Source organism: Neobacillus sp. BP17 (assembly GCF_059579525.1).
In genome coordinates this window covers 3,232,724-3,463,409 of sequence record NZ_CM184198.1, presented here as the reverse complement: position 1 = coordinate 3,463,409, position 230,686 = coordinate 3,232,724, and the positions used below count along the sequence as shown (strand labels likewise).

At 38.2% G+C, this 230,686-nt stretch carries 208 protein-coding genes and 1 pseudogene (2 of these 209 cut by a window edge); 176 read left to right on the top strand and 33 right to left on the bottom strand.

Going from position 1 to position 230,686, the window contains the following annotated elements; translation table 11 throughout:
* From thiC to AC4QJR_RS16480, 44 genes are all read left to right on the top strand, one after another.
* Positions 1–633 carry the 3' end of a phosphomethylpyrimidine synthase ThiC gene (gene thiC / locus AC4QJR_RS16695; RefSeq protein ID WP_251458469.1) on the top strand. Its footprint begins 1,152 nt before the window's first position, so the window shows 633 of its 1,785 coding nt (coding positions 1,153–1,785); its start codon lies beyond the left edge, outside the window; it ends in the stop codon at positions 631–633.
* Positions 634–654: 21 nt separating this feature from the next.
* Positions 655–822 (top strand): serine protease, encoded by a 168-nt coding sequence (locus tag AC4QJR_RS16690; RefSeq protein ID WP_496523588.1) that lies wholly within the window; start codon positions 655–657, stop codon positions 820–822.
* Positions 823–1,211: 389 nt separating this feature from the next.
* Positions 1,212–1,847 carry a TetR/AcrR family transcriptional regulator gene (locus tag AC4QJR_RS16685; RefSeq protein WP_496523587.1) on the top strand — a complete coding sequence of 212 codons (636 nt, stop codon included), beginning with the start codon at positions 1,212–1,214 and terminating at the stop codon, positions 1,845–1,847.
* Between the two features lie 68 nt (positions 1,848–1,915).
* Positions 1,916–3,109, top strand: a complete 1,194-nt coding sequence (locus AC4QJR_RS16680) for an acyl-CoA dehydrogenase family protein (RefSeq protein ID WP_496523586.1) — start codon at positions 1,916–1,918, stop codon at positions 3,107–3,109.
* A 12-nt stretch (positions 3,110–3,121) separates the two neighbouring features.
* Positions 3,122–4,285 carry an acyl-CoA dehydrogenase family protein gene (locus AC4QJR_RS16675; RefSeq protein ID WP_496523585.1) on the top strand — a complete coding sequence of 388 codons (1,164 nt, stop codon included), beginning with the start codon at positions 3,122–3,124 and terminating at the stop codon, positions 4,283–4,285.
* Positions 4,286–4,399: 114 nt separating this feature from the next.
* A complete protein-coding gene (locus AC4QJR_RS16670; protein ID WP_496523584.1) occupies positions 4,400–5,917 on the top strand; it encodes a class I adenylate-forming enzyme family protein in 1,518 nt (505 codons plus the stop codon).
* A gap of 220 nt (positions 5,918–6,137) precedes the next feature.
* Positions 6,138–7,493: an MFS transporter gene (locus tag AC4QJR_RS16665; RefSeq protein WP_496523583.1), complete on the top strand. Its 1,356-nt coding sequence runs from the start codon at positions 6,138–6,140 to the stop codon at positions 7,491–7,493.
* Between the two features lie 57 nt (positions 7,494–7,550).
* Positions 7,551–8,387, top strand: a complete 837-nt coding sequence (locus AC4QJR_RS16660; RefSeq protein WP_496523582.1) for an enoyl-CoA hydratase-related protein — start codon at positions 7,551–7,553, stop codon at positions 8,385–8,387.
* A 185-nt stretch (positions 8,388–8,572) separates the two neighbouring features.
* Positions 8,573–9,352, top strand: coding sequence for an enoyl-CoA hydratase/isomerase family protein (locus AC4QJR_RS16655; RefSeq protein WP_496523581.1), 780 nt, complete (start codon positions 8,573–8,575; stop codon positions 9,350–9,352).
* Positions 9,353–9,420: 68 nt separating this feature from the next.
* A complete protein-coding gene (locus tag AC4QJR_RS16650; protein WP_496523580.1) occupies positions 9,421–10,194 on the top strand; it encodes an SDR family NAD(P)-dependent oxidoreductase in 774 nt (257 codons plus the stop codon).
* Between the two features lie 47 nt (positions 10,195–10,241).
* Positions 10,242–11,171 (top strand): MBL fold metallo-hydrolase, encoded by a 930-nt coding sequence (locus AC4QJR_RS16645; RefSeq protein ID WP_496523579.1) that lies wholly within the window; start codon positions 10,242–10,244, stop codon positions 11,169–11,171.
* 149 nt (positions 11,172–11,320) lie between these two features.
* Positions 11,321–11,764 carry a Gp49 family protein gene (locus tag AC4QJR_RS16640; protein ID WP_496523578.1) on the top strand — a complete coding sequence of 148 codons (444 nt, stop codon included), beginning with the start codon at positions 11,321–11,323 and terminating at the stop codon, positions 11,762–11,764.
* A gap of 272 nt (positions 11,765–12,036) precedes the next feature.
* Entirely contained in the window at positions 12,037–13,602 is a 1,566-nt protein-coding gene (locus AC4QJR_RS16635) for a glutamate synthase-related protein (protein ID WP_496523577.1), read from the top strand.
* A gap of 392 nt (positions 13,603–13,994) precedes the next feature.
* Positions 13,995–15,512, top strand: a complete 1,518-nt coding sequence (gene hutH / locus AC4QJR_RS16630; RefSeq protein WP_496523576.1) for a histidine ammonia-lyase — start codon at positions 13,995–13,997, stop codon at positions 15,510–15,512.
* Positions 15,513–15,584: 72 nt separating this feature from the next.
* Complete coding sequence (locus tag AC4QJR_RS16625; protein ID WP_496523575.1) at positions 15,585–17,066, top strand: amino acid permease; 1,482 nt, start codon at positions 15,585–15,587, stop codon at positions 17,064–17,066.
* A 226-nt stretch (positions 17,067–17,292) separates the two neighbouring features.
* Positions 17,293–18,057, top strand: a complete 765-nt coding sequence (locus tag AC4QJR_RS16620) for an NUDIX domain-containing protein (protein ID WP_496526698.1) — start codon at positions 17,293–17,295, stop codon at positions 18,055–18,057.
* A gap of 26 nt (positions 18,058–18,083) precedes the next feature.
* The gene (pnuC, locus tag AC4QJR_RS16615) at positions 18,084–18,779 is read left to right on the top strand and encodes a nicotinamide riboside transporter PnuC (RefSeq protein WP_496523574.1); all 696 of its coding nucleotides are present in this window, start codon (positions 18,084–18,086) and stop codon (positions 18,777–18,779) included.
* Entirely contained in the window at positions 18,780–19,796 is a 1,017-nt protein-coding gene (gene nadR / locus AC4QJR_RS16610) for a multifunctional transcriptional regulator/nicotinamide-nucleotide adenylyltransferase/ribosylnicotinamide kinase NadR (protein ID WP_496523573.1), read from the top strand.
* Positions 19,797–20,179: 383 nt separating this feature from the next.
* Positions 20,180–22,135 (top strand): BglG family transcription antiterminator, encoded by a 1,956-nt coding sequence (locus AC4QJR_RS16605; protein WP_496523572.1) that lies wholly within the window; start codon positions 20,180–20,182, stop codon positions 22,133–22,135.
* Positions 22,136–22,204: 69 nt separating this feature from the next.
* The gene (locus AC4QJR_RS16600; RefSeq protein ID WP_496523571.1) at positions 22,205–22,513 is read left to right on the top strand and encodes a PTS sugar transporter subunit IIB; all 309 of its coding nucleotides are present in this window, start codon (positions 22,205–22,207) and stop codon (positions 22,511–22,513) included.
* Positions 22,514–22,765: 252 nt separating this feature from the next.
* On the top strand, positions 22,766–23,068 hold the full coding sequence (locus AC4QJR_RS16595; RefSeq protein WP_496523570.1) for a PTS sugar transporter subunit IIB: 303 nt from the start codon (positions 22,766–22,768) through the stop codon (positions 23,066–23,068).
* 25 nt (positions 23,069–23,093) lie between these two features.
* Positions 23,094–24,422, top strand: a complete 1,329-nt coding sequence (gene celB / locus AC4QJR_RS16590) for a PTS cellobiose transporter subunit IIC (protein ID WP_496523569.1) — start codon at positions 23,094–23,096, stop codon at positions 24,420–24,422.
* 70 nt (positions 24,423–24,492) lie between these two features.
* Positions 24,493–24,816, top strand: coding sequence for a PTS lactose/cellobiose transporter subunit IIA (locus tag AC4QJR_RS16585; protein ID WP_496523568.1), 324 nt, complete (start codon positions 24,493–24,495; stop codon positions 24,814–24,816).
* 78 nt (positions 24,817–24,894) lie between these two features.
* Positions 24,895–26,337: a glycoside hydrolase family 1 protein gene (locus AC4QJR_RS16580; protein WP_496526697.1), complete on the top strand. Its 1,443-nt coding sequence runs from the start codon at positions 24,895–24,897 to the stop codon at positions 26,335–26,337.
* Between the two features lie 114 nt (positions 26,338–26,451).
* A complete protein-coding gene (locus AC4QJR_RS16575) occupies positions 26,452–26,718 on the top strand; it encodes a phosphocarrier protein HPr (protein WP_496523567.1) in 267 nt (88 codons plus the stop codon).
* A gap of 304 nt (positions 26,719–27,022) precedes the next feature.
* Complete coding sequence (locus tag AC4QJR_RS16570; protein ID WP_496523566.1) at positions 27,023–28,090, top strand: endospore germination permease; 1,068 nt, start codon at positions 27,023–27,025, stop codon at positions 28,088–28,090.
* Positions 28,087–29,535, top strand: a complete 1,449-nt coding sequence (locus AC4QJR_RS16565; protein WP_496523565.1) for a spore germination protein — start codon at positions 28,087–28,089, stop codon at positions 29,533–29,535. The genes AC4QJR_RS16570 and AC4QJR_RS16565 overlap by 4 nt, the downstream gene beginning before the upstream one ends.
* A gap of 6 nt (positions 29,536–29,541) precedes the next feature.
* On the top strand, positions 29,542–30,672 hold the full coding sequence (locus AC4QJR_RS16560) for a Ger(x)C family spore germination protein (protein ID WP_496523564.1): 1,131 nt from the start codon (positions 29,542–29,544) through the stop codon (positions 30,670–30,672).
* Positions 30,673–30,921: 249 nt separating this feature from the next.
* Entirely contained in the window at positions 30,922–32,247 is a 1,326-nt protein-coding gene (locus AC4QJR_RS16555) for a phenylacetate--CoA ligase family protein (RefSeq protein WP_496523563.1), read from the top strand.
* 94 nt (positions 32,248–32,341) lie between these two features.
* Positions 32,342–33,298, top strand: a complete 957-nt coding sequence (gene paaA, locus AC4QJR_RS16550; RefSeq protein WP_496523562.1) for a 1,2-phenylacetyl-CoA epoxidase subunit PaaA — start codon at positions 32,342–32,344, stop codon at positions 33,296–33,298.
* Positions 33,299–33,323: 25 nt separating this feature from the next.
* A complete protein-coding gene (gene paaB / locus AC4QJR_RS16545; RefSeq protein WP_496523561.1) occupies positions 33,324–33,677 on the top strand; it encodes a 1,2-phenylacetyl-CoA epoxidase subunit PaaB in 354 nt (117 codons plus the stop codon).
* Positions 33,674–34,486: a 1,2-phenylacetyl-CoA epoxidase subunit PaaC gene (gene paaC, locus AC4QJR_RS16540; RefSeq protein ID WP_098571810.1), complete on the top strand. Its 813-nt coding sequence runs from the start codon at positions 33,674–33,676 to the stop codon at positions 34,484–34,486. The genes paaB and paaC overlap by 4 nt, the downstream gene beginning before the upstream one ends.
* 24 nt (positions 34,487–34,510) lie before the next feature.
* Positions 34,511–35,011 carry a 1,2-phenylacetyl-CoA epoxidase subunit PaaD gene (gene paaD / locus AC4QJR_RS16535; RefSeq protein WP_098571811.1) on the top strand — a complete coding sequence of 167 codons (501 nt, stop codon included), beginning with the start codon at positions 34,511–34,513 and terminating at the stop codon, positions 35,009–35,011.
* Between the two features lie 15 nt (positions 35,012–35,026).
* Positions 35,027–35,332 carry an EthD family reductase gene (locus AC4QJR_RS16530; RefSeq protein ID WP_098571812.1) on the top strand — a complete coding sequence of 102 codons (306 nt, stop codon included), beginning with the start codon at positions 35,027–35,029 and terminating at the stop codon, positions 35,330–35,332.
* A complete protein-coding gene (locus AC4QJR_RS16525; protein ID WP_098571813.1) occupies positions 35,329–36,105 on the top strand; it encodes an enoyl-CoA hydratase/isomerase family protein in 777 nt (258 codons plus the stop codon). The genes AC4QJR_RS16530 and AC4QJR_RS16525 overlap by 4 nt, the downstream gene beginning before the upstream one ends.
* A gap of 15 nt (positions 36,106–36,120) precedes the next feature.
* Positions 36,121–36,894: an enoyl-CoA hydratase-related protein gene (locus tag AC4QJR_RS16520; RefSeq protein ID WP_496523560.1), complete on the top strand. Its 774-nt coding sequence runs from the start codon at positions 36,121–36,123 to the stop codon at positions 36,892–36,894.
* A 16-nt stretch (positions 36,895–36,910) separates the two neighbouring features.
* Positions 36,911–38,428, top strand: a complete 1,518-nt coding sequence (locus AC4QJR_RS16515) for an aldehyde dehydrogenase family protein (RefSeq protein WP_496523559.1) — start codon at positions 36,911–36,913, stop codon at positions 38,426–38,428.
* Between the two features lie 84 nt (positions 38,429–38,512).
* On the top strand, positions 38,513–39,388 hold the full coding sequence (locus tag AC4QJR_RS16510) for a 3-hydroxyacyl-CoA dehydrogenase (RefSeq protein ID WP_375375548.1): 876 nt from the start codon (positions 38,513–38,515) through the stop codon (positions 39,386–39,388).
* Positions 39,385–40,590, top strand: coding sequence for a 3-oxoadipyl-CoA thiolase (locus AC4QJR_RS16505; protein ID WP_496523558.1), 1,206 nt, complete (start codon positions 39,385–39,387; stop codon positions 40,588–40,590). The genes AC4QJR_RS16510 and AC4QJR_RS16505 overlap by 4 nt, the downstream gene beginning before the upstream one ends.
* A gap of 67 nt (positions 40,591–40,657) precedes the next feature.
* Entirely contained in the window at positions 40,658–41,434 is a 777-nt protein-coding gene (locus tag AC4QJR_RS16500) for an enoyl-CoA hydratase-related protein (protein WP_496523557.1), read from the top strand.
* Positions 41,435–41,532: 98 nt separating this feature from the next.
* Complete coding sequence (paaX, locus tag AC4QJR_RS16495; protein WP_375375551.1) at positions 41,533–42,432, top strand: phenylacetic acid degradation operon negative regulatory protein PaaX; 900 nt, start codon at positions 41,533–41,535, stop codon at positions 42,430–42,432.
* A gap of 134 nt (positions 42,433–42,566) precedes the next feature.
* Entirely contained in the window at positions 42,567–43,520 is a 954-nt protein-coding gene (locus AC4QJR_RS16490) for an NAD(P)H-dependent flavin oxidoreductase (RefSeq protein WP_496523556.1), read from the top strand.
* Between the two features lie 441 nt (positions 43,521–43,961).
* Positions 43,962–44,312 (top strand): DUF485 domain-containing protein, encoded by a 351-nt coding sequence (locus tag AC4QJR_RS16485; RefSeq protein WP_496523555.1) that lies wholly within the window; start codon positions 43,962–43,964, stop codon positions 44,310–44,312.
* Complete coding sequence (locus AC4QJR_RS16480) at positions 44,312–45,862, top strand: solute symporter family protein (RefSeq protein ID WP_496523554.1); 1,551 nt, start codon at positions 44,312–44,314, stop codon at positions 45,860–45,862. The genes AC4QJR_RS16485 and AC4QJR_RS16480 overlap by 1 nt, the downstream gene beginning before the upstream one ends.
* A gap of 164 nt (positions 45,863–46,026) precedes the next feature.
* Here the strand turns inward: AC4QJR_RS16480 and AC4QJR_RS16475 are convergent, their stop codons facing one another.
* Positions 46,027–46,485: an Lrp/AsnC family transcriptional regulator gene (locus AC4QJR_RS16475; protein WP_098571823.1), complete on the bottom strand. Its 459-nt coding sequence runs from the start codon at positions 46,483–46,485 to the stop codon at positions 46,027–46,029.
* A 374-nt stretch (positions 46,486–46,859) separates the two neighbouring features.
* Here AC4QJR_RS16475 and AC4QJR_RS16470 point away from each other — a divergent pair, with 374 nt between their 5' ends.
* From AC4QJR_RS16470 to AC4QJR_RS16450, 5 genes are all read left to right on the top strand, one after another.
* A complete protein-coding gene (locus AC4QJR_RS16470; RefSeq protein ID WP_496523553.1) occupies positions 46,860–47,999 on the top strand; it encodes a Leu/Phe/Val dehydrogenase in 1,140 nt (379 codons plus the stop codon).
* A 25-nt stretch (positions 48,000–48,024) separates the two neighbouring features.
* Positions 48,025–49,092 carry a pyruvate dehydrogenase (acetyl-transferring) E1 component subunit alpha gene (pdhA, locus tag AC4QJR_RS16465; protein WP_496523552.1) on the top strand — a complete coding sequence of 356 codons (1,068 nt, stop codon included), beginning with the start codon at positions 48,025–48,027 and terminating at the stop codon, positions 49,090–49,092.
* On the top strand, positions 49,092–50,114 hold the full coding sequence (locus AC4QJR_RS16460) for an alpha-ketoacid dehydrogenase subunit beta (protein ID WP_098571826.1): 1,023 nt from the start codon (positions 49,092–49,094) through the stop codon (positions 50,112–50,114). Before pdhA ends, AC4QJR_RS16460 begins: the two co-directional genes overlap by 1 nt.
* Before the next feature lie 12 nt (positions 50,115–50,126).
* Complete coding sequence (locus AC4QJR_RS16455; protein ID WP_496523551.1) at positions 50,127–51,413, top strand: dihydrolipoamide acetyltransferase family protein; 1,287 nt, start codon at positions 50,127–50,129, stop codon at positions 51,411–51,413.
* Between the two features lie 368 nt (positions 51,414–51,781).
* Positions 51,782–53,158, top strand: a complete 1,377-nt coding sequence (locus AC4QJR_RS16450; protein WP_098571828.1) for an amino acid permease — start codon at positions 51,782–51,784, stop codon at positions 53,156–53,158.
* 136 nt (positions 53,159–53,294) lie between these two features.
* Here the strand turns inward: AC4QJR_RS16450 and AC4QJR_RS16445 are convergent, their stop codons facing one another.
* Positions 53,295–53,924 (bottom strand): class I SAM-dependent methyltransferase, encoded by a 630-nt coding sequence (locus tag AC4QJR_RS16445; RefSeq protein ID WP_496523550.1) that lies wholly within the window; start codon positions 53,922–53,924, stop codon positions 53,295–53,297.
* A 170-nt stretch (positions 53,925–54,094) separates the two neighbouring features.
* Here AC4QJR_RS16445 and AC4QJR_RS16440 point away from each other — a divergent pair, with 170 nt between their 5' ends.
* The 11 genes from AC4QJR_RS16440 to AC4QJR_RS16390 all read left to right on the top strand — a co-directional run bounded on the left by AC4QJR_RS16440 (position 54,095) and on the right by AC4QJR_RS16390 (position 66,451).
* On the top strand, positions 54,095–54,901 hold the full coding sequence (locus AC4QJR_RS16440; protein ID WP_496523549.1) for an RQC-minor-1 family DNA-binding protein: 807 nt from the start codon (positions 54,095–54,097) through the stop codon (positions 54,899–54,901).
* Between the two features lie 248 nt (positions 54,902–55,149).
* Positions 55,150–56,142 (top strand): PhnD/SsuA/transferrin family substrate-binding protein, encoded by a 993-nt coding sequence (locus AC4QJR_RS16435; protein ID WP_285851033.1) that lies wholly within the window; start codon positions 55,150–55,152, stop codon positions 56,140–56,142.
* A 312-nt stretch (positions 56,143–56,454) separates the two neighbouring features.
* Positions 56,455–57,198: a class II aldolase/adducin family protein gene (locus AC4QJR_RS16430; protein WP_496523548.1), complete on the top strand. Its 744-nt coding sequence runs from the start codon at positions 56,455–56,457 to the stop codon at positions 57,196–57,198.
* A 45-nt stretch (positions 57,199–57,243) separates the two neighbouring features.
* Complete coding sequence (locus AC4QJR_RS16425) at positions 57,244–58,494, top strand: Rieske 2Fe-2S domain-containing protein (protein ID WP_098571832.1); 1,251 nt, start codon at positions 57,244–57,246, stop codon at positions 58,492–58,494.
* A 2-nt stretch (positions 58,495–58,496) separates the two neighbouring features.
* The gene (locus AC4QJR_RS16420) at positions 58,497–58,760 is read left to right on the top strand and encodes a hypothetical protein (RefSeq protein ID WP_098571833.1); all 264 of its coding nucleotides are present in this window, start codon (positions 58,497–58,499) and stop codon (positions 58,758–58,760) included.
* Between the two features lie 99 nt (positions 58,761–58,859).
* Positions 58,860–59,942 (top strand): TAXI family TRAP transporter solute-binding subunit, encoded by a 1,083-nt coding sequence (locus AC4QJR_RS16415; RefSeq protein WP_180229979.1) that lies wholly within the window; start codon positions 58,860–58,862, stop codon positions 59,940–59,942.
* A 47-nt stretch (positions 59,943–59,989) separates the two neighbouring features.
* Positions 59,990–61,957, top strand: a complete 1,968-nt coding sequence (locus tag AC4QJR_RS16410; protein WP_496523547.1) for a TRAP transporter permease — start codon at positions 59,990–59,992, stop codon at positions 61,955–61,957.
* A 59-nt stretch (positions 61,958–62,016) separates the two neighbouring features.
* On the top strand, positions 62,017–62,694 hold the full coding sequence (locus AC4QJR_RS16405) for an isochorismatase family protein (protein ID WP_496523546.1): 678 nt from the start codon (positions 62,017–62,019) through the stop codon (positions 62,692–62,694).
* Between the two features lie 229 nt (positions 62,695–62,923).
* On the top strand, positions 62,924–63,718 hold the full coding sequence (locus AC4QJR_RS16400) for an IclR family transcriptional regulator (protein ID WP_496523545.1): 795 nt from the start codon (positions 62,924–62,926) through the stop codon (positions 63,716–63,718).
* Between the two features lie 202 nt (positions 63,719–63,920).
* Complete coding sequence (locus AC4QJR_RS16395) at positions 63,921–65,147, top strand: Gfo/Idh/MocA family protein (RefSeq protein ID WP_375375569.1); 1,227 nt, start codon at positions 63,921–63,923, stop codon at positions 65,145–65,147.
* A gap of 83 nt (positions 65,148–65,230) precedes the next feature.
* A complete protein-coding gene (locus AC4QJR_RS16390) occupies positions 65,231–66,451 on the top strand; it encodes an MFS transporter (RefSeq protein WP_098571839.1) in 1,221 nt (406 codons plus the stop codon).
* A 221-nt stretch (positions 66,452–66,672) separates the two neighbouring features.
* Here AC4QJR_RS16390 and AC4QJR_RS16385 read toward each other — a convergent pair whose 3' ends face one another.
* Genes AC4QJR_RS16385 through AC4QJR_RS16375 form a run of 3 tightly spaced genes read right to left on the bottom strand, consistent with a single transcriptional unit; the run spans position 66,673 to position 69,797 of the window.
* Entirely contained in the window at positions 66,673–67,641 is a 969-nt protein-coding gene (locus AC4QJR_RS16385; protein ID WP_375375571.1) for a VOC family protein, read from the bottom strand.
* 56 nt (positions 67,642–67,697) lie between these two features.
* On the bottom strand, positions 67,698–68,867 hold the full coding sequence (locus tag AC4QJR_RS16380; protein ID WP_496523544.1) for an acyl-CoA dehydrogenase family protein: 1,170 nt from the start codon (positions 68,865–68,867) through the stop codon (positions 67,698–67,700).
* 33 nt (positions 68,868–68,900) lie between these two features.
* On the bottom strand, positions 68,901–69,797 hold the full coding sequence (locus AC4QJR_RS16375; RefSeq protein WP_496523543.1) for an alpha/beta fold hydrolase: 897 nt from the start codon (positions 69,795–69,797) through the stop codon (positions 68,901–68,903).
* Between the two features lie 177 nt (positions 69,798–69,974).
* Here AC4QJR_RS16375 and AC4QJR_RS16370 point away from each other — a divergent pair, with 177 nt between their 5' ends.
* Complete coding sequence (locus AC4QJR_RS16370; RefSeq protein ID WP_496523542.1) at positions 69,975–71,771, top strand: V4R domain-containing protein; 1,797 nt, start codon at positions 69,975–69,977, stop codon at positions 71,769–71,771.
* A gap of 151 nt (positions 71,772–71,922) precedes the next feature.
* Here the strand turns inward: AC4QJR_RS16370 and AC4QJR_RS16365 are convergent, their stop codons facing one another.
* Positions 71,923–73,191: an MFS transporter gene (locus tag AC4QJR_RS16365; protein ID WP_496523541.1), complete on the bottom strand. Its 1,269-nt coding sequence runs from the start codon at positions 73,189–73,191 to the stop codon at positions 71,923–71,925.
* Positions 73,192–73,679: 488 nt separating this feature from the next.
* On the opposite strand from AC4QJR_RS16365, the gene AC4QJR_RS16360 reads away from it, so the two are divergent.
* Together AC4QJR_RS16360 and AC4QJR_RS16355 are read left to right on the top strand one after the other, a co-directional pair.
* Positions 73,680–74,147 carry a flavin reductase family protein gene (locus AC4QJR_RS16360; RefSeq protein WP_496523540.1) on the top strand — a complete coding sequence of 156 codons (468 nt, stop codon included), beginning with the start codon at positions 73,680–73,682 and terminating at the stop codon, positions 74,145–74,147.
* A gap of 146 nt (positions 74,148–74,293) precedes the next feature.
* The gene (locus AC4QJR_RS16355) at positions 74,294–75,079 is read left to right on the top strand and encodes an adenylyltransferase/cytidyltransferase family protein (protein WP_496523539.1); all 786 of its coding nucleotides are present in this window, start codon (positions 74,294–74,296) and stop codon (positions 75,077–75,079) included.
* A 91-nt stretch (positions 75,080–75,170) separates the two neighbouring features.
* Here AC4QJR_RS16355 and AC4QJR_RS16350 read toward each other — a convergent pair whose 3' ends face one another.
* Complete coding sequence (locus tag AC4QJR_RS16350; protein ID WP_496523538.1) at positions 75,171–76,049, bottom strand: LysR family transcriptional regulator; 879 nt, start codon at positions 76,047–76,049, stop codon at positions 75,171–75,173.
* Between the two features lie 285 nt (positions 76,050–76,334).
* Here AC4QJR_RS16350 and AC4QJR_RS16345 point away from each other — a divergent pair, with 285 nt between their 5' ends.
* From AC4QJR_RS16345 to acnA, 20 genes are all read left to right on the top strand, one after another.
* A complete protein-coding gene (locus tag AC4QJR_RS16345; protein ID WP_496523537.1) occupies positions 76,335–78,410 on the top strand; it encodes a (Fe-S)-binding protein in 2,076 nt (691 codons plus the stop codon).
* 25 nt (positions 78,411–78,435) lie between these two features.
* Positions 78,436–80,172, top strand: a complete 1,737-nt coding sequence (locus AC4QJR_RS16340) for a thiamine pyrophosphate-requiring protein (RefSeq protein ID WP_496523536.1) — start codon at positions 78,436–78,438, stop codon at positions 80,170–80,172.
* A gap of 111 nt (positions 80,173–80,283) precedes the next feature.
* Entirely contained in the window at positions 80,284–81,303 is a 1,020-nt protein-coding gene (locus tag AC4QJR_RS16335) for a tripartite tricarboxylate transporter substrate binding protein (RefSeq protein ID WP_496523535.1), read from the top strand.
* A gap of 91 nt (positions 81,304–81,394) precedes the next feature.
* Positions 81,395–81,847, top strand: a complete 453-nt coding sequence (locus tag AC4QJR_RS16330; RefSeq protein ID WP_375375582.1) for a tripartite tricarboxylate transporter TctB family protein — start codon at positions 81,395–81,397, stop codon at positions 81,845–81,847.
* 12 nt (positions 81,848–81,859) lie between these two features.
* Positions 81,860–83,365 carry a tripartite tricarboxylate transporter permease gene (locus AC4QJR_RS16325; RefSeq protein WP_496523534.1) on the top strand — a complete coding sequence of 502 codons (1,506 nt, stop codon included), beginning with the start codon at positions 81,860–81,862 and terminating at the stop codon, positions 83,363–83,365.
* 45 nt (positions 83,366–83,410) lie between these two features.
* The gene (locus AC4QJR_RS16320) at positions 83,411–84,859 is read left to right on the top strand and encodes an aldehyde dehydrogenase family protein (protein WP_496523533.1); all 1,449 of its coding nucleotides are present in this window, start codon (positions 83,411–83,413) and stop codon (positions 84,857–84,859) included.
* 85 nt (positions 84,860–84,944) lie between these two features.
* Positions 84,945–86,126, top strand: coding sequence for an MFS transporter (locus tag AC4QJR_RS16315; RefSeq protein WP_496523532.1), 1,182 nt, complete (start codon positions 84,945–84,947; stop codon positions 86,124–86,126).
* A gap of 162 nt (positions 86,127–86,288) precedes the next feature.
* On the top strand, positions 86,289–87,059 hold the full coding sequence (locus AC4QJR_RS16310) for an electron transfer flavoprotein subunit beta/FixA family protein (protein WP_375375586.1): 771 nt from the start codon (positions 86,289–86,291) through the stop codon (positions 87,057–87,059).
* Positions 87,060–87,115: 56 nt separating this feature from the next.
* The gene (locus AC4QJR_RS16305) at positions 87,116–88,087 is read left to right on the top strand and encodes an electron transfer flavoprotein subunit alpha/FixB family protein (RefSeq protein WP_496523531.1); all 972 of its coding nucleotides are present in this window, start codon (positions 87,116–87,118) and stop codon (positions 88,085–88,087) included.
* Between the two features lie 24 nt (positions 88,088–88,111).
* Positions 88,112–89,305 (top strand): CaiB/BaiF CoA transferase family protein, encoded by a 1,194-nt coding sequence (locus tag AC4QJR_RS16300; RefSeq protein ID WP_496523530.1) that lies wholly within the window; start codon positions 88,112–88,114, stop codon positions 89,303–89,305.
* Between the two features lie 11 nt (positions 89,306–89,316).
* On the top strand, positions 89,317–90,285 hold the full coding sequence (locus tag AC4QJR_RS16295) for a hydroxymethylglutaryl-CoA lyase (RefSeq protein WP_496523529.1): 969 nt from the start codon (positions 89,317–89,319) through the stop codon (positions 90,283–90,285).
* Positions 90,286–90,327: 42 nt separating this feature from the next.
* The gene (locus AC4QJR_RS16290; protein WP_375375590.1) at positions 90,328–91,488 is read left to right on the top strand and encodes an acyl-CoA dehydrogenase family protein; all 1,161 of its coding nucleotides are present in this window, start codon (positions 90,328–90,330) and stop codon (positions 91,486–91,488) included.
* Positions 91,489–91,521: 33 nt separating this feature from the next.
* Complete coding sequence (locus AC4QJR_RS16285) at positions 91,522–92,328, top strand: enoyl-CoA hydratase/isomerase family protein (RefSeq protein ID WP_496523528.1); 807 nt, start codon at positions 91,522–91,524, stop codon at positions 92,326–92,328.
* Positions 92,294–93,751 carry an MmgE/PrpD family protein gene (locus AC4QJR_RS16280; RefSeq protein WP_496523527.1) on the top strand — a complete coding sequence of 486 codons (1,458 nt, stop codon included), beginning with the start codon at positions 92,294–92,296 and terminating at the stop codon, positions 93,749–93,751. Before AC4QJR_RS16285 ends, AC4QJR_RS16280 begins: the two co-directional genes overlap by 35 nt.
* 40 nt (positions 93,752–93,791) lie before the next feature.
* Positions 93,792–94,625 carry a fumarylacetoacetate hydrolase family protein gene (locus tag AC4QJR_RS16275; RefSeq protein WP_496523526.1) on the top strand — a complete coding sequence of 278 codons (834 nt, stop codon included), beginning with the start codon at positions 93,792–93,794 and terminating at the stop codon, positions 94,623–94,625.
* A gap of 103 nt (positions 94,626–94,728) precedes the next feature.
* Positions 94,729–95,868, top strand: coding sequence for a cupin domain-containing protein (locus tag AC4QJR_RS16270; protein WP_496523525.1), 1,140 nt, complete (start codon positions 94,729–94,731; stop codon positions 95,866–95,868).
* Between the two features lie 33 nt (positions 95,869–95,901).
* Complete coding sequence (locus tag AC4QJR_RS16265; RefSeq protein WP_496523524.1) at positions 95,902–97,089, top strand: FAD-dependent monooxygenase; 1,188 nt, start codon at positions 95,902–95,904, stop codon at positions 97,087–97,089.
* A 135-nt stretch (positions 97,090–97,224) separates the two neighbouring features.
* Positions 97,225–98,436, top strand: a complete 1,212-nt coding sequence (locus tag AC4QJR_RS16260; RefSeq protein ID WP_496523523.1) for a CaiB/BaiF CoA transferase family protein — start codon at positions 97,225–97,227, stop codon at positions 98,434–98,436.
* Between the two features lie 14 nt (positions 98,437–98,450).
* Positions 98,451–99,392, top strand: a complete 942-nt coding sequence (locus AC4QJR_RS16255; RefSeq protein ID WP_496523522.1) for a hydroxymethylglutaryl-CoA lyase — start codon at positions 98,451–98,453, stop codon at positions 99,390–99,392.
* Positions 99,393–99,416: 24 nt separating this feature from the next.
* Positions 99,417–102,044 (top strand): aconitate hydratase AcnA, encoded by a 2,628-nt coding sequence (acnA, locus tag AC4QJR_RS16250; protein ID WP_496523521.1) that lies wholly within the window; start codon positions 99,417–99,419, stop codon positions 102,042–102,044.
* A 115-nt stretch (positions 102,045–102,159) separates the two neighbouring features.
* Here the strand turns inward: acnA and AC4QJR_RS16245 are convergent, their stop codons facing one another.
* Entirely contained in the window at positions 102,160–103,176 is a 1,017-nt protein-coding gene (locus tag AC4QJR_RS16245) for a TDT family transporter (protein WP_496523520.1), read from the bottom strand.
* 295 nt (positions 103,177–103,471) lie between these two features.
* Positions 103,472–103,987, bottom strand: a complete 516-nt coding sequence (locus tag AC4QJR_RS16240; protein ID WP_496523519.1) for a CBO0543 family protein — start codon at positions 103,985–103,987, stop codon at positions 103,472–103,474.
* 541 nt (positions 103,988–104,528) lie between these two features.
* Here AC4QJR_RS16240 and AC4QJR_RS16235 point away from each other — a divergent pair.
* From AC4QJR_RS16235 to qoxD, 11 genes are all read left to right on the top strand, one after another.
* Positions 104,529–105,605 carry a bifunctional 3-deoxy-7-phosphoheptulonate synthase/chorismate mutase gene (locus AC4QJR_RS16235; RefSeq protein WP_496523518.1) on the top strand — a complete coding sequence of 359 codons (1,077 nt, stop codon included), beginning with the start codon at positions 104,529–104,531 and terminating at the stop codon, positions 105,603–105,605.
* A 306-nt stretch (positions 105,606–105,911) separates the two neighbouring features.
* On the top strand, positions 105,912–107,126 hold the full coding sequence (hmpA, locus tag AC4QJR_RS16230; RefSeq protein ID WP_496523517.1) for an NO-inducible flavohemoprotein: 1,215 nt from the start codon (positions 105,912–105,914) through the stop codon (positions 107,124–107,126).
* A 275-nt stretch (positions 107,127–107,401) separates the two neighbouring features.
* Positions 107,402–107,713: an iron-sulfur cluster biosynthesis family protein gene (locus AC4QJR_RS16225; protein WP_496523516.1), complete on the top strand. Its 312-nt coding sequence runs from the start codon at positions 107,402–107,404 to the stop codon at positions 107,711–107,713.
* A 344-nt stretch (positions 107,714–108,057) separates the two neighbouring features.
* Positions 108,058–109,371, top strand: coding sequence for an aminotransferase class I/II-fold pyridoxal phosphate-dependent enzyme (locus AC4QJR_RS16220; RefSeq protein ID WP_496523515.1), 1,314 nt, complete (start codon positions 108,058–108,060; stop codon positions 109,369–109,371).
* Positions 109,364–110,107: a hydrogen peroxide-dependent heme synthase gene (hemQ, locus tag AC4QJR_RS16215; protein ID WP_496523514.1), complete on the top strand. Its 744-nt coding sequence runs from the start codon at positions 109,364–109,366 to the stop codon at positions 110,105–110,107. The genes AC4QJR_RS16220 and hemQ overlap by 8 nt, the downstream gene beginning before the upstream one ends.
* Positions 110,108–110,146: 39 nt before the next feature.
* Complete coding sequence (locus tag AC4QJR_RS16210; protein WP_496523513.1) at positions 110,147–111,622, top strand: aminotransferase class I/II-fold pyridoxal phosphate-dependent enzyme; 1,476 nt, start codon at positions 110,147–110,149, stop codon at positions 111,620–111,622.
* Positions 111,623–111,646: 24 nt separating this feature from the next.
* On the top strand, positions 111,647–112,291 hold the full coding sequence (deoC, locus tag AC4QJR_RS16205) for a deoxyribose-phosphate aldolase (protein WP_496523512.1): 645 nt from the start codon (positions 111,647–111,649) through the stop codon (positions 112,289–112,291).
* 76 nt (positions 112,292–112,367) lie between these two features.
* Complete coding sequence (qoxA, locus tag AC4QJR_RS16200) at positions 112,368–113,273, top strand: cytochrome aa3 quinol oxidase subunit II (protein ID WP_496523511.1); 906 nt, start codon at positions 112,368–112,370, stop codon at positions 113,271–113,273.
* A gap of 66 nt (positions 113,274–113,339) precedes the next feature.
* Positions 113,340–115,286: a cytochrome aa3 quinol oxidase subunit I gene (gene qoxB / locus AC4QJR_RS16195; protein WP_496523510.1), complete on the top strand. Its 1,947-nt coding sequence runs from the start codon at positions 113,340–113,342 to the stop codon at positions 115,284–115,286.
* Positions 115,286–115,882 carry a cytochrome aa3 quinol oxidase subunit III gene (gene qoxC / locus AC4QJR_RS16190; RefSeq protein ID WP_496523509.1) on the top strand — a complete coding sequence of 199 codons (597 nt, stop codon included), beginning with the start codon at positions 115,286–115,288 and terminating at the stop codon, positions 115,880–115,882. The genes qoxB and qoxC overlap by 1 nt, the downstream gene beginning before the upstream one ends.
* Before the next feature lies 1 nt (position 115,883).
* Complete coding sequence (gene qoxD, locus AC4QJR_RS16185; protein WP_496523508.1) at positions 115,884–116,165, top strand: cytochrome aa3 quinol oxidase subunit IV; 282 nt, start codon at positions 115,884–115,886, stop codon at positions 116,163–116,165.
* Positions 116,166–116,230: 65 nt separating this feature from the next.
* Here qoxD and AC4QJR_RS16180 read toward each other — a convergent pair whose 3' ends face one another.
* Positions 116,231–116,500: a hypothetical protein gene (locus tag AC4QJR_RS16180; protein ID WP_496523507.1), complete on the bottom strand. Its 270-nt coding sequence runs from the start codon at positions 116,498–116,500 to the stop codon at positions 116,231–116,233.
* Between the two features lie 436 nt (positions 116,501–116,936).
* On the opposite strand from AC4QJR_RS16180, the gene AC4QJR_RS16175 reads away from it, so the two are divergent.
* Positions 116,937–117,500, top strand: a complete 564-nt coding sequence (locus AC4QJR_RS16175; RefSeq protein WP_496526696.1) for an SCO family protein — start codon at positions 116,937–116,939, stop codon at positions 117,498–117,500.
* Between the two features lie 286 nt (positions 117,501–117,786).
* Positions 117,787–117,909 (top strand): hypothetical protein, encoded by a 123-nt coding sequence (locus AC4QJR_RS16170; protein WP_496523506.1) that lies wholly within the window; start codon positions 117,787–117,789, stop codon positions 117,907–117,909.
* A gap of 192 nt (positions 117,910–118,101) precedes the next feature.
* On the opposite strand, the gene AC4QJR_RS16165 is transcribed toward AC4QJR_RS16170, so the two are convergent.
* Entirely contained in the window at positions 118,102–119,340 is a 1,239-nt protein-coding gene (locus AC4QJR_RS16165; protein ID WP_496523505.1) for a benzoate/H(+) symporter BenE family transporter, read from the bottom strand.
* Positions 119,341–119,827: 487 nt separating this feature from the next.
* On the opposite strand from AC4QJR_RS16165, the pseudogene AC4QJR_RS16160 reads away from it, so the two are divergent.
* The 8 genes and pseudogenes from AC4QJR_RS16160 to AC4QJR_RS16125 all read left to right on the top strand — a co-directional run bounded on the left by AC4QJR_RS16160 (position 119,828) and on the right by AC4QJR_RS16125 (position 132,292).
* Positions 119,828–120,987: pseudogene (locus tag AC4QJR_RS16160) on the top strand (aminotransferase).
* A gap of 156 nt (positions 120,988–121,143) precedes the next feature.
* On the top strand, positions 121,144–121,875 hold the full coding sequence (locus tag AC4QJR_RS16155; protein WP_496523504.1) for a GTP cyclohydrolase II: 732 nt from the start codon (positions 121,144–121,146) through the stop codon (positions 121,873–121,875).
* Between the two features lie 437 nt (positions 121,876–122,312).
* Entirely contained in the window at positions 122,313–123,026 is a 714-nt protein-coding gene (locus tag AC4QJR_RS16150) for an L-2-amino-thiazoline-4-carboxylic acid hydrolase (protein WP_496523503.1), read from the top strand.
* Positions 123,027–123,197: 171 nt separating this feature from the next.
* Positions 123,198–124,649, top strand: a complete 1,452-nt coding sequence (locus AC4QJR_RS16145; RefSeq protein WP_496523502.1) for a sodium/proline symporter — start codon at positions 123,198–123,200, stop codon at positions 124,647–124,649.
* A gap of 145 nt (positions 124,650–124,794) precedes the next feature.
* A complete protein-coding gene (gene ctaG, locus AC4QJR_RS16140; RefSeq protein WP_496523501.1) occupies positions 124,795–125,691 on the top strand; it encodes a cytochrome c oxidase assembly factor CtaG in 897 nt (298 codons plus the stop codon).
* A gap of 269 nt (positions 125,692–125,960) precedes the next feature.
* Entirely contained in the window at positions 125,961–127,208 is a 1,248-nt protein-coding gene (locus tag AC4QJR_RS16135; RefSeq protein ID WP_496523500.1) for an NAD(P)/FAD-dependent oxidoreductase, read from the top strand.
* 284 nt (positions 127,209–127,492) lie between these two features.
* Positions 127,493–128,365: a LysR family transcriptional regulator gene (locus AC4QJR_RS16130; RefSeq protein WP_496526695.1), complete on the top strand. Its 873-nt coding sequence runs from the start codon at positions 127,493–127,495 to the stop codon at positions 128,363–128,365.
* A gap of 504 nt (positions 128,366–128,869) precedes the next feature.
* On the top strand, positions 128,870–132,292 hold the full coding sequence (locus AC4QJR_RS16125) for a S8 family serine peptidase (RefSeq protein ID WP_496523499.1): 3,423 nt from the start codon (positions 128,870–128,872) through the stop codon (positions 132,290–132,292).
* A 150-nt stretch (positions 132,293–132,442) separates the two neighbouring features.
* Here the strand turns inward: AC4QJR_RS16125 and AC4QJR_RS16120 are convergent, their stop codons facing one another.
* Both AC4QJR_RS16120 and AC4QJR_RS16115 read right to left on the bottom strand, forming a co-directional pair.
* Positions 132,443–132,649, bottom strand: a complete 207-nt coding sequence (locus tag AC4QJR_RS16120) for a hypothetical protein (RefSeq protein WP_496523498.1) — start codon at positions 132,647–132,649, stop codon at positions 132,443–132,445.
* A gap of 402 nt (positions 132,650–133,051) precedes the next feature.
* The gene (locus AC4QJR_RS16115) at positions 133,052–133,693 is read right to left on the bottom strand and encodes a hydrolase (RefSeq protein WP_496523497.1); all 642 of its coding nucleotides are present in this window, start codon (positions 133,691–133,693) and stop codon (positions 133,052–133,054) included.
* 267 nt (positions 133,694–133,960) lie between these two features.
* Here AC4QJR_RS16115 and AC4QJR_RS16110 point away from each other — a divergent pair, with 267 nt between their 5' ends.
* From AC4QJR_RS16110 to ilvC, 5 genes are all read left to right on the top strand, one after another.
* Entirely contained in the window at positions 133,961–134,131 is a 171-nt protein-coding gene (locus AC4QJR_RS16110; protein ID WP_496523496.1) for a XapX domain-containing protein, read from the top strand.
* Between the two features lie 41 nt (positions 134,132–134,172).
* On the top strand, positions 134,173–135,999 hold the full coding sequence (locus AC4QJR_RS16105) for an amidohydrolase (protein ID WP_496523495.1): 1,827 nt from the start codon (positions 134,173–134,175) through the stop codon (positions 135,997–135,999).
* Positions 136,000–136,096: 97 nt separating this feature from the next.
* On the top strand, positions 136,097–136,936 hold the full coding sequence (locus AC4QJR_RS16100) for an alpha/beta fold hydrolase (protein WP_496523494.1): 840 nt from the start codon (positions 136,097–136,099) through the stop codon (positions 136,934–136,936).
* A gap of 141 nt (positions 136,937–137,077) precedes the next feature.
* On the top strand, positions 137,078–139,489 hold the full coding sequence (locus AC4QJR_RS16095) for a glycogen/starch/alpha-glucan phosphorylase (protein WP_496523493.1): 2,412 nt from the start codon (positions 137,078–137,080) through the stop codon (positions 139,487–139,489).
* 129 nt (positions 139,490–139,618) lie between these two features.
* A complete protein-coding gene (ilvC, locus tag AC4QJR_RS16090; protein ID WP_496523492.1) occupies positions 139,619–140,650 on the top strand; it encodes a ketol-acid reductoisomerase in 1,032 nt (343 codons plus the stop codon).
* Positions 140,651–140,997: 347 nt separating this feature from the next.
* Here the strand turns inward: ilvC and spxA are convergent, their stop codons facing one another.
* The 4 genes from spxA to AC4QJR_RS16070 form a co-directional block, all read right to left on the bottom strand.
* Positions 140,998–141,393: a transcriptional regulator SpxA gene (gene spxA, locus AC4QJR_RS16085; protein WP_496523491.1), complete on the bottom strand. Its 396-nt coding sequence runs from the start codon at positions 141,391–141,393 to the stop codon at positions 140,998–141,000.
* Between the two features lie 245 nt (positions 141,394–141,638).
* Positions 141,639–142,055, bottom strand: coding sequence for an organic hydroperoxide resistance protein (locus tag AC4QJR_RS16080; RefSeq protein ID WP_496523490.1), 417 nt, complete (start codon positions 142,053–142,055; stop codon positions 141,639–141,641).
* A 561-nt stretch (positions 142,056–142,616) separates the two neighbouring features.
* Positions 142,617–143,798 carry an NAD(P)/FAD-dependent oxidoreductase gene (locus AC4QJR_RS16075; protein ID WP_496523489.1) on the bottom strand — a complete coding sequence of 394 codons (1,182 nt, stop codon included), beginning with the start codon at positions 143,796–143,798 and terminating at the stop codon, positions 142,617–142,619.
* Positions 143,799–143,814: 16 nt separating this feature from the next.
* Positions 143,815–144,264 carry a DUF1641 domain-containing protein gene (locus tag AC4QJR_RS16070; protein ID WP_496523488.1) on the bottom strand — a complete coding sequence of 150 codons (450 nt, stop codon included), beginning with the start codon at positions 144,262–144,264 and terminating at the stop codon, positions 143,815–143,817.
* A gap of 460 nt (positions 144,265–144,724) precedes the next feature.
* On the opposite strand from AC4QJR_RS16070, the gene AC4QJR_RS16065 reads away from it, so the two are divergent.
* Positions 144,725–145,414, top strand: coding sequence for a sigma-70 family RNA polymerase sigma factor (locus tag AC4QJR_RS16065; protein ID WP_496523487.1), 690 nt, complete (start codon positions 144,725–144,727; stop codon positions 145,412–145,414).
* A gap of 430 nt (positions 145,415–145,844) precedes the next feature.
* Here the strand turns inward: AC4QJR_RS16065 and AC4QJR_RS16060 are convergent, their stop codons facing one another.
* The 4 genes from AC4QJR_RS16060 to sigJ all read right to left on the bottom strand — a co-directional run bounded on the left by AC4QJR_RS16060 (position 145,845) and on the right by sigJ (position 150,808).
* A complete protein-coding gene (locus AC4QJR_RS16060; protein ID WP_496523486.1) occupies positions 145,845–146,936 on the bottom strand; it encodes a GerAB/ArcD/ProY family transporter in 1,092 nt (363 codons plus the stop codon).
* Between the two features lie 50 nt (positions 146,937–146,986).
* A complete protein-coding gene (locus AC4QJR_RS16055; RefSeq protein ID WP_496523485.1) occupies positions 146,987–148,138 on the bottom strand; it encodes a Ger(x)C family spore germination protein in 1,152 nt (383 codons plus the stop codon).
* Positions 148,135–149,649, bottom strand: a complete 1,515-nt coding sequence (locus AC4QJR_RS16050; protein WP_496523484.1) for a spore germination protein — start codon at positions 149,647–149,649, stop codon at positions 148,135–148,137. The genes AC4QJR_RS16055 and AC4QJR_RS16050 overlap by 4 nt, the downstream gene beginning before the upstream one ends.
* A 295-nt stretch (positions 149,650–149,944) precedes the next feature.
* Positions 149,945–150,808 (bottom strand): RNA polymerase sigma factor SigJ, encoded by an 864-nt coding sequence (gene sigJ / locus AC4QJR_RS16045; protein WP_496523483.1) that lies wholly within the window; start codon positions 150,806–150,808, stop codon positions 149,945–149,947.
* Between the two features lie 633 nt (positions 150,809–151,441).
* Here sigJ and AC4QJR_RS16040 point away from each other — a divergent pair.
* From AC4QJR_RS16040 to AC4QJR_RS16010, 7 genes are all read left to right on the top strand, one after another.
* Positions 151,442–151,921, top strand: coding sequence for a carboxymuconolactone decarboxylase family protein (locus tag AC4QJR_RS16040; RefSeq protein WP_496523482.1), 480 nt, complete (start codon positions 151,442–151,444; stop codon positions 151,919–151,921).
* A 291-nt stretch (positions 151,922–152,212) separates the two neighbouring features.
* A complete protein-coding gene (locus tag AC4QJR_RS16035) occupies positions 152,213–152,692 on the top strand; it encodes a carboxymuconolactone decarboxylase family protein (RefSeq protein ID WP_496523481.1) in 480 nt (159 codons plus the stop codon).
* A 699-nt stretch (positions 152,693–153,391) separates the two neighbouring features.
* The gene (locus AC4QJR_RS16030) at positions 153,392–153,871 is read left to right on the top strand and encodes a carboxymuconolactone decarboxylase family protein (RefSeq protein WP_496523480.1); all 480 of its coding nucleotides are present in this window, start codon (positions 153,392–153,394) and stop codon (positions 153,869–153,871) included.
* 738 nt (positions 153,872–154,609) lie between these two features.
* Positions 154,610–155,062, top strand: coding sequence for a carboxymuconolactone decarboxylase family protein (locus AC4QJR_RS16025; RefSeq protein WP_496523479.1), 453 nt, complete (start codon positions 154,610–154,612; stop codon positions 155,060–155,062).
* 205 nt (positions 155,063–155,267) lie between these two features.
* Entirely contained in the window at positions 155,268–155,747 is a 480-nt protein-coding gene (locus tag AC4QJR_RS16020) for a carboxymuconolactone decarboxylase family protein (RefSeq protein WP_496523478.1), read from the top strand.
* 202 nt (positions 155,748–155,949) lie between these two features.
* Positions 155,950–156,558 (top strand): TetR/AcrR family transcriptional regulator, encoded by a 609-nt coding sequence (locus AC4QJR_RS16015; RefSeq protein WP_496523477.1) that lies wholly within the window; start codon positions 155,950–155,952, stop codon positions 156,556–156,558.
* A gap of 330 nt (positions 156,559–156,888) precedes the next feature.
* Complete coding sequence (locus tag AC4QJR_RS16010; protein ID WP_496523476.1) at positions 156,889–160,440, top strand: S8 family peptidase; 3,552 nt, start codon at positions 156,889–156,891, stop codon at positions 160,438–160,440.
* Positions 160,441–160,725: 285 nt separating this feature from the next.
* Here AC4QJR_RS16010 and deoC (AC4QJR_RS16005) read toward each other — a convergent pair whose 3' ends face one another.
* Complete coding sequence (gene deoC, locus AC4QJR_RS16005) at positions 160,726–161,391, bottom strand: deoxyribose-phosphate aldolase (protein ID WP_496523475.1); 666 nt, start codon at positions 161,389–161,391, stop codon at positions 160,726–160,728.
* A gap of 425 nt (positions 161,392–161,816) precedes the next feature.
* Here deoC (AC4QJR_RS16005) and pdxR point away from each other — a divergent pair, with 425 nt between their 5' ends.
* The 8 genes from pdxR to AC4QJR_RS15965 all read left to right on the top strand — a co-directional run bounded on the left by pdxR (position 161,817) and on the right by AC4QJR_RS15965 (position 174,442).
* Positions 161,817–163,247, top strand: a complete 1,431-nt coding sequence (gene pdxR, locus AC4QJR_RS16000; RefSeq protein WP_496523474.1) for a MocR-like pyridoxine biosynthesis transcription factor PdxR — start codon at positions 161,817–161,819, stop codon at positions 163,245–163,247.
* Positions 163,248–163,514: 267 nt separating this feature from the next.
* Positions 163,515–164,654 carry a histidinol-phosphate transaminase gene (gene hisC / locus AC4QJR_RS15995; RefSeq protein WP_496523473.1) on the top strand — a complete coding sequence of 380 codons (1,140 nt, stop codon included), beginning with the start codon at positions 163,515–163,517 and terminating at the stop codon, positions 164,652–164,654.
* Positions 164,651–165,502, top strand: a complete 852-nt coding sequence (locus tag AC4QJR_RS15990; RefSeq protein ID WP_496523472.1) for an ABC transporter permease subunit — start codon at positions 164,651–164,653, stop codon at positions 165,500–165,502. The genes hisC and AC4QJR_RS15990 overlap by 4 nt, the downstream gene beginning before the upstream one ends.
* Before the next feature lie 34 nt (positions 165,503–165,536).
* Positions 165,537–166,478, top strand: coding sequence for a peptide ABC transporter permease (locus tag AC4QJR_RS15985; protein ID WP_496523471.1), 942 nt, complete (start codon positions 165,537–165,539; stop codon positions 166,476–166,478).
* 627 nt (positions 166,479–167,105) lie between these two features.
* Positions 167,106–170,717 (top strand): S8 family serine peptidase, encoded by a 3,612-nt coding sequence (locus tag AC4QJR_RS15980; RefSeq protein WP_496523470.1) that lies wholly within the window; start codon positions 167,106–167,108, stop codon positions 170,715–170,717.
* A gap of 434 nt (positions 170,718–171,151) precedes the next feature.
* On the top strand, positions 171,152–172,078 hold the full coding sequence (locus tag AC4QJR_RS15975) for a LysR family transcriptional regulator (RefSeq protein ID WP_496523469.1): 927 nt from the start codon (positions 171,152–171,154) through the stop codon (positions 172,076–172,078).
* Positions 172,079–172,270: 192 nt separating this feature from the next.
* Positions 172,271–174,202: a XylR N-terminal domain-containing protein gene (locus AC4QJR_RS15970; protein WP_496523468.1), complete on the top strand. Its 1,932-nt coding sequence runs from the start codon at positions 172,271–172,273 to the stop codon at positions 174,200–174,202.
* A gap of 102 nt (positions 174,203–174,304) precedes the next feature.
* A complete protein-coding gene (locus tag AC4QJR_RS15965) occupies positions 174,305–174,442 on the top strand; it encodes an FbpB family small basic protein (RefSeq protein WP_496523467.1) in 138 nt (45 codons plus the stop codon).
* Between the two features lie 285 nt (positions 174,443–174,727).
* Here AC4QJR_RS15965 and AC4QJR_RS15960 read toward each other — a convergent pair whose 3' ends face one another.
* Positions 174,728–177,919, bottom strand: coding sequence for an Ig-like domain-containing protein (locus tag AC4QJR_RS15960; RefSeq protein ID WP_496523466.1), 3,192 nt, complete (start codon positions 177,917–177,919; stop codon positions 174,728–174,730).
* A gap of 735 nt (positions 177,920–178,654) precedes the next feature.
* On the opposite strand from AC4QJR_RS15960, the gene AC4QJR_RS15955 reads away from it, so the two are divergent.
* The 9 genes from AC4QJR_RS15955 (at position 178,655) to AC4QJR_RS15915 (ending at position 186,001) form a co-directional block, all read left to right on the top strand.
* Entirely contained in the window at positions 178,655–180,502 is a 1,848-nt protein-coding gene (locus tag AC4QJR_RS15955; RefSeq protein ID WP_496523465.1) for a BglG family transcription antiterminator, read from the top strand.
* A gap of 15 nt (positions 180,503–180,517) precedes the next feature.
* Positions 180,518–181,669, top strand: a complete 1,152-nt coding sequence (locus tag AC4QJR_RS15950; RefSeq protein WP_496523464.1) for an amidohydrolase/deacetylase family metallohydrolase — start codon at positions 180,518–180,520, stop codon at positions 181,667–181,669.
* A complete protein-coding gene (locus AC4QJR_RS15945) occupies positions 181,641–181,982 on the top strand; it encodes a hypothetical protein (RefSeq protein WP_496526694.1) in 342 nt (113 codons plus the stop codon). Before AC4QJR_RS15950 ends, AC4QJR_RS15945 begins: the two co-directional genes overlap by 29 nt.
* 15 nt (positions 181,983–181,997) lie before the next feature.
* Entirely contained in the window at positions 181,998–182,363 is a 366-nt protein-coding gene (locus tag AC4QJR_RS15940; RefSeq protein WP_375375847.1) for an SFCGS family glycine-rich protein, read from the top strand.
* Positions 182,364–182,472: 109 nt separating this feature from the next.
* On the top strand, positions 182,473–182,715 hold the full coding sequence (locus tag AC4QJR_RS15935) for a DUF4312 family protein (RefSeq protein ID WP_496526693.1): 243 nt from the start codon (positions 182,473–182,475) through the stop codon (positions 182,713–182,715).
* Entirely contained in the window at positions 182,715–183,500 is a 786-nt protein-coding gene (locus tag AC4QJR_RS15930) for a DUF4311 domain-containing protein (protein WP_496523463.1), read from the top strand. Before AC4QJR_RS15935 ends, AC4QJR_RS15930 begins: the two co-directional genes overlap by 1 nt.
* Positions 183,501–183,502: 2 nt before the next feature.
* Positions 183,503–184,162 carry a DUF4310 family protein gene (locus tag AC4QJR_RS15925; RefSeq protein ID WP_375375849.1) on the top strand — a complete coding sequence of 220 codons (660 nt, stop codon included), beginning with the start codon at positions 183,503–183,505 and terminating at the stop codon, positions 184,160–184,162.
* Positions 184,163–184,172: 10 nt separating this feature from the next.
* Positions 184,173–185,285 (top strand): DgaE family pyridoxal phosphate-dependent ammonia lyase, encoded by a 1,113-nt coding sequence (locus AC4QJR_RS15920; protein WP_496523462.1) that lies wholly within the window; start codon positions 184,173–184,175, stop codon positions 185,283–185,285.
* The gene (locus AC4QJR_RS15915; protein WP_496523461.1) at positions 185,282–186,001 is read left to right on the top strand and encodes a KDGP aldolase; all 720 of its coding nucleotides are present in this window, start codon (positions 185,282–185,284) and stop codon (positions 185,999–186,001) included. Before AC4QJR_RS15920 ends, AC4QJR_RS15915 begins: the two co-directional genes overlap by 4 nt.
* A 100-nt stretch (positions 186,002–186,101) precedes the next feature.
* Here the strand turns inward: AC4QJR_RS15915 and AC4QJR_RS15910 are convergent, their stop codons facing one another.
* The gene (locus AC4QJR_RS15910) at positions 186,102–187,004 is read right to left on the bottom strand and encodes a VanW family protein (RefSeq protein ID WP_496523460.1); all 903 of its coding nucleotides are present in this window, start codon (positions 187,002–187,004) and stop codon (positions 186,102–186,104) included.
* A gap of 166 nt (positions 187,005–187,170) precedes the next feature.
* Between AC4QJR_RS15910 and AC4QJR_RS15905 the strand changes: the two genes are divergently transcribed.
* The 8 genes from AC4QJR_RS15905 to AC4QJR_RS15870 all read left to right on the top strand — a co-directional run bounded on the left by AC4QJR_RS15905 (position 187,171) and on the right by AC4QJR_RS15870 (position 195,858).
* On the top strand, positions 187,171–187,797 hold the full coding sequence (locus AC4QJR_RS15905) for a cysteine hydrolase family protein (RefSeq protein ID WP_496523459.1): 627 nt from the start codon (positions 187,171–187,173) through the stop codon (positions 187,795–187,797).
* A 280-nt stretch (positions 187,798–188,077) separates the two neighbouring features.
* On the top strand, positions 188,078–189,253 hold the full coding sequence (locus AC4QJR_RS15900) for an IS256 family transposase (RefSeq protein WP_496523458.1): 1,176 nt from the start codon (positions 188,078–188,080) through the stop codon (positions 189,251–189,253).
* Between the two features lie 544 nt (positions 189,254–189,797).
* Positions 189,798–191,540, top strand: coding sequence for a beta-N-acetylhexosaminidase (gene nagZ / locus AC4QJR_RS15895; RefSeq protein ID WP_496523457.1), 1,743 nt, complete (start codon positions 189,798–189,800; stop codon positions 191,538–191,540).
* A 53-nt stretch (positions 191,541–191,593) separates the two neighbouring features.
* Positions 191,594–191,929 carry a DUF1904 family protein gene (locus AC4QJR_RS15890; RefSeq protein WP_496523456.1) on the top strand — a complete coding sequence of 112 codons (336 nt, stop codon included), beginning with the start codon at positions 191,594–191,596 and terminating at the stop codon, positions 191,927–191,929.
* A gap of 394 nt (positions 191,930–192,323) precedes the next feature.
* The gene (locus AC4QJR_RS15885) at positions 192,324–192,743 is read left to right on the top strand and encodes an RrF2 family transcriptional regulator (protein ID WP_496523455.1); all 420 of its coding nucleotides are present in this window, start codon (positions 192,324–192,326) and stop codon (positions 192,741–192,743) included.
* 117 nt (positions 192,744–192,860) lie between these two features.
* Positions 192,861–193,247, top strand: a complete 387-nt coding sequence (locus tag AC4QJR_RS15880) for an IDEAL domain-containing protein (RefSeq protein WP_496523454.1) — start codon at positions 192,861–192,863, stop codon at positions 193,245–193,247.
* A 102-nt stretch (positions 193,248–193,349) separates the two neighbouring features.
* On the top strand, positions 193,350–194,474 hold the full coding sequence (locus tag AC4QJR_RS15875) for an NADH-dependent flavin oxidoreductase (protein ID WP_496523453.1): 1,125 nt from the start codon (positions 193,350–193,352) through the stop codon (positions 194,472–194,474).
* A 109-nt stretch (positions 194,475–194,583) separates the two neighbouring features.
* Entirely contained in the window at positions 194,584–195,858 is a 1,275-nt protein-coding gene (locus AC4QJR_RS15870) for an IS110 family RNA-guided transposase (protein WP_496523452.1), read from the top strand.
* Between the two features lie 869 nt (positions 195,859–196,727).
* On the opposite strand, the gene AC4QJR_RS15865 is transcribed toward AC4QJR_RS15870, so the two are convergent.
* From AC4QJR_RS15865 to AC4QJR_RS15850, 4 genes are all read right to left on the bottom strand, one after another.
* On the bottom strand, positions 196,728–197,492 hold the full coding sequence (locus AC4QJR_RS15865) for a DUF3891 family protein (RefSeq protein WP_496523451.1): 765 nt from the start codon (positions 197,490–197,492) through the stop codon (positions 196,728–196,730).
* Between the two features lie 144 nt (positions 197,493–197,636).
* The gene (locus tag AC4QJR_RS15860) at positions 197,637–197,966 is read right to left on the bottom strand and encodes a DoxX family protein (protein WP_496523450.1); all 330 of its coding nucleotides are present in this window, start codon (positions 197,964–197,966) and stop codon (positions 197,637–197,639) included.
* A 250-nt stretch (positions 197,967–198,216) separates the two neighbouring features.
* A complete protein-coding gene (locus AC4QJR_RS15855; RefSeq protein WP_283874003.1) occupies positions 198,217–198,603 on the bottom strand; it encodes a hypothetical protein in 387 nt (128 codons plus the stop codon).
* Positions 198,604–198,832: 229 nt separating this feature from the next.
* Positions 198,833–198,961: a YjcZ family sporulation protein gene (locus AC4QJR_RS15850; protein WP_375375923.1), complete on the bottom strand. Its 129-nt coding sequence runs from the start codon at positions 198,959–198,961 to the stop codon at positions 198,833–198,835.
* A 404-nt stretch (positions 198,962–199,365) separates the two neighbouring features.
* On the opposite strand from AC4QJR_RS15850, the gene AC4QJR_RS15845 reads away from it, so the two are divergent.
* The 20 genes from AC4QJR_RS15845 (at position 199,366) to AC4QJR_RS15750 (ending at position 214,344) form a co-directional block, all read left to right on the top strand.
* Complete coding sequence (locus tag AC4QJR_RS15845) at positions 199,366–200,136, top strand: transporter substrate-binding domain-containing protein (RefSeq protein WP_098571845.1); 771 nt, start codon at positions 199,366–199,368, stop codon at positions 200,134–200,136.
* Between the two features lie 60 nt (positions 200,137–200,196).
* Positions 200,197–200,841, top strand: a complete 645-nt coding sequence (locus AC4QJR_RS15840; protein WP_251458601.1) for an amino acid ABC transporter permease — start codon at positions 200,197–200,199, stop codon at positions 200,839–200,841.
* Positions 200,838–201,566, top strand: a complete 729-nt coding sequence (locus tag AC4QJR_RS15835) for an amino acid ABC transporter ATP-binding protein (protein WP_375375864.1) — start codon at positions 200,838–200,840, stop codon at positions 201,564–201,566. Before AC4QJR_RS15840 ends, AC4QJR_RS15835 begins: the two co-directional genes overlap by 4 nt.
* 183 nt (positions 201,567–201,749) lie before the next feature.
* Positions 201,750–202,259, top strand: coding sequence for a macro domain-containing protein (locus AC4QJR_RS15830; protein ID WP_496523449.1), 510 nt, complete (start codon positions 201,750–201,752; stop codon positions 202,257–202,259).
* 102 nt (positions 202,260–202,361) lie between these two features.
* The gene (locus AC4QJR_RS15825; protein ID WP_496523448.1) at positions 202,362–203,732 is read left to right on the top strand and encodes a serine/threonine protein kinase; all 1,371 of its coding nucleotides are present in this window, start codon (positions 202,362–202,364) and stop codon (positions 203,730–203,732) included.
* 143 nt (positions 203,733–203,875) lie between these two features.
* On the top strand, positions 203,876–204,421 hold the full coding sequence (locus AC4QJR_RS15820; protein ID WP_496523447.1) for a hypothetical protein: 546 nt from the start codon (positions 203,876–203,878) through the stop codon (positions 204,419–204,421).
* 597 nt (positions 204,422–205,018) lie between these two features.
* Complete coding sequence (locus AC4QJR_RS15815; RefSeq protein ID WP_496523446.1) at positions 205,019–205,354, top strand: hypothetical protein; 336 nt, start codon at positions 205,019–205,021, stop codon at positions 205,352–205,354.
* Positions 205,355–205,681: a hypothetical protein gene (locus tag AC4QJR_RS15810; RefSeq protein ID WP_496523445.1), complete on the top strand. Its 327-nt coding sequence runs from the start codon at positions 205,355–205,357 to the stop codon at positions 205,679–205,681. It abuts the gene before it with no gap.
* Between the two features lie 506 nt (positions 205,682–206,187).
* Positions 206,188–206,361, top strand: coding sequence for a DUF5659 domain-containing protein (locus tag AC4QJR_RS15805; protein ID WP_496523444.1), 174 nt, complete (start codon positions 206,188–206,190; stop codon positions 206,359–206,361).
* A 23-nt stretch (positions 206,362–206,384) separates the two neighbouring features.
* On the top strand, positions 206,385–207,428 hold the full coding sequence (locus tag AC4QJR_RS15800) for a helix-turn-helix domain-containing protein (protein WP_496523443.1): 1,044 nt from the start codon (positions 206,385–206,387) through the stop codon (positions 207,426–207,428).
* Between the two features lie 133 nt (positions 207,429–207,561).
* The gene (locus AC4QJR_RS15795; RefSeq protein WP_496523442.1) at positions 207,562–207,759 is read left to right on the top strand and encodes a peptide ABC transporter substrate-binding protein; all 198 of its coding nucleotides are present in this window, start codon (positions 207,562–207,564) and stop codon (positions 207,757–207,759) included.
* 150 nt (positions 207,760–207,909) lie between these two features.
* Positions 207,910–208,188: a hypothetical protein gene (locus AC4QJR_RS15790; RefSeq protein ID WP_496523441.1), complete on the top strand. Its 279-nt coding sequence runs from the start codon at positions 207,910–207,912 to the stop codon at positions 208,186–208,188.
* Positions 208,189–208,220: 32 nt separating this feature from the next.
* Positions 208,221–208,523: a hypothetical protein gene (locus tag AC4QJR_RS15785; RefSeq protein WP_496523440.1), complete on the top strand. Its 303-nt coding sequence runs from the start codon at positions 208,221–208,223 to the stop codon at positions 208,521–208,523.
* A 38-nt stretch (positions 208,524–208,561) separates the two neighbouring features.
* Positions 208,562–208,885 (top strand): NUMOD3 domain-containing DNA-binding protein, encoded by a 324-nt coding sequence (locus tag AC4QJR_RS15780; RefSeq protein ID WP_496523439.1) that lies wholly within the window; start codon positions 208,562–208,564, stop codon positions 208,883–208,885.
* A gap of 75 nt (positions 208,886–208,960) precedes the next feature.
* On the top strand, positions 208,961–209,956 hold the full coding sequence (locus tag AC4QJR_RS15775; RefSeq protein ID WP_496523438.1) for a short-chain dehydrogenase: 996 nt from the start codon (positions 208,961–208,963) through the stop codon (positions 209,954–209,956).
* A gap of 241 nt (positions 209,957–210,197) precedes the next feature.
* Positions 210,198–210,485, top strand: a complete 288-nt coding sequence (locus AC4QJR_RS15770; RefSeq protein WP_251459014.1) for a peptidase M23 — start codon at positions 210,198–210,200, stop codon at positions 210,483–210,485.
* Positions 210,486–210,629: 144 nt separating this feature from the next.
* Entirely contained in the window at positions 210,630–211,097 is a 468-nt protein-coding gene (locus tag AC4QJR_RS15765; RefSeq protein WP_251458627.1) for a phage terminase small subunit P27 family, read from the top strand.
* Positions 211,097–211,366: a hypothetical protein gene (locus AC4QJR_RS15760; RefSeq protein WP_251458628.1), complete on the top strand. Its 270-nt coding sequence runs from the start codon at positions 211,097–211,099 to the stop codon at positions 211,364–211,366. The genes AC4QJR_RS15765 and AC4QJR_RS15760 overlap by 1 nt, the downstream gene beginning before the upstream one ends.
* Before the next feature lie 27 nt (positions 211,367–211,393).
* Entirely contained in the window at positions 211,394–212,653 is a 1,260-nt protein-coding gene (locus AC4QJR_RS15755) for a phage portal protein (protein ID WP_251458632.1), read from the top strand.
* A 5-nt stretch (positions 212,654–212,658) separates the two neighbouring features.
* Positions 212,659–214,344: a phage major capsid protein gene (locus AC4QJR_RS15750; protein ID WP_496526692.1), complete on the top strand. Its 1,686-nt coding sequence runs from the start codon at positions 212,659–212,661 to the stop codon at positions 214,342–214,344.
* An 88-nt stretch (positions 214,345–214,432) separates the two neighbouring features.
* Here the strand turns inward: AC4QJR_RS15750 and AC4QJR_RS15745 are convergent, their stop codons facing one another.
* Both AC4QJR_RS15745 and AC4QJR_RS15740 read right to left on the bottom strand, forming a co-directional pair.
* Positions 214,433–215,056: a hypothetical protein gene (locus tag AC4QJR_RS15745; protein WP_496523437.1), complete on the bottom strand. Its 624-nt coding sequence runs from the start codon at positions 215,054–215,056 to the stop codon at positions 214,433–214,435.
* Positions 215,057–215,126: 70 nt separating this feature from the next.
* On the bottom strand, positions 215,127–215,531 hold the full coding sequence (locus AC4QJR_RS15740; RefSeq protein ID WP_496523436.1) for a hypothetical protein: 405 nt from the start codon (positions 215,529–215,531) through the stop codon (positions 215,127–215,129).
* A gap of 173 nt (positions 215,532–215,704) precedes the next feature.
* On the opposite strand from AC4QJR_RS15740, the gene AC4QJR_RS15735 reads away from it, so the two are divergent.
* From AC4QJR_RS15735 to AC4QJR_RS15705, 7 genes are all read left to right on the top strand, one after another.
* A complete protein-coding gene (locus tag AC4QJR_RS15735; protein ID WP_496523435.1) occupies positions 215,705–215,899 on the top strand; it encodes an acyl-CoA thioester hydrolase in 195 nt (64 codons plus the stop codon).
* Between the two features lie 87 nt (positions 215,900–215,986).
* Complete coding sequence (locus AC4QJR_RS15730) at positions 215,987–217,417, top strand: recombinase family protein (RefSeq protein ID WP_496523434.1); 1,431 nt, start codon at positions 215,987–215,989, stop codon at positions 217,415–217,417.
* Between the two features lie 102 nt (positions 217,418–217,519).
* Complete coding sequence (locus AC4QJR_RS15725) at positions 217,520–217,978, top strand: hypothetical protein (RefSeq protein ID WP_496523433.1); 459 nt, start codon at positions 217,520–217,522, stop codon at positions 217,976–217,978.
* 78 nt (positions 217,979–218,056) lie between these two features.
* Positions 218,057–218,710 carry a vWA domain-containing protein gene (locus AC4QJR_RS15720; RefSeq protein ID WP_496523432.1) on the top strand — a complete coding sequence of 218 codons (654 nt, stop codon included), beginning with the start codon at positions 218,057–218,059 and terminating at the stop codon, positions 218,708–218,710.
* A gap of 150 nt (positions 218,711–218,860) precedes the next feature.
* Positions 218,861–219,220, top strand: a complete 360-nt coding sequence (locus tag AC4QJR_RS15715; RefSeq protein WP_375375867.1) for a protoglobin domain-containing protein — start codon at positions 218,861–218,863, stop codon at positions 219,218–219,220.
* Between the two features lie 252 nt (positions 219,221–219,472).
* Positions 219,473–220,099 carry a TetR/AcrR family transcriptional regulator gene (locus tag AC4QJR_RS15710; RefSeq protein WP_496523431.1) on the top strand — a complete coding sequence of 209 codons (627 nt, stop codon included), beginning with the start codon at positions 219,473–219,475 and terminating at the stop codon, positions 220,097–220,099.
* A 137-nt stretch (positions 220,100–220,236) separates the two neighbouring features.
* On the top strand, positions 220,237–220,410 hold the full coding sequence (locus tag AC4QJR_RS15705; RefSeq protein ID WP_496523430.1) for a hypothetical protein: 174 nt from the start codon (positions 220,237–220,239) through the stop codon (positions 220,408–220,410).
* Positions 220,411–220,602: 192 nt separating this feature from the next.
* On the opposite strand, the gene AC4QJR_RS15700 is transcribed toward AC4QJR_RS15705, so the two are convergent.
* On the bottom strand, positions 220,603–221,745 hold the full coding sequence (locus AC4QJR_RS15700) for an SLC13 family permease (RefSeq protein ID WP_496523429.1): 1,143 nt from the start codon (positions 221,743–221,745) through the stop codon (positions 220,603–220,605).
* A 194-nt stretch (positions 221,746–221,939) separates the two neighbouring features.
* The gene (locus AC4QJR_RS15695; protein WP_496523428.1) at positions 221,940–222,635 is read right to left on the bottom strand and encodes an AIM24 family protein; all 696 of its coding nucleotides are present in this window, start codon (positions 222,633–222,635) and stop codon (positions 221,940–221,942) included.
* Positions 222,636–222,935: 300 nt separating this feature from the next.
* On the opposite strand from AC4QJR_RS15695, the gene AC4QJR_RS15690 reads away from it, so the two are divergent.
* Positions 222,936–223,073, top strand: a complete 138-nt coding sequence (locus AC4QJR_RS15690) for a hypothetical protein (protein WP_180229983.1) — start codon at positions 222,936–222,938, stop codon at positions 223,071–223,073.
* A gap of 242 nt (positions 223,074–223,315) precedes the next feature.
* On the opposite strand, the gene purF is transcribed toward AC4QJR_RS15690, so the two are convergent.
* Positions 223,316–224,695: an amidophosphoribosyltransferase gene (gene purF, locus AC4QJR_RS15685; RefSeq protein ID WP_496523427.1), complete on the bottom strand. Its 1,380-nt coding sequence runs from the start codon at positions 224,693–224,695 to the stop codon at positions 223,316–223,318.
* 195 nt (positions 224,696–224,890) lie between these two features.
* On the opposite strand from purF, the gene purK reads away from it, so the two are divergent.
* From purK to purM, 6 genes are all read left to right on the top strand, one after another.
* On the top strand, positions 224,891–226,018 hold the full coding sequence (gene purK, locus AC4QJR_RS15680) for a 5-(carboxyamino)imidazole ribonucleotide synthase (RefSeq protein ID WP_496523426.1): 1,128 nt from the start codon (positions 224,891–224,893) through the stop codon (positions 226,016–226,018).
* Between the two features lie 64 nt (positions 226,019–226,082).
* The gene (gene purC / locus AC4QJR_RS15675) at positions 226,083–226,802 is read left to right on the top strand and encodes a phosphoribosylaminoimidazolesuccinocarboxamide synthase (RefSeq protein WP_496523425.1); all 720 of its coding nucleotides are present in this window, start codon (positions 226,083–226,085) and stop codon (positions 226,800–226,802) included.
* Complete coding sequence (gene purS, locus AC4QJR_RS15670) at positions 226,795–227,049, top strand: phosphoribosylformylglycinamidine synthase subunit PurS (RefSeq protein WP_098571856.1); 255 nt, start codon at positions 226,795–226,797, stop codon at positions 227,047–227,049. Before purC ends, purS begins: the two co-directional genes overlap by 8 nt.
* Before the next feature lie 12 nt (positions 227,050–227,061).
* Complete coding sequence (gene purQ / locus AC4QJR_RS15665) at positions 227,062–227,745, top strand: phosphoribosylformylglycinamidine synthase subunit PurQ (protein WP_251458663.1); 684 nt, start codon at positions 227,062–227,064, stop codon at positions 227,743–227,745.
* Positions 227,732–230,020, top strand: a complete 2,289-nt coding sequence (purL, locus tag AC4QJR_RS15660) for a phosphoribosylformylglycinamidine synthase subunit PurL (protein ID WP_496523424.1) — start codon at positions 227,732–227,734, stop codon at positions 230,018–230,020. Before purQ ends, purL begins: the two co-directional genes overlap by 14 nt.
* Positions 230,021–230,034: 14 nt before the next feature.
* Positions 230,035–230,686 carry the 5' portion of a phosphoribosylformylglycinamidine cyclo-ligase gene (purM, locus tag AC4QJR_RS15655; RefSeq protein ID WP_496523423.1) on the top strand. 383 nt of this gene lie beyond the right edge of the window, so the window shows 652 of its 1,035 coding nt (coding positions 1–652); its start codon is at positions 230,035–230,037; its stop codon lies beyond the right edge, outside the window.

Below are 230,686 nucleotides of genomic sequence, written 5' to 3'. Positions count from 1 at the left end.
GCTTGGGAGCATGATGTACAGGTGATGATTGAAGGACCAGGGCACGTACCGATGCACCTAATTAAAGAAAATATGGATAAACAACTAGAAGTGTGTCAGGAAGCGCCATTCTACACACTTGGACCTCTTACAACTGATATTGCTCCTGGTTATGATCACATTACATCTGCTATTGGAGCTGCCATGATTGGTTGGTATGGGACAGCCATGCTTTGTTATGTAACGCCTAAAGAACATTTAGGTTTACCGAATAGAGAGGATGTTCGTGTAGGGGTTATTACTTATAAAATTGCCGCCCATGCTGCTGATTTGGCAAAAGGACATCCAGGAGCACAAAAAAGAGATGATGCCTTATCAAAAGCTCGTTTTGAATTCCGTTGGAGAGATCAGTTTAATTTATCTTTAGATCCTGAACGAGCGATAGAATATCATGATGAAACTTTACCTGCGGAAGGTGCAAAAACAGCTCATTTCTGTTCAATGTGTGGACCAAAATTTTGTAGCATGAGAATCTCTCAAGATATTCGTAATTATGCGAAAGAAAATAAACTTGATACGAAGGAAGCTATAGAAACAGGTATGAAGGAAAAAGCTAAAGAGTTTAAGGAATCTGGAGGCAGCATATATCAGTAACTTTCTTGGGAGGTTATACGGATGAATGTTCAAAAGATTAAAGAGGAAATTACCCAAATGAAAACTAGCCTTTCTTTTTTAGAGGGGCGTTTAAAAGAGATTCAGCAAAATTGTGATCATCGTTTTGATGGCGATCAATATTATGAAAAATGTTTGAAGTGTTATAAGGTAAACGTATTATATTATTAAACAAAAAACTCGAAAAAAACACTCTCAACAAGAGGGTATTAAAAAGACAGCCATGTAGAGGCTGGGACATAACTAGCTTCAAATAGTAAGAAAGGTGAATGTGAGTACGCTCATATTCACCTTTCTCTATTTTTAGGGTGTTAATTCTTCAAATACTTTAGTTGTTGGCAGTGAATTTTCAGAGGTGGGTTTTGTCCAAGTCTCCTTTTTGTTTATTATACACTTGACTAAACAGTAACAACACTTGTATTTTGGGGGACTGATCCCAATTTTCCGAGACACAAATAATTTTCTAAAATTTTAGAAAATTATTTACAAATGGAAAACCAGTACTTATAATGAGAATATGAAAAGTGATTCAGGTTTTAATTTGGAAGAAGGTGAATAGGATGGAGATGAAAAGTGATTTAAGTCCAAAAACAAAGCGAGGCGAGAAAACAAGAAGAAAATTATTAGATGGAGCAGAAATTGTCTTTGGGAAGTATGGGTATTTTGAAAAAGGCATCGTAGAAATCACACAGGAAGCAAATGTATCGTTAGGGACTTTCTATAACTATTTTGAATCCAAATATGATATTTTCGCTGAACTTGTTGGTGAAATGCAATTCCAATTATATGAAGCGATTCGAGAAGAAACTAAAGGCGTCAATAATCGAATTGAGAAAGAAAGAAAAGGGTTTAAAGCATTTTTCCAGTATCTGAAAGAGCACCGTTACCTTTATCGAATTTATAAACAAACGGAATTTGTGGATGAAGAACTACACAAAAAGTATTTTGATGACACAGTTAAGAGATATTCTCGAGGCCTGCAAAAAGCCATGGATAAAGGGGAAATCAAGCAATACACTCCAGAAATACTTGCGGTGTCTTTAATGGGGTTACTGGAATATGTCGGAACGAAGTGGATCAATTGGGAAAACAAAGAAATTGATGATGCATTAATTGATGAAGTCATTGATTTTATCCGCCATGGACTCGCCGTAGGGCAAAATGATTCATTCCTAGATGGAATTTTTGATCAATAAAGTAAGGGAGCAAGGAATCTGCATTTGATGGATAAATAGTCATTCTCAATATAAAGGAAGGTGGAACCATGGATTTTTCATATACGGCAAAAGAAGAAGCATTTCGACAGGATTTAAGAATTTGGCTAGAGAATAATTTGCCAGCTGGTTGGCTGGAAGGCAATCGAACACTGCCTGTTGACCCGGAAGAACAAAAAAGATTTCTAAAGGAATGGCAGCAAAAGTTATTCGAGGGCGGCTGGTCAGGAGTATCTTGGCCAATAGAGTATGGTGGCAGGGGTGCAACATTAATTGAAGAAGTGATTTATGAGCAGGAAATGGCAAGAGTTAGTGCGCCGCCAATTATTAATATCGTCGGAATCAATATGATAGGTCCTACTCTCCTCCAAATTGGAACAGAAGAGCAGAAGAAACAATACATCCATACAATCTTAAGTGGTGAAGAAATTTGGTGCCAAGGATATTCTGAACCCAATTCCGGATCAGATTTGGCTTCGCTTCAAACGAGAGCTGAAAAACAAGGAGATCAATGGATTCTTAATGGGCAAAAGATCTGGACGAGTTATGCACACTTCGCCGATCGATGTTTCGTATTAGCTAGAACTGATAACACAGGGAAAAAGCATCAGGGAATCACAGCTTTTCTAGTCAATATGCATCAAGAAGGGGTAGAGGTAAAACCCATTCGTTCCATTAATGATAAATGTGATTTTAACGAAGTCTTTTTTAATGATGCGGTTGCGTACGATGTGGAAGTGGTGGGTGAAGTGAACCGTGGCTGGAAAGTAGCGCTCGCATTGCTGAGTTTCGAACGAGTAGGTGTTGGAAGACAGATTTTCCAGCTTCAACAGCTTTTTGAAGAATTACTTGAGATGACCAAAACTATCAAAAAGAATGGGGAGCTATTAATAAAAAATCCATCTATTCGCCAGAAAATCGCGATGTTTCGAACAAAATCTAAAGCTCTGTTGCTGAATTATTATCGCCATTTAACCCAAATTATTCAATCCAACAAACCTGGGGCACTAGGGTCAATGGATAAAATTGAAGTGAGTGAATTGGGGAAAGAGATGTACAAATTTGCGATGAGTATTCAGGGAGCCTCAAGTATCTTATGGAAAAAAGATGCCCCCATAGATGATAAATGGCAGCAAGGATTTTTACGTTCGCGTGCTTACAGTATTGAGGGAGGAACTTCTGAAATTCAAAAGAATATTGTGGCAGAACAAATTCTTGGCTTACCAAAAGATATCAAGTTTTGAGGAGGTTTCAAAATGGAATTTGACTTAAATGAAGATCAGAAGATTTTTCAGGAGTCGATTCGGCAGATTCTTGAAGCAAACGGTGATTTAGCACTGACGCGCAAGTATACAGAAGGGGACTGCACCCTATTAGATCATATCTGGGATGAGTTGGCGAAATTAGGTTACATGAGTATTGCGATTCCAGAAAAATATGGCGGACTTGGTTTAGGACCACTCACACTCGTTCCGATATTAGAAGAAATGGGAAGAGTGGTATTGCCAGGGCCATATCCTGAAACCGTTGGGTTTGCCGCCCCTATTATTGAGGCCTATGGGACGGACGAACAGAAGAATGTGTATCTCCCCAAAATAGCTGAAGGAAAGCAGAAATTCTCATTAGCATTTGTCGAACCAGGGGGAGAATTCCTGCCAAGCGACATTCAATTCAAAGCAGAAGTTAGCGGAGGTGCATATATACTAACTGGCGTAAAGACACTTGTTCCACATGCTGATTTTGTAGATACGCTGATTGTACCTGTACGAACAAATGGTACTGACGGAGAAGATGGGATAACGATCTTGATGGTCGATTGTCATGATGAGAAAGTACATGTTGAAACACTGGTTAGTATGGATGAAACGAGAAAAGTAGCAAGGGTGACATTTGATCACGTGGTGGTCTCGCGCGAGCAGCAATTAGGAAATAGGGATGAGGGTTGGGAAGTATTACAGTCCGGATTTGATTATTTAAATGCTGCCTGGTGTTCAACCATGGTAGGTGGAATGGATCAAATCGTCAAAACTATGACAGAATACAGTAATACCCGTGAGCAATTTGGGCAGCCTATTGGTAGATTCCAAGCGATTAAACATAAAATTGTTGATATTTTATTAGAGTTAGAAAGTGCTCGTTCGTTATCCTATTATGCCGCATGGGCGTTGGAAACCAAATCAGAAGAAAAGGATGAAGCGATTTGCCAAGCGCGTTCCTTCATCAATGAAGCCTTTATTCGGGCAGCCAATCAAAATATACAAATCCATGGAGGAATGGGGTTTACTTGGGAATTTGACTGTCATTTCTTTTTAAAACGGGCCATGGCTTTGGAGAATTATTTAGGAAGAGTAGAAGCATATCAAGAGAAAATCATCAATCTATTAACGAAAGAAAAACAAGTCAATATATCAGTAAGCTGAGAAATGAAAGCGCTTCATAGAATCAATGGAAGATTCCTATTTAACACAAAAAATGCTATTTTATTAATCTATTTTACTATTATCAAACATTGAGATGAATAAGGAGTTGGGATAATGGCTTTTAACCAAAATATAGGTCACTGGATTGCTTGGTGGGGAGAGGTATCGAAGGAACGAGAAATGCTCGTATTTAATGATCGGCGAATTAAATATCGTGAGTTTAACCAAAAGGTTAATCGAGTGGCCAACTCCTTAATAGAGAACTTCGGGATTCGAAAAGGGGACCGAGTGGCTGTTTTGTTAAATAATTCTGTTGAATTCCTAGAGATTGTCTTTGCATGCAGTAAAATTGGTGCTCGCTTTGTACCTTTAAATGTACGATTAGCAGGCAGGGAAATTAGCTTTATCATTAATGACACCACTCCACAAATTATTTATACCCAATCCAGCTTTGCTCGTCTTTTTAGCGAAATTGAAAATGATATTTCTGTTAAAAACATTATCAATGTTGAAGGTAGTGAATATAAGTACCTTGCCAGCTTAGCTAGTGATGCGGAACCAGCCAATCAAGCCACATGGGATGATGATTTTGCCATTCTATATACATCTGGAACAACAGGGTTACCTAAAGGGGCACTTGTTTCACAGAGAAATGTACGGGAATGTACGTATAATATGATGACAGTAGAAGGCTATACGGACAAGGAACGCATTTATATTAACCTTCCGTTATGTTTTATTGGGTCTCTTGTACCATTAACCATGCCCGTCATTCATTCAGGTGGAACAATTGTCTTAGACCATGAGTTTGATCCGCAAGTCACCTTAAAGATGATTGAACAAGAAAAGATCACCTTCCTCCGCGGGGTCCCTACGGTGTTCATCTCATTAGCTAAACATTCAGCCTTTGATAGTACCGATTTTACTAGTGTGAAAAGGATCGTTGTCGGCAGTGCACCTGTGCCTATCTCGTTAATCGAACTCTATCGGAATAAAGGGGTTATGTTCGTCAGCGGATATGGGTTAACGGAAGGGACTGGCTACAATATGATGTCGATGGATGAGGACAAAATGAATGGCCTCTATCCTCTCATTGGGAACGAAGTAAAGGTAGTCAATGAACAAGGGCAGCCAGTGGAACCAGGAGAAATTGGGGAGTTATTAATTAAGGGACCAACCGTATTTGGCGGCTATTGGAACAACCCGGAGGCAACCGCTGAAACGATAAAAGATGGCTGGCTACATACGGGAGATATGTTCAAAATTGATGAGGATGGCTCTTATTTTATCGTTGATCGTAAAAAGAATATGATTATCAGCGGCGGATTAAATATCTATTGTTCTGAGGTAGAAAATGTCCTTTATAGTCACCCCGCGGTAAGTGAAGTTTCCGTCATTGGTGTTCCGCATGATCATTGGGGGGAAGCGGTTGTTGCAGTCGTTATACCAAAAGAAAATCAATTGATTGAGGAAAGAGCGGTTATCAAATACTGTCGTGAACGACTTGCCGATTACAAGTCACCAAAAGCAGTCATTTTTGTAGATAGTTTACCATTTAACGCCGGTGGAAAAGTAGTAAAAAGAAAATTGACTGAACAATATCAGGATTTATTCGTCAAACAAGTGAAATAGCTTCGGGAATTTGAGTGTTAATAGTTTTCTAAAAATAATTCAGAATATTAATAATCTTTAGAATGGGATAAATAAATGTTGGAATCAGCCTACAAAAAGTCCAATAAATGAATATGTATTTCGGGATTGGCAGCAATGACATCAGAATTTCCAACCAATCATGATGCTCTTCAAGTGAGATAAATGTTAGTACTACTAATATTATTCGAGGAGGATTTGAATGAATTCTGTAGATGTTAAAAAAGTGATGGGTGAATCAAAATTTAACCGTAATCATTTCGTAGTACTAGCAATATTGGGCTGTATTTATATGTTTGAGGGGCTTGATGTCATTCTTTATGGTTCAGTCATCTCTAAGGTCATGGAGGACTGGGGATTAACAGCCGTTCAAGCAGGGGCCATTGGCAGCTATGGTTTAGGGGCGATGTTAATTGGATCACTTGTATTTGGACCACTTTCTGATAAGTGGGGAAGAAAAAAGGTTCTTTTATGCACTACCGCTATATTTAGCATTTCAACTTTTTTTATGGCCTTTACCCCAGGAATCCTCTCGTTTAGCATTTTTCGAATTATTGCTGGTATCGGGTTTGGTGGAACTGTACCCATTGTTTATTCACTAGCATCAGAGTTTTCTCCGAATTCTCATAAAGGGACGATGGTGGCAATTGTGAGTAGTTTCTTTTCGTTAGGTGGAGTAATTGCTTCTCTAGTGGCCATATATATTATTCCTAGTTTTCATTGGCAAAATGTTTTCGCAGTAGCGATTATTCCTATTCTTTTATTTCCGGTTATTATCAAAAAGCTTCCTGAATCACCGGAATTCCTTGCAATAAAAAATCAAACTGAAAAGTTAAATCAGATTTTGCCAAAATATAATCCTAATTTTGTCCCTGCCGCAAATCAAACTTATATTCTTTCTAGTAACCAAAAGAATTCAAACTCGTCCGTTCTTGAGATATTTAAAGGTGGTCGGTTAATTAGTACGGGTGCGATTTGGATTGCCTTTATCATGCTCCAGTTACTATCTTATGGGTTAAATACTTGGACTCCGCAACTAATGGCTCAGGCCGGCAATTCGCTTGGATCAAGTATCGGGTTTTTATTAGTCCTGAATTTGGGTGCTATGATTGGTGGTATTTTCGGCGGTATGTTCTCTGACCGAGGCAATGCAAAAAAGGTCATCATCTTGTACTATATGACGGCAGCCATTTCCTTAGTCGCTCTTGGAGTTAAATCAAATATGTTGATTCTGTATTTGTTAATTTTCGTTGTTGGTGCTGCAGCTAACGGAGGCTCATTTGTTGTGAATGGATATGTTCCACAATATTATCCTGCTAACATCCGCACTACAGGTGTTGGTTGGGCAGTCGGCGTGGCAAAAATTGGAGCATTTATGGGACCATTATTAGGTGGGGTTTTGTTAACCTATCACCTCACCCCAATCCAAAATTTCCTATTTATTGCAATCCCAGCCGTTCTTACGGCAGCAGCTATCCTAATCGTTCAAGAAAAGTACTCTGCCCGTAAAAAAGTAGATCACATTGTAGAAGAACCAATTGAAGCTGCCATTAAATAAGTAGTTTCAAGAATCGGATTTTTATAGATAATCATATATTTTTAGGAGGAATGTAGAATGATCAGAAAAGAATATAAAGCGATTATTGTCGAAATGGATGGACCGATTGCAAGGATTATTTTTAACCGACCAGAAAAATTGAATGCCATCAACATGGATTTAATGGATGAGACGTTGCAGGCCTTAAAAGATATTGACCGAGATGAAGAAACAAAAATAATCATTATTAAAGGAAACGGTAGAGCATTCTGTGCAGGATTTGACCTTAGCTCGGTGGCTTACAGCTTTGATACAGAGAAGACCCCTATGCATCGAGACCGTGATTGGGTGATTGAAGAAGTAACTGAATGGAGAAAGCTTTGGGATATTCGCAAACCTGTCATTGCACAGGTTCATGGATATTGCTATGCAGGTGGAGGAACGATAGCGGGATTCTCTGATTTAATTTATGCCTCAAATGATGCCCTTTTTGGTCAGCCACAAGCAAGAACGATTGGATTTACCCCCGAGTTAGCGAATTGGCCATTAACAATTGGCATGAGAAAAACCAAGGAATTGTTATTAACCGGGGATTCTATAACAGGGGAAGAAGCAGAAAGAATTGGGATGATCAATAAAGCCCTTCCTCCAGAAGAGCTGGAAGACTATGTAGAGAGACTAGCTCAAAGGATCGCTTTGGGTGAAATGGATATGTTAACTTACAAAAAGCATGCGGTTAACCAGGTATATGAGATTATGGGTCTGACTGCCATGATTCAATCAGGTGTTAACTTTGATATTTTTGCTCATCATTCGATGACTAGTAAACGATTCCAAAAAACGCTTGAAAAGTACGGATTGAATGCAGCGATTGAAGAAATGAATGCGCCATGGGGAAGTGCGGCCAAGAAGTAGCTGACTGTGGCTGATATCCTCATTAAGATTTCTCCAACATGAGAAGTCGATGTTCAAAGATTAGACCACGTCATTCGAAAAAAAGAGGACCCTTGCCCATTTTCTACTCGTTGATCATTAGAGAATAGGCAAGGGTGTTTCCTTTAAATGAATGCGCAAAGGTAGAGTGAAAGGAGCGTCATTCCGTGGTATACCAGTATCTATTAACCGAACAAAAAAATAATATCATGATTATCTATTTAAACCGGCCCGAAACATTGAATGCGATCGTACCGATGGTCCTTTCTGAATTACTTCACGTTTTAGAAGAAGTGGAAAATGATCATGGGATCAAAGCCATCATTATCACTGGAAAAGGAAAAGCGTTTTCTGCAGGTGGGGACTTGAACATGATCAAAAATATAAAACCATTAGAAGGAAGGAAAGTGGTGCACTCCGCACAGCCTTTTATTTATAAAATGCTAGAAATTGAGAAACCAATCATCGCGGCGGTCAATGGACCAGCTGCTGGTGCAGGATTCAGTCTTCCTTTGTTATGTGACTTAATTGTAGCGTCGGAGCGGTCCTATTTCGTTCAAAGTTTTGTAAATATTGGATTAATCCCCGATTTAGCTGCCCTTTATTTTTTACCATCATTAATAGGGTCACAGAAAGCAAAAGAAATCATGCTTTTAGGAGAAAAAGTCTCCGCACAAGAGGCCTATCGGATTGGAATGATCAATGAAGTTACAACACATGATGAGTTATTACCGAAAGCAATCTACCTGGCAGAAAAGCTAGCCAACAAGCCGCCTATCGCCGTAGGGCTAACAAAAACCATTGTGAACCGAACCATTACACGGGATTTGAAGTATTTATTAGAACTAGAGGGATTTGGACAGGACCTATGTTTTCAGACGGAAGATTTTAAAGAAGGGGTCAGTGCCTTTATCGAGAAGCGGGAACCTCATTTCATGGGGAAGTAATCCAATGGAACTCTCTTCTTGAACATTTTAGAAATGACTAGGATCTATCCTTAGAAAGGAAGATGTGTATGAATATATTTCCAGTTTTGGAGGGGAAAGTAGCAATCATCACAGGTGCAGCGATGGGAATGGGTGAAGCCACTGCTAAACTTTTTGCTGAAGCAAAGGCAAAAGTGGTCGTTGCCGATTTAGATGAAATGAGAGGAAATGAAGTGGTCTCGCAAATTGAATCAAATGGAGGAACAGCTTTTTTTGTAAAAGTAGATATCTCAAAGTCGGAACAAGTACAAAATTTAATCAAAACAACCATTGAAAAATATGGCCGTTTAGATGTAGCTGTCAATAATGCTGCGTTAACACCAGATAACAAACCCACAGCAGAATTTGATGAGGTTTACTGGAATAAACTTATTTCAGTTGATCTAACGGGGACAGCCCTTTGTATGAAATATGAAATCCTGCAAATGCTTGAACAAGGTGAAGGAGGTTCAATCATTAATATATCTTCTACAAGCGGTTTCCGGCCACAGCCAAACAATATTGCCTATGTTGCCGCAAAACATGGAGTCGTCGGAATGACCAAGGTAGCAGCCGTGGAGTATAGTCCGAAGAACATTCGGATAAATACTGTGGCGCCAGGTGCAGTGGAAACCCCCATGCTACGAACTGCTTTGGAACAGTCAGGAAATGACCCAAAGGAACGGGCAGCCCAGCTAAGTCTGCTGAATCGTTTCGCCCAGCCAATTGAGATTGCACAGGCTTCACTTTGGTTAGCGTCTGATCAGTCATCCTATATAACTGGAACCACTATTCATGTTGATGCCGGGTATACTAGTCGATGAACTGATGGACATGGGGATAAGATTCTATTATTTTAAGGTGGTAGAAAATGTTAAATGAAGTGGCAGAAGGAATTTATCAAATTGTACTCCCCTTGACCTATAGCTTAGGAACGGTTAATTCCTATTTAATTGAAGGAGAGAAGGGTCTAACTGTTATTGATACAGGGGATACATATGAATCCATCCAAGTATGGGAAAAATTTCTCCAATCTGATGTAGCAATCGAAAAAGTAGTGTTGACTCATATCCATTCAGATCATTGTGGACTTGCCGGATGGTATAAGGAGAAGTACGATGTTCCCATAATAGCTTCTAACCATAGTTTAGAAGAGTTACAGCGGATGAAGAATATCTATTTAAAAGATAGTCCCCTTCAAACTATTCTTAGCAAACATAATGGACCTAAATTACCCAAAAAGGTTGATTCTCTCCCTTCTACGTTTGATTTCATACCGAATAAATTTTATGAAGATAAAGAAAAGATTAAACTGGGAAACTACTGGTTTGAAGCAATCTGGACACCGGGACATTCTCGAGATCAATTTTGCTTCTATAATCAAGATCATCAAATTATGATTGTAAGTGATCATGTGTTGGCTGCTGTCTCACCAATGATCGGGATTGTTGGTGAAGATGGAGAGAATCCGTTAAAAGACTATTTCACTTCCCTTGATGCGATAAACAACTATCCGGTTCAACTAGCTTTACCAGGACATGGCCAGTTGATTACGAATTTACAAGAAAGAATCGACGAGATTAAATCAAGGCATCAACGCCGATTTGTCCAAATCTTAGATATTTTGAAAAATGAAAGCATGTCAGCAGCTCAGATTTTTGAGAAGTTGTATGAAAATCGAAACAGACATTTCATAATTGAACAGTTTATGGCCATCATTACTAGATTAGTGTATTTAGAATCAATCGGAAAATTAACTAGCGAGTTGGAGGAGGGAAAACTATATTATCGTGCGGTATAGGAATTATGGGGTCAGTCCCCTGGTGCGTTAAGGCTTCACTTCACCAGGGGACTGACCGTTAAATTTTTTTCAAGTTTCACAGCTTTTCTACATGTTGAATAGACTAGTTTAAAAGAAGTTTATTAAAAAACATGGTGGAGGGAAAGAGCTTGAAGATATACCAAGTGAAAGGGTCGCCTGATAATACAATGGAATTGTTGGAAATCACAACGAATGGGAAAGTAAAGCTTAGGAATATCAAAAATGATGTGGTCATTGAAACAACAGTGGAGGCCTTTGAAATGGCATTTGAACCATCATCAGAGTATTCCTTTATCGCGAAACAACAAGAAAAGCCACAAATGATAAATCAAAGCGAACCAGGGGATATCAATGATTTGATCGAAAAATCTCAGGTAAAAGTTGATAAGGTTTTTGATCGATGCACAATGGTTGCGGTCAAGCTGCCCAATGGGTTTATCATCACCGAGTCGATATCCAGTGTAGATGAGGCATCCTATAACGAAGAAACAAACACTCAGATTTGTTTGGAACGGATTAAATATAAAATTAGTGAGCTTGAAGCTTACAAAACTCAAAGTTCAGAGATATAGTCAAGTATTAAGAATTATCGAAAATAAAATTGCTGGATGGAAGCAGTGACAAGTTACCTAAATAAAAAAAACCCTAGAAACTGCGTGATATCAACGCTTCTAGGGTTTTTGCATTGCAGCTTGATAAGGATTGGGATATTTCATTTTAAAATAAAAATTAGGCAACATGAAGGAAAGTTATAAATAAGTTAATAGTAGTGAAAAAAATAACCGCGCAATATTAAAACTGCAGATCTTGTCTCAATATTCGTTAGAAAAGGAGAGATAGTTTGATGGTATGGACTATTTTTATCTTTCTTCTGATTGTGTTTATTATTGGACCGATTGCCTTACTCATATGGTTACATATTTTAGCAAAGAAACCACAGCATTCGATTATAAGAGCACATCCTTATTTGGGTTGGATGCGCTACTTATTAGAAAAGATTGGTCCGGAATTCAGGCAATATTGGTTTGATGATGACAATAGCGGCAAACCATTTTCACGAACCGATTTTTTAGGGATCGTTTTTTCTGCCAAATATCGAAGTGACCTTTTAAGCTTTGGTTCCAAACGTGACTTTGATAATCCTGGGTATTATATTGCGAATGGTTTGTTTCCCTTATTAAATGAAGAATTAAGGGTCGACAATCAAGAAAAAGTCCACTCAATGAAATATAAAATTGATCATGAAGGGTTGTTTACTCGTCACGAACAGCTTGAAAAGGACCAAACAACACGCTGGCTTTACCATGAGGAAGAGACAATCATCGTTGGTGGTGATCGGAAATTTCCATGGAGACTTAGCGGTCCATTTGGTGTTTCCGCCACATCTTATGGAGCCGTCGGTGAAAACTATATCCTTTCAACAGGTCATGGCAGCTATTTGGCAGGTGGTTCATGGATTAATACGGGAGAAGGCGGAGTTGCACCAGAGCATTTAGAAAGTGGAGTCGATGTGGTTGCTCAAATTGGCCCTGGTTTATTTGGTTATCGCGATGATGAGGGGAATTTTTCGCTGGATGAATTTAAATGTAAAGCCAAGGAACCCAATATCAAGGCCTTTGAGCTTAAATTCGGTCAAGGAGCAAAAATCCGTGGCGGACATCTGGAAGGGTCGAAGGTTTCAACGAAGGTGGCAACTATTCGGAAGGTTCCTGTTGGAAAGACCATTAATTCCCCCAATCGCTTTCCATTTTTGCAAAATGCGTTTGAAACGTTGGAGTTTATCAAAGTGCTGCAAGAGGAAGGCGGAAAACCTGTCGGAATCAAAATCGTCGTTGGACATCCATCCAGCTTGAATGAATTGTTCGAGTCCATGATTCTTCTAAAGATTTATCCAGATTTTATTACGGTTGATGGCGGTGAGGGTGGAACAGGCGCCACTTATAAATCAATGGCAGATACGATGGGGCTTCCTCTATATCCTGCTTTAATCGCGGTTGTTGATAAAGCCCATCAGTTTGGGGTACGAAAGAAGCTGAAAATATTTGCTTCAGGAAAGTTAATTTCAGCTGATAAAATTGCCATTGCCCTTGCAATTGGTGCAGATGCCGTGAACTCTGCCCGAGGTTTTATGATTGCTAACGGCTGTATTATGGCTCTTCAATGCCATACTGGTAAATGTCCTACGGGCGTAACAACCACCGATCCCAAGTATCAAGAAGCACTTGTGCCAGAGGAAAAGAAATGGCGAGTCATGAACTATATTATTAATGTACGTCAAGGTTTGTTTGCTTTAGCTGCGGCTTGTGGCATTGATAGCCCATGTAAATTCACTCGTGAGCACATTGTATTTAAAGATGTCGATGGAAGAATAAAAAAGTTATCTGAACTGTTTCCAATGATTGATTCTTAGACCGGATATCTGAGTTTTCAACGTAAAAAAATAACTCCTCCATAGAAAGCATCAACCAAAATTTATGTCAGTTCCCAGGTGCGTTTAAGCATTACTTCTCGAGGGGACTGACCCCATCTTTTGTGGAAAGTTCCTTTCATTAACTATTGTGCTAAAGTATTATCGTGGTAAAATCTGGTATTTTCCTGTTGACTATTAGAATTAACATCACCTATAATTAACATGGTAATAGAATAATAGACTATGAAGAAGGGAAGGAAACGTATGAGGCAGCGCATAAAAATGGTTACATATTCAAAAATGGGAATAAAAGAGGCTGGACTCCAATTCTAAAAGGAATCGGAATCCAGCCTTTTTCTTTATTATACTAAAGTGATAGAGGAGTGGGAGAAATGATCACATTAACAGGTCAAGATTTAACATTGAAACAAATGAAGGAGATTTTATTTGGTAATCAGAAGGTAAGCGCTTCAGAAATGAGTATGGAGGCGGCTAGAAAGAGTCGTGAAGCTGTAGAAAGAATAGTTTCAGAGTCAAAAGTAGTCTATGGGATTACCACAGGGTTTGGAAAATTCAGTGACGTCCTTATTGATAAAGATCATGTTCAAGATCTTCAGCTTAATTTAATTCGTTCACATGCTTGCGGCGTAGGTGAGCCGTTCCCAGAGGTTGTCGCAAAAGCAATGGTCCTTCTTCGCGCAAACGCACTATTAAAGGGCTATTCTGGAATTAGACCGCTCGTTATTGAAAGATTACTAGATTTAGTAAACAAGGATATTATCCCTGTGATTCCTCAGCAAGGTTCCCTTGGAGCAAGCGGAGATTTGGCACCGCTTTCACATTTGGCGTTAGTATTAATCGGGGAGGGTGAAGTATTTTATAAAGGAAATCGAATGGATTCACTTGAAGCCTTACAGCTAGAAGGAATTTTCCCAGTCATACTTGAGGCAAAAGAAGGACTTGCACTGATCAATGGAACCCAAGCCATGACTGCAATGGGAGTTGTCGGTTATCTTGAAGCAGAACAACTCGCATTCCAAAGTGAGTTAATTTCCTCGATGACGATTGAGGGATTACAAGGGATTATTGATGCCTTTGCTGAAGAAGTTCATATTGCAAGAGGTTATCAACAGCAAATTGATACCGCAGCTAGAATCCGAGGTTACCTAAGTGATAGTTTATTGACGACGACACAAGGGGAATTGCGAGTGCAGGATGCGTATTCGCTCCGCTGTATCCCGCAAGTTCATGGTGCCACGTGGCAAGCACTTGATTATGTGAAAGAAAAATTAGAAATTGAAATGAATGCAGCAACAGATAATCCACTCATTTTTGATGATGGTGAAAAGGTCATTTCCGGTGGTAACTTCCATGGACAGCCCATTGCTTTTGCCATGGATTTTATGAAAATTGCTGTTGCGGAAATGGCCAATATATCTGAAAGACGAATTGAACGGTTAATCAATCCGCAGTTAAATGATTTACCGCCATTTTTAAGCCCTGAACCAGGATTACAATCTGGTGCGATGATCATGCAATATGTTGCCGCATCTCTTGTATCAGAAAACAAAACGCTGGCACATCCAGCCAGTGTAGATTCGATTCCTTCCTCTGCGAATCAAGAGGATCATGTAAGCATGGGAACCATTGCTTCAAGACATGCTCATCAAATTATTCAGAATACAAGAAAAGTCCTGGCGATTGAGCTTATTTGTGCGATGCAGGCGGTTGAATACCGTGGAGTTGAAAAAATGGCTAGCCAAACAAAACGTCTTTATGAGGAGGGAAGAGAACTTGTCCCTTCCATTAAAAGAGACCGCATTTTCTCAAAAGATATTGAAAAATCGGCTGAAGGTCTGAAAACAATGAATTTGACAAAACTATTTGAGCAAGTCGACAGTGTAAGGTAAATTTCACCATCTAAACTTAATAGAAAAGAAGAAGAGCTTTAACCAACCTACTATTATAAAAAGAGGTGTTATATGCAAAATACGGCACTTAAAGCCCAAGAAACAGTACATGAACATGAGTTTGCCGAACATTTAGAAAGAAAGCTTAAAACGCGACATCTTACCATGATTGCTATCGGGGGAACAATTGGAACAGGGTTATTTTTAGCCAGTGGAACCACGATACATGATGCTGGGCCAGGTGGAGCTTTAGCTGCCTATATCATTGCAGGAATCATGGTTTATTTTATCATGGGCAGCTTAGGCGAAATGGCGGCTTTTATTCCGATTTCAGGTTCTTTTAGTACGTATACCTCAAGGTTTGTCGACCCTGCATTGGGTTTTGCCGTTGGCTGGAACTATTGGTACAATAATGCGATTATTTTTGCTTTGGAATTATCAGCCTCGGCATTGATCATGAAATATTGGTTTCCAGATGTCCCAGGAATCATTTGGAGCGCAACTTTCCTTGTCCTAATTTTTGGTCTGAACTTTTTATCCGTAAAGGGGTATGGAGAATCAGAATTTTGGTTTTCATTGATTAAAGTTGCAACCATTTTATTATTTATTGTTGTTGGGTTACTCATGATCTTTGGAATTATGAAAGACCATAGTGGCGGATTTGATAACTTCACCAAAGGAGAAGCCCCATTTAAAGGCGGTCTGTTATCCATATTTAGTGTATTTATGGTGGTGGGATTTGCCTTTCAAGGCACGGAGCTTGTCGGGATTACAGCTGGTGAAAGTGAAAATCCAGCGAAAAATTTACCTAAGGCAGTGAAACAGATCTTCTGGAGAATTTTATTGTTTTATGTTTTAGCGATTTTTATTATTGGTTGTTTAATCAGCTATTCCGATCCAAAATTATTAAGCTCTGATTTAGAGAATATTGCAGTGAGTCCGTTTACGTTAGTATTTGAAAACGCAGGACTTGCCTTTGCGGCGGCTGCCATGAATGCAGTCATCCTTACTTCCGTACTGTCAGCAGGAAATTCCACTTTATACGCGGCATCGCGCGTCCTTTGGGTATTGGCAGAAGAAGGAAAAGCTCCGTCATTCTTGAAAAAAGTAAATAAAGGTGGAGTTCCGATTAACGCATTATACATATCAACTCTTGTTGGCATGCTGTGCTTTCTTACCTCCCTTTTTGGTGATGGAACGGTTTATTCTTGGCTATTAAACGCTGCTGGCTTAGCTGGTTATATCTCTTGGTTAAGTATTTCGGTTACACATTATCGATTCCGTAAAGCATATGTTGCACAAGGAAGAGATTTCAAAGACCTGCCCTATAAAGCAAAATGGTTCCCATTAGGTCCGATCTTGGCAACAGTATTATGTTTAATCGCCATGCTTGGGACAAATTACGGGGCATTTATTGGTTCAAAGGTTGACTGGTATGGTGTATTGGTATCTTATATTGGACTACCTCTATTCTTAATAGGTTATTTAGGCTATAAAAGTATCAACAAAACAAAAATCGTCCCATTAAAAAAAGCCGATTTTAGCAGAGATTAATTGTATATTATTCATCTTTAGCAGGAACACCTTGAGACATCAAGGTGTTTTTGCTATTTTAAGTCCAGTTCACAATGATTGTTCGTTTCATTTATAAGGGAAGTCTTTCTTAATGAAAAAACTTTATTAATTTATTTCAAGTTATTCTTGACTAAACAAGTATATTAGGAATATATTGTAATTAACAATTAACATATTGTTAATTAAAGGAGTGGTGGAAGTGAAAATAAGCGATAAATTTATTACACCAGATGGTTATTCCAGTGATATTGCTGTGTTTACAATCACATCTGAGAGTAATGGGGAGTATAAGCCGCCGTTAAAAACATTGAAGATTTTGCTGATTAAACGGAGTGAACTCGATCATGAAGGAAACCCGAACATGGAAGCAGGGAAGTGGGCGTTGCCAGGGGGCTTTGTCCGCCACGGAGAGACAGCTCTTCAAGCGGCTGAACGCAGGCTTCTTGAGGAGACCGGTGTCAGCGGATTACGGATAAAGCATTTTGGCGTCTATGATGCTCCCGGTCGAGATGACCGGGGATGGATCCTATCAAGTGCTCATTATGTTATTGCGAAGGAAGAAGCTTTAAAGAGCCGAAAAATTACGTATGATGCTTCAGATATTCAATTATTTCCACTTGAAGAGGCACTTGAACTCTCACTTGCTTTTGACCATCGAAAAATTATCGATGATGCCATCTGGTTTATTCGAAAAGATATGGCTCTAACAACCCTTGCGAAGCATTTTCTACCTGAAGAGTTTGTCCTTTCTGAACTGCAAGGGGTCTTATTAACGGTTTTGGATGATCCATCCATATCAACGGATGCAGCCTTTTATAGAAAAGCTCCCACACTTCCATTTATTGAAGCGGTATCCGAAAATGGAAAGCCAAAGAAATCCAATCGCTTTTCCAAAACACCTGCTCAGCTTTACCGCTTTAATGAAGTTCAACCGATTGTTTCCGTATATAGAAATAAACTTCAAGGCTAAATACAACTCACAAGGGAGAGTTCTAAATGGAGATATTTAAAAATTGGACCCGGTTTGAAGTCATATGGCTGTTTACCTTTACAATGGTTAACATTTATCTATTCTTTGCTTGGGATGACTCACTTATTGGCTTAATTTCATCGATTAGTGGCATGCTTTGTGTGGTTTTAGTGGCTAAGGGCAAAATTGCGAACTATTACTTTGGTATCGTTCAAACATTAACCTATGCTTCTATAGCCTACGGTTATGGTCTTTATGGGGAGGTCATGTTAAATGCACTGTTTTACTTCCCCATTCAATTTATCGGGATTTATCTTTGGAGGCAGAATAGAACGGAGCACGGTGTAAAGGGGGAAGATGTTACCATTAAAAGCCTGACAAAAACGGGTTGGCTTTATACAGTCATCTCCATGATTATTCTAATCATTGGATATGGGTTCTTCTTGAAATATTTAGGCGGTAATATTGTTTGGACAGATTCAGCTACCAACGTATTATCGATCGCTGCCCAAATATTGATGCTGAAACGATTTACGGAACAATGGCTTCTTTGGATTTCCGTCAATATCTTATCGATTTTCCTATGGGTGAGTGCTCTCCTTACGCAAGGTGGGAATGACTTTTCGATGTTGGTTATGTGGTCAGCCTTCCTGGTAAATAGCATTTACGGGTATATCAACTGGAGAAAACTATATACTAGACAAATTCAGGAGGCGGCCTAAATGTCAGTTGGTTTTATCGGTGGAAAGTTCCTGCCACTACATCTTGGTCATGTGTATGCCATCGTTCGTGCGTCGTCCGTTGTGGATGAACTTTATGTTGTTTTATCCCATAGCGTAAGACGTGATATGGAACTGTGTGAGAATACCAAAATGAACTATATTCCTGCTCAAATTCGTTTGCGCTGGCTTTCCCAATTAACAAAAGATATGCCGCACGTGAAAGTAATAGCCGTGGAGGATGATCAAGATAATGACCATTATAATTGGGACGAAGGGGCACGTTTGATTAAAAAAGAAATTGGAAAGCCGATTGATTACGTATTTAGTTCTGAATTAGAATATAAAGAGATCTTTCAAAAACTATATCCAAATGCAAGGCATAAACTGATTGATCCGATGCGCACACATGTGAATATCTCCGCTACAACCATCCGTACGGAGGGTGTGTTTAAGAATTGGGAGTTCATTCCTGACGTTGTAAAACCCTATTTTATTAAAAAGATCGTTCTGGTTGGAACAGAAAGCGGCGGGAAATCAACGCTTACGAAAAACCTCGCCAAAATATACAACACAACCTATGTGGAGGAATATGGTCGAATCGTCTGTGAAGAATTAGGTGGCTGCGATGGAATAATGTTAAAAGAAGATTATTTAAAAATAGCCTACGGTCACAAAATGGAAGAAAGTAAAGCTATAGATAAGGCGAATAAGCTCGTTTTTATTGATACAGAGGCCATCGTCACTCAATTTTACTCCAACTTATACAACAACGAACATCAACTGGTTCTAAATGAGATTGCGAAACTACAAGATTACGATCTTTGGCTATTCCTTGAGCCTGATGTTAATTGGGTGGATGACGGGTTAAGAGTTCATGGAGAAACTGAAGTAAGGAACCAAAACAATCAGAGCTTAAAAAATTTATTAGAAAAACATCACATTGACTATCATATATTGAGTGGGAATTATGAAAAAAGATTAAACGATGCGATGGAAATGATTGAAAGGATGCTATAGAAGGATGTTGGGGTCAGTCCCCTGGTGCGTTTAAGCTTACCCTCACCGGGGGACTGACCCCCAATTTGGTATCCAATATTTAACGTTGTCTAAATATTCATTATTTCTTATCATATAGGTGACACCTTTCTTTGTATATTGGGTATGGTTACCTATATTTTCCCAAAGATTAAGTGTCTTTTTTTATATTTTCGGTTGAGTTATTCATTAATAAAAATTTCCGTTGACTAGCGGAATTTTTTTGTATGGAAGTGAAAGCGCTTCATTATATACTTAATCTGATGAACGAATCTTCCATTATTGTTTTCATTGATGATTATATAGTGATAGATTAATATATTAGAATATTACCAATTATGTATTCAATGTGAGGGGTGAGGAAAATGGTGCTAAATGCCCGGATTACGTCTATACTGCGCCAGTTAATGAAAGCGGAAACACCACTGACTAGTGAGTATTTGGCTAAAGTTCTCGCGGTAACCTCGAGGACGGTCAGGAATGATATAAGGGAGTTGGAAGATATTTTAAAAGACTTCGGTGCCTCGATTAAATCAATTAGGGGCACCGGATACGAGCTGGTGATTCAGGAGGAGCAACCTTTTCGCCAGCTGTTACACGGAATTGTCGATCAGGAAAAAGAAAAATCTGTTGACATTCCAACCTTCCCGGAAGATCGAGTACATTATATTATGAAGCGGCTCTTGCTTACAGAAGAATACTGCAAGCTGGACGATATTGCCGATGAATTATTTATCAGTCGATCCACCCTACAAAATGACTTAAAGGAAGTTAAGCTGATTTTTGGCCGCTATGGAATTACACTTGATAAACGACCGAATTTTGGCTTGAAGGTCAACGGAGACGAGTTTAAGCTGCGTTTGTGCATGGCTGATTTTCTCTTTCAACAAATGAAGCATGATATTTGTTTAGGGGATAACGATTTGTCCATTTTCACAAACGAAGATATGGCGTATATCCGCAAGGTGATTTTGGAGCGAATTAATGCTCACCATATCAGCCTCTCGGATATTGGTTTATGTAATCTGGTTATACATCTCGCTATTGCTTACCACCGGATTAAAAGTAAAAAATATGTAACGATGTATTCAAAGGATTTAATTGAACTGCAACATGAAAAACAATACGAGGTAGCCGAGGAAATTGTCAACGAACTTGAAAAAGGATTAGCCGTTACGTTTCCTGGCCAGGAAGTGGCCTATATTACCATTCATTTATTGGGGACAAAAATGGTGACAGAGCTTCATCTGGATGAAAATACAATTCAAGAAATGATCGGTAAACAGATTGATAACATAGTGAATGAAATCCTCGAAACCATTGACCGGGAACTTAGCTTGGGTATCAAAAATGACCAGGAATTGTATGTGGCTATCTGTCTGCATTTGAAACCTGCGATTCATCGCTTTCATTATGGGATTCATTTACCTAATCCTTTGCTTGATGAAATTAAATCGAATTATCCGGCTGCTTTCCAAGCGGCAGTGATTGCAAGCATGGTGCTAAGAAAGAAATTGGAAGTTGAGATCAATGAGAGTGAAATTGGCTATTTAGCCCTGCACCTCGGAGTGGCAATCGAGAATGCCAAGAGTGGAAGAAGGGTTAAAAGATGCTTGATTGTTTGTGCCTCAGGGCTTGGCAGTGCCCGGCTGTTGGCTTCAAAAATTAAAACAAAGTTCGGTGACAAGCTTGAAATTGTTGGAACCACTGATTATTACAAACTTAATCAAATTACCATGCATGCCCTTGATTTCATCATTAGTACCATTCCTATTTCAACATGTCTTCCAGTACCTGTTATTCAAGTTCATACGATTTTAGGTGGGGAGGACTTAAAAAAAATCGAAACGGGTATAACCGGACAGGCGGTTCAAAAACTGCCCTATACAAAAGAGGAATTAGTTTTTTTCCAAAAGGACTTTAATACAAGAGAGGAAGTATTGAACTTTTTATGCAGCCGGCTGCAGTCTTTAGGACGCGTTAATGAGCACTTTTTGGAAAGTGTCCTAGCAAGAGAAGAACTTTCACCGACGAGTTATGGAAATTTAGTCGCGATCCCTCACCCTGTTACACCACAGACAGACTCAACTTTTTGGACGATCTGTACATTAAAGAAGCCGATAGAATGGGGCGGGAAAAGGGTTCAATTTGTTTGTCTGCTCAGTGTTGAGAAGAGTAGCGGAAGTGAGTTGCAAAATATGTATGATTATCTGTTAGAACTGATTGATGACAGCCAGGTCGTACAGCAGTTAATTAAATGTAAAAACTACAAAGAGTTTGCGGCAGTTTTTTCCAGAAAACTAAATAACTTTAGGGAATGAACATCTGCATTAAATAGATAGAGCCGCAGGTCGAATGAAAGCCTGCTCCTCGTCCATGGAGGGAAAGAAGTGAATATTTTATTATGCTGTTCCGCTGGCATGTCAACCAGCCTTTTGGTTTCTAAAATGAAAAAGACCGCATTAGAGGAACATCTCTCCTATAACATCTGGGCTGTACCCTTTGATGTGGTAAGCAGAGAAATTAACCAGGCAGATGTCCTCTTGCTCGGGCCGCAAGTACGCTATTTGTATGCACAGTTTAAAGAGTTGGGTGAAAAGAAGGGAATACCTGTAGGAATCATTGATATGGTGCATTATGGAACCTTTAATGGTCAAGCAGTATTGCGGGCCGCCGAACAGCTTTATAAAGAAAAATGACAGGACCAGCAAACGCTGGTCCTTTTTGATTTTTATATGAAAGAAAGGGTTTTCGAAACAATCAGATTTTTCCGTAATGCAACGGAAAAAGGATAAATGTAAATGTAAACGTTTTTAAAATACAATAAAGACATCAAGGGAGGACAACAAAAAGTCCTACAGTGAGTTTGCAGAAGTAGGTTTCGTGAGCAGGACTAATATTCTAAAATTCTTCTTTTGAAAAAATTTAAAAACTATTAAGGGGATGAAAATATGAACATATTATTATGTTGTTCAGCTGGAATGTCTACAAGTTTATTAGTAACAAAAATGGAAGCTGCCGCTAAGGAGCAGGGACTTGAATGTAGAATTTGGGCAGAGGGTGTCGACGCAGTTAAAAACCATATTGATCAAGCGGATGTTCTATTGCTTGGGCCACAAGTACGATATATGCTGCCAACGATGAAAAAGTTAGGCGAAGAAAATAATATCCCTGTGGATGCAATTAACCCGGTTCACTACGGAATGGTTAATGGGGCAGAGGTATTAAAGGCGGCAATTCAATTAATTAAATAAATAAATAAAGAAGGGGAAATAGCGGATGAATAAACTAACAGCTTTTTTAGAAGAAAAAGTTATGCCTACTGCTGGCCGGATTGCTGGTCAAAGACACCTGCAAGCATTGAGAGACGGACTAATTGCCACGATGCCATTGATGATTATTGGGTCGATATTTTTAATCTTAGGCTTTATTCCAATTGATGGTTACTCTGACTTCATGGCAGGTATTTTTGGAGACCAATGGTTAGGGAAATTGTTATATCCAGTGGGAGCAACATTTGATATTATGGCCCTAGTGGCAGCATTTTCCATTGCTTATCGCTTAGCTGAAAAGTATAACGTTGATGCCATGTCAGCAGGAGTTATCTCGCTAGTCGCATTCTTGCTAGCAACTCCATACCAAGTTTCTTTTACACCTGAGGGTGCGACAGAAGCGATCATGGTTGGAGGGGCGATTCCTGCAGCATTAACAGGAAGTAAAGGTCTTTTCATTGCAATGATTTTATCTATTATCTCTACGGAAATATATCGATTCATTATTCAAAAGAAAATTGTGATCAGAATGCCTGACGGTGTTCCGCCGGCAGTAAGTAAATCGTTTGTTGCCTTAATTCCTGGTTTTATTGTTGTTATTATTGTTTGGTTGTTACGCTTAGTAGTGGAACAGACAAGCTTTGAAAGCCTTCACAATGTAGTCACTCAATTATTACAAAACCCTCTTAGTGCTTTAGGTGGTACATTATGGGGTACACTTTTAGCTTTAATTCTAGTCCAAATGTTATGGTCCACAGGTTTACACGGTGCAACGATCGTAGGGGGTGTGATGGGACCAATTTGGCTGTCAGCAATGGATGCGAACCGTGTTGCTTTTCAAGCAGGGAATGAAGTACCAAATATCGTTACACAGCAGTTTATTGATATCTTCGTCTTAATCGGTGGGTCAGGTGCAACTCTTGCGCTCGTTTTAGCCATGTTATTCACGGCAAAGAGTAATCAAATGAAATCATTAGGCAGATTAGGTATTGCCCCGGGATTATTTAATATCAATGAACCGCTAATCTTCGGGATGCCAATTGTTATGAATCCAATCATGATTATTCCGTTTATCCTAGTTCCTATCGCGATCACAACTATCAGCTTCCTTGCGATGCAAATGGGGTTAGTAGCAAAGCCAGTAGGAATATCACTTCCTTGGACAACTCCTCCTATCGTTGGTGGATTCTTAGCTACAGGTGGTAAATTCTCTGGCGCTGTTTTACAAATCGTTAACATGGCCATTGCTTTTGCGATCTATCTGCCCTTCTTTAAACTATGGGATAAGCAAAAATTAGCAGAAGAAAGTCAATTTGGTACGAAAAAAGCATCTTAACCATTTTGGATATCCCCCATTCAGGTATTCACTGGGGGATACCTTTTCAAATCACTACTTGGAGGGAAACATGATGGAAAACTTAGAAACGGTTATATTTCAAATAATTCTTCACGGAGGAAATGGAAAAAGTTCAGCAATGGAAGCGATTGCTGCAGCAAAAACCGGAGATTTTGAAGGGGCAAGACAGAAGATAAAGGAATCAAGTAATGCGCTGAATGAAGCCCATAAAATTCAAACCAACCTTGTTCAGGGAGAAGTACGTGGCGAAAAAACAGAAGTTTCACTATTAATGGTTCATGCCCAGGATCATTTAATGAATGCGATTACGATTAAAGATTTAGCGGCTGAGTTTGTGGATATGTACGAAACGATAAAACTGCAAAACGTATAATGAACGCTACTGTCGAAAGATTATGGCTCGCCAGTCTGGCGAGTTTCTTTATTATTATAATGAAAAGGAGTGATGATGGTGATTCATAAAACGTTAATACCATTTCCTGATGGTTTTCTTTGGGGTGCTGCTTCTGCTGCCTATCAGGTCGAAGGTTCATGGGATAAAGATGGCAAAGGTGTTTCCAATTGGGATAAATTCGTCCGAATTCCCGGAAAAACATTTAAAGGAACAACAGGAGATGTGGCAGTAGATCATTATCGCCGATATAAAGAGGATGTCCAATTAATGGCTGAGATGGGCATGAAGGCTTACCGTTTTTCTGTTGCGTGGACACGGATATTCCCAAGTGGAAAAGGGCAGATAAATGAAAAAGGTTTAGAATTTTATGATCGATTAATTAATGAACTAAAGGCAAATAACATTGAGCCAGTTTTGACGTTATATCACTGGGATTTACCGCAGGCTCTTCAAGATGAGTATGGCGGCTGGGAATCGCGGCAAATTGTCGAAGATTTCACGAACTATAGTGTTGAACTATTTAAACGTTTTGGCGATCGGGTAAAATACTGGGTTAGCTTGAACGAGCAAAATATTTTTACCATGTTTGGCTACCGGATGGCGGCCCATCCTCCAGGGGTAAAGGATGACAAGTTATTCTATCAAGTCAATCACCATGCAAATCTGGCGAATGCTAGTGTCATTAAGGAATTCCGTAAGTATGTTCCAGATGGGAAGATTGGTCCTAGCTTTGCCTATAGTCCAGCATATGCATTAACCTCGAAACCAAGAGATATCCTTGCTGCTGAGATTGCCGAAGAGCTAAACAACCACTGGTGGATGGACATTTATGCTTGGGGAAAATATCCAGTGGCAGCTTGGAATTATCTCGAACAAAATGGCCTGGCGCCAACGATTGAGGATGATGACTTTGAATTGTTACGTGCTGGAACGCCTGATTTTATGGGATTAAATTACTATCAGACTACTACCTATGAAGAAAACCCATTAGTGGGTGGTGTTGGTGCTGGTGAGATGAATACTACTGGGAAAAAAGGGACTTCCCAAGATACAGGAATTCCTGGCATGTTTAAAACCGCCCCGAATCCAAATCTTGAAAGAACGGATTGGGATTGGAATATTGACCCACATGGATTAAGAATTGCGCTTCGCAGAATCACGAATCGTTATCACCTGCCAATCTTAATAAGTGAAAATGGTTTAGGTGCCTACGATAAAGTTGAAGAAGGCGATATCGTCAATGATGATTATCGGATTGATTTTATCCGGGCTCATATTATGGCGATTCAGGAGGCGATAACAGACGGTGTGGAAATGTTAGGTTATTGTGTTTGGTCCTTTACGGATTTATTAAGCTGGTTAAACGGTTTCCAAAAACGCTATGGATTTGTTTATGTGAACAAGCACGAAGAAGGGGAGCAAGACCTTCGGCGGATTAAAAAGAAAAGCTTCTATTGGTATAAAGAAGTCATTGAAACCAATGGTGAGAAATTATCATAATGAGCAAGTTTACGATCGAGAACCAATCTATACACTTGTTCACTCAATTTACGCCAAATTTTATAAAAATGTCACAACAATAATATAAAACGGAAAGTATAAGGAGGAAAAACAATGGCAGAAAAAATTTTCACAGTAATCGACAAGACCGGGATTCATGCCCGGCCGGCAACCGTGTTAGTCAGTACGGCAACGAAATTTAATTCAGATGTGCAATTAATATACAAGGAAAAACAAGTTAATCTGAAATCGATTATGGGCGTCATGTCGCTTGGAATTCCGAGCGGTGCGGAAATCAAGATTAAGGCAGAGGGGCAAGATGCAGAAAAGACAGTCCAAGTGCTCGAAGAAGTGATGAAAAAAGAAGGATTAGCTAATTAATCATTTTGATAGAACAAAAGTAAATTTTATTATTTCTTTAATGTTCTCTGTAATGTTCATAATAAAATATTTAATTTCTTGGATACTGTTCATTTAGTATCCTTTTTTGTGTTCAACAAGTCCTATATTGTCTACTAAATCGGGGGCAGTTCATTAGGAAGGAAATGGTATAGTGAACATTTAATAAAACTACTTCGTTGGAAGGATCAAACAAAATTTTATAATATTTTCCAAAAAGGGCAAACTACCGAAAACCGTTGTTTGAACGGACTTTACCGCTGAATTAAAAGAGAGGGGGATTGGATTGATCCAAAAGGTGATTCATTCTACACATATTTATATTCTGCTCATCATGTCCACCGGATTTATAGTCCATGTCTTGCTGCTTCCTATGATATTAACCGCATCCAATCGGGACTCATGGCTCTCTGTAATCGGCAGCGTTGCTCCTTTAATCCTTTGGACGGTCATGATTTATTATCTCAATAAAAAGTTTGAGCACAAAGATATGTTCTCTTTGTTATTTTCATTGCCTTCCTTCATTTCCTATTCGATTCGTATTTTGTTGGGTCTTTATTTTTTTCTTACTGCATTTATCACGTTCAAGTATACAGGCTTTTGGGCTAAATTAAATTACACGGCTGACATACCTGATTTCTTGGCTGTCGTTACCTTTGCATCTCTTTGCTATTATGCGTCACTGAAAGGAATTAGAACCATCGGCTCATTAGCGATTTTCTTTTTGCCTTTTGTTGTGATGTTAGGGTTTTTAGTGGGAATTGGAAATATAAAATATAAGGATTACAGCATGCTGTTCCCCGTTTTTGAGCGTGGATATAAAGATTTCTTTTTAGGAATCATGTATGCATGCTCCAGTTCATTTGAAATCATTTACTTTCTGTTTATCACACCCTTTATAAAAGACCGGATCAAAATCAAGCCGCTGATGATTGTTAGCATCGTCATCTTCTTCCTAGCGTTAGGGCCTTTGATGGGAGGAATCGCTGTATTTGGTGCGGAGGAGGCAGAAAAGATGAAGGTTCCTGCCTATGAACAATGGAAAATGCTAACAATTGGCATCAATATCGAACGCGTGGATTTTTTGTCAATCTTTCAATGGCGCTCTGGAGCATTCATACGGATCAGTTTAAGTATGTTTATCGTAGACCAACTATTGAATCGCGACCAAAAAAAGAGCTGGATTCTTCCCTTGCTTTATACGCTGCTCATCATCAGTGTGTTAATTCCATGGGATTTCAGTTCCTTTTTTTCCATCTTATATTCCGTTTATTTTCCTGCAAGCTTGGTCTTTCTGCTTTTTATATTTGGGTTGATGTTCGTTCTTAGTCGAATCAAGGGGGAATCTCCGTGAAAAGAAATAACCTGACCGTACTCAAATGGAAAGAGTGGTTTAAAGATTCTTCTGATATTGTCGTGCAAACCAAATCCTATCAAAGCAGTACCCATTGTCTCGCCTTTTTGTATTGCCCAAATTTAGTGGACACAAAGGTAATAAACGAAACCATTCTCCCTAACATCAATGAAGCGATGGAAAAAGAGCGAACACTGAGAATTGAACGCTTAAACTTTCTCTTGGGAGTCACCAAGCTTTCAGATGATGCTAATATCAAGTATGAAATAGAACAAAGGCTTTTTTCTGGAGAATTAATCATTTTGAATGAGGAAACAAACGATGTATTTTTTATTCCCGTCTCTAATGCACCAAAGAGAAGCCCGGAAGAAACCAATTTGGAAGCTTCGGTTCGGGGGCCAAGAGACGGCTTTGTAGAAAATATCTCCGATAATATGGCGCTGATCCGTCAACGATTGAAAACATCTACTTTAAAAAGCGTGGATTATACGATTGGAGTAAGAAGCAAAACGAAAATTTCACTACTTTATATAGAGGATATCATTAATCCCTCTATTTTGGATGACGTGCAAAATCGAATAAAATCTTATACGATTGATATCTTAAGCAGCAGCAACCAATTGGAAGAAATGCTCTATGACCGCCTCTTTTCCATTTTTCCCTTAATGGACTACTCCGGCAGACCCGATTATATTGTGGACTCCTTGAATCAAGGGAGATTTGCCATTTTGGTGGATGGAAGTCCTAGTTGTTTGATTGGTCCGACAGCTCTTACGCAATTAGCGATTTCGCCTGAAGATGTGCACAACAGTTTTTTTTACACTAGTTTCGTTCGTTTACTAAGGTTATCGGCTATAATCACGACCGTTTTATTGCCGGGCTTTTACATTGCCTTAATCACACATCAAACCGAGCAGATTCCTTATAACCTGCTTGCTACCATCGCTGTGTCAAGAACAGGGCTTCCTTTATCAGGATCTATTGAAGCGTTTATCATGCTAACCTTGTTTGAACTGTTTAAAGAAGCTGGGCTCAGGCTGCCAAAAGCTGTAGGGCAAACCGTGGCCGTTTTAGGCGGCTTGATCATTGGAGATGCGGCAATCCGAGCCGGGTTAACGTCTCCAAACATGCTGGTGGTGATCTCGATTACCGTCATTTCAGGGTATACATTGATCAACCAAAACTTATCGGGTAATTTGCTTGTTCTTCGCTATTTCGTTCTTACCCTGTCATCCATGTTCGGGATGTATGGATTTTTTCTTTCCTTTTTTTTCATTATCACCCTTGTTATTTCGCTTGAAAGTTTCGGGCAGCCCTATGTATCCGTATTTGCATTTCCAAATATGTCTAACATCCCAAAAATGTTTATCAAATTACCCTATAAGCTATTAAAAAAACGCAATTCTATTTTTCAACCAAAGGACACTACCAGACAGAAGGAGTAGTTTTCCATGAGGAACCTGATTTCTTTCATCATCATAACGAGCCTTATGTTTCTTTTGACAGGTTGTTTTGGGGCAAAAGAAATCGAAGGCGAGACTTATATTACCGCTATTGGAATGGACTATAAAGAGGGAGCATTTAAACTCTATATTCAGGGTCTAAATTTTGGGAATATCGCTAAACAAGAAGGAGGTCCTTTAGAACAACAGCCTATTTTAATCGGGGAGGCGAAAGGAGAAAGTCTCGCGGCAGCACTTGGGGAATTGGAACAACTGACCGCATTGCCATTAAATTATGGACATATTAAAACCATCATACTTAGCGACAGTATCTTGAAAGAAAAAATAGAGGTTGTGATGGATCTTATTAGTCGGTCTCCTTTTTTGAGGTACAACATCTTCATTTTTGGTACAGGAGAGAATCTAAAATCGTTAATGGAAACGCAAAGCTTTTTTAATTATTCACAATTGTATACGGTCATCCATAGACCAGAAGAGGTCATCCATTATGATTATTCACTCCCGATCATTAAATACCATCAATTTACTTCCCGTTATTACCGATCGGTTGGAACGACTTTAATCCCGTCGTTAAACATCGATAATAACCATTTTACGGAAGGAAAGAAAAAATCAATCGCCCATATCAATGGAGAATATGTGTTTTCCAAGCAGCACTTTAAAGGTTGGTTGAGCAAAAAAGAGTTTAGTGGACTCCGTTGGCTCACAGGACAAAACCAAGATGTCTTTATCCGGCCTGGGAACGAAAACCTATCAGTACGAGTGAGAAACCTTAAAACAAAAATCTTGGTTTCAAAAGAAAAGAACCCTTCATATAAGATTGTGGTCAAAGGGAAGGGAATTATGACTCAAAATAGCAAAAATAAAACACTAAAAGAAGTGGAAAAGGAGATCAATAAAATAATAAAAAACGAAATTTTATCGACTGTAAAAAAAGGTGACCAGCTGAATACAGATGTCTTGAACATTAGTGAGAAATCGTATAAATATTATTTGAACCATTGGAGTATCGACACAATAAGAAAATTTAACGCTCATTCGGTAAAACAGGTACAGGTCAAGATCAAATTGGAACCGGGGAATTACAAATATGGAAATGCAAAAATAGACGCGGCATAATGCTGTGTCTTTTTTATTAAAATATATCACTTTTGAAAAGAAAGGGTAGGCAATAATCAAAGTTTTTTAAAATATTTTCACTATTACAATATTTGAAATATTTACAACGTTTGTTATATGTGATACCTTATAAATATAAAGTGTAACAAAAATCACACTGATAACAAAAATAACGTTACATGTTTTTCCTGCAATGAGATTTTTTGTAAGCGTTTAAAAGGGATTGAATCAAACAAAGGGGATGAAGTAATGATTATTCATGACGTTGAAACGTATTCACAAGAGGAAATGAAAGCGCTACAGTTGAAGCGGTTAAAGGAAACGGTAAAAAGAGTGACGGCTAAAGTACCTTTTTATCAAGAAAAGTTTAATGAACTTAATATAACAGCAGAGGACATCCAAACTGTAGAAGACGTTAGGAAACTGCCATTTACAAAAAAAGAAGCTTTACGTGACAATTACCCTTTCAACTTATTTGCGGCTGACATGAAAGACATCATTCGCATTCATGCTTCTTCTGGTACAAGCGGAAAGCCAACAGTAGTGGGCTATACAAAGAACGATATTGATAATTGGGCAGATATGGTTGCCCGCGCCATTGCAATAGCGGGTGGAGAACCAGATGGAGTATTTCAAAATGCGTACGGATATGGATTATTTACAGGTGGATTAGGAATTCATTATGGAGCAGAAAGACTTGGCATGGCGACAGTTCCGATATCCGGGGGGAATACAGACCGCCAAATTACTGTCATTGAAGACTTTAAGCCAACAGTAATTGCTGGAACGCCTTCCTATATTCTCAAAGTTGCAGAAGAAATGGAATATATGGGGAAAGATCCAAAAAACAGCTCTTTAAAATTTGGTATCTTTGGGGCAGAGCCATGGTCGGAAGAAATGCGTAAAGTTTTAGAAGACAAGTTTGGGATTAAAGCCTGTGATATCTATGGTTTGAGTGAAGTAATGGGACCGGGAGTAGCGATGGAATGTCATGAATCGCAAGATGGATTACATATTGCGGAGGATCATTTTATCGTGGAAGTCATCAATCCGGATACCCTTGAACCTGTAGCAGATGGTGAAGAAGGCGAATTGGTTTTCACTAGCTTAACGAAAGAGGCATTTCCAGTTATACGTTATCGTACAGGAGATATCGCTTCTATTACGAGGGAAAAATGCAAATGCGGCAGAACAACCACAAGAATGTCACGTGTGAAGGGCCGTATCGATGATATGCTCATTATCCGTGGAGTAAATGTCTTTCCGTCTGAGATTGAACATTTTTTAATCCAAATTGAGGATCTCGCGCCGCATTACCAGGTCCGTTTGCGTCGGGAAGGAACGTTGGATGTAGTGGAATTACATGTGGAAGTTACTGAAGAGGTTTACCAACAAGTAAATAACGACATTCAGCATGAGCGTATTAAACTTGTTATGAAAAAAGTACAGCATTCGATGAAGAACAACTGTTTGGTGAGCATGAAGGTAAAAGTGCTTGCTCCAAGAAGTATTCCTAGATCTGATGGCAAAGCAGTCCGCATTGTGGATGAGCGGAAAGTTGCTGTTACTGTATAAAATATTAAATTTTTAAAAAATAGTTTGATTTTTAACATAACCATAATTTATAATGTCGTTATAGAAATGTTATACGAAAGGGAGGGAATAGACGATGTCTAATCTCACAGAAACATTAACTGAGGCGGAAAAGTTAGAACAATTTATGACGCGCATCGAAGCGGGGGAGAAGATCGAAGTAGACGATTGGATGCCTGATGAATATAGAACAGCACTTATTAAATTAATTTCGATGCATGGAATGAGCGAAATTATGGGAGCGCTGCCGGAAAAAGAATGGGTACCGAAAGCACCTTCTCTTCGTCGGAAACTCGGTATCATGGCAAAAGTTCAGGATGAAATGGGACACGGCCAATTATTGCTGCGTGTAGCAGAAGACTTGTTAAAGCCTTACGGAAAAACAAGAGGCGACTTAATGGAAGACTTATTTCAAGGGAAGCTTAAGTTTCACAATGTGTTTCATATGCCAGCACCAACTTGGGGAGATGCAGGATTAATCGGCTGGCTTGTAGACGGAGCGGCAATCATCACTCAAACGGATATGTTAGGCGCTTCCTACGGCCCATATGCAAGAGCACTCCATCGCATTTGTGCAGAAGAAGTGTTCCATGCTCAGCATGGTGAATCCATCATCATTGCTCTGGCGGAAGGAACAGAAGAGCAAAAAGCCATGATTCAAGAGGCGCTAAACCGTTGGTGGGAGGCTTTGCTCATATTCTTTGGACCTGCCAGCAGCACTACAATGGGCAGCTCGAAACAAGATGTAACCATTAAATACAAGATTCGTACAAAAAACAATGAAGAACTACGTCAAGCCTTTTTTACGAAATATATTCCGCGGATTTTATCATTAGGTTTAACGATTCCGGACCCGACACTCCATTATGATGAGGAAAAGCAACAGTGGGTATATGAACAGCCTAATTGGGATGAGTTAAAGAAAATCAGTAAAAACCAAGGTCCACGATCTCAAGCTCGTCTGAACCTTCGCCGGAAATCCTACGAAAGTAACGCTTGGGTACGAGAAGCATTAAGTGCAGCGATTCGCTGAGAAGCAGAAGGGGGTAGATGGAAAAATGGAAAATAACAAGAAAACATTTTATCAAGAATATGAAGTCTTTAGTAAACGTACACCTAGCTCTGCGTTCCAGCATCAATTCAGCTTGCTCGCTCCAAACGCAGAAATGGCTTTGATAATGGCTCAAGAAAATTTTATGCGCCGTGAACCGGTTGCTGACATTTGGGTGGTTAACAGATCAGACATTCGAGCGTTAGCTCCAGAAGAAAAGCAAATGTTAAAACGTTTAGATAATAAAGACTACCGTACAACTAAAGGATACGGATATTTAAAGAAAAAATGGCGTCATTACGAACAGAAGATGTTTGATGAAAAAGAGATTTTGTCGTGGGCAGGGGGAAAAGACAAATGAGTGAAGCAGCAAAAACATTAAGCCCAGAATATAAAGAGGCTTTGGTTGAATTATTATTTCAGCTGGCAGATGATGATTTCTTTTTTGCTTACCGTGGTTCTGAATGGCTTGGATTAGCTCCGCATATTGAAGAGGATGTGGCATCTTCCTCCATCAGCCAGGACAGCATGGGGCATGCGGCAATGTTCTATACTTTGTTGGAAGAATTAGGATTAGGGAAAGCAGACGATCTAGCGCATGCTCGTCCTGCGCATGAAAGAAAGAATAGTATTTTAGTAGAACGCTTAAACGGCCCGGGTAATTATATGGAAGATGCACAATATGATTGGGCTTACGCGGTAGTAAGAAACTGTTTCTACACACTAGCGAAGAAAGTGAAAATAGACTCGCTAAAACAAAGCACATACGGTCCGCTGGCAGAAGTAGCGGTGAAAGTAAATATGGAACTTTACTATCACTTGCTTCATTGGAAAACTTGGTTTGTTCAGCTTTTAAGTACAACAGAAGATGCGAAAGAGCGAATGATCCAAGCAATGGACAAAGTAATGAGTGACTTTGATGATGTATTTTCATTAGGAAGTCATGCTGAACAAATGAAACAGTTTGGCTTGATTGAAGAAGAAAGCGTTTTAAAAGAAAAATGGACTGTTGCCCTTGCTAATATATTTGAATCGCTAGATTTAGAAATTCCTAGAAAAGTAAATCCTCAAAGCCAAAATGGACGCAACGGAGAACACACAAAAGAATTAGATGACGCGTTATCAACACTCGGTGAAGTATACAAACTCGATCCTGTTGCGCCTTGGTAATCACTCAGAAAAGAGGTGTAAATAATGATAGCACCCTTGCAGATAACACAGGAAGACGTGTTAAGCATATTGGAAAATGTAAAAGATCCTGAGATTGATACAGTAAGTATAATTGATTTAGGAATGGTGGAAGAAGTTTCTATCCAAAACAGTGCTATATCGATTAAAATATTGCCGACCTTTTTAGGCTGTCCGGCTTTAGAGTTTATTAAAAACAATATTGTTTCTGCGGTGAAAGGGCTTCCGGCTGTTGAAGAAGTTTCGGTGGAGTTTGTTCAATCCCCGCCATGGACATCAGACCGTATCACGGAAAAAGGACAACAGGGGCTAAAGGCGTTCGGAATAGCCCCTCCTCCAAAACGGATGGAGGAAGACGGCTCCTGGCACGTAGACTGTCCGTACTGTGGATCTACTTATGTAACATTGGAAAATATCTTTGGCCCAACAGCATGTAGAAGCATTTTGTATTGCAAAAGCTGCAAAAACCCATTTGAGGCAATGAAGCCGATTTCAAATTTAATGTAAAGCGAGGATACAACCATGGTGAAAATGATTGCATTATATAAACATCCTGAAAACAAAGAAGCATTTGACGAGCATTACTTTAATGTTCACGGTCCTATTACAGAGAAGATTCCCGGCCTTCGTAAAATGGAAGTAACCAAAATCACCGGCTCTCCTATGGGGGGAGAAGGAGAGTATTACTTAATGTGTGAAATGTACTACGACGATTATGAAGCCCTTAAGCAAGGCATGCGTTCTGTAGAGGGCAAGGCTTCTGGGAAAGATTTAATGGGCTTTGCTGGAGAACTTGTAACATTAATGATAGGTGAAGAAGTGAAATGATTAGTTTCCAATTTATCGAAACTTCCATTATAGACGGGGTAGGGTTAATTGAACTAAACCGCCCTAAGCAATACAATGCATTAAACCGCAGAATGGTAAGAGAAATTGTCGAAGCGATGGAATCATTTGATCAGCAGGATGAAGTGGTCACGATATTAATTACCGGAAAAGGACGTGCTTTTTCAGCCGGTGCTGATATTGATGAAATGGCAAATGATGATTCAATTCGTTTAGAGCTGTTAAATCAGTTTGCAGATTGGGATCGTTTAGGTCTTATCAAAAAACCGATAATTGGCGCGGTGAAAGGATTTGTGTTGGGTGGGGGTTTTGAGCTAGCGCTTTGCTGCGACCTGTTAATTGCAGCAAGCGGTACTGAATTTTCATTTCCAGAAGTCAATATTGGTGTAATGCCAGGAGCTGGAGGCACCCAACGTTTAACGAAGCTTGTTGGAAGAACAAAAGCACTGGAATGGCTTTTGACCGGGGATAGAATTTCGGTAGAACAAGCGCAGGAGCACGGAATCGTTAATCGGATTGTGGCTGAAGAACTATTGATGGAAGAAGCAATGAAGTTTGCCAATAAGCTAGCAAAACAACCTCCTTTATCATTGCGACTTATTAAAGATTCGGTAAATAAAGCGGTGGACCATTCCTTATACGAAGGGATGCAGTATGAACGAAAGAATTTTTACTTATTGTTCTCTTCACAAGATCAAAAAGAAGGAATGCAGGCTTTCATAGAAAGAAGAAAACCGCACTTCAATGGAAGATAAGGAGGCGGAAGAGATATGTTTGAAACGATTCGCTACAATGTGCAAGATGGCGTAGCTTGGCTGCGATTGAATAGACCGGATAAGCTGAATGCTTTTATCGCTCAAATGAATCGCGAAATAAAAGAGGCGGTAAGAGAAGCATCCTTAGATGAAACCGTGCGATGTATTGTCATAACTGGTGAAGGGCGTGCGTTTTGCTCCGGACAAGACTTAGCAGAAGTTAATGAAGAAATGGATCATGGCCAAGTTCTCAGAGATCATTACGGCCCGATGGTGAAACGAATTGTGAAATGTGAGAAGCCAATTATTGCTGCCGTAAACGGTGTAGCAGCAGGGGCTGGATTTAGTTTAGCACTTGCTTGCGATTTTAGAATAGCTTCAGAAAAGGCAAGCTTCCTTAATGCCTTCATCCATGTCGGATTAATTCCAGATTCAGGTAATATTTATTTCCTTTCTAAATTAATCGGAAGCGCGAAAGCGGCAGAGCTGTCTATCTTGGGAGAAAAGGTTAGTGCTGAGAAGGCTTTTGACCTCGGGCTAGTGACAAAAGTGATTCCGATGGATACTTGGGAACAAGAAGTCGAGGAGTTTGCTGTGAAACTTGCACAAATGCCAACGAAAGCAATCGGCTTAATCAAACGTTATTTAACCTTGGCTAACAACCTTTCTTTTGACTCTTTTTTAGAGAAAGAAGCGGAAGGTCAACGTATTGCAGGATTAACACAAGATTCTCGTGAAGGTGTTAACGCATTTTTAGAAAAACGCAAACCTGTTTTTACAGGAAAATAAAAGGAGTGGGGATAATATGACCACAGTTCAAGAAATCAAAACAGAAAAACCTACTATGAAACATGAATTCTACCATTTAATCATCAATGGCGAAAAGGTAGAAAGCAGCAACGGCGCTACGTTTAAAACATATAATCCTGCTACTGGCGAAGTCATTGCGGAAGTAGCAAAAGCGACAAAAGAAGATACAGAAAAAGCCATTCAAGCCGCTCGCAATGCCTTTGATTTTGGCAAATGGAAAAAATCACCAGTTAATAAACGTTCTCGTGTGTTAAATAAAATCGCTTCGATCATGCGTTCAAGATTTAATGAATTAGTAGAGTTAGAGATTTTAGATACTGGCAAATCTTTGCATGCCGCACAAGGTCAAGTGATGCAGGCAATTGAAGACTTCGAATTTTATGCAGGTGCCATCGTAGGACATGGCGGTACGGTGAACCCTCTGCCAGGACAATTCCACAACTATACTGAAAAAGAACCTGTGGGTGTTTGCGCGCAGATCATTCCTTGGAATTACCCATTAATGATGGCTGCATGGAAGATTGCTCCTGCCATCGCTGTCGGATGTTCAGTTGTTGTAAAGCCGGCTAGTTTAACACCGCTTACAGCTATTATTCTTGGAGAAATTTGTTTTGAGGCAGGAGTACCTGAAGGAGTCGTGAATATCGTTCCTGGTTCAGGTGCAGAAGTTGGAAACTACTTAGTAGAGCATCCACAAGTGGATAAAGTAGCCTTCACTGGTTCTACACCAATCGGTAAAGATATCATGGCAAGAGCGTCACAAACGTTAAAGCGTGTTACATTAGAGTTAGGCGGTAAATCTCCTAATATCGTGTTTGAAGATGCTGATATCGATGCAGCGGTAGACGGTTCTTTATACGGTATTTTCTACAATACAGGTCAGTCTTGTGAAGCCCGCTCACGTTTATACGTACACGAAGACATTTATGACGAATTTGTAAGTAAATTTGTTGAAAAGACAAAGAAATTGAAATTAGGAAATCCATTTGACAAAGAAACACATGTTGGTGCGATTATTGATCAAGGCCAATGGGATGTAGTAGATGGTTATGTGAAATCTGCCATTGAAGAAGGGGCAGAGATTTTGGCCGGCGGTAAAGGGGCGAAAGTCGAAGGCTTTGAAAATGGATTCTGGTACGAGCCAACTGTTATTGCCAATGTTAATCACGACATGAAAGTAGTTAAGGAAGAAATTTTTGGACCAGTTGTCGTGATCATGAAATTTAAAGATGAAAAAGAAGCCATCAAATTAGCTAATGATACGGAATTTGGGCTAGGTTCAGCTGTTTGGTCGAAAGACGGAGCACGTGCTACTCGTGTAGCAAATCAAATTCAAGCTGGTATCGTAATGGTGAACTGTCCGTTCTCAGCCATGCCTGGAACACCATTTGGCGGTTATAAACAATCCGGTTTTGGCCGTGAGCTATGCATTGAGACGCTTGATCTATATACGGAAACAAAAAGCATTATTTCGTACTATGGCAGCCGTCCGTTAAATCCATTTGGTGTGTAATTCTATGATGAGTACGGATAAAGCTCCTAATGAGTTTTATTCGTACTCATTTGCATAATAGTGTGTTGAATAAGGAGGACAACGATGATTAATAACATTGTAGTAGTAGGTTCGGGTGTAATGGGAAGAGGAATTGCCTATGTAGGAGCAGTCGGCGGATACTCGGTTACATTAGTGGATGTGAATGAAGCGGCATTAGAAAATGCCAAAAAAGAATTGAACAGCATTTTTGAAAAAGGATTATCCCGCGGGAAAATATCTGCTGAAACGGTAGAATTGTCCAAGAAAAATCTTTACTATGCTACTAATTTACAAGAAGCGGCCAGTGAAGCGGATTTAGTGATTGAGGCGGTTCCTGAGAAAGCTGAAATCAAAAAAGCGGTATTTGAAACCATTGAAAAATATGCACCAGCTCATTGTTTCTTTGCGACGAACACTTCAACAATGAGTCCTACGGAAATTGCTTCATACGGAAACCGTACGGAAAAAACAATAGCGATGCACTTCTTTAATCCGGTTCATAAAATGCCGCTTGTAGAAATTATTCGCGGCTTGGAAACAAGTGATGAAACAGCACAAGTGATTAAAGAAGTGGCGGAAAAGATGGGAAAAGAGACAGTTGTAATTAATGAGTTCCCTGGATTTGTCACAAGCCGCATTAGCGCCTTGGTCGGTAATGAAGCTTTTTACATGCTTCAAGAAGGGCTGGGTACACCTGAGGAGATTGATAAAGCCATTAAACTGGGATTAAACTACCCAATGGGTCCTTTTGAACTTGTAGACTTGGTAGGGTTAGATGCCCGATTAAATAATTTAAAGTATTTGCATGAGAAGCTTGGTGAAAAATATCGTCCGGCTCCGTTATTAGAGCAATATGTGAAGGCAGGACGTTTAGGTCGAAAATCAGGCAAGGGAGTATATGATTATACTACCAAAGAAAAAGAGGCGGTTAAAAAATGAGAGAAGTTGTAATCGTAGATGCTGTTCGAACACCAATTGGCAGATATAACGGAGCATTAAAAAGTGTACGTCCAGATGACTTAGGTGCGGTTGTCATCAAGGCGCTTGTAGAACGCAATCCAGCTCTTCCAGCTGATGAAATTGAAGAAGTAATCTTTGGAAACGCAAACCAGGCAGGGGAAGATAATCGTAACGTAGCAAGAATGTCGGCTTTACTGGCAGGTCTCCCTGTTAGCGTTGCGGGTACAACAGTGAACCGTTTGTGCGGTTCTGGATTAGATGCTGTCATGTATGCAGCGAGAGCGATTGCGATTGGAGAAGGGGACATTTACATTGCCGGCGGAACGGAAAGTATGACACGTGCGCCTTTCGTTATGGCAAAGCCTGATAAAGAATTCCCTCGCGGTGGTATGGAGCTTCAGGACACGACGATTGGCTGGCGCTTCACAAACAAAAAGTTAGAAGAAATGTACGGCGTAGACACAATGCCGAAAACAGCTGAAAATGTAGCTCAGCGCTTTAATGTTTCGCGGAGTGATCAGGATCAGTTCGCTATTGAGAGTCAGCAGCGAGCGAAAAAAGCGATGGAAGAAAATCGTTTTGCAGAAGAGATTGTCCCTGTCGTATTTAAAGATCGAAAAGGAAATGAAATTGTCGTCGATACGGATGAGCATCCTCGTCCGGATACAACATTAGATAAACTCGGAAAATTAAAGCCTCTGTTTGAAGGAGGCACGGTTACGGCGGGTAATGCTTCAGGTGTCAATGACGGAGCATCAGCGTTATTAATCATGAGTGCCGATAAGGCGAAGGAATTAGGATTAAAGCCTTTAGTGAAGTATGTAGTAGGAGCGACGGCAGGATTAGAGCCGGCTATCATGGGATTAGGACCGATTTTTGCTACAAGAAAAGCGCTGCAGCGTTCTAATCTAACGGTAGAGGATCTCGGTTTAATTGAATTGAATGAGGCATTTGCTTCTCAATCTTTGGAATGCATCCGTCAATTGGAACTGGATACAAATAAAGTGAATGTAAACGGAGGGGCGATTGCGTTTGGCCATCCGCTTGGGGCAAGCGGAGCCCGTATCTTAACAACCCTTATATACGAAATGAAGAAACGTGATGAAAAATACGGCCTTGCGACGATGTGTGTTGGTGTTGGGCAAGGAATAGCGGCAATCGTAGAGAATGTAACAGAATAACGGGAGGGCCCTTATTTGACGACATGCCAAGTAAGGGTTTTTTTACAAATAAAAAGAGGTGTAGAAAATGTCTAATGTTTTGTATAAAATAGAAGATAGTATAGGGTATGTAACAATAAATCGTCCTGACGTATTAAATTGTTTTGATTATGAGACATTAAAGCAGTTACAAGAAGTGGTAGATTCTATTGAGCTAGATCCTGAAGTGAGAGTAGTTATTTTCACTGGAGCAGGTGAGAAGGCCTTTAGTGCAGGTGCTGATTTAAAAGAGCGTAAAACTTTAACCGATGTTCAAGTAAGAAGAAACGTAAAAGCAATTCGGGATGTATTCAACAGCATAGCATCTCTTCCACAGCCAACGATTGCGGCGGTAAATGGGTATGCGTTTGGCGGCGGGTTTGAATTAATGTTGGCCTGTGATTTTTCATTTGCAGTAGAGGAAGCGAAACTGGGACTTACAGAGACGAGCTGGGCGATCATTCCCGGAGCTGGAGGTACGCAGCGTTTACCGAGGTTAATTGGCGAGGCAAAAGCGAAAGAGCTGATTTTTACCGCGCGAAAAATCTCTGCTTCAGATGCTTATGGATGGGGAATACTGACGAGAGTTGTAAAGCGGGATGAACTAATGAAGTCCTGTGAAGAGTTTGCAGCAGAAATGCTGAAAAATGGTCCAATTGCTTTAAAGCAGGCGAAATATGCAATCAATCAAGGGATGAATGCAGATTTGCAAACTGGATTGGCAATTGAGTCGAAAGCCTATGAAATAACAATTCCAACCGAAGATCGATTAGAGGCTTTACAAGCGTTTAGTGAGCGGAGAACGGCTAATTTCACTGGAAAATAAAAGTCGCGTTAATCAGCATTGGACAATAATAGATCTCTAGTCTCCACTTCTTTAAAATCAAACAGATCCAGGCGGTGCAAACAGAAAGAGGGAGATAAATGAGTACTGCTAATACGCAGTCCATGATTTTTACGATTTATGGCGATTACTTACGCCATTATGGAAATAAGATTTGGATTGGAAGTTTAATACGCTTATTAAAAGAATTTGGACATAATGAACAGGCTGTTCGGGTCGCTGTTTCGCGTATGTTGAAACTAGGGTGGATTCAGTCAGAGAAAAAAGGGAATAAAAGTTATTATTTTCTAACTTCTCGAGGTGATAACCGCATGGAAGAAGCCGCGGGAAGAATTTTCAAGCAGAATCCTCATGAATGGGATGGAAAGTGGAGAATCCTTATGTATACCATTCCGGAAGAAAAAAGACAAATTCGTGATGAACTCAGAAAAGAATTACTTTGGAGTGGCTTTGGAAGTTTTGCCAACGGCTGCTGGATATCTCCGAACGCGTTAGATAAGGAAGTTGAGCTCTTAATCGACAAATATGATATTAGGCCATACGTTGATTTCTTTTTATCAGAATATAAGGGGCCGAAGGAAAGCCAATCGCTTGTAGAGAGAAGCTGGCCTTTATCTGAGATTGAAGAAAAGTATGAGCAATTTATCTCGGATTACAGCAGGAAATACATTGTGCATCAAAGTATCATGCAAAGAGGCGAGATGACCGATGCGGAATGTTTTGTTGAGAGAACGAATCTTGTTCACGAGTATCGGAAATTTTTATTCACTGATCCCGGTTTGCCGAAGGAGCTTTTACCTGCGCGCTGGAGCGGTAACCATGCGGCGTTGTTGTTTAGTCAATATTATAAATTATTAGCTGAGCCGGCTAACCGCTTCTTTGAAGAGGTTTTCCAGGAAGATAATGATTTAAGGCGTAAAGATCAATCATATGATGCTTCTGACCATCATTTAATAAGCGATCAAATAAAAAACTCCTAGAGGGAAGCGTTCCTCTAGGAATTTTTTTGGTGCATTCTTTTTTGAAAAAATGCATATTATGGCCCTTTATGTATGAATATGATTGTGTTTAAGTTGATTCTATTATAACATTATTTATAAGGGGAGTGGTAAAAGTGAAATATATAACGGAACAATTGCATATTAAATACCCTATCATTCAAGGGGGCATGGGAAACATCAGCAATGCGCCTCTCACGGCGGCTGTTTCAGAAGCGGGAGGATTAGGTACAATTGGAAGCGGTACCATGGCGCCAGACGAAGTAGAACACATTATTCTAGAAACGAAGAAGAGAACAAATAAGCCATTCGCTTTAAATATTGCGATTACTGTTACACCTTATATAAAGGAACTAGTAAAGTTGGTTATAAAACATCAGATTCCAGTTGTATCATTATCTGCTGGGAATCCTGCTCCTGTTATTCCGGTTCTTCATGATCATGGAGTAAAAGTCATTGCTGTTGTCGCTTCTGTAAAGCATGCGCAAAAAGCAGAAGCGGCCGGAGCGGATATCTTAGTAGCGGAAGGATTTGAAGCAGCTGGAATTAACTCCAATCTTGAACTGACAACCTTCACACTTATTCCGCAAATTGCTCAATCTGTGGGCATTCCCGTACTTGCTGCTGGGGGAATAGGAGATGGAAAAGGCCTAGCGGCGGCGTTGATGCTAGGTGCCAGCGGTGTCCAAATCGGTACACGGCTGATTGCTACAAAAGAGGCTCCTTTTCATAACACGTATAAACAAAATTTGGTTCACGCAAGTGACACCGACACAGTCATTGTAGGGCGTTCTGTGGGGCGTGTAAGAAGAATGTTAAAAACCCCATATGCACACAAATTGTGTAATATAGAAGAACAAGGGATGACTTTAGAACAATATAATGAGATGACGTCCGAAAAACAGCATGTAACGGGAGCGATAGCAGGAGACTTAGAAAATGGATTTATTAATAGCGGACAGGTAGCAGGATTGATTTCTGGCATCCCTAGCGTGAAAGAGCTGTTGGACGGCATGATGGAAGAAGCCAGCAGGCAAATTAATAGAGTAGCTATGGACATAATTCGTTAAAATAAAAAAATATACCTTTAAAGCGCCCAAAGGAAGTTTCCTTTGGGCTTATTGGCGTGCAAGTCTTGCCACAATAGCTCAATTCCTCCTATCTGATATTGAAATAACGGGCAGCAAGAATCTCGCAGATGAAAGGTTATTTAATATAAAACTAGAGAAAAACTAATTCTGTTCAGAAATGTCTGAATTTTATTTACAAATGTTCAATCCTATGGTATTTTAATCAAGTAAAGTATAACAGATATTAAACCGTCGTTTATAATTTGTTTGTTGTTAAATAAACGTTGCGTTTTTTAATCTTCAGGAGTGTGATAGATAGAAAAATTGCTATTTACTATTTAATTTAAGGGTTTTGGTAGAAGATTTTGATTTGGGGAATTTAAATACATAACGAATGTTTATGGTTGATTATTTACATTTGTTATAAAAGGGGGAACATGTATGGGAGTGCAATTTCAAGAACAGAAACTACACACGCAGATAGGGCAAAAGGCTTCTTACACATCACTGATCCAAACGAGTGATTTTCAAACGCTGGTAAAGAAAAAGAAATCATTTATTTTGCCAATGGCCGTCTTTTTCTGTTTATTCTATTTTGCCTTACCTATTTTAGCCGCTTATACGAAAATATTAAATTATCAGGCAATTGGTCATATCACATGGGCATGGGTTTATGCATTACTGCAATTTGTACTCGTATGGGTATGTGGTTTTGTCTACATTAAAAAATCTGAAAAATTTGATAATTCGGCAGCAGCTATCATAGCGAAACATAAGGAGGAATTGTATTAATGAGTCTATTGGCATTATCCTTATTCCTGGGAATCATCGCTTTAACATTGGTCATCACCTATCTTTCATCTAAAAGAACAAAAAATGCCAGCGATTTTTACACAGCCGGAGGTGGATTGACGGCATGGCAAAACGGTCTGGCGGTAGCCGGGGATTTTATGTCTGCCGCTTCGTTCTTGGGGATTACAGGAGCTATCGCTTTAGTGGGGTTTGATGGATTTTACATGAGTATTGGAAATCTAGTTGCCTTTTTATTTTTGCTCTATCTGGTTGCTGAGCCACTTCGAAATCTAGGAAAGTACACAATGGCCGACATGATTACGGCACGCTTCAATTCCAAAAAAGTTCGAGGGGTAGCTGCAGTTAACACGCTGGTTATCTCGATCTTTTATATGATTGCTCAGCTTGTTGGGGCAGGCGGACTTATTAAGTTACTGCTTGGAATCGATTATGCGACATCCGTTTTGCTTGTCGGTGTCCTGATGACGATTTACGTTATTTTTGGCGGAATGACCGCTACCAGCTGGGTGCAAATTACAAAAGCTATTTTATTGCTCATCGGATCATTTGTTATCACGTTTATTGTGTTTGCTAAATTTGACTTCAGTGTTATGAATATGTTTCAGCATGTAAAGTCCTCAACGCCATTGGGAGAAGCGTTCTTGAATCCAGGAAACAAATACAAAGATGGGTTGGATATGATTTCCTTTAATATGGCACTAGTCTTAGGTGCAGCAGGTTTACCGCATCTTCTTGTCCGTTTCTTTACCGTAAAAGATGCAGCGACGGCACGTAAATCAGTCGTTTATTCCACATGGTTCATTGGCGCGTTTTTTATTATGACCATCTTTTTAGGCTTTGGTGCAGCTGCATTTGTAGGCTTTGAAAATATTGTTGCTGCGAATCCTGCTGGAAACATGGCAGCACCTTTGTTGGCGCAAACGATGGGCGGAGATTTTTTATTTGCTTTTGTTTCTGCCGTTGCTTTTGCTACCATTCTTGCGGTCGTTTCCGGACTTGTGCTCACATCCGCATCTGCGTTTGCTCATGATATTTATGGAGAAATCATTAAAGGCGGAAAAGTAACAGAGAAGCAGCAAGTATTTGTAGCACGTATGGCTTCTATCGGAGTGGCTATTGTTTCTATTTTACTTGCATTGTCTGCCCAAAAATTAAATGTCGCTTTCTTGTCTGTATTGGCCCTTGGTATTGCTGCTAGTGCAAATCTTCCTGTAATTTTATGTACAATTTACTGGAAGCGCTTCAATTCAACAGGGGCTATTACAGGAATGCTAATTGGATTAATCAGCTCCGTTGTCCTTGTGTTATTGAGCCCGAATGTATGGAGTCCAACGCCGGGAGCTGCCATTTTTACCGGGGATCCTATTTTCCCGATGCTAAATCCAACTATTTACACGGTGCCGCTAGGTTTCCTTGGAGCATATTTTGGAACAGTTCTGTCTAGGGAAAAATCGAATGCAGAAAGCTTTGCAGAGGTTATATATAAATCAAACACGGGGTATGGGATTAGTGCTGCGAAAGACCATTGATATATAGGTACTAGACTTTAAGTTTAAAATAAAGTAAAGGAAGGTGTTACCTTAATCGGTAGCACCTTCATTTTTGGTTGTTGGTTAAAGAACGATTCCAAGATGAAATGAAACTGGACATTTAGTGGAGTAGTTTTTCCTTTTTTCTATCCATTGCACCTGGTTTACTTTTTTTCTTCATTAACATCATGTGGAGTGATGCAGCGAAATGAGACGGGTGATGATAAAACGATTGATGTATTTACATTTCCGTAAGGAGCCAGCCGGTCAATCAGCCTGCTTAGATGATCCATCCCTGTAACGGCAGCCTTAAGTAAATAGCTAACTGAGCCAGTTAATCGATGACATTCAATGATGTCAGGGTCATCGATAATCCGCTTCTCAAATTCTGTATAAGATAATAACTTGAGTTCACTTACCTGAATATAAACGATTACATCACGTCCAATGGCTTCGAGAGATACCCGGGCACTGAATCCTTCAATAATTTCCCTATCTTGTAGCCTTTTTAAACGCTCAGTAATGCTTGGACGACTAAGGGATAATTTCTTCGATAATTCACTTAAAGTAATCCGTCCGTCCATTTGAAGAAGTTCAAGCAGACGAATATCTAATTGGTCCATAGAAGTATTCCCCTTTTAAAAATGAAGTTAAATATTGAAAAACTTATGCAAAATATAATGATTATCACCAAAACTTGTACATTTTGGTATGTTTTTCAATTATATTATAGCTTATTATTAAATGGAAGCGTAATCTTTCTAATTTTTAAACAAATAAAAAGATAAACGATCTACTGCCAAGCAACTATTTAATTAAATGTAATCGCTACCAAAGCGAAAAGCAGGCAGCCAGAGATGGTCATTCGAGAAGAAAGAGTCAAGCAGGTCGTCGAAAATGAAAGTTCTTCATCATTAACAAAGGAAAAGACGTTGTTTTTTCTCTTTTTTTAAAATGATTTTCTACTATAATCACAGTGCTAATGGAGGTAATTTAAATGAACGTGTTAGAACATTCTGTACAAAAAACTGAATCAGTTATTGAAAAAATGCATGAGCACGAGCAAATTGTTTTTTGCAATGACCCGACAACAGGATTGAAAGCGATTATCGCCATCCATAATACAACACTCGGACCTGCATTGGGGGGCTGCCGTATGCGCCCGTATCGTACAATGGATGAGGCCTTGGAAGATGTACTGCGTTTATCTAAAGGGATGACATATAAATGCGCTGCTGCCGATGTCGATTTCGGTGGAGGTAAAGCGGTAATCTTCGGTGATCCTGCAACGGATAAAACACCGGCTATGTTTAGAGCTTTCGGCCAGTTTGTTGATTCTTTAAACGGACGTTTTTACACAGGAACAGATATGGGTACTTCAATGGATGACTTTATCCATGCCTCAAAAGAGACAAATTGCATCGTAGGAATTCCTGAAGCATACGGAGGCGGCGGTGATTCATCCATTCCGACTGCGCTTGGAGTCATTTACGGTATCAAAGCAACGAATAAAGTCGTTTTTGGTTCAGATGATCTTTCCGGAAAGACCTACACTATCCAAGGTCTTGGAAAAGTAGGGTTCAAAGTTGCCGAACAATTGCTTGAATCCGGCGCTGATTTATACGTAAGTGATATTAATGAAGAAGCCATAAAAGCCATTCAAGACCGTGCAAAACAATTAGGAAGCATTGCTCGTGTAGTAAGTGGAAATGATGTGTATTCTGCAGAAGCAGATGTATTTGTTCCTTGTGCTTTTGGTGGAATTATTAACGATGAAACGATCGAACTGTTAAAAGTAAAAGCAGTAGCTGGTTCGGCAAACAATCAGCTTCTTACTGAGAAACACGGAGAAGTACTGAAACAAAAAGGAATTTTATATGCTCCAGATTACATTGTAAATGCTGGAGGTCTAATTCAAGTAGCAGATGAACAATATGGCTACAATAAAGAGCGTGTATTATCGAAAACAAAATCCATTTACACATCGTTATTGGAAGTCTACAGACAGGCAGGGTTGGATGATATCACGACCATTCAAGCCGCAAACCGACTATGTGAAAAACGAATAGAAGACCGAAAAAAGCATAATAGCTTTTTCACTCATACCAAACGTCCTAAATGGGATATTCGTAAATAATAATTTCTGTTTATGAGGTGATGACATGTTAACGGAATTTCCAATATTTCAAATTGTTGATGAATACGGCCAAGTAATAAATGAGGATTACAAAGATAAAATAACTGAAGATCTTGTTAAAAAATTCTACTATAATATGGTTCGCATTCGTACCTTTGATCGAAAAGCCATAAGTTTGCAACGTCAAGGTAGACTTGGAACGTATGCTCCGTTTGAGGGTCAGGAAGCTTCTCAAGTTGGAAGTGCACTTGCGCTTGAAAAAGATGACTGGGTATTCCCTACTTATCGTGACCATGGTGCCACGTTAACGTTTGGAGCCGGCATGGCCCGTACATATTTATATTGGAATGGACGTGTGGAGGGATGCGTGCCTGAAGAAGGGAAAAAGATTTTCCCACCTGCCGTTCCTATTGCAACACAAATCCCGCATGCAGCAGGGGCTGCTATGGCGGAAAAAAGAAAAGGAACGAAAAATGCAGCGATTGCCTATTTTGGAGACGGTGCCACTTCAGAAGGTGATTTCCATGAAGGATTGAATTTTGCCAGTGTGTTTAAAGCTCCAGTTATCTTCTTTAATCAAAATAACGGCTTTGCGATTTCAGTGCCGATTAAAAAACAAATGAATTCAAAAACGATTGCCCAAAAAGCACTCGCTTATGATATGCCGGGTGTCCGTGTCGATGGAAACGATATTTTTGCTGTGTATTTCCAAACGATGGAAGGACTTGACCGTGCCCGTCAAGGTGAAGGCCCAACTTTAATTGAAGCTATGACATGGAGATATGGTGCTCATACAACGGCAGATGACCCAACGAAATATCGTGATCAGTCCGAGAGTGACATAATTCGAGAAAATCGAGATCCTCTTCTTCGTGTAGAACGCTATATGAAAGCAAATAGCTTCTGGGATGAAGATTGGGTAATGAAGATCAAAGAAGAAATCGCAACCGAAGTAGAACTGGCGGTAAAAGATATGGAAAGCTATCCAAAACCAAATATCAATGACTTATTCGATAATGTATTTGAAAAGCCGACTTGGACAATTGCAAAACAAAAAGAAGAATATTTTCAATTGATCGGGAGGGAAGCTTGATGATTTTAAATGTAGACAGACCGGCAGATATCCAAACTGTAAAAACTAACGAACTTACACTCGTTCAAGCCGTAACAGATGGGTTGCGCACGATGTTAAAAGAGGATGAGCAAGTCATTTTGCTTGGTGAAGATATCGGTAAAAACGGTGGTGTATTCCGTGCTACCGAGGGGTTGCAAAAAGAATTTGGGGAAGAACGCGTTATTGATACGCCGCTGAGCGAAGCAGGGATTATCGGAACCTCTATCGGAATGGCTGTCAATGGATTCAAACCCGTAGCGGAGATGCAGTTTTTTGGCTTTATTTATCCGGCGTATGAGCAGATCATGACACATGTATCACGAATTCGTATGCGTACGATGGGAAGCTATACCGTTCCAATGGTCATCCGAGCTCCATACGGTGCCGGCATCCGTGCCCCGGAGGTTCATTCAGACAGTGTGGAAGCGTTGTTTACACATATGCCCGGAATAAAAGTGGTTTGCCCTTCATCTGCATACGATGCAAAGGGTCTGATCATTGCAGCTATCGAAGATCCGGATCCCGTTTTATTTTTAGAGTCCATGAGAATCTACCGTTCTAACCGTGAAGAGGTTCCAGAAGGAAAGTATATAGTTGAAATTGGAAAAGGGAAAAGGCTCAAAGAAGGAAATGACGTTTCTGTTTTTGCATGGGGTGCGATGGTACCAGTAGCCATGAAAGCAGCGGAACAGGCCGAAAAATATGGCATTACCTGTGATGTCATTGATTTAAGGACCCTTTATCCACTTGATAAGGATATTATTGCAGAATCTGTTCAAAAAACCGGCCGTGCGGTGATTGTTCATGAAGCCCATGCTACTGGCGGAGTGGGTAATGATATTGTTTCCATTATAAATGATACATCATTTTTGCATATGAAATCTCCGATTGAGCGCGTGACAGGTTTTGATGTACCAGTACCATTATTTGCGCTCGAAGAACATTATTTACCTACACCAAAGCGGGTATTTAACGCAATCGAAAAAGTTATGCATTTTTAGGAGGGGAAAACATTGGTTGAAGTAAAACTTCATGATATTGGTGAAGGGATGACAGAGGGAGAAATTATCCACTATTTTGTCAAAGTGGGGGATTCGGTCAAGGTGGACCAGCCACTTGTAGAGGTACAAACAGATAAAATGGTAGCTGAGCTTCCTTCCCCAGCTTCAGGGAAAGTAAAGGAAATTGTTGTGGACTATGGTAATACGGTCTCCGTTGGTACTACTCTTCTTGTACTGGAAACAGAAGGAGCAAAAGCGGTTGAGATGGAAGAGAAACATGCAGAAGCAGCTTCTAATAAGGAAGAGGCGATACAATCACAACCGCAGCAAATAGCAGTGACTGAGCATAAAGGAGAAAAAAAATTCATCATCGCGGCGCCTTACACAAGAAAAATTGCACGAGAGTTTCGTGTAGATATTAACCAAATTACAGGTACTGGTACATTTGGGCGCATCACTGTGGAAGATATATATAACTTTGTTAAAAAACGTGATGAAATCCAATCTTCTAAGGAAATGAAAGCGCCTTCCGCTGAAGCGACTAAAGCAAAAGCAGAACCTAAACAAGAGATTCAAAAGCAGGAAGTTCCGAACATAAATGAAACTAATGCAGAAGTAATTCCGTTTAGAGGCCGTCGGAAGCAAATTGCAAAGAAAATGACCCAGTCACTTTATACGATTCCTCATGTGACACATTTTGAAGAAGCAGATCTTACTGAGCTGCTCGCCTATCGAAATGATTTAAAAGAAATGAATATTAATGTTTCGGCTGTTGCTTTCTTTATCAAAGCGATCGCAGTGGCATTAAAACAATTCCCTGTATTCAATGCCAAGCTTGATGAAGAAAACGAAGTAATCCGTTTAGAGAAGGAATATAACATTGGAATTGCCACGGATACGGAAAACGGTTTAATTGTACCTATCATTCATCATGCTGACCGATTATCTGTTCGTCAAATTCATGACAAGTTGAAAGAGTTAACGAAAAAAGCGCAAGAGGATAAGCTGACGTCGGCTGAATTAAAAGGAGGAACATTTACCATCAGTAATGTCGGTCCATTAGGAAGTATCGGCGCTACTCCGATTATAAATCATCCGGAAACAGGGTTAATTGCCTTCCATAAGACGAAAAAAATGCCTGTTGTTATGGAAAACGATGAGATTGCGATTCGCTCAATCATGACCATGTCGATGGCGTTTGACCACCGCGTTGCAGACGGTGCAACAGCAGTAGCCTTTACGAACCGCTTTAAACAATTAATTGAAAACCCTAAGTTGTGGCCAATAGAACTTGCATAGTAACCAATAAATCCACTAAACTCCAAGAATATAACTAGTAAGTCCCACAAAGCTCAGGGACAATAGAACACCAAATTAGGAAGACTACTCCACATTATTTTGGTAAAGTATTATCCAATAGATTGGTTGAAGTCTTCCTATCTCAAAAAGCAGCTAAGTTGTAGAAACAGATCTTCCGAAAATAAATCGGACCTCACCAGAGGCTTGTGTGCTAGAAAGAAATTTTCAAAAAAGAACAACGGTAAAACGTGTAAGCGTTTGCATTAAAGGTTTAATCCGGTTGGACAAGTTCGTTACCATCCAGGAAACCCGTTGATAGTTCATGTTGATCTTGTCGTTCTGATAATAGAGTTTAGGAGGACTAATTAATGAAAGATGCATCATTGCAAAAGAAGTTGTTGCCGCGGCATATAAGTATGATGGCCATGGGAGGAGCAATAGGGACAGGGATTTTTAAAGGTAGTGCAGAAACCGTATCAATAGCAGGACCAGGTGTAATCTTTACATATATGTTTGCAGGACTATTGCTTCTTGTTGTTATGGGAGCTATAGCAGAAATGGCTATCGTCTATCCAAACACAAATATGAAAGGCTTTGTTCAGAAAGCATTTGGTAAGCGTGCTTCCTTTGTTATAGGCTGGATGTATTGTTTCATGTGGCTGGCTGTATGTGTGATCGAGATTGTCGTGGCAGGCAGCTTCTTGCAATACTGGTTTCCATCCATTCCTCTTTGGGAATTAAGTTTAGGCTGTGCCGCTTTAGTTATTGGAATTAACATGATGAATGTTAAAAATTATGGGGAATTTGAATTTTGGTTTGCAGGCATTAAAATCACCATGATTATCGTATTTATCATATTAGGAGCAGGTATTCTATTTGGAGTCATCCCGAGCAATCAATCCAACTATCTTCACAATTTTACAGAGCAAGGCGGTTTTTTCCCGAATGGGTGGATGTCAATCTTTACTGCTCTGTTAATTGTAATGTTTTCTTATGGAGGTTCTGAATTAATAGGATTAACAGTAACAGAAGTAAAAGATGCAGAACGGATTTTACCTAAGGTGATTAAAAGTTTTGTTTGGAGAATTATTTTGTTTTACACGCTGCCGATTCTGGTCATTTGTGGTTTAATTCCTTGGAATGAAATTGGCATCAGTCAAGCGAGTCCCTTTGTTCAGGTGTTATCCATGGCCGGCCTGAAGGGAGCAGCTCACCTTATGAACTTTATTTTAATTACAGCTGTCTTATCTGCAGCCAACTCCGGTATATACGGTTGTACACGGATGCTTCATTCCCTAGCGGTTGAAGGGGAAGCTCCAAAGTCTTTCTCTTTTGTATCAAAAAAGGGTGTTCCATTATACAGTTTAATATTAACAGCAATTATATTAGTCGGCGGCTCCATGATTGCCTTTGTTGCGCAGGAAAAGGTATTTACTTTATTAATGGCGGTTCCGGGTTTTGTTGTATCGTTGGTCTGGATTGGTATTTGTCTAGCACATTTAAAACTTCGCAATTCCTACCCTAAAGAACCAAGCTTTAAATTGTGGGGATTCCCATATGTAACTGCGATTACAGTCGTTACGTTAAGCATCATAACAGTTTTATTTTTGTTAGATGTACAGAATCGAGTGAGTATTATTACTTGTCTCGTTGTTTTAACGGTGCTATTTTTGATTTCCATCTTTAAGTTTAAAAATGTGGATGAAAAAGATACCATGATAGTAAAACAGAATAAAGTAGTATAGTCATATCCATATTTAAGAGAATAGATATACAATTAAAAGAATGATAGGGGCCATAATGGCTCCTATCATTTTTTACATTTAAAAATATAAATTACATTACAAAGTAAGTGCTTTTTGTATGCAGACAAATCCTAATTTATAGTGCCTTTTGGCATTTTACCATTAAAAACTTAAATGGAGGTTTATTTTCCGCATTCTTATGTGGTTCAACAATTTCCGAAAATTCTATCAGTCCATATTTCCCGAAATCTTGTTTAATGGAGTCATCATCATAAAAATACATTTTTACCCCTTCCATGATCTCGAAATAGTCTTTCCCTAGTTGTTTACCCTTTCCAAACATTGGGGCTTCTTTTGAAATAGTAGTAAAAATCATATAACCGTTGGGCTTTAACTGACTATAGCAATCTTTAATTAACTTCTCTCTCTCACGATCATTTAATAAGTGAATAAGTGCATAACAAAATATACCATCATAAAGCTTATTATCAAAGGGCATATCGGTTACTGAACCATGAAATATAGGAATAGTAAGCCCATTTTGCCATGCCAATTCAATCGCTGTTTTTGAAATCTCAATACCTGTTACATTTATATCGTTGTCCAAAAAAACCTTTGCATTTCTTCCATACCCAATACCAGGAATCAATATATCCTTTACATTCTTTTCAAGGAAAAAGTCATTTGTTAAAATTGCGGAGTCTGAGGGTTCGAATCCCCACATCATTTGATTTTGGATAAAACTTGATTCCCAAAATTCCGTCATACCTTAATCTCCTTTACAAAATTGCTTAAATAATCGTTCCTGTTGAAAGATTATAATATCCATGGATACACAAAGCAATTCTGATCATATTTTTTATTAAATTTTCGATAAAATATCAAGAAAGTACTATACTAGAAATTAATAGAGTTTTTTTAAAATGAGGGATAATTATGGTGAAAAAAGGAAATAAGGTGAGGTATGAGCTTAATCCAACAGGAATTAAGTCTGTGCCGGACAATGAAATTAAAACCATTTTGCGTGGGGCAGATGATTTAATCATGAGTGGCGGCCGGGCTATGCTTGCCAAAATTCTAGCAGGGTCAAAAGATAAAAAGTTATTAGAACTAGAATTGGACTACAGCCCTGTATACGGGGCGTTGAAAGGTAATTCTCAAAAAGAGATTCTCACAAAAATAGACTGGCTAATTCTTCATCATTATTTAGCTATAGAGTATGACGGCAGACTGCCAATGCTAGTCTATACGGATAAAGGCTGGAACATTGAACGCGAGACCTATGCGGATGAATTATTGGAAAAGCTTATTGATGCTGCTGAAAATAGAAGATATGAATTTGTTGAAACCTTAAAAGACCGGAACCGAAGCTTAATTCTACTATTATTAGAGAAAATCGCAAATTCAGGCAATAAAGATTTAATCACAATCTTGAATGCATGGCAAACTATAGAATTTAAAAAACTTAGGACAAAAATTCAAGAAGTGATCGATTTATTGGAGAAAGTAGAAGAAAAACCGAAGAGAGAAGAAAACCAAGAATTGGTCTCTTTTTCTGCCAATAAAAAATGGCTTTCGATTCCTGTAGAATTCCGGAGACAATTAGAACGAAATGTTTGGTGTAGTTATTGTTGTGATGTTGTTAAAATTGAGAAATATACTGTTAAAGAATTTTCTGGTGGAATTGTGTTGGAAGGGAAATGTCAAAAGTGTGGTAATGATGTGGCAAGAGTTATTGACTAAGCAGCGGATCGGATAAATTACCTGAATCATTCTATGAGATTGGTTTTTTTGAACTATATGGAATCCCCCCCAATCCAATTAAGGATTGGGGATTTTTTTGCTTGTTTTTTACTAAAGATGTTTTTCTTTCTAAACTATAAATTCTGAAAATAATTAATATTCAGTATTGATTAAACACTACATCAGCAGTATAATCAAATCATGATGTGGAATGTATTTCGCATTGTGAAACGGAAAGGGTGATCAAATTGTCAAAGCTGCATTTAAATTTTGCGTGTTGGGATTATGACCGAATTCAAGCCTTAACCAATGGCACTGTTCAAGCAAAAGGAATTGATTTAAACTGGCTGAACATGCCGGTTGAAGAAACTTTTTGGAGAATGATGCGCCATCAGGAATTTGATGTATCCGAATTATCGCTATCCTCTTATTTAATTGCTAAAGACCGCGGTTTTCCAAACTTCACGGCAATACCTGTTTTTATGTCTCGAAGTTTCCGTCATTCAGGCATTTATATTAATAAATATTCTGGAATTGAAAAAGCGGAGGACTTAAGAGGAAAACGGGTTGGAATTCCAGAGTACCAGTTGACGGCCTGCCTTTGGATTCGTGGAATATTACAACATGAGTATGGTGTTCATCCGTCCGAAATGAACTGGTTTACAGGTGGACAGGAGACCCCGGGCCGAGTTGAAAAAATAAAACTCTCGTTACCAGACAATATTAATATCCAGCCAATAAATGAAGAACAAACCTTAAATCAAATGCTTGAAGATGGAGAAATAGATGCTTTTATTGCTCCACGAGCTCCATCCTGTTTTTTAAAGGGGTCGCCGAAAGTGCAACGGCTGTTTCCAGACAATGTATCTATCGAAAAAGATTACTATAAACGAACAGGCATCTTCCCAATTATGCATGTTGTTGCTATTAAGGATGAAATTCTGAAAGAGCATCCATGGGTTGCTGCCAATCTTTATTCGGCTTTTGTGGAAGCAAAGCAGAAAGTTTATGACGGATTTAACCAAACAGCAGCTTTAAAAGTAACTTTGCCTTGGTTTGTTTCTGAATGGGAAAATACCCGTCAATTAATGGGAGAAGATTTCTGGCCATATGGGTTGGAGAAAAATCGAAAAACTTTAGAAGCAGCTGTTACGTATTCGTATGAGCAAGGAATGATTAATAATCGATTAAGTGCGGAGGATTTGTTTGCACAATCGACTCTAGAAGCATACACACTATAAACTTAAAGCTTATTTGGCCATAAAGCTAGTCTTTATGTTCAATTAGAGCTGCTGCTGCCTTTTTTTGAAAAAATGAATTCAGAAAATAAATAATATTCAGTATTGACTAAGGTTTTCACTGTCAGTATAATGAAAAACATAATAACCACATTATGGAACGCGTTCCGCTATATGGAATTATAACAAACTATGAACTTTCGAAATTTTTACTCAAAAAGTTAACTTGGTGGTTTTTATAGACCTCAATGAAAGCGGTTTAATGAAATAATTTTAATCCTTTTGACAAAAAAAATTTAAAAAAGGGGAAAGATCATGGGGCAAGTAGATGAAAAAGAGTTAAAGCTTCAAGTAGCAAAAGCAATACGCTTGTTAGAAGCGGTTGAACTGCTGGATATGAATGGGCATGTCAGTTGTAGGATTCCAGGTACTGACCGATTTTTCATTAATTCCCGAAAGGCAAGCAGAGCATCTGTTACAGTGGGTGATATCGTAATGTGTGATTTAAATGGAAAATTGTTAGAGGGAGATTCAGAACCGCCAAGCGAATACCATATTCACACAGAAATCTATAAAAGACGCAGTGACGTATTAAGTGTAATTCACAACCATCCGCATTATCAAACCGTGCTTGGAATAGCAGATGTGGTAATGAAGCCAGTTTTCGGAATCGGATCCTTTGTGGACAACGTACCTGTTTATGAGAAATCAAGTTTAATTAACACCGCGGAATTGGGAGCAGAATTAGCCGAAACAATCGGTAAGGAAATTTCTGTTCAGCTGCGTAATCACGGAACGGTTGTTGCCGCTGAAAGTGTAAAGGCGGCTTTCGCTCGATCAGTATTTATTGAAGAAAATGCAAAAAAACAATATGATGCTTTGCTCTTGGGACGAGAGATTAGGGTGCTAACCGGAGATAATCTAGTCCGAACAAGAGAGACAGCCTGGCAGCCAAGTATTATTGAGAAAGTATGGACCTACCATGAACAAAGGGCATTAAAACAAGACATCTTAGAAGGTATTGATGAACAATCACCACAAGCAATGATGTCTAAATAGGTAAGGGTTAAATCTTATAATTATGAATAATAGGAGGGCATTTAGATGTTAAGTCAAGAACAAAACGAGTTGTTAACTAGTGTTGGACCCGATACACCAATGGGAAATTTAATGCGCCGCTATTGGATTCCAGTCGCTGCAGTGAGTGAACTAGAAAACAAGCCAACAAAAAAAGTCAGAGTTTTATGTGAAGATTTGGTTCTCTACCGTGACCTGTCTGGCAATCTAGGTTTAATTGACGAGAGATGTCCTCATAGAAAAGTATCTTTAGTATATGGAATGCCTCAAAAAGAGGGATTGCGCTGCCAGTATCATGGATGGTGCTTTAATCAAAAAGGGCAATGTACGGAGCAGCCAAATGAACCGGATACCAGTACCTTTAAAGACCGGATTAAAACAAAATCATATCCGGTAGAGGAAATGGGTGGACTCATTTTTGCTTATCTCGGTCCAGCACCGGCACCATTGCTTCCACGTTTTGACGGCTTTGTCGTCGAGCATGCTGTGCGTATGATTGGCAGCGCGGTTATCCCTTGTAACTGGCTGCAAATTATGGAAAATTCACTTGACCCCGTCCATACTGAGTGGCTCCATGGTCATTACCATGCTTATGTAACAGGTTTAAAAGGAGAAACACAGGAAGTGGCCTTCCAACGCAAGCATAACAAAATTGCTTTTGATGCATTTGAATATGGCGTTGTTAAAAGGAGATTGCTAGAAGGACAGTCAGAAGACAGTGATGATTGGCGCATCGGACATCCAGTCGTATTTCCTTTTATGCTGGCGGTTGGCAGTGGCGGTCTTGGGTCTTATCAATTCCAGATCCGAGTTCCGATTGATGATGAAACAACATGGCATATCTGGTATATGGCGTATGCACCAGGACTTGATGTAGAAATTCCTGATCATTTAAAAGAAATTCCATTATATGATGTTCCTTACAGAGATGAAAACGGCGAATTTATTACCGATTACATTGATGGACAGGATATTATGTGCTGGATTACGCAGGGGACAATCGCAGACCGAACGGAAGAACGTTTGGGGACTACGGATAAGGGGATCATTTTCTATCGGCAAATGCTTAAAAAGGAAATTGAAAAAGTGGCACAGGGTGAAGACCCGATTGGAACGATTCGGAATGAGGCGGATAACCATATCATCGTCCTGCCGTTGGAGAGAAAAAAGCATCATTTCAGTGACGGCTTTGAAAGTGTATTTAAGAGATTCCAGACGCGTTTCTCACCAATTATTGACGATGTAGTCGCTTTATTTGACAAAGTGGGGGTTAAGTAATAATGACATTTATGCTGAGGGGGAAAGACAAACCATTTGTCGATTCCTCCCTAATCCAAAAGGGTGAGAGAGACACTACATTTGCCCCAACAGTCAATTACTGCAGCCATTGCGGTCAGTCGATGAGCGACTCGCGCAGTTTCATTACGGAATATTGGAGATCAGAGCAAAATGTATATTTTTGCTGGTGCCATTCTTGCGGGTACCTTTGGGAGTCAGCAGAGGTAAAGCAACTGACAACAATGGAGCTGGAAGAAGAAGATTAAGGTTTTTTTGGATACGCCTTGGAAGGTGTAATCCTCTATATGTTTTTGAAAGCGATTCCAGTAATAAGGACTGAGAACCAAAAAACAGGGGGCGAAATCGTGAAAAATACTAAATTTTCTAAATGGGGTCTTACAATCATTGGCTGTACGTTGTTAACTGGAATGGTGGCATGTTCCAACGGTGAGTCGACTCAAAAATCAAACTCTTCACCAGCTGCAAATACTGGAACTGTGAAAAGCCAGCCAGTTGATAAAACAGACACCAATGCCATAAAAGTGACATTGGCTGGCGGTTCAGTAGGCGGTTTTTGGTCCGGTCTTGGTCAAGTCGTTTCCAAATCATTCGCTGACAGTTATCCGGGATCAGCGGCAACCTATGAACCAGGGAGCGGTGCTGGAAATATTAAGTTAGTCGATGAAGGACAAGTTGAGCTTGGGCTTATTCAAGATGTGGAAGGGATTGCAGCAATCAAAGGGTTACCGCCGTTTGCCCAGAAATATGAAAATATGCACGCGATTGGAAGTATCTACCAAAATGCATCCATGCAGATATCCGTCCGTGATGCCTTTGCGAAAAAGTACAAAGTTAAAAGTTTGAAGGATATAGCTGAGAAAAAAGTCCCTGCAAGGATTGCGATTAATCAACAAGGAAACCTGAACTCCTTGGCAGCCAATACAGCACTTGAAGCAAACGGAATTACAGATGAAAAATTGAAAGATTGGGGAGGATCCCTCACATGGGAAGGCAGTTCACAGCGTTGGGAAGCAATGGGAAGTAACCGAATGGATATTACCATTGACTTTGTTTTTGCTCCAGACGCGAAAGTGCAAGAAAATGCAGTTCAGACTGACCTTCAGCTTTGGTCTGTTAATCAGGATACCATCGATACTCTAGGCAAAGAGTGGAGGTTAAATGCATACACCATTCCAAAAGGAACCTATCAATTTCAGAAGGAAGATGTACAGACAGTGGGAATCAACGGGATTATTTTAGTCAGCGACAAAGTCAGTGCTACCGATCAATACAAGATGGCCAAGTCATTAGTTGACAACCTAAAGAACATTCAAGCTCTACACCCGGCTGTGAAAAACATGACAGCAGAAAATCTGGCAGATACTGGAGCGATTCCATTAGCTCCAGGAGCAGAAGCATTCTATAAAGAAATTGGGGCTATTAAGTAATTTCTAATATCTGACCATTTGCATGAACCGAGGAAGGTGGGAGTTAATTGGGTTCTCAAAAAGTTGAAAAAGAAATGGGACTATTCCGGGCATTTTTTAAGGAAGGCAACCGAAGAGTCCTAACCGGTTTCTTTCGTAAAATGATTTTAACGATGGCTATTATTTTGACTATCTTTGAAGTATGGCTTGGAGCAATTGGAACAATGGATCTATATCAATATACCACTGTATTTTATCCTTTAGTTTTAACCGCTGCCTTCCTGCAATTTAGTTCGACGAAGAGAGTGAAAGGGCAGAAGCCAACATGGCTGGATATTTTTATGGCTGCAATGTCACTTGGTATTGGTGTTTACTTCTTAATGAATATTGAACTTTATTTGAAGCGTATCCCATTATTTAATCCGTTAACCCCGTTAGAAATGGCAATAGGAATTGCGACGGTACTATTAACACTCGAAGCAACAAGACGGACATTGGGTTTTACACTTACTTCTGTAGTCCTCGTTATTTTAGCCTACGTTTTTTGGGGGCAGTATATTCCTGGCGCGTATTCTCATCGCGTAATAGACTATAATCACTTTTTAGATGATATGGTCTACACAACGAATGGAGTTTTTGGTACGCCGCTTGGCGTGGCAGCAACCTATGTTTTTCTATTTGTTTTGTTTGGCGCTTTTTTTACTGCAGCTGGAGGGGGAGAGTTTTTCTTCCGTTTAGCGGCAACCATTTCAGGCAGGAGTGTTGGCGGACCTGCCAAAATTACGGTTATCACATCCGGAATGTTTGGGATGATATCTGGCAGTCCGACTGCAGATGTGTTAACCACAGGATCGATTAATATTCCTACGATGAAAAAGATGGGTTATTCACCCGTATTTGCTGGAGGAGTGGAATCAGCCGCCTCCACAGGTGGCAGCATTTTGCCGCCGATCATGGGTTCCGCTGCCTTTTTGATGTCTGAATATGCAGGAATCAGCTATGGTGCAATCGTGATAGCGGCGACAGTTCCTGCTTTACTCTACTATTTAGGAATCTTTTTACAGGTGCATTTCCGTTCCATCAAACAAAATATGCCTACGTTAAAAGAGGAAGAGATCCCAAAATTAAGCGATGTGTTTAAAGAAGGCTGGATCTACCTAGTTCCTCTCGTATTCCTGGTAATTGGCATTATGAACGGAATGACCGCTTCCCTGGCTGCTGTATTGGCAACGGCAATTGTCATTGTGTGCAGCTGGGTAAAACCAGAATATCGGATCGGGTATAAAAAATTGATCCTAATTTTTGAAGAAGTGATTGAACGAATGGTCCCTGTGACCATGGCCTGTGCAGCAGCTGGAATACTGATTGATGGAATTATGCTGACAGGTCTTGCCTCCAAGTTTGGAACATTAATTTTCTCGCTAACAGCTGGAAGTCTATTCTTAACATTAGTAGCCACGGCAGTTTTATGTGTAATTTTTGGAATGGGGATGCCTGTTTCTTCTGCTTATATCTTGACGGCAGTGTTAGCGGCACCATTATTGATCAATATGGATATACCTGCGTTGAACGCCCATCTATTTATCGTGTACTACTCCTGCTTATCGGCTATCACTCCTCCTGTGGCAGTTGCGGCATTTGCAGCTTCAAGTATCGCACAGGCGGACCCGGTAAAAATTGGTCTGAATGCTTGTAAACTAGCGATTGTCGCTTTTATTTTACCGTTTATTTTTGTCTATGATCCAGGAATCCTTTTAAAAGGTACATGGTGGGATATCGCTTCCAGTATCGTACTGTCAGTGATTGGCGTTATTGCGATTGCTGCTGCTGTGGAAGGCTGGTATAAAGCAAGAATGAACAAGTTGGAACAAGTGATCTTATTAGTGGGCGGCATCTTACTAATTGCACCGGGGTTGATTAGTGACGTAATAGGACTCATTATTACTGTAACGATTATAAGTCTGAATCGAATAAAAGCTAAGAAGAGCCTAAACCCAGATAAGAATACAGAGGATGTTAATATTCTTGAAGCATAAGCGGTAATATGTGTCTCCAGATTAAAACCTGGAGACTTTTTATGATAAGGAGGCTTGAAATGAGTGAAGTGAAACAATATTGTTGGCATGATGTGATAGATTCTGACACGAGGGATATTTATCAATCATATGAACGGGTAACGTTCATTGGAATGAAGCCTGCTGTGCTTCTGATCGATCTTTATAATCTGGTCTACGAAGGTGGTTCTTTGCCTGTAAAAGATGTGGTGAAAAAGTATCCAAGTTCGTGCGGGATTCATGCTTGGAATGCCATTGAGCCAACAAAACAATTGATCTCATTAGCTAGAAGTCATCAAATACCATTGATTTACTCCACACAAGGTACAAATCGCATTCAAGCAACAAATAGGCAGCGAAATGTTGTGCATGATAACTCTTATGAAATACATGAAGCTTTCCAACCAGCACCAACCGATATTATCATTCAAAAGGAACGCGCCAGTTGTTTTTTTGGAACTCCATTGATCGCTTACCTAACTAGGATGGACATTGATTCTTTAATTATTTGCGGTGAAAGCACAAGTGGATGTGTTCGAGCTACGGCTGTAGATGCTTATTCTTACGGATTTCATCCGGTTATAGTAGAAGAATGTACATTTGACCGAAGTATTATTTCTCATAAAGTAAGCTTGTTTGACCTTCACCATAAATATGCAGATGTTATGAGCCTTGGTGAGGTGAAAGGGCATCTTGATTTAAGATTGGGTGCGTTCTAAAATTCAGTCGAACCTAGTTCACTATATTAAACTACTGTGGTAATGATAATCCACAGCTCTGGTCTCAAAAGGGTTTTTGATTGATTATCCCGTCCATTTCCAAAAGCAGTAGTAACTCTTACCCATAAAAACATGATAAACTATTATGTATATATAGTTTAATTTAGGTATTTTCTTGCGTAGGAGGTAAGTGTTGGTACATATTGGTTTTAGAGACGGAGGAGTTTTGATGAAAGAATCAATTCAAACAGTACAATCTGTGGAAAGAGCTTTGAGAATTATGGAATGTTTTACACTTGAAAATCCGCAAAAATCATTAGGTGAACTGGCCGCCGAAACGAATTTGTCAAAAAGCACCATTTATCGCTTGCTTGCTACACTGGCGATATGCGGCTACATAAAACAGGATAAACAAACCCAAAAATACAGTTTAGGCTTTAAGCTATTTAATTTAGGTGCTGTGGTGAGAGGAAATATGTCTTTAAGGGACACAGCATTACCGTTTATGAAAAAGCTATCTGAAGAATTGTCAGAAACAATTGATCTAAATATTATTGAAGCAGATCAACGAGTGTGCATTGAAATGGTGGAAAGTTCAGAGGAAATTCGTAATATTGTCAAAGTTGGCCAGCGTAATGTTTTATGGACAGGGGCTTCCGGTAAAATCCTGCTAGCAAACCTGGAGGAAACCGAACGTAAGAGAATTATTGACGATGCGAAAAAGCTTAATCAATTACCTATAGAGGAAATCGTATTAGAAAAAGAGCTTGAGATTATTCGTAAACAAGGATACGTTCTCTCTATTGATGATCGACTTAAAGGTTCATTTGCGATTGCTTCACCCGTTTTCGATCATACTAGAAGACTTATTGGTGGATTAACAGCAGCTGGGCCAATCCATCGATTATCAGAAGATCGAAAGCCATTTATTATTAAGCAAGTTATGTATACTGCTTACAAGATTTCAGAATCCATGGGAGACAGTGGTGCGCAAAATCGCTTCAACATGCAAATAACACAGTAATTAACGATAAAAAACTGTACGGATACAAAGTTAGATTGGTATTCGTGCAGTTTTATTTTATTTTCAGAATATTTATAACAATCATTGAAAACAAATTCAAAAAAATGCTATAATTTTCTTAAGCTTATAAAATGGAATGCGTTCCGTATTGTGAAAACGATGAAAAAGTTTTCAACTAATCACAAATGAAAGGAATGATATAATGATGAATTTTCAAGATCATCCGTATTTGCTCCGCATAGGGATTGTCGGATTGGGAAATGCGGGTAGTGCCCTGCTTCCAAGTATTGCAAAACACCCAAATGTAAAGGTTACAGCAGCAAGCGGTAGAAATGAAGAACGGTTGAAGAAGTTTGCTGGGGATTATCAGGCTGAGTATTACTTGAGTGTAGAGGACTTATGTCAAAGTGAGCAGGTTGATGCTGTTTACATAGCAAGTCCGACGGAATTTCATGTAGAACATGTGAGAATTGCAACGCAATATAAAAAACATATTATTGTTGAAAAGCCTTTAGCAGTATCAGTTGAAGAGGCTGATTTGCTTATTCAGGCTGCTGAACAGGCGGGTATTCATATGATCGTCGGACATTCGTTTAGTTTTGAACCGCCTATACGAAAGATAAGAGAAATTATTGAAAAAGGTACGCTTGGGAAGGTGCGGATGATTAACAATTGGTATTATAATGACTGGATGTACCGTCCGCGTACACCTGAAGAGCTAGATACAGAGCTCGGTGGTGGTGTAACCTATCGACAGGGTTCTCACCAGTTTGATGTTATTCGATATATTGGCGGAGGTATGCTTAGAAGTGTCCGTGCAATGGCTGGTCGGTGGGATGAATCTCGTCCGACAGAAGGGGCCCATGCAGCCTTTTTAGAATTTGAAGATGGGACTGCAGCAACTGCTGTTTATAATGGATATGATCATTTTTTAACTACGGAACTTACGTTTGGAATTGGTGAAGGTGGTCCATCACAAAGGAATCAAGGCTACGGGTCTTCTCGTAAAGCTATTCAGCAATTGAGCAGCAGTGAGGAGGAAAGGAGGTTAAAAAGTCTAAAAGGATACGGTGGAAAACATGCAAAAAACTATGATCAAGAAAAAGCTCATCAGCCGTTTTTTGGATTAACGGTTGTTAGTTGTGAGCGGGGCGACATCCGTCAATCACCGAATGGGTTGTACGTTTACGGAGAAAGCGATAAAGTGGAGATTCAGCTTGGGAATGAAACCGGTCGGGATGTAATGATTGCCGAGCTATATGATGCGGTTGCCTTTGATAAGCCTCCTATTCATGATGGTAAATGGGGCAAAGCAAATTTAGAAGTTTGTCAAGCAGTCCTGAAATCTGCCAGGGAACGCAAGGAAATTTACCTGAAGCATCAAGTAGCTATTAACTCATCTAAGCAAATAGCGAGAAATAAATATTGATAAAAATTTGGAAAAGGGTGCAAGACGAGCTTCAACACACCAGGTGTTGAAGCTTGTTATCCTTTATTTGAGGTGAGGGAAGGGTGGTTCTTTCTTACTTTTTAATCATTCAAACGTTAATTTCTATTGCAGTGCAGGGAACACGACCAATTGTTTCTTTATTTGCCGATTCACAAGGTATATCCGTGAGTGTCATTGGAATTTTGGTTTCGGCTTATGCATTTTTTCCAATGCTTTTTGCCGTTAAAGCTGGGAAGTGGCTGGATGCATACGGCGCTCGGCATATGTGTTTGTTAGGAAGTATTGGTTTGTTAGTGTCTGTATTGATTCCGATCATCATCCCGATTGTTCCAACACTTTTTTTTTCGCAATTACTAATGGGGTTTTCGCAAATTTGCTGTCTCATTTCATTGCAAAAAACGGTTGGAAACCTTCCAGGGAACCAGGATAATCTTATTGCTATGTTTAGCCTAACAGGTTCGCTAGGCGAGCTAATCGGGCCCCTCGCAAGCGGGTTTGGGTATGAATACGTTGGTTTTCGCTTTACGTTCGCTATGGCTGCTGTAATTGTCGGTATCGTCTTAATCAGCTGCTTGCTTGTACCAATTAAATTCTGGAAAAGTGCACTTGCCTCTAGAATAGAAAAAGCGGGTAATAAAACATCCTCATGGAAAATGCTAAAACATGTTAATTTACGGAAAGCACTTATTATCAGCGGGTTAGTATTGTATTCAAAAGATCTTTTTGTGGCTTATTTTCCTGTTTTGGGTACTGGAGTCGGAATGAACGCTAGCAGCATCGGGATCGTTTTATCCCTTGTGGCCGCATCATCTATTGGAGTTCGTCTCATACAATTTCGCCTATTGCAAATCTTTGGGCGGGGTAAAATTTTAACCTCCACATTGATAATCAGCGGGCTTTCTTTTATGTTATTGAATGTAAGTGATTTTCCAGTTCTCTACGGACTCATCGCTGTCTTTCTAGGGATTGGGTTAGGATTAGGGCAGCCCCTTAGTCTGGCTTATGCAATGAAGGTAAGTCCGCTAGATAAGCAGGGAGAAGTATTGGGCTTACGGTTGACCTTTAACCGATCTTCCCAGTTCGTCTCGCCCTTTTTCTTTGGGGCAGTGGGAAGAATAGCCGGGGTTTCAGCTATTTTTATGGTATCCGGGATTGTCCTCCTTTTAGGAGCTTTTTTTACTCGATTGCAGAAGGTGGAAAATGGAAATGCACATGATAGTATGAGTGATTTATCTTTTTCATCTAGAGATGAAAAAGAAAGACTAGCGAAAAAAACAAATTAAAACATATCTCAAAATAAATAGGGGCAAAATTCTTCTAATGTTTGAACTGATGTGAAATTCTTTAAATGGAAAAATTGTTAATAAAAATGCACTAATAGATGTACCAGCAAGGAGTAGCGTCATATAAAAAATCCCAAATTATCACAATTAAAAATTGAGAATTTGGGATTTGTCGTTCTTCTATGAGTGAATGATATGTGGGGTGGTGGCAGGAAACTAAGTTATGCTTTTACTGGTTGTTCCCGATTTACATCATCGCGGCGACGATCGCCCCAATAGGTAGAGCCATGTTTAAGGTATTCATCGTAGCTCCATTTAATAGGCTCCCAATCAGGCTCGAAGATTAAGTAACTATTTGTAAAGATTTCAACACGAAGGCCGCTGCCTGGATCTTTTACATAAATGTACATCGCTTGTGAAATACCATGTTTACCAGGTCCAACAAAGCCAACTTCATTTTCACATAAAATGTCAGCTGCACGTAAAAGGTCTTGAGAGTTATCTAGCCAGTAGGCGATATGGTGCATTTCATTGGGTCCAATTGAATTTTTCGTCGTCATCATCGCAACATCGTGTACTAAGTTTGTAACACTCATCCAGCTAGCTACTTGTTCATCATCTGGATTAACGAAGTATTCGCGAAGCTTAAAGCCTAATGTTTCTGTTAAGTAGTTTACTATTCGTTTATTATCCATTGAAGTTTGCAAATTGACATGGTCGATGCGTCGTGGTGAAACACCTTTTGCCCAAGATTTATATACTTGATTTTTCAGCACTGATTTACGACCTTCCTCAGCTGCTGGTTTTTCCATATCGTAATAAATTTCAAAGCGGTGCCCACTTGGTAATTCAAAACGAATCGCTTCTCCTTGACCTACTTCTTCACCATCTTTAATCCAGCGTACATCTGTGCCAGCATCTTCTAAAAGAAGTGCAAAGGTTCCAACATCCTCACGCCGTTTTGCTTTCCATCCGATGTGGTCGATGTAAGACTTTTCTCCAGCTTTGATTGAAAGGGAATGGTGCTCAAAGTCACCCCAGGCACGTAAATAGTGTGTACCATTAACTGCACGTGTTTCCTCTAAACCGATTACTTCTTTAAAGAACCATAGTGATGATTCTAAGTCCTCTGTTACTAATGCAACGTGACCTAATTTTGCAATTTCTGGAGCATAAATGAATTTTTCCATAATTTTCACCTCAATTTAAAGAATGTGAACCAGTAGGTTGTAAAACTGGCAGCCTATTATCCTTGGATACCTGTTTTGATACCAAATAAATGTCTGCCATAACCGTAAATACCATCTTCGTATAAAGATGTAATATGAGTAGCTATCGCAATTAAGTCACGTGCAAACAATTCAACAGGATGACCTTTCAATAAGGCATGTCCGCCAAGTGTTAATAAACTTTTAACACCAATATTGACGCACTTATCGATAATCGTAGCTCGTATTGCTTTATATCTAGCCCCTTCATAAGGACCACCTTTATCTTGTTCCATCATGACAATGTATTGGTTTAATAAAGCTTTAGCTGATTCCATTTCTATACTTAATTCTGCAAGTACGCGCTGACTTGTAGGAGATTCTTTTTCAACGACACCTGAGAAGCGAATTCGACCTGCTGTATGTTTTTCAAACTCTTGTAATACACGTTCAGCGCCGCCTACCGCCATTGCAGCAAATCCAACATAGAAGCCAGGGTAAAAGGGGGTGTTGTAATATAAATAATCTTGATCGAAATCCTTTTCTGGCGGTTGACTGCACTCAATAATTTTACTAAAACGAAGAATCGATTCAGGTTTTACAAAAACTTTGTCAACAATCAGTGTATTACTACCTGAGCCGCGTAATCCAAGAGAATCCCAGTTTTTCACAACTTCTAAATCAGACACTTTTAAGCAAATACCCACTCGTTCAGGCTTCTCAGAATCGTCAAATTTCATCATCGCTCCAACGCCAACCCAATCACAATAATTGATACCGCTTACAAAGTTGTATTTACCAGAAACATAGTAACCGTCTTCACACTTTTCTACTTGCCCTATAGGTGCAAAAACATCAGCTACAAAGCCGCCTTGGTTAACGATTTCGTCACGTAACGGCTTTGGTAAATATGACACCCATGCATTGTGCACTGAAAAAAAGTATGTGAGCCAAGCTGCCGATAAATTGTAATAGCCAACTGTGCTGACCATATCGACAAATGTACGCCAATCAAGTTGTGGGTAACCATATTCTTTCGGAAGAATTAAACGATGAATATTTTCGTTCCGAATAATATTTGCAATATTTTCAGATATTGTGGCATTTTGATCGGCTTGTAACGCTTCAAGCTCTGCGGCTTGACCAATTCTTTTTGCTTTTTCGATTATTTCATTAAAAAGCAATTTATTTTCAACAAGTACTGCCATACAATCAGTTCCTTTCAACATGGATTTAAATAATTATTTAACGGTTACAGCATCTTCATTTTTAAGTGCTAAGAAGTCTATGACAAGCTGATTAACCAGTTCAGGCTGATCTGTTTGACATTGATGTCCGCAATTGTCAATGTACTCAAACTTGATATTTGGTAGTAATTTTTCCAGTTTGTAAGCGGTTTCTATTGACGCAACAGCATCTTGTTTACCCCAAATAAATTTACCAGGAACTTTTAGTTTTGGCAGGGAATCTTTAATACAGAATCGATCCCATAATTTTGTGGTCGTATTCATTTTTGCTAAATAATCATCGAATGCTTTGTTTGCTTCTTTTACACCTGGCCGATTTGCAGCATGATGACGTAATTGAATTAATTCTTCTGGCACTACCGTATCTCCACCTGAATTGCGATTCATGAATTTACGAAGTGAATTTTCTGTATAATCATAGCCGATTACTTCTAAAAATGATCTTAATTTTCTTTCTGGTATTTCCTGCATTGCCTGATAAATCGTGTTACTACCGATATATACAACTTTGTTCACTTTTTCTGGATGGTCAATAGCATATTTTGCTGCTACATAAGCACCTTGTGAATTACCAACTAAGTACACTTGGTCTAGACATAATGCTTCTATAAAATCATGTACATGATTCACTAAACTTTGATGCCCATTAACTGGCCATGCATGAGGGCGTGTATCAGTTAAGCCCATTGATAATTGGTCAGGTGCATATGCACGATATCCGGCTTCTGCTAAAGCGGGTAACATAAAGCGCCAACCTGCTGCTCCACCAGCACCTGGACCTGCACCATGTAATAAGATAACTGCCGGTCCTTCTGTGCCTGCCCATGAATAATGGGTACGAACTCCATTTGCTAAGACCCAGCTATTATGAGAACCTTCAAAAATTGTCATATGTATTACCTCCTTAGTTTGTTTGTATTGGCTTTTCTGAGTTCAGTATAACTGTTTGAATTTTTAAATATCATAGTAGTTTTTATTGAATAAATATTATGAATCTATAAAATTTATTGAAAATTAGAATTATATTGATTAATATTAGTATCAGAAATGGGAACAGGGGGATTGTTCATGAGTAATATTTCGTTTGACACAGGAGAGGCCAAAAATATTTTAATGTCGGCGAACGCCTTTCTGACACTAAAAAATAATTTGGTTAATAATATCGGGTCGTATAAAACAAAAGGGTTCCTGTTTCGATTCGGAAAAGAATTTGGGATGGAAGCAGCGAAAAACTATTTACAAAATAAAACTAGGAAAAATAAAACATTTGGTGAAGGGCATGCCAGACTGGGGCACGTAAAAGATGTGATATTCATGGGGGAAATTGTGAAACATCCCGATGGTTCTATCGAATGTATCGACACATGGGGGAAATGGGTTGAGTCGTTCGAAGCGGAGCTACATGATCAAAATTATGGTCTTGCCACAGAATGTGTTTGTCACACATTATGTGGATTTGCCAGTGGCGCATTATCCTATGAATTTGGGGAATCGATTATTGCTATAGAAACGAAATGTGTTGCGAAGGGGGATCCTTGCTGCGAATTTGAAATTCGTCTTGAAAAAGATTGGTTACCAGCGAAACAGGAGTTAATTAATTTATATCAAAGTGATAATATTTTGTCGGAATTAGAAATGACGTATGATGCCTTGCTGCACCATAAGCATATGCTTGAAAAAATATCGACCTTCCATAGTCAACTCACACAAAACGTGACCGAAAAACATTCGATGGATGAAATACTTCAAACTGCTTACGAACTACTCTATATTCCGATGCTGATAGAAGATATACATGGTCATCAGTTAAGTCAAATCGGACTAACTGAGCAACAATTAGTAAGCATAAAAAAAGAACAAAAGAATTTAAACTATCTCGAAAAGAAGCATGCTGTATCGTACTATGCAGGTCGTTCCCATTTTAAATTAGTAACACCTGTATTAATTAATAAAAAACATTATGCAACTTGCTCATTTTTCTACTTTTCACCTCAGAAAATAGAGAATAATGATTTTTTATTTTTAGAAAGAATATCGAATGTGATGGCGTTGTGCATTTTATACGAGGAGGCGCAATTTGAGGAACAGCAACGAATGAGAAGTTCCATTTTAGACCGGTTAATTCATAATCAAAACATCAAAGACATTGAATCATATTTCAAGTTTTTGCCTTTTAAATTTGAGCCTCCCTTTTCTACAGCTGTTATCCATATTCAAAAACTAAAGTCGAATAATGAAATTATTGATTTACATGATCAACTTATTCAAATGTCTCGATTATTTAAAAAATGGGAGTTGCCTAGTATTTTTGCTGTCGTTGGGGAAGAAATTGTCTTATTAAACGCACAATTTAACGATAAACAAGCTTTCATGAAAAAATTCAATAAGATTTTTCAGGAGATAGAAAAGCAAAATGTCAACTATAATTATGTTTTAGGTATGAGCGGGGCCTTTACAGAATTAAAGGATTTCGAAAAATCCATAAAAGAGGCACGGGTTGCTCAACGATTCCCAAATAAAAAGCTTATGACAGACTATGAAGATTTGGGTATGTTAGGGGATATCGTCACGAATATGAGTTTAGAGCAATTGCATGAAATGGCGAAAAAAACATTAAAAGACTTGTATCATTTCCATGACCCACGAAAAAGAGAGTTGCTGCATACACTTTATGTGTATTTATTAAATGGACAGCGGCTAAAAGAAACAATGGAAGAGCTATCATTATCAATTGGTGGAATACAATATCGGATTAAACAAATTGAAGAGCTGTTGCAGGTCACAGTTAAAAACGCTTCAACGACCGCCTATATATTATTAGTTATACAGGCACTTATTTTATCAGGGGAATTACAATTTGATTAAGACAATTAGTAGCTGAAAATTTGATTTAATCAACTTTAATGTCTGATCAATAAACAGCTGAGTAATTACATACTTTTGTAAACGTTGTCATATACAATAAAAAACTCATCGGAAATGGATATGGCCATCTTCGATGAGTTTTTATTTATATTTATTCAATAACCACAGGTGCTGTAATAGCTTCCTCTTTTTTCGTGATAGCAGATTTGCGTTTGTGTGTCATTAGTAAGAAAACTGCACTGATGATATATAACGCTACAACGATTAATACGCCTGAGTTGAAGCCAGAGCGAATATCGTCTCCTGCTAACATAATTAAATAACCTGTGATAAATGGTCCGATAATTCCTGCCATACTCGAAATGGATAGTGAAATTCCTGAAACACTGCCAATTAAATTTTTTGGAACGATCAACGTTTTTATCGTCGTACCAAGTGGAAGTAGACATGTATTCATAATTAAGCCAATCGCAAGGAAAATAACCGCTAAAATTGGCGATTCAACTATTGTTGTCAGTCCAAAAGCAATAGCACCTATAATCAATACTGTTGTTAACACTTTATCGTATGAGTTAATAAGGCTCTTGTTTTTGCGGAATAAAATGTCCGTAAATTTTCCAACGAAGATGGCAAAAATTGTCCCTGCAATCCCCATGCTTGCAAACACGATACTCATTACTTGTGCGTCAAGTCCAACAATTTTTGCTAAATATGTTGGTGCCCACGTAATAACCCACGTATTGGCCCACATTGATACAAAACCTACGACCATTACTGAAAGGACGTAAGGATTCAACATAACTTTAATAATATCTTTGAATAGAGCTTCTTGTGTAGAGGGCAGCGACGCAATCGATTCTTGAATCGGTTCTTTCGGTTGACTTTTCATGAAGAGGAAGACAACTGCCCAAATTAGACTGACTATACCCAATGTTGCAAATGTATGTTGCCACCCAGCTGAGCCAATTAAAAATACAATAACCGGTGCAGCTAAATACGTCCCAACGGTTGTCCCAGACGTCATAATCGCATAAGCAGATCCACGCGTTTCACTAGTAAACCATTTTGCTACATGGGCCACGCATAATCCATATGTACCACCTTCGAAGAAACCTAGAGTAACACGAATGATGATTAATCCAGCTAAGCTATCAATAAAATAGGCACTAGATAAAGAAACCGTCCAACCTAAAGCAATCAGTATCAGTAAATACTTTGTATTGAAGCGATAAGTTAAAGTACCAAGGAGAATACTACCAATCGCATAAGCCGCAAAGAAACTACTACCGACTAAACCAAATTGCTCATAATTCAAATTCAGCTCATCCATAATCGGTTCTGCAGCAAAGCCAAGCACTGATTTATCCGTGTAATTCATAATAGACAATAAGAAAAGCATGGCTAATACTGTCCAACGCATTATAATTTCCCCCTAAGTTTTAAATAGTTTTTCTATACCTATACCGAAGAAATGCTTGTTAGCGCTTACATTTAATTCAAATCGAATCGCTCCCAACTTATGTGACCTGTGGTTGAATTAAGTTTTTAGACATTTTGTTAGTTGTAAGGAAAAATAAAAAATATCAAATGATTTTTCGGAATATTGCGATAAGAAACATTCTATAAGATTGTATATATTTTTACAACTCTAAATTTTCTAATTGATCATTTCCCGGATACATTATAGTTAGAAAATATACATATTCAAAATGGTAGAAAAGAAGACAAAAATTGCCTGATAATATTGATAAATAACAATTCAATTCCTTTGAACACAAGTTAACATAAAGCCAAACTTGTCATTGATTTTTATTGTTTTTCTCCGGATTTTTAATAAAAGTAGCAATTATAATGTTTTTTTGATTATTTTATGATGGTAACATCCACTAACGATAAGGAGGAATTAGAATGGATGATCGTTTATTTCGAGATGCAATGGGGAAATTTGCTACAGGTATAACGGTGTTATTAACAGAAAATAATGGAGTACCACATGGTATGACGGCAAATGGCTTCATGTCTGTATCACTTGACCCAAAATTAGTCGTCATTTCCATTGGTCATAAAGCGAAATTTTTAGAAAAAGTAAAACAATCGAAAAAATTCTCGGTCAATATTTTAAGTGAAGATCAAGAACATTATTCGCGTCATTTCGCGGGCCAACTGGGTGAGGATGTACAATTTGATCAATTAAGCGGCCTGCCTGTATTAAAAGATACGATTGCACAAATAGCATGTGAAGTTGTATCAGAACATGTAGAAGGTGATCACACATTATTTATTGGAAAAGTAATAGATTTACACTTAGAAGATAAAAACCCACTCCTATTTTTTGGTGGGAAATATCGACAATTAGCAGAAATAGCCATCGTTTAATCAAAGGAGAAAACCCATGGATATTCAGTTAGCAGGTGAGCAGTTGCTTGAAGCAGAACGCTCAAAACAAACAATTGTACCATTCACATCGATAAAGAAAAACATTCTTGATTAAAGTAAGAGGATAAAGAAGGGAGGAATCGCAAATGGAAGTGATTTATGTGAATGAAGTTAATTTACGCGATTTACAGGTAGAAGCGAGAGATGTTTCGATGGCTTTAGGGTACTTTGATGGAGTACATCTTGGACATCAAAAAGTTGTGGAGACTGCAAAGCGGAAAGCAATGGAATATCAGCTTTCATTGGCGGTCCTTTCCTTTTTTCCGCACCCGAAAAGTGTCCTAAATCCAGGCTTTGAGGTGAATTATTTAGAGCCAATTGAGCAAAAAATTGAAAAGCTTGAACAATTAGGTGTCGATGTGTTTTATGTCGTTGAATTTACAATGAAATTAGCAAAAGTTGAAGCGGCTGCATTTATGCAGAATTATGTTATTGGGCTGGGCGCAAAGGAAATCATTTGCGGCTTTGACTATACATACGGTGCAAAAGCAAGTGGGAATGCCGAAACGATTCAAGACCATGTGCCACCGCATATTGGTGTAACCATTGTTGATGAGCTAAAGTGGCATGGGCAAAAAATTAGTTCGACACTTATTCGAAAATATTTAAGTGAATGTCGATTGCAAGAAATTCCAAGTTTACTAGGAGACTATTATAAAACAAAGTATTGCTGTAAAAATGGCATTTTACCAAATTATTCACTTCCAAATATAGGGGAGTATAAAATATTAATTGAAAAAGATGATACGATCTCAGAGGCAATTGCGAAAGTGAAGTCGAAAAAGAAAATTCTTCTACAATATGAACCTCCTAGTTTTAATAGTGTCCTGACGATTAAATGGTTAGAAAAAATAGAAAGCAAACCATATTAAGTCATAATAGAAAATACCACAAGAAAAAGAGGCGAAATCACCTCTTTTTTTTTATCTCAAAAACTATGGTTTTGAGATAGAGCTAGCTCTATCAAAACGTCTCCATAAATCGCTGAGCAACTTTCGATAGTGGTCGCTTTTGGTCCCAAATAAGAGTGGTTTTATTATGCAGAGGACAATCCACTATTTCGACAATTTTAACATCATTTGACTGGTGTATGGAAAGAGTTGATTTTGGCAGGACAGCCGCTCCCATCCCGGCAGCGACAAAAGAAAATATTATGGCAGCGTCGTGACATTCGCAGACGATGTTCAATTTGATCCCTTGTTTTATACAGGTATCATGGATGGCGCTATATGGCCCATACTTGTTTTCACGGACGACCATGACGAGTGGAATGTCTTCAAGATCTTTCATATGTATAGATGTTCTGGATGAATCCCACTCCCATTTACTTGGAACGAATAATACATAAGACTCTATTTGTAACGTCCTTGTTCCATAATCTAAATGTAGGTCTGATACAAAACGAACTACAGCTAGTTCTACTAGCCTCTCTTCTACCAATTTAACGACTTGAAAGGGATGACCGTCCAGTATGCGAAATGTAACGAGTGGATATTTATTAAGGAAAGTTTGAATTCTTTCCGGTAAATATGTCACGGCGCATGTCTTCGCAGTTCCAATTGAGAGTTGTCCCCTTAGTCCATCTCCCGTTTCTTTCACTTCGATTAAAGTGTCATCAATTTGTTGGAGGATACTTACCGCACGTTGGTAGAGTAACAATCCAGCCTCCGTTAATTCGACGCTTCTACTGTTCCGGAAAAACAAAGCGGTCCCTACCTGTTCTTCAATTATCTTTAACTGTTGGCTTAAGGGTGGTTGTGCCATATTCAATTTTTTTGCCGCACGTGTAATTTGACCTTCATTTGCTACTGTCACAAAGTAACGTAGTTGGCGTATATCCATCTGTTGACCACCTATCCATATTTTAATCGTATCGCAAATCTACTAAATAGATATTTGAAGTATAGTATAACGGATGCTACTATAAACGTAAAGATAGAGAATTTTTAGAATAATCAAAACAGAAGATGTTTCCTAACAACAATAGCTGGAGATCTTCTAGCAAAAGACCGTGCGCATGGTTGCAAATGCAAGAATTAGTTAAGGAAACAATGCCCCATTCAATCCTAAGTGTAAAGAATACGGTTGGTGGAAGCAACAGAGAGAGTATGGAAAGGGAGTGCATTGGTGCTAGTATATTTAAATTTTGCAGCTGTTCTAGCGGTGACAGGATATGCGTTGTATTTATTTTTCCAAATCGTATACAGTCGTTATTTGTTTGTAAAGCTCGGTAAGAAACCTACTTTTGAACTGAACCTCAAAGAACGATTGAATAGCGTGTTAGTCAATGGGTTTGGTCAAAGAAAATTGTTTAAAGACAAGAAAAGCGGTCTGATGCATTTTATCTTGTTCTATGGTTTTTTCATCATCCAAATAGGGCTTATCGAAATCATCATCAAGGGATTTATCAATGGGTTCGAATTCCCTTTCGGTGCAGCGCATAAATATTTCAGTTTCATGCAGGAATGGACAACCTTCCTCATGCTCTGCGGTGTGGCATATGCTTTTTACCGTCGTTATATAGAAAAATTAAAGCGCTTGCAATTTAGGAGAGATGTTAAAGCTGCTGTGGTTATCATTGCTCTAACGACGCTGACTGTGTCCATCCTGCTGACGCTGGGGTTTGAAACCGTGATGCTAGGGCATGAACCGGATTTCGTCTATGCTCCATTTTCCGGAGTGGTTGCGACAGTATTCTCCGGGATTGGTACGACAGCAGGAACAGTATTATTCTACGTATTTTGGTGGGTGCACCTGCTGACAGTGTTGTCCTTCATGGTGTTCGTCCCGCAATCTAAGCAAGCCCATGAACTATTCGCGTTGTTCAACTTATTTTTCAAGAAAGTCGGACCTGTTGGAAGATTGAGAAAGATTGATTTTGAGGATGAAGAGGCTGAGGAATTCGGCGTTGGAAAAATCGAGAATTTTACCCAACAGCAGCTAATTGATCTGTACGCCTGTGCTGAATGCGGACGATGTACAAATATGTGTCCTGCTTCCGGTACAGGTAAGACCCTTTCACCAATGGAACTCATATTGAAAATGCGAAACCACCTGACGGAAAAGGGGGCTTCAATCACATCGCGTACGCCTTGGGTACCAGCTTTTGCTTTTAAAGATGCGAGGGCCAATCAATTTGCTCTACTAGCAAGAGCGGATGTAAATTCCGAGGTGGCGGCTACTATAGAAATGCCAAACCTGATTGGGGATGTCATCTCGGAAGAAGAATTGTGGGCCTGTACAACCTGCCGAAATTGTGAGGATCAATGTCCGGTGATGAATGAACATGTGGATAAAATTATCGATATGCGAAGATTTTTGGTCATGACACAAGGGGAGATGCCGGCTGAGGCTTCACGCTACTTCAATAATATCGAGAGACAAGGAAATCCTTGGGGTACGAACCGCAATCAACGCATCAAATGGCGGGAAGGTATGGAGGATATTATCAAAACTGTTGATGAGACTAGTGAATTCGATGTTTTATTCTGGGTTGGTTCGATGGGCTCGTTCGACATCCGCAGCCAGAGGATTGCCCGATCCTTTGCTCGTTTGATGCACAAAGCAGGTGTGAATTTTGCGATTCTCGGCAATGAAGAGAAAAACTCCGGGGACACGTCACGCCGGATGGGGAATGAGTACTTATTCCAGGACTTATGCTCTCAAAACATTGAGACGTTCCAGACGTACGGCGTGCGCAAAATCGTGACGACCGATCCCCATGCATTTAACACCTTCAAAAATGAGTACCCGGAATTTGGGCTGGAAGCGGAAGTCGTTCACCATACCCAACTTCTGGCTGATTTATTGAAGGAAGGAAAGCTCAAGCCAACTAAGAAGATTGAAGAGAAAGTGGCCTATCATGACTCTTGTTACATCGGACGCTACAATGATATCTATGATTCTCCAAGGGATATCCTCCGTGCAATCCCGGGAATTGAGCTGCTCGAGATGGAACGAAACCGGGAAAATGCACTCTGCTGCGGTGCTGGAGGAGGAAGGATGTGGATGGAAGAGCGCGAAGGGACCCGGGTGAATATAGCTCGCACGGAAATGGCGCTTCAAACGAATCCGACGGTCATCGGCAGCAATTGCCCATATTGTTTAACGATGCTTTCCGATGGCACAAAGGCCAAGGAAGTTGAGGAACAGGTGCAAACGCTGGATATTGCTGAAATCATTGAGATGTCGGTGGAGTTTTAAAAAAGATACAAAAGGAGATTAAATCATGAACGTTACACAAAAGTTTGATAGGTATACGACGGCTGACGCTTTAATGGAAGCGCTTCAGGAAGTTGGCATTTCCTACTTGTTTTGCAATCTGGGCAGCGATCATCCTTCGATGATTGAAGCCTTGGCAAAGGCCAAGGAGGAAGGGAAGGAACTTCCCAAGGCTATCATTTGTCCGCACGAAAGTGTCGCTTTATCCGCGGCTCAAGGGTATGCGATGCTGTCCGGCCAGGCGCAGGGCGTGATCATTCATACGGATGTGGGGACTCAAAATCTGGGAGGTGCTGTTCATAATGTATTCCGAGCTCGCGTTCCAGTGTTCATTTTCGCAGGAGAAACACCGATTACTATGGACGGAGAGCTTCCTGGCAGCCGCAATTCCTATGTGAATTACCTGCAAAATGTATACGATCAACGAGGAATCCTCAGGTCCTATGTCAAATGGGAATCAGATATCAGAACGGGAAAGAACGTTAAACAGCTCATTTACCGGTCGATGCAGATGGCTAAAAGCGATCCGGCTGGCCCCGTTTATTTGACCGGTGCAAGAGAAGTTCTAGAGGAAAATGTGGAGAGGCTGCCGGATTCTTGGGGGGAATGGGCGCCAATTGAACCGTCCTCTATCCCTATATGGGGACTTGACGAAATTGTAAGGGCTTTATTAGAAGCTCGAAATCCATTGGTGATTACTTCCTATTTAGGCAGAATGACGAAGTCGGTCCCGCAACTGGTTGAGTTTTGTGAAAGACTTGCGATACCTGTAGTCGAGCAAATTCCTACTTACGTAAATTTCCCGAGGGATCACCCACTGCATCTTGGGTATGATCCGAACCCACTTATTCCCGAAGCGGACGTCATTATCGCCATTGATACAGATGTCCCTTGGGTGACTACACAGGTTCAACCAAAGGGTGATTGCAAAGTCTACTACATTGATTTAGATCCAATCAAGGAAGAAATGCCATTATGGCACATTCCCGCGATGAAAAATTATCGTGCCGATGCATATGCCTCCTTACTTCAATTAAATGGCGCTCTAGCCCAGCTGGATATTAATGAGGAGCAAGTACAAGAGCGTTATTTTCGTTTAGCGAAGCATCATGATGAGCAACGTGTAGCTTGGAAGCAGGAAACACAGATAGAAGGAAATACAATTTCGCCAGAATGGCTTACTGCTTGTTTAAGAGAAGTGGTGGACGAAGAGACAATCATATTAGATGAGACGATTACGAATACCATGACGGTAGCCAAACATTTGCCGCGCTCCAAGGAAGGAACCATGTTTTCAAGCGGCGGTACTTCCTTGGGGTGGAATGGCGGCGCAGCCATTGGAATGAAGCTTGCAGATCCAACGAAAACGGTAGTGACCTTAACCGGTGACGGTTCATACTTATTCAGCGTTCCGTCATCCGTTCACTGGATGTCGCGCAGATATCAAGCTCCATTTTTAACCGTCATTTACAACAATGAAGGCTGGAATGCAACGAAGCAGAATCTATTAAAACGGTATCCGGATGGTATAGCCAAAAAAACAGACAGTTACTGGGTGAATTTTGATCAATCTGCCGATCTAGCAAAAATAGCTGAAGCGGCAGGTGGGGCATACGCGAGGATGGTGACAGATCCGAGGGAGTTACTTGAAGTATTACAGCTGGCCATGAATGAAGTGAAAAACGGGAAATCAGCTGTGGTGGATGTCCGCCTGGCCAAAATATCGAATCAGAAAGATTATTAATTTGAGTTTTTCTGAGAGTTTGATTTCATTGGGAGGTGATGAACGGTTAACCACGTGCTTTTTTTAAACTATGAAAGCTGTGAAATTTTTAAGTAGGGGGAAGGTTGAAAAATGAAAAAATTCGTTATGCTTTTTTTGTCAGCTTTACTTATTGTACTGGCAGGTTGTTCTGACTCTTCCAAATCAACGGGTTCGAATGCAGTGACGGCAGCCAATAATGAAAAACAAACCAAAATCGATTATCCTAAAAGACCGATTGAAGTACTCGTGCCATTTGCTGCGGGCGGCTCTACAGACATTGGTGCCCGAATCCTGGAAAAATACCTTCCTAAATATTTGCCAGATGCTCAGCTAGTGATAGTGAATAAACCAGGCGGCAGCGGCTCGATTGCGATCACAGATTTGTTTAACTCCAAGCCTGATGGATACACCATTGCAATGTCTACTCACCGTGCTATTTCCATGCAGCCTTTGTATGGAAATGTGAAATACTCATATGACAGTTTTCAACCTATCTCAAAAGTATTCGGAAACCAGCAAATCATGATTGTGAAAGCAGATGCACCTTGGAAAACGTTTGAAGAATGGCTTGATTATGTGAAGAAGAATCCTGGTAAATTTTCATATGGTGTAGCCGGGGGGATTGGTTCAGGGGCTCATCTTCCGATGGCAGAACTTGAAAAGATGGCACATCTTGAGGCCAAGGCGGTATCATTTGAAGGAACGCCTCCAGCAATCACAGGAGTTCTAGGCGGTCATGTTCAAGGTGCTATGGTACAGCCGAGCGATGCCAAAGCGCTTATTGAATCTGGAGAGCTCCGCGCAATATTTAATGCCGCAAGTGTACCTGTTCCATATTTTCCAGATATTCCTTTGTTGAAAGATAAAGGCTTCGATATTGCAATCGATAGCAATACCTCGCTTTTCGCACCGAAGGGTGTGCCAAAGGAAATCATTACGATGCTAGAAGAAGCGGTTAAGAAAACAATGGAAGATCCTGAAGTGTTAAAAGAGTTCGAGCATGCCTCTTTACAGACTCAATATGGCAGTCCTGAGGTTGTCCAAAAAGAGGTAGATGGAGAGAATGTAAGATTTGGCAAAATGTTGAAAGAACTCGGACTAATCAAATAAGACCACGTTATTGAAACATCCGTGGGTTTTCAGGTTGACTCCTGAATTCCCACCATTTTCAATTTGTTCATGGAAGGGGATAATTTCAATCATGAGTAATTACAAGTCAGGGATATGGGCTGGTGCAGTCATTTTCCTTCTAGCTCTTTTCTTGTTTGTACTGTCCTTACAGTATTCCTATTCTAGTGCTCTTGGACCGGGACCGGGTTTTTTTCCTACTTGGTTGAGCGCTATCCTGATGGCACTCGCGATTTGGTATATGTATGATAGCGTGAAAGGGAAAAATGCAAGCAGTGAATCATGGCCAACTGGACGTTCTCTCAAACATATTTTATTTATCGTTATCAGTTTGGTCCTTTTCGTAATAATCTTTTCATTATTCGGATTCCTACTTGCGGGTGTTATTTTTTTGGCTATGTTGTTCTATAAAGAGTATAAATGGTACACCACCTTATTGATGTCTGTGGGAATAACAGTATTCATTTACTGGTTGTTTAATACAATCTTAAAGGTGTACTTACCTTTAGGCGGGATACTATTTTAGGGGGACAGATAAATGGATTCATTGTTATTGCTTTTGCATGGATTTGAAACGGCTATGAGCTGGTCAAATCTTCTCTACTGCCTTATTGGAGTAATGCTTGGGATGGTCATCGGTGTACTCCCTGGACTTGGTCCAGTATCTGGAACTACTTTACTTATTCCCCTTACTTTCGGGATGGAGCCAGTCTCTGCTATTATTATGCTTTCCGGAATCTTTTATGGTTCGATGTATGGTGGAACGATTACCTCTGTATTAGTGAACGTGCCAGGTGAGGCGGCATCGGTCATTACATGTATCGACGGGTACGAGATGACGAAAAAGGGGCGTGCGGGTGTAGCTCTTGGGGTGTCAGCAATTGGTTCGTTTATCGGTGGGATAGTTGCAGTAACAGCACTTACATTTGTGGGTCCTGTTCTGTCTAAATTTGCTTTGAAGTTTGGTCCTCCGGAGTTCTTTGCAATTATGCTGCTTGGCATGCTGATGATTGTGGCATTGATGGGAAAGTCTTTGGTCAGGGGATTAATTGCTGCATTCCTTGGTTTATTGCTGGCCATGGTAGGACAAGACATGGTCACCGGAGAATTCCGTTTCACATTTGGCTCCATCGAGTTGATGGATGGAATTGATTTTGCAGTCATGGCCATGGGTCTGTTTGGAATTTCTGAAATTTTGCTGAATGCGGAAAACCCAGCGAAAGTTACCAAACCAGAAAAGGTCAAAGGACTTCTTCCTAGGCGGGATGAATGGGGAGCAACTTTAAAATCTATCGGAAGGGGAACTGGCATCGGAATGCTTCTCGGAGTCATCCCAGGTGCAAATTCCATTATCGCGTCAACCTTTTCCTACATTGTAGAAAAAAAGGCTGCAAAGGATCCATCGCGCTTTGGAAAGGGAGCGATCGAGGGAGTAGCCGGCCCTGAAACGGCTAATAACGCTCACAGCGGCGCGGCCTTGATTCCATTATTTTCCTTAGGTCTGCCTAGCTCGCCGACTATGGCGGTCATTTTAGGAGCATTCATTATGCACGGTTTAACGCCTGGGCCAGCCCTGTTTACGAAAAATCCGGACTTTGTTTGGGGCTTGATTGCCAGTATGTTTATTGGGAATGTTTTATTACTTATCATGAACATGCCTTTAGTTGGTATGTGGGCCAAAATTGCGATGATACCATATAAATTATTGTTTCCAATTATCCTGATGGTCATCTTGGTTGGAACCTACAGTCTAAATGGCAGCCTTTGGGATGTTGGGATGATGCTGATGTTTGGGGTTATTGGTTATATCATGAAAAAATTGGATATCCCTATGTCCGCGATGATTGTAACTTTTATATTGGGGTCACAATTGGAGACTTCAATGCTGCAATCCTTATCTATTTCAACCGAAGGGTTTCTTATCTTTTTTACGGAGCCGATTTCAGCCGTTATCATGGGTATTGCCCTCATTATATTTGCCATTAGCGTCTATAGCGGAGTAAAAAATAAGCGTGGGAATCTGGCAGACGATGTTGAAATGTAATATAGGAGTGAATGAAAGAAATGGACATAACGGGGGTGATTGCATATGAAGGTGAACTTGTTTATCAACAATGAGGATGTGACAACAGAACATTATGATGAAGTGAAGGACCCAGGCAGATTAAGTGAAGTAGTTGGTTATATCGCGAGAGGAGATGCAAACCATATTGATGCAGCTGTGCAGTCTGGGCATCGAGCCTTCCAATCCTGGAGCCAAACTTCACTTGAAGAAAGAATGTCAATCCTATTGAAATCTGCGGAAGAAATTGAGAGAAATGCGTTTTTCATCGCCAGTGTGACGGCTAAAGAAAACGGCATCCTGCTTGGCAGGACCGTTGATGAGGTCAAGTTAGGGTTGATGGATATGAGAAATATGATAGAAATGGCGCCTTCTGCCTTTCAAAAGAGAATCATAGAGGATGAAGGCGGTTGGGTAAGCATAGTGAAGAGGCCGATGGGTGTGATTGCTTGTATCGTTCCGTGGAATGCCCCTATCATTCTGACCTTACAAAAAATAACGCCCATCCTCCTTGCAGGCAATCCAATTGTTGTCAAGCCGTCTCCAACTGCTTCAATGGGCGTAGTAACGTTATTAAGAACCATGGCGGAATTTTTCCCTCCAGGTGTAATTAATGTTGTTCTTGGAGGAGGCGATGTAGGAAGTGCTCTAACCTCTCATCCGCTTGTTCGTAAAATTTCCTTTACTGGGGGAGGGAATACCGCCGTGACGATCATGAAATCGGCTGCTGAAACACTCAAAGGGGTTCACTTTGAATTAGGCGGTAACGATCCGGCCATTGTACTAGACGACGCCGATCTGAATGAAGTCGCTCCTAAAATCGTCGAAGGGGCATTCCGAAGAACGGGGCAATTCTGCTTTGCGATTAAGCGAGTTTACGTTCCTTATAGTATGTATGAAGAGTTCTATGAAAAAGTTTGTGAATTATCAGATTCCTATAAAATTGGGTATCAATTGAATGAAGAGACCACAATGGGCCCTATTAACAACCAACTTCAATATCAAAGGATTAGTGAACTAATCGATAGACTCGAGGAAAGTGGGGCTAACTTAGTCAAGTTAGGGAAGGTGCTGGAACCTGAAAATTGGGATAATGGATACTATCTTCAACCAGTTGTTGTTCGAGATGTTGATCCAAACGCCGAGATTGTTACCTGTGAACAATTTGGTCCAGTGCTTCCGCTGATTCCCTATCATACGGAAGAAGAGGTTATTCAGATGGCCAACAATTCTGAATTTGGTTTGGGGTCTTCCATATGGTCTTCGGATTTTGATCGTGCATTGAGCGTTGCCAATCAAATAGAAGCGGGTATGACCTTCATAAATGGACATGGACAGACACTTTTAGGTTCAAAATACATCCCGTTTGGCGGGGTCAAGCAAAGTGGAATTGGAAGAGAAAAATCCATCGAAGTTTTTGATGAATTTATTGAATACCATGGGATTAATTTCCATAAAAAAAATAATGTTTGCTAGTTTAAAAAAGCTCTCCAAATTTGGGGAGTCCTTTTTTTATTTACCATTTTGAGGTCCTTGCACCTCTATCTTGGCGGTGAATCTATTGAATTATTACATTATTATTCTGATGAATACGATTCTTATCACTACGATTACAGGAATTAAACCTGTTGTTTCTTTATACTCCTATTCCTTAGGTCTTTCACCTCAAGAAATCAGCATAATTATTGCTAGTTCTGCTATCTGTCCGGCCCTTTTGGCCATGCATATTGGCAAATGGGTTGATCATTTAGGGACACGTCCCATGGTAATTATCGGGCATGCCATGTATTTGATTTCCTTATTGTTAACTATCATATTCCCATCCTTTTTCATTTTTTTACTCCAGCTAGCTATGGTTGGTATTGCTTCAACCTGCCTGATGCTCGCCTTGCAGAAGAGAATTGGCAGCTTAGGAGGTGACATCGATCGGATGGTGGCCAACTACAGTCTGTTTGGTTCAGTTGGCGCAATGATTGGCCCAATTATTAGTTCCGTTCTTTATGATCACTATGGGTACGATATTTGTATCATTTTTAATATGTTGCTCATTGCCATTGCATTGTGCAGTGAGATGGGTATGAGGAATTTAGATGGAGAGAGCATGCAAAAAACGGATGAGAACGAAAAAGCAAATTTGCAGGGAAGCGAATCGATTTGGACCCTCATTCGAAACCGTGACATGCGCAATGCGATTCTTATTGGGGGATTGATCTTTTCCTATAGAGAACTATTTAGCGTGTACTTTCCATTGCTTGCCGACAATATGGGCATCAGTCCAACTCTGACAGGACTTCTCCTCTCCTTCCTCGGTCTGGCCATGCTGGTTATTCGATTTACCCAAACGACTCTCGTTCGCTCTTTTGGCCGCATGAGGATACTTACGTGGTCTCTTTTCGTTACTGGTATCATTTATCTAGTTATCCCGTTCTCCCCTTGGATCGTTTTGTTATTTGGGTTGGTTGGTATTTTAGGAGCTGGTCTAGGCCTGGCGCAGCCGCTTAGCACTGCCGCGTTATTAGAGGAATCCTCACCCGACCGCCGTGGAGAAGTATTAGGAGTCCAGATGATGATTAATCGTGTTTCCCAATTTGCCATTCCGGTCATCTTTGGAGGAATTGGCGGTTTGATTGGGGTCTCAGCTATATTTTGGGGCAGCGGTCTCGTTCTTATGGCCTTTGGATATGTCACACGTCCCTTACCTGTTTATGTTAAAACGACCAAGAATCAGCAAAAGCATTTGTAATTTCTTAGAAGAATTCCTCTGTTTCCATATTTAAATCATATGGTAAGTCTATTTAATAGATATTAGTAATATGTGTTTTCTTGTGTTAAATTTTAAATATACAGATTATTCAAAAATAATTTTTGGAACCAAAAATGATTATTTTACTTTCAGGAGGTTTATATGAAAACTTTGGTGTTGCTCAAACAAACATTTGACACAGAAGAGAAAATTGTACTTAAGAATGGGAAAGTAAGTGAGGAAGGAGTTAAATTCGTCATTAATCCTTATGATGAATACGCTGTCGAAGAAGCGGTGGCGATTAAGGAAAAACTCGGTGGAGAAGTAACGGTTGTGACTGTTGGCCCGCCACGTGCTGAGGCTGCACTCCGTACGGCTTTGGCAATGGGAGCTGATAAGGCGATCATTGTCGATGATGAATCTATTTTCGGTGATGAATATATGATTTCCAAAGTATTAGCTATTGTTGCGAAAAGAGATAGTTATGATTTGATTTTAGGCGGATATATGGCGGTTGATGACGGAGCAGCTCAGGTTGGACCACGCTTAGCGGAAGAGTTAGGAATCGTTCATATCTCTACCATTACAAATCTTGAAGTCGAAGACGGTAAAGTAAGAGTAGAAAAAGACGTAGAAGGAGATATCGAAATTATTGAAGCCGCTACACCTGTACTGCTCACTGCCCAACAGGGTTTAAATGAACCACGTTATCCGTCACTTCCGGGAATCATGAAAGCAAAGAAAAAACCGATAGAACGGATTAAAGCCGCTGACCTGAGTCTGAATATTGAGGAAATTCTTTCGAAAACAGAAGTATCAGAACAATATTTGCCGCTCGAAAAAACAGCAGGAAAAATTCTACAAGGGGAACTGCCCGAACAGGTCTCTGAGCTCGTAGAATCGCTGCGCTTTGAAGCGAAGGTAGTGCAATAATCTCAATAGATAGTAAACTTTTTTGAATCTTAATCATTTAAGGGGGAAGGGCATCGATGAGTAAAGATGTATTAGTTGTTGCTGAAAAACGCAATGGTAATTTGAGAAATGTTTCTTTTGAAGCGCTTGCTGCTGCCAAAAAAATAGCGGACGGTGGAAAAGTCACGGCGGTATTGTTCGGGCAAGGGGATAACGGAGATGCGGAGCAGCTGGGGCATTATGGTGCGGCTCAAGTCTACTTGGTTACAAACGAGGAATTGAATGATTTTTCAATTGATGCTTACACGCAAGCGTTCACTGAAGTATTTAATATCGTAAAGCCTGACGCCGTATTACTCGGTCATACTGCTATGGGGCGTGATTTGGCACCACGGGCAGCAGCTCGTTTGGGGCTTGGATTAGTATCTGATTGTACCGAGGTTAACGTTCAAGGGGATGAAGTGGTCTTTGTTCGCCCGATTTACGCAGGAAAAGCGTTTCAAAAGAAAAAAATCACTAATGGAACAATTTTTGCCACCATTCGTTCTAATAATATCGACAAAGGCGAACCAGATATGGGGCGCACGGCAGAAACAATCGAACATAAAGCAGCCATTACCGATATTCGCACGGTCATTAAAGATGTCGTAAGAAAGACAGCAGGCACCATTGATTTGACAGAGGCTAAAATTATTGTTTCGGGTGGCCGGGGAGTGAAAAGTGCAGAAGGCTTCAACCCGATTCATGAATTAGCAAAAGCTCTGGGAGCGGCTGTTGGTGCGTCCCGTGCAGCTTGTGATGCAGGATACTGTGATTACTCAATGCAGGTAGGTCAAACCGGGAAAGTGGTAACACCTGATTTATATATTGCATGCGGCATTTCCGGCGCGGTGCAGCATTTGGCTGGGATGTCTAATTCCAAAATTATCGTAGCGATCAATAAGGATCCTGAAGCGCCGATTTTCAAAGTGGCTGATTATGGAATTGTAGGGGACCTATTTGAAGTGGTTCCAATGTTGACTGAAGAGTTCAATAAAGTTCCAGTATAAAGAAAAGAAAGAGGGGAAACGAACATGGCTAATATTCTTTCGGGTCTTACAGTCATTGATGTAACGCAAAACGTTGCGGGCCCATTTTGTTCACAAATGTTAGGCGATTTAGGAGCGACGGTCATCAAGATTGAACGTCCGGGACATGGAGATGATACGAGGCATTGGCATCCGCCATTATGGGGAGGGGAATCTTCCACCTTCCTGGCGTTAAATCGTAATAAGAAAAGCCTTTGTGTGGATCTTAATCATCCAGAGGGGCAGAAAATTGTCCATCAATTATGCGAGACTGCAGACATCTTTATCCATAGCTTGAAGCCAGGAAGCGAAGAATCTCGCGGACTCGGCTATGAGCAATTATCCGAAATCAATCCTTCATTAATATACGCGGCGATTAGTGCGTTCGGAGATAAGGGGAAAATGAAAAACAAGCCAGGCTACGACCCACTTATTCAGGCATACAGCGGCATTATGAGTTTGACAGGAAATGAGGGTGACGACCCAGCCCGCGTCGGCGTATCCATTGTGGATATGGCAACAGGCATGTGGTCTTTGATTGGTATACTAAGTGCCCTTCATCAACGCAACGAAACCGGCAAAGGCTGCAAAGTAGCAAACAGTCTGTTAGAAACGGGAATTGCATGGGTTACATTACAACTTTCTACGTTCATGGCATCCGGAAATCTTCCGAAGAAGATGGGAACGGGAATGGCGACGACTGCACCTTATGAAGCTTTTAAAACAAAAGGGGACCAATGGGCGATTATCGCTGCGGGAAACAATCGATTGTTTAAAAATTTATGTGCGGCGCTTGAGATGCCAGAGCTGGTCGAGGATCCTCGATTTGAATCCAATTCAACCAGGGTTCTAAACCGTAAAGAGCTTCATCATATTATTGAAGAAGTCACCTTAGGATATGAAGTGGACGACCTCGTTAACTTAATGGCGGAATACAATGTACCAAGTTGTCCAATCAATACATTGGATCGGGTGCTCCGCGATGAACAAGTGAATGCGCTTGCAATGATTAAACCAGTTGAAGATTTTAGGGTTTCTGATTTCAGAATGGTCGATCTTCCATTCCGAATCAATGAAGAACGAGGCAATCTTCAATCATTACCCCCACTGCTAGGGGAGCATACGGATGAAATTCTTAACTCATTAAATTATTCAAAAGAATTATTGGAGCAGCTCAAGAGTAAGAGCATTGTTGGTTAGGAGGTAAGACTATGACATTACCCCAACACGTTGAATTGTATGAGGTAGGGCCAAGGGAAGGCTTTCAATCGGAAGCAAGCAAGATTCCCACAGAGGATAAGATTGCTTTCGTTAATGCATTGAGCCAGACTGGACTCAAAAACATAGAGGTTACATCTTTTGTCAGTCCGAAGTGGGTTCCGCAGATGGCAGATGCGGAAATAGTATTAGCAAAGATTGAGAGAGTGCAAGGGGTGGCTTATCGTGCAGCATATCTGAATTTGAAAGGGCTGGAGCGAGCGTTAGCCAATAACGTTACATTGGACGGAAGTCTTGTTCTATCTGCAAGTGATGCCTTTTCGAGGCGGAATATGAATAAATCGATCAGTGAAATGCTGAAAGCGTTGCCAGAATGGATTGAAGCCTATCAGGCAGCAGGCATTCCTGTGAAACAGATGGGATTTATGGCATCCTTTGGCTGTAACTTTGAAGGCTACATCTATTTGGATCATTTGCTTAACATCATGGGCAAGGTCATTTCCATGGCTGAAAGTTATGGAGAACGGATTCAAAAAGTCAAATTAGCTGATACGATGGGCTGGGCCAACCCGGAACAGATTAAACGAACGGTTCGTGCCATTCAGGATAAATGGCCGGAAATTAATATACATTTGCATCTGCATGATACACGCGGACAGGGTCTCGCAAACGTATACGCTGCGCTACAGGAAGGCCTTTGGGAATTCGATACGGCGGTTGCAGGACTAGGAGGATGTCCATTTGCTGCAGTGAAAGGAGCACCAGGAAACATTTCTACAGAGGATGTCGCATTTCTGTGCGAAGAAATGGGCATTGATACCGGACTTAACTTAGAAGCTTTAGTCGAATGCTCCAAGATGGTTGAACAAATTGTGGGCCGAGAGCTTCCTGGGCATCTGTCCAAGGGCGGGGTTCTTCCTGGAATTAGACCACAATCCTGGATGCAGGTACAAGGATCATAAATTAATAGAAAAAAATAATCATAGAACGTGGAGGAATTAAAGATGGATTTTGAATTTTCTGACCTACAAAATGATATTCGCGCTGGCGTGAGAGAGGTTTGTTCCCGGTTTGATTTAGATTATTGGAGACACTCCCATGAGGAACATACCTATCCGACAGAATTTGTAAAAGCAATGAGCGATGCAGGCTGGTTAGGTGCATTAATTCCGGAAGAGTATGGTGGCTCAGGGTTAGGGTTTACAGAAGGAGCCATTATCTTAGAAGAAGTCAACCGATCTGGGGGAAACTCTAACCAGGTTCACGCTCAAATGTATACAATGGGTGCACTTCTTAGACACGGCAGTGAGGAACAAAAGCGTAAATATTTACCGCAAATTGCAAACGGTTCCTTAAGACTGCAGACCTTTGCAGTAACAGAGCCGGATGCTGGTACGGACACAACAAAAATTAAAACATTTGCCGAGAAAAAGGGAGACCGTTACATTATTAACGGCCAAAAAATCTTTATTTCCCGCTTCAATAACACAGACTTGATGCTGCTTCTGGCCCGTACAACACCTCTTGACAAAGTAGAAAAGAGAACTCACGGCATTAGCTTGTTCCTGATTGATACCCGTGAAGTTGGAAACGGAATTGAATCAACGAAAATTTCTACTATGCTAGGCGGAGACACGAATCAATTGTTCTTCAACGACCTTGAAGTTCCTGAGGAATGCTTAATTGGTGAAGAAGGAAGAGGGCTATACTGCGTGATGGACGGAATGGTCGCAGAAAGGATTCTTGTATCTGGTTCCGCTCTTGGCAACGGGAAGTGGTTTATTGACCAAGCTGTCAAGTATGCGAATGAGCGTGTTGTATTTAACCGTCCTATCGGCCAAAATCAGGGCATCCAATTCCCGATTGCTCAAGCGTATATGGAGCTTCAAGCTGCGGAGGCACTTATGTATAAAGCAGCAACTAAATTCGATAACAATCTACAGGCTGGTGCAGAAGCAAATATGGCGAAGTACCTTTGCTCTGAGGCGGCGTATCATGCGGCTGAAGCATGTATGCAAACGCACGGCGGCTATGCTGCAGCAAACGAGTATCACATTAACCGCAAGTGGATGCAAGCAAGAATGATGAAGATAGCTCCAATCTCTTCGAATCTGATATTAAGCTATGTAGGTCAGCACGTATTGAAAATGCCAAGATCATATTAAGTAAGAAGAAGTCAGGAAAGGAGAGCGAATGCTGTGAGTATAGTGCAAGAATCCTATGAAATGCTGAAGGTTGAATTTAAGGGTGAAAATAACGAAATTCTGGTTGTCACGCTAAATAGACCAGAAGTAATGAATGCGATGAATACTAAAATGCTTGAGGAAAGGCTAAGTCTTTTCCGCGACCAGGCCTATAACGAGGATTTAAGATGCGTTGTTATTACCGGAGCAGGGGAGAGAGCGTTCAGCACCGGAGGCGATTTAAAGGAACGCAACGGAATGAGTGACGGCACGTGGAAACGACAACATCATATCATTGAGGACTTGGTCCTGTTGACTCGGGAATTCCCGGTACCTATCATTGCCGCCGTGGAAGGCTATGCACTTGCTGGAGGATGTGAATTGGCACTTTCGACTGATTTTATCATTGCTTCGGAAACAGCTGTTTTCGGATTGTCGGAAGCATTAAGAGGAATTTTACCTGGTGGCGGAGGGCTGCAAAATCTGGCTCGAGCAATTGGGGTACGCCGTGCCAAAGAGCTTATCTATACAGGACGAAAAATTGATGCAGCATTAGCTTACGAATGGGGTATGGTCAACCGAGTCGTTTCCAAAGGAATAGCGCTGGAAACGGCACTGGAATTGGCAGAATTGATTGCAAACACCGCGCCAATGGCAGTAAAAGCGGCAAAAGTCTCGATTAACCAAGGATCCGAAACAGACTACCATACGGCCTACGCTCTGGATATTGCAGCATACAACCAGTTAGTGACATCGGAAGACCGGTTAGAGGGAGTGGCAGCATTTAATGAAAAACGTAGACCAAGATGGAAAAATCAATAATTTCATGACAAGGCTCGCTGCCTTTATTACGGAAACATCCTATCATCAGCTTCCAGAAGAAATGGTGGAATTAGCCAAGAGGGCCATTATTGATACGATAGGAGTAGCTTTAGCAGGATGGAATGAACCTGCTGTAGAAAAGGCTAAAAAGGTCTATGTCTCGCAGGAGAGCGGGCAGGGCGGTGTCTCTTCTCTTTGGGGGGAGCCTGTGAAAGTTGATTGCGATAAAGCAGCCATCATAAACGGGACGGCTTCCCATGTGTTGGATTATGACGATGCTTCGGTTGGTGTCGTCATCCATCCAAGTGCTCCGATTCTGTCTGCGATAACACCTCTTGCCGAGAAGCTTAAGAGCTCGGGGAAGGAGGTCATTACAGCCTATAGCATCGGCACGGAAGTTATGATCCGCATTGGGCAGGTTATGGGGATACGGCATTACAATCTCGGCTGGCATGCCACCGATACGTTGGGTACGATTGGAGCGGCTGCTGCTGCCTCATATCTGCTTCATCTCAATGCGGAGCAATGCTCCCATGCCATTGCTATCGCTGCATCGATGACAGGTGGGCTACAGAAGAATTTCGGTTCCATGACCAAGTCGCTGCATGTTGGATTGTCGGGATCACACGGCATTCAGGCGGTATTGCTTGCTAAACAGGGCTTTACAGGGAATCGTGATATTTTTGGAAAACGCGGCTTTTTCATGGCGTTTAGCGGCGGGGCCGATGAGGAGGATCTCCTGTACGCGATGAACCGCATCAGATTCGGAGAGCCTTACGATATGTTAGAGGGGTTATCCGTCAAGAAGTTCCCTTGCTGCTTTGGTACACACCGCTTTATCCAAGGGGCGCTTGATCTCAAAGCGGAATATCAGTTGAGTTTAGATGCTGTACAGGCAATTGTGCTTCGGGCACAGCCGAGAAGTCTCTTGCCTTTGGTACATTCACGTCCTGTGACAGGCTTACAGGGAAAGTTTAGTGCCGAATATACCGTCCTTGCAGCGATAGCCGATGGACATGTTCGGTTGAGCAGTTTTGAGGATGAGCAAGTGCAGCGGATGGACATTCAGAATTTGCTGCCTATGGTCAAGGTGATAGAACTGCAGGAAACGGAGGAGGACAAGCGACTCAATCGAAGATTGCCTGTAGAAATAGAAATTAAGACAAAGAACGGTCAAATGTATGCAAAAACGCTTCAACATTCACCGGGTTCCAAAGAATACCCACTGTGCGAAAAAGAGCACCGAGAGAAGTGGATCAGTTGTTTGAGTCATTACGCCCAGTCCTTTCTTAATTATGGCATCATGGAGCAAATCGCCCATGAACTATATGATCAAGGTTTACGAATCGACACATTCACATACTTCAGTGATTGGATAAACGAGATACACAACCATTTAAATGATTATAACAAAAACAAATGATTTGATTTCAATGTAAGAATCAAATGGAAGGAGTATCAAAATGAAAATTGCATTGTTCAATGAAAATCGCGTTGGTGTTGTCGATGGCAGCAGTGTGATCGATATTACTGAATTAACATCTTGGAGTAACGAGGAACCGCAAGCTTCCCTAGTCAAACTGATGGGAGAATTCGATGTTTTGAAACCCAAAATTAAAGCTGGCATAGCTTCTTGTCCTGTATATCAATTATCGGACGTGTCATTACGTGCCCCTGTCCCAAATCCGAGCAAAATTGTAGCAGCTCCTATCAATTATATCCTGCACAAACAAGAGATGAACACCGCTTCAACGGTGGACGGTCTCGGATTTTTCCTTAAATCGCCTTCTTCGATTATTGGACCTGATGAAACGGTGCTGCTGCCGTTCAGAGACCGAAGAGTGGATCATGAAGCGGAAATTGCTTTCGTTGTCGGTAAGGAGGCCAAGGATGTAAAGGCGGAGGATGCGTCTAAGTACATCTTCGGATACCTTGCTTTAATGGACATTACGGTCCGCGGTAAGGAAGATCGGCCATGGCGAAAATCCTTTGATACCTTTACTCCAATCGGTCCATGGATTGTGACGGGTGACGAAGTGGAAAATCCTAATCAACTGCAAATGAATCTGTGGGTTAATGATGAAATCAGACAATCTGCCAACACGAGTGATCTCATTTACGATTGCTATAAATTTTTTGAGGCAGCTTCCAGTGTCATGACGCTTCTTCCTGGGGATATTGTTACGACTGGAACACCGGAAGGAGTTGCTCCAATTACTAAAGGTGATATTGTTCGAATTCACATCGAAAGAATCGGTGAATTTTCTGTACAGGTCGACTTCAAGCCGGGAATATGACCAAATTATTTGTTTGTTTAAATTAATACTATTTGATTCGAATATGAGACTACTTAAATGATTTTATTGTTACTGTACGTTATTACGAAAGTGGGGAAGTAATATGTCTGAACATAAATCAAAACAACAATGGACACCAGAATTGTTGGATTTCCACCAAGAGCTTAAGGATAAGAATATGGGTCCTTTATGGGCTTCCGTATTCAGCTCACATCAGCCAAAGCCGCGAGCTGTTCCATATTTGTGGAAAAAAAGGCAAATTCTTGAATCCTTAGATAAAGCCAAGGAGCTACTCGAGGTAGGGACGGGATCCATTGATCGGCGAGCCATTTATTTAATCAATCCAGGTATGAAGCATTTGGAGCCACACGGATGGGGCGGGGCAACGCAAACGCTGTATGCTGCCGTTCAAGCGCTTAATCCAGGGGAAATCGCTCCATCACACAGGCATATGACTTCAGCACTGCGGTTTATTATGGAAGGCCAGGGTGCATCCGGCATTGTGAACGGTGTGAAATATCATTTCGAACCGGGGGACTACGTTATTACGCCGGAGTGGTGCTGGCACGATCATGTAAATGAAGGAGACGAAACGGTACTCTGGATGGACTGTTTAGATATCCCATTCACTTCTGCACTGACAAGTTCATTCTTCGAACTGTATCCACAGGAGCAGCAGCCGGTTGAGTTTCCTGATGATTACGGCACAAAGCGTTATGCGGGTGGGATGGTACGGCCGATTTCGGATCGCAAGCCATCACCTGCACCGCTCGGCCGATACACATGGGATTTGACAAAACAAGCACTAGAAGGACAAAGTGATTTAGCTCCAGATCCATTCGACGGATTCGCCGTGGAATATATCAATCCATCCACCGGCAAGGACGCAAATGGAAGAGTTGGCGCCAGAATGCAGAAGCTGCCGATTCAATATAGGGGTAAAGCGCATCGCCATATGCACAGCTCGGTATATCATGTGCACAAGGGAAGCGGGTATACGGTGATGAACGGTGTTCGTTTTGACTGGGAAGCAGGCGACTTCTTCGCACTGCCGGCCTGGACCTGGCATGAACATGTGAATACATCTGAAACAGAAGAGGCATTTTTATTTTCTACGAACGATCTGCCAATTTTGGAGCCTTTTGGCTTTGAACGAGAAGAAGTTTATCCAGAAAATGTCGGTTACCAGGCGATTCTATCAGTTTTTGAGCCTGAACTCTCAGATGTAATAGCGATAGATTAGTAGAAATAATCTAATTTCATATATGGGGTGATTATGGTGGGAGAAGTTAAAGAGGTTATCGTTGTAGGCGGTGGAATAGGGGGTTTAGCTGCTGCTTACGGAATTGCTAAATTAGGAAAAAAAGTAACACTGCTCGAGCAGGCACCACAGTTTGGTGAGGTGGGCGCCGGATTGCAGGTAGGTCCGAACGGCTTACGGGCGCTTGATGCTTTGGGAGTACTGGATGAAGTCTATAAACTGGCGGTGTTTCCTCGCCGTCATGTGTTCATGGACGCGTTAAGCGGTAAGGAGCTGTCGGCCGTTCAATTTGGAGATTCATTCCGTGATCGTTTCGGATATCCGTACATTGTTATCCATCGTTCTGATTTGCATAGTGTTTTGCTGAAGGCTTGTCAATCGTTAGATAATGTTTCATTCTTAACCAATCATAAATTGGAATCCATTGAAGAATCCGATGATTATGTAGAATTATGTTGTGAAAACGGAGCGGTACTGCAAGCGGAAACAGTCATCGGTGCGGATGGTATCCGTTCAATGGCACGTAAACTAGTAAGTCAAGCAGATCCAGTTATCTCTCAGTATGTGGCCTATCGCTTTACTGTTCCGATGTCTGAAATGACGATTGATATCGATTGGGACGAAAAATTAACGTGGATTGGACCTGGCATTCACTTGGTACAGTATCCGGTACGTCATAAGAGTGTTATTAACCAAGTAGCGGTATTCAAAAGCTACAAATTTAATGAGAACTCCGATGATTGGGGGACTGTGGAGGAACTCCATCAAATGTTTGGCGATAGCTGTTCGACCATTAAAGAATCACTGAAGTTTGCAGAACGCGGTTTGGTCACAAAGCTGTTTGATATCGAACCACTGGATAAATGGTCAACCAATCGCGTGACGCTCCTGGGAGATAGCGCTCATGCGATGCTGCAATATCTTGCACAAGGGGCATGTCAAGCACTTGAAGATGCAGTTTGTTTAACTGAAAAAATCCGTGCGAACGGTTCAAATATAGCGAAAGCATTGGACGAATACCAACAAGATCGCATGCCAAGAACGGCACAGGTGCAGCGTGGAGCACGGACTTGGGGAGAAATTAAGCATGCAGAAGATTCGGTTACAAGACTTCTGCGTAATACAATCATGCTGAACCGTTCAGCAGACGATTACAATTATTTAGATTGGCTTTACAAAGAGAAAGTGCTTACTACTGTTTAATAATAAATAGGCAGGTTCTAATTCAAGTAATTCAAAGGCTATATTCCTTTATATATTTATGGATATAGCCTTTACGTATACCTTTTTTGAAGAGAAATCAATTGATTTAATATTAATTCAAGGGCGTGATCATACATGAAATTAAATAAATCGAAAGGTCCCTTAGAGGGTATCCGTATTCTCGATTTATCAACTGTTATTGCAGCTCCCTATGGTGCTACACTTCTTGGTGATTTTGGGGCAGAAGTTATTAAAATTGAAATGCCCGATGTCGGTGACCCACTGCGTAATCTAGGACCCTATTATAAAGGAGAAGGATTAAGATGGCCTGGTATGGCTCGTAATAAGAAATCCATTACGTTGGATTTGCACCAGGAAGAGGGCAAGGAAATACTAAGAAAACTGGTTAGCAAATCTGATATGGTCATTGAAAACTTCAGAACCGGAACATTGGAAAAATGGGGGATTGGCTATGAGGATCTGAGAAAAATCAATCCTGATTTAGTCATGATCAGGGTAACAGGTTATGGACAGACCGGCCCTTATTCACACAAAGCAGGTTTCGGTACACCCGCCACAGCCTTCAGCGGTTTTACGTATTTGCATGGATACCCTGATCGCCCGCCAATCAGTCCTTCTTTTTCCTTAACGGATTATATTACAGGGATTTATGTCGCTTTTGCTGCGGTTACAGCCTTGTATCACAGGGATTGTCAGGAGCAAGGCTCAGGTCAATACGTAGATGTCAGCTTATATGAATCAATGTTTAGAATGATGGAATTTTTGGTTACGGACTATGATCAGACTGGCACCATCAAAGAGAGATCACCGGGATTGAGCGGTCATTCAGCACCTGCAGGGAATTTTCTGACCAAGGATGGACAGTGGGTGATTTTGGTTACGAGCTCCGACAAGACCTTTGAGCGTTTGGCAAAAGCTATGAATCGTGAAGATATGCTGACGGATGAACGCTATCATACCAACTCGGTCCGTTTGACGCGATTTGATGAAGTCAATGGGATTGTTTCCGATTGGGTGAAAACGAAAACAAAGGACGAACTGCAGCATCTCCTAGACGAATGCGGCGTACCGATGAGTCAAATCTACAGTATTAAGGATATTTTTGAAAATCCTCAGTATCAGGCGAGAGAAAATATTGTGGAAGTCGACCATCCGCGTCTGGGGAAAGTTAAGATCCCAGGTGTTGTTCCAAAATTTTCTGAAACACCGGGTTCCATCAGGCAAATTGCTCCGGATTTAGGCGAGCATAATGATGAAATTCTAAAAAAACTCTTGGAACTGGACGAAGGAACCATTGCAAGTTTAAAAGAGAAAAAAGTGATATAAAGGAGTGTTCAAACTTGGGGAGTAATAGAGAGATTATAATTACTGAGGTTTGTCCAAGGGACGGGTTTCAAAGCGTCAGTGAATGGATTCCAACGGAAGAAAAAGTCAGAATTATTAATCAACTGATTGATTGCGGCCACAAACAGATTGAGGTTACTTCTTTTGTTCATCCCAAAGCGATTCCGCAATTGAAAGATGCGGATGAAGTGTTGAAAAGAATCAAACGCTCGGAACATGTGAAGCTGAGGGCACTGGTTCCAAATACCCGCGGCTTGGAAAGAGCCATTGTAGCTGGCGTAGACAAGGTGAAGCTGATGCTGTCTGCCTCCGATTCCCATAGCATAAGTAATGCAAACTGCAAGACGCTAGAGGCTTTTCAGAAGTTTGAACCGCTAATTGATCTAGCAGAAAAAAACAGCATGAAGGTATCGGGGTCGATCTCTGTTGCGTTTGGATGCCCCTATGAAGGTGAAATTCCAGTTGAACGTCTTGTGATGATATGTGAAAGGTACCGTTCCTTAGGAATTAAGGAAGTTTCACTTGCCGATACAACGGGTATGGCAAATCCATTGCGAATTAAAAACAATGTTCGTGAATTAATGAGGAGATTTCCGGACTTCATTTTTTCACTTCATCTTCATAATACAAGAGGCATGGCGTTTGCCAATGCCGTGGCTGGATGGGAGGAAGGCATTGTTCATTTTGACAGCTCTACTGGCGGATTGGGAGGCTGTCCTTATGCACCCGGAGCGAGCGGCAATATAGCTTCTGAGGATTTGATTCACGGATTTGAGGAAATGGGAGTTCATACCGGTGTATCATTAGATAGCGTACTGGAGGCGGCAATGGATATTCAGCAGAGTCTTCCGCAATATGTAGACAGCTTTGTTTTGAAAGCTGGCAAATGTTCGGACTTATCTGCAAGTCCAAAGGCTCAGCAAAAAGTAAAGTTATAGTTAGGGAGAAATGGAGGATTACGAGTGTTTCAGCAAATGTTAAGTACTGCCAATGGATCGATTACCATTAACAGCCTGCAGTCGTTGGGACAAAGTGGTATTGTGAATGTGGGTAAATTGCCATATACAACGATGATACTGCTTGAATCGCTCATGCGAAATCAAAGCAGACTCGGACTTACGGAACTGGATTTGATCCGAGTGGCTTCAAGAGGCTCTAATGAATCGGTTGAAATTCCGCTTATGCCCACACGAGTTATTATGCAAGATGCATCGGGTGTTCCGGCTTTAGTCGACTTGGTGTCGCTTCGTCAACGATTGATGGAGGAAGGAATCGATCCAAGTCACGTAAATCCCGTTATTCCCGTTGATTTGGTTATCGATCATTCGGTTCAAGTTGATTACTATGGATCGACATCTGCTTTTTCAAACAATCTTCAAATAGAATATGAACGAAATCAGGAAAGATACAGGTTTTTAAAATGGGCGCAGCAATCCTTCGCAGGCTTTCGCGTCATCCCACCGGCTAATGGCATCATTCATCAAGTTAATTTGGAATGCTTAACCAAAGTCGTACAATTAACGAATCAAAATGATGAGAGCATCGCTCATCCCGAAATGGTAATCGGTACGGATTCCCATACCACAATGGTAAATGCATTAGGAGTGTTGGGTTGGGGTGTTGGAGGAATCGAAGCAGAAGCAGCCATGCTAGGTATCCCTGTAAGTATATCAGTACCCGACGTGGTAGGGGTCAAAATTACTGGCCAGCTGAAGGAGGGAGTTACGGCGACGGATGTTGCCTTAACGTTAACGGAGCTCCTAAGAAAGCACAATGTTGTGGGTAAATTCGTCGAATTTTTTGGTCCCAGCTTGAAAAGGCTTTCCCTCCCTGATCGGGCGACCATCTCCAATATGGCGCCAGAATATGGGGCAACTTGCGGATTCTTTCCGGTTGATGAAGAGACATTAAAATTTTTACGTATAACGGGCAAACGGGATGAGGAAGTTGATCTTGTGGAGCGATATTGTAAAAAACAAGGATTATTCCATATACCCGATTCCAGTGGAAATGGAAAAGCTTACTCAGACTTAATAAAGTTTGATTTACAGACTGTGGAAGCAAGTGTTTCGGGTCCAAGTCGACCACAAGACAGATTTACGATTTCTGCGGTGAGACAATCGTTTCCCAAGTCCCTTTCACTTAGCTCTAACGGGATGAATAGGAGTACGCAATTGAAGGATGGCTCCATCGTGATTGCTGCTATAACTAGCTGTACGAATACATCAAACCCCTTCAATATGATAGGGGCAGGGCTTTTGGCAAAGAAGGCAGTGGAGTACGGCCTAACCGTACCTAAAACCATTCAAACTTCTTTGGCACCAGGATCAAAGGCGGTAACGGCATATTTGCAAAAAGCAGGATTACTTCCCTATTTGGAAAAGCTGGGATTTTATCATACCGGTTACGGATGTGCAGTATGCGTTGGCAACAGCGGCAAACTGGCTGAAGAAGTAGAAAATGAGATTCAGGAGCAGGGTTTGACGGTTGCTGCCGTATTAAGCGGAAATCGTAATTTTGAAGGACGCATTCACTCCTTAGTAAAAGCAAACTATTTGGTCTCTCCTCCTTTAGTTATCGCCTTTGCTATCGCAGGCACCATGGATATTGATTTGGAGAGAGAACCATTGGGCAGATCTGACTTGGGTAAAGAGATATATTTGAAGGATATTTGGCCCAGTTCCGAGGAAATTGCCAGCCTAGTGGATTGTACAATTTCATCCGATTTATATCGTGAAGCCTATGAAAATGTATTTGAAGGGGACGAGAAATGGCAGGGTCTAGCATATGATGATCATCCGATTTTTAGGTGGGATGATCGGTCCACGTACTTTAAGGCATCCCCTTTCTTCAAAGCGGAGATCAAAGAATACAAGCCAGGAGATATTCACCAAGCGAGAGTCTTGTTAATGCTCGGTGATTCGGTTACTACAGACCATATTTCTCCGGTCGGCAACATTCCTTATGAGAGTACAGCTGGACAATACCTTATTGAGCAAGACGTCGAACCCGCCAACTTCAATTCTTACGGCTCGCGCCGAGGAAATCATGAGGTACTTGTCAGGGGAACTTTTGCCCATCCAAGGCTTAAGAATAAATTAGTAGAAAAAACAGGAGGTACAACTCTCTATGTACCGAGCGGGGAAGAAATGGATGTCTATTCCGCATCCATGGTCTACCAACAGGAAAATACGCCGCTGATTATTTTAGCCGGCAAAGACTATGGAATGGGGAGTGCAAGGGATTGGGCCGCAAAGGGTACCTCCCTCCTTGGCCTCAAAGCAGTTATCGCGGAAAGTTTTGAAAGAATTCACCGAAGTAACTTGGTTATGATGGGGATTGTGCCGCTTCAATTTTTGCCTGGAGAAAGCTATGAATCGATGAATTTGGATGGTCTAGAGACGTATTCCATTATAGGGTTGAACGAGCCGCTCAGTCCGTTACAAAAGGTGGAAGTGGAAGCCATTAAACCCGATGGCTCAAGGACCCTGTTCCAGACAGTATTGCGCTTGGATACCCGCATGGAGATTGAGCTTTATTCGAAAAAGGGTGTTTTTCAGAGTATCCTAGACAAATGGGTAGAGAGATAGAAAGATTAGCATGGTGTAAAATCAAAAATTAAGGAATTCTTTAGAGACTTGGCTGGCAGACACATGCTTCAATTGGCAGCCAACAATAAATAGGCATAATGAAAAAGCTCCCCAATTAAAATGGAGAGCTTACTTCGTTTTCTTTACTAATTTGTCTTGATAATTGTTTATTAGCTTTTATGAGATCACTAACATAAAGCATTAGTTCAAACATTAGAAGAAGTATTACTATCCATACGCCTTCGTTTAAGATTGTGTCAATCACCATGGATCCAATCAATAAATGGGTATGGATAAGGGATGTAAAAGTATAAAACATGGCAAAAGTAAACACTCTACTCCATTGCGTAACATCATAAATAAAGATTGCTTTTTTAAAGCCGTAGTGTTTAAACCGTTTAAAAAGCCTGTATATTTCAATAGATTCAACCATAAGGAAAATAAGAAGGGCTGCTCGCCATATCCATCTTATCGTTTCAATACTAATAATGCCGGTGACTAAACAGGCAATCCCTGAAATAGATAAAGCCCCATGTAAAATGCAGTTCGTATTGTTCCAATCCTTTTCAATAGACCAAGGGTTTTTTATGTATCTATATAAAATAAAGAAAACACAAACAAGATAAAAACTAAATCCTATGATTAGTAAAGGTAGATTAATGAAATCAGGGAATTCTTTGAAAACAGTGTTAAGTAACAGGACGATTGATTGTGTACTTACAGTAGTAAGAAGAAGTATTCCATGGACATTCGAATATGATTTTGTCCGAGTGATTTCTATAAAAGTTTTTACACTGATCCCAATATAAATCATCCACAGGAAGATATTAATAAAAGCAAGAATAACCGAAATAAATCCCAATTCGATAAATTGTTTATAAAATAAAATGCCACTAATAGATGTGCCAGCAACCCATGTACCGATCCCAAAACGATTGATCCGATTGGCATAATGGATGTCTTTAAATTTCCCATCCAGACTGGCAATGATCAAAGAAAGAATAAAGGCAAACCAAAGGGATAGGTTAATAATGCTTAGAATTTTTCCAAATATGTGTTGGAAGAACTGGATTCCGAAATAGTTTAATAGAACACCTTGCGTAACAATCCCAATTGCCATAACCATAGCCATGGTTGAAGTTCTAATATAAAGTTTTTTAAATCTGAAAAATAAAATTATGCAAACCAGAAGGAAAATCAATATCAAAAAATAATCCACATTTATCACCATTAGAATATTAGATATTTAATTATACCATTAATCCATCTGGCGGTCTTTTATTATTATTCAACAAATAAGGACTAGTTACTGGAAGAAGGCTTAGATAACGAGCCTTCTTCAGTTCTCCAATTAGTTATTAATGATATCATTACCATTAATTATTTAATCACATTCTTGGATTCGATTTTTTGGAACAGACTTCTTTTTACTTAGGAAGTGGAGGATGAAATAATACCCACAACAAAATTATATTTAAAATAGATAAAAGCCATGCTACCCATGGTTTCCAATTATGAATGGCTAATAATGAAAAGGTAACTATGTTGAAAATTAAAGACCAGGCAAGTGTCCATCCGTGATGATAAATTATACTTTTATATAGATAGGCTATTACTTCAATACCTTGGAAAATCAACGCCCACAAAACGATCCAACCAATTTTTTTAAAACGTGATACAGGAAATCTACCTAAGAAAACAACAATGACACATGGATAAATTAAAAATGCGATTGAAGTAGCAATGACGGTATGTGTAGGAAGAATAAAGTGGTCAATCCACATAGGATGAAATTCCCATACCCTAAAATCATGTAGTAACGAAGCGTAAAGCAGGTCACCTATAATCCAAAATAATAAAGTTGGGTAAAATTCATTTAGGCGTTTCCAAACACCAAAGAATAAACTAATTATGATAAAAAAAACAGCAAACATTGTATGCATAGAATCACCTAAATAAATGTATTTGTTAGATAGTATTTCCTTCTTACTTATAATAATTATTAAGCTACCAAGAAAATAAACTTCTGTAATTCAGGAAAAAATTACAAAACTACAGAGGACGCAGCTCATTCTCACGTTGATCAAATTGGATGGTGACAGGTTTACACCATCCAATTTGTTTAGGAAATACTTTATATATTTTCAAAGTACCTTTTATTCTATATTCATTTAAAGCCCTTCAATTCAGAAGGGCTTTAGCTTTTTCTTTAAAACAATATCATATTTATCAGCACTTTGTTTTAAGATTTGGATGATTCAAAAAGTGGATGAGTAATGTAGAACCATATTGGATGGATCATCCTAAAATTTTTCTATTATGATAGAAAAGAAGGTGGTGAAGATAAGGTTATTTTTGGGATTATGCCTAATTATACAAAAGTTTTAATAATTTTTAGATATAATCTTTCCTGGTAAACTGCTAGCATTCTTTATTCATTCAGCTTATAAAGCTCAATAGTAATAGATTGGAAGGGGAAATATAATGGCTAATGACAACTTAGATCAATTGAGAACGGAAGTTAACGAATTAAATTTGGAATTGTTGAAGCTCATAAATGAAAGGGCTTGTTTGGTTCAGGAAATCGGCCAGATTAAAGAGAATCAGGGGGTATCCCATTACGATCCAGTCCGTGAAAGAAAAATGCTAGACTTCATTAAAGAAAATAATAATGGACCGTTTGACAACTCAACAATCGATCATATATTTAAGGAAATTTTTAAAGCAGGTTTAGATTTACAAAAAGATGAACATAAAAAAGTATTGCTTGTTTCACGTATGAAAAAGCCTGAAGATACAATCGTTACACTAAAAGGTGAACATATTGGGGATGGTAAACCTTGCTTCGTCTTTGGACCATGTTCGGTTGAGTCGTATGAGCAAGTATCAACAGTTGCAAGAGCGATGAAAGAAAAAGGTCTAAAACTCCTACGAGGCGGAGCATATAAACCTAGAACTTCTCCATATGATTTCCAAGGATTAGGGGTAGAAGGATTAAAAATATTAAAACGTGTTGCTGATGAATTTGATATGGCTGTAATAAGCGAAATTGTAAGCCCCGCAGATATTGAAATGGCAGTGGATTATATTGATATCATTCAAATAGGTGCACGTAATATGCAAAACTTTGAGCTCTTAAAAGCTGCAGGTGAAGTTAATAAGCCTATTTTATTAAAAAGGGGATTAGCTGCCACGATTGAAGAATTTATCAATGCTGCAGAGTATATTATGGCTCAAGGCAATGGCAAAATCATTCTTTGTGAGCGCGGTATCAGAACTTTTGAAAAAGCTACAAGAAATACGCTTGATATTTCAGCGGTTCCGATTTTAAAACAAGAGACCCATTTGCCGGTTATGGTAGACGTTACACACTCGACAGGAAGAAGAGATTTGCTTCTTCCAGCTGCTAAGGCTGCTATTGCAATTGGAGCAGATGGCGTTATGGCTGAAGTGCATCCAGATCCCGTCGTTGCCCTTTCTGATTCACAACAACAAATGGATCTTGACCAATTCGATAAGTTCTATAAAGAATTACTTTCTACTAACTTTGTAATGGTATAAGTTTGAGACAGATTTATTGTAGGCAGGACGAATAAGACATGCGTGTCTTAAGGGAAGTGTAGTCCCTTTACAGAGGATTGATAAAAAAATATTAAATAATCAACTATAGATTGTGACTTGAAAATCACGTCTCTTTGTCGTTGGCAGATTTTTATAACAAACTAAAGTGGATGGTCAAAATACTTTGAAATTGGATGGCTGATTTCTGTTAAAGTGTGATTTATATCACAAAGTCCCTATGTTAGGTACCCTATAATAAACACTGTAAGGATAGTGTTTATTAACCATTTTAAAGGAGTGTTTATTTTGTTAAACCAAAAAAGTATAGACATTGTAAAATCAACTGTTCCGGTATTGGAACAACATGGGGAAAAAATTACAATTCGTTTTTATCAATTAATGTTTGAAGATCACCCTGAACTCCTAAATATCTTTAATCATGCAAACCAAAAACAAAGCAAGCAACAAAGGGCTTTAGCAAGCGCAGTATATGCTGCAGCCAAATATATCGATGATCTTTCTGTTATTGGTCCAGTGGTTAAACAAATTAACGAGAAGCACCGTAGTCTTGGAATAAAGCCAGAACATTACCCGATAGTAGGAAAATACCTGTTACTTGCAATCAAGGATGTACTAGGGGATTCGGGGACAGATGAAATTATTGATGCATGGGCCGAGGCCTATGGTGTTATTGCTGGTATGTTTATTAGTATTGAGGCTGAATTGTACGATCAAGCGGCTAATCAGAACGGAGGCTGGGATGGATTTCGTCATTTCATAGTCGATCGTAAAGTAGTGGAAAGCGATGTTATCACTTCTTTTTATTTAAAACCAAAAGATCAAAAGGAAATTGCAGACTTCCTGCCCGGACAATACATTAGCATTAAGTTGGAAATGGAAAGCGAAACGTTTACGCATATCCGTCAATACAGCCTTTCGGATGCGCCGGGAAAAGATCACTATCGAATTAGTGTCAAACGTGAAGCGGGTACACAAATGCCTGACGGCAAGGTCTCAAATTACCTTCATGACCATGTAAATGAGGGTGACATTCTTAAGGTAAGTGCACCTGCTGGGGATTTTGTCTTGAATTTAAATGTAGAATCACCTGTTGTCCTCTTAAGCGGCGGTGTCGGCCTAACTCCGATGGTAAGTATGCTAAAAACGATTGTTGAGACCCAGAAGGAACGTGAAGTAACATTCATTCATGCTGCCCAAAACAGCAGCGTGCACGCTTTAAAAGAAGAAGTGGAAAAAATCGCCTTAAATGACAATGTGAAATCTTTTGTATTTTATAATTCACCAACAGAGGAGGACCACCAAAACAACTGTTTTGACTTTGAAGGGTATGTGACTCAAGATTGGTTAAAAAACAATGTTGTGATTAATGATTCAGACTTTTATTTCTGTGGTCCAAGCCCGTTCATGAAGGCGATTTACCGTTCACTAAAAGACTTGGGTGTAGAAGAAGAGAGGATCCACTTTGAATTCTTCGGACCAAAAGGTAGTTTAGAAGAATAAAAATTCGTTTTAAGAGGACAAAAAATTTTGTAGTGAGAACTTCTCTATTAAACAAATGGGGCGCGATTCCATATAAAGAATTGCGTCCTTTTTTTAATTTAAAAAGGGCTTCTATTTCTTTTATTGTTCCAACTGTTGCAATTTTGTTATAAAAAGAAAATATTTTTCTATGTGGATTGGAAAAATATGATTGAAATGGATGGTCCATAAAAATTTGTTTTTTCTTATAATCGCATTTAAAGTAAATTTTTTATAAAATTCTAGGAGGTATATTTATGGAGTTAACTGTTACAAATAACGCCAATAAAGCACTTAAGCAGGTAGGTAATGATAAATTGGTTCAATTATCCTTTGATAAAGGTAGCTGTGATATAGTCAATACTATTTATGAAATCAATGTCATACCAAGAAGAACTGTTTCACCTATTGAAAAAACAATTACGGTAAATAATATTGATTTTTTATTTGATGAAAGCTTTGAGGAAGCATATGACCATCAGTTGGTAATTGACTATGTAGGAGGATTTTTTGTATTTAAAAACAATAATCAAATTTTCAATAATAGAGTTGGAATAAAATTTGTTTAAGTTCTTAATTCAGAGATAAATTGGTTGGGATTATTAGCCGTGGGGATGTAATTAGGCGTTCCTTTAAAGCACTAATATAATATGTACTTCGAGCACACACGAATTCTATCCTATTGGGATTGGATTCATGTGTGCTCTTTTTCGTAAATGGATGGTTAAAAAAGTGTGTAAATGGATGATTAAAAAAATGTTAAATCTTTTATTATTAGAGTGTAGATTTGAATCTACCAAACGCAAGCGGGTAAATAATGATATTTATCGGTAAATTTGTGAATTGACTCACAATGATCTATTCACAAATAGAAGTAAAAATAAGGTTGGTTAAGTTTTGAAGGAGAGATCAAATGAACGAACTTGCCAGGAAGCTAAATGATGACTTAATTAAACATAATTCTAATGTATATGACTTATTATCCAATTTAGGCAAGAAGCTATATTATCCAAAAGGTATCTTAAGCCAAAGTGCTGAAGCAAGCAAAAAAGCTACTCGTTTTAATGCAACAATAGGAATTGCTACTGAAAAAAATATGCCAATGCATTTTGAACATATACAGGAAACATTACAAGGTTATTCCCCTGAGGATATTTATCCGTACGCCCCGCCTTCCGGAAAATTAGAATTGCGTTTGGAATGGAAGAAGAAATTACTACGGGAAAATCCGTCTCTGGAGGATAAAAGTATTGGGCTTCCTATTACAACCAATGCCTTAACCCATGGGTTAAGTCTTGCAGCAGATCTATTTGTTGATGAGAACGACGCTATTATCCTTCCAGATAAATTTTGGGGTAACTATCAACATATTTTTCATATCCGAAGAGGCGCCCATCTTAAGACTTTTATGCTGTTTGATGAGTTTGGAAAATTTAATGTATCGGCATTCAGGGAACGTTTACTGGAACAAAAAGATACAGGTAAGGCAATCGTGCTTCTAAACTTCCCGAATAACCCTACAGGATACACCCCAGGAGAAGAGGAAGTTAAAGGAATTATTTCAGTGGTTAAGGGAGCGGCAGAAGCGGGTATTAATGTTGTTGTCATTCTTGATGATGCCTATTTCGGACTTTTTTACGGAGATTCGGTAAAAGAATCTTTATTTGGAAGTTTAGCCGGACTCCATCCCAAAATATTGCCTATCAAGGTGGACGGGGCAACAAAAGAAACTTATGTATGGGGACTAAGAGTTGGATTTATTACCTTTGCTTCGGAAAGTCCAGAAATATTAGAAATACTGGAACAGAAAACAAGAGGTCTAATCCGTGGGACGATTTCTAGTAGTTCGCACCTATCTCAGACAATTGTTTTAAATTCATTGCAATCTATTGAATTTGAAATTGAAAAACATCAAAAATTTGAAGTAATGAAGCGCAGAGCAATAAAGGTAAAAGAGATTGTCCGCCAGGAAAGTTATAAGAAAGTTTGGGATTTCTATCCATTTAACTCAGGATATTTTATGTGTTTAAAGCTATTAAATGTTGATGCTGAAAAGCTGAGACTTCATTTGTTAGATGAATATGGAGTAGGCACTATAGCCATTAACGCAACGGACTTAAGAATCGCTTTTTCTTGTGTGGAAGAAGAGGATATAGAAGAACTCTTTAAATTGATTTATTCAGGAATAAATGAAGTAATGACAAAGGAGGTAGAAAATAATGTCTAATGCTACAGAAACACTTGAAGGCTGGTACTGCCTAGCAGATTTTCGCAAAATAGATTGGAAGTCCTGGAAATCTCTAAGTGACCATCAACGTCAAGAAGTCCTTGAAGAGATGATGGAATTATGTAACCAATGGACAAATAGCCAAGAAAAGTCAGAAGGCAGTCATGCCCTCTTTCAAATAGTAGGTCATAAAGCAGATATCATGATTATGTTTCTGCGTCCAACCCTTGAGGAATTAACTCAAATGGAATTATCTTTTAATAAAACAAGATTCGCTGATTTTACTGTCCAGTCTACATCGTATGTATCGGTAGTGGAACTCAGTAATTACCTGCCTAAAGGTGAGGATCCTTATCATAAACCGGAAATTAGGGAACGATTGTTTCCGAAAATACCTTTAACCGACTACATTTGTTTTTATCCTATGAATAAGCTTCGCAAAGGTAATGATAATTGGTATATGTTATCAACCGAAGAGCGCAAACAGATGATGAGGAGCCATAGCTTAATTGGCCGAAATTATGCTGGGAAAGTAAAACAAATCATATTAGGATCTGTTGGACTTGATGATTATGAGTGGGGTGTAGCTTTATTTGGAAATGATCCTATTCAATTTAAAAAACTAATTTATGAAATGCGGTTTGATGAAGTTAGTGCCCGATTTAGCGAGTTTGGTTCTTTCTTTGTAGGAAAGTATGTTTCAAAAGAACACTTTCATCATCTGTTACAACTATGATCTACTACTGATTCCAAGATGAGAAAGGGTGTGAAAGAATTGGTAAACCAATTTGAAACTCCATTATTTACAGCTTTAAAAATACATGCAGAAAACAACCCGATTCAATTCCACATTCCCGGCCATAAAAAAGGGAATGGTATGAACCCTGAGTTTAGAGAATTTATTGGTGAAAATGCTCTTTCCATCGATTTAATCAACATTGGACCTCTTGATGATTTACATCTTCCAAAAGGAATTATCAAGCAGTCACAAGAGTTAGCTGCCAAAGCATTTGGTGCGGATCATACCTTCTTCTCTGTACAGGGAACCAGCGGGGCCATTATGGCGATGATTATGTCCGTTTGCGGACCGGGAGATAAAATTCTCGTGCCTCGAAATGTTCACAAATCGATCATGAGTGCGATTGTTTTTTCAGGGGCAGTTCCTATTTTTATTCATCCGGAAGTAGATCCCTACTTTGGAATCTCTCATGGAATTACACCAGATTCTATTGAAAGTGCATTAGTTTTGCACCCAGATACAAAAGCTGTTCTAGTTATCAATCCAACCTATTATGGCATTTCTGGGGATTTAAGAAAAATTGTCAACATTGCACATTCCAGAAATATTCCTGTTCTTGTAGACGAAGCACATGGAGCACATATTCATTTTCATAAGGAGCTGCCGTTATCCGCGATGGAGGCAGGTGCTGATATGGCGGCGACAAGTGTGCACAAATTAGGCGGTTCCCTTACTCAAAGCTCCATTTTAAATTTACGGGGAAATCTTGTTTCACCCAAACGGGTACAAGCGGTTCTGAGTATGCTAACGACTACCTCGACATCTTATTTATTACTGGCATCATTAGATGTTGCTAGAAAATCATTAGCTACTGAAGGACAAGCACTGTTGGAAGATACGATTCATAAAGCTGAAGAAACACGTTCGAAAATTAATGAAATTCCTCATCTTTATTGTATGGGTCATGAAATCCTGGAATCAAGTGCTGCAGTTGCGATGGATTCTACGAAACTATTAATATCTGTAAAAGAGTTAGGGATTACAGGGTTTGATGTTGAAAAGTGGCTGCGAAATAGATTTAATATTGAAGTCGAATTGTCCGATCTGTACAACATCCTTTGTATTGTAACACCTGGAGATACACAGAAAGATTTACACACACTTATTAAAGCATTAACTGAATTATCTCAGGATTTCAAAGTGCAAGCGGACATGAATGTAGACAGTTCGGTCTTGTTACCTGAGATTCCTCCGTTGGCTTTAACATCACGTGATGCTTTTTACGCTGAAACGGAAGTGATTCCATTTGAACAGTCTGCTGGAAGAATCATTGCAGAATTTGTAATGGTTTATCCGCCTGGAATCCCAATTTTTATTCCAGGTGAGATTATTACGGAAGATAATTTAGTATACACAAGAAAAAATATCGAAGCCGGTCTTCCTGTTCAAGGTGCAGAGGATGAACAACTAAGAACACTTCGTGTTATCAAGGAACACTTAGCATTTAAATAAAAAAATAAAAAGGCGGCGAAATAAATGAACTTTGCAAAATTAATAGATCATACATTACTTTCACCTATTACTAAAGAAAAAGAAATCGTTAATTTATGTCAAGAAGCAAAGCAATATGGTTTTGCTTCTGTATGCGTAAATCCTGCATGGGTAAGATTATCAGCAGACCTTTTGCGCGATTCGGATATAAATGTGTGTACGGTCATAGGGTTTCCTTTAGGGGCGAATACGCCCGAAACAAAAGCATTTGAAACCAAAAATGCAATTGAGAATGGCGCGACGGAAGTTGATACAGTAATCAATATTGGGGCATTGAAAGATAAAAATGATGAACTGGTAGAGCAAGATATTCGAGTGGTTATAGATGCTTCAAAAGGAAGAGCATTAGTTAAGGTAATTATAGAGGCTTGCTTACTAACAGAAGAAGAAAAAGTTCGCGCATGCCAAATTTCTGTAAAAGCCGGGGCAGACTATGTCAAAACTTCAACAGGATTTTCTTTAAACGGAGCAACTGTAGAAGATGTTGAAATAATGAGGAGAGCAGTCGGGCCTAATGTTGGGGTTAAAGCATCGGGGGGCGTTCGTGACATTGCTGATATAAAATCAATGATCGAGGCAGGTGCATCAAGAATAGGTACTAGTTCTGCCGTGAAGATTCTTGGATTATAGTTTGATTTGTGAAATAAATTACATTCTATAAAACATAAAACTTGGAAATCTCTTAGATTAAAGAAAGGGGTATTATATGAAATTAAAAAGTGTTTTATTGCTGTTTGTTTTCTCTATTATCACAGTGCTTACAGGATGTGAGCCGCTTATGGTCCTTGATCCAAAAGGGCCTCAAGCCCAAAGGCAAGCCAATGATATTGTGTTATCCATCAGCATCATGTCATTTATTGTGATTATTGTTTTCACAATTTTGATATATATGTTAATTAAGTATCGTGCCTCAAAGCAAAGCCCAGACTATGAACCGCCTCACATTGAAGGAAAGAACTGGGTAGAGGCAATCTGTGTAGGAATTCCTGTCATCATTGTTTCTTACTTATCATTCGTATCTGTTCAAAGCAATTACATTGTAGAAGCAAAACCAATAGCATATCAGGATAAGGAATCTTTAGTTATTTATGCTTCATCCTCTGATTGGAAATGGCATTTTAGTTACCCGGAAGAAAATATTGAAACGGTTAACTATTTGTACATTCCAACAGACCGTCCGATTGAATTTAAGATATATTCATATAGTGCAATTACAAGTTTCTGGATTCCGCAGCTTGGTGGGCAAAAATATGCAATGGCTGATATGGTTACAACATTGCACTTAGCTGCTGATGAATCAGGTGAAATGATGGGACGTAACGCCAGCTTTAGCGGTAAGGGAACTGCAGAAAATACGTTCAATGTAACGGCAATGCCTCAAAAGGATTTTGATAAATGGGTAAAAGATGTGAAGAAAACGGCAAAGCCTTTAACAGAGAATAAATTTGATGAGCTATTAAAACCTAGTCATTTTGGACAAATGACATTTACAGGCACTCATTTAGGCTTTAATCCTCCTCCTGAACATAATCACAGTGGGTCTGATGGACCTGAAAAAGCTAATAAAGAAAGCATGCAAAAAGAAACGCCCGAACACGATCATCACGAGTAAATAGTAATCATTTATGTAATAATCTCATGATAAAACATAAATAATCTCGAAAGGAGTTAATAAAGGATGGAATTCTTAGAACGTTTTGCCGTACCGCATACAGGTATCGCAATTTATGCTTCAATGGTTGCGATTGGACTTACCTTGATTGCCATTATTGCGGGCTTAACCTATTTTAAAAAATGGGGATATTTATGGCGTGAATGGTTAACAACAGTGGACCATAAACGGATTGGTATTATGTATTTATTCTCAGCCTTGATAATGTTATTCCGGGGGGGAGTGGATGCCATAATGATGCGTGCCCAGCTTGCGGTACCAGATAATAAGCTGCTGGATGCACAGCATTATAATGAAGTCTTCTCAACACACGGGGTTATCATGCTAATGTTTATGGCAATGCCATTTATCTTTGCTTTTATGAACTATCTTGTTCCATTACAAATTGGAGCGCGTGATGTTGCTTTTCCTAGATTAAACGCATTAAGCTTTTGGTTATTCTTTTTCGGAGCGATGCTTTTTAATATCTCCTTTGTTGTCGGAGGTTCACCAGATGCAGGATGGACTTCTTATTTTCCACTTGCAGGGAATAAGTTAAGTCCATCGGTCGGAACGAACTATTATATGTTATCTATTCAAATATCCGGCCTAGGTTCACTTATGACAGGCATTAACATGATAACAACTATTATTAAGATGAGAGCACCTGGCATGAGGTTAATGAAAATGCCGATGTTCACATGGTCTGTTTTAGTTACGAATCTGATCATTGTAACAGTTTTCCCTGTATTAACAGTCGCACTTGCTATGGGAACCATGGATCGACTTTTTGGCACCCATTTCTTTGCATCTACGAATGGCGGGATGGATATGCTCTGGGCCAACTTGTTTTGGGTTTGGGGACATCCTGAAGTATATATCCTTGTATTGCCTGCCTTTGGGATATATAGCGAAATTATTTCAACCTTTTCCAGCCGTAACCTTTATGGTTATAAATCGATGGTTGGTTCAATGGTTATCATTTCAGCTTTATCATGTATGGTTTGGGCCCACCATTTCTTTACAATGGGTCAAGGGGCTTTGGCAAACAGTTTCTTTTCGATCACAACAATGGCCATCTCGGTTCCTACAGGAGTTAAGATTTTTAACTGGTTATTTACATTATGGAAAGGAAAGATTCGATTTACTGTCCCAATGCTGTATACGATTGGGTTTATTCCACTCTTTGTAATCGGCGGGGTTACAGGGGTTATGCTTGCGATGTCTGCAGCTGACTACCAATACCATAACACCATGTTCTTAGTAGCTCATTTCCATAATGTGATTATCCCAGGCGTTGTATTTGCCATGCTTGCCGGGCTTACCTACTATTGGCCGAAAATGTTTGGCTTTATGTTAAATGAAAGAATTGGCAAATGGACCTTTTGGCTTCTATCAATCGGATTTTGCCTAGCCTTTTTCCCAATGTACATCACTGGTTTAGACGGACAGGCGCGCCGTATGTACACTTATTCTGAGACGACTGGTTATGGACCATTAAATATGGTTTCATTTGTAGGCGCAGGCATAATGGCAATCGCCTTTGCTTTAATCGTATACAACGTTTACTACAGCGTTCGTTATTCATCTAGAAATATCAGTGCTGATCCATGGGATGCACGGTCACTTGAATGGGCTACCATTACTCCGGTACCGGAATATAATTTTGCCGTTACACCTCATGTTGCTTCTATTGAGGCATTCTGGGATTCAAAGAAAAAAGGTCATGAACTGTTCCCGGGAAATTGGGAAAAAATTCATATGCCAAGTAATAGCGGGGTTCCATTTATACTGAGCGCCATTTTCTTTGTATGGGGATTTTCATTAGTATTTTCATTGTGGATTCCAGCCATTATTTCAACCCTTGCTATATTTGCTTGTATGTTCCATCGCTCATTTGAGAAAGATCATGGTCGCTATATTTCTGTTAACGAAATTAAAGAAACTGAAACAAAATTGCGAGGTGCTAACTAATGAAAATCGACCACTCGCTTCCATTAGAATATAGTACAAAACAAAACGGACTGAACATTTTTGGCTTTTGGGTTTTCTTAGCAGCTGAAATTATGCTATTTGCCACTCTTTTTACTTCGTATTTTACGTTAGAGCATAGAATTGGAAATGGTCCGGGTGGCGCTGAAATTTTCGAGATGACTCCTGTTTTAATTGAAACATTACTATTATTGACAAGCAGTTTTACAATCGGGCTCGGTATTCATGCAATGCGTCTTGGACGCACAAAAGCGATGCTGACATTTTTTGTGATTACACTTCTTCTTGGTCTAGGTTTTCTTGGCTTTGAAATAGATGAATTTATTACGTATATTCATGAAGGGGCTACACTGCAAACCAGTGCATTTACCGCCATTCTGATGACTACATTAGGAACACATGGCGCACACGTTTCTTTCGGTTTATTCTGGGGAGCAGCTATTCTTATCCAGATAAATAAAAGGGGCTTGACTCCGGAAGCAGCCAATAAATCATTTATCTTCTCTCTTTATTGGCATTTCTTAGATGTGGTTTGGATCTTTATCTTCAGCTTCATCTATTTGAAAGGAATGATGTAATATGAGCGAATTATTTCCGCGAAAACAAATAATGGGTTTTGTCTTTTCCCTCGTATTATCGGCAGTCGCTCTTACAGTTTACTTTTTGGATTTGTCTTTTGCAGCAGGTATAACTATCCTTGTTACTACTTCATTTGCTCAGGCATTCCTTCAGCTCGTTGTATTCATGCATGCTGGTGAAACAGAAGATAAATGGATAATATACGCTAAAGTATGTTTTATGATTGCCATGGCCTTGATTACGATTTTTGGCACATTGCTAATCTTTCTCTGGGATATGTAAGAAGATAGGGAGTGTCTTTGGACGCTCTCTTTTCATTTGTATTAATACGTTGCTAACAGTCATGATTATTTTTTTACTAGATACAATCCATTTCTTGATTTCATTCGTGGAATTTCAATTCCCTTTGAAGTGTTTTCTACCATCTCCACGGCTGTAATAAAGAACATCCCCATAAGGAAAAAAAGAACGGCTCCTACAATGGTTCCTATACCAATACCAATGACTGGATAAGAATCGCTTATTAAACCGTATAAAAAGATCATGATGCCGATCATTAATGTAATACCGCCGGCCCATCTTGTTGTATTTAATATTTTCAAATGTGAATTCATCATAATGTCCTCCTTTGTATGGGGATACATTATTGGAAAAACATAAAATGGCTTTTATATTTGGTAAACATAATAATCTTGTATTTTTTTGTAAGGAGCATTTCTGCCACTTCCCCTATATAACTATTATTCCCTTTGTTCACAAAATTGTCAAAACTTTGTTGCGGAATTAATAAGAATTAATTTTGAATTAAAATGTCTTCTCTTCTAAAGTGGATGGAAGTATTTTATTCCATTTGGATGGTCAAATTCAATCTTCTTTCTATTAATATAATCGTATAAGGCATACTCCCCCCGATGCTTTTAAAATTAATAGTTAACAACGAGTAGCAAGAGAACGTGGAGCGGAGGAAATAATATTCTCTTTCCTAAAAAAAGTCATTTTTTTCCTATAGAAAATGGCTTTTTTACTAATAGAGGAGGTAAAATTGTGAAGCTTATTGTTAAAATCTGTCTATCCTTTTTCTGCATTATACTCCTGACTAGCTGCCAAGGAGGAATAAAAGATCCACTAAATTGGAAATTGGACGATTTCCATGCCAAAACAGAAGTAGAAAAAGATATAAGTTTAACAGATTTAAAAGGGAAAGTGTGGGTCGCAGATTTTATCTTTACCAATTGCACAACCGTATGTCCGCCTATGACGGCAAATATGACGAAGCTACAAGGTATGTTAAAAGAGAAAAGCTTAGACGTGGAAATCGTTTCGTTTAGTGTCGACCCATCAGTAGACACTCCTAAAGAATTAAAAGGATATGTAATGAAATTTAATGGAGAATTGTCAAATTGGCACCTGTTAACAGGATATTCACAAGAATTTATTGAAGAATATGCATTAAAGAATTTTAAAACTATTGTGAAAAAACCAGGAACAGATAACCAAGTCATCCATGGCACTTCCTTTTATCTTATTGATCAAAAAGGGAGTGTCGTGAAAGATTATGATGGAATGACTGTGCCTTATGACGATATGATAAGAGATATACGTATTTTATTAAAATAAGATAATGATATTTGTAATCGATGGTGGGCCTTTAAGAGTAGGGGGCAAGTGCGAAAACAAATAAAGCAAATCATATAATCAACGAAAAATGGAGACGTGAAATTCACGTCTTTTTGTCGTTTTTGGATTTTTCATGGAAGTTGATATGGATGGTCAAAATACATGGATATTGGATGGTTCATATTCTATCTAAATTTCTTATTATAGGGGTGAGGTTAATGCCAATTAACCGCCTGGAATGATGCATTCATATTTAAAAGATTGTTAAATAAAAGGGGGAGTTCACATGTTCTTTGCATACCTATTTTCTTTTGGTTATATTATTGGAAGTGTTTGGGCGACATATGCCATCATTAAAGGTTGCATTGAAGCTGATGATGAATTTATAGAGGTTCATGCTACAAAATAATATCAGCTTTTGAGGTCCTATTTTGATAAAAAAGGTTTATAGATTTATAGAAGGTTGTTCACACCATTGTTACACCGTATAGATAACTAAAAAAGAAACGCTAAAACGAAGGTTTTAGCGTTTCTTTTTTAGTATTTTAAAGCCTCTTTAAACGCATTTCTGTATAAATTAATGGATTGGTTACTTTTCTTTTTAAGCGGTTCTTTTTCTATTATTCTCCCTTTTCCCCATTGGATCCTTTTCAATATATCTAGCAATTAAGGTGCCTATCAATAAGGACCAAATCGGGGAGCTTATATTTAATATAGTTATATTGGATAAGGAAATAATTAAGGCGAATGTTGCGCTTGTTTTCATTGATGGATTCGAGAAACTTTCATGGATATTTTTACCGAACACACCAAGAAGTGAAAATCCCACAATTATGGAGATAAATTCTTTCGGTAATGCTTGAATAAAAGGAACAAGTCTCCATGAAAATAACCCAAAAGTTAATAATAGAACACCAGCAACGACGGCTCCCATGTATCTTTTTTCCTTCGGACCTGCCTCTTCATCCGAACAAATGACAGTTGCCATACCGGCTATATTTGCAGATTGCCCCCCAAAGAAGCCTGAGATAACAGAAAATACTCCACTTAATGAAACAATTCGATTAATGGGAGTACGATATTGATTTTGTTCTAATGCACCTACTCCAACCGCCACATCGTTACTTAAAATTAATAATGCAAGTGGTATCGATACAGAAAGAATGCTGACTGTAGTAAAATTCGGCTTTTGAATTTGCGGAAGAAACTTTCCAAGAACTATATCACCTATATTTATGGGATAGGTTAGGGATAATACAATTGTCCCGATGACAATTGCCGCAATCACAGGGGGAATTTTTGTCCTCCATCTACTAAAAACAAAAAAAGTAATCAAAGAAATAGTTCCAACGAGCAAAAGTTGGGTTATTGAAATGATGAAATTTACCATGTATTTCATAATCATTCCTACCAGCATTGCGGAAATAACTTCCCTAGGTACCAATTTAACTAATCTTGAAAAAATACTAAGTGATCCAACCACTAATATAAATAGTCCTGAAACGATGTATGCACCTATTAATTCATTAAAAGAAAACTGACCTGTCATAGTGGCAAGAAATGCAGTTCCTGTTAAAGTATGACCTCCAACGATAGGTATTCGGTAGTATAAAGGAAGGAAAATTCCCAATATACCTCCGATTACATAAACCGCAAATATCCAGAGTATATTTTGTGCTGCACTAAAACTTCCATTTGTTGAAGCTTCTAGTATTAGAGCAGATGGACCTGTTATAACGAATATTCCCGCAACTGTCCCCGCAGCTATATTTTTGTTATTTAAATCTCTCAGAAGAAATATATTCCTTCTCCATTTGCCCTTTTCTTGGATAAGGCTCATACCTAAATGCTCCTTCCTAGTTAAAAAATCACTGTAAGTTCCATTCGCAATTTATTCCTTTTATGTAATAGTTGCAATAGGAAGCTATTCAATAATCATAAAAGATTTTGAAAGTTTTAAACCACCCAATTTTGATCTTTTATTCGCATCCACTTTTTATTACGAATCACATTTTATTTTTCTAATAAAAAACCATTTATTAAACAAGATATGCTGTTTGATATTTTTGTTATTAAGGAACAAATCTTGTCTTTTCGGAAAAGGATGATTGAATAAATAGGTAATTGGATGGTTATTTTATCTGATGTTTCTTTAATATAGATTGAAAGGTAATCTTAATGATTGCTTTCTTATTGAAGGTTGGTCAGAAAGGAGTAGATTTTGGCATTTTTATTGTATAGATAGGCAGGATACCTTACTAATTTTTGCTGCAAACTTGGTAGTAAAGAACAGTTAATAAGATAATTAAAAATGGTGGTATACATCTATGAAATCGTATCTATCCTCTCGAATGGAACAAATAAAACCTTCTGGTATTCGTCGTTTCTTTGATTTAGCTAATAGTTTGGAAGGAGTAATCTCATTAGGAGTTGGAGAACCGGATTTTATCACACCTTGGTCTATATGTCATGCTTCTATACAATCTATTGAACGAGGGTATACTACGAATACAGAAATAGAAGGATTAATAGAACTACGTAAGGAAATTTCATATTATATGGGTAACCGTTTTCAAGTTTCCTACTCACCTGATACAGAAATAATTGTTACGGTAGGAGGTAGTCAAGCCTTAGATGGTTCATTGAGGGCTATTATTAATTCAGGTGACGAAGTGCTGATAGTTGAACCTAGCTATGTTGCTTATGAGGCATTGGTTGCAATGGCTGGGGGGAAACCTGTGCCAATTGTTACTACCTTTGAAAACGAGTTTAAACCTCAACTTGAACAAATTATACAAAGCATTTCCTCAAGAACAAAGGCAATTATTCTTTGTTTTCCGAATAACCCTACAGGAAGTTTGCTGAAAAAGCAGGAATTAGAAGCATTAGCTGAAATAATCGTAAAATATGATTTATTGGTTATTACTGATGAAATATATGCTGAATTGACATATGAAGAAGACACCTTTTGCTCGATAGCCTCCATTGAGGGAATGAGAGACCGGACGATTCTTGTATCCGGTTTTTCAAAAGCATTTGCGATGACTGGATGGAGATTAGGATATATATGTGCTCCTGAGTGGTTAACGCAACCAATTGTAAAGGTCCTTCAACACGCAACCATAAGTGCTCCATCCATAACTCAATACGGAGCAATTGAAGCTTTAAGAAATGGACAGAGATATATAATTAGATGAGAAATTCCTATCGTGAAAGACGTAATTTTCTAGTAAACCAACTAAATGAAATGGGATTACATTGTCATTTACCAGAAGGTACTTTCTACGTATTTCCATCGGTTCGCCAAACTGGGTTAACGTCAGAACAGTTTGCGGAAAAACTTCTAATTCAACATAAGGTAGCAGTTGTACCCGGAAGTGCCTTCGGAAATAGTGGAGAAGGGCATATCCGCTGCTCTTATGCAACTTCAATGGAAAAACTGCATGAGGCGATGAAAAGAATGGGACAATTTTTAGAAAATTTATAAAGTGTAAAAGAAGGTACCTGAACCGAATGGGGTGGGGACAAGTTATTACACTCCATTTTGTAAACGAGAATCAGAGGTATTCCGTTACGATCCAGCCCGTGAAAGAAAATAATTGATATCATAAATCTACGAAACTATCGAATCGGGGGAATTCTAGTGGAACAAGTTCAAATAAACTCAAATGTTTTCACTATATTAGAAGATAAAATTAAAATGATAAAAAAAGGCAATGAAGCGATCTATCTGGTTGGACCAATCAAGCTGCCTGTTAATTTAGACGGGAAAACGGTCGAGTTTAAATGGTATAGCTGGCTGAAGAGCGAGCACGGGACAGAGGATTTCCAGCGTGTGATTGATCAGTTAACGTCTCTAAATCTAGCAGAATATCAACAATCAAGTGTCCTTGTTTATGGAGATTTTGAATATGGCGAGAATGCGCTAATTAGAATGCACTCAATCTGCCATACAGGAGATATCTTTGGCAGCAAGCGTTGCGATTGTGGTTTCCAGCTTAAACAATCGATGAAGATGGTTTCCGAGCACGGAATGGGAGCGGTATTCTATTTAGCTAATCATGAAGGCAGAGGAATAGGATTATTTAACAAGGCTATCGCCTATCTTCTTCAGGAAAATGGCTATGATACTGTTGAAGCGAATGAGGAGCTTGGTTTTACTGATGATTCAAGGAACTATGATGAAGCCATCGATGTACTAAAAGCACTAAGAGCAAATCCTGTTACTCTGATTACAAACAATCCAAAAAAGCTTAAAGCGTTGAAAGAGGCAGGACTGCCTGTTACAGGTAGGTCGCCTTTATGGGGTGATATCTCCGAGTACAATGAAAAATATTTACAGACGAAAATCAGAAAATCAGAGCATATGGCTTAGCGGCAGTATACACAAACATTTACCGTTAATGGTGGACGTTACCCATTAGATATGGAACTATTTTAGAGAAATTAAAGAAGATCCTTTTTTAATATGGGATCTTCTTTTTACAACGTTATTTTAATGATAAAAAAACAGTTTGAAATTTAATTATGTATCCATTTTTCATTTGAAATTCAATCATAAGTTCACTTAATGCCTTGCATTCCTCATATGGAACAGCGTTATAGGTAGATGCACGACATCCCCCAACAGAACGGTGTCCAATCAATCCGACAAATTTTTAAAAGTAAAAGTAGTTAAATACGCTAATATGTTAAGTGGATGGTCTTTTTATATATATTTTGGATGGTTCAATTTTCTTTAATTCTTATAAAATAGAAAAAGGATTATTGTGTTTATTTTTTTATTTATTTTCATGAAAGAGAGTGAAACTAATGAGTAATGAACTTCAAAATATTGCACCATATTCGATGGAAGTCATGACAACAAAACTATTTACTTCTATCGAAAAAACGGTTGTTGCTAAATTTGGGGAAAAAGGCAAAGCGCTTCTCCAACAGGGAATTGAAAATTTTGGTTATAAAGATGCAGAGGATATTGCTAGTAAAGCTGTAATAGAGGGGGACACTCACAGATTATTTGATTATATTCCTAAGGACCATAATACTAAGAATAAATATCAGAATCTTAATTCTTTTACCTTATTCGCCAGACTTTTTGCTCAAATTACGAAAGTAATTGTTGATTCATATGGAGATGAAGGTGAAAAAATAATGGAAGAAGCAGTTTGGGAGTTTGGCGAAAATCGGGGTTATGGGATTGCTCAAAGAGCCAGAATAAACGGGCAAAATAATACGATTCAAAATTACTTACCAAACTATGACATGGGCAGAAGTGAGTTATTTACTATTGAGGAGAACTTTACACCTGGTGAGATTGAGCAAACCTTTATAGTATGTCCGTTAGGTCAACAATGGGCGGATGATGATATGCATAAATACGGACTTGTTTATTGCAGGATTATTGACGATGCTATCGCTCACGGGTATAACAATAAATTTAAAGTCGTACATGATCAGTTTCTTTTGAACCATGGACAATGCCATTTCCGTTTTCAATTAAAGGATGATGAGAAACAAAATGATTGATAACCATCGATTAACGAGCCTTTTACAGGAATTACTGAGCCTTGATGTGTTTTAGTAGGCTCTACTATTTTTTAGAAGTTGTCTTTAAAACATTTGATTATTGTCACTCAGTTTACTTTTAATTCTCACTATTCCAATGAGTTTAATTAGAAATTAAAAAGGAGTAAAGAAATGAATTTTTCAGGTTCAACAGTTGTTTTTGCCGAAATTATCGTATACATTTTTTTAATGTTACTTGTGGGTGTGTATTTTAGTAGAAAAGATTTAGACCACGCTGATTATTTTCTTGGAGGTAATAAATTACCTGGTTGGGCACTAGCGTTTTCTGAAAGAGCTACTGGAGAATCAGCTTATATGTTCCTGGGAGCAGTGGGTTTTATTTATACAACAGGATTGTCAGGAATTTGGATTTTATCTGGGATGTTTCTAGGAATTCTCTTTTCATGGCTTGTATTAGCAAAAAGATTTATGAAGGAAACCAAAAAATATAATGTGTATACCTTAACAGACTATATAGCCGTAAGATTTCCTAATCATAGTAATGTGATTCGCTGGTTATCATCGATCATCATGGTTATCTTTTTTACTTGTTATCTTGCCGCCCAATTTTCCGGCGTGGGTAAAACTTTATATTCGTTTTCAGGACTCGATATTACCGTTGGAACAGTAATAATTGGACTCATTATTATTACATACTCTTGCATGGGTGGTTTTATGTCGGTGGTTTGGACAGATACTATTCAAAGTTTTTTAATGCTTTTGGCATTTATAATTGTTCCTATCGCAGGATATTTTGAAATTCAACAAAATGGATTATCCATTTCAACTGCACTTACTGGAATGGGAGATGGTGCAGATAATTGGTTTGGAGGGTTAATGGGACTCGCACTTGGAGCCATGTTATTCACCAATCTTTCTTGGTTTTTTGGATGGCTTGGCGGGCAACCGCAGTTAAATTCAAGGTTTATGGCCCTAAAGGATGAAAAAGAGCTTAAAACAGCTCAAACGGTAGCTATCGGTTGGACATTAATTGTTTATGTTGGTGCTTTTTTAACAGCAATTTTTGCTGCTGTTATCTATAAACAGGGGACAATTGAAGATTCTGAAATGATTCTGCCTCATATGGTATTTGATTTATTACCGCCTTGGGTTTCAGGAATCATCATTTCCGGAATATTAGCTGCCATTATGTCTACCGCCTCTTCTCAATTACTAGTTATTACAACATCAATTAGTGAAGATATCATTCATAAAGCAATGGGGATTTCTATTAAGAGTACAACTTTAGTGAAAATATCCCGATTAGTGGTTATTTTTAGTGGATTGGTTGGTATTGTAATTTCATTAGCCTCCGGTTCCATTATTTATAATATGGTCAGCTTTGCTTGGGCAGGAGTCGGCAATACATTCTCGGCAATTATCCTACTTATCTTCTATTGGAAAAAAACATCTGGCACAGGCGTAGTTGTAACCATAATAACAGGTTTTTTAAGTGCTATTCTATGGTCAATCTCACCATTAGAAGCTATCGTTTCAGCCAAAGCTTCCACATTCATTATATGTCTAATCGTCGGAATTTTGGTAAGTCTTTATTGGCCGGATAAACAACATAAAACTGTTTAAAGAATCCAAATATTAATAGAGTGATGACATTATGTTACCATGAAGTATTTATATTTGTTCTTTAGACAAATTAAGAGGAAAACGGCTTTATGGAAGGTTTAATCATCGATCTTACATTTTTTCAATGAATATTAGGGAGTGACATATGACAATATTTTATTTATTTGATTTTCGCTCACTTTGGAGCCCATTTTTCGCCTCGATTCTATTAATAATTCTATTTCTTTATTACCTCATCACGGTGAAATATAGAAAATCTTTTAAACAGAGTGACCCACTTACTATAAATCAGGGAGCCTTTTTTACTGGATTTATCCTCCTTTTGTATCTAATAAAAGGGTCACCAATCGATTTGATGAGCCACATGATGCTGACGATGCATATGGTTCAAATGGCTTTCCTATTGTTAATTACTCCCATTCTCTTTATTAAAGGGATACCGGATTGGTTATGGAGATGTGCGTTAGACACCAGGATGATAAAACTATTGTTTCGTTTCTTTAAACCTTTCATTGCTATGCTTTTGTTCAATGTATGTTTTTCATTCTACCATATTCCGTTTATACTCGATTTTTCAAAAACCAATACCTTCTATCATGCATTTATCCATTCTCTCTTATTTTTACTTGCCATTTTCATGTTTTGGCCAATTCTAAATACTTTGAATGGAACTAAAGACATGTCAGGGATCCTTAAGACAGGATATATGTTTGCAAATGGTGCACTGATGTTGCCAGCTTGTGCTCTAATTATCTTTGCAGATAAACCAATATACCAAACTTATTCCGACCCAGAGACTTGGATCAATGCATTAACTTTATGCGCAACCCCGTCATCCTTGTCGAGGCTGGGATCTGCTGGACCTGAGCTGTTAAAAATGTTTAATCCCTTAGGTCCTCTTCAGGACCAACAACTGGGTGGAATTCTCATGAAGACGGTACAGGAAATTGTATATGCGGTCATTATAGCTAAAATTTTTGCCGATTGGTACCGTAAAGACCAAGAGGAAGCATTAGAAGAAACAAAACGTGGGCAATCATAATTCGACTTGAGACTGTGCAAATGAAAAGATATTGATAGTGATATCAAGAAACGCAAGTGCTTAATGGCTCTTGCGTTTTTTATTACAAGGATGTCACAAAAGGAATCAGAGATTCGTTATATATAAGAGTGTGATTAAAGAATGGAGTGATAACAAAACAACAGTAGAGTGATAGACAAGAACAAAATCATAACTTAGGCTGCAATGGATATTTGTCTCATCATTGTTTAGCTGCTTTTTTAAAATTAAACACGATTGGAGAATGAATCATGAAAAAAATTATGATTATCGGTGGGGGATTTGCAGGTTTTTGGAGTGCAGCAGGAGCAGTTCGAAGAGCGATTGAACTAGAAAAGGAGAATGAAGTAAAAGTTACCGTGGTAAGTAGAGATTCTTTCTTAAATATGCGTCCTAGAAATTATGAATCTGATTTGTCTCAAGTTCGTATACCATTTGAAAGAATCCTTAAACCGATCGGGGTAAAAAATATTGAAGGCAACGTAGAAGGTATTGATTTCGATAACAAAACAGTGACCGTCTCAAGCTCTTCTGATATTTTAACATTGCCATACGACAAACTAGTTCTGGCTGCAGGGAGTATTTTGCAAAGACCGAATATCCCTGGTCTTAACGAGCATGCTTTCTCTGTTGATACATACCAGGATGCAAGTAAACTTCATCAACACTTAGATAATTTGGTATTAAATAGATCTACAGCAGGATGCTATACGTCCATCGTTGTTGGTGCCGGTTTTACTGGTCTAGAAGTCGCTACAGAAATGGTCTCCATGCTAAAACGTATTGCAGAAAAAAATGGGGATGACCCTTCGGCTGTTCGTATTCTATTAGTTGATCATTCTGACATTGCTGCGGATTTCAGCGAAGAATCTCGTGCAGTAATTAAAGAGGCTCTATCTGATTTGGGTATCGAGTCGATCACAAAAGTATCTGTACAAAGCATTTCTGAGGATGGTGTGGAACTAAGTAATGGTGAAAAACTTCCTGCGTTAACTACAATTTGGACAGCAGGAGTAAAAGCAAGTCCTCTAACCTCTCATTTCCCAGTGGAACGTGATCATTTCGGCAGGTTGCCTGTTGATCAATTTTTACGTGTAATAGGCACTGAGGATGTGTATGCTGCTGGAGACTGTGCCAATGTATTAGCAGATGAAACTCATGTTGCTTTGATGTCATGCCAACATGCCTCTCCTCAAGGGAAATTTGTCGGCTATAATTTGACAAGCGACCTGTTCGAAAAAGATTCATTACCATACGGTCATCCTTACTATTGTACATGTCTAGATCTGGGAGAATGGGGAGGATTGGTGACAGATGGATGGGATAGAAAAGTAATGATGAAGGGGAAGGACGCTAAGGGAGTGAAAATAGAGGTTAACACAAAATTTATCGTTCCTCCTTTAGACGATAAAGAAGATATTTTAAAAGAAGCCCAACCAAGTTATATATATACGCTTGAGGATAACTTGCCTTACCGCTTTAGAGTAGAAACTGTTTAATTTACAAATTAAATTGGACCTTTAAATTGACCCTTTAGTAGAGTTAAATTAAATGATTAATGGTAAATATGTAATGAGGAGAGCCCTGCAAATTAGCCGTAATTTTAAAGAACCTAGGGTTCTTCCGAGTTTAAGTGGTTAAAACTGGAATTGGTTTGCCTACAGAAGAAAAAAATGCAGATAGCCTCCTATGGGAAGCTATCTGCATTTTTCCTATCAGATTCACCATTCGTTTTGAATTGACCACAAAGGCAGCGATATTTCACTAAATAGGAGGTTTTACAATAGAATTACGTCAGTTAGAGTATTTTATTCAAATTTGTAATAGTGGTAGTTTTACTAAAGCTTCGGAAGTGTTGAATGTTTCACAACCAACTTTAAGTCAGCAAATACGTGTCTTAGAAGGTGAATTTAATATACCATTATTTAGTCGAATTGGTAGAGGCATCAAGATTACAGATGCTGGTAAGATACTATTTGATAAAGGTATATCTATCATGCATTTGCTAGATGAAGTACATAATGAATTCATTGAATTAAAAGGTTTGAAAAGAGGTTTCTTTACTGTTGGAGGATTATTGGAGGACCTCAACTATTTAACACCTCAAATTACACAGTTTCACCAGTTATTTCCTAACATCTTTGTAAAAATTATAGAATCAGAAGATGTTGTAAACCAAATAATTGAAAATAATATTGATATTGGAATTACACGTTGTTCACAGGTTCCTGAAACATTAACAATCACTTTTTTGTATAACCAAGAGTTCGTCCTTGTTGTGGAAAAAAATCATCCTTTGGATAAAAAACCATTTGTTACCTTTCGCGAATTAGTAGGACTTAGTAGAATAATGGTTTCAAGCAGTTGTCGCGAGGTGATTGATTTATATTTTAAAAATTTAGGATTTTCCTTATGTGAAGAAAGTCTAGTAACCGAATCTTCGTTTTCGCTATTGAGTCTTGTACGTAATGGGTTTGGGGTCGCCATAGTACCAATCTCAATTATTGATTTTGTGAGGGAAGATTCATTAAGCGTAGTTCGTATAGTTGATCCAATACCGAGTCAAGATATTAATCTTATTCACCGTGATGATAACATATTAAGTTATGCGGCGCGTGATTTTATAAAAAGGTTAAACGATACGGAAAAACATTAAAATAATAAATTTGGTACAAAGATTGCATTTAATTGAATAGGTGCTTGGTTGGAAAAAGTGTATGGCAATCTCCAGGTTGATTCTCCCTGTTGATTGGATTGGAAGGTGCGAAGACTCCTGCGGGAGAACGGGGCAGGGGAGACCCCACAGGCGCCAAGCGCAGAGGAGACTCACCGGCACGCCCGCGAACCTTTCGCACCTGGAGCGGAAATCAACAAGCCTTTGGGCAGGCAGAAAAATAAAAATTTTCGAGAAAGAGATACCTTTCTCGACAATCTGAGCTGAAGAACTGTCTTCAGCTTTTTATTATGCAGTCCTATATTCAATTGAGGATTTTATTATAGAAATATGGTACTTTACACGCCTTTATGATTAGCCCGCGCATCCTTTATTATCCATTTATATTTTAGATTGATACCATCAAAAATGTTGTATTGTTATATTTTCAGAATACTAATACTATTGTGTCTAGTAGTCTATAAAGTTTATAAAAGGAGGATTCAAATGAAAGGGATTAAAAGAAGAAAACTGAATTTAGCAGCTTTTTTGATGATTTTTCTTCTACTTGAAACAATCTTTCCTGTAAAAGGGGGTGCGGCTCTAAACAGACTATCGAATCCAAGCCCAATGGAAGGAAAGGTTGACTCAAAAGTAATACAGGCCTTTGAAAAAAACAAGTACACGAATGTGATTGTAGAGTTAAAAAACCAAGCGGATGTTGGACAAATCGCAAATAAAGCGCGGGAAGAGGCTAAGAAAGAAAAAGCTACCCGCTATCAAGAGAAACTCCGCGTCCGTTCAACTGTCTTGTCAGGGCTACAAACAAATGCTGAACAAACACAGGATCATATCAAGAATTTCATCCGTCAAAAGAAAGCTGAAGGCAAACTGAAGGATGATCAATCCTACTACATCGTAAATGCGGTTTCATTTACATCCACGAAAGAGGTTTTGCAGGAAATAGCAGCCTTTCCGGAGGTCAACCATATTTACCTAAACGAACAGCATGCCTTGCCTAAACCGAAGACATCTGAAGTCCAAAAAATAACAAGTGATCTGCCTTGGAACCTGGAAAAAATTCAGGCAAAAAAAGCATGGGATAATGGGTTGGATGGATCAGGCGTAGTGGTCGCAACCCTTGATACCGGGGTGGACGTAAACCACCCGGCACTTAAGAAACAATACCGAGGATACAATGCGGATGGCACCTTCACACATACATTCAATTGGCTGGACTTGGTGGGGGATAGTCCTGCTCCAATTGATTCACTTGGACATGGTACACATGTTACAGGGACAATGGTCGGCTATGACCCGGCGACAGGCACGCGTACCGGAGTGGCTCCAGGGGCACGCTGGATTGCAGTTAAGGTATTTTCAGAAAACGGTGCACTGGATACAGACTTGCTAAAAGCAGGAGAATGGCTTCTCGCACCACTGGATGAAAAGGGAACTCCTCATCCAGAGATGGCACCGGACATTATTAATAACTCATGGGGTGGAGATTCCACCTTGAATGACTGGTTTAGATCGGTTGTGAAAGCATGGGTGGCTGCCGACATTACACCGGTTTTTGCCGCAGGAAACCACAGCAGTGTGACGCCACTTGGGCCAGGTTCTATCACCAATCCAGCTAATTACCCTGAAGCGATTGCAGTTGGCTCAACGGATTCAGCCAACCGAATCTCATGGTTTTCCTTAAGGGGACCTTCTCCATATGGCGGCAGTGAAATAAAGCCGGATTTGGTTGCACCAGGGGAATGGATTCTTTCAACCCTCCCAAATAACGAATATGGATTGGCACAGGGGACCTCTATGGCTGCACCACATGTGTCAGGCGCCATTGCCATCTTAAAACAAATGCAGCCAGACATGCCGATCGACAAGCTTAAAGAAACCTTGTATGCCGGATTGATTCAGTTAACCGATTCAAACTATCCATCTTCCCCAAATGACGCCTATGGGAGAGGGATTCTTGACCTAACAGGTATGGTTAAGGGTGGTTCTAACGGCATCGGCAGTCTAGTAGGAAAAGTAAATTATAAAGTCGTCGATAAAAAGAAACCAGCAGCAAGCCATGATCCTCTTCCATATGCTTATGCTAATGCGCCATTAAAACTTACGGTACAAGCCTCTGACGATTATGCCGTATCCACGGTGGAACTTCATTACCAAGTCGACAGAGCACCAGAGCAAACATCAAAAGGCACACTTTTTAAAGGTAACTTTAAAAGCGGGTCCTATTCAAGTGAACTTCCTTTAGAACTAGTAAAGGGGAAAAAAGTTACGTATTACTGGAAAATTGTGGACTATGCAGGAAACACCACAACAACTGTCCCTGTTAGCCTGCCCCTGAAGGAAGGGTTGTCGGTTGGGGATGCAACAGACTTTGAAACAACACCTGTAGGCTGGTACAGTACCGGTAGAAACAGTTCGTGGAATTGGGGAAAGGTCATGTTTACGTACCTTAAGGCGCCTTCTGGGACCAATGTGTACGCGACCTCGAACCCTGACTGGAGAAATACCGAAGCGCCCTGGACCTATAATAATAACGAGGAATCTATACTAACTATGCCACCTATCCAAGTCAAGAAAGGAGAAGCGGTATTCCTTAACTTTAAACAGACCTTTTCATTTCCATCCCCGTTCGGCGATGGGGCGAATGATTGGGGCCAAGTGCTCGTTTCTGAAGATATGAAGAACTGGCAAGTGGCTAAAACAAACGAAGGAAATTTAGCCTTACAATGGGAAGCGGTTTCTGTCGACTTGTCATCCTTCTCAGGGAAAACTGTTTATGTAGCTTACCGTTTCCATTCCGACAGTATGACAGCAGTTTTAGGGTGGTACTTAGATGATGTTGCCATAGAAGCCAAGCCTTCCGGAACCGTATATCAACCCTCACAATCAACGTCTGCATTTGAACCTTTTGGAGGGGCTGCAAGGCTGCAAGGCACCCTTGAAAAACAAGTTCTCATCCCGCTTAGCGCGCAAATACAGATTGTTGAAAATGGAAGATCTTTACCAGCTGATCCAACGGATGGAAGTTTCAGCATGAAGCTGCCAGCAGATGAATACAACTTACTAGTAGAGGCATATGGCTTTAACCAAAAGATTCAAACTGCGAGAGTAACAAAAGATGCATCGACCAATGTAGATATACAGTTATCACCATTAGATAAAGGCGTCGTCAAGGGAACTGTCAAGAACAGCGAATCCAAAAAAGCGATTAAGGGAGCAACGGTGAAACTCATTGAAGATGCTGCTGTCGCTCCGGTAAGAACGGGTGCAAACGGCAAATACTCGCTTAACCCTTTTATCGGAACATATACGCTTGAAGTGAGTGCCCCCAATTTTCATACCCAGCGGGAACGGATTGAAATAAAGGGCAATTCCATCCGTTCAATTGATATACACCTAAAACCTTATATAGGTACAGAAGGTGAAATCGGCTATGACGATGGATCGGCTGAAGGTGTCTTTTTGGTCTCTGGAACGGATGAGGCCGCTGTAAAAATTTCATTGAAGGATGGACAGGAACAAGCATTATTGACCGCTGGTCTGTTTTATATCGACCCGCGATGGAGGAATCCGGGGGGAGAAAATTTTCAAGTTGATGTATATGATGCCACTGGACCTGAAGGAGGTCCCGGAAAGAAATTAACGGAATCAATTGCTGCAAAATCGGATGTCGTACCTGGCTGGGTCAGAGTAGATCTTAGCCCTTACTCCATTTACGTACCGAAGGAATATTTCCTTGTATTCAGCACCCAAGCTCCTGATCCATATGGGCCGAGCCTTGGTTACGATTCCAGCTCGTTATCAGAACGCTTTTGGTGGAGTTACAAAGGAGAGTGGAATAAAATAGCAGGGGATATGGATAATGCCAATCCGATGATTCGCTCCGTCGTTTCCTATGAAACCAAATAAAAATCTATAAAGCTGGGAAACCATGAGTAAAAACGATTAAATTCTAGTAAAATAGGTTGTTGTATAGTTAGTATTTAATCATTCTAATGGAAAAATAAAGTTTGATAAGGGACAGTCCACGCATTTAAGATTGGTTGACTGTCCCTTTGTCTAAATTCCTTTTTCAATTCGGATGAAGAACGGAATAATGAGACTTAGAAGTAGTATCCCGGCCAATGATGCAAACGTAATCAAATGACCGCCGATTTTGAATAATTCGATTGATACAATTGGACCGATAGAGGCACCTATAAAAGCCATAAACATATGAAATGATACAGCGATACCACGGGAATGTCCGGCTAACTGTCCAATCAAAGAGATTATTGTTGGAAGAGTCAAGGAAATACCGGTAACAAATAAGACACTCACAATGACAAGAAAATATAAATTTGAAGTAAACCCTTGGATTCCTATTCCAAAACCAGATAGTGATAAACCGGAATATAAGATATTTTTACTTCAAATTTGGAAACCAGACGGCCCGCAAATGGTGAGATGAACATTCCTATGATACCAACAGACATCCCCAATCAATTATCCAAAGTTAAAATTAAGCAGCCTAAGTCCCGTGGAATAACGGACGTAGGCTGTTTTGTTTATACCTTAATTAATAGAAATAACTATCGATTCACAGCTTGGATGGTACCTTCCATGACTGGCATATATATAGATATTTGAACATAGCGAATCCAGTTCCACTACTATTATTCAGGATTTCTACTTTCCTTCGTGTCCACCAAACATAGCTTGGGCATAGATTACCCCCGCTCCATACGCTCCACCGTGGTTCATTACGATTTCCATGACATCATCGTAACTGGCTTGACGACTCCAATCACGTTGATATTCTAAGAGGACAGTCTCCCATGTAACCGGAATTGCACCAGCTTGAATCATACGTTGAATGGACATATTGTGCGATTCAACGGATGTTCCACCAGAAGCATCGGTTACAATATAAACCTCGTAACCATCTTTAATGGCAGAAATTGTGGGAAAAGCAAGACACACTTCGGTCCATAAGGCTGCAATAACCAATTTCTTTCGTCCTGTCTTTTTAACAGCTTCTAAAAAGTTTTCATCTTCCCATGAATTCATGCTTGTACGGTCTATCGGTTTTTGTTCAGGGAAAACTTCCTGGATTTGTGGATGTAGCGGGCCCGAGAATGTATCGGAAGCAACCGTCGTTAGAATGATAGGTGCATTGAACACTTTCGCTGTTTTAGCTAATCCCACCGTGTTGTTGATAATGGTTTGTCGATCATGGCTTTCTACCCCGAAAAGCATTTGAGGTTGATGATCAATTAGGATAACTACAGAGTTATCAGGAGTGAGCAAATCTGAATTGGCATGAAACATTTTGAATTCCTACTTTCGTTAAATTAGTTACAGCGTGATTCACAGATTGTGAAGTGCTGTTCAAATTTATAGTATTTGAAAACCAATTCATGAATCAATTGCAAATTTACTATATTTCTCATAGATGGAAACTATGATTAATTTTATAGATTTTACCTATGAATCATATAGGTAAAACAGTATTGATAGTTAATATTTTTGTTATTAGACTTAAGCAGGCGGAATATTCAGCGAATAAAAATAATCACTTTAGGAGGTAGATAGTTAATGGGTTCTGGTTTATTGGCCTTAGGTACAGGTATCATCATCGGCTTCATTTTTCAAACACTTCGTATTCCGTCACCCGCCCCGCCAATGCTAGGGTTAATTGGTCTAGTTGGAATGTTCTTAGGGCAGCGGCTTGTTCCTTGGATTAAGTTTTGGTTACACCATCAATGATTGTTAGCAGTACATTATTTTAATAAGGAGGTAAGTAGATTATGTCGCTAGAAACAAACACTGTAGAGGCAGAAATATTGATTCACAATGCAAATATTGTGACTATGGACAAAGCAAATCCGATGGCCACAGCAGTTGCGATTAAAGGTGACCGTTTCTTAGCTGTGGGTAACGAATCCGAGGTAACGCAATACAAAGGATCATCGACTAAAGTGATTGATGCAAATAAACGACTTCTGATTCCTGGATTAAATGACACCCACATTCACCTCATACGAGGAGGATTAAACTTTAACTTAGAGCTGCGTTGGGATGGAGTTCCATCAGTGGCCGATGCATTGCGCAAGTTGAAACAACAAGTGGACCGAACCCCCGCTCCTCATTGGGTTCGGGTAGTTGGCGGCTGGACTGAGTTTCAATTTCAGGAACGGCGGATGCCAACCTTGGAGGAAATTAATCGAATTGCTCCTGATACACCTGTATTTATTCTTAATTTATACCGTCAAGCATTCCTGAATAAAGCAGCTCTTCGAGCAGTTGGATATACAAAGGAAACCCCTAACCCTCCTGGAGGAGAGATCCAACGTGACAAAAAAGGCAATCCAACTGGAATGCTTATTGCTCGTCCGAATGCAGCGATTTTATATGCCACTTTAGCACGGGGACCAAAGTTATCCTTTCAGGACCAAATGAATTCAACACGTTTATTTATGAGGGAATTGAACCGGTTTGGTATCTCTAGCGTTATAGACGCTGGCGGCGGTGCCCAGAATTACCCTGATGATTATCAGGTCTTTGAGGAATTGGATAAGCGTGGAGAAATAACAGTCCGAACTGCGTATAATCTATTCACACAGCATCCAGATCAGGAGCTAGACGACTTTAAAACATGGACGACCAATACGAAACCCTATACTGGTAGTCCTTACTATCGGCATAATGGTGCTGGTGAAATGCTTGTTTATAGTGCAGCAGATTTTGAGGATTTTGTCGAACCGCGCCCCGAACTGCCTGCCGTTATGGAATCGGATTTATTTAAGGTTACAGAGCATCTAGTACATAATCGTTGGCCCTTCCGACTGCATGCAACGTATGGTGAATCGATTTCGCGATTCCTAGATGTTTTTGAAAAAGTAAACAAAGAGGTACCATTCAAAGATTTACGCTGGATATTGGATCACGCCGAAACAATTCGTGAACGAGACCTGGAACGTGTAGCTGCATTAGGAGGTTCGATAGCTGTACAAAATCGAATGGCATTCCAAGGAGAATATTTTGTCGAAAGATATGGTTCTCAAGCTGCTGAAAACACTCCTCCAATAACAAAGATGCTATCAGCTGGTTTAAATGTAGGCGTGGGTACAGATGCTACACGGGTAGCCAGCTACAACCCTTGGGTTTCCTTATATTGGTTGGTCACTGGAAAAACAGTTGGCGGGTTAAGTTTGTATCCGGCTTCAAATCGATTAGATCGACAACAAGCTCTTTATATGTATACAGCTGGAAATGCATGGTTCTCTGCAGAAGAAGAAGTAAAGGGACAGATCAAAGAAGGCCAATATGCAGACTTATCCGTACTTTCCGCTAATTTCTTCAATGTGCCGGATGAAGAAATTAAACGTATCGAGTCGGTATTAACCGTAGTTGGCGGAAAGATTGTCTATGGGTCTGCCGAATTTCAAAAACTTTCGCCTCCAGCTCCCAAAGCTAGTCCTGATTGGTCACCATATAATTACTTTGGAGGTTATGATAATACTTCAAAAATTGATGGCAGTGGGTTAATGTCTCATAAGAGCCATCAGCATAACTGTCATCATCACCATCATCACGGCGATGGGTTCTGTGATTTAGATTGCTTCGTCTTTTAATTAAAAATAGAAATTTGTTTATAAATTATTATGATATTTTTTTAGTTTAATTGATACATGTTTTTAAATAATAAAAATATTTTTTTGAGGTGGAAGTATGGCGAAAATTACGGTAGGAACAGAAAATCAAAACCCAATTGAACTATATTATGAGGATCATGGTACTGGGAAGCCAGTTGTATTAATTCACGGCTGGCCATTAAGTGGTCGATCTTGGGAATACCAAGTTCCCGTTCTCGTTGAGGCTGGATACAGAGTCATAACTTATGACCGTCGTGGGTTCGGGATCTCTTCTCAGCCATGGAATGGTTACGATTATGATACATTCGCTACTGATTTACATCTGTTACTAGAGCATTTGGATCTCCAAAATGTGACACTGGTAGGATTTTCAATGGGAGGTGGAGAAGTAGCTCGCTATATCGGAATCTATGGAACAAATAGAGTAGAGAAGGCAGTATTTGCGGGAGCTGTACCACCATTTCTTTATAAGTCAAAAGATCATTCTGAGGGAGGATTTGATGATTTAGCAATTCAAAGATTTAAAGATGGAGTAAAAAATGATCGACTAGCATTTCTTGATGAATTTACGCGAGGATTTTTTGCTGTAGGAGACAGAACTGACTTAGTCAGTGAACCATTCCGACTTTACAATAGGGATATTGCAGCAGATGCATCACCAAAAGGGACACTAGATTGTATCGATGCTTTCTGTAAAACGGATTTCAGAGAGGATTTAGCCAAATTTGATATACCTACCCTTGTTATACATGGTGATTCAGATGCAATTGTTCCATTTGAATATAGTGGTAAGCGAACACATGAAGCCATTCCAAATTCTAAGTTAGTTTTAATAAAGGATAGTCCACATGGGTTCAATGCAACACATGCAAAAGAATTTAATGAAGCACTGTTATCATTTTTTAGAGCTGATTAAAAATGAATATTTTTTAAACTCTAGAAAATAGCAAATTTCACCTTTCATCTTCTCTGAACGGTTGTCCACGATATTGGTGGTTTAAAGGATACTGTATTCCATATCGGTGAACATCAAAAAAATGAATAGAGGTCGGTACTTGTGAAATTGCTCAAAAAAAAGTTCCAAACAGATTTTAAAAATCGATTGCATGAAAAATTCGCGATTGAAACAGCGGATGCAAATGCACAGGAACTATTTGAATCTCTCGGTTCGGTAATTAAGAATTATATTTCTGAGGATTGGCGCGATGTACGTCGTTACCAAATGGAAAATCAAACTAAAACTGCCTATTACTTCTCGATCGAGTTCTTACCAGGAAAAATGCTTCGCAGTAATTTGCTAAATTTAGGAATTTTAGATGATGTACGCGATGGATTATCAGAATTAGGTTTGGATTTTGATATGATCGGCGAAGCCGAAAAAGACATGGCACTCGGAAACGGTGGACTCGGTCGTCTCGCATCTTGTTTCATGGATTCGCTAGCATCGACAGGTCTTCCAGGATTCGGAAATGGTATCCGTTACAAATACGGTTTGTTTAAACAACAATTTATTGACGGTTATCAAGTAGAATTTCCAGATGCTTGGTTACAAGGTGGTAATATTTGGGAAGTGTGTAAAGCCCATGAAGCAGTTGAAGTGAAGATGGAAGGAAATGTATGGCTTAAAGAAGACGAGGCCACAGGTAATTTCACACCGGTTTATGAAAATCCTAGAGTTTTGCGCGCAGTACCATACGACACAGCAATGGTTGGTTATGAAAATGGACAAGTCAATAACCTTCGTCTGTGGGATGTAGAAATTCCAGAATCTGAAGAAAGAAAATACTATTCAATCAACGAACGTCGTCGAGTTCAAGATATTACAGGTGTGCTTTACCCTGATGATTCGACTTATGAAGGTCGCCAATTAAGACTTGTACAGGAATATTTCTTTACTTCAGCAGGGCTTCAAACAATTGTCAAGCATTATTTGAAACTTGGAATCCCGCTTGATGAAATTTACACAAAAATCGCGGTACACATCAATGATACGCACCCGGCTTTAGCAGTTGCTGAGTTAATGCGTTTACTGATTGACGACCATAAGATGGACTGGGACCGTGCTTGGAATGCGATTGTGAAAACAATGTCATATACCAACCACACTATTCTTCAAGAGGCATTAGAAAAATGGCCAGTGGATATGGTTAAATTCTTAATTCCACGCGTTTATCAAATCATTGAAGAAATCGACCGTCGTTATGTAGAAGAAATGAGTAAAGTTGCCGATCCTGAAATTGTAGGACGTACACGTATCATTCAATTGGGACAAGTGCATATGGCGCACTTAGCTATCATTGGTTCTCATTCAACAAATGGGGTTGCTAAAATCCACTCTGACTTGTTGAAAGATGTTGTCCTTCATGATTTCTATGTACTTTTCCCTGAGCGCTTTAATAATAAGACCAACGGGATAGCTTTGCGTCGTTGGTCACAAATTTCAAACGAACCCATGTCTAAGGTATTGGATGAGACGATTGGTAAAGAATGGCGTGCAGATGCAAGCAAAATTAAACTTTTAGAAAGTTATGCAGACGATAAAGAAGTTCAAGATAAACTTGCACATGCAAAACATCAAAACAAAGAGCGTCTTGCCGCATACATAAAAGAAGCTACTGGTGTTGAAGTGTCACCAAATGCGATTTTCGATGTACAAGTCAAGCGTCTTCATGCGTATAAGCGTCAGCTATTAAATCTCTTACACATCATCAAGTTATATCTGGATTTGAAGGAAAATCCTGATTTAGATATTACGCCACGCGTTTTCATTTTCGGAGCAAAAGCAGCACCGAGCTACTATTATGCAAAATCAGTTATCAAGGTGATTAACGAAGTTGGTAACTTAGTCAATAACGACAAAGCATTGAAAGATAAATTGAAAGTTGTCTTTTTACCGAACTATAACGTTTCATTAGCAGAAATTATTGTACCGGCAGCAGATGTTTCAGAGCAAATTTCACTTGCCTCTAAAGAAGCATCTGGTACTTCAAACATGAAGTTTATGCTAAATGGCGCAGTAACGATAGCAACGCTCGACGGGGCTAATATTGAAATTAGAGATGCTGTTGGCGATGAAAATATCGTAATCTTTGGGATGGATAAAGATGACGTGTATACCCACTATTCTGCACGTGATTATAATGCATGGGGTGTTTATGATGCTGATCCATTCATCAAACGCGTGGTGAATGCACTTGTTGATGGAACGATTCCAAATATTATTCGTGAAGGTCAAGAAATCTTTGATGCGTTGATTAAATACAACGATGAATATTTTAATCTTCTAGATTTCCTTCCATATGTGGCGGCCCAAGAAAAAATCGACATGTTATATAAAGATCAAAAAACATGGCGGAAGATGAGTTTGATGAACATCGCAAATGCTGGACAGTTTAGTTCTGACGATACGGTTAAAAAATATGCAGAAGAAATTTGGCATATCGTACCAGCGAAACAATTTATTCACTGAACAACTAGGCCTAAGAAAGCACAGTTCATTAACTAGATTAACCGCCTTTTTAAGGGGCAATCAACCACCAGTTAACGAGTTAACTACGTATTCTCAAATAAAATAAACAATACTGAATGGATGATTATAATGGCAAAGGTACTATATAACGAAGATATTCAAGAGGGAGTTTTACAAGGAAAAAAGATTGCAGTAATCGGTTATGGATCACAAGGTCATGCTCACGCATTAAACCTAAAAGATACCGGCTTTGATGTTGTTGTTGGTTTAAGAGGTGGAAAGTCATGGGATAAAGCAGTAGAAGAGGGCATTGAGGTTACTACTGTTGCAGAAGCAACTCGTCAAGCAGAAGTTGTTATGGTTTTACTTCCAGATGAAATGCAGCCAAGGGTGTACGAAGAAAGCATTAAACCCAACCTTGAAGCTGGTAACGCACTAGTTTTTGCACATGGATTCAATGTTCATTTTTCACAAATCGTTCCTCCTGCAGATGTTGACGTATTCCTTGTTGCTCCTAAAGGACCAGGACATTTAGTTCGCCGCACATATACAGAGGGCGCAGGTGTTCCAGCACTTTACGCAGTATACCAAGACTATACTGGGCTAGCACATAACTTGGCTCTAGCTTACGCTAAAGGAATTGGCTCTGCTCGTGCAGGTGTATTAGAAACTTCTTTCCAAGAAGAAACAGAAACAGACTTATTCGGAGAACAGGCAGTTCTTGCCGGCGGTACTACAGCCCTAATCAAAGCTGGTTTCGAAACGCTTGTGGAAGCTGGTTACCAACCAGAAGTTGCTTACTTTGAGTGCTTACACGAATTAAAATTAATCGTTGACCTTCTATATGAAGGAGGATTAGAAAACATGCGCTACTCTATCTCTGATACAGCACAATGGGGAGATTTCGTTTCTGGACCACGTGTGGTAAACGAAGAAACAAAAGCACGCATGAAAGAAGTATTAACAGACATTCAAACAGGTGCATTTGCCAAGGGCTGGATCTTAGAAAACCAGGCAAACCGCCCGCAATTTAATGCAATCAATCGCAGCGAAAACAATCATCCGATCGAAGTAGTTGGCCGTGATCTTCGGGCATTAATGCCATTTATTAAAAAACCAGTAAACCAAAAGAAGGAAGTGGCGGTAATCGGTTCACGTTAACATCTTGACACGATACTGCACGATGGAGAACAATCTCCTAGTTTTAATTTAAACCAGTTGAAAAAAACTGAATCACATATTTATCCATTAGCATGGTGAAGAGCTTATTGAATTGTGCTTTTCACCATTGCTTTTTTCCTTTATATATATATATATATCTTTCTGAACTTTTCCTCTAATCTTTTAGAAAGAAAAGCAACAGAAAATTTAATCATTTTTTAATAAAAACAACACCCTTAATTAACTGTAAACAGTTATTAAAGGTGTCGACTTAATTAATCTATTAATTTAGTTTTTCAATAAAGATTCAATACAGCACTAACCCAACTTAATTAAATTCTTCATTATTAATTTATTATCCCTTGAGCTTCTTGAAATTGGAATGTTCGGATTTTTCGTGGCAAAAATTTACGAATTTCATGTTCATTATATCCGACTTGTAATCTTTTTTCGTCAAGGATTATCGGTCTTCGTAATAATCCTGGATTATCTTTAATTATCTGGTACAATTCTTGTATTGAGAGAGAATCCATGTTTAAATTCACCTTTTGAAAAGCTTTAGATCTTGTAGAAATGACTTCATCTGTACCATCCTCTGTCAATCGAAGGATATTTTTAATTTCCTCTATCGTAAATGGATAGGATAAAATGTCTCTTTCTATATAAGCAATTTGGTGCTGGTCAAGCCAATCTTTTGCTTTTCTGCAAGATCCACAACTTGTCGATGTATAAAAGTTTATCATTTATAAAGCATCCTCCATTCTTATACAAATACTACGCTCCCGCATTTTCAGTCAAATTTAATAGACGTTTCCTTTTCATTTACCTCCTAGAACAGCTAATCCTACTTTTTTCCAACTATCATGAGGAATTGCATCACCTAAACTGTCAAATTAATGATTTACTTTAAGCCATGCCTACTTATAATCAAAAATAATGAAACAAAAGGAACCTATTGGCACTGGCAGTGCCAATAGGTTCCTTTTTACTATTCTACTGTTGTTTCTAATAAAACCTCAATATTCCCTCTTGTTGCTTTAGAATATGGGCAGAATTCATGAGCTTCTTTCACCAATTGTTCAGCTACGTCTTGAGAAACACCTTTTATATGTGCATGCAGAACTACACCGATTTTAAAACCATCGTCTGCTGGATCTTTCAATAAACTCACTGCAGCTGTAATAGATGACTCAATTTTGTGTTTGTTTTTTCTGGCAATCAGATTTAAAGCTCCATCGAAACAAGCTGAGTAACCTGCTGCGAATAGTTGTTCAGGATTTGAGCCTTCTTTCTTGTTGTTTGGTGACGGCATAACAAGATTCAAATCAATGATTCCATCTTCTGATTTTACTCTTCCTTCACGTCCACCATGTGTTGTTGCTTTTGATGTAAATAGCACTGACATATAATCACCTCATAAATAATATTTTAAAATTAAATTGCCTACAATTTAATTTTATATAATTAAATGGTCCACAACTTAATTATATAAAATTAAATTTTTTTAAGATGGGGGAAGGGAAGAGTCCATCCCTCTAATTAAAATAAGATATAAAGCGAAAAAACAAAGGAGAAGAGATATGTGTGAATCAATTCACACATTTAACCAATCATCATTTGTATTACTTTTCAAATGCATTCCATAATAATAGCTACTTCTCCATAATAATAGATTTATTAATTTTACAACCATCCAATCGAAGCCTTTTTTAACCAGCCATTTTACCTCAAAATAAAAGATAACCACGATAAAATTATGATTCTTAGGTATGAAAAAACTTATAAAATCTTTACCAAAAAGAATACGACTATAACCTGCAAATTCCATTATTGATTTCAAATGGAATTTGCATAGGCTATAATCGCAAATAGTTCATCGTTAGGGGAGATTGATCAGACATTTGTGTTTGAGTTACCTCTTATAAACAAAAACTTATTCATTATTTTGCAATTTTATTATTAAGTTTTAATAGGCTAAACTGAACAGTCCTTTAATATGTGACAAATAACGTATGTTACTTGCTTCTTTCATTAGAGTAGCTGGCAGCCCTTGAAGTGGAATAGAGTTGGACCCAATTATAGCAACACCATCCTTACGACCTAAACTTGCAAGTGTACCTGAGTTAATTGGTGCAAACTCTTTCAATGTTTTGTCTTGTAAGTATGCAAATAGATTGTAACCAACAAGTTCACCCATTTGCCAAGCATTTTGTGCAGTAGGTGCGTATGGACGACCACCTTCTGGAGGATAGACAACAGCACTGTCACCGACAACAAATACGTCATTATGAGAATTAGATTGAAGAAAACGATTAACAGTTGCACGGTTACGATCTACTTCGAGGCCAGATTCTCCAACTAGAGGAAGGCCCTGTACTCCACCTGTCCAAACGAATGTATTTGCTATGATTTTGCGGCCATCTTTTAATTCGATTTCATTTCCTTTAACATTTGTTACAGAAAGACCTGTTAAGAATTCAACTCCGCGGGCTTCTAAACTAGTCGTTGCACGTTGAATTAATTGATCAGGTAAAACTGGAAGAATTTTTGGACCAGATTCTACGAGCATGATTTTCAATTCTTTAGGATCAACGCCATAGTTTTTAGCAACTTTAGGCATATTCTCAACGATTTCACCAACTAATTCAACCCCAGTTAATCCTCCGCCGGCTATTAGAATCGTTGCATCTGCTTCATTTTTCGTTTGAGCAAATTTGCGAATGCGATCTTCAATATGATTGTAAATGTTGTTTGCATCAGCAACTGATTTTAACACCATGCTGTACTCTTCAAGTCCTGGAATGCCGAAATAAGCAGTTTGACTTCCCAAACCAACAACAAGGGCATCATAAGTTAAAGTAGAACCATCAGCAAGCTTCACTAGTTTATTGTCTACTGAAAAAGATTCAATCTCTGAAATTTTAAGATCAATATCTTTTCCTTTGAAAAGTTTTTCTAAAGATATTGAAATAGCTTGTTCAGAAATAGTTCCCCCTGCAAGTCGGTGCAGTTCAGTGATGATTTGGTGTGTTGGATATTTGTTTACCACTGTTATTTGTGCGTCAGCTTTATATATATATTGGCGAGCGGTTAAAGCAGTTAACAGTCCACCATAACCCGCACCTAAGATGACGATATGTTTAGCCATAGTTAATCCTCCGTTCTTATTTTTGAATTTTAGTATTATTTTTATCTCGTTCTGCTGTAATTTGTAGAAAAGTGTTTACGAAACGGAATAACTTCTGGGCTTGTGGATCTTTTAACATCTTTAAAAGACCAAAAAGACCTATCACTTCGTTGCTTTCCTCAGCACGGTCTTTTGCTTCGATTGCAATTGATGCAATGTTTTTTACACAGTGTGTTACAGGTTCTAAAATTTCTTGTATAGCTCCAACAGTATCATTTTTTAGTACTTCATCAGTAGCCACAGATTGAGCAAATTCATATGACTTTGTCAAAATATTTACAAGTTCGGGAAGCTGATCGACTAATATAGTCAATGACTCCTGAGTCTCAGGTTTTAATAGGCGTTCAAGGATATCAAATTGTTCTTGATTTGCTGACAAGTTTAGTGCATCTTTTTTAGGCATTGTTTGAGTAATTATTACTGACATGTCTAATTCTCCTTTGCGTATAGTAATAATTTTATATATAAGGAGCTAAAGAGCCACCTTTCCAATGGAATCACTGGAATCTATAACAGTTTAAGATATTTGTGAATTATTTCACAAATAATCCAAAAGAGTTTGGCTGTGAGAATATAAAGAACTCACAGGATTCCAACCGTAAGCAGGATTACATATATGTAACGAATTAGTGATTCATTCTGTGACAAGCAGTCAAATTAGATTTGAATTGATATGAATTTCAAAACATAATCTTTCTAAATAAAAAATAATCAGGATAATAGTTTTTTCTTATACTCTTTGTAAGGTATACAAGATTAGTAGGTAATGGTATGCATTAATTAAAGAAACAATATTTTAATTTGTCACAAAATTGTATCTTATCTCGTTATATTTGTAGCCCCTGCTATGAATTAGTGAATTGTTGAAATAGAATGGAAGTGAAAAGATGCAAGAACTGTACGAAAAATATAAAATGTTGTTGTTTAAACTCGCGTACCAACTGATAGGATCGGTTTCAGATGCGGAAGACGTTGTCCATGACGTATTTTTAAAATTATATGACGTCCCGCCAGAGAAATTGGGTGAACCTAAAGCTTATCTTTGTAAAATGGTAACGAATCGGTGTCGGGATTTACAAAAAACAGCTCGCATGAGGCGAGATCTATATTGTGGGGAATGCCTTCCTGAACTCCTTTCTAGTTCTGAAGAAAATTCAGTGGACTCAGTGGTTCGTGACGATCGATTGTTTTACGGGATGCTTGTGCTAATTAATAAGCTTACACCAACCGAGCGTGTCGTTTTTGTCCTTCGTAAAGCACTTAGCTTTGAATATCATGAGATAGCAGAAATTGTAGAAAAAAGCGAAGCGAATTGCCGCAAATTGTTCAGCCGTGCAAGTGCAAAGATGAGGATTAGTTCTAAAGAGGAAGTCCATTCTGAAGCTGCTTCTCAAGAATTAGTTCATTATCTATTATTAGCACTCAAACAGGGGAACCTGAATCAAGTCGTATCTATGATCAAATTGTTGTACTGGTCTCAGATGGGGGAGGCAAAGTATTGGGCGCTGTTGAACCAATTGAAACACGAGATTATGTTGCAGCGTTTCTGTTTGGCCATGTTGCACAGGCATCAATGATTGAGGAAATATCAGATATTGAAATCAGTGAAAATAAAGGACAACCCGCTCTTATTCTTCGTTCCAACGAAGGTATTCACACATTCCGGATGATTCATGTCGAAAAGAATAGATTCGAAACATATATCTTGTCCAGAACCCAAGCTAGCTGAAACATAAAGGAATTTGAAATCATTTTTTACATAAAAAACTCAAAGAGGTAATGTAAAATGAAATATATCAGAATGGAGCAATTTTAAGGCCAATGGAGATAGTAATAGCAGGGGATGATTACCTTCCACTATCTTGTAAATACCTTTAAAGCTTAAAGGGCTAGCTAGTAAATAGCCGTTTAAGCTTTTTATTTTTTATTTAGCAAGGACTTTAGTATCTCCTTACTTAAACTCTTTTACGTACAAAATAGAAAGCGAGTTCAATGATATAAACTTCTTCAAACCTTTTTTTCGTATGCTTTCTTTTTGACCGCTGAAAGGGTCCATAAGAAAAGAGGGATCCCAATACCACAAACAGGGAATACCACAGCTTTCCAAAATTCGTCGAATAATGTAAATGCTGAAACACCAGGAATTAAAATAGTGATAATAGCAATCGCAGGCGCTCCGAACCATATGACTTTTCGCCAATCTTTCACATTAATCCAATTGGCCATTTCATAGCTTGCAATAAAAAAATAAAGGGAAGCTTGGGCAATCACGCCAAAGATCCAAATAAACATCAAAAAGATATCAGCGTTTTGAATGAAATTTAAAATATCAATCGTTCTAACAGCGGAGAAATAAGGAAATCTTAATTTGGCTGATAAATTCGGCCCAAAAACCAACAGGACAATAAGGGTGGCAGTAAAGATTACGAAAATAGTAATTCCTACGCCTAAGATGGATTTTGAAATCACTTTTTTGGTGTTTTGTACAAAAGAAACGATAACCAATAAGACGAACGGACCTGCGAACCAATAAGCAGGAGCAATCGATCCCCTTAATATGTTCATCCATTCGGAATCAGCATAGAAAGGTAGTAAATGATGCAATTCTAAGTTTTGTACAATTAAAATGAAACTAACAATCATTGTTAAAATAATTAAGGGCCCAACTAGTTCACAAAATCGGCCAATTCCCGTTATGCCTGAGGAATAGGACAAATATGTTATTAAACCTATTGAAAGCAGAATGATTAACCACAAAGGAGTTTTGTTAAGAAGAATAAGATGGATAAAATCTGCAAAGGCACGCAATAATACAGCAGTTAAAATATACCAGGAAATCAAATAAGGAAGGACAATCAATCTTCCGAACCATTTACCTAACAATGCTTGGCTAAATTGAAACAATGTTTGGTTGGGGTGGAAATTACATAGATGAACAACCAAAAAGGTTAGGGCTAAACCTATTATGCCCCCAATTATTATAGAAAGCCATGCATCCTGTTTCGCTACTTGGATCGCCGGTGTAATTCTTAATCCGATCATTGCCCCGGTTTCAGTCGTTACAATGATCCAAACCAGTTGGGTTCCTGAAAGCTTCATAGATTTTTGCCCACTCCTTTTAGAAAATCAACTAGCAGCTTGAATGAAATTTAAGGCTTATTTGAAGACGAATTAGTTATACCCGGATCATTGATTTGAAGGTCTACATTGACCGAAACATCAACTGTAGGAAAGGTCTTGGTCCAATTTTTCTTTAAGGTCTTCCACTTTTGAGGATATTGTTGATGTACACTTTCACCAAACCCGAAAATGTCCATTTTATATTTCTTTTGAACTTTTTTGACAAGTAGTTCCACAGATTTCTGTGTCTTATGACTAAATTCATCTTGTATGAGCAAAAGATCCTTCCGTTTAGATGGGTCTAGGTTTGTATTGTTTTCTAATAGGGTTCCTTCTCCTATGAGATGGACATCAATTTGAATGCGTTCATTGACTTTTTTCACCCGAATACGCTGACCTAATTTTTCTAATCTTAAACTAACGTTTCCAGCCCCTTTGGGAACAAATGAAGTGAGAGTGAGACTTGTTAGTCTGTCAGTTATCCAAGTTGCATAATATGATTCTTTTCTATTCAAGAATCCCACCAATTTCACACCATTATCTTTATTTAGTATGGCAGATCCAGAATAACTAAAGTGTTTTGTGGAATTTAAACTAACTGTCGGTAATAGAGGCTGTGTTGCATCACTCATTATATCCGCAATAAGCTCACGGGCTAGATACGGTTTGAAACCTAATGCGGTTTGCTCCTTCTCAAGTGCCGTTGAAATGTATGGCTCAAACATTGGCTCATCTGAAAATACGTCTTTCGCATTTCTATTTTTTACCACGTATATTAATGACTGCAAATGCGATTGGGCATTTCGAAGGAAAGGATCGATTGTTTCACCAATTCCATGTTCTGCCATTCTTTGTCCGATGAGGAAGATTTCTCGATGCCCTTGGAATACAACTCGGGATAGTTTTGCCTGAATGTTCACAATCGCCTCTGTAACGTTAGTACCAGTAGCACTTATCACATGAAAGCTTTCGTTTTTTTCTCCCCCACTCAATTCTCCGCCACTTGCAACCCCCGTTGGTACAACTATAAGAGTACTCGCTTCCAATTTTCCGTCTTTTGTCAAATCTAGCCCATTTCCCGTGACATATGAGAGTTGATCCGGTTCCTTAAGGTTCCAACAGCCGGTTGTGATCCATAGTGGTAAGAGAAATAGTAAACAAAGTTTAGTTGTACGCATCATGGATGATCCCTCTCATTTTTAACTAGTTTTCGCGGCCATCGTACCAACACATCCTTAAGCCCGCGCTTGTTAAGTGGAGCCAACGGGGAAAGGTAAGGAGTCCCAAATGAATGAAGATGCAGCAGGTGAATGAAAATCGTACAAATTCCAATCGATGTTCCAAAAAGGCCAAATATTCCAGTTAGAATGAGTAAAGGGAATCTTAACATACGTAAGGGGAAGCCGAAGCTATATCGAGGAATAATAAACGATGCAATTCCGGCTGCCGATACGACAATGACAATAGGTCCGGAAATGATTCCCGCACTAACTGCTGCTTCCCCGATGACCAATGCCCCAACTATACTTACAAGCGGACCTATTTGTTTTGGCAAACGAATTCCAGCTTCCTGTAAACCTTCAAATATGAACTCCATTAATAAGATTTCAATCACAGTCGGAAACGGTGCCCTTTCCCGCAGTGCAGCAATATTCAACATTAGTTTGGGCGGAACCATTTCAGGATGAAAGTTGGTTAAAGCAATATACAAGGATGGTAAAAGAACCGATAAGATGGTAAAGATATAGCGAACCCATCGAATCATCATTATAAACAAGAATCGTTGATGGTAATCATCTGGTGCCTGAACTCCTGCCCAAAACGTCATGGGAGCGATAAGTGTAACAGGGGTTCCGCTGGTTAATATCGCCACTCTACCCTCAAGCAATCCAGCGGCAACAACGTCTGGACGCTCACTATTCATGAGTTGGGGAAAAGGAGAAAAATGATTTTCTTCAATGGATTCCTCGATAATTCCCGATTCAAGTACCCCATCCATTTGAATCTTTTTAATTCGATTAAGGACTTCATTGACGACAGATATTGAAGCAACTCCCTCAATATAGACAACAGCTACATCGGTTCTTGTCAGTTTTCCGATTATTAATTCTTCAATTTTCAGGTTAGGGGATGCAATAATCCGGCGGAGCAACGTCGTATTCGTTCGCAGATTCTCTGTAAAACTTTCTCTTGATCCGCGTAGTGCTGGCTCTAAGATAGACTCTTGTATACTTCGAGTTTCAATTTTTTTAACATCAGCTAGTAAAGCAATACTTTCCCCGTCGATAAATAAAGCAAGATTCCCTTTTAAAATAGATTCAGATATATCATTTACGCTTGAAACTTTCTTCGTTTGTAACACAGTAAATCGATCCTGTTCCAACATCTCGGAGACACTATCAACTGCCCCAAGACCTTGAGGTAAACCATCGTACATCAATGGTTCTAAAATGTTAGAAGTGACAATATCTGTATTTACCATTCCGTCAACATAAATCAAGAAAAGCTTCGTTTTGCCTTGAATCTTAATTTCGCGAAACTTAATATCGGAACTACGATTAAAAATCTTTTTAAACGTTTCCACATTTTCTAGAATATTTTTTCCAATATTTTTATCCATATTTTCGGCAGAAAGATTTAAATTGGTTTTACGTTCATTATTTTGTTGTGAGTTTCCAAACCATCCCATCATCTTTCCTACCTTCAAGTCTTTTTAATTTAGTTTTCCCTATTTAAACTAATTATTCTTTCTTCTTTTCTCATAGTTACTTTAATCAAGTTAGGAAAGGAGATACAAAAGCCTTTTTAAATAAAAATTAAAAAGCTTAAACGGCTATTTACTTGCCCTTTAAGCTTTTAAGATATTTAAAAGATAATGAAGGGTAATTATCCCATGCTATTACTATCTCCATTGGCCATATTATTGCACCGTTCAGATGGATTTCATTTTATATTAGCTCCTTGTGTCTGTTTTATTAAAAATGATTTCATATTCCTATATGTTTCAGCTTGTCTGGATTTCGGACAATATATATGTTGCGAATCATATTATTTTCGACATGAATCATCCCAACTGTGTGAATACCTTCGTTTGAACGAAGAATAAGAGCAGGTTGACCGTTAATTTTACCGATTTCAATATGTGAAATACCATCAAACATGGACGCTTTACGAAATCCACCAAACAGAAACCTAACAACTCGATCCCGTGCTAAAATTGGTTTTACAGCAGCTGATATCTTGCCTCCTCCATCTGCGACAAGTACAACATTTTGATCAAGCATAGTTATGACCTGATTCAGGTTCCCCTGTTTGAGTGCTATTATAAAATCATGAACAAAATCTTTAGAAGTAGCTTCAGAATGAACTTCCTCTTCAGAATTGATCCCCATCTTTGCATTTGCACGGCTGAATATTTTGCGGCAATTCACCTCGCTTTTTTCAATGATTTCTGCAATCTCATGATGCTCAAAGCTAAGTGCTTCACGAAGAACAAAAACGACACGTTCCGTTGGTGTAAGCTTTTCAAGTAGCACAAGTATCCCATAAGACAATTCATCGTCATGGATGACTGAGTCCATTGAATCTTCTTCAGAATTAGATAAGGGTTCTGGAAGCCATTCTCCAAAATATTGTTCTCGCTTCTTGCGAGCTGTTTTTTGTAAATCCCGACATCGATTGGTTACCATTTTACAAAGATAAGCTTTAGGTTCACCCAACTTCTCCTGAGGTACGTCATATAATTTTAAAAAAACGTCATGGACAATATCTTCCGCATCTGAAACCGATCCTGTCAGTTGGTAGGCGAGTTTAAACAGCAGCCTTTTATATTTTTCGTACAGTTCTTGCATATTTTCACTTCCATTCTCATTCTACAATTCACTAATCCGTAGCATGGGCTTCATATAAAACGAGCTGAGGAGCAATTTTGTGACAAAGTATAGTATTTTTTTTAATAAATTTTTAACATATATAACATTTCCTACTACATTCCAAATATGTATACCTTAAAAATATTATGAAAAAACGGTTAACCTGATAGTTTTGAAAAAAAGAAAGAGTATTTTCTTAAAAAATCATTTAATTGAACACCTTGTCACAGAATGAATCACTTAGTCGTTGTATAGGTGTAGATGAAGAGGTGATGGAAGCAGTATTACAAAAGGTTAGCTGCTTCTAAAAGTTCAGCTAATACTTCATCTGAATTTAAACAAATATGAATCAAGTGGGAGTGTAAATAGCAGGAAAGAGTAGGGATAATTATTGAATGAGAAAGAACCAATCTAATTCTAATTGACTACTTGTCACAGAATGAGTCATTTAGTCGTTATATATTTGAAGGCAAATGTAGGTGAAGATGACAGCCGGATAAGCTACTTTTAATTCGGGAATAATCTTTCCTTTTTGATCTTCTAGTCGTATATTTACAGTTACATGTTTATATAGTGATTACCAATAATAAGGAAAAGAGAGGTATACCAATTATGACTAAACGTATTAATTATATGAAAGAATCACCAGAATTTTTAAATAAGTTGATGGGACTTAGCATGCAAGAGAAGGAAAGTTCAATTGAAGAATCAATCCGTCATTTAGTTCACATCAGAGCTTCACAAATGAATGGATGTGGTTTTTGCTTAGATATGCACGTTAAAGAAGCTAAAATCCATGGAGAGAGAGAGTTGCGTCTTTACCACACTCCAATTTGGCGTGAATCAACACTATTTAGTCCACGTGAGCGTGCGGCACTCGCATGGACAGAGATTTTGACAAAGCTGCCTGAGCATGGTGTACCGGATGACATTTATGACCGTGTTCGTGGTCAGTTTTCAGAAAAAGAGTTATCAGATCTTACCTTCTCAATTATGGCCATTAATGCTTGGAACCGTGTTAATGTTGCTTTCAAAACGGAACCAGGTACAGCTGACCAAGCCTATGGATTAACAAAAGCGGGTCTAAGTTAAGAGTAATATGAGATAAATGTGAAATGGATCTTGAGGTAGTGGGCACATCACCTACTATAGGTGTTACACGGTTTCTGTTGAATGCCTCGAAATCTAATTCTAATTGGATGTCTGTCACAGAATAAGTCATATACTCGTTATATATTTGAAGGCAAATGCAGGTGAAGATAGCCGGATAAGGGAATTTTATTTCGGGAATAATCTTTACTGTTGGGTCTTCTAGTCGTGTATTTCCAGGTACATGTTTATACAATTATTACAACTAATAAGGAAAAGAGAGGTATACCAACTATGACTGAACGTATTAATTATATGAAAGAATCACCAGAATTTTTTAAAAAGCTGATGGGACTTAGCATGCAAGAGAAGGAAAGTTCAATTGAAGAATCAATCCGTCATTTAGTTCACATCAGAGCTTCACAAATGAATGGATGTGGTTTTTGCTTAGATATGCACGTTAAAGAAGCTAAAATCCATGGTGAGAGAGAGCTGCGTCTTTACCACACTCCAATTTGGCGTGAATCAACACTATTTAGTCCACGTGAGCGTGCGGCACTCGCATGGACAGAGATTTTGACAAAGCTGCCTGAGCATGGTGTACCAGATGACCTTTATGACCGTGTTCGTGATCAGTTTTCAGAAAAAGAGCTATCAGATCTTACCTTCTCAATTATGGCCATTAATGCTTGGAACCGTGTTAATGTTGCTTTTAAAACGGAACCAGGAACAGCTGACCAAGCCTATGGATTAACAAAAGCGGGTCTAAGCTAATAGTGATATGATCAAAATGTGAATTGAATCATGAGGTAGCGGCAGCATCACCTTTTCTGAGTGTCATGACGATTTCTGATGAAGGGCTAGTCTAATAAATTTTCATACATCAATAAAACAGAAAAAACCAGTATCTTTAGGGATATTGGTTTTTCTGTTTTTCTGATATTTATATCTATTTAGTGGAACAATCGTAAGTATTCATACATGTCCATATTAAAGTTTGAAATCAAACTTTTACTAATATATTAGATAGAATGACTGGATTGCATAGCATAGAGAATAACATCCTTAAACTCTTAGAATATTTTTTAAACTCTTTTAATTAAACACCTTGTCACAGAATAAAACACTTAGTCGTTAAATGGGTGTAGATGGAGAAATAAAGGAAGCATTATAAAGAAGGTTAGCTGCTTCCCAAAGATCAACTAATACTTCATCTGAATTTATACAATTATGAATCAAGGGTCAAGGGGGAGTGTAAAAAGTAGGGAAGAGTAGGGATAATTATTGAATGAGAACGAACCAATCTAATTCTAATTGACTACTTGTCACAGAATGAGTCATTTAGTCGTTATATATTTGAAGGCAAATGTAGGTGAAGATGACAGCTGGATTAGCAACTTTTAATTCGGTAATGATCTTTACTGTTTGCGCTCATTGAATACAATTAAACAGGAAAAGAGAGGTATACCAATTATGACTAAACGTATTAATTATATGAAAGAATCACCAGAATTTTTAAATAAGTTGATGGGACTTAGCATGCAAGAGAAGGAAAGTTCAATTGAAGAATCAATCCGTCATTTAGTTCACATCAGAGCTTCACAAATGAATGGATGTGGTTTTTGCTTAGATATGCACGTTAAAGAAGCTAAAATCCATGGTGAGAGAGAGCTGCGTCTTTACCACACTCCAATTTGGCGTGAATCAACACTATTTAGTCCACGTGAGCGCGCGGCACTCGCATGGACAGAGATTTTGACAAAGCTGCCTGAGTATGGTGTATCAGATGACCTTTATGACCGTGTTCGTGGTCAGTTTTCAGAAAAAGAGTTATCAGATCTTACCTTCTCAATTATGGCCATTAATGCTTGGAACCGTGTTAATGTTGCTTTCAAAACGGAACCAGGAACAGCTGACCAAGCCTATGGATTAACAAAAGCTGGCCTAAGCTAAGAGTTTTAAATGCCAAATATGAAACGATCTTGATAAAAGCTATACTAAGAGATTATCATATATCATTAAAACAGAAAAACCGGTACCTTTAGGGGAATTGGTTTTTCTGTTTTTCTGATTTCTATATCTTTATACTGAAACCATCATTAGTATTCAAACATGTATGTTATATTTTGGAGTTACATGAGTCATCTTTATAAAAATCAAAACGACCTACCGAACTATTTTTCATAAAGTCATGTAAGGTCTCGAAATACCAAGCAATCTTAGCAGAATTAATTTTTGGTTGGAAGACTGCAGATTTTGTGAAGCTAGCCGGTTCCTTATGGTCGAAAACTCGGATCTATTAGCCCCAAAGAAGGTTCTCCTCTCCGGCATAACCGGAAACTAAGCTGTATAAACTAAGATTGTCAGATGACGGAACTTAAGTCCGACCATTCCTTGTTTTGTAGCAACCCGTGCTTAATAAGCTGCAAGATGACATCCGTATTCTGATTCCGTGGTGGATGACGGTGTACTTGTTCATCCTTAGCTTCGGTTATCCATGTTGACAGCCTTCAAGAATTGGGAGCTTATCGCTTGTCTAATGATTTCATATAGCTGGCGTACGTGTTACATGTTCGAAGAGGGGATAATTCAATACATCGACAGGACTTTATGTTGCTTCAGATTTAGAATTTGTTTCGTATTGTCTATTGAGAACATTTGTCAATATATTCAGTAAGGAGAGGTACTGTTATGACACAACGTGTAAATTTCGCTCAGCAATCACCAGAACTCTTCAAAAAGTTTTTAGCATTTACCAACGCCTTAGGTGAAAGCTCAATTGAAGGGAAAATTATCGATCTCGTTTCGATCAGAGCTTCACAAATAAATGAGTGCGGGTTTTGTCTAGATAGGCACGTCCAGCAGGCCGAGATTCATGGCGAGAGCGAGCTACGCCTCTCTCATATTGCATCGTGGCGGGAATCGACTCTGTTTACTCCGCGGGAAAGGGCTGCTCTGACATGGACCGAAATTCTGACCAAACTGCCTAATCAAGGCGTACCCGAGGACGTGTATGACAGTGTTCGCGCTCAGTTGTCTGAAAAAGAAATCTCCGATCTTAGTTTCTTGGTCGTTTCGGTTAATGGTTGGGACCGCATAAACATCGGCTTCAAGACTGAAACGGGACGTCAAATGCGGCATTAGAATTAGAGAATAAAAGTTTGGGGGCAGTGTCACAGAATAAGTCATATAGTCGTTATATATTTGAAGGCAAATGTAGGTGAAGACAGCCGGATAAGGTATTTTTATTTCGGGAATAATCTTTACTGTTTGATCTTCTAGTCGTGTATTTACAGTTACATGTTTATATATTGATTACCAATAAAAAGGAAAAGAGAGGGATACAATTATGACTGAACGTATAAATTATATGAAAGAATCACCAGAATTTTTTAAAAAGTTGATGGGACTAAGCATGCAAGAGAAGGAAAGTTCAATTGAAGAATCAATCCGTCATTTAGTTCACATCAGAGCTTCACAAATAAATGGTTGTGGCTTTTGCTTAGATATGCACGTTAAAGAAGCTAAAATCCATGGCGAGAGAGAGCTTCGTCTTTACCACACTACAATTTGGCGTGAATCAACACTATTTAGTCCACGTGAGCGCGCGGCACTCGCATGGACAGAGATTTTGACAAAGCTGCCTGAGCATGGTGTACCAGATGACCTTTATGACCGTGTTCGTGGTCAGTTTTCAGAAAAAGAGTTATCAGATCTTACCTTCTCAATTATGGCCATTAATGCTTGGAACCGTGTTAATGTTGCTTTCAAAACCGAACCAGGAACAGCTGACCAAGCCTATGGATTAACAAAAGCTGGCCTGAGCTAAGAGTGCTATGAGCCAAATGTGAAATGGATTATAAGGTAGTGGCATCATCTACTTTACTAGGTGACATCAACAACACGATTTCTGATGAAGGGCTAGACTAATAAATTTTCAAAAATCAATAAAACAGATAAAACCGGTATCTTTAGAGATATGGGTTTTTCTGTTTTTCTGATATTTATATCTATTTTTGGAGGACAGCAAAATGGCAGAAAAAACGGCAGACCGGAGGATTCTACGAACAAAACGGATGATCTGGGATGCTCTCACCGAGTTGATGGAGGAAAAAGGGTTTGAAGGGATTACAGTCAGCGATTTAACGGAAAAAGCGAGTATTCATCGAGGCACATTTTATTTACATTTCCGAGATAAATATGATTTGTTGGAGCAAAGTGAAGCAAAGATTATTAAAGGAATACAGAATATAGTATATGCAAACAAATCACAGGAGGCGGTAAGCAATACAAATCAGGCCGAACCCTTCCCCATTTTCATGAAGCTGATCGAATACTTTCAGGAAAATTCGAGTTATATGAAGGTCATTTTAGGACCAAAAGGAGATCCGTCCTTTCAGGTCAAAATGAAGGAATTGATCAAGAAAGCCTACATCCGGAAAATAGCGGAAGAACTAAAAATTGAGGAAATGCAAGTACCAGTGGATTATTCGCTCGCATATATCAGCGCCGCTCACCTTGGTGTAATCCAGCATTGGTTCGATAGTGGGATGGAAAAATCGCCTCAGGAAATGACCTTAATTTTAGACTGTCTAGTGAAACAGTGGACTACATTTATTCGCTGCAGCAGGCAGAGGTGAATCATAGCACTCTTAAAACAATTCGAAAAATTGATTTCTACAGTTTATTTTCATCTAAAATATCAATCATTATCATTTAAAATCTTGTATTGTTTATTTTTCTGAACATTTATAACATTAAGACTGGTCTTATAATTTTTCGTAAAGAAGAATAGAAAACACTATTTAATATTGGGTCTACAAGAGGAAATCAAATATTAGGAGATTGATATTATCAGGCTGTATTTACAGGCTGATTAATATAAAAAAATATGAGGTTTACAAATGAGGAGAAAGGTACACAACACTTTCCGAATTTTAAAAGCCTATAAAATTCAAGGGGGAAATGATTTGAAGAAGAAAAAGATTAACAACTTAGCAGCAATTAGCTTGTCTGCAACTCTACTTTTTTCTGCACTGCCACCAACCGCTTCACTTGCTGTCACAAAGATTCCGGGAGATCATAGGCCTATATTAGAGCGTCTAGAACATGTTGGAAACAAAATTAACGCTAAGACAGCTTCTAGACCTGACAATGACCAGCAATTTTCTGACAACCAACTTGTGATTCACTACTCCTCACCGATTACTGAAAGCGAACATAATGAAGCTGGAGGGAAACTATTAAAAAGAATATCATCTTTAGGCTATGATGTGATAGAGGTACAAAGCGGGGCAAAGCTCGAAGATATTGCAAGAGCTTATGCAAAGTTATCAAAGGTAACTTCTATTTCAAAAAGTGCTCTCATAAAAAAACTAGTAACACCAAATTTAAAAGCCTCTAATATAATACCAACACCAGATCTAAAAGCGTCGGATATGTATCATCTCAATAATCTTAAAGTTGAACAAGCACAAAAAATCGCCGGGACAAATAAAGTTCGCGTCGGAGTTATTGATACGGGAATTGATGCCAATCATCCTGAATTAACCAATAAAATTGTTGTCAATTATAATGCAATGGATCCTATGAAAAAGGGAGCGCCTGACTCTCATGGTACCCATGTATCTGGGATCATTGCTGCCGAGAAAAATAATGAACTCGGTGGGTACGGAATCGCACCAAACTCTGAAATTGTATCCATTGACGTTTTTAACAGATCTCCGTATGGAACGGACTATGTCATAGCTGAAGGTATTTTAGAAGCAATTCGTCAAAATGTAGATGTCATGAATATGAGCTTAGGATCTTGGCAGCCCTCTCCGATCTTGAGAGATGCGGTGAAAAAGGCCGTTGATAGTGGAATCGTTATTGTGGCTGCAGCAGGTAATGACGGTTTTGAACATATAAATTATCCTGCTTCCTATGATGGCGTCATTAGCGTCGGAGCTACAGATGAGGAAAATGCCTTAACTCATTTCTCTACATACGGCCCGTCTGTCGATGTAACAGCACCTGGAAATAATATTTATTCGTCTGTCTATTCATTTGAAAAAGGCTCTTCGTTTGTAAAAATGAGCGGTACGTCAATGGCATCACCTATGGTTGCAGGGGCTGTTTCCCTATTATTATCAAAGTATCCTAATCTTACACCATATCAAGTAAACTATATCTTAACTCATACAGGAAAGGATCTTGGAGAATCAGGATATGATACCAAGTATGGGTATGGGATGATCGACCTTGTAAAGATGCTTTCCTTTGATCCTAAAACGATTCCTGCCCAGTCAGTTGTCTCAGCTGATCAGATATTAGAAAAAGCAAAAAATTTGCCTGTTACGATAGAAACTTCGGAAACAACGGTAGAAGGCAGCTTGGAAAGGCTCGAACAAACAGACTATTACAAGGTTACTGTTGAAAAAGATCAAAATGTCCAAGTAAATCTTCAAGGAGCAAGTCAATATGATTTGAAATATGAACTTAAATTCTATCCCGAAGGCGAAAATAATCCGGAGTATTCGATCGAAGTCAATGACGGAGCTGCAGGAAAACAGGAAGGTTCCTTATACAAAGCTCCAAAAAAAGGAACCGTAGTATTAGCCGTAAAAGATTCGTTTGGGCAATATGGTGAAACAGGTAATTCAAAATATACTCTGAAAGTAAGCCGCAAAGATCAGCTAAATGATGATAGTAATACAATGGAAAAACCGGTCGTACTGCGTTCACTTCCATCTACAACATCACTTTCAAATTATTATACAGATGAGTTATTATCAGCATCACCAGCGGAACGTAAAGAGCAGCCTATTCCGGGAGATTCTGATTTTTATCGATTTAAGGTTCCTGGTATTGCAGGTGATCCAGCAAAAGTAATGAAAATTAATGTATCAGGCGTAGCGGGTATGGACCCATCGCTTAAGCTTCATATGATTAAATCTGATGTAAATGAAGATGGTACAACCGTCGAAAACACCAATGTCATTGATCAATTAAACACCAAAGGGTATGGTAAGTCAGAGTCGATGTCCATTACGGTTCTTCCAGGTTCGGAATACATGGTGGAAGTGACCAATAAACCGTCCCTAAGTGATTATGAGATCTTTATTGGAAAAGAAATTGATTTTAGTAGAAACTATTCATCTCAAAATCCATATCAAGTTTCCTTTGGAATAACATCACAACCTGAAGGTGAGGATCATTTCCCTGAATCCTCGAAGGAAACCGTAACGAAAAATGCATTGGCAGAAGGAAAAATTGAGGAATATCTTGCAAAAAAGGAAGGAATTAATAGGAAATTCACAAACCTAGACTTCTCCCATGGCGGAGCAATTTCTTCATATTATGATCTTATCAATGATGTTCCTATTCCATATGAATTAGGAACAACCCGAAAAGGCTACATCCAGTACAGTAATGATGAAGATTGGATTAAAGTGACTCCAACTGAAAACTCTGTATTTGAAATGAATTTTACGAACAAAGAAGGCTACAATGTTCCAATGGTCCTTATCTTTAAGTACAATGAAAAAACGAACGATATCGATCAGATTTATCAAAGTGTGGATGAGAACGCTCTTGCTGCTGAATCAGAACTTAAAGGGATGAATCCATTTTATTTTGGTTTGAAAAAAGGTGAAACCTACTTTTTCCGTATGTCAGATGCAATATTCAGACCTAACTTTGAACCATATGAGTTCAAGATTTCACCAGCATATAGCAACGCTAATGATGCATACGAAGACAATGATACGTTTAAAACAGCAAAGACAATATCTACTGACCCAATTATAGGAAACCTATCGTCAATCGGGGATATCGATACCTTCTATTTCAAACCAGATGAAACCGATGTATACAGTGCCATTGTTCAACCAGATCCACTCCCTGAAGAATACAGTAGTGCGCAAGATGTATTGAAACAACCTTTAGATTCCACGCTTCTTATATACGAAGATACAAATGGCAATGGAAAACTAGAAGAAGACGAAGAAGGGAACCTGCGTATAGTTGAATTCGGCTATGAAAATCAACCAGAAATCGGCTCATTCCGTGCTGAAAATGGCAGAGGCTACTTCTTTAAGATTATAAACTTCAATAAAATGGTTACAACACTTATTCCTTATACGTTTACTGTAAAAAAAGCACCGGAGAATGATGAGGATGCTGGATCTGTAATGAAAAATAATGTTCCTTCTAAACCAGTTACCTTAGAAAGCTCTAATGGGGAATATACACGATCTGGTTACATTAACATGACTGAAGGAAAAGGTGATACCGACTATTACAAATTCATTCAAAAGGAGAACGGTAAACGCACTATCAAGCTAGAAGTACCATTTGACTTTGACGGAATCGTGACAGTCTACGACTCAAAAGGAACACAAATCGCAAAATCTGATTATTATGACAAAGCTGACTACGAAATTCTACAAGCTGCTCTCAAAAAAGGAACCTACTATATGAAAGTAGAAGAACAAAATGGAAATGCAAGTGCATTGCCGTATAAATTAACAGTAAAATAATGCGGTCTTGAAGCTGTCGGCTATTTTCGACAGCTTTTTTGTATGCCGGGATTTCATGAGAGTTTTGGGGGTTATACCAGCCCAAGAGTACATGGCGATTGGGTCAAGGGGGGTTATATTTCTTAAAAAACAATAGGTCGGATTATGAAGAAAATGCTAATTATCGTCCATGGTAATCTTTAAAAGAAATCCTCGTGTTCAGCCACGAGGACTTCTTTTATAATCACTATTAACATGTATCATATCAGTCACTTTTTAACCGTAAAACATACCTCTTTGTTTTTATTAATAACCAGTAGAGTCTTCTTTACCAGTGAATAAGGCAACACTTGAGCTTGAACCAATTCTTGTTGCTCCCGCCTCTACCATGGCTTCCAAATCCTTAAGATCACGGACACCGCCGGAAGCTTTTACTCCAATGTCTGGGCCTACAGCTTTTCTCATTAATGCTACATCCTCGACTGTTGCCCCATGCAAAGAAAAGCCAGTTGATGTTTTGACATAATCAGCTCCCGCTTTTACCGCTAATTCACATGCTCGAACTTTTTCTTCTTGTGTTAATAAGCTCGCCTCTATAATTACCTTAACTAATGCTTTTCCTTTTGCAACATCTATAACCACACGAATATCTTGCTCTACCAGTTCATCATTTTTATCTTTCAATGCCCCGATATTGATTACTGTATCGACTTCCGTCGCTCCATTCTCAATTGCATTTTTTGCCTCAAACGCTTTTGTTTCAGGGGTATTCGCTCCTAATGGAAACCCTATAACCGTACACACATTTACATCCGAATCGCGCAAAAGTTCCGCTGATAAGCTTACCCATGTAGGATTTACGCATACAGAGGCAAAACCAAATTGCTTTGCATCTTCACATAACTTTACAATCGCTTCTTTTTTTGTGTCCGCCTTTAATAATGTATTATCAATTAAATTTGCATATTTCAAATGAAACAGCCCCTTTCAAAATAAATAGGAATAATAGTTGTCAGACGACCAACAACAATATCCGTCTCGATTATAACAAGAAAATCCCTTATGTATATGCTTATTTTATATTTCGATAAATCGTCACATTTCATACAATTCACTTCCATTAATATTTCCACCAGATTCTATCTAGGTTTTATGGGCGTGTGGTATTCTCTAAAATAGTGGATGGTTAAAATATTATAAAAATGGATGGTTATTTTTCTGAAATGCTCTTTATTATAGGAGGGAAGATAGTACATTTCTATTAGACTTATGTTGCCGAAATTTTAAACACATCTTGTAGGAGGCTTAAAGGTATTTTTTTTATGACTGTCAGTTGGACTAAAAAAAACAAAGAGAAAAATAATATATGATATAAAAAAATAAAAAGGAGGTAGTAAATGGACTGGAAACCAGATCGAAAGGCTAAAAAAGCTATTTATAAGCAGCTTGCTGAGTATTTTGAAAATGGTATTGCGAATGGTACATTCCCGCCGGATAAACCCTTACCATCAGAACGATCCTTAGCTAAAGAACTAAATGTAAACCGAAGTACAGTTGTGTCCGCGTATGATGAGCTGGAATCAAATGGATTGATTCAAAGAAATAGAGGTAGTGGGACAACGATAAGCAAGGATATCTGGGGGATTACGAAGAAACGTATTCCAAGCTGGAACCGGTATATTGAGGCAGGGTCGTTTTTACCCAATTTACCTGTAACTCAAAGGATACGAAAAGAAGCGGTAGAACATAAACTCATTAATTTAGCTAGCGGTGAATTATCAGAAGATCTTTTTCCTTTGGATTCCTTAAGACAGATTACAACTACAAGATCATTCATTGGAAGCTTAGGTTATGATCATCCACAGGGAAACGTGATACTCAGGGAAACCATTATGAATCATGTGAAGCTATTTCGGAGAATTGAAACAGATCCTTCTTCCATATTAATTACATCTGGAGCACAACAGGCTCTTCATTTAGTGGTTCAATGTCTATTAAAGCCAGGTGACGCAGTAGCAATAGAAGATCCTTCCTATAGCTTTAATCTCCCAATTTTCAAAACTGCCGGGATAAAACCATATTATTTATCAGTAGAAAAGGATGGTATAAATCCAAATGAATTATTGGATCTATATAAGAAACATCGAATTAAAATGATATTCTTAAACCCTTCTTTTCAAAATCCCACAGGGACTTTAATTAGGGAGAAAAAGGGGAAAGCCATACTAGATATATCGTCAGAACATGGGATTCCTGTAGTGGAAGATGATCCATATAGTTTAACCTCTTTCAGAGGAGAAGAAGTTACCACACTAAAATCGATGGATGCTAATGGAAATGTCTTATATATTAGTTCTTTATCAAAGATTGTTGCTTCAGGGTTGCGAATTGGCTGGATTATTGGACCGAAGCCTGTAATTGAAAGATTATCAGATGCAAAACAACAAATAGACTTCGGACATGCTAGCTTTACTCAATGGATTGCAAATGATTTTCTGGAATCGGATAGTTTCCATGTACATATTAAAAGATTGGTGAAAGAGTTAGAAAAACGAAGGGATCAAATTGTCACTAGTTTTGATTTTTATTTAAAGGATCAAATTGAATTTGCTATTCCAGAGGGAGGCATTCATATATGGTGCAAGGTTAAAAAGGATTTTAATGAAATAGAATTATTGGAAGAATCGATTAAAAGAGGAGTCATATATGTTCCAGGCTATACGATGGGATCCAAAAAGGGATATGTCCGTTTTACCTTCGCAAGGGAAGATGAGGAATCCATTCATGAAGGAATTAAAAGATTTGCAGATGCACTAAATTCTCTTTAAAAAGATTAACCACGATTTTACTAGGAATCATGATTTTGATCATGGTTCTTTTTTACATTGAGTAATAATGGATGGTTAAAAAAGTATAAGATTGGAGGGTTATAAATTTTCTAAGTCCTATATTATGGAGTAGTGGATTTTATTAAATGGTCTACTCATATGGAAAATAATTCTTTAATGTGTAATTTGATTCACAATTATCTCTTCACCATATAGTTACTTTATTTCAATTCACTATTTATTTTAATTCGATTGGAGAAAAGGAAAATGAATAAAATCAATCTGATTAAGCATCGGAAAGCATTAAATCATATCGTGCCCTATACCCCAGGAAAACCCCTATGGGAAGTTCAAAGGGAATTAGGATTGACAAGAGTGATTAAATTGGCTTCAAACGAAAATCCAATTGGACCGTCACCGATTGCCCTTGAAACAATCTCAAATAGTCTTTGCGAACTTAATCGTTATCCTGATGCACATGCAGTCGAGTTGAAGACAGCGATTGGTTCTAATCTATCCCTGACTGCTGAGCAGTTAATTGTTACCAATGGGGCAGATGAATTAATAACCTTAATCTCAGAAACCTATCTTGAACCAGATGATGAAATTATTGTCCCTTCTCCATCCTTTAGTGAATATGATTTCGGTGCACACCTGATGGGGGCAAAAGTTGTACCAGTTCCTCTAGATCATGAGTACCAATTTAATTTAGATATGATTTTATCGGCTGTTACAGATCGAACCAAATTGGTTTACATTTGTTCCCCAAATAATCCGACAGGTACCTATTTTCCGAAAAATATGTTAGAACAACTGCTTCAATCATTGCCAAATCATATTTTAGTAGTTTTTGATAGTGCCTATAGCCATTTTGCAACTAACAAGGATTACACAGATGGTTTAGAGTATGTCCGTTCTGGTTATCCAATTATCGTTTTACAAACCTTTTCAAAAATATATGGACTTGCTGGTTTGAGAGTAGGTTTTGGTGCGGCACCAGAAAGTATTATTCAAAGTATCGTACATGTAAAAGAGCCGTTTAATGTCAATAGTATCGCACAAATTGCAGCCACTGCAGCGATTAGTGACCAAGAACATTTAGAAGAGTCAATAAAAGTAAATACTGAAGGACGGGAACAGTTATATAAAGCATTTACAGAGCTAGGATTGCGTTTTACTGAGAGCATGAGTAATTTCATACTAGTTTACTTAGGGAAGAATGCTATGGAAATTTATCAACAACTTCTATCTAAAGGTATTATCGTTCGTTATGGCGATACTTGGGGATTGCCGGAACATATCCGTATATCAATTGGAACTTCAGAAGAAAATTATATATTAATAGAAGCAATTAGTTCAATCCTTTTAAACTTACAGTTATATAACTTTAAAGAAGAACAAAAATGAACGAACTTGTAGCATATTTAAACGATAAAAGAACCGGTTGGGGGAAGAACATATTCTTGCTGATTCTTCAGTGTGTGATTGCAGTGGAGATCCTGATTTGGATTGCTGTATTTCCAATGTTATTTGAAAACCTTTCATTTAATCTATCAAAATACTTGATGGCCATCTATAAATTAAATGTAAGAGTTTTTACATTGAGTGATTTTTTTATTGCAGACGGTAAACATTCTCTTTTCCCAGATATTATTTATAGATATTTAGATTCAATGAAAATACTTGGCCTGGGAATTATGGCCTCCTTCTGCATCTCATTGGTTGTTTCATATATTTTCTTGATTTTTTTCAAAAATAAAATCAATTATTTTAAAAGCTTTCTAGAAATATTGGAAGCAATCCCTGACCTTATGTTGGTACTATTTCTTCAATTTACCGTCATTTTCATTTATCAAAAAACCGGTATTAAGATAGCTCAAGTGGTGACAGTGCAGGAGAAAGCGATTCTCCTGCCAGTAATCAGCTTAAGTGTTCCGGTTAGCTTTTTCATGACAAAAGTGATCTTTCTCTCCATCGAAGCAGAATTGGAGAAGCAGTATGTTATGTTAGCAAAAGCAAAAGGCTTTACCCTCCCGTATATTTTAAAGTTCCATGTTCTTAGAAATATTGCTGATGGATTGTTTGGGACTTCAAAGACCATTTTTTGGACAATGCTTTCCACGCTAGTTGTGGTAGATTACTTGTTTAATATGAATGGTCTCTTGCGGATTATGTTGACGAGCACGGATCCATTCTTTATCGGCTGCATCTTAATTTTTGTTCCCTTTTTTATTGTTTACCGTATTTACGATTAGATAAGCTTCGACATGAGAAAGGATAGTTAGACCTATGATCAGATTTTTATTAAAAAAGAAAAGGTTCGTACTGAGTACGCTTTTCCTGATCACCTTATTTACTTGGAGCATTTTAAATACCGTGTTGAATAATGGGGAAATTAGAGTTGTAAGAATTCATACGGATGAAAAGGGGAATGTGCTGGATGCGCCTCCGTTTCCACCGCTAACGGAATTTCTGCTCGGATCTGACCGATTTGGATGGGATTTAGGAATGATGATGATTGAAGGAGCCAAATGGACGATTGGAATTACTATTTTGGTTACAGCACTTCGAATGATTTTCTCGATTATCGTTAGTTCATTCACTTACTCTTTAGAGCATCGGTTATATAACGGATTGAAAACTATTTTTGAACCATTTTCGATAGTCCCTCAGACCATCATTGTTTATTTTATCCTATATAGTGTTCTATGGATGCCCAAAGGTGGATTTCCAATCCCTTTTTGGGAGCGGGCTGTTTTTCAGACGGTCATTCTTGTCACTGTGGCTATTCCCAATTTAACTATCCATCTTTCCAATGAACTGCGTGTGGTTTCAAAAGAGACATTTATCGAGGCGTCTAGAATTTTAGGATCAAGTAAAAAGTATATCTTTTTTAAGCATATGATTCCTCATGTATATGAAAAATGGATTCTGTTATTTGGCCAGCAATTTATCCAAACTCTCCAGTTATTAGCGCATCTTGGGTTTATGAGCCTTTTCTTTGGAGGGACCTCTGTTCCCTATGGTGACATCGATGTAGAACTGCCTCACTCTGTTTCGTATGAATGGTCGGGTGTCATAGGTGGAAATATAAGCTATCTTTATAGCAATCAATGGATTATCTTAGTACCCATCGGATTTTTTATCCTCACGGCAGTTTGTGTAGCGTTAATAAAACAAAGCATGGAAGCTTTTTTAAAAAAAGAAGGTGGTACAAGATCAATTAAATAAGAAGTCTACGTGCATGCGAAATTGCTGCTAAAGCCGGAGCATCAGGGACAGGTCTAGTCCTGCGGGTGAGATATTTGGATAATAAATAAAATTTTAATATGAATCTATATATATATTACCCAATCGTTAGAAATTGGGACCGAGTAGGAGGTCAATTATATGATAAATGAAAGTGTAAGAGTTGCAGTTATTCAAGACCGGATGTTTTTAAATTAATAGTTAACAAAGAGAAGCAAGAGAGCATCGGGTGGAGGAAATAACATTTTCTATCCTAAAATAAAAGTCATTTTCTAACTATAGAAAATGGCTTTTTTACAAATAGAGGAGGTAAAATTGTGGAATTTATAGTTAAGATTTGTATATGCTTTTTCTTCGTTTTCCTACTGTAAGAAGGAATAAAAGATCCATTAAGTTAATGTTTTATATAATCAGTTTTTTTATCTTATTTCTTAATCAATTCAATCGAAAATGTTGTATTGTGAATAATTCGGAATACTTTTACTATTGTGTTAACCTTCAAAAAATTCAAAGGAGGTCTATTTTTTTTTAGTAAAAAGGTTGTATTAACCCTGCAACTTCGAAGGCTATGGGTTATCCAACAAAAAGATGAGAGGAGTTCACCCCATTTTGAAAAAAAGAATAAGTAGGTTGCATTTTTCTTTAAGTTTACTAGTGTCTTTCATTCTCTTTATCAGCCTTGTTCTTCCCAATATCGCAGTAGCACAGGGAGGTTCTATAGAGAGTAAGCCAATATCGGCAATTAAAAACACATCTATTGAAAATAAAGTAGATTCTAAGCTTATTAAACAATTTAAGGATCAGGATCAGATCACATTCCTATTAAAGTTTCAGGATCAGGTTGATACAACGAAAGTAGCAATGGAAGCAGCAGAAAAAGCGAAAAAACAAAAACTAACTGCAGCAAAAACAGAACTTCAAGTCCGTTCTACTGTAGTTACGTCCTTAAGAAATACCGCAATGGAAACTCAGACGGAAGTAATGGATTATCTTGAGAACGAAAAGCAAAGAGGAGAAGTTGAAAGCATCCAATCGTTCTATGTTGTGAATGCGATAGCGGTAACAGCAACCAAGGCTGTAATGGACAAATTGGCAGCATTCCCGGAGGTAGCAAAAATTCTTCCAAATGAAACGCGGCAAATAATCACACCGATCCAACCTAAGGTAAAAAAGACCAATCTAAATTCATCAACGGTTGAATGGGGAGTTGAAAAAGTCGGAGCCCCCCAGGTATGGGATATGGGAATCGATGGAGCAGGAATTGTGGTAGCTAGTATTGATACAGGTGTTCAGTGGGACCATCCTGCCTTAATAGAAAAATACCGAGGATACAATCGATCCAATCCAAATCAACCAGATCATCAATTTAATTGGTTTGATGCCATCGGAGGAAAAGAAACCCCGTATGATGATAATAACCATGGTACACATACGGTTGGTACTATGGTCGGCTCTGAGCCTGATGGGAGTAACCAAATTGGTGTTGCCCCTGGTGCAAAATGGATTGGGGTTAAAGCATTATCTGGCGAGGGTATTGGTTATGATGTCGATTTTCTCGAAGCTGGCGAGTGGATCTTGGCACCAAAAGATTCTGAAGGTAATCCGCATCCCGAATTAGCCCCGGATGTCGTAAACAACTCCTGGGGAGGTGGCCCTGGACTAGATGAATGGTATCGCCCCATGGTTCAAAATTGGAGGGCTGCCAATATCTTCCCAGTATTTGCAGCTGGCAATCTCGGTTCTAACGGGGAAGAATGGGTTTCCTTTCCTGCAAACTATCCAGAATCTTTTGCAGTTGCAGCAACAGATGATCACAATGACTTGGCGTGGTTCTCTTCCCGTGGACCAGCTCCATATGACGAATTAAAACCAGATATTTCTGCACCAGGTGTCAATATCCGCTCAGCCATACCTTCCAATAACTATGAACTGATGAGTGGTACATCAATGGCAGCACCTCATATTTCGGGAGTAGTAGCTTTGTTAAAGCAAGCAAATGCATCCTACTCAATTGACCAAATTGAGGAAATACTGTTCAAATCGGCAATCCCATTGACAAACACAGAATTTCCGTCGTCCCCTAACCATGGGTATGGACATGGACTTGTTAACGCCTACAATGCAATAAAAACTATTAATAATGGATTTGGGAAAATTGAAGGTTCAGTCGTATATGATGGAAAAGATAAAGCAAATCCAACTTATCAGCATACCTCTCCAGATTTTGTATACGACCGGGTAGTGCTGCCATTAATAGTGGAAGTGCAAGACAACATCAGTGTAGAGACTGTAGAAATTCAGTATTTAGCTGGTCAACAAATGAAGACGGTAAAAGCAACGAGAACAGCTGGTGATTTTAGGAGTGGGACGTATCAAGCTGTAGTTCCAGGTAATGATGTAAAGAAAGAGATGGGTACGTTTACGTATAAATGGAAAATGGTCGATTATGCACAAAATCAAGTAACTTCTCCGGAGTTTAAGGTAGAAGTTAAGCCTGCGATTACAATTGGTTATTATCAAGATTTAGAAGCTGTTCCTGAAGGCTGGTATTCAGAAGGATTAAAAAACAATTGGAAATGGGGCAGCCCAGAAGCAGGACCTGGCCAGGCTTTCTCAGGAAAAAACGTATACTATAGTAAAGAAATCCCCCGTGAATATGACGGTATATTTGAAACGTTATCGTATCTCCATATGCCTCCGATCGACATACCAGAAGGTGGTAATTCGTACCTGCAGTTTAAACAGTGGTATGACTTTAGTCCAGAGGGTATCGATCGTTCAATCGATTTTGGAGCAGTCCTTGTCTCTACCGACCGCAAAAACTGGGAATTAGTGACAAGAACGGAGGCCACTAAATATGGTGAAAATGGGATACCAATTGAGTATACTACTGATGGATGGATTGATGAAGAAGTAGATCTTTCGGCATATGCTGGAAAGCGAATTTATATCAGCTTCTATATGTTTACAAAACAAACAGGATTTGAAACAAGAACTTATGATGGCTGGTACTTGGATGATATATCCTTAACAGACAAACCACTAGTGGGTAGTAAGGTGAAAAGGACAACGGGAGAAATTCATACAAAAGAACTAGCATATACTAATTTTTTAGCTCCGACAGCTACATTGGTTGAGAATACTTCTAGTCATCCGGATGTATTGCCAATGGGTGCAACGGTAACGCTAGTGGACTCTGGATACTCAGTTGCAACTAATCCTGCAAATGGAAGGTTCTCCATATCGCATTATGCAGGGGAATTCACTATTCGTGCTGAGGCATATGGTTTTCATTCCAAAGACCAACCTGTTTCAATTCCAAAAGAAGGGACCGTCGAAGCAAACATTAATCTTCAACCCTTAGGGAAAGGAACAGTAAAAGGGGTCGTCAAGGATCAAACGACAGGGAAACCACTATCAGATGCTATCATCACTTTAGTAGAGGATGCCGCCATTACTCCTGTGAAAACGGATAGTAATGGAAGATTTACACTTACAGCCTATGAAGGTACCTATACGTTACATGTGTTCAAGAAAGATTATGTTTATCATGATTACTCCATTACACTCCTGCCGAAAAGGAAAATCAAACAGAATGTTGAATTGGAAAGATTTTTGGGAACTCCTGGAGAAATTGGCTATGATGATGGAACTTCGGAAGAATCATGGTATTGGAACGATGCTAATAATGGCTTTGCGATTAGAATGTCATTGGAAGAAGGCGTCATGAAATCTTGGCTGACAGGCGGACTCTTTAAAGTGAATACAGAATATCCTTACGGGGGGACTAGATTTCAAGTAGCCGTTTATGATTCAACCGGTGCTAACGGAGCTCCTGGTAAAAAAATCGCCGGTCCGTTTGAAGCAGTTGCCCGGACTGATGGGGAATGGACTCATGTCGATTTAGCGGATAAAAACATTTTTGTCACGGAAGATTTCTATCTAGTCTATATACAGCCTGACACTGCTGCCTCCCGTACAATACCAAGTCTCAAAAGTGATCAAAATAGCCCTTTCCATGACCGAAATTGGTTTCTGTATAATGGAACTTGGGCACACAATACGGATCCACAATATGGTAACATGATGATTCGAGCAGTCATGAACAATGAGATTTCAGGATCTGTGATTGAAACACCTAAGGATAATACGCATCCCAATAAAGCTATGGTTAAAGTAAAGGGGAATGCGATTCCAACTATTCAAGGTCAAGGCAAATAAATTTTTGTCAATGGAGAAATTTATTGAAATAGCTTGAAAGTTATGAAAGGAGGAGTGACAGTTCACCATCCATACAAATGCGTGAGCTGTCGCTTATCATTATCATGGGATGGTTATGCGGTTCAAATCCAGTTTTTTTCGATAGATGAAGCGGTGGAAAAGGCCTTTCGTTCCAAAATTGCAATACCTATTAAGAATGTAACAGGAAATGATCGTACAAATTTAAGGAGTTCATATGTCACAAAATTTCCCTTTAACTCGTTTTATTTATAGAACCTCTTCGAATTAAGCTCTTTGAGAAGAATGGGAGTGGGAATAACCAAGAATTGTATAAGCAATAAAGGATTGCTTTTTAAACTCGCCTACTTATCAGGATGAAATTGAGAAAGATAGACGAATAGTACAATTCTATATAAGCAAAGGGGTAAAAAATCTTGGAATTAAGACAATTAGAATACTTCATGACCCTATGTGAAGAGCTGCATTTTACAAAGACGGCTGAAAAACTAAGAATTGGACAACCTACCTTAAGCTATCAAATGAAAGCGCTAGAGGATGAACTGGGTGTTCGTTTATTTGATCGTTTAGGTAAAAAATTAGCGATCACGGAAGCCGGTGAAATCCTTCTTCAACAATGCAAAAAAGTGTTCGAAAATTTAAAATTTGCCACGGAACAAATAGAAGAGCTGCAAAAGGTGAAAAGAGGGAAATTAGTGATAGGGGCACTTTCTGGTGACTTAAGTCTTATAGCCTCTAAGGTTTTGTTAGAGTTTCATGAAGTGTTCCCTCACGTCCAGATCCAGTTTTTCTCGATAGATGACCCGGTAGAAAAGGTAAAACGAAATGAAATTGATTTGGCTCTAACTTTCATGCCAAGACCAGAGGAGAGTTTTGTCCAAATTCCTTTATACAAGGATGGATTCTATTTTGTCGCGCGAACGGACCATGCTTGGTCTGATAGGGACGAAATTGAGTTTTATGAAATTCAGAATATTCCACTAATATTAAATCCAATAGATCATTGTTTTAGGAAATTACTTACGGATGCGTGTCTATCTGCCGGGATTGTCCTCCAGCCTATCATTGAATCAACCGATTCAAAGACGATATTGGATCTAGTCGAGGAAGGGATAGGGGCTTCCGTTTTATCTGGTACACTCTTTTCCCTGGAAAATACAGGGAGTTTAAAGGCTATCAAAATGACAAATCCAGCTATCATCAAGGAAGTATCTATTGTCCACCATAAACAAAAATATATTGGAACCGCTGCAAAAGGATTTATCGAAATATTAGTGAACTTTATAAATGAGAATAAGGCTTTAGAGGAGAGGTATAAAGAAACACAGTTACCCATAGCTTGAGAATAGAATCCGGCATAAAGTTTGGTTAAATAGTAAACTGTTAATTCATTAACAATTTGAAAGTGGTCCATATAAAATTGGAGAAATGGAATCTTTTTGACCAATCCCTTTGTTAAAAAATACTCTAATGATTCATGGAAAAAATTTTAAGACTGTCACAATAACTATAAGTCTCTAACAAGGCGGGAGAATATGGAGCAAGTACTAACTACACTGAATAAATCAGACATTGAATTTCATCCAGGCCAAATTAGGTTTAAAGGGGAACGTTTTATTCTGATGAATGCCGAAGCATTAGGAATACTTAGTCGTGACCTTATTTCTACATTAGGGCGGGAAAGAGCAAAGGCGTTCCTCCTTCGTTATGGATGGGAATGCGGATATAAAGATTCAATTTCAATAAAAAAACTTTTTCCTAATGCGTCGCTTGAATTCCTCCATAAACAAGCTCCAATTTTTCATATGCAAGAAGGCGTAGTTCAAGTTGATTTACAAGGTCTTAGTGTGGATTATGAACAGAATAAGTTTTATATGGAAGGTGTTTGGTTAAATTCTTATGAAGTAGATCAACATATTAAACATTTCGGTTTAGTCAAAGATCCAGTGTGCTGGACATTAATTGGATATGCAAGTGGGGTATCAACGGGGATTTTCGGACGGAAAATATATTATAAAGAAGTGACTTGTGTTGCTCGTGGGGATGCTGAGTGCCGGTTTGTTGGAAGAACTGTTGGAGAGTGGGGAAAAGATATTGAACTTGAACTTTCATATTATGGGGATAACAAAATTGCCGAGGAATTAGATGAGGCACATCGGCATATTCAAAAACAGCATACGATGTTACAACGAATTATGGACATACATGAACAGCTAAACCGAATGGATCTTTCAGGGCAGAGCAGGCAAGAAGTAGTGGATAAAATTGGGCTAATGCTTAATTCAACTGTAATTGTTCAAGATAAATATTTTCGTCCGCTTTCTTGGTGGCTGTCAAACAAGGGAAATTCAGGTATAGATTCATACCTCATCAAACCGGATAAGGATCTTTCTTCAGAATTTTTCTTGAAGCTTAGACAGTTAGATGAGGAAAAATTTGCCAAGGATTTTATCGTCTCGGATGAACCAATGTTTCTTAACAGGACCATTGCGCCGATTGTTCTTGGCGATGAGATTATGGGATATTTATCCGTCATTCATAATGATGGAACAGATATAGAATTAAGAAAAATGATTACCGAGCGCGCTGCTTCTATTTTGGCAGTAGATTCATTGAAAGAAAAAACTGCACTGAATACCGAACATAAATTAAAAGGTGAATTTCTTGAAGAATTGTTATCTGGAACAACCCCTTATGAACAATTAGTTAAGCGTGCATGTTTTATGGGATATGATTTTGGAAATCCACACCGATTTATGCTTGTGAAAATGATTCAACCGGGAAACAATAATGCCTTGATAGAAAATCAAGATTTGCGTATGAATCTTCGTAATGAATTGTTAAATATTATTCGAACCAATTTCCATTCTTCTCCTAAAGGTGCTTTAATTGTAGAGCGAAGAGGGGAGATTATCCTTTTGGGTCCTTCAGATCCAAATGGATTAGTTTTCCGAAAGATAGCAAAAATCCTACAAGACCGAGAACAGCAATTATTTGAAAATATTAAAACTTCCATTTGTATTAGTCGTGAGGCGCTGTCCATTGAAGTACTTCAGACCTTATTTGAAGAATGTTCAAACATGTCGAAGGTTATGACTCGCTTAGGTCGTACGGGCGAAATATTTTTAGTAGAAGAAATGAACATATTTGACCTACTATATGCAGGCTCTGCTCAAGAACAACTTCTTACCTATGCAACTAGAACGCTAGAAAAGCTTCTCAAATATGATGAAGAAAGCGGCGGAACGACACTCATTTCTACTCTTCACACCTTCCTTGCAAACGAATGCAATCTTCAAAGAACAGCAAAGGAACTGAATGTTTCACTAAGTGGTTTGAAATATAGAGTGCAGAGATTAAAAGATATTGGAGAAATTGATTTTAATCATGCAGATCAAAAATTTAATCTTCAACTTGCTTTAAGGGTTCTGAATGCTAATGGAAAAATTAATCTATTAGAAGTATAAAATGCATACAGAAATGATTATTCTTCTTTTCAATAAAAGATGACTTTAACTTAGAAAATCAGGCAAATGGTAAACTAAACAAATATATTAGGAGGAATTATCGTGGGTATAAAGAAAAAATTGTCATTTCTAGAATTAGTACAAAAAAACAAAAATGAACTTCTTAACAATAACAAGGAAATTGAAAGAATTGAAAAACGAATTGACCAACGTTATGAAATAAAATATAAGCAAAAATAATATGGATCTAATAAAATGGTTTAACTGAATTCAATATATTTATCATAATTTCTAACTTATTATAGACAAAAAGATAGATCCAATTTTGGGTCTTTCTTTTTAATACTTATCACAAAAAAATGAAACTAAATAAAATGTAAAGAAAAGGAGCCATTTCCAAAGGAAAATAGCTCAAGATTTTATTACAACGATACTTTTTGCCACCCCAACCAAAATTCGCTGGATTTTCAAATCGAATTTTACTGGAGAATTTATCCCATCATCAACATTCTATATTTACATAATTTAATTTGGTTTAACAATAACTGGAATAATTATATTAAATCCGTCATATTCCGCAAATATCACTGCTGCTCCCTCTGATTTTGTTGCAATCTTTTGATCAGTGGTCACTTCAGCTACTTCCGAACTAGACGTATTCATTGTGACATCAGCCGTAACATCTTTTACCGTTCCATCGCTAGACACAGCATTAATGACTAAATCACTTAATGAGCCTGGTGAATTTACGATATAACCCGGCGAAGAAACGATCCCAAAAGTAAAAGTAGGATACTTTTCTACGATTTCAACATTAAATGTCGTTGAAATACCAAAAATAGTAGCAGTTATCGTTGTTTTTCCAACTGCTTGGGCGGTGATATGTCCATCAGCAGATATCGTTGCTATCGATTCGTCTGCTACATCCCATTCTATCAGGCTAGTAACATCATAACAATCACAATTATGTCTGCCTATACCACCAAAGTATGCAATTATAGAAATGTCCTTCGACTTATTAGGTTTTAACATCACATTGTCATTAGGTTCTAACATCTTATTGTCATTTTTGTTAAATGGAACTAAATCTACAGGCTTAATGTTTCTTACATAAACAGTTGTAATCAAATCTTCATAATAGAAATAGATGTATGCTTTACCAGGGCCGACCCATGTAATGACCCCGTTATTGTCAACAGTTGCTACACTCTCATCTGATGATTCCCATTTTCCCTCTAAATCAACTTGAGCCATATTATGATCTGTATATTCCGCAGTGGCATCAACATCTACAGGATCTCCAGCCTCAGGCTGTAAAAGCACCCAGCTGTTTAGGGTGATTCCGACTAAATTAACTGGTCCCGCTTTTTCTGTTACTTTTACTGAAATTTTAACAGGAGGGAGACCTGCAATTGTTCCACTAACTGTGGTTTTTCCAATTTTCTTTCCAGTAACTTTCCCGTCTGTAACACCAGCAAAAGTAGGATCCTCTGAAATCCACTGGATTGACTTCGTAATTTCTCTTTGAGTCCCATCATTGTATTGGGCAAACACATGTACGGGATAGAGCTTTTCTTTTTGAACGACAACATCCAATGATGATACAAGCAATGACTCAATTTTTAAATCTTTAATAGATGCATCATTTTCAGAATGGATGGAAACATTCAAGATTGCAGTGCTTGTTCCTTGGTTGATAAGGACACGAGTTGTACCTGGTGCAACCGCTGTAAGAACACCATTCTTAACCTTAACAATGTCCGGGTCTAATGATGTGAATCTTGAATCTGAAGTGACGTCGGCTGTTGAACCATCCTGATATTTTGCTTTTACAGAAAACGAATGCGTGTGCTCAGCTAACCGAAAGGAGATGTTAGTTTCACTAGGAATCAGACCAACAATCTTATTCACGATATCTTTAGAAGGCTTTTCTGTAACCTCAATACGAATCTCCTTTGAGTAACCAGAGCTATTTACTGTAACCTTTGCTGTACCAGTACCTACTGCAGTTAGTAGGCCATCCTTATTAACCTTAACAACATCAGGATTAGATGTTTTATAAACAGCAGATGGAGTCGTATTTACTACAGATTGGTTTGAATAGCTCGCTTTTACCTCTAATTGCTGCTGTTGATGGACCACCATATTTTTCATATTTGGTGTAACAGTAATCGATTCAGGGATTGAAGCCTTCTTCTGATCGTCTTTATCCGTAACTGCCACTGGGATATCTAAACTGTGACGACCATAGTAAGCATGCAAAACGGTTGCGCCATTATATTGACCAATAACCTTTTGTTGCTGAACGGAAGCTACATGGCCATTGTCGTCTGTACCAAATTCAACGGAACCAGTGACATCCTGCGTGCTCCCATCACTGTAAATCGCTGTAATTGCAATAGGCGCTGCTTCACCTACACCTATGGAGAGATTTGATGGAGAAGCTGTCACACCCATCATTCTTGGAGTAGTAATCTTATTTGTGACAGTAACCTCTATTTTAACTGGAGTAAGAACATCTGATCGATAGGAAGCTGTCACAATTGTTTTACCTGTCTTTCCTCCTATGATTGATCCAGAATCCGTTACCGTTGCAATGCTGTTATCTTCTACAGTCCACTCCACATCATTTGGATCTACATTTTCAAGTAAACTTATATCACCCTCTGATACCCCGTTAGTAAATACTTCGGTTAATTGAACTGGCCATATTTCACTTGGATGAATTTCAACAGCAGGTGTATCGGTTACAAGCTTCACTGGCTTAACAACATTGACAAGTACTGCATCAACCAATTTATCGTATTTAAAATATATATAGGCTTGACCAATCCCAACTGGGGTAATCTGACCATCTTTATTAACGATGGCAACATTACGATCTGTCGTTGTCCACTTTCCTAAAGAAGTCACCTCTTTAACCTCGTCTTGGGAAATTGTTTTGGCAGTTACTTGAACCGGCTTATCAGAGGTTTCTAACCTCAACATGGCAGCCGAAAGCCCGAGCGACGTTACATTTTCTGGAGTATCTTGTATAGAAGCAAAGAAGTTTATCTGTGGAAAAGATGAGTATGTTACTCTTAGTGAAACATCACCTGGTGAAATCCCTTTTAATACGCCACCTTCAACCTTTGCAATCGATAGATCTCTTGATTCCCATTTTGCTAATTTAGTTACGTCTACCATCGAACCATCGCTATAAAATGCTTTCAAAGCGATAGGACGCTCTTCTCCTACATTTATGTAGGTAATGTTATTTGCGGCTAAAACGAGCGATACAATTTTTTTCTCTTCGGAAGGATTGATATTTTGACTTAAAATACGTGTATTCTGAGTAATATTTACTTCAACGTTTAACACCGCATTACCAAGACTGAATTGTACATTTGTAGACCCTTCATTCACAGCTGTTAGCACTCCACTAGCAACAGTTACGACTTTCTCATCTTGTGAAGTCCATTTCCCTTTTGCTGTAACGTCACCTTTTGAACCATCCTTATACTCTGCTTCAGCCTTTAATTCGTGTTTGCCTTTAGAAAGAGAGAACGAGACTGTCGATTCACTTGGAATTAGTTTTACAATCTCCTTTGATGGCGGTCCCTTTGTCTCATTTACTGATTTTTCAGGTGAGGCAGAAGCTAAATTACTAAATAGAGACAGGATTACGGTAAAGATGAGAGTTAGAGCTGTTATTCGTTTTTTCACCTTTGTTCTCATTTGTCAACCTCCTATTATTTTTTATATTAATCAACCTGGAAATACAGACTGTTAATATCAATCTACTAATACAAGATTTCTTCAATTGATCACGTCTTTCACAATGCGTTGACTATTAGGAAATATATCCAATGAAAAATGACGTAATTTTCATTGTTAGTGTATTTTTCATCATAAAAATATTATTAGATTTTTTTAAATTTTCACAATTCAAATACTAAATTATGACTAATTACTTGACAACTAAATATTTTTTTAAAAAAGTAACTTTGAACACGTAATCTGACTAATAAAGGTGGAATTCTTAATATAATTCAAGCAAATATTATTGCCCAAGCATCTTTTTGTTCACTCTTTCCGACCGATTCATACATAAATCTATTTAAAATTCAGACTTAATTTTTTTCTAATGTGGACTTGGAACATTCAATATACAAAAATCAGTGAATTCATTAATAAAATTCAAGCAAATTTTCAAGCTCTATCGGCTTTTAATCTTATCTGTTTGGCTGATTCAGGTATAAATCCAATGAAAATTCAGTCTTTAATGAGCAGTTACATAGAAATGAATGATTGATATGATTTATTCATCACTAGGGCTAGAACGTCAAATAGTATTAATTTTTTCACCATTAATTAAGGAAGGTATTTGGTCTGTAAAAAAAATAACAGGAATTGCTATACTTTAAATTGTAAAAATATTCGTTCATTACTCACATAAAGGTGGTGATTAGAGTGCTTACAACACGAGAATATCAAATTGTAGGAAAACTGTTGAATACAAGGAATGCGGTTTGCATCAAAGATGTGTCAGAAGAATTTTGTGTCAGTGATCGGACAATAAAAAATGATTTAGAAAATGTGAAAAATTGGTTTAAGGAAAAAGGGGTGGCATTTCACGCACAGCCAAATAAAGGGATCTGGATTGAGTGCTTAGAAGGGGAACGGCTTCAATTACATAACAGGATGGCGCACATCGGCAAATCAGAATTGTATCCGGATCAAAACATTCGTATAAAGCGTATCATTGGCTTTTTGCTACTACAGTCTGATTATGTGACTGCACAATTGTTAGCGGATTATATAGAGGTTAGCAGGAACACCATTATTAATGATTTAAATAAAGTAGAGGAGTATATTGAACCATGGCTGGTTCATCTGGAAAGAAAACAAAGGTCTGGTTATCGACTGGTCGGTGAAGAGAAGCATTTGCGATTTCTATATGAACACATTATTAGGGAAGATTTAAGTCATTATGACCTTTATCAAATCATCAAGTCCATCGTAAACGAAGGCGAAAGTTCCGATTCTGAACTGGCGTTAACGGAAGCATGGTCATGGTCTTATAAATTAGCCTTAAAGCATATACGAAAACAACTTAAGGGTACATCTGAAAATCATTATAAACAATCGGAATTCATTACGATCTTAATAAAATTGACGGTTTCTCTGACTAGGATGAATTTAGGATTTTCCTTAGGAAACTATCGATTAGTAAACAGAGATATGCATAAATGGCAACAGAGGGATTTTTTGCTCGAAATTGCAGAGAATGCTTTTGCAGAAGCGGTGCTGCCATTATTGGAATGTGAGTTTATATATATATATCAATGGATATTTGAGGAGATAAAACCGATTGATATAGCCTTTGTAACAAAACAAATCATTCGGCATGTAAGTGAAAAAGAACAGGTCGATTATGAAAGTGATTCGAAATTATACAGTGATGTGTTAGCCCATTTATCACTCCGTCTGCAAGGGGGGATGCGGCATCGAGTGGAAATAAATCCATTTGCAGAGGAAATCAATCAAAACCACGCATCCTTGGTCCAGGCGATTAAAGAGGTATGCCAATTTTATATAGGATATTATGTGACGTCCGCTCAGCAATCCTTCACTACCTTTATTGCTTTGCATTTTCTCATTTCCTATCAAAAAAAATTAGGTGATCAAAAGAAAAAAGCCAAAACCCTTTATGTTTGTGCAACTGGGCATGGTGTTGCGAGGCTTATAAAAAATAAAGTGGAGCAGGAGATTTCAGGAATTAATATTTTTGCTTATTGTTCGATTATGGAAGTAAATGAGATATGCAAAAAAGAACAAATCGACTTAATTATTAGTGTGTTTCCGATTGAAGCTGATGTCCCTGTGATTGTCGTAAATCCATTGCCCACAAAAAGTGATTTAAAGGCGATCAAAAAAGAAGTTGAAACCATTGTGAGCAGTGAGTACAGGCAGCTGGACGATTTATTGACAAGCCGTCCTAACGATGAGGAAAGCCAAGACAGTGAAACAATTAGTCATGACATTATCATAAAAGGTTATGAAATTTATCAGGAAGTAATCTTTGAATTTGTCCATGGAACAGATGAACAAAATAAAAGAAATGCATTAATGATGCATATTTTCTTAATGGTCCATCGCTATTACTTTGACAAACAATATGATTATTTCGCCTATGCTGATGGAAATTTAGGTGAAAAAGATGAACGAATTAAAGAAAAATTACAAGAAATTATGGAGAGAAATAAATTGAAATTGAATGATGCAGAATTAATCGCATTATTACAATATTTTAAATAAGCAGGTGAATCTACAATGGATGCTGTCATTATAAAAAATGGTTATGTGGTTGACCCGGAAGCAGCAACCATCGAAAAAAAAGAGATCGGTATCTTTAGAGGGAAATTTGCAGATCCATCACTTGTTAAGAGTCACGGGGGCCAAGTTGAGTACATTAATGCGAATGAAGCTTTTGTGGCACCAGGCTTTATCGATATTCATACCCATGTTTTCAAGGATTATACAGACTTGGGAGTAGAAGCTGACAAAATAGGGATCAGTCAAGGTGTGACCACAATTGTGGACGCGGGAAGTACTGGAATCAATCATTATGAAACGTTTAGGCAGCAGGTAATAGAAACTAGTGAAACAGAAGTGCTTGCTTTCCTGAATATATCAAAAGAAGGCTTATGTAATGGCAGGGCCGAGTTGGCTAACATGGATGATTTAATGGAAATTATAGAGGCTGAGCATATTTTTGAAACACAATCATCTATCATCGGTCTGAAAGCTAGAATGAGTGGTTCAGTTGTGAAAGATAATGGAACCCAGCCTTTACTGAATGCAAGAAAATTAGCGGATGCATTGAATGTCCCGATTATGGTGCATATCGGTAATCCTCCTCCATTAATAGAAGAAATTTTACCATTGCTAAAAAAGGGAGATATTGTAACACATGCTTTTCATGGTAAACAAAAAAACAAGATAATTACATCCCATCAAACGTTAATTCCAGAAGCCGTTAATTGCCTAGATAGGGGTGTGTTGTTTGATGTTGGACATGGTACAGCGAGTTTCAGTTTTGCTACACTTTCAATTTATAAGGAAAAATACCAATATCCTTTCTCGATCAGCAGTGACCTTCATATAAGAAACTATGAGAAGCCAGTAGGGAGCTTAATGCAAACGATGTCTAAAATTAGAGGGCTTGGTTTTTCATTATTGGAAGTTGTGGAAGCGGTAACAACCAAACCTGCAAAAACCCTTCATCTAATTGAGCAAGGTACATTTGCTTATGGTACCAGAGCGGATGTCACACTTTTCTATGAAAAAGAAATGTGCACTGAATTAATAGATTCAGAGGGGTATCCACTTATTGTAGAAAAAGTAATCGAACCTTATATAACGATCCGAGCAGGAAGGAAGGTCTTTGAATGTAATGGTGGGACTAAATCAAATAGAAATTAAAGAAATGATCACAAAAAGTGGGGATGAAAAAACATGTAAAGATATTCTTAATAAAGTTCGGTTAATGATCAAGGAATGGAAGCTTTACCCAACACATCCGCAGTGGCTTTCTCTTATATCGCATATATCAGCAATGGTAACTCGCAATATGAATGAAGATTCTATTAGGGATTTAAATACGGAGCTTTTCAATGAGGTATCAAGCGTTTCAATTGAATTAGCAAAAGTGGTTTGCTCTTTGCTTCCACATTTATATGAAGATGAAACATACTTATTAGCCATTCACTTTGAAACGATTAAAAATAATGAATAATAGGAGGAATAAAAAATGAATCAAGTAGTGATCGTTATCGGTGATCGCCTAGGGAAAGGGCAAAAGGTTGGTAATGGGATTGAATCTGCAGGTGGGAAAGCGATTGTTATAGAAGGAATGGCTGCAGATATGAGACTAGGAGATGTAATGAAGTCAGAAAATGCTGATCTTGGACTTTCATTTTGCGGAAGCGGCGGTGCCGGTGCAATAACAGCACAAAATAAATATGGGTATAAAGCGCGTTATGGAATGAAATCAATCCAAGAAGGCAAAACGGCAATTCAGGATGGTATTGAAGTACTTGGATTTAGTTTTATGGATCTTGAAGAACTTGGTAAAGAGATAACGAACGAGCTCATTCGAGTAAGGGGTGGAAAATGATGATTACAAAAGACCTGAATGTTCAAGTGTCCTCTTCTGGCTATGCAAAAGACCAAGCTATTGGTTCAGCACTGAATCAAGTAAAAAAAAAGTACAAGATGATCACCAAATAATTATACGGCTTGAACCATTAAGTGTCGACATAATCCAAGCGAAAGAAATTAGTTATACAGAATACTTCCTTTTCTTGTTCTTCCCTAGGAAAAGAACAAAGTATCAATATGTTTTGAACATTAAGGTACGTGTATCCTTGTTAAACGTAGATGGAATCCAGCATGAAAAGCAATTTCAAGACAATGGCATACTGGGATTTATCAAATATAAAGTACAGAAATTTAGGCAGGTGAAATAATGGAAACGTTAATAATATTATGTAAAGCTGCTTTAGTGGGAGCGTTAACGGGTTTTCCAATCGGTGCGGGGGCCGCACGAATGTTCCATACACCCAAGGTGCAAGGGCTGGGATCCTTTCGTACATTAGGGGAGTTAAACTCATGTGCGGGGGATAGTATTTCGCATTTTACATTTGGATTAGGGTTCTTTTTCAAGGCGTGGGCTTCCGCGGTTGGGGTGGGAGCCATAACTTCCGAGACAGATCACCGTGTATTGCCGCATTGGACGGCAGCAGTTGTTTTAAGAGGAAAAAAGAATCCAGAAGAAACCTTACACAACCCGAAAAAGATGGGGATTATTGGGGCGATTGTCGGAGCGTTCACAGTTGCATTTCTATGTACAACAGCATCGGCAATTCCTGAGTCATTACAAGTTGTAGCGATGAATGTACTGGCACCCGCTGCCAATTTGCTTATTGTTTATGTGATGCCAGCCATATTTTGGCTCGCTGCGATTGATGCCGGGAAACGTACTGGATTTTGGGGAACGCTTTTCGGTGGAATGGCCCAATTGATTATGGGAAATGCTGTTCCAGGGGTTGTACTAGGGATAATACTCGGAAAAGGTGTCGATGATCTCGGCTGGACACGGGCACCGAAAGCAATTTTTACAACAATTATCATTTTATTTATGTTAAGTGCATTTTTCCGGGGCAGTGACTTAACATTACTTACTCAAATGCATATACATCATCCGGAATGGTTAATCAATTTACACAAAATGGTTGGACAAGAGGTGAAGTGATTATGACAAATAACAAAAATATTAATTATAATTCGTTTTGGTATGCGGACTGGTCATTTCCATTTTTTACAGCGCTGTTGGCTGCAGGAACATTTACAGCTTGCCATATGTACGTTGTGCATGGTGTTGGTGCATTTAATGATATTGCAGTTATCGCCCTATTAAAAGCAGGGCTTGATGGCGGGGGATATGGCGCAGCTGCGGCATTTGGAGCCAGCTTTTTGTTTGCTAGAGTACTAGAAGGGCCTTTGGTAGGGATATTGGACATAGGAGGAGCGTTAAATACCGGAGTGGGTGTCGGCATTCCCGCAATTTTTCTGGCGGTTGGGTTTACAGCGCCTGTTTACAATTTCCCGTTAGCCATATTAACGGGGTTACTGATCGGATTGGCAATCGGATATATCATTGTTGGTATTCGTAAAATATCAATTAAATCTGCAAGCTCTACATTTGGCGCAGATATTATGATGGGTGCAGGAAATATGGCCGGCCGCTATTTTGGACCATTAATTGTGATCGCTGCTTGCCAGGCATCTTTACCAGTGGGATTAGGATCTATTATTGGAGCGTTATTGTTCTATATTTGGAAAAAGCCGATTGCTGGTGGTGCAATATTAGGGGCAATGCTAATGGGCGGATTCTTCCCGCTTCCGCTAAAGTAAGGAGAAAAATATGAATATATATGAACGAATAGGACTAAAAAAAGTAATAAACGCTAGCGGCAAAATGACAGCGCTCGGCATTTCAGCGGTAAATGATAACATTGCTGATTCGATGAAACAGGCATTGCAGGATTATATTGAGATTGATACTTTAATCCGTCATACAGGAAAGGCTATTGCAAAGCATACTGATACAGAAGATGGTTGTCCGACAATGGGCGCTGCTGCCGGTATAGCGTTGAGTGTAGCAGCTGCTATTTCTAAAACAGATTTACACACTATTGAACAGCTGCCGTTTTTTGAGGGAACGAAAAAAGAAGTGATTATTCAAACCAGTCATGTGATTCATTTTGGTGCAAGCATTAAGCAGATGATTTCACTTGGTGGTGGTCAAGCTATTGAAGTGGGGTATGCAAATCGCACTTACCGAGAACATATTGAACAAGCAATTACTATTAATACAGCTGCCTTATTTTATGTCAAGTCACATCATACAGTTCAAAAAGGTATGCAACCATTGGAGGTTATGATTGATATCGCAAGGACACACAATCTGCCTTTAATTGTTGATGCAGCGGCAGAAACTGATTTGAAAAAATACACTAGACTGGGTGCTGATATGGTCATTTACAGTGGTGGAAAGGCACTCAGCGGACCGACATCCGGGTTTATTTGCGGTAAAAAAGAATGGGTGGAAGCATGTCGCATGCAGTATAAAGGAATTGGCCGAGCCATGAAGGTAAGTAAAGAAGCAATGGTTGGCTTAATGATCGCCCTTGAAAATTATGATATACAGTCCGTAGAGCCTGACGCACAGAGAAAAAGAATGGAAGGATTGTGTAATCGTTTATTGGCCATACCAGGAGTGAAAACAAGATTAGAGGCGGATGAAGCCGGCCGTCCGATTTACCGGGCTTGTATACAAATAGATGCTGCAAAAACAGGCATTTCCGCTTATGAATTGAGCGAAGCATTAAAAAAAGGTAATCCTGCCATTTACTTGCGAGACTACTATTCTGATTTGGGAATGCTCCATATTGATCCACGTCCATTATTAGAAGGTCAAGAGCAAATGATTGCCGAGAGAATACTTGAGATTATAGGAGGAACATATTTAAAATGACAAACAAGAGTGTAATTTTTAACGTATTGGCCAAGGATGTAGAAAACGCAAAAGAAATTTATGAGGTTGGCAAAGAACAGATATTAATTGGACTGACGGTAAAAGATTTCCCATCAGATGAAGCAGCTATCGATGCTGTAACATCCTATAAAAATGAAGGAATCCCTGTTTCTGTTGGCTTAGGTGCTGGAGATGCGAGTGTTTGGAAAAATGTAGTGAATGTTTCAACAAAGACAATTCCACGCCATGTAAACCAAGTGTTTCCAGCAGCAGGCTACACTCTCGGGGCGATGCAGCATTTTGGCGCCCATCATACCATTGTTAATGCTCTTATTGAACCAAGCGGAGTTGTTGGTGAGGTGTATATTTCAACCGGCCCTATCAGCAAACAATTAAAAGAAAAAGTGTCATGTGAATTGGCTGCATCTATGTTGGAGGAAATTGGAATACATTCTGTTAAATTTTATCCAATCGACGGAGATAAGCGATTAGACGAAGTCGCAGCAATGGTACGATCAGCGGTAAGCTCGGGCATCAAAGTGTTTGAGCCGACAGGCGGAATTGATTTAAATAATGTTCATTCAATTGTGCAAACATGTTTTGATAATGGTGCTGAGTTAGTCATTCCTCATTTGTATACATCTTTGATGGACAAACAAACTGGAAAAACAGAAGTAGAAAAAGTGGAGCAACTTTTAACAATGGTGTGGGAGTAATTTAGGTTTATACTATAAATAATTATGCGACAGCTTTTTGAGTACATCTCTAAATAAAAGATTGTGTGAAATTAATAAGCACCAAAAAACCCAAGTGATCTCACTTGGGTTGGTGATTTTGATCATTAGGAAGATGTGGAACTTTTCTAGGAATAAAGTTAATGAAATCTGAAGAATATAACTCAATAGTTAACTTGTTCCCTAATGTTTTTGCTTGAATTAGAATGGGTTCATGGTATTTATTTTTAAATACAAAATCTGGTCCATTCCAACTAACGGTTGCATCCCTCCCTGGTGGAATATAGGTAACCTTTCTACTGTGTGAAACACGTTGGATAACTTTTAATCCCGCATTATCCACTGCATTAAAAAGGGTAGATGATACTTGACAAATCCCACCACCAATATCTTCTGAAAATTTTCCTCTATTAATCACTGTTGCAGGCAAATAACCTTTTTCTGCTGTTCTTTTACCAACAACTTTATTAAAGGAAAAAGTTTCCCCTGGGAATAGAACAAAATTATTAATCGCTTTTTTTGCAAGATAAATATTATTGGTTCGTTCTTTGTTATATTTATTGAAGAATGTTACGTATTCTCCAATTTTTTTATTTCGAATATCTGCTAATAATTCACTGTCAACTTTAGGATAAATTGTTTGTAAGGGGATCTCTACTTTAGATGATCCATTGTTAAAATAATAAGAATATACTTGTTCTGTAAAGATTTGACGGTTTAATCGGTAACCAACTTTTTCAGGTATGATATTCCCGTTATTATCAATAAATGCATTTTTAGGACTTATAGAAACATGTTTGTCCATTTCATCCATAAATTTATTAAGATTTTCTGTGTCAATAATAGGTAAACCGGGCAAGTTCATCGAAAAGTCAGTACGATTAACGATTGTGAAATTTTGCCCATTGTTGTTTGTTAATAAGCTGCCTGGTATATTCACCTGTTGAGATAAAATTAATAACCCAAGTAACCAAGTAAAGTTCATATTCCTGGAATCCCTCCTAACTTTAATATGAGGTGAAATCTACAATTCCATGTATGTGAATTTGTACTTTGGTAATAAGTTCAAAATTTCATTTTCTTAGGGAATTTTTAATCAATGTAGTTCATATAATCGATAAGTGAAAACATATAAAAGGAGGGACAATTCTATGTTTAAACCAAATCCAGTGAATACTGCAATAGTTATTACTGACCCTCAAAATGACTTTTTGTCTCCAGGCGGAAGAGGATATCATTTGACAAAGGATAACATTAAAAAGAATAATACCTTAGCCAACCTGGAACTACTATTAAGCACTGCCAAGAGTAAAGGTTATCAGCTCTTTGTTTCCCCGCACTTTTTATATCCACATGACTATAATTGGCAGTTTACTGGAAGCGAACAAGAAATGTTGATTAATTTACGTGTGTATCAGAAATTAAATCAATTTAGTCCTCCAACTCCAGAGGCAGATTATGTTCCAACTTTAGCTCCGTATATCTGGGACAAAACATCCGTCATTGCAACACCGCACAAGGTGGCCAGTCCTCAGACAAATGATCTGGTCTATCAACTAAGGCAACGAAGAAAAGAACAAGTAATTTTGGCTGGTGTATTATCAAACGTATGTGTTGAATCGCACATGAGGGATTTAATCGAAAATGGCTTCAAGACAGCCGTTGTTTACGATGCAACTGCCACGATTAGTGAAGACGATTTTCATGCAGCTGTTACGAACTACCGAGCTTTCAGTAGTGCTACTTGGACAACACGAGAAGCTATTTCAAATATGTAATCATACTCTTAAAAGGCTTATTAAAAAATAATAAGAGTGAGGAGAAAATAATCTCACGTTATATCATATTTGGAGGAAATAGGTATTTATAAATATTAAAGTGATACTGAAAGAGATTGGAAGATGCGCTTATAAAATGAGCGCATCTTTTTTCATAATAAAACCCATGAAACGCGATGGATGATTAAGCCCATATAATTGTGTAAAAAGAAAATGAGTCAAATTAATTCCTCATGGTTACAATGTTAACGGCTAATTAAACAATGTGGAGGAAGTAATTATGACTCAAGTACAGTTTAACCTAAATATCGAGGATTTAAAAGATTCTGTTATGAACTCTAATATAGACGCTGTCATCAAAGCGTCCATCGTTTTGGTATTAAATTCTTTTATGGAAAAAGAACGTGATGAGTTCTTGCAAGCAGAATCCTATGAACGTTCTAACTTACGACGTGACTACCGCAACGGATATTATGAACGTGATCTAATTATTGGCATTGGAAAAATTACTCTTCGAGTACCACGTACTCGCAGTGGAGAATTTTCGACTACCGTGTTTGAACAATATGCTCGTTGTGACCAAGCTCTCGTATTAGCCATGCTTGAAATGGTTGTGAATGGAGTCTCTACAAGAAAAGTTTCAAAGATCGTGGAACAACTCTGTGGGCAAAAGGTGTCTAAATCATTTGTATCTACACTCACAGAAAAACTAGATCCTTTAGTGAATCAATGGGCAAGTCGACCTCTGAATACGATGTACTATCCCTATATCTTTGCCGATGCCATGTATATCAAAGTAAGAGAACATAATCGTGTTGTATCTAAAGCTGTATATATCGCAACGGCCGTTGACCAGAACAATAGACGTGAAATTCTAGGTTTAAGAGTAGATCATGGGGAGAGCACTGAAGCCTGGCAACGATTTTTCCAATACCTAAAGTCAAGAGGACTACAATCACCTAAGCTAGTTATATCTGACGCACATCAGGGGTTAAAGTCTGCCATTGGTACAGAGTTTGTTGGATCCTCTTGGCAAAGATGCACAGTGCATTTCAAAAAGAATATCATTACGCATATGCCCAAAAAAGGCATGGACGAAGTGAAAATGGGTTTAAAAAGAATATTTGAGGTAACGACCGTTGAAGAGGCAAGAAAATATAAAAATGAGTTCATTGGGCAATTGGGAGATAATCCAAAACTAGAAAAAGCGATAGAGATATTAGAAGAAGGCTTCGAAGATGCCATTCAATATTTAAATGAAAAACCAAAATACCATACACATATTCGAAGTACGAACTCGTTAGAAAGAATCAATGAGGAAGTCCGGAGAAGAGAGAAGGTAATTAGAATATTTCCTAATACACAATCCGCATTCCGATTAATTGGTGCGGTTTTAATGGACTATGCTGAGGAAGTAAGAAGAAGAATAATTCGGGACCAAGAAGAGAAGAAATAGCAACCGCGAAGCGCGAATTTTTGGTGTACTGGAAGGGGGGTACCCCCCTTCCAGTACACCAAAAATAAATCAGCTGCTTAACATTGTTTTTCATCAGGAATGAATTTACACATAATAATGGGCTTGACTCGATGGATACCTTGGGCAATGGCAACAGTTCAAATATACACTAGTTTATTATGTGGATGGTCAAATTACGTTAGTATTGGATGGTGTATTTTCTGTTAAATTTTTTATTATGGAAGAGAGGACAATGCCACCTAGCATCTTGAATTTTAATTTATTTGATTGGAGATGTGAGAAATGTGCAAAAAAAGGAGTTGGCTTGGAGCGTTTTGTGAGAAGTGTTGTCTACGATTCATATCTAATCTTGGAATGTATCTCATGTGAAGTCCACTGGATCAATGATGGTAAAGATTTAATTTATAGGGAATATTATTTGCAATAGGTAATAATACTTCAATTTCGAAATACCCTTGACCTCCTGAATCCCCTGAATTATATAGAAGAACAATCACTGATTACAACTGGAAGGAGCCGCACTATGAAAAAGTTGATGATGAAAACGCTATTCATTTTGTTTGCATTATTACTTATTAATGGCTGTTCAAATAATAATACAACTAATAGTTATGAGGATAATCATAAGAAGATGAATACAAGCCAAATAGAAAAAACAAAAACAGAAGGTATCAAAACAGAAGATATACAAAAGACAGCTTTACCACCCAAGAAAGATTCAATTCAAGAACAGCTTAATAAGATGACATTAAATGAAAAAATAGGCCAAATGATAATCGCAGGATTTGATGGCATAACCGTTAATTCAAATACACAAAACTTAATTAATAAATACAAGCCAGGCGGGTTAATCCTATATCAAACGAATGTTAAGAATGCTGCTCAATTAGTAAACTTAACAAATGCAATCAAGACAGCAAACAATAAGAATAAAGTACCACTTTTCATATCCGTCGACCAAGAAGGCGGAAGGGTACACCGGATGCCAACATCTATTAAAGATACACCGAGTGCAAGAATCATTGGAAATAAAAATGATGAAAAATACGCCTTTAATATCGGAAAGGTGATCGCCTATGAATTGCAAGCTTTTGGATTTAACACAGATTTTGCTCCAGTCCTAGATATCCAAAGTAATCCTAAAAATACTGTTATCGGGGACCGTTCCTTTGGAACAAATTCGAGTATTGTTTCGAAAATGGGAGTTAGTATGATGAATGGGATAAGTTCTGGAAAAGTCATTCCAGTTATTAAACATTTCCCGGGTCACGGAGACACTTCCGTTGATTCTCATTTAGAACTTCCATTCGTACAGAATGATCTTACAAGACTAAAAAAGGTTGAATTAGTTCCATTTAACAATGCAATCAAAGGACATGCAGATATGGTGATGGTTGCTCACATATTGGTGAAAAAAATTGATCCTAATTATCCTGCATCCATGTCAAAAACCATTATTACAAATCTTTTACGTAAACAATATGGTTTTGGCGGAGTTGTCATTACAGACGATATAACTATGGGTGCGATTGCAAAGCACTACAAGTTGCAAGACGCTGCAGTAAGGGCGGTAAACGCTGGGACTGACATTATTTTGGTGGGTCATGGGATGGATAATGTAGCAACTGTCTACAACAGTATTTATTCAGCAGTAAAAAATCATACTATTTCTGAAGAGACAATCAATAAGAGTGTATATAGGATTTTAACATTGAAACATAAATATAATATTAATAATAATAAAGTTTCTCCAGTAAATGTAAGTAAACTAAATGATCAACTAACAAAAACGATTTCAAAAACTACTTCGACGAATACAACAAAGAGTAAATTACTTTTAAATATAGCTACTAAGGCAAAAGAAGGGTCCATTATAAATGTTTATTTTCATCTAAAAAGCACCACAATTGATGAAGTAAGAAAGACTTGGGGAAAAGAAGATAAAAGTGAATATGTTGCTGCAGCCAAAGGCACCTATTGCACTTATAATAAAAAGCATGTAGTGGTGGCTTATAATAAAGGGCAGCAACTGTTTGAGATTAGATCCTACGATCCTGGGTTAAAAAAATTTTCTATTAATGATATAAAACATTATTTTGGTACTCCGAAAACAGATATAAAAACAAGTAATAAGGAAGAAATTATCAGCTATACGATTGGGACCAATACATTAAAGTTTGTTTTTCCTACAGGAACTCAAACCTTATTCTTGGATCATTACTCTATATATAACGCAGCCCTAGTCAAAAATAATATGGCAAGTTAAATATAGGAGCATTCTAGCTATCAAAATAAATTATCGGTTTGGGAGCGATTTGTATGCCACACTTAATACTTAGAGGGGTTTCAGTTGAACAAGTAAAAACGATTAGTACCTCATTAGTACAAGAATTGGCAGATTTATGTTCATGTGGAACGGACAATTTCACTTTAGAAATCGTCAAATCAACTTATGTATTTGATGGAAATGAAGTGCATGGATACCCGTTCATTGAGGTGAAATGGTTTGAACGCGGCCAGGAAATTCAAGATCAATTTGCCAACATTGTAACAAAACATATTAAAGGATTCGGAATTCCGGATGTAGAAGTCGCTTTTAGTACACTCTTGGAGTCAGCTTATTATCTGAACGGGAAGAGTTTTGCTTCTTCGTGAATATGAAGTTTTATCACAAAAATAAATTAGTTGATTGTATTGAAAAAATAATATTATTATGTTAACTAATTAATATTTGTTAATGTTGGCATATTTTATAGGAACTTTCATTTAGTGTCTGCCCTCCAAGCTTAACTTGGTAGTGCGCTAGGGGACAGGCACAAATACATATGGTTAGCACTCGGACTGCTCCTAATCCGAACCTTTAAAAGGAATCAGACCCATTAAAAATCTAAGTAAATACTCACACAGTGATTAGCAAAAGTAAAATAGGTTAGAAAGCTAGTTATGATTAGGCTATAGTGGAATTTTTATAATTGAGTTATTTTTTTGTTGACTTTATAAACTGTAAATAATAAAATTACATTATTCTTCTTGAGGAGGAAGCATTGAAGTGAATAGTGATTTTACGATAGCCGTCCATAGTTTAGTCTATCTAGCATATTTACCAGATCACATGGCTAGCAGTGAGTCAATCGCTGCCAATGTTTGTACAAATGCGGCACGGATTCGCAAGATCATGAGCTGTTTGCGCAATCATGGATTTGTTAGGACCAAAGAAGGTATTGGTGGTGGCTATATTCTCGACTGTGACTCACAAGAAGTCTCATTGGCAGATATTTATCGTACTGTTTCACGCGGAAGCCTAAAACCAAACTGGTGTACAGGGGACCCTGAGCAAAAATGTGTCATCTCGTCTAATACCCAGGTGGTAATGGACCAGATTTTCAATGATGCTGAATTGTATTTTGAAAAATATTTAGAGAATATTACACTTAGTTCTGTTTTAGAAAAAATTAAACATTGTCCATGATTTAGTTTTTTCTTTGGTCATACTGTATATTATTTTATTACAGTATGATGAGATGATGGTTTTTTTTAAAAACTAAACTGTAATTTTTTTTATAACATTTAAGGGGTGTAGATGACAATGGCCGATAATTATCAATTTGAAAATGGGGATTGGATACAGGGTATATCGAGAGGTGGAGAACTGATTCACGGGTATGTTGAAACCGTAGACACTACCAAAGGAATGTTACAAATAAATGTGGTTGATAGTGACAATGAAAAAGCGATTGGAAAATCGATTTGGATCGTAAATAAACAGGCTGAAAAGCTACCCGAGACAACTGATAGAAATGAAAGTGAGCTTTTAGCTTTAATAGACTTGGCTTTACTATTTAAAGATGAGCAGTGGTTTAAGGAATTATCGGCGAAATTAGTATCTACTAAAAAAAATCATGAAGTGCCTATAAAAAAATCTGAATTTTTAATCAGTGGAAACAGAAAGAGGAATTTTGATATAAAAAGGTAATTTTAAACCACTCAAAAAACCAAACTATAAGGTGAAGTTATAGCAAGGGTAACAGTATTTTTTCTTATATAACATAAATGAACATACAGGAGGAGTAATGACATGATGAATGAAAAATATGCACCATTATTTGAGTCATTTACAATAGGAAAGGGGATTCACTTAAAAAACCGAATAGTCATGGCACCGATGACCAATTTCTCATCCAATCCTGACGACACTGTTTCAGATGCGGAAGTCAAGTATTATCAACGACGTTCCAATGGCGTTGGAATGGTCATTACAGCATGTACTTATGTGACCAGAAATGGTAAAGGATTTCATGGTGAATTTGGTGGAGACCGAGATGAAATGATCCCAAGTTTGAGTCGACTAGCATCAGCCATTAAAGAACAAGGTGCGAAAGCAATTTTGCAAATTTTCCATGGCGGCCGTCAGGTTCCACCTGAATTAGTGGATGGTGACGTGGTAAGTGCTAGTGCAGTTCCTTCAGAAGGTGAAGGAAAACCCGTTCCCCGCGCATTGACTGAAACAGAGGTCGAATCTATTATTCGCGATTTTGGAGAAACCACTCGACGCGCCATTGAAGCAGGTTATGATGGAGTTGAAATACATGGTGCCAATGGATATCTGATTCAGCAATTTTTCTCCCCTCATTCTAATCGTCGGGATGACCGATGGGGCGGCACGCTTGAAAAACGGTTAACTTTTCCGTTGGCGATTGTCGATGAAGTAAAGAGAGTGGTTGCTGAATATGCGAAGGAGCCTTTCTTGGTAGGCTATCGTTTTTCCCCGGAGGAACCTGAAACACCTGGAATCACGATGGCTGACACACTGGCACTAATAGATTCACTAGCAGAAAAAGACCTTGATTATCTTCATGTTTCATTACTGGATTTCAGGTCAACCCCTAGACGAGGAGTGGAGGATACACGTTCACGTATTGAAATCATTCAGGAACGTGTAGGGAACCGAGTTCCAGTTATCGGTGTTGGTTCGATTTATACAGCTGATGATGCCTTAAACGCATTGGAAACGGGCGTCCCATTAATCGCATTGGGACGTGAACTGATCATTGATCCTGAGTGGGTGCAAAAAGTGGAACAAGGTAGAGAATCTGAAATTGTCACCAAAATAAACAAGAATCATCAGCACGAACTGGAAGTACCAGATCCCCTGTGGCAGGCAATTGTTCATACGCCAGGATGGTTTCCGGGAGTAGAATAGATTAGCATTCCTGTAGATGGTTAAATTTGAACTTTGAAAAAAAAAGAGCCCCTCAGTAAGATATGAGTATAGACACCACTCTAACTCAAATCTTAGGAGGAACCCTACTATGAATTTTAAAATGCAAGACAAACAAAATCAACTAATAGAAAGAATTACCGATACACATCTAATTGTAGGTGTAGATATTGCTCAACAACTACATGTTGCAAGAGCAGTTAATTTTCGTGGAATTGTTGTAGGAGACCCTATTTCATTTGAAAATAATGAAGAGGGGTTCTTTAAACTATTAAACTGGATACAAGATTTAAAAAGATTGAAAAACTTAAATGAAGCAATAGTAGGTATGGAGCCTACTGGTCATTACTGGATTAACCTATTAACCTGGTTATATAACCAAAACATTGAGGTAGTAACCGTCAATCCCCACTTAGTAAAAAGGAATAAAGAGAATCGTGATAATACCCAATCTAAGAGTGATAAAAAAGATGCACTAGTTATCGCAGATATGGTCAAAAACGGCTACTATTCTTTGATTCGCCCATCCTCAGAATCATTTGAAAAACTTAGAGTTCTAATGTCCAACCGTGATGTGATTGTAAAACGACTCGTAATGTCTATAAATCAAATAAATCGATGGGTGGATGTTGTCTTTCCAGAGCTGAGACAAGTGTTTAACGATGTTTCGTGCAAAGGAGCCATCGCAACCCTTCGTTTGTTTCCAACTCCAGATGAAATATCTTCAATGGAGTCACTAGATGTCCAGAGGGGATGGAAATCATTAATGAAAAGGCAACCAGGACCTAAAAAAGCTCAATTACTGATCAATCTAGCAAAATCTTCTATTGGAACTGGACAAGCACTTGATGCTTATAAATTCCACCTAGAACAATTATTAGAAGAATATGACCTCGCAGTAAAACAACTCGAAAGAGTTGAAAAACAAGTTAAAGAGGTTCTCAATAAAATACCATTTGCAAAAAAACTACTCATGATTAAAGGAATAAGTGAAATTTCATTAGCAGGGATACTAGGTGAGGCTGGAGATTTAAGTCAATTCTCCCACGGAAACTCTCTATTACGTCATGCAGGATTACATCTAGCTGAGGCAAGTTCAGGTAAATGGAAAGGTCAGATTGTCATTTCAAAGCGTGGAAGATCAAGACTAAGACGCTTCCTCTACTTAGCAACTATGAGCCTTGTGATGAATAACCCTGAATTTAAAGCCCTGCATTCCCATAATGTGAAGGTCAAGAAGATAAAGAAGATGAAGTCAATCATGAAACTGATTGGTAAACTAGCAAGGATTTTTGTAGGCATAGCACGACGAAACGAGTCTTACTGTCCTAATAAAATTCAAGAATTAATCCCTTTAGCTGCTTAGAAATAAGACATTAATTAATAAAATAAATTATTAAAAAAATTGACTTTAATTTTGAATGTTGTCTTATTCGTAGGATTTCAAATATGTACCGAGTACCAGGTTTATTTAACAAAAGGGCACTGTGACCCATCAGGTTAGCATAACTGGCCTCCACCCCTTGGATAGGCATGACGAAGGAATGAGAGGGCAATTGACCCGTTGAGACATGGGAGGGAAAGCCTCCAGGGGCGGCGTGGAGATGTACATTATATGGTAAAATATGGAGTAGTAGCTAACTCCTTTATTTGACTATGCCTTCACGAAGCCAAATGATCTGAATTCATTTTAATTACCCGTAAATCCAATTACAAGGGTTATGAAATCCTGCGAATAAGTGAGCATTCAAGAGATATTCGTATCAAACTGAGGGAGTTAAATACTTTAACAAGAAGGAAACTCCCTCTGATAATAGAAGGGAGTTTCCTTTTTGTTGGATTTGAGTAATCAGCAAAAGTGAAATAAGCGGAGATTTTCCGGTTAAATGTAAAATGGAGCTCGTTTCGGGGTAAATAAGCGGAGATATTCCGATTAAGCAAAGAAAAATCTCCCATTTTCACGTTTTTCGAGTAAATAGGCGGAATCTCTCCGTCTAATTAAGCCTTTTATAATAAAAATTACGAATTAGGCGGAATTTTTCCGTCTATTTATCAGCTGGGCTACTTAACCTGATCTCCCAACCGATAGGTGCGGAACATCTGATCCTAGATGCGGGTATCAATAGCATTTTTTTCGTAATATAAAATTCATAGTAGTAGTCAAAAATGGGGGGGCCGAACAGGCAGGATGTGTTGATGGGGGAGGAAAATAGATTCTCCTTTTTAGGTTTTCTCCTATTTAAACTCTATCTTCCTACTAGTAACAGGGGTGTCCTTGTATGCCTGTAAGATGCCGTGCTCCTCTATTTGGTCTTTTTTTACAGCCCGATAAGGCAGTTTTACTTCAAATTCACTTTTTAGAGGGGAGAAGGAGAGAGAAACCGTTTCTTGGTTTTTCCAATGAGCAACAATGGGTTTGTCCGTAACAAAAGGAAATAACTGTGGAAATCCATTTCTGAAAAAGGGATGTATCCTGTTATTATTTCCAGGTTCATTTAAACAAATATAAAGGGAAAGATAATCGCAAAATTTTAATAGATCTAAATGGTACATTAAAGTTTCATTCTTTTTCTCGTCTCCCACTATTTGCAATTCCTTTAATAGTTGCTCCTGTCTTTGCTTTTCTTCATTCCAAAATTCCCTGACTGTGGGTTCTGTTGCATCCTGAATGAATGATGAATAGTGTAAACTGCATAAAAGTCCAGCATACTGGCTCATCTTTTCAACTTCATTCAACCCCTTTTTATAAAAAGATATTTTAAGCATGATTGGGTAGTCGATAAAAGAGTACGGCTTTTCCGTTTTATCATTCCATACAGGAGACTTGTCCAGGTCTATCCAGCCTCTGTCATGTTCTTGGATTGCCAGTTGCACTTCTTGGGTTCGTGTAAGATCAAAATAATAATCATCTTTACAGTTTTGGGCGATTTCCCCTGCAATTTTGGCGTGATCATTCTGAGTTACCATAAAATAGCTTTGTTCTCTATCCATAATAATCATTTTCGATCATCCTTTCTTTGCAAAACTTCACCAGTTTGTATTTCTCTTGTTTTATATTTACCACTTTTCCGGCAAATTTAATCAATTGATCTTAGTATTTTAGGAAATGATCGTGCAGTAAAATCTGTTCCTCGGGCACTGGAATCAGCGGGGATATTGCTTGTATAGATAAACTAGCAAAACCAACATTACTATGTCTAAACGAGCACCAAAAGCGAATGGCAGCAGGCCAGTGTGCAGAAGGGGAACCTTTGTTAATAGAATGGCTGCGATCATAATACCAATTAAAGGTACTACTGCATATATAACAGCTTTATTAACCAATAATAAAATTCCGCAAACCATTTCAATTAAAATAACAAGCTTTAACATCATGTGGGGATAGGGCAGTCCTAATTCAAGAAAATGATTTGTTACTTCGGTACCCATTAATTTCATAAGTGCTGAGGTAATAAAAACATAGGAAAAAGTCATTCTAATAAATTTATGAGTATTTAAAATAAAAATCCTCCCCTTTGTATATCTCTATGCAAGTTGAGGGACAGACCATTACAAAAAAAACATTCAAGTCAATCGGGGGGCAGCTCCCAAGTGAACTAAAGCTTTAACGCACCTGGGGACAGACCCCTTTTTCCTGTGAAAATAATATATGAAAGGGGTTTTAAAAACAAAAGGACCATTTATTTAAATAGCCCTCTTGTGGAATCTATAAAATTTTTTAAAATTAATGTCGCAATCTATCAATGACAGTACATTCCCTTGCACCTCTGCGGATTAAATTACGTGCAGCTGCTAATGGAATTTCGACAAGAACTGCTTCGTCTGTGTCGTTTTCTACATCAAACACAGCAAATGCCTCTCCGTCTACAATCAAGATACAAATAAACTCTACTTCTACATCATTGGATCTTGGAACGCGAGTTTTAATTTCACAAGGCTTGACTCCTGCATTCAACAATGTCATAGCCTCTTGTCGTGATATACGAATGAACACGAATTCCTCGAATGCAACATTACCTGCTTCCACTTCAATTTCCACTAAAAGAAAAAAGCGATTTCTGATTTGTACAATACAATTTGCACCAATTGAAATAACGTCTTCTATACTCATATAATTTCACCTCCCTTACTACATTAAATGAAGAAGTAAAAGGAAGGTGTGGACAAATTATATTTAAAATTCATTTTATGTATATCTTTTTATGGCATATCGTTGGAAACATGCGCTTATATTCTTCGTCGATTTTGGTGGAAGTGTTAAGAGACATGGGTTCGTACCATGTCCCTGATTTTGTTATATCTAACTCGCTAGAATCTTTATGCTTTTTAGATCTTCCCTTTTAAAAGCAGAAAGCAATTGCACCAATTATGATTAATAAAATAAACAACACTATTATTATGATAAAATTTTCACACCCACGAACATTAACACAATAACCTTGAACAGGAGTCGCATATCCATAAGACATCTGAGGCTGGGGAATAGCATTAGAGCATCCACTTATTGTTGGGATTGCGTTAGTATACACTTAAACACTTCCTTTCGATGGTAAGGACAGTAACTAGGCGATTACCCTATATCATATACATTGAGATGAAATTGGAGCCCGTATTAATAAAATTTTTTATGCAAGTGTTGCCATAACCTAACCTGAGTTGGTTTGATTGTTATCGAAATAAATGTTCTCATGTCCCTGTTTTTCTATTAATATGGTCCGCTGTTGAAATTATCTTATTATATTAATTTTATAAAAAAATAATCTATATTCCAATAATTTTATCTTTTTTATGTTTATCATATGTGTTATATTAACTAGGTGAATTCTATCAATTCTGCATATGAGAATAATCTGACAAAAAAGGGGAGATTAAAATGAAAAAGTTTGGTTTATTTAGTTTGTTTTTAATCCTTACCATCTTTATCGCTGCTTGTGGAAGTAGTGACACAAAAAGCGGGAAAGAGGAAGCAGGTAAGGTGTATAAAGTTGGTGTAGATACGACGTATCCTCCATTTGAATTTAAAGAAGGAAACGAATATAAGGGTATCGATATTGAATTAATCAATGCTATTGCAAAAAATCAGGGCTTCAAAATTGAACTTTCTCCAATGGATTTTGGTGGAATCATTCCAGCAATGCAAGCTAATCAACTAGATGTCGCTATTGCAGGAATGAGTATTACAGAAGAAAGAAAAAAAATAGTAGATTTCTCAACACCATATTTTGATGCAGGGTTAACATTAGTTGTGAAGAAAGATAATTCAACTATTAAATCCATCAATGACCTAAAAGGCAAAAAAGTTGCAGTTAAAAAAGGTACATCTGGTGCAAAATATGCACAAGACAATGCTTCAAAATTAGGAATTTCTGTTGTTCAATTTAATGATAGTCCTGCAATGTTCCAAGAGGTATCTAACGGAAATGCGGATGCACTTATTGAAGATTATCCTGTAATTTCTTATGCAATTGCCCAAAAAGATCTTGGCTTAAAAATCGTAGGTGATCGCTTGAACGGAGATCAATATGGAATTGCTGTTCTAAAAGGAAAAAATTCAGATCTTTTGAAAAAAATCAACGATGGTCTTGCTGAATTAAAGAAAGACGGAACCTATGATAAAATTATCAAAACTTATCTTGGTGAATAATTAATCTATAAGCAATAAGCGCGCTTAATGCGCGCTTTCTTTTTGAAAGGGGATGAAAAGATGGATATTATTTCTGCGGCGTTACCGATGTTATTCAAAGGTCTTCAAGTGACATTATATATATTTGTGATAGCTATTATTCTAGGTTTTATCATTGGTTTACTGGTCGCTTTATTGAGATTGGCACCGAATAAGATCTTAAATTGGATTGCAAAAGTTTATGTGGATGCAATTCGAGGTACGCCATTTATTGTACAATTGTTTTTTATCTATTTCGGCGTGAATTCTTTACAAATAATCTCCTTAAACAGCACGACTGCTGGGATCGTCACTGTTGCCATTAATGCAGGGGCATACTTTGCTGAGATTATCAGAGCAGGAATTCAATCGATAGATAAAGGACAAACTGAAGCGGCAAGATCGATTGGTTTTACAGGGGCACAAACGATGCGATATGTGGTTCTCCCACAAGCATTTAGAAGAATGCTTCCTACTATTACAAACCAGTCCATTATTAGTTTAAAAGATACTTCACTTTTATCTGTTATTGGGATCGCCGACTTAACACAGCAAGGGCAAATTCAAGCTTCGGCAACCTTCGAAGCATTTAAGATTTGGCTGGCTGTAGGTGTTATTTACTTTATCATTATTTATTTATTAACTATCTTAGCTAATTTCATCGAAAGGAGGATTCAGGTTCGATGAGTATAATTAAGGTTAAAAATTTGCAAAAATCGTTTGGTAAGGTAGAGGTTTTAAAGGATATTAATGCAGAGGTACAAGAAAAAGAAGTAGTTTGTGTGATTGGCCCATCGGGTTCAGGAAAGAGTACGTTCCTTCGCTGCTTAAATCGCCTTGAGGAAATATCAGGCGGGGAAGTAGTCATTAACGGACAAGATATCACAGACAACAAGATTAATATCAACAAGGTTAGACAAGAAGTGGGAATGGTTTTCCAGCAATTCAATCTCTTTCCTCATAAAACCGTTTTAGAAAACATCACGATGGGACCTATTAAAATTCGCTCAACCGAAAAATCTGCGGCGGATAAGTTAGCACTTGAACTACTCGAAAAAGTAGGGTTAAGAGAAAAAGCTAATAGTTATCCGGGTGAACTATCCGGGGGGCAAAAACAACGTGTTGCTATCGCTAGGGCACTTGCAATGAATCCTAAAATCATGCTTTTTGACGAGCCGACATCTGCACTTGACCCTGAAATGGTCGGAGATGTATTAGAAGTAATGAAACAGCTGGCTAAAGAAGGGATGACCATGGTGGTTGTTACTCATGAAATGGGCTTTGCTCGTGAAGTAGGAGACCGGGTCATATTCATGGACGGCGGTTATATTGTGGAAGAAAATGAACCAAATGAGTTATTCAGTAATCCAAAGCATGAACGTACCAAGGCGTTCTTAAGTAAAGTGTTATAGACAATCATTTACCCGGTAGTCAGTAGAAAAATACGAGCCATCAAGTACTAGTGGTTTTCAATCTAGTATTTGATGGCTTTTTTTGATGCAAGTTCTGGCTTGAAAAAATGGTATAATCTCACTAGGGTTATACAAATTGTGGGAGATAAATGCAATATAGTATTGTTTAGGGAGGGGAAAAGGTTGCCATTAGAAATTGTTCGTCATGATCTTACTAAGATGAAGGTGGATGCGATTGTCAATGCTGCAAATACATCATTGAAAATGGGTGGGGGCGTTTGTGGTGCTATCTTTCGTGCAGCTGGTGTTTATGAGTTGCAAAAAGCTTGCGATCAAATGGGGGAATGCAAGGTTGGAGAAGCTGTATTGACGGACGGCTTTAACTTAGAAGCAAAATATATCATACATACTCCTGGACCGATTTGGCAAGGTGGTTCCAATCAAGAAGCCTTACGGTTAAAGAATTCTTACTATAACTCCTTGGAGTTGGCCAGGAACCATCAGTGTGAATCCATCGCATTCCCGTTGATATCGACAGGCATTTATGGTTACCCCAAGGAGGAAGCATTACAAATTGCGGTTTCTACGATTGGTTCATTTTTATTACAGCATGACATGCTCGTTTATCTAGTTGTTTTTGATAAGAGCTCTTTCGGTTTAAGCAAGAAACTATTTACATCGATTCATCAATGAAATGTAACACCAGAATACATTTCAATTTTTTATAAACATATATGCCCATTATGTAGGTAAAATTTGCTATAATAGAGGAAAATAATACTATTGGGGGATATTATGGAAAATACACCGAGAAGAGAACCTTATCTCTATGTTTTTGTAGAACCATTAGGTGGCGGTGGCTTTGGTGATGTTTATAGAGCAAATCCATTTTTAGAAGAGGAATATGTAGCTATAAAAGTTCTGAAGCCAGAGAAACTGGATGAAATTACATTAGATAGGTTCAATAGAGAAATAAGAATACATTCTAAGTTAAAACACAAAAATGTTGTTTCTATTATTGACTTTTCGTTAGATGACAGAATTCCAGATGAGGTAGAAAGAGGAGTGGCATACTATACAATGCCACTAGGTAAATATAACTTTAGAACTTTTTTGAGTGAATATAGGGCTGATAACATTGGTTATATGGACGATGATACTGCTGTATTTTATTTTAATCAAATTTTAGATGGAATTGAGTATGCCCATAGCGAGCAAATTATTCACAGGGATTTGAAACCAGAGAACATTATCTTCTATGAGGAAAATGGAGAAGAAATATTAAAGATTGCCGATTTTGGTCTAGGAAAGTTTTTACATAATGACGCTACGTTATTAACGATGTCTAGAATGGCTCTTGGTACTGATGCATATGCTGCTCCTGAACAGCGGGAAAATTCAAGAGACGTAGATGAAAGAGCAGATATATACTCATTAGGAAAAATTCTTTATGAAATGTTGACGTATGATATACCACACAGCATTGACCTTGAGAAGATTCCCGACTCAAAACTCAAATTTATTATACGAAAGGCTACTAATCACAATGAGGAAAGAAGATATAGAAGTATACAGGAATTAAGAGAACAGTTAAATGTAATAATGGGTAATACTAATACTGCAAAAAGCTTATCAGTACAATTTAACGAACTATATCAGAGTTATATTAATGAAAATGAGGATGAACTATTAAAAGAGATATGTGATTTACTTTTGAAACACAACAATGATTATATTCTTTATACTGAAGACTTTATGAAGTTAGATGAAGTCACATTAGCAATTATGTTTGCGAATTACAGAGACGAATTTTACGAGGTTCTACAAAATTATTTCTCTATTGCAGATGGAAGTCACATATATAGTTTTACGGACAAAATATGTGATTTCATTTTTGATAGATTATATTTATGTCTTAAAGATAATATGGACTTATACGAAAGAGCGTTTGAGACTGTCATACGTGTAGGATATAACCATAATCGTTTCTATATTGCTCGTCGATTTGCTAGAGAAGTAGAGAAAATTTCTAATGAAGAAGTAGATTATAAAATGATTATAGGAGAAGTATTAGCAAATAATAATATGGCAGCCACATGGGTAAGACATTATGTACATGAACATCAACTTTGTCAATATCTTGCTACAGAAATAGAAAAATATTAATCAATTAAAATCAGACTTCCTCATGGAAGTCTATATTTTTATAAATAATTATCTGAATATTCAGTTTACTATATTTACAAGTAGGTGCTAATTGGATAATATAAACATGTACCAAATAAATGGAAAATACTGGAGGAACTGAAATGAAACAAGTCCAATTACTAAACATTCTAACAAACGAGGTTCAAGCTTTTCCTGTTCGTAAATCTGTTGCAGAGTATATTGAATCTCTTAACATCACTGATAACTCTGTTAAGACAATTGAAGCAAAAGTTGTAAAGGCAATTAAAAATGATGAAATGATATATGAAACTTTCAAAGTCATTGAAGTCAATGATCCAACTGAAACAGATATTGAATTAAACATTGAGCAACCAAATATGATTAACATTGAAAACCTTCAAACTGCTTTAGCTGAAACCTTTGAACATACTCAAACTGAAGATGTTGAACAAAAGGTAGAGGAGGAACAAAAACCAACTGAAGAAAAAGTGAATAAGCGTCGAAATGGAAAACAAGTTGAATGGTGGGTAAATGGAGAACTAAAACAAACTTTCCCTTCAATAAAAGCATGTGCTACATATTTTAAAGAAACTCTTGAACTAAAAGGAATGCCATTCACTCCGATTATGAAGTCAATTCGTGATAATGTTAATTGGAATGAAAATACTTTTAAATTTGCTGAATAAGGGAAATGATGAGCAACTTAAATCGGTTGCTCATTTTCTTTTTACAAGACAAAAACAATGGCACAATTATGGGCACAAAAATGGAACTAGAGAAAGTGGTTCCAATATTGGTACGAAAATATGACCATAAATTTATGGCGCAATTATTGTAACAAAAATATGACTAGTCAAATATTGGTTCCAGGGATATTAAAATATTAAAATGAAACAATATTAAAATATATGACATAACGCCATATTTTTCATAAAAATTTTGACCGGATGCGGGCGCAATTATGGAACCAATAGGTAAGAGACTCTATTATTCATTTCATCAACAAATCTATTAATTATTAACCTACATATATTATAGATATAGATAGATTATTTTATTAGATATGTATAATATTCACATTCGTTCATATTATACATAGAAAAAATCTAAACAGTAAACCGATCATTAAATTTTGTTTATAAAATTTGGTTTTCAGTTTACAAAAAAAATTTTTATGAGTAGTTTCAAATTTTTTTAAAGTTTGGTTTCCACCTCTTAAGCTCCTATGTATAATACCTGATGTCTTATAAAAAAAATAAAAAAGCATAGGAGCGTGATTTTAGATGGCAGGAAAAACAAAAGAAATGCTTTATAAAGAAATATTATCTTTAGAACATCAAGTGGATGATTTAAACAAAGAGATTGATGAGCTTAACGTTGAAAAAAATTATTGGTATGTAAAAGCAGAGAAATACCGCTGTCTTTATAATATGGAAAAATGGAAGAATGATGAACTTCTTGAACCCAATAAAGAATTATATAAAATACAATTGGAAAATAAACTTAAGGAAACTGAAAAATTTGAAATTATTATAGCTGAAGTAATTGAAAATTTAAAAAGAACTGAAGCGAAAGAAGTATTGTTACATTCATATAGTCCTATATTTGGAGGTTTTTGAATGTTGAAAGATACGATTGAAGAAAATAAGATAATAAAAGATGTTGCTCTTATAACTGATTTAAAAACATTGTGTTGGGATATTGCATATGGAAGTGATAGTGTGGAAGCTCTAGAGGATGTTCTAGAGCAATTAGAAGCATTGATATTTCACACAATATGGGATGGTTTGCATTGTCGAGGGAAGGAATTTGAGTGGGGACTTGTTGGTGAGCCTGAAGAAGAGTCTGGTAAACATCTAAAAAAATTATATGATATGGAAGATGTATTGAGAAAGCGCATGAATCTAAAACGTAAAATGGAAGATGAAGACTCACTAATTTTTTAGTGGGTCTTTTTACTTTTGTTTAAAGATCCCTAATGGATATAAACGAGCAGAATTCTGCTCATTTATTCCTAACCTTTGGAATAAAGATAGTCAGAAACTGACCATGTACATAGTAGTTTCAAATTGATACTACGTAGTTTCAAAATGATACACGTAGTAGTTTCAAATCGAAACTTAGGGTAGTGTAAATATTGCACTACTATAAAATCACTGATGGATATATTTATAGAGATTTTCTCTATGATTATTCCTAACCTTTAGAATAAATATAGAGTTTTTCTACTCATTTATATCCAGATAACTATATATACTATAAATAACTATATAAATAATATTTAGAGCAGAAACTTGGCAGTTTCCGCTCTTTTTCTTTTTGCCTATTGGAAATTTAGTTTTAGTATTTGGAGGAAAAATCTAAAAATATTACTAGTAATGGTTTACAAACCGCAGTCGCCGGCACATATACTATGAAAGGTAATAAACTACTAATTATGGAGGTAATGAGGATGGACTTTCCAGTGTTCTCAATTGATGTTGCAAATTATCTTATGACCAAAGGTTTTAAGATGAAAAGAGTCAAACCTAATGCCAAAACACCAGGTTATTTGATGTTCTACTTTGAATATCATAAGTCCATTGAGACAGCTGTTTTGGCTTTTAACAAACAATATAAAAATTAAAACTTTACAAAGGAGATTTACAAATGAAAAAATTTATCAAATTACCAAACTCAATCGAATCGGTTGAAGAAAAATTAACAATGGCTGCATTATTAATGAGCGCCAAAAATGATAATGAAACAATTACAACTATATCAGTTTTGGAAGCACTATTAACAAAGAAAGCAAAACCAAATAAAAAAATTCAGGACGTTATCTTTTCAGGTTTAAAGAGTTTAATAGAGAATGGATTAGTGAAAGTAGATATTATTCCCAACAGAATAAATGATTTATTTGAAGCTACCATTTTTGTTCAAGAAGAAACATTTACAATCTTGTTTTATGAAGAAATCCAACTAATTATGAATGGCAATTATAAAGGCGCTGTTAATCGTGAGTTATTTGGATACTATTCTGTTCTTGCTTCATTTTATAACAACAATACTAAAGTTGCTTATCCTTCAATAGAACAGTTATCAGAAAAGGCTGGAGTCCATGTAAAAACAGTTGAAAAATATAACAAAGTGTTAAAAGAATTAGAAATAATTCATGTTGAAAACAACGGGCTCATTACAAATCAAGACGGTATTCAGAGTTTAAAAAATACTTATTCTCGAAAAGTAGATGCAGTATTATGTAAGACTGAAGCCGAAAAATATAGAGATAAAGTTGCTAAGGTTACAAAAGGAAAATTGGTTCAAAGGAAACCAAAAGTACAACAAGTTGATGAAAATAATGAGGTTCTAGAGGATTCTAATAAAAACATGATGGACGATACACAAAATATTGCAGAAGATTTTGTAAAAGGTCTAGAGGACTCTAGTAATCAAATTAAACCAAATTTACAACAAAGCGGTTTTGGAATTACTGATTTAAATATAGAGTTCATTAAGGTTGATCCTGATGAATTTGTTCAAGAAGTACCTATGGAACTTGATAGAATAAAGTCGTTTAAAGAGTTACAAGAAGAGATGGAATTAATTCTTGAACAAACTAAACACATTATAGTTCCTGAAATGCCAAAAGTAGAAGAGAAGCCTAAAGTAAAATCTGAATATTTAAAACAGTTAGAATCATCTTCTATTTAGGAAGCAATTAGAAAATAATTTGTTTAAATATTTTTTAAAAAAATTACTATTTTTGGTATACAAATCGGGAACTGGTGGACATATATATTGAAACGGTATTACCGAAAAATAATATACTAGGAGATTGATAATTATGAACGAAAAGTTCCTGACAGAAAGACAAAAACTTGTAATGTTCAAAAAACAAAGAATTGTTGAGTTGCGCCAACAAGGTTTAAAACACAAAGAAATTCAAGAACAACTTAATGCTGAATTAAGGGAAATGAACGCTAAAGAAGTTTCCTTTTCATATGTATTAAAATATTGGAACGTATTAAAAAAACAACTGTAAGCACTATCTAAAGCGGTAGTGCTTTATTTATTTCATTAAACAAAAGGAGAGGTTGTTAAATGAAAGGTTATGAGGTTAAAGGAATTGTAAGAGATATTTTAATGAGTTTATGTTTATATCTATGGCTGATTGGCTAGGTGATTTTAAAGAATGAAAAATGATAAATTAAAATCTGAAATATTACTTTCAATAATCAACTTAAATCTGTATGCACTAAACAAATCTGTCTACGGTTCATCATATGTGCCGATTAATTCAAGGCGAATAGAAGATTTGAGGTATGAGATCGAGTTGCTTATAAGAAATCATCGAGGTAGTAAATTTAATGAAAAATACGGATTATATGACATATCTGATTGGCCACAAAAAGATATGAAGAATTTAAAAAATATTCAATACGCAAATAGGAACAGAGGACTCACCGAATAATTGGTGGGTTCTTTTGTTAGGAGGAACAATTAATGAAATGTGGAATGTGTGGTTTCGAAGGCTCATTAAATAAAGTCATAAGTCATGCACATACAAGTTGTAAGGAATACACTTTTAGAGAAGAAATTGAGGGAAAAGAAATGAAAGAAACATCAAATAAAGGCATTGTTATTGTTTACGAAAGAAAGATTTATTTAGATTTACTAACACATGGTGTTGTACCACTTTCAAAACATGAAGGTACTTATACAGAATACTTATATGAGTTTAATGAAAGCACTTTTGAATTGATTGATAAAATTTATGAACAAAACTATGCAGAGGGTCACATTTAATACGGTGTGGCTTTTTATTTGTTGGGAGGAAATGAATAATGAAAAAGCTATCCGAAGTAACCAGAAGAAAAATTAGTGAGTCATTGAAAGGGCGAAAAAGGAGCAAAGAAACAATAGCTAAAATGGCTGCGAATATGAAAGGTAAAAATGCCGGTGATAAGAGTTGGAATTTCAAAGGTTATTTTTATATGACAGACATATTGACAGGAGAAAAATGGAAATTTGCTTCTACTCGTGAATGTGCAAGATTTTCTAGAAATGAACTTAATTTAACACTTAGTCAGTCAACGGTATGTGCGAAATTAAATGGTAAGCATCAAAACCCGCTTTACCTTGATAGTTATAGCTTTGAATGGTGTTAAGGAGTAATCTACTTTGTTAGACTACTCTATTTTTTATGGACAAATAGGTAAAAGGAAAATGGGAGGAACGAGAAAATGAAGCAGAATGTGAAAAGTGTATTAAAAGAAGAAAATTTAAGTTATTCATGGAACACTCAACAAAGAATGAATGAGGCAATATCAGCAATTGAAAACAAGAAACTTCAAGATAGTTTCTACATATCAAACAGTAAAAAGGTAATCAAAGGCAGTAAAACAACTGCGACAACTAATGATGTATTAGAGTACCTCGCCGATTACATTTTAGAATGTGAAAACCTTACAACCAAGAAAAATGAACATAATATTCTTGATGAAAAAAGAATGAAAGATGTTGAAATAAATGAACAGCAATTACCTTCATACTCAAATGACAATGAAGAAACAGTTGCAGAGGCTCAATTAACTAATGCAATCGTAAATCGTGAAAGACTATTAAAATACGAAGATACAGTTGATAACTTGTTAAAAGGTGATTATGAGCTAATCAATAATGGTGCAGCTATTGAAGATTTATGGTTTTATCAAACTCTTGAAAATAATGAAGATGCCAGAAACCTCGTTGAGGATTGTTTTAATTTAATTCAATATTATATATCGAAAATGAAAAAATCAGGAACTAGTAAAGGAAATAAGGCAACTAGAAGGAAAATCAAAGAAATATTGTTTGGTGATATTGGCGCCATTGTTCGTTCTTATACAAAACATGAGCCAATCCAAAAAAGAAGTGGTGTAAAGGCAAATAGTAAGCAAACTATTGAGTTTTCAGGTGAAATTGCTTCAGGTAAACATTACTCAATATTTAAGGCTCTTGTTGCTGATAAAGACTCTATTACAAAACCAACTGACATTATACCGATAGCTGATGTTGAACAAGCTATTGAAAACGGTATTAAGATTGAACAATTAAATAGTAAAGATATTGAAATGATTGAGTTGCTAAAAAACAATTACCGTGGCGATCTACTAGCTTGCTTAAAGGTAAATAATAACTATAAAACTAATCGAAGACGTTTTGAAAGATTAATAAATAAATTAGAAAAAATTATTTAAAACTGTCCACGATTAGGAGGAAATTCTCCATTATATTATGTAATGGTACTAAGCATAACATTACACTTTTCAATAAGAGTTTTCATTTTTATTAAAGGCGTTTCCTCCGATAAAAACGTCTTCACCTTCCCTTTTTGTCCAGCTCCACTAACATAGCAGTTGGTGGGGCAACATTTTTTTTAGAGAAGTTCCAATTCATATTCACATATAAGTAAAAAGTCAGAGGTGGTGCATAACATTGGTGATTAGTGAATTAATAGATAAAACAAATAAACAAATGAGTGATATAGATGAAATTATACTTCAAAATGCAAACAGTACATTAAAGTTAATTGATATGCAGCTGCAAATACTCAATGATTTAGAAGAACAGACAGATGATAAACAGTTATTAAAACAGTTGGACAAACAGATGCAACAGTTGAAGAACAATAGAGTATTGTTTGTTCTGATGAATAAGTACATTGTAAGCAATGAGTTAAATAATCAAGAAAAAAGAGTTTTGATGAAAATTTTTAAGAGAATGTAAGCAAATATATGCCCGTTTAGTCCTTAAAAAAATGGTTGACCGGCGTATGATAACTTGTGCACCTTCAGTTACACCCAAGTGTACAAAAGCCCAAGAACTATTTTTTGTAAATAATTGTAAATAAGAGGAAAAAGGAGTGATTATATGGCTAAACCGCAAGAATTAAAAGACCGAAATAAAGGGCGCTCTACTGGCGAAGAACTTGTTGCAAAAGAAAAAAATTTTAGCGGTATTTTTTCAAAAGTCAATATCGACAATCCTCCTGAGTACTTCAATGATAGTGCTAAAAACTATTATCTGTTCATTGTGAAAGAGTTAAAGAAACTTGAACTCATAAATGACTTGGATAAACCATTGATTCAAAATCTTGCTTTCTATTATTCGCTGATTGAGGATTGTCACAGAATAATTTCGAAAGAAGGACAGATAATTGAGTCGTTACATGGTAAGAAAGAACACCCTGCAACCGCATTGTTAAACAAGCACACAACTAAGGCAAATGAACTTGCAAAGCTATTGTGCCTTACTGCTGATACAAGAACAAAATTACAAAGCATTAGTGAATCGAATGAAGGCGATAAACTGATTGCACAATTGTTAGGAGGATTCTAATGGAACATTTACTTACTATTGAAAACTTACGTAAAGATAATGGTTCAAATTATTCTTGGATAAAAAATGAACTGCCTAACATTGATGTAGTTAGAACTCTTGTCGCTGCTAATCAGGTTATTGATCCGTTGCTATGGTTAATCAAAGTTGAAGCTATGGTTCATGTAAGTTACAACAAGTATTTAGAACTTATGGAATATAAGGCAACAGAAAATGAAAATCAAAAGATGTTAAGAATTGTTCAAGAATACAAACAACAAATGGCTTAAGAAAGTAGGAGGTGAACGAAAAAGATTATGGGATTATTTGATTTTAAGAATAAACAAAATGAAGTCGAGGAACGTTCCTTTTATACTAGTAACGGACAAAACTTAGCTATAATCTCATTACTGGGTGGTTCTACAGTTACTGAAGAACAAGCTATGACAATACCTGCAGTTAAATCTTGTTTAAACCTAATTGAAGGAACTATTTCACAACTTCCAATCAACTTATACCAAGAGAATAATGGTGAAGTTGTAAGAGTACCCGATAACCGAACAAGGTTGCTAAATGGAGAAGCTAATTACTTCACTGATAGTCAAGCCTTTAAGAGACAGTTGGTTAAGGATTACCTCTTTTACGGTAAAGCAATTATTTACATTGAGAAAAAAGGGAACTCAATTATTTCACTTCATGCCCTTAAGGGAAACAGTGTTCAATTTAAACAATATACAACAAACGGAATTACTCTTTCCAAAGTTGAAGTTGTTTACACTGGTTTAGGCGCAAGTGTTCAACTTGATTATGAAGACCTAATTATTGTTGACTCAGGTAATGAAGGTATTTTAAAGCATGGGTCAGATATTTTAGAATTAGCTCTTGAACAAAATTCATATTCTAAAAATCTATTAAAAAATGGGGCACTTCCGATTGGTGTCATTCAATCTTTAAATAGGTTATCAGAACAAGCAATTAAACGATTAAGAGCAGGTTGGGAATCTCTTTATGCTGGTGCAAAGAATGCTGGTAAAACAGTTATTTTAGAAGAAGGTATTGAGTACAAGCCGATTGCATTAAACCCTGAACAATTACAATTAGTAACATCTAGGAAAATAACTAACTCTGACATTTGTAAGTTGTTCGGTATTGATGAATCACTTATCAGCGCTGAATTTAATAAGTACAGTGCAAATTCTCAACAAAACCTTGCTTATCTTCAATATACCTTGTCACCGATTATAACAGCTATTGAAAGCGCTTTCGACAAGTCAATGTTATTGGAAAATGAGAAAAATAACGGTTATTATTTCCGCTTTGATACGTCTGAAATCCTTCGTGCAACAGAGAAGGAACGTGTTGAGACTATCGGTCTTGCAGTTAAAAATGGTTTATTAAGCATTAATGAAGGGCGAGCGAGCCTTGATAAGAACCGTATCAACAACGATTACTTTATGTGGTCTTTAGGTAATGTCCTTTATGACGCTAAGAAAGACCAAATGATTATTCCTAATATGGCAACTACCATTACAGACGGAAAAGTTCCAATGCCAAAAGATAAAGAAGGTGATAAATAGTGAAGATGGAACTAAGGTTCAATGAATCAGAATTTAAAACCAATGATGATGGCTCATTAACTGTTTCAGGGTATGTCAATAAAACGGAACAATTTAGTGAGCTATTGGGAAAATCCCAAAAATTCAAAGAAAAAATTGCTAAAGGTGCATTTACTAATGCAATCAGAAAAGCAAAAGAGGTTCATTTCCTTGCTGAACATGATTCAGAAAAGATTTTAGCTTCAACAAGAAATGACTCTCTACAACTGACCGAAGATGAACAAGGACTATACATGACAGCTACGATAAGCGCAACATCTTGGGGTAAGGATTATTATGAGTTAATAAAATCTGGAATCTTGCGGAATATGTCCTTTGGCTTCCGTGCTGTTAAGGACTCATGGCGCAACATGGGTGACTATTTTGAACGTACTGTTACTGAACTTGATTTATTTGAAGTATCTGTTGTTAGAGATCCAGCTTATGCAAATTCTACAATCTCTGCTCGTGGAATTAATTTGGTTGAGAATATCGAAATACCAAAAGCACAAGAAGTAGTAGAGGTAAAAGAAATGAATAAAAAAGCTCTCATTGAAAAAAGAAATGAGTTACTAAATGAATTAGAAGAAATTGCGGAGGTTGTTGAGGTTGAAAGCCGAGGTTTAACAACTGATGAAGCAATTAGGACTTCAAATTTAAAGTCTGAAATTGAAATTCTTAATACAAAAATCGAAGAGAAAGAGGTAAGAAATATGATTGAAATCTTAAACCCAAATGAAACTTCTGTTGAACAACGTGGTTTTGAACAATTCCTTAAAGGTAATTTATACTCTGAAGAGGTCCGTGCAATTACAACTTCTGCAACACCTGGTTCTTTAACAGTCCCAACGTCAATCGCTGATGAAATTGTTAAAAAGTTAGAGGAAGTCGCTCCACTATTTGCTCTATCTAAAAAATTCCCAACTGTATCCGGATATCTTGAAGTACTGAAGGAAACTGATATTGGCGGAGCTCAATGGTTAGGTGAAATGACTAACGCTACACCTGCTGACTTCGCAATGGTTAAAGTAAAATTGCAACAAAAGCGTTTGACTGCTGCAATTGAATTATCTCAACAATTAATTAATGACGCTGCTTTTGACATTGTAAATTATTCAATTGATGTATTGGCTCGTCGTATCGCTAACTCTATTAATAGAGCTATTGTATCTGGGAACGGGACTACTGAAATGGAAGGTTTCTTAACTGCAACATTAGATGCATCAGTTACTATCCAAACTGGAGCAGTTGGTTCTGTTACTACTGATGATGTTTTAGGATTGTTCAACTCTATGAATCCTCAGTTAGTAGAAGATGCAGTATTTGTTATGAACCGCTCAACTTTCAACACTCTTTCTAAATTGAAAGACGGTACTAACAACTACTACCTTGTAGATTTCAAGAATGGTAATGGGTCAAAATATTACACAATGATGGGATTACCAGTTCTTATCTCTGATGTAATGCCAAGTATCGCTACAGGTAACAAGGCAGTTGCTTTAGTTAACGTAGGACAAGCTTATGGAACACTTATCAAGAAGGGTATTGAAGTACAACACGTCTTTGCTGATTCAACTCAGGCTCTTCGTGGTTCACAGCTAATTGTTACTTCTATCTACCTTGATGGAAAAGTAGTTAATGATTATGCGATTCGCTTACTATCTGTAAAATAATAAATAAGGAATGAGAACGGTGTAAAAACCGTTTCCAACTCTCCCTTTTGGCTCGATGGGTAAAACCATCGGGTCATTTTATTTTTGTTTAAATATGTAATTTCCTTCTTAGCACTGAAAACAATAATTCATTGTTCCCCTCAAGGATTATATAATCATGCTGATATTCTTCATATTCCGCCAATATTTCCTTCATCGTAGTAATATCATTTTTATTTTCAATCGCTTTAAAGATAATTGTAACAGATTTAAAATTACCATTACTTCCTTTTTTAATATTATCAATTCTGAATAAGTCTTGTACTAAGACAATTTTTTTCTTGAATTTATTGATGATTGTTGTGTCTTTTTCATGGTCTTTAAGGGTAGCAGTGCCAACTGCTCTTTTAACAGAAATTCCATATTCAATATTTCCATCATATCTAATAAAAGCATAATCAAGTTCATTTTCTCTAAGGTTATATCCTACTTTTGAAACACCGTTTTCGAGTTTTAAAGGAAGATTTAATTCATCTTTGAACGCTTTTAAAAACATTGATACTAATAGCTCTGTGATACCTGTTAAGTCTTTAGTGTTTCCTTTATATTCCAGACACTTATTATAAAACCGTTCTTTGAAAGTGTATAGGTCATTGCAAGTGAGCGTATGAATGTTTTCTTTTATAAATTTATAAATATCATCAAACAGTGCCTCTATGAAAATTGTTTCCACTTTATTTACTCCTCTACAATAAAATATCAATTTCATTGATTAAAAATAAAAGCACCCAGTTACAAGGTGCTTAAGATGGCTCGCCTTTTATTAAAGTCATTACAGTTTTGTAGGCAAGGTCACCGTATTCTCTAATTTTTTGTAGTGTTTCTATATCCCCGCTAAAGTCATTAATCTTCTTCATAACTTGACGATATTTGCTTTCAGCTTCTTGTTCTGTTTGAGCCTTACTAATGCTTAATATTTCTACAAGTAGTTGGAAAATTTCCTCTTGTTTTTCATTATTAGCCCACATTAAAACAAACATATCAGGTAGATTAGCTGTATTTTCAGCAATTTGGTCTAATCTACTTATTACAGCTTCCTTAAATTCTCTTTTTTCCTCTTGAGTTTTATTTACAAGCCCAATAGACTTCTTTTGTAAATCCCAAAGATTATTATGCATCTGTGAAATTGGATCAAACTCTTTCATCATAAAACCTCCTTTTATCGTATTTTATTCCATTTTTATCCTTACATCTAGTATTATCATCTATTAAAACCTTAAAACTTTGATTATATTTGCATTTAATAAAATTATTTAATCAAGTTTACGTTTGAAAAACTTCTATATATAATACATACACAATTGAAATGAGGTGTTTGGAAATGAAAATTTTTGGAAGTTTTGATAATAAAAATGTAGAGTTAGTAAGCCGTAAAATGTTAGAGAACGGACAAATAAAGACATTATTTAAGTTCGGTAAATTGACAGTAACAGGAGTTTCAAATAAGCCTTCAAATGAATCAATAAATAAATTAGCTGATAACATGAGCAAGATTGCCGAATCTATATTAAGATAATAAAATTTAAAATTTCTATATAAAAAACTGGTAAATATTGTTAAAATTAATATATATTGATGTAAATAAATTTTAAAGGAGAGAGAAATGGATACGATTAAAGATATTGCAATATATCTGAGGAAGTCAAGAGATGAAGAAGGTAAGGCAGATGTATTATCAAAACACCGCAATATATTAGTAGAATATGCAAATAAGCATAATCTTAACTACAAATTATATGAGGAAATTGGGTCATCTCAATCTATTGAAGCTCGTCCTGAAATGGTTCAATTGTTAAACGACATTGAAAACGACTTGTATGATGCAGTTTTAGTAGTTGATTTGGACAGACTAACTCGTGGAGACTTAGAGGAAATAGGAAGAATACAAAGAATTTTTCGTGAATCTAATACTCTTGTAATTACTCCAAACAGAACCTATGACTTCAATGACGAAAATAATATTATGACAAACTTTGAGCAACTGATGGCTAACTACGAGTACAAAATGATTAAAAAGCGAATGTTACGAGGTAAAAGACAAGGAGCGAAGTCGGGTAAATGGGTTAGTGGTCAACCACCGTATCCATATGTCTATAACAGAATTACTCGTGAGCTTGAAGTCGACAAGGAAGATGTTAAAATCTATAACCTTATGAAAAAGATGTTCCTTAATGAAATGAAGCCAACTTATGAAATTGCCTGGGAACTCAACAGATTAGGCATTAAGACAAAAAGAAAAGGTGATTGGCATGAAACCACAATAAGACGAATATTGATGAGTGAAATACACTTAGGTAAAACCAAATACGGAAAAGAAAATTATATTGAAGGCATTCATAAACCGCTAAAAACTCAGGAAGAACATGAAAGAATATTAGCATTACACAATGAAAGGCGAGTAAAACCTGCTGGGTCTCGCAGTAATATACAAGTGCTCTCAAAACTAATCTTTTGCGGTAAATGTAAAAAGGCAATGAGCTTCTTAAATAATAAGTCAAATGGGAAAACCTATATAAAAACTTGTACAAAGACTAATAAATTTGGATACAAGTGTGGCAATAGAGGTATGAGTGTAGAGGTTATATATGCACAATTATTCTTCGAACTTGAACAATATCAGACTCGATTGCTCAATAGTGAGCATACAGAACAAAAGGATGATTCAACTTTACAGTTAGCATTAAGGAATAAACAAGAGGAACTTGAAAGATTAGAAAATGGCACCGACAGATTGATAGACTTGTATGCTGAAGGGATGTTAGATAAAACTCAATTAAAAATCAAAACAGATAAATTTCAAACTCAAATACAGAAATTGAAGGACGAAATTCGCTTAATTGAAAAATCACTTGCAATTACTAATAATGAGAAAACGGATGAAGAAAGACTATATGCAATTAAACAGTTTAAGAAAGCATGGGACACAGAAGGCATAAGTAAAAAAGAACTGAATACATTAGCTAAACAGATTATTGATAGAATTGAGCTTGTCCGTGAAGATGATAATATTGAAATAAAAATCAAGTTTCTTTAACCCGTACTAAATGTATGGGTTATTTTTTTGCTTATTTTAAATTATTCTATGTGAACAATTCATCAATATATTGATGAGCATTATGTGGAAGAAATAGAAAGCATGTTTACGCGTACTAGACAAGAACCTTATATATGGGAAAGCCAGCAAGAAATCGAGATTGATCAGCAGGATGTACATAAAGAAGCAGAGTATTCCTTAGTCAATCTATTGGACGAACTTGATGAATCTTTTTCCGAACGGCTGCTTCGTTTCATTGATGAAAAAGGTATGACAGATGTGGAAACATATAAACGAGCGAATATTGACCGGCGATTATTCTCCAAGATTCGGAATGAAAGTGATTATACTCCGAAAAAGAAAACCACGATTGCGTTTGCTGTTGCTTTAGAGTTAAACGTGGAGGAAACGATTGATCTTCTAGCCACTGCTGGTTATACTTTGTCACGGAGCAATAAATTTGATGTGATTATTGAGTACTTTATTCAACAGGCAAATTACAATATTCATGAAATCAATGAGGCCTTATTTGCTTTTGACCAGCCATTACTTGGCGCATAAAAATGTCGCTTTTAAAGCGACCATTTGGTTTTGAATATTTGTTATCCTTTGTTTATCATAAAGCGGAGGATGATAATCATGAAAAGAAATCTAACAGAATTAGTATTTATTTTGGATAAAAGCGGCTCCATGGCAGGTCTTGAAGCGGATACCATCGGCGGATATAATGCGATGCTGAAGAAACAGCAAAAGGCAGAGGGCGAAGCTATTGTAACAACTGTGTTGTTTGATCACGATTACGATTTATTACACGACCGAATCAATGTAAGGGGCATTTCTCCTATTACTGAAAAAGATTATGAAGTCGGCGGCACCACTGCGTTATTGGATGCGATTGGTTTATCGATACAAAAAATTGTGAATGTACAAAAGAGAACCAGAGAGGATGAACGTGCCGAAAAAGTACTCTTCGTGATTACCACGGATGGGATGGAAAATGCCAGTCGTGAATTCACAGCGGACAAAATCAAAAAAATGGTTCAGTGCCAAAAAGAGAAATTTGGGTGGGAGTTCTTATTCTTGGGTGCCAATATCGATGCCATTTCAACAGCTGCGCGATTTGGTATCGATGAGGACTTCGCTGTTGAATACCACGCGGACGGTGAAGGAACGCAATTAAATTATGAAGCGGTAAATGAAGCTGTGGTTAACCTTCGCAGTGGCAAAAAGATTGATCGAAGCTGGAAAAAAGACATTGAAAGGGATTATAATCGTCGTTCGAGGAATGTTTAATTTACTATAAAGTTTAGACACCTTCTGTGATGACAGAGGTGTCTTTTTTTCTTCCATAATCACTTTCCGTGATGTAAATCACAATTTTTGATTTTAATTTACACTATAATGATAGGAGAAATTACTTTACATAAGAAAAAGAGGGAATAAATGATGACAATTGTATTGGAACAGGATAAAGTGAATGAGTTAGTTGACCGTTTTTATGATAAGCTGCTAAAAGATTCCTACTACATTAACATGTTTAATGAAAGAAACACGGATATCGAATTATTGAAGGAGCGGCAAAGAGTATTTATCAACCGACTAGTTGCGGGGGAATCTGATCAGGAACAAGGGAAGCAAGTCTCACAAGTGAAAGAACGACACCCATTTCAAATCGCTCCAGATAGAGCAGCAATCTGGTTTGGTAAATTGAAAGAGACGATGGATGAAATGGACATGGATGATAGTGTAAAAAAACAACTGACTGAGAAAGTCGATTTTTTGTTGAATAAGATTATTAAGTGAATCCCGAATTATTCATTGTAATAAATGGATGTTTAAGCTCTTGTTAATTTAACAAGGGTTTTTTTGCTGTATGGATAGAAAATAGTCTTTGGTGCCTGACACCATTATATTTGTCTTGTATGAGAATTTCAGGAAAATTTTGGTTGATTTTTCAGGTGGATATAAGCTAAAATTTAAATAAACCGGACGGTCGTTTTTGAATGTTTCACATATTATAAATAAATAATTATTAATTATAAAGGCGGAGATAAAATGCCCCCAATAGTCTCTGATGATTATAAAGAGAAAAAGAAAAAAGAAATCTTATCAAGTGCGTTTGTTTGCTTTGCGAAGAAAGGTTTCGAAGTTGCTACGATTAATGATATCGTGGAACATTCCGGTATTAGCAAAGGTGCGATTTATAATTACTTTCAAAGTAAAGATGAAATTTATCTTGAATTAATGAGTACAGAAACGAGTCAAACTTACGATGAACTGAATCAGGAAATATCTAAAAAGACATCAGCTATAGAAAAATTAAACTACTTGTTCGAAATATACTTAGACCTAAATCCTTTTATCGAAGAAAATAAAGCACGTTTTTCAGTTCACTTAGAGTTCAAGCTTCACTCTTCAAGGAACAAAGAATTAAAGGAACGTTTACGCAATCGCAGGCAAACATATTTTATTTCGCAGGTCACTGATATTCTTAGAGACGGGCAAAAGTCTAGTGAAATAAAACAAGATGTGAAACCCCAAATATTTGCTGATCTTTTTTGGTCGATGGTTGATGGAGTGGTCTCACAGACTATAGTATACGAAGATTATCCCTACCATGAGGTATTAAAAGAAATAAAAAAAATGTATATCCTAAGGGTAAAAGAAATATCTGAGCAATAAGGCAAGCCCCTCTAATCGGCTTGTTTTTTGCACGTATGAATTGCTGATAATATCAGGAACAAATAAAGAATAATTGAACCATTATATAAACCGAACGGTCGTTTTTTATATTTTTTGTGTGAGAGGATGAACTAAATATGAGAATGTATGATTACCAAACTATGATGGGAATTAAACAACAGGAAGTGGAAAAAAACGCCAAGTCTGCATGGATGTATGTTAATAACACTCCAAAACCGCAAGATGAAAGCATGTATGGCAAAAAATCTTTAAGGAAGAGATTGGAGAATTTTTTAGGATTATCGAATTAAAAAATAGGTTATCGCAAGATACAACTGAATAAATGGTGAAAAAGCTCCTGTTGCTTCAAAAAATTAATCATAAACAAGGAAAGTTCTTTTTATTTGACCGATTTAGTGAAAATTAGTGCTAGTTAGGGTTAAATTCTTGGGAAAAAATAGACACCATCCAATTCAATGTATGGTGTTTATTTTTTAAAAATTTTATAAAAGTTTAAGGATAACGAACTGAATCAAAGTTAAAAACGTTAAAATAGTAAAATTATATAAACTGAATTTGATTAAATACCTTTTACTTTCGGTTGGATTTGCCTGTATAAATAGTTTGTAAGAAATTACACTGGCCAATGAGGCAACAATTGTCCCGAGTCCGCCAATATTCACTCCTAATAATAAAGGTTTCCAATCAGTTGTGAATTCTGCCAATAGAATGGAGGCTGGAACATTACTGATAAACTGGCTTAAAAAAATTGAACTAAAATAGACGGACGTAGTATCTTTTAAACTTGTATTGGCAAATGCTTGTAATGTATTTGAATTGGATATATTTCCAATAAAGATAAAAAAGCAGATAAACGTTAACAAAAGTAGATAATCAATCTTTATCAATAATTTTACATTTAATATGATCACGGTTATCAAAGTTAGCACAAAGGCGACTTGGTAACTGACCACTCCAAAAATTGAAGCAACGATAATTGCTAGAACCAATCCCCAGACTGCTAGCTTTTTCCAATCGTCTATTGGCACTGGATTTAGAACAACTTTTAATTCTCTATATTGCATTCTTTTTATAAGGAAAAAAAGAGAACTAATTCCAAGGACAGCCATGAATAGAACCGTCGAAAAAAATGGAAATGGCCGGATTCCATAATGCGAATAGATGAACAGATTTTGCGGATTACCCATTGGAGTTAAACTACTACCAATGTTTGCTGCAATGGTTTGAAAAATTATCGTCTCCATCATGGGCATCTGGGTTTTCCTACTGACCACAAGTGTCAAGGGTACAAATGTAAGCAGCGCCACATCGTTTGTGACAAACATTGAGCTAAAAAAACATAACAATATCAGAATTGCTGAAACAGAGCGGCTGTTATTACATTTATTAATAACAGCAATTGCGAATTTGTCTAGGAATCTTAATTCTTCTAACGCCTTAATGGTTAGCATCAAGCTAAATAAAATAACTAACACTTGAAAATTGATATACTCCAGTTTTGGAGGATAAATTAAACAGCTTGTCGCAGCTAATACAAGAGAAACTGTAAAAACAATGTCTTTTTTTAGAAAAGCAAATTTCAACTTGAGTCTTTTGTTTTCTTGAATTAATACAGATTCTTTCACAGGGCACCACCGGTAGTTAATAGAATATAACAACTATATGATTCTACCATGCCCATTCATAGTTGGAAATAAGAAAATACCAAAGGAATATATCTTTAAATACCTGTTCAGTGGGAACAACAAAGAAGTGCCTGACACCTTCAAATGAATGGTGTCAGGCACTATCTAGTTTTTAGTATGATTATTTAAACCTATTAACTTTGCTTTGCTTTCATATAAACCTCTTCGAAGGGCTGAATTACGACAAAGCCTTCACCTTCGAACTTCATTTGAATAGATTCTCCGCTCCCTCTGCCAAAGAATGTTTTCAAACTGATATCGGTTTGAAATTTAGGTTGAAGATTGCCAGACCACGCAACCGTTGCGTTTGGATCGGTAATCACAGGATTTCCAGGTGATACCCTTAAGGTGAGTGGTTCATAATGGGCAGTAAAAGCGATCAATCCACTTCCTTCACATCGAACATTAAATAAGCCTCCTGACATCATCCCTGCAATTTTCTTCATTAATTTTATTTCCCATTTAATACTTGGTTCAAATGCAAGTAAATCATTGCCGTTAATGTAAATAGATTCATTTTGCAAATTTAGAATAATAATTTTCTTACCGCTATCGGCTAGATATAATTTCCCCTTTCCATTGGCCTTCATTAACGAAGCACCTTCTCCGGTGAGCGCCTTTTTGAACGCGGTTCCTAGTCCGTGTTCTAGCATTCCTTCGCGGACAAATTTAATTTCCCCTTGGTAAGAAACCATCGATCCCGCTTTGGCCCAAACTTGACCATCTAGATTTACTTCCAACATCCGAGGAGTCTCTAATTCAAAAAGACCCTGTCCCTTATCTACCTGCTCCGATTGTTTGATAAATTCTTCAATTGAGTATCTGTCCACTGCTCCCACATCCTTCCCTCTCTATAACGACGAGTTCTATTCTATTTTGTTTCATATATATGGAAGAAACTGAAACTTTATCCTTTTATTCTTCCATGAGCGCGCCTGGAATTTCAAAATATGGAAAGACACAAACTAAAATGAATAAAAACATTGTAGACAACTAAATAATATTTATATTCAGTGAGAAAGTCCTAAGATTTCAAGCATCGTGTTCCATCTCTTTCTCCTGATACAGGAAAACCTTATATTTAAGTTATTAAAGATATCTATGACAAATGTCGTAAAGGAGTAATGATAATGGAAAATGAAAATCAGTATGTTGCAGCTTCACTATCACCCAATTTAATAAATGAAATTCAATCACTAGAGGAAAAGCTAAGTGAGCAAGCTCATAAAAAAGTAGTGGTTATCGCATACGAAAATGATAATAATTAGTTAGGTGGATATCTTCAGGAGAAATAGGATACTATTTCTTTTTTATAAGTCGGAATCAAATATTCGCAATAAAAAGCAAAAACCTTCATAAATTTTGAAGGTTTTTCTTTATCTTATCCTTTTAATTTAATAAGTACAGTGGCTAATTGTTATTAAAGAAAAACCTAATTTCAAAAGTTAGGTTTATTCGTGAAATTAAGACTAGGACTTCGATTTTAGACGTCTTAGTTTAATAAAGATTATCACTTCAGATACAAATCAGTTGGATATGCACCACTAAAACAAGCGATACAACGACTGCTAGTATCTGCCAGATCTACATCGACAGCCTCTAATAATCCCTCGGTACTTAAAAAGGCTAATGAGTCTGCTCCAATCACACTTCCCATTGCTCGTTCATGCTCATGTTTGTTCGCAAAAAGTTCTTCTTTGGTTGGCATATCCACTCCATAAAAACAAGGATTTTTTACCATTGGGGAACTAATTCGTACATGGACCTCTTTTGCACCTGCTTGACGAATCAATTGAACAATTCGCTTGCTTGTCGTTCCACGTACAATCGAATCATCAACAAGCACGACCCGCTTATCCTCGAGAATTTCACGAACAGCACTTAATTTTAAACGAACGGCCAAGTCGCGTAATTCTTGGGTTGGTTCAATAAATGAACGACCGGCATAAGGATTTTTGATGATTCCCATTTCATATGGAATTCCTGATTGTTGGGCAAAACCCATGGCTGCAGGGACACTTGATTCTGGAACAGCAACAACAACATCAGCAGGTGTAGGATGTTCTTTTGCTAAAATCTGGCCTAATTCTTTTCGAATGGATAAAACACTTCTTCCATGAATCACACTATCTGGACGAGCAAAGTAAACAAATTCAAAGGAGCAAAGGGAAACGTCACCTTTAGCAGCAAATCTGCCTGTTTTAATTCCCGTCTCGTCAACAAGAAGCCATTCTCCCGGTTCAACATCCCTCCAGAACTTAGCATCCACCGCATTAAGTCCACATGTTTCTGAAGACGCGACAATGGATTCACCAATTTTTCCGAGGCTAAGGGGACGTAAGCCATGACGATCTAGGGCAATCAGCATTTGTTTATCTGTCATGATCAGTAAAGCAAAGGAACCGTCAATCCGCTTAAGAACATCCGGTCCTGCCTCATCAAAATATTGTTTACTGGAACGCGCTATTAAATGAGCGATAATCTCAGTATCAGTGGTTGTCTGAAAAATGGCACCCTGTTGCTGGAGAACCTTCCGCTCAACATTGGCATTTACTAAATTCCCGTTATGGGCAACGGCCAAATTGCCCGCACTGTACTTAAATACAAGAGGTTGTGCGTTTTGTAGTAAACTTGCACCAGAAGTAGAATATCGTACATGACCGATGGCCATATTTCCACTTAGTCCATCAAGGATCTCACGTGAAAATACTTGGGTAACTAATCCCATTCCCCTATGATGCCTGAATGATTTTCCATCACTAGCCACAATTCCTGCACTCTCCTGGCCGCGGTGTTGAAGTGCATGAAGTCCATAATATGTTAAATGGGCTGCTTGAGGGTGATTAAACACTCCAAATACACCGCATTTCTCCTTCATTTCTGAATCCATATGTGTATTCCTCCCGTTAATTTCATTTCATTATTTTTGGCGAAAGCAGAATTTTTATCCTTTTGATTGTCTTGTTGAAATTGTATTAGCTTTGTAAATAATAGAAAATTTTTTGATTAAAAAAGTATTTGAGTGCATTTCAGGAAAACCTAACATTATTAAAAGTTTAAAAAAGGATGAAGGAGGAAAAATGCTTTGACAGTCATTAAACCCTGCTCAACGATTGGTATCTTAGGGGGTGGCCAGCTAGGAAGAATGATTTCAATTGCTGGCAGAAATATGGGATATCGCTTCATTACTTTGGATCCGACACCTAACTCATCATGTGGACAAGTGGCAGATCTTCAAATCACAGCTCCCTATACTGAGCTCAAAGCAGTTAAAGAACTTGCCGATTCCTCAGATGTGGTTACTTATGAATTTGAAAATGTAGATTCTACTATAACATCTATTTTAGAAACTACATCCTTTGTACCTCAAGGAAGCGAACTACTCAAAATAACCCAAAATCGTATCTTGGAAAAATCTACCTTAAAGTCCTTTGATGTGAAAGTAGCACCTTTCTTTGTCATAGGTTCGGAAAATGACTTCGAAACGGCAATCGATCGTATGGGATTCCCTTACATAATGAAAACAGCTACAGGGGGTTACGATGGGAAAGGGCAATGGGTTATAAAAAGCAGGGAGGACATTCCCATTGCGATCGAGGCTTGGCAAAATGCAGGGATGGACATGATCATCGAGCAATTTATCCCGTTCTGTAAGGAATTATCCGTGATTGTTGCGCGAAATATCCAAGGTCAAACTAAGACTTTCCCGGCAGCTGAAAATATCCATATTAATAATATCCTGCATCAGTCCCTCGTTCCTGCAAGAATTAGCGATGAGCAAAGAATTCAAGCGGAAACGGAAGCATTAAAAATAGCTGACTCCTTACAAGTAGTTGGATTAATTGCGATCGAAATGTTCCTTACGAATGATGGTGAAATTATCGTAAATGAGTTAGCACCAAGACCTCATAATTCCGGGCATTATTCAATGGATGCATGTATTACTTCTCAATTTGAGCAGCATATTCGGGCAATATGCGGACTGCCTTTAGGAGATACTACTCTTTTAAGCCCGATTATCATGGTTAATATTTTAGGTCAGCATGTAAATAAAGTGCTAGATAAAATTGAGCAGTTACCACCAACAGCCAAACTACATTTATACGGCAAAAAGGAAAGCGTAGAAAACAGGAAAATGGGTCACATTAATTTTTTAGGTTCAAATCTCGAGCAAATAGACAAGCAAATTCAGGATCTTGGAATTTGGTCATAAGGGAACGTGGATTAGAGTCGTTCTGCTAAAATCATAACCAACGAGTGAAAAGAGTGAAAAAATAATGGAAAAATTAGAACAGCTTTACGAAGGAAAAGCAAAAAAAGTGTACAAAACATCAGAATCAGGAAAGTATTGGATTGAATATAAAGATGATGCTACTGCCTTCAATGGAGAGAAAAAAGGTCAAATTGCAGGAAAAGGTACTCTAAATAATGAGATTAGTGCGATCTTCCTAAGTTTGTTAAAAGAGAAAGGTGTGGAAAATCATTTTATTAAAAAGATTTCATTAACAGAGCAGATTGTTCAGCAAGTAGAGATTATCCCGATTGAGGTTGTTGTTCGAAATATTGCGGCGGGTTCCCTTGCAAAAAGACTGGGATGGGAGGAAGGGAAGGAACTGCCGGGAGCCATTGTGGAATTTTACTATAAGAATGATGAATTGGGAGACCCTTTGATTACCAATGATCACATTGCCGTTCTTGGAATCGCTTCAGAGATAGAATTGGTTGAACTTCGTAAACAAGCCCTAAAAATCAATGAGATTTTAAAAGAGTTTCTTTTAAACAAAGATATTATCTTAGTTGATTTTAAATTAGAGTTTGGAAAAACCCCAGCTGGCACTATTATCTTAGCGGATGAAATTTCACCGGATACGTGTCGCTTTTGGGATGCCCAGTCAAAGGAAAAGTTAGATAAAGACCGATTTAGGAGGGATTTAGGAAACGTTGAGGAAGCCTATCAAGAAATACAACGGAGAATTGGGGGTAATGTCAATGTTTAAAGCAACAGTATATGTAACCTTAAGAGAAAGTGTACTAGATCCACAAGGGAATGCCGTTCATGAGTCGTTGCATTCTCTTGGATATGATGAAGTTGGAGATGTACGAATAGGGAAATACATGGAGCTTGAAATTAATAGCGATGATCAAAAGGCGGCAGAAGAACGAGTAAAGGATATGTGTGAGAAACTGTTAGCCAATACCGTAATTGAAGACTTTCGGTTTGATCTTACCAAGCAGGAAGGATAGGAGGGGAATAGGATGAACTTTGCTGTACTGGTTTTTCCTGGTTCAAATTGTGATGTAGACATGTATAAAGCAGTGTTAGATACGATTGAACAGTCTGTCGAATATGTATGGCATCTTGAAACGGACCTATCAAAATATGATGCAATTCTTGTTCCAGGAGGGTTCTCCTACGGGGATTATTTGCGTCCAGGGGCTGTTGCGAGCTTGTCTCCTGTTATGGAGCAGGTGAAAATAGCCGCTGAAGAAGGGAAATTGATTCTTGGTGTCTGTAATGGGTTTCAAATTCTAACAGAAGCTAATCTTTTGCCAGGTGCTTTACGAAGAAATCAACGGTTAAAATTTCATTGTGACTTCATTGATTTAGTAGTAGAAAACAACCAAACTCCGTTCACATTAGACTATCAGGAAGGAGAAACGATACGTATTCCGATTGCCCATGGCGATGGTAATTATTATTGTGATCAAGAGACATTGGATGAATTAGAAAAGAACAATCAAATCGTATTCAGGTATAAAGGGACGAATCCAAATGGGTCGATTTCTGAGATTGCAGGGGTCATCAATGAGAGAGGAAATGTTTTAGGATTAATGCCCCACCCGGAACGTGCGGTTCATAAATGGCTGGGAACAGATGACGGAAAACGTATGTTTTCATCTATTTTAAGTTACTGGAGGAAACAATATGGTACAGCATAAAGAACCAACTCCTGAGCAAATTGCCCAGCAGAAGGTCTATCGGGAAATGGGATTAACTGATGAAGAATTTGATAAAGTAATTGAAATCCTTGGGCGGAAACCCAATTATACGGAAACCGGCATATTTAGTGTCATGTGGTCCGAGCATTGCAGCTATAAAAATTCGAAGGTAGTTCTCAAACGTTTTCCGACATCCGGCCCGCACGTCTTACAAGGCCCTGGAGAAGGAGCAGGTATTGTTGATATAGGTGATAATCAAGCAGTGGTGTTTAAAATTGAAAGCCACAATCATCCTTCCGCCATTGAGCCTTATCAAGGTGCTGCAACAGGAGTTGGCGGGATTATTCGTGATGTTTTTTCCATGGGTGCCCGTCCAATCGCTTTATTGAATTCGCTGCGTTTTGGTGAACTTGATAATCCAAAAACGAAATATATCTTTGAAAATGTGGTCGCGGGTATTGCCGGATATGGTAACTGTATGGGCATTCCAACGGTTGGCGGGGAAATCTACTTTGATGCTTCCTATGAAGGGAATCCCCTTGTAAATGCCATGTGTGTTGGTTTAATCAACCATGATGAAATTCAAAAAGGCGTCGCAAAAGGAATTGGTAATCCCGTCATTTATGTTGGAGCGGCTACCGGCAGGGATGGAATTCATGGAGCTACCTTCGCTTCAGAAGAATTGAGTGAAAATTCCGAAGCGAAACGTCCAGCCGTCCAAGTGGGCGATCCTTTTATGGAAAAATTGCTGCTTGAGGCCACTCTTGAATTGATCGCCTCTGGTCATGTGGTTGGGATACAAGATATGGGTGCGGCAGGGTTAACCAGCTCCAGTTCTGAGATGGCCAGTAAAGCGGGAAATGGAGTTGAATTGGATCTTGATCTTGTTCCACAGCGAGAAAAAGGTATGAGTGCTTACGAAATGATGCTCTCCGAGTCACAAGAAAGAATGCTGGTCGTTGCGAAAAAAGGAAAAGAAGGGGAAGTAAAAAAGATATTTGATAAATGGGGACTCCACTCTTCTGTGATCGGTAAAGTGACAGATGATAACCAACTCCGTTTACTTCACATGGGAAAGATCGTGGCGGAAATCCCCGCGGACAAGCTTGCAGAAGATGCGCCAGTGTATTGTAAGCCATCGAAAGAGGCGCCGTATTACAAACAATATTCATCCATAGACATAACTGCAACCATCGAAGAGCCAACGGATTATAATTCTGTTCTGCAGAAGCTTCTAGCATCGCCTACGATTGCTAGCAAAGAGTGGGTATATCAACAGTATGACTATATGGTTAGAACAAATACCGCTGTCATACCTGGATCGGATGCGGCTGTCGTTGCTATTCGTGGAACACGAAAAGCCCTGGCGATGACAACGGATTGCAACGGAAGGTATGTTTATCTTGATCCGTTTGTTGGAGGAGCAATAGCAGTAGCAGAAGCGGCCCGCAATGTGGTTTGTTCGGGTGCTGAGCCTTTAGCGATTACTGATAACTTGAACTTTGGAAGTCCGGAAAAGCCGGAAATCTTCTGGCAGTTTGAAAAGGCAGCGGATGGAATTAGTGAAGCATGCCGTCAACTCAATACTCCTGTTATTGGTGGGAATGTCAGCTTATATAATGAGACAAAAGGAGAAGCTATTTTTCCAACACCAACCATTGGCATGGTAGGGTTAATTAGGGATATCGAACATATTACAACTCAAGAATTTAAACAAGACGGAGATTTAATTTTTTTAATTGGGGAAACCAAGGCAGAAATAGGTGGGTCGGAATACCAAAAAATTATGACAGGGAAGATTGAAGGGCGCCCGCCTCAGTTAAACCTTGATTTGGAGAAGAAGATACAAGCTTTTACCCTAAAAATGATTCAAGAAGGATTGGTGCAGTCAGCTCATGATACAGCGGAAGGCGGTTTAGCAGTTGCTTTAGCAGAAAGTTGTATAAGTGGGAAAATAGGTGCCGAAATTCAAGTAACCGAAGACCTGCGAACAGATTTTAGCCTTTTTAGTGAATCTCAATCTCGAATCATTCTTTCCATTTCTCCGGAAAATGCCGAGAAGATTAAGAAAATCGCGAAACAGCAGGAGGTGCCACTAAAAGAAATCGGTCATGTGAAAGGCCAGGAACTTTCAATTTCACATAATGGTAATACCGTTATTTCTATGCCGATCATTAAATTGGCAGAAGCCTGGCGGAATGCTATACCTGCCATTATGCGTTCGGGATTATTAAAAAAGCTTAATATGCAGGAAATCTCTGCAAATTTACCGTAAAGGAGAGAAACGGAATGAGTGATGCTTACCGCCATGCTGGGGTCAATATTGATGCCGGAAATGAAGCCGTTGAACGAATGAAAAAACATGTAAAAAAAACCTTCAGGCCAGAGGTTTTAACGGGATTAGGTGGATTTGGGGCCCTTTTTAAACCAAATTTGTCGAATATAGAAGAGCCCGTTTTTGTTTCTGGTACGGATGGAGTAGGGACCAAATTGAAAATTGCTTTTGCTATGAACAAGCATGATACCATTGGCATCGATGCCGTTGCCATGTGTGTGAATGACGTCATCGTCCAAGGGGCCGAGCCACTTTTTTTTCTAGATTATTTAGCCTGCGGTAAGATTATCCCGGAAAAAATTGAAGCCATCGTTAAAGGAATTGCAGATGGCTGTGTACAGGCGGGGTGTTCACTAATTGGCGGGGAAACTGCCGAGATGCCGGGAATGTATCAGGATGAGGAATATGATATTGCAGGCTTTACGGTTGGTATGGTGGATCAAAAACATGTCATTGATGGATCAAAAGTACAAGAAGGCCAGGCACTTATTGGGTTAGCTTCAAGCGGAGTACATAGCAACGGGTTTTCACTTGTCCGCAAGGTTCTATTGGAGGATGCTAAGCTCTCATTGGGTGATTATGTGGTGGAATTGGGGACTGAATTGG

Coding starts and splice junctions, on each gene's coding strand:
- AC4QJR_RS16690 (WP_496523588.1), top strand. CDS start 655: ATGAATGTTCAAAAGATTAAAGAGGAAATTACCCAAATGAAAACTAGC.
- AC4QJR_RS16685 (WP_496523587.1), top strand. CDS start 1,212: ATGGAGATGAAAAGTGATTTAAGTCCAAAAACAAAGCGAGGCGAGAAA.
- AC4QJR_RS16680 (WP_496523586.1), top strand. CDS start 1,916: ATGGATTTTTCATATACGGCAAAAGAAGAAGCATTTCGACAGGATTTA.
- AC4QJR_RS16675 (WP_496523585.1), top strand. CDS start 3,122: ATGGAATTTGACTTAAATGAAGATCAGAAGATTTTTCAGGAGTCGATT.
- AC4QJR_RS16670 (WP_496523584.1), top strand. CDS start 4,400: ATGGCTTTTAACCAAAATATAGGTCACTGGATTGCTTGGTGGGGAGAG.
- AC4QJR_RS16665 (WP_496523583.1), top strand. CDS start 6,138: ATGAATTCTGTAGATGTTAAAAAAGTGATGGGTGAATCAAAATTTAAC.
- AC4QJR_RS16660 (WP_496523582.1), top strand. CDS start 7,551: ATGATCAGAAAAGAATATAAAGCGATTATTGTCGAAATGGATGGACCG.
- AC4QJR_RS16650 (WP_496523580.1), top strand. CDS start 9,421: ATGAATATATTTCCAGTTTTGGAGGGGAAAGTAGCAATCATCACAGGT.
- AC4QJR_RS16645 (WP_496523579.1), top strand. CDS start 10,242: ATGTTAAATGAAGTGGCAGAAGGAATTTATCAAATTGTACTCCCCTTG.
- AC4QJR_RS16635 (WP_496523577.1), top strand. CDS start 12,037: ATGGTATGGACTATTTTTATCTTTCTTCTGATTGTGTTTATTATTGGA.
- hutH (WP_496523576.1), top strand. CDS start 13,995: ATGATCACATTAACAGGTCAAGATTTAACATTGAAACAAATGAAGGAG.
- AC4QJR_RS16625 (WP_496523575.1), top strand. CDS start 15,585: ATGCAAAATACGGCACTTAAAGCCCAAGAAACAGTACATGAACATGAG.
- pnuC (WP_496523574.1), top strand. CDS start 18,084: ATGGAGATATTTAAAAATTGGACCCGGTTTGAAGTCATATGGCTGTTT.
- nadR (WP_496523573.1), top strand. CDS start 18,780: ATGTCAGTTGGTTTTATCGGTGGAAAGTTCCTGCCACTACATCTTGGT.
- AC4QJR_RS16605 (WP_496523572.1), top strand. CDS start 20,180: ATGGTGCTAAATGCCCGGATTACGTCTATACTGCGCCAGTTAATGAAA.
- AC4QJR_RS16595 (WP_496523570.1), top strand. CDS start 22,766: ATGAACATATTATTATGTTGTTCAGCTGGAATGTCTACAAGTTTATTA.
- celB (WP_496523569.1), top strand. CDS start 23,094: ATGAATAAACTAACAGCTTTTTTAGAAGAAAAAGTTATGCCTACTGCT.
- AC4QJR_RS16585 (WP_496523568.1), top strand. CDS start 24,493: ATGATGGAAAACTTAGAAACGGTTATATTTCAAATAATTCTTCACGGA.
- AC4QJR_RS16575 (WP_496523567.1), top strand. CDS start 26,452: ATGGCAGAAAAAATTTTCACAGTAATCGACAAGACCGGGATTCATGCC.
- AC4QJR_RS16560 (WP_496523564.1), top strand. CDS start 29,542: ATGAGGAACCTGATTTCTTTCATCATCATAACGAGCCTTATGTTTCTT.
- AC4QJR_RS16555 (WP_496523563.1), top strand. CDS start 30,922: ATGATTATTCATGACGTTGAAACGTATTCACAAGAGGAAATGAAAGCG.
- paaA (WP_496523562.1), top strand. CDS start 32,342: ATGTCTAATCTCACAGAAACATTAACTGAGGCGGAAAAGTTAGAACAA.
- paaB (WP_496523561.1), top strand. CDS start 33,324: ATGGAAAATAACAAGAAAACATTTTATCAAGAATATGAAGTCTTTAGT.
- paaC (WP_098571810.1), top strand. CDS start 33,674: ATGAGTGAAGCAGCAAAAACATTAAGCCCAGAATATAAAGAGGCTTTG.
- paaD (WP_098571811.1), top strand. CDS start 34,511: ATGATAGCACCCTTGCAGATAACACAGGAAGACGTGTTAAGCATATTG.
- AC4QJR_RS16530 (WP_098571812.1), top strand. CDS start 35,027: ATGGTGAAAATGATTGCATTATATAAACATCCTGAAAACAAAGAAGCA.
- AC4QJR_RS16525 (WP_098571813.1), top strand. CDS start 35,329: ATGATTAGTTTCCAATTTATCGAAACTTCCATTATAGACGGGGTAGGG.
- AC4QJR_RS16520 (WP_496523560.1), top strand. CDS start 36,121: ATGTTTGAAACGATTCGCTACAATGTGCAAGATGGCGTAGCTTGGCTG.
- AC4QJR_RS16515 (WP_496523559.1), top strand. CDS start 36,911: ATGACCACAGTTCAAGAAATCAAAACAGAAAAACCTACTATGAAACAT.
- AC4QJR_RS16510 (WP_375375548.1), top strand. CDS start 38,513: ATGATTAATAACATTGTAGTAGTAGGTTCGGGTGTAATGGGAAGAGGA.
- AC4QJR_RS16505 (WP_496523558.1), top strand. CDS start 39,385: ATGAGAGAAGTTGTAATCGTAGATGCTGTTCGAACACCAATTGGCAGA.
- AC4QJR_RS16500 (WP_496523557.1), top strand. CDS start 40,658: ATGTCTAATGTTTTGTATAAAATAGAAGATAGTATAGGGTATGTAACA.
- paaX (WP_375375551.1), top strand. CDS start 41,533: ATGAGTACTGCTAATACGCAGTCCATGATTTTTACGATTTATGGCGAT.
- AC4QJR_RS16485 (WP_496523555.1), top strand. CDS start 43,962: ATGGGAGTGCAATTTCAAGAACAGAAACTACACACGCAGATAGGGCAA.
- AC4QJR_RS16480 (WP_496523554.1), top strand. CDS start 44,312: ATGAGTCTATTGGCATTATCCTTATTCCTGGGAATCATCGCTTTAACA.
- AC4QJR_RS16475 (WP_098571823.1), bottom strand. CDS start 46,485: ATGGACCAATTAGATATTCGTCTGCTTGAACTTCTTCAAATGGACGGA.
- AC4QJR_RS16470 (WP_496523553.1), top strand. CDS start 46,860: ATGAACGTGTTAGAACATTCTGTACAAAAAACTGAATCAGTTATTGAA.
- pdhA (WP_496523552.1), top strand. CDS start 48,025: ATGTTAACGGAATTTCCAATATTTCAAATTGTTGATGAATACGGCCAA.
- AC4QJR_RS16460 (WP_098571826.1), top strand. CDS start 49,092: ATGATTTTAAATGTAGACAGACCGGCAGATATCCAAACTGTAAAAACT.
- AC4QJR_RS16450 (WP_098571828.1), top strand. CDS start 51,782: ATGAAAGATGCATCATTGCAAAAGAAGTTGTTGCCGCGGCATATAAGT.
- AC4QJR_RS16445 (WP_496523550.1), bottom strand. CDS start 53,924: ATGACGGAATTTTGGGAATCAAGTTTTATCCAAAATCAAATGATGTGG.
- AC4QJR_RS16440 (WP_496523549.1), top strand. CDS start 54,095: ATGGTGAAAAAAGGAAATAAGGTGAGGTATGAGCTTAATCCAACAGGA.
- AC4QJR_RS16430 (WP_496523548.1), top strand. CDS start 56,455: ATGGGGCAAGTAGATGAAAAAGAGTTAAAGCTTCAAGTAGCAAAAGCA.
- AC4QJR_RS16425 (WP_098571832.1), top strand. CDS start 57,244: ATGTTAAGTCAAGAACAAAACGAGTTGTTAACTAGTGTTGGACCCGAT.
- AC4QJR_RS16420 (WP_098571833.1), top strand. CDS start 58,497: ATGACATTTATGCTGAGGGGGAAAGACAAACCATTTGTCGATTCCTCC.
- AC4QJR_RS16405 (WP_496523546.1), top strand. CDS start 62,017: ATGAGTGAAGTGAAACAATATTGTTGGCATGATGTGATAGATTCTGAC.
- AC4QJR_RS16400 (WP_496523545.1), top strand. CDS start 62,924: ATGAAAGAATCAATTCAAACAGTACAATCTGTGGAAAGAGCTTTGAGA.
- AC4QJR_RS16395 (WP_375375569.1), top strand. CDS start 63,921: ATGATGAATTTTCAAGATCATCCGTATTTGCTCCGCATAGGGATTGTC.
- AC4QJR_RS16385 (WP_375375571.1), bottom strand. CDS start 67,641: ATGGAAAAATTCATTTATGCTCCAGAAATTGCAAAATTAGGTCACGTT.
- AC4QJR_RS16380 (WP_496523544.1), bottom strand. CDS start 68,867: ATGGCAGTACTTGTTGAAAATAAATTGCTTTTTAATGAAATAATCGAA.
- AC4QJR_RS16375 (WP_496523543.1), bottom strand. CDS start 69,797: ATGACAATTTTTGAAGGTTCTCATAATAGCTGGGTCTTAGCAAATGGA.
- AC4QJR_RS16370 (WP_496523542.1), top strand. CDS start 69,975: ATGAGTAATATTTCGTTTGACACAGGAGAGGCCAAAAATATTTTAATG.
- AC4QJR_RS16365 (WP_496523541.1), bottom strand. CDS start 73,191: ATGCGTTGGACAGTATTAGCCATGCTTTTCTTATTGTCTATTATGAAT.
- AC4QJR_RS16360 (WP_496523540.1), top strand. CDS start 73,680: ATGGATGATCGTTTATTTCGAGATGCAATGGGGAAATTTGCTACAGGT.
- AC4QJR_RS16355 (WP_496523539.1), top strand. CDS start 74,294: ATGGAAGTGATTTATGTGAATGAAGTTAATTTACGCGATTTACAGGTA.
- AC4QJR_RS16350 (WP_496523538.1), bottom strand. CDS start 76,049: ATGGATATACGCCAACTACGTTACTTTGTGACAGTAGCAAATGAAGGT.
- AC4QJR_RS16340 (WP_496523536.1), top strand. CDS start 78,436: ATGAACGTTACACAAAAGTTTGATAGGTATACGACGGCTGACGCTTTA.
- AC4QJR_RS16335 (WP_496523535.1), top strand. CDS start 80,284: ATGAAAAAATTCGTTATGCTTTTTTTGTCAGCTTTACTTATTGTACTG.
- AC4QJR_RS16330 (WP_375375582.1), top strand. CDS start 81,395: ATGAGTAATTACAAGTCAGGGATATGGGCTGGTGCAGTCATTTTCCTT.
- AC4QJR_RS16325 (WP_496523534.1), top strand. CDS start 81,860: ATGGATTCATTGTTATTGCTTTTGCATGGATTTGAAACGGCTATGAGC.
- AC4QJR_RS16320 (WP_496523533.1), top strand. CDS start 83,411: ATGAAGGTGAACTTGTTTATCAACAATGAGGATGTGACAACAGAACAT.
- AC4QJR_RS16310 (WP_375375586.1), top strand. CDS start 86,289: ATGAAAACTTTGGTGTTGCTCAAACAAACATTTGACACAGAAGAGAAA.
- AC4QJR_RS16305 (WP_496523531.1), top strand. CDS start 87,116: ATGAGTAAAGATGTATTAGTTGTTGCTGAAAAACGCAATGGTAATTTG.
- AC4QJR_RS16300 (WP_496523530.1), top strand. CDS start 88,112: ATGGCTAATATTCTTTCGGGTCTTACAGTCATTGATGTAACGCAAAAC.
- AC4QJR_RS16295 (WP_496523529.1), top strand. CDS start 89,317: ATGACATTACCCCAACACGTTGAATTGTATGAGGTAGGGCCAAGGGAA.
- AC4QJR_RS16290 (WP_375375590.1), top strand. CDS start 90,328: ATGGATTTTGAATTTTCTGACCTACAAAATGATATTCGCGCTGGCGTG.
- AC4QJR_RS16280 (WP_496523527.1), top strand. CDS start 92,294: ATGAAAAACGTAGACCAAGATGGAAAAATCAATAATTTCATGACAAGG.
- AC4QJR_RS16275 (WP_496523526.1), top strand. CDS start 93,792: ATGAAAATTGCATTGTTCAATGAAAATCGCGTTGGTGTTGTCGATGGC.
- AC4QJR_RS16270 (WP_496523525.1), top strand. CDS start 94,729: ATGTCTGAACATAAATCAAAACAACAATGGACACCAGAATTGTTGGAT.
- AC4QJR_RS16265 (WP_496523524.1), top strand. CDS start 95,902: ATGGTGGGAGAAGTTAAAGAGGTTATCGTTGTAGGCGGTGGAATAGGG.
- AC4QJR_RS16260 (WP_496523523.1), top strand. CDS start 97,225: ATGAAATTAAATAAATCGAAAGGTCCCTTAGAGGGTATCCGTATTCTC.
- AC4QJR_RS16245 (WP_496523520.1), bottom strand. CDS start 103,176: ATGGCTATGGTTATGGCAATTGGGATTGTTACGCAAGGTGTTCTATTA.
- AC4QJR_RS16240 (WP_496523519.1), bottom strand. CDS start 103,987: ATGCATACAATGTTTGCTGTTTTTTTTATCATAATTAGTTTATTCTTT.
- AC4QJR_RS16235 (WP_496523518.1), top strand. CDS start 104,529: ATGGCTAATGACAACTTAGATCAATTGAGAACGGAAGTTAACGAATTA.
- AC4QJR_RS16225 (WP_496523516.1), top strand. CDS start 107,402: ATGGAGTTAACTGTTACAAATAACGCCAATAAAGCACTTAAGCAGGTA.
- AC4QJR_RS16220 (WP_496523515.1), top strand. CDS start 108,058: ATGAACGAACTTGCCAGGAAGCTAAATGATGACTTAATTAAACATAAT.
- hemQ (WP_496523514.1), top strand. CDS start 109,364: ATGTCTAATGCTACAGAAACACTTGAAGGCTGGTACTGCCTAGCAGAT.
- deoC (WP_496523512.1), top strand. CDS start 111,647: ATGAACTTTGCAAAATTAATAGATCATACATTACTTTCACCTATTACT.
- qoxA (WP_496523511.1), top strand. CDS start 112,368: ATGAAATTAAAAAGTGTTTTATTGCTGTTTGTTTTCTCTATTATCACA.
- qoxB (WP_496523510.1), top strand. CDS start 113,340: ATGGAATTCTTAGAACGTTTTGCCGTACCGCATACAGGTATCGCAATT.
- qoxC (WP_496523509.1), top strand. CDS start 115,286: ATGAAAATCGACCACTCGCTTCCATTAGAATATAGTACAAAACAAAAC.
- qoxD (WP_496523508.1), top strand. CDS start 115,884: ATGAGCGAATTATTTCCGCGAAAACAAATAATGGGTTTTGTCTTTTCC.
- AC4QJR_RS16180 (WP_496523507.1), bottom strand. CDS start 116,500: ATGATGAATTCACATTTGAAAATATTAAATACAACAAGATGGGCCGGC.
- AC4QJR_RS16170 (WP_496523506.1), top strand. CDS start 117,787: ATGTTCTTTGCATACCTATTTTCTTTTGGTTATATTATTGGAAGTGTT.
- AC4QJR_RS16165 (WP_496523505.1), bottom strand. CDS start 119,340: ATGAGCCTTATCCAAGAAAAGGGCAAATGGAGAAGGAATATATTTCTT.
- AC4QJR_RS16150 (WP_496523503.1), top strand. CDS start 122,313: ATGAGTAATGAACTTCAAAATATTGCACCATATTCGATGGAAGTCATG.
- AC4QJR_RS16145 (WP_496523502.1), top strand. CDS start 123,198: ATGAATTTTTCAGGTTCAACAGTTGTTTTTGCCGAAATTATCGTATAC.
- ctaG (WP_496523501.1), top strand. CDS start 124,795: ATGACAATATTTTATTTATTTGATTTTCGCTCACTTTGGAGCCCATTT.
- AC4QJR_RS16135 (WP_496523500.1), top strand. CDS start 125,961: ATGAAAAAAATTATGATTATCGGTGGGGGATTTGCAGGTTTTTGGAGT.
- AC4QJR_RS16125 (WP_496523499.1), top strand. CDS start 128,870: ATGAAAGGGATTAAAAGAAGAAAACTGAATTTAGCAGCTTTTTTGATG.
- AC4QJR_RS16115 (WP_496523497.1), bottom strand. CDS start 133,693: ATGTTTCATGCCAATTCAGATTTGCTCACTCCTGATAACTCTGTAGTT.
- AC4QJR_RS16110 (WP_496523496.1), top strand. CDS start 133,961: ATGGGTTCTGGTTTATTGGCCTTAGGTACAGGTATCATCATCGGCTTC.
- AC4QJR_RS16105 (WP_496523495.1), top strand. CDS start 134,173: ATGTCGCTAGAAACAAACACTGTAGAGGCAGAAATATTGATTCACAAT.
- AC4QJR_RS16100 (WP_496523494.1), top strand. CDS start 136,097: ATGGCGAAAATTACGGTAGGAACAGAAAATCAAAACCCAATTGAACTA.
- ilvC (WP_496523492.1), top strand. CDS start 139,619: ATGGCAAAGGTACTATATAACGAAGATATTCAAGAGGGAGTTTTACAA.
- spxA (WP_496523491.1), bottom strand. CDS start 141,393: ATGATAAACTTTTATACATCGACAAGTTGTGGATCTTGCAGAAAAGCA.
- AC4QJR_RS16080 (WP_496523490.1), bottom strand. CDS start 142,055: ATGTCAGTGCTATTTACATCAAAAGCAACAACACATGGTGGACGTGAA.
- AC4QJR_RS16075 (WP_496523489.1), bottom strand. CDS start 143,798: ATGGCTAAACATATCGTCATCTTAGGTGCGGGTTATGGTGGACTGTTA.
- AC4QJR_RS16070 (WP_496523488.1), bottom strand. CDS start 144,264: ATGTCAGTAATAATTACTCAAACAATGCCTAAAAAAGATGCACTAAAC.
- AC4QJR_RS16065 (WP_496523487.1), top strand. CDS start 144,725: ATGCAAGAACTGTACGAAAAATATAAAATGTTGTTGTTTAAACTCGCG.
- AC4QJR_RS16060 (WP_496523486.1), bottom strand. CDS start 146,936: ATGAAGCTTTCAGGAACCCAACTGGTTTGGATCATTGTAACGACTGAA.
- AC4QJR_RS16055 (WP_496523485.1), bottom strand. CDS start 148,138: ATGATGCGTACAACTAAACTTTGTTTACTATTTCTCTTACCACTATGG.
- AC4QJR_RS16050 (WP_496523484.1), bottom strand. CDS start 149,649: ATGATGGGATGGTTTGGAAACTCACAACAAAATAATGAACGTAAAACC.
- sigJ (WP_496523483.1), bottom strand. CDS start 150,808: ATGCAAGAACTGTACGAAAAATATAAAAGGCTGCTGTTTAAACTCGCC.
- AC4QJR_RS16040 (WP_496523482.1), top strand. CDS start 151,442: ATGACTAAACGTATTAATTATATGAAAGAATCACCAGAATTTTTAAAT.
- AC4QJR_RS16035 (WP_496523481.1), top strand. CDS start 152,213: ATGACTGAACGTATTAATTATATGAAAGAATCACCAGAATTTTTTAAA.
- AC4QJR_RS16030 (WP_496523480.1), top strand. CDS start 153,392: ATGACTAAACGTATTAATTATATGAAAGAATCACCAGAATTTTTAAAT.
- AC4QJR_RS16025 (WP_496523479.1), top strand. CDS start 154,610: ATGACACAACGTGTAAATTTCGCTCAGCAATCACCAGAACTCTTCAAA.
- AC4QJR_RS16020 (WP_496523478.1), top strand. CDS start 155,268: ATGACTGAACGTATAAATTATATGAAAGAATCACCAGAATTTTTTAAA.
- AC4QJR_RS16015 (WP_496523477.1), top strand. CDS start 155,950: ATGGCAGAAAAAACGGCAGACCGGAGGATTCTACGAACAAAACGGATG.
- pdxR (WP_496523474.1), top strand. CDS start 161,817: ATGGACTGGAAACCAGATCGAAAGGCTAAAAAAGCTATTTATAAGCAG.
- hisC (WP_496523473.1), top strand. CDS start 163,515: ATGAATAAAATCAATCTGATTAAGCATCGGAAAGCATTAAATCATATC.
- AC4QJR_RS15990 (WP_496523472.1), top strand. CDS start 164,651: ATGAACGAACTTGTAGCATATTTAAACGATAAAAGAACCGGTTGGGGG.
- AC4QJR_RS15985 (WP_496523471.1), top strand. CDS start 165,537: ATGATCAGATTTTTATTAAAAAAGAAAAGGTTCGTACTGAGTACGCTT.
- AC4QJR_RS15970 (WP_496523468.1), top strand. CDS start 172,271: ATGGAGCAAGTACTAACTACACTGAATAAATCAGACATTGAATTTCAT.
- AC4QJR_RS15960 (WP_496523466.1), bottom strand. CDS start 177,919: ATGAGAACAAAGGTGAAAAAACGAATAACAGCTCTAACTCTCATCTTT.
- AC4QJR_RS15950 (WP_496523464.1), top strand. CDS start 180,518: ATGGATGCTGTCATTATAAAAAATGGTTATGTGGTTGACCCGGAAGCA.
- AC4QJR_RS15945 (WP_496526694.1), top strand. CDS start 181,641: ATGGTGGGACTAAATCAAATAGAAATTAAAGAAATGATCACAAAAAGT.
- AC4QJR_RS15940 (WP_375375847.1), top strand. CDS start 181,998: ATGAATCAAGTAGTGATCGTTATCGGTGATCGCCTAGGGAAAGGGCAA.
- AC4QJR_RS15930 (WP_496523463.1), top strand. CDS start 182,715: ATGGAAACGTTAATAATATTATGTAAAGCTGCTTTAGTGGGAGCGTTA.
- AC4QJR_RS15925 (WP_375375849.1), top strand. CDS start 183,503: ATGACAAATAACAAAAATATTAATTATAATTCGTTTTGGTATGCGGAC.
- AC4QJR_RS15920 (WP_496523462.1), top strand. CDS start 184,173: ATGAATATATATGAACGAATAGGACTAAAAAAAGTAATAAACGCTAGC.
- AC4QJR_RS15915 (WP_496523461.1), top strand. CDS start 185,282: ATGACAAACAAGAGTGTAATTTTTAACGTATTGGCCAAGGATGTAGAA.
- AC4QJR_RS15910 (WP_496523460.1), bottom strand. CDS start 187,004: ATGAACTTTACTTGGTTACTTGGGTTATTAATTTTATCTCAACAGGTG.
- AC4QJR_RS15905 (WP_496523459.1), top strand. CDS start 187,171: ATGTTTAAACCAAATCCAGTGAATACTGCAATAGTTATTACTGACCCT.
- AC4QJR_RS15900 (WP_496523458.1), top strand. CDS start 188,078: ATGACTCAAGTACAGTTTAACCTAAATATCGAGGATTTAAAAGATTCT.
- nagZ (WP_496523457.1), top strand. CDS start 189,798: ATGAAAAAGTTGATGATGAAAACGCTATTCATTTTGTTTGCATTATTA.
- AC4QJR_RS15890 (WP_496523456.1), top strand. CDS start 191,594: ATGCCACACTTAATACTTAGAGGGGTTTCAGTTGAACAAGTAAAAACG.
- AC4QJR_RS15880 (WP_496523454.1), top strand. CDS start 192,861: ATGGCCGATAATTATCAATTTGAAAATGGGGATTGGATACAGGGTATA.
- AC4QJR_RS15875 (WP_496523453.1), top strand. CDS start 193,350: ATGATGAATGAAAAATATGCACCATTATTTGAGTCATTTACAATAGGA.
- AC4QJR_RS15870 (WP_496523452.1), top strand. CDS start 194,584: ATGAATTTTAAAATGCAAGACAAACAAAATCAACTAATAGAAAGAATT.
- AC4QJR_RS15865 (WP_496523451.1), bottom strand. CDS start 197,492: ATGATTATTATGGATAGAGAACAAAGCTATTTTATGGTAACTCAGAAT.
- AC4QJR_RS15860 (WP_496523450.1), bottom strand. CDS start 197,966: ATGACTTTTTCCTATGTTTTTATTACCTCAGCACTTATGAAATTAATG.
- AC4QJR_RS15855 (WP_283874003.1), bottom strand. CDS start 198,603: ATGAGTATAGAAGACGTTATTTCAATTGGTGCAAATTGTATTGTACAA.
- AC4QJR_RS15850 (WP_375375923.1), bottom strand. CDS start 198,961: ATGTCTTATGGATATGCGACTCCTGTTCAAGGTTATTGTGTTAATGTT.
- AC4QJR_RS15845 (WP_098571845.1), top strand. CDS start 199,366: ATGAAAAAGTTTGGTTTATTTAGTTTGTTTTTAATCCTTACCATCTTT.
- AC4QJR_RS15840 (WP_251458601.1), top strand. CDS start 200,197: ATGGATATTATTTCTGCGGCGTTACCGATGTTATTCAAAGGTCTTCAA.
- AC4QJR_RS15835 (WP_375375864.1), top strand. CDS start 200,838: ATGAGTATAATTAAGGTTAAAAATTTGCAAAAATCGTTTGGTAAGGTA.
- AC4QJR_RS15825 (WP_496523448.1), top strand. CDS start 202,362: ATGGAAAATACACCGAGAAGAGAACCTTATCTCTATGTTTTTGTAGAA.
- AC4QJR_RS15820 (WP_496523447.1), top strand. CDS start 203,876: ATGAAACAAGTCCAATTACTAAACATTCTAACAAACGAGGTTCAAGCT.
- AC4QJR_RS15815 (WP_496523446.1), top strand. CDS start 205,019: ATGGCAGGAAAAACAAAAGAAATGCTTTATAAAGAAATATTATCTTTA.
- AC4QJR_RS15810 (WP_496523445.1), top strand. CDS start 205,355: ATGTTGAAAGATACGATTGAAGAAAATAAGATAATAAAAGATGTTGCT.
- AC4QJR_RS15805 (WP_496523444.1), top strand. CDS start 206,188: ATGGACTTTCCAGTGTTCTCAATTGATGTTGCAAATTATCTTATGACC.
- AC4QJR_RS15800 (WP_496523443.1), top strand. CDS start 206,385: ATGAAAAAATTTATCAAATTACCAAACTCAATCGAATCGGTTGAAGAA.
- AC4QJR_RS15795 (WP_496523442.1), top strand. CDS start 207,562: ATGAACGAAAAGTTCCTGACAGAAAGACAAAAACTTGTAATGTTCAAA.
- AC4QJR_RS15790 (WP_496523441.1), top strand. CDS start 207,910: ATGAAAAATGATAAATTAAAATCTGAAATATTACTTTCAATAATCAAC.
- AC4QJR_RS15785 (WP_496523440.1), top strand. CDS start 208,221: ATGAAATGTGGAATGTGTGGTTTCGAAGGCTCATTAAATAAAGTCATA.
- AC4QJR_RS15780 (WP_496523439.1), top strand. CDS start 208,562: ATGAAAAAGCTATCCGAAGTAACCAGAAGAAAAATTAGTGAGTCATTG.
- AC4QJR_RS15775 (WP_496523438.1), top strand. CDS start 208,961: ATGAAGCAGAATGTGAAAAGTGTATTAAAAGAAGAAAATTTAAGTTAT.
- AC4QJR_RS15765 (WP_251458627.1), top strand. CDS start 210,630: ATGGCTAAACCGCAAGAATTAAAAGACCGAAATAAAGGGCGCTCTACT.
- AC4QJR_RS15760 (WP_251458628.1), top strand. CDS start 211,097: ATGGAACATTTACTTACTATTGAAAACTTACGTAAAGATAATGGTTCA.
- AC4QJR_RS15755 (WP_251458632.1), top strand. CDS start 211,394: ATGGGATTATTTGATTTTAAGAATAAACAAAATGAAGTCGAGGAACGT.
- AC4QJR_RS15750 (WP_496526692.1), top strand. CDS start 212,659: ATGGAACTAAGGTTCAATGAATCAGAATTTAAAACCAATGATGATGGC.
- AC4QJR_RS15740 (WP_496523436.1), bottom strand. CDS start 215,531: ATGATGAAAGAGTTTGATCCAATTTCACAGATGCATAATAATCTTTGG.
- AC4QJR_RS15735 (WP_496523435.1), top strand. CDS start 215,705: ATGAAAATTTTTGGAAGTTTTGATAATAAAAATGTAGAGTTAGTAAGC.
- AC4QJR_RS15730 (WP_496523434.1), top strand. CDS start 215,987: ATGGATACGATTAAAGATATTGCAATATATCTGAGGAAGTCAAGAGAT.
- AC4QJR_RS15725 (WP_496523433.1), top strand. CDS start 217,520: ATGTTTACGCGTACTAGACAAGAACCTTATATATGGGAAAGCCAGCAA.
- AC4QJR_RS15720 (WP_496523432.1), top strand. CDS start 218,057: ATGAAAAGAAATCTAACAGAATTAGTATTTATTTTGGATAAAAGCGGC.
- AC4QJR_RS15715 (WP_375375867.1), top strand. CDS start 218,861: ATGATGACAATTGTATTGGAACAGGATAAAGTGAATGAGTTAGTTGAC.
- AC4QJR_RS15710 (WP_496523431.1), top strand. CDS start 219,473: ATGCCCCCAATAGTCTCTGATGATTATAAAGAGAAAAAGAAAAAAGAA.
- AC4QJR_RS15705 (WP_496523430.1), top strand. CDS start 220,237: ATGAGAATGTATGATTACCAAACTATGATGGGAATTAAACAACAGGAA.
- AC4QJR_RS15690 (WP_180229983.1), top strand. CDS start 222,936: ATGGAAAATGAAAATCAGTATGTTGCAGCTTCACTATCACCCAATTTA.
- purF (WP_496523427.1), bottom strand. CDS start 224,695: ATGGATTCAGAAATGAAGGAGAAATGCGGTGTATTTGGAGTGTTTAAT.
- purC (WP_496523425.1), top strand. CDS start 226,083: ATGGAAAAATTAGAACAGCTTTACGAAGGAAAAGCAAAAAAAGTGTAC.
- purS (WP_098571856.1), top strand. CDS start 226,795: ATGTTTAAAGCAACAGTATATGTAACCTTAAGAGAAAGTGTACTAGAT.
- purQ (WP_251458663.1), top strand. CDS start 227,062: ATGAACTTTGCTGTACTGGTTTTTCCTGGTTCAAATTGTGATGTAGAC.
- purL (WP_496523424.1), top strand. CDS start 227,732: ATGGTACAGCATAAAGAACCAACTCCTGAGCAAATTGCCCAGCAGAAG.